General features: G+C 66.5%; 215 protein-coding genes, 2 tRNA genes and 1 other RNA gene (1 of these 218 cut by a window edge). 127 read left to right on the forward strand and 91 right to left on the reverse strand.

The window, feature by feature from the left end:
• The 5 genes from DFR43_RS00060 to DFR43_RS00080 all read left to right on the forward strand — a co-directional run.
• The coding region (locus DFR43_RS00060; protein WP_133595565.1) for a P-II family nitrogen regulator at positions 1–204 on the forward strand (204 nt) is incomplete at its 5' end.
• 14 nt (positions 205–218) lie between these two features.
• A complete protein-coding gene (locus DFR43_RS00065) occupies positions 219–1,583 on the forward strand; it encodes an ammonium transporter (RefSeq protein ID WP_133595332.1) in 1,365 nt (454 codons plus the stop codon).
• A 118-nt stretch (positions 1,584–1,701) separates the two neighbouring features.
• A complete protein-coding gene (gene glnK, locus DFR43_RS00070) occupies positions 1,702–2,040 on the forward strand; it encodes a P-II family nitrogen regulator (protein WP_133595333.1) in 339 nt (112 codons plus the stop codon).
• 28 nt (positions 2,041–2,068) lie between these two features.
• On the forward strand, positions 2,069–3,460 hold the full coding sequence (locus DFR43_RS00075) for an ammonium transporter (protein WP_133595334.1): 1,392 nt from the start codon (positions 2,069–2,071) through the stop codon (positions 3,458–3,460).
• Positions 3,461–3,547: 87 nt separating this feature from the next.
• Positions 3,548–4,312, forward strand: a complete 765-nt coding sequence (locus DFR43_RS00080) for a sulfite exporter TauE/SafE family protein (RefSeq protein ID WP_133595335.1) — start codon at positions 3,548–3,550, stop codon at positions 4,310–4,312.
• Between the two features lie 13 nt (positions 4,313–4,325).
• Here DFR43_RS00080 and mrdA read toward each other — a convergent pair whose 3' ends face one another.
• Genes mrdA through DFR43_RS00100 form a run of 4 tightly spaced genes read right to left on the reverse strand, consistent with a single transcriptional unit; the run spans position 4,326 to position 8,774 of the window.
• The gene (gene mrdA, locus DFR43_RS00085) at positions 4,326–6,278 is read right to left on the reverse strand and encodes a penicillin-binding protein 2 (protein WP_133595336.1); all 1,953 of its coding nucleotides are present in this window, start codon (positions 6,276–6,278) and stop codon (positions 4,326–4,328) included.
• A 13-nt stretch (positions 6,279–6,291) separates the two neighbouring features.
• Positions 6,292–6,822 (reverse strand): rod shape-determining protein MreD, encoded by a 531-nt coding sequence (mreD, locus tag DFR43_RS00090; protein WP_133595337.1) that lies wholly within the window; start codon positions 6,820–6,822, stop codon positions 6,292–6,294.
• The gene (mreC, locus tag DFR43_RS00095) at positions 6,819–7,709 is read right to left on the reverse strand and encodes a rod shape-determining protein MreC (protein ID WP_133595338.1); all 891 of its coding nucleotides are present in this window, start codon (positions 7,707–7,709) and stop codon (positions 6,819–6,821) included. Before mreC ends, mreD begins: the two co-directional genes overlap by 4 nt.
• An 18-nt stretch (positions 7,710–7,727) precedes the next feature.
• On the reverse strand, positions 7,728–8,774 hold the full coding sequence (locus tag DFR43_RS00100; protein WP_133595339.1) for a rod shape-determining protein: 1,047 nt from the start codon (positions 8,772–8,774) through the stop codon (positions 7,728–7,730).
• A gap of 260 nt (positions 8,775–9,034) precedes the next feature.
• Between DFR43_RS00100 and gatC the strand changes: the two genes are divergently transcribed.
• Genes gatC through gatB form a run of 3 tightly spaced genes read left to right on the forward strand, consistent with a single transcriptional unit; the run spans position 9,035 to position 12,344 of the window.
• Positions 9,035–9,334 carry an Asp-tRNA(Asn)/Glu-tRNA(Gln) amidotransferase subunit GatC gene (gene gatC / locus DFR43_RS00105; RefSeq protein WP_133595340.1) on the forward strand — a complete coding sequence of 100 codons (300 nt, stop codon included), beginning with the start codon at positions 9,035–9,037 and terminating at the stop codon, positions 9,332–9,334.
• A 10-nt stretch (positions 9,335–9,344) separates the two neighbouring features.
• Positions 9,345–10,835 carry an Asp-tRNA(Asn)/Glu-tRNA(Gln) amidotransferase subunit GatA gene (gatA, locus tag DFR43_RS00110; RefSeq protein WP_133595341.1) on the forward strand — a complete coding sequence of 497 codons (1,491 nt, stop codon included), beginning with the start codon at positions 9,345–9,347 and terminating at the stop codon, positions 10,833–10,835.
• A gap of 24 nt (positions 10,836–10,859) precedes the next feature.
• Positions 10,860–12,344 (forward strand): Asp-tRNA(Asn)/Glu-tRNA(Gln) amidotransferase subunit GatB, encoded by a 1,485-nt coding sequence (gene gatB / locus DFR43_RS00115; RefSeq protein WP_133595342.1) that lies wholly within the window; start codon positions 10,860–10,862, stop codon positions 12,342–12,344.
• Positions 12,345–12,359: 15 nt separating this feature from the next.
• Here the strand turns inward: gatB and DFR43_RS00120 are convergent, their stop codons facing one another.
• Positions 12,360–13,004: a DUF4124 domain-containing protein gene (locus DFR43_RS00120; RefSeq protein ID WP_133595343.1), complete on the reverse strand. Its 645-nt coding sequence runs from the start codon at positions 13,002–13,004 to the stop codon at positions 12,360–12,362.
• 17 nt (positions 13,005–13,021) lie between these two features.
• Positions 13,022–13,723: an orotate phosphoribosyltransferase gene (pyrE, locus tag DFR43_RS00125; protein ID WP_133595344.1), complete on the reverse strand. Its 702-nt coding sequence runs from the start codon at positions 13,721–13,723 to the stop codon at positions 13,022–13,024.
• Here pyrE and DFR43_RS00130 point away from each other — a divergent pair.
• On the forward strand, positions 13,722–14,525 hold the full coding sequence (locus tag DFR43_RS00130) for an exodeoxyribonuclease III (protein ID WP_211338572.1): 804 nt from the start codon (positions 13,722–13,724) through the stop codon (positions 14,523–14,525). The two genes, pyrE and DFR43_RS00130, sit on opposite strands and share 2 nt — an antisense overlap.
• A gap of 62 nt (positions 14,526–14,587) precedes the next feature.
• Here the strand turns inward: DFR43_RS00130 and DFR43_RS00135 are convergent, their stop codons facing one another.
• The 6 genes from DFR43_RS00135 to DFR43_RS00160 form a co-directional block, all read right to left on the reverse strand.
• A complete protein-coding gene (locus DFR43_RS00135; protein ID WP_211338566.1) occupies positions 14,588–15,655 on the reverse strand; it encodes a DMT family transporter in 1,068 nt (355 codons plus the stop codon).
• A 10-nt stretch (positions 15,656–15,665) separates the two neighbouring features.
• Positions 15,666–16,565: a 5'-nucleotidase gene (locus tag DFR43_RS00140; protein ID WP_133595346.1), complete on the reverse strand. Its 900-nt coding sequence runs from the start codon at positions 16,563–16,565 to the stop codon at positions 15,666–15,668.
• 10 nt (positions 16,566–16,575) lie between these two features.
• A complete protein-coding gene (locus DFR43_RS00145; RefSeq protein ID WP_133595347.1) occupies positions 16,576–17,184 on the reverse strand; it encodes a histidine phosphatase family protein in 609 nt (202 codons plus the stop codon).
• Between the two features lie 9 nt (positions 17,185–17,193).
• Entirely contained in the window at positions 17,194–18,048 is an 855-nt protein-coding gene (locus DFR43_RS00150; protein WP_133595348.1) for an adenosylcobinamide-GDP ribazoletransferase, read from the reverse strand.
• A gap of 15 nt (positions 18,049–18,063) precedes the next feature.
• Positions 18,064–19,641: a threonine ammonia-lyase, biosynthetic gene (gene ilvA, locus DFR43_RS00155; RefSeq protein ID WP_133595349.1), complete on the reverse strand. Its 1,578-nt coding sequence runs from the start codon at positions 19,639–19,641 to the stop codon at positions 18,064–18,066.
• Between the two features lie 67 nt (positions 19,642–19,708).
• Positions 19,709–20,062 carry an acyl-CoA thioesterase gene (locus DFR43_RS00160; protein ID WP_425471061.1) on the reverse strand — a complete coding sequence of 118 codons (354 nt, stop codon included), beginning with the start codon at positions 20,060–20,062 and terminating at the stop codon, positions 19,709–19,711.
• 127 nt (positions 20,063–20,189) lie between these two features.
• Here DFR43_RS00160 and DFR43_RS00165 point away from each other — a divergent pair, with 127 nt between their 5' ends.
• The 6 genes from DFR43_RS00165 to htpX all read left to right on the forward strand — a co-directional run bounded on the left by DFR43_RS00165 (position 20,190) and on the right by htpX (position 26,582).
• Positions 20,190–22,100, forward strand: a complete 1,911-nt coding sequence (locus tag DFR43_RS00165; RefSeq protein WP_133595350.1) for an ABCB family ABC transporter ATP-binding protein/permease — start codon at positions 20,190–20,192, stop codon at positions 22,098–22,100.
• Positions 22,081–23,025, forward strand: a complete 945-nt coding sequence (locus DFR43_RS00170; RefSeq protein WP_133595351.1) for a LysR substrate-binding domain-containing protein — start codon at positions 22,081–22,083, stop codon at positions 23,023–23,025. The genes DFR43_RS00165 and DFR43_RS00170 overlap by 20 nt, the downstream gene beginning before the upstream one ends.
• Before the next feature lie 238 nt (positions 23,026–23,263).
• Positions 23,264–23,686, forward strand: a complete 423-nt coding sequence (gene rnk / locus DFR43_RS00175) for a nucleoside diphosphate kinase regulator (protein ID WP_133595352.1) — start codon at positions 23,264–23,266, stop codon at positions 23,684–23,686.
• Between the two features lie 64 nt (positions 23,687–23,750).
• Complete coding sequence (pyrC, locus tag DFR43_RS00180) at positions 23,751–24,794, forward strand: dihydroorotase (protein ID WP_133595353.1); 1,044 nt, start codon at positions 23,751–23,753, stop codon at positions 24,792–24,794.
• Between the two features lie 41 nt (positions 24,795–24,835).
• Entirely contained in the window at positions 24,836–25,600 is a 765-nt protein-coding gene (locus tag DFR43_RS00185; RefSeq protein WP_133595568.1) for a DUF3025 domain-containing protein, read from the forward strand.
• Positions 25,601–25,712: 112 nt separating this feature from the next.
• Positions 25,713–26,582, forward strand: a complete 870-nt coding sequence (gene htpX, locus DFR43_RS00190; RefSeq protein ID WP_133595354.1) for a protease HtpX — start codon at positions 25,713–25,715, stop codon at positions 26,580–26,582.
• A gap of 27 nt (positions 26,583–26,609) precedes the next feature.
• Here the strand turns inward: htpX and DFR43_RS00195 are convergent, their stop codons facing one another.
• From DFR43_RS00195 to modA, 3 genes are read right to left on the reverse strand one after another with little or no spacing between them, the layout of a single operon-like run.
• A complete protein-coding gene (locus DFR43_RS00195; RefSeq protein WP_133595355.1) occupies positions 26,610–27,776 on the reverse strand; it encodes an ABC transporter ATP-binding protein in 1,167 nt (388 codons plus the stop codon).
• The gene (modB, locus tag DFR43_RS00200) at positions 27,773–28,438 is read right to left on the reverse strand and encodes a molybdate ABC transporter permease subunit (RefSeq protein ID WP_133595569.1); all 666 of its coding nucleotides are present in this window, start codon (positions 28,436–28,438) and stop codon (positions 27,773–27,775) included. Before modB ends, DFR43_RS00195 begins: the two co-directional genes overlap by 4 nt.
• 13 nt (positions 28,439–28,451) lie before the next feature.
• Positions 28,452–29,234, reverse strand: a complete 783-nt coding sequence (gene modA / locus DFR43_RS00205; RefSeq protein WP_133595356.1) for a molybdate ABC transporter substrate-binding protein — start codon at positions 29,232–29,234, stop codon at positions 28,452–28,454.
• 93 nt (positions 29,235–29,327) lie between these two features.
• Here modA and DFR43_RS00210 point away from each other — a divergent pair, with 93 nt between their 5' ends.
• Positions 29,328–29,708 (forward strand): winged helix-turn-helix domain-containing protein, encoded by a 381-nt coding sequence (locus DFR43_RS00210; protein WP_133595357.1) that lies wholly within the window; start codon positions 29,328–29,330, stop codon positions 29,706–29,708.
• Here the strand turns inward: DFR43_RS00210 and DFR43_RS00215 are convergent.
• A complete protein-coding gene (locus tag DFR43_RS00215) occupies positions 29,699–31,579 on the reverse strand; it encodes an NAD(P)/FAD-dependent oxidoreductase (protein WP_133595358.1) in 1,881 nt (626 codons plus the stop codon). The genes DFR43_RS00210 and DFR43_RS00215 overlap by 10 nt on opposite strands.
• A 73-nt stretch (positions 31,580–31,652) precedes the next feature.
• Here DFR43_RS00215 and rnpB point away from each other — a divergent pair.
• Positions 31,653–32,023, forward strand: an RNA gene (rnpB, locus tag DFR43_RS00220) — RNase P RNA component class A.
• 9 nt (positions 32,024–32,032) lie between these two features.
• Here the strand turns inward: rnpB and DFR43_RS00225 are convergent.
• Positions 32,033–33,685, reverse strand: a complete 1,653-nt coding sequence (locus DFR43_RS00225; RefSeq protein WP_133595359.1) for an MBL fold metallo-hydrolase — start codon at positions 33,683–33,685, stop codon at positions 32,033–32,035.
• A 129-nt stretch (positions 33,686–33,814) separates the two neighbouring features.
• Between DFR43_RS00225 and DFR43_RS00230 the strand changes: the two genes are divergently transcribed.
• The 31 genes from DFR43_RS00230 (at position 33,815) to DFR43_RS13595 (ending at position 65,906) form a co-directional block, all read left to right on the forward strand.
• Positions 33,815–34,483 (forward strand): YiaD family glycine zipper/OmpA-like lipoprotein, encoded by a 669-nt coding sequence (locus DFR43_RS00230; protein ID WP_133595360.1) that lies wholly within the window; start codon positions 33,815–33,817, stop codon positions 34,481–34,483.
• Between the two features lie 64 nt (positions 34,484–34,547).
• Entirely contained in the window at positions 34,548–35,432 is an 885-nt protein-coding gene (dapF, locus tag DFR43_RS00235) for a diaminopimelate epimerase (RefSeq protein ID WP_133595361.1), read from the forward strand.
• A 23-nt stretch (positions 35,433–35,455) separates the two neighbouring features.
• A complete protein-coding gene (locus DFR43_RS00240; protein WP_133595362.1) occupies positions 35,456–36,139 on the forward strand; it encodes a DUF484 family protein in 684 nt (227 codons plus the stop codon).
• A 23-nt stretch (positions 36,140–36,162) separates the two neighbouring features.
• Complete coding sequence (locus tag DFR43_RS00245; RefSeq protein WP_245988762.1) at positions 36,163–37,104, forward strand: tyrosine recombinase XerC; 942 nt, start codon at positions 36,163–36,165, stop codon at positions 37,102–37,104.
• A gap of 88 nt (positions 37,105–37,192) precedes the next feature.
• Positions 37,193–37,621: a DsrE family protein gene (locus DFR43_RS00250; RefSeq protein ID WP_133595363.1), complete on the forward strand. Its 429-nt coding sequence runs from the start codon at positions 37,193–37,195 to the stop codon at positions 37,619–37,621.
• A gap of 59 nt (positions 37,622–37,680) precedes the next feature.
• Complete coding sequence (locus DFR43_RS00255; RefSeq protein WP_133595364.1) at positions 37,681–38,868, forward strand: class I SAM-dependent rRNA methyltransferase; 1,188 nt, start codon at positions 37,681–37,683, stop codon at positions 38,866–38,868.
• Between the two features lie 101 nt (positions 38,869–38,969).
• Positions 38,970–40,067: a CobW family GTP-binding protein gene (locus DFR43_RS00260; RefSeq protein WP_133595365.1), complete on the forward strand. Its 1,098-nt coding sequence runs from the start codon at positions 38,970–38,972 to the stop codon at positions 40,065–40,067.
• A gap of 101 nt (positions 40,068–40,168) precedes the next feature.
• The gene (dksA, locus tag DFR43_RS00265) at positions 40,169–40,888 is read left to right on the forward strand and encodes an RNA polymerase-binding protein DksA (RefSeq protein WP_425471059.1); all 720 of its coding nucleotides are present in this window, start codon (positions 40,169–40,171) and stop codon (positions 40,886–40,888) included.
• Positions 40,889–40,936: 48 nt separating this feature from the next.
• Complete coding sequence (locus tag DFR43_RS00270; RefSeq protein ID WP_133595366.1) at positions 40,937–42,679, forward strand: STAS domain-containing protein; 1,743 nt, start codon at positions 40,937–40,939, stop codon at positions 42,677–42,679.
• A gap of 2 nt (positions 42,680–42,681) precedes the next feature.
• Entirely contained in the window at positions 42,682–43,242 is a 561-nt protein-coding gene (hslV, locus tag DFR43_RS00275; RefSeq protein ID WP_133595367.1) for an ATP-dependent protease subunit HslV, read from the forward strand.
• Between the two features lie 15 nt (positions 43,243–43,257).
• Positions 43,258–44,574 (forward strand): ATP-dependent protease ATPase subunit HslU, encoded by a 1,317-nt coding sequence (hslU, locus tag DFR43_RS00280; protein WP_133595572.1) that lies wholly within the window; start codon positions 43,258–43,260, stop codon positions 44,572–44,574.
• 150 nt (positions 44,575–44,724) lie between these two features.
• On the forward strand, positions 44,725–45,615 hold the full coding sequence (locus DFR43_RS00285; protein ID WP_133595368.1) for a class I SAM-dependent methyltransferase: 891 nt from the start codon (positions 44,725–44,727) through the stop codon (positions 45,613–45,615).
• 25 nt (positions 45,616–45,640) lie between these two features.
• Positions 45,641–46,174, forward strand: coding sequence for a DUF4893 domain-containing protein (locus DFR43_RS00290; RefSeq protein WP_133595369.1), 534 nt, complete (start codon positions 45,641–45,643; stop codon positions 46,172–46,174).
• Between the two features lie 75 nt (positions 46,175–46,249).
• Positions 46,250–46,810, forward strand: a complete 561-nt coding sequence (locus DFR43_RS00295; protein ID WP_245988766.1) for a cyclic nucleotide-binding domain-containing protein — start codon at positions 46,250–46,252, stop codon at positions 46,808–46,810.
• Positions 46,811–47,058: 248 nt separating this feature from the next.
• Positions 47,059–47,487: a division/cell wall cluster transcriptional repressor MraZ gene (gene mraZ / locus DFR43_RS00300; protein ID WP_133595370.1), complete on the forward strand. Its 429-nt coding sequence runs from the start codon at positions 47,059–47,061 to the stop codon at positions 47,485–47,487.
• Between the two features lie 9 nt (positions 47,488–47,496).
• Positions 47,497–48,432: a 16S rRNA (cytosine(1402)-N(4))-methyltransferase RsmH gene (rsmH, locus tag DFR43_RS00305; RefSeq protein ID WP_133595371.1), complete on the forward strand. Its 936-nt coding sequence runs from the start codon at positions 47,497–47,499 to the stop codon at positions 48,430–48,432.
• The gene (gene ftsL / locus DFR43_RS00310; RefSeq protein WP_133595372.1) at positions 48,429–48,773 is read left to right on the forward strand and encodes a cell division protein FtsL; all 345 of its coding nucleotides are present in this window, start codon (positions 48,429–48,431) and stop codon (positions 48,771–48,773) included. The genes rsmH and ftsL overlap by 4 nt, the downstream gene beginning before the upstream one ends.
• Positions 48,770–50,503 carry a peptidoglycan D,D-transpeptidase FtsI family protein gene (locus tag DFR43_RS00315; RefSeq protein ID WP_133595373.1) on the forward strand — a complete coding sequence of 578 codons (1,734 nt, stop codon included), beginning with the start codon at positions 48,770–48,772 and terminating at the stop codon, positions 50,501–50,503. Before ftsL ends, DFR43_RS00315 begins: the two co-directional genes overlap by 4 nt.
• A complete protein-coding gene (locus DFR43_RS00320) occupies positions 50,503–52,038 on the forward strand; it encodes a UDP-N-acetylmuramoyl-L-alanyl-D-glutamate--2,6-diaminopimelate ligase (protein WP_133595374.1) in 1,536 nt (511 codons plus the stop codon). The genes DFR43_RS00315 and DFR43_RS00320 overlap by 1 nt, the downstream gene beginning before the upstream one ends.
• Positions 52,035–53,438, forward strand: a complete 1,404-nt coding sequence (locus tag DFR43_RS00325; protein WP_133595375.1) for a UDP-N-acetylmuramoyl-tripeptide--D-alanyl-D-alanine ligase — start codon at positions 52,035–52,037, stop codon at positions 53,436–53,438. Before DFR43_RS00320 ends, DFR43_RS00325 begins: the two co-directional genes overlap by 4 nt.
• Positions 53,428–54,606: a phospho-N-acetylmuramoyl-pentapeptide-transferase gene (gene mraY / locus DFR43_RS00330; RefSeq protein ID WP_133595376.1), complete on the forward strand. Its 1,179-nt coding sequence runs from the start codon at positions 53,428–53,430 to the stop codon at positions 54,604–54,606. Before DFR43_RS00325 ends, mraY begins: the two co-directional genes overlap by 11 nt.
• A complete protein-coding gene (murD, locus tag DFR43_RS00335; RefSeq protein ID WP_133595377.1) occupies positions 54,603–56,177 on the forward strand; it encodes a UDP-N-acetylmuramoyl-L-alanine--D-glutamate ligase in 1,575 nt (524 codons plus the stop codon). Before mraY ends, murD begins: the two co-directional genes overlap by 4 nt.
• Positions 56,174–57,460 carry a putative lipid II flippase FtsW gene (gene ftsW, locus DFR43_RS00340; RefSeq protein ID WP_133595378.1) on the forward strand — a complete coding sequence of 429 codons (1,287 nt, stop codon included), beginning with the start codon at positions 56,174–56,176 and terminating at the stop codon, positions 57,458–57,460. Before murD ends, ftsW begins: the two co-directional genes overlap by 4 nt.
• Positions 57,461–57,716: 256 nt before the next feature.
• Complete coding sequence (gene murG / locus DFR43_RS00345) at positions 57,717–58,817, forward strand: undecaprenyldiphospho-muramoylpentapeptide beta-N-acetylglucosaminyltransferase (protein WP_133595379.1); 1,101 nt, start codon at positions 57,717–57,719, stop codon at positions 58,815–58,817.
• Entirely contained in the window at positions 58,814–60,238 is a 1,425-nt protein-coding gene (gene murC, locus DFR43_RS00350; protein ID WP_133595380.1) for a UDP-N-acetylmuramate--L-alanine ligase, read from the forward strand. Before murG ends, murC begins: the two co-directional genes overlap by 4 nt.
• A complete protein-coding gene (locus DFR43_RS00355) occupies positions 60,235–61,212 on the forward strand; it encodes a D-alanine--D-alanine ligase (protein WP_133595381.1) in 978 nt (325 codons plus the stop codon). The genes murC and DFR43_RS00355 overlap by 4 nt, the downstream gene beginning before the upstream one ends.
• A 2-nt stretch (positions 61,213–61,214) precedes the next feature.
• Positions 61,215–62,018, forward strand: a complete 804-nt coding sequence (locus DFR43_RS00360; RefSeq protein WP_133595382.1) for a cell division protein FtsQ/DivIB — start codon at positions 61,215–61,217, stop codon at positions 62,016–62,018.
• Positions 62,019–62,032: 14 nt separating this feature from the next.
• Complete coding sequence (gene ftsA / locus DFR43_RS00365; RefSeq protein ID WP_133595383.1) at positions 62,033–63,262, forward strand: cell division protein FtsA; 1,230 nt, start codon at positions 62,033–62,035, stop codon at positions 63,260–63,262.
• Between the two features lie 170 nt (positions 63,263–63,432).
• Positions 63,433–64,695, forward strand: a complete 1,263-nt coding sequence (gene ftsZ / locus DFR43_RS00370; protein WP_133595384.1) for a cell division protein FtsZ — start codon at positions 63,433–63,435, stop codon at positions 64,693–64,695.
• Between the two features lie 85 nt (positions 64,696–64,780).
• On the forward strand, positions 64,781–65,704 hold the full coding sequence (lpxC, locus tag DFR43_RS00375) for a UDP-3-O-acyl-N-acetylglucosamine deacetylase (protein WP_133595385.1): 924 nt from the start codon (positions 64,781–64,783) through the stop codon (positions 65,702–65,704).
• A 25-nt stretch (positions 65,705–65,729) separates the two neighbouring features.
• Positions 65,730–65,906, forward strand: a complete 177-nt coding sequence (locus tag DFR43_RS13595; RefSeq protein ID WP_164499674.1) for a hypothetical protein — start codon at positions 65,730–65,732, stop codon at positions 65,904–65,906.
• 12 nt (positions 65,907–65,918) lie between these two features.
• Here DFR43_RS13595 and ruvC read toward each other — a convergent pair whose 3' ends face one another.
• From ruvC to DFR43_RS00400, 5 genes are all read right to left on the reverse strand, one after another.
• Positions 65,919–66,467, reverse strand: coding sequence for a crossover junction endodeoxyribonuclease RuvC (gene ruvC / locus DFR43_RS00380; RefSeq protein WP_133595574.1), 549 nt, complete (start codon positions 66,465–66,467; stop codon positions 65,919–65,921).
• Between the two features lie 19 nt (positions 66,468–66,486).
• Positions 66,487–67,209, reverse strand: a complete 723-nt coding sequence (gene mtgA, locus DFR43_RS00385) for a monofunctional biosynthetic peptidoglycan transglycosylase (RefSeq protein ID WP_133595386.1) — start codon at positions 67,207–67,209, stop codon at positions 66,487–66,489.
• A gap of 7 nt (positions 67,210–67,216) precedes the next feature.
• Positions 67,217–68,059 (reverse strand): energy transducer TonB, encoded by an 843-nt coding sequence (locus DFR43_RS00390; RefSeq protein ID WP_133595575.1) that lies wholly within the window; start codon positions 68,057–68,059, stop codon positions 67,217–67,219.
• Between the two features lie 63 nt (positions 68,060–68,122).
• Positions 68,123–70,183 carry a ribonuclease catalytic domain-containing protein gene (locus DFR43_RS00395; protein ID WP_133595387.1) on the reverse strand — a complete coding sequence of 687 codons (2,061 nt, stop codon included), beginning with the start codon at positions 70,181–70,183 and terminating at the stop codon, positions 68,123–68,125.
• A 122-nt stretch (positions 70,184–70,305) separates the two neighbouring features.
• Complete coding sequence (locus DFR43_RS00400) at positions 70,306–70,974, reverse strand: 7-cyano-7-deazaguanine/7-aminomethyl-7-deazaguanine transporter (protein WP_133595388.1); 669 nt, start codon at positions 70,972–70,974, stop codon at positions 70,306–70,308.
• A 293-nt stretch (positions 70,975–71,267) separates the two neighbouring features.
• On the opposite strand from DFR43_RS00400, the gene DFR43_RS00405 reads away from it, so the two are divergent.
• Positions 71,268–72,824, forward strand: a complete 1,557-nt coding sequence (locus tag DFR43_RS00405; RefSeq protein WP_133595389.1) for a methyl-accepting chemotaxis protein — start codon at positions 71,268–71,270, stop codon at positions 72,822–72,824.
• Between the two features lie 15 nt (positions 72,825–72,839).
• Here DFR43_RS00405 and radA read toward each other — a convergent pair whose 3' ends face one another.
• Together radA and DFR43_RS00415 are read right to left on the reverse strand one after the other, a co-directional pair.
• Positions 72,840–74,240, reverse strand: a complete 1,401-nt coding sequence (radA, locus tag DFR43_RS00410; protein WP_133595390.1) for a DNA repair protein RadA — start codon at positions 74,238–74,240, stop codon at positions 72,840–72,842.
• A 4-nt stretch (positions 74,241–74,244) separates the two neighbouring features.
• Positions 74,245–74,847 (reverse strand): YqiA/YcfP family alpha/beta fold hydrolase, encoded by a 603-nt coding sequence (locus DFR43_RS00415; RefSeq protein ID WP_133595391.1) that lies wholly within the window; start codon positions 74,845–74,847, stop codon positions 74,245–74,247.
• Between the two features lie 22 nt (positions 74,848–74,869).
• Here DFR43_RS00415 and rodA point away from each other — a divergent pair, with 22 nt between their 5' ends.
• From rodA to DFR43_RS00435, 4 genes are all read left to right on the forward strand, one after another.
• On the forward strand, positions 74,870–76,024 hold the full coding sequence (gene rodA, locus DFR43_RS00420; protein WP_133595392.1) for a rod shape-determining protein RodA: 1,155 nt from the start codon (positions 74,870–74,872) through the stop codon (positions 76,022–76,024).
• 48 nt (positions 76,025–76,072) lie between these two features.
• Positions 76,073–77,533 carry a metalloprotease TldD gene (gene tldD, locus DFR43_RS00425; protein ID WP_133595393.1) on the forward strand — a complete coding sequence of 487 codons (1,461 nt, stop codon included), beginning with the start codon at positions 76,073–76,075 and terminating at the stop codon, positions 77,531–77,533.
• 251 nt (positions 77,534–77,784) lie between these two features.
• A complete protein-coding gene (locus DFR43_RS00430) occupies positions 77,785–78,921 on the forward strand; it encodes a 3-deoxy-7-phosphoheptulonate synthase (RefSeq protein ID WP_133595394.1) in 1,137 nt (378 codons plus the stop codon).
• A gap of 69 nt (positions 78,922–78,990) precedes the next feature.
• The gene (locus DFR43_RS00435) at positions 78,991–79,311 is read left to right on the forward strand and encodes a hypothetical protein (protein WP_133595395.1); all 321 of its coding nucleotides are present in this window, start codon (positions 78,991–78,993) and stop codon (positions 79,309–79,311) included.
• Here the strand turns inward: DFR43_RS00435 and mpl are convergent.
• Positions 79,301–80,722: a UDP-N-acetylmuramate:L-alanyl-gamma-D-glutamyl-meso-diaminopimelate ligase gene (gene mpl, locus DFR43_RS00440; RefSeq protein ID WP_133595396.1), complete on the reverse strand. Its 1,422-nt coding sequence runs from the start codon at positions 80,720–80,722 to the stop codon at positions 79,301–79,303. The genes DFR43_RS00435 and mpl overlap by 11 nt on opposite strands.
• Positions 80,723–80,770: 48 nt before the next feature.
• Between mpl and DFR43_RS00445 the strand changes: the two genes are divergently transcribed.
• Complete coding sequence (locus tag DFR43_RS00445; protein WP_133595397.1) at positions 80,771–81,373, forward strand: hypothetical protein; 603 nt, start codon at positions 80,771–80,773, stop codon at positions 81,371–81,373.
• Positions 81,370–81,891 carry a TlpA disulfide reductase family protein gene (locus tag DFR43_RS00450; protein WP_133595398.1) on the forward strand — a complete coding sequence of 174 codons (522 nt, stop codon included), beginning with the start codon at positions 81,370–81,372 and terminating at the stop codon, positions 81,889–81,891. Before DFR43_RS00445 ends, DFR43_RS00450 begins: the two co-directional genes overlap by 4 nt.
• Here the strand turns inward: DFR43_RS00450 and DFR43_RS00455 are convergent.
• Both DFR43_RS00455 and DFR43_RS00460 read right to left on the reverse strand, forming a co-directional pair.
• Positions 81,879–84,287 carry a sensor domain-containing protein gene (locus tag DFR43_RS00455; protein ID WP_133595576.1) on the reverse strand — a complete coding sequence of 803 codons (2,409 nt, stop codon included), beginning with the start codon at positions 84,285–84,287 and terminating at the stop codon, positions 81,879–81,881. The genes DFR43_RS00450 and DFR43_RS00455 overlap by 13 nt on opposite strands.
• Before the next feature lie 5 nt (positions 84,288–84,292).
• The gene (locus tag DFR43_RS00460) at positions 84,293–85,597 is read right to left on the reverse strand and encodes a cyclic di-GMP phosphodiesterase (RefSeq protein WP_133595399.1); all 1,305 of its coding nucleotides are present in this window, start codon (positions 85,595–85,597) and stop codon (positions 84,293–84,295) included.
• A 110-nt stretch (positions 85,598–85,707) separates the two neighbouring features.
• Here DFR43_RS00460 and DFR43_RS00465 point away from each other — a divergent pair, with 110 nt between their 5' ends.
• Complete coding sequence (locus DFR43_RS00465) at positions 85,708–86,916, forward strand: HD-GYP domain-containing protein (protein ID WP_133595400.1); 1,209 nt, start codon at positions 85,708–85,710, stop codon at positions 86,914–86,916.
• 13 nt (positions 86,917–86,929) lie between these two features.
• Here DFR43_RS00465 and DFR43_RS00470 read toward each other — a convergent pair whose 3' ends face one another.
• The 6 genes from DFR43_RS00470 to hppD all read right to left on the reverse strand — a co-directional run bounded on the left by DFR43_RS00470 (position 86,930) and on the right by hppD (position 92,673).
• On the reverse strand, positions 86,930–87,430 hold the full coding sequence (locus DFR43_RS00470) for a thermonuclease family protein (RefSeq protein ID WP_133595401.1): 501 nt from the start codon (positions 87,428–87,430) through the stop codon (positions 86,930–86,932).
• Positions 87,431–87,439: 9 nt separating this feature from the next.
• The gene (locus DFR43_RS00475) at positions 87,440–88,357 is read right to left on the reverse strand and encodes a bile acid:sodium symporter family protein (RefSeq protein WP_133595402.1); all 918 of its coding nucleotides are present in this window, start codon (positions 88,355–88,357) and stop codon (positions 87,440–87,442) included.
• A gap of 33 nt (positions 88,358–88,390) precedes the next feature.
• On the reverse strand, positions 88,391–90,175 hold the full coding sequence (locus tag DFR43_RS00480; protein WP_133595403.1) for an AMP-binding protein: 1,785 nt from the start codon (positions 90,173–90,175) through the stop codon (positions 88,391–88,393).
• Positions 90,176–90,340: 165 nt separating this feature from the next.
• Positions 90,341–91,222 (reverse strand): phenylalanine 4-monooxygenase, encoded by an 882-nt coding sequence (gene phhA, locus DFR43_RS00485; protein ID WP_133595404.1) that lies wholly within the window; start codon positions 91,220–91,222, stop codon positions 90,341–90,343.
• A gap of 1 nt (position 91,223) precedes the next feature.
• Positions 91,224–91,523, reverse strand: a complete 300-nt coding sequence (locus DFR43_RS00490) for a 4a-hydroxytetrahydrobiopterin dehydratase (protein ID WP_133595405.1) — start codon at positions 91,521–91,523, stop codon at positions 91,224–91,226.
• A gap of 46 nt (positions 91,524–91,569) precedes the next feature.
• Positions 91,570–92,673, reverse strand: coding sequence for a 4-hydroxyphenylpyruvate dioxygenase (gene hppD, locus DFR43_RS00495; RefSeq protein WP_133595406.1), 1,104 nt, complete (start codon positions 92,671–92,673; stop codon positions 91,570–91,572).
• A 135-nt stretch (positions 92,674–92,808) separates the two neighbouring features.
• On the opposite strand from hppD, the gene DFR43_RS00500 reads away from it, so the two are divergent.
• From DFR43_RS00500 to aptA, 3 genes are all read left to right on the forward strand, one after another.
• Positions 92,809–93,279 (forward strand): Lrp/AsnC family transcriptional regulator, encoded by a 471-nt coding sequence (locus tag DFR43_RS00500; RefSeq protein ID WP_133595577.1) that lies wholly within the window; start codon positions 92,809–92,811, stop codon positions 93,277–93,279.
• A 116-nt stretch (positions 93,280–93,395) separates the two neighbouring features.
• The gene (locus DFR43_RS00505; protein WP_281276348.1) at positions 93,396–94,709 is read left to right on the forward strand and encodes a TIGR03862 family flavoprotein; all 1,314 of its coding nucleotides are present in this window, start codon (positions 93,396–93,398) and stop codon (positions 94,707–94,709) included.
• Positions 94,710–94,872: 163 nt separating this feature from the next.
• Positions 94,873–96,270: an omega-aminotransferase AptA gene (gene aptA, locus DFR43_RS00510; RefSeq protein WP_133595407.1), complete on the forward strand. Its 1,398-nt coding sequence runs from the start codon at positions 94,873–94,875 to the stop codon at positions 96,268–96,270.
• A gap of 12 nt (positions 96,271–96,282) precedes the next feature.
• Here aptA and DFR43_RS00515 read toward each other — a convergent pair whose 3' ends face one another.
• Positions 96,283–97,035, reverse strand: coding sequence for an SDR family oxidoreductase (locus DFR43_RS00515; protein WP_133595408.1), 753 nt, complete (start codon positions 97,033–97,035; stop codon positions 96,283–96,285).
• A gap of 73 nt (positions 97,036–97,108) precedes the next feature.
• A complete protein-coding gene (gene putA / locus DFR43_RS00520; RefSeq protein WP_133595409.1) occupies positions 97,109–100,636 on the reverse strand; it encodes a trifunctional transcriptional regulator/proline dehydrogenase/L-glutamate gamma-semialdehyde dehydrogenase in 3,528 nt (1,175 codons plus the stop codon).
• 102 nt (positions 100,637–100,738) lie between these two features.
• On the opposite strand from putA, the gene DFR43_RS00525 reads away from it, so the two are divergent.
• A complete protein-coding gene (locus DFR43_RS00525) occupies positions 100,739–101,203 on the forward strand; it encodes an Lrp/AsnC ligand binding domain-containing protein (protein ID WP_133595410.1) in 465 nt (154 codons plus the stop codon).
• Positions 101,204–101,228: 25 nt separating this feature from the next.
• Here DFR43_RS00525 and DFR43_RS00530 read toward each other — a convergent pair whose 3' ends face one another.
• Both DFR43_RS00530 and DFR43_RS00535 read right to left on the reverse strand, forming a co-directional pair.
• Positions 101,229–101,573, reverse strand: a complete 345-nt coding sequence (locus DFR43_RS00530; RefSeq protein WP_133595411.1) for a RidA family protein — start codon at positions 101,571–101,573, stop codon at positions 101,229–101,231.
• A gap of 20 nt (positions 101,574–101,593) precedes the next feature.
• The gene (locus tag DFR43_RS00535) at positions 101,594–102,532 is read right to left on the reverse strand and encodes a delta(1)-pyrroline-2-carboxylate reductase family protein (RefSeq protein WP_133595412.1); all 939 of its coding nucleotides are present in this window, start codon (positions 102,530–102,532) and stop codon (positions 101,594–101,596) included.
• 83 nt (positions 102,533–102,615) lie between these two features.
• On the opposite strand from DFR43_RS00535, the gene DFR43_RS00540 reads away from it, so the two are divergent.
• Positions 102,616–104,541 carry a GspE/PulE family protein gene (locus DFR43_RS00540; RefSeq protein WP_133595413.1) on the forward strand — a complete coding sequence of 642 codons (1,926 nt, stop codon included), beginning with the start codon at positions 102,616–102,618 and terminating at the stop codon, positions 104,539–104,541.
• 19 nt (positions 104,542–104,560) lie between these two features.
• Positions 104,561–105,202 carry an MBL fold metallo-hydrolase gene (locus DFR43_RS00545; RefSeq protein WP_133595414.1) on the forward strand — a complete coding sequence of 214 codons (642 nt, stop codon included), beginning with the start codon at positions 104,561–104,563 and terminating at the stop codon, positions 105,200–105,202.
• Between the two features lie 26 nt (positions 105,203–105,228).
• Here DFR43_RS00545 and DFR43_RS00550 read toward each other — a convergent pair whose 3' ends face one another.
• Positions 105,229–106,098, reverse strand: coding sequence for a M48 family metallopeptidase (locus DFR43_RS00550; protein WP_133595415.1), 870 nt, complete (start codon positions 106,096–106,098; stop codon positions 105,229–105,231).
• A 26-nt stretch (positions 106,099–106,124) separates the two neighbouring features.
• Here DFR43_RS00550 and DFR43_RS00555 point away from each other — a divergent pair, with 26 nt between their 5' ends.
• The 3 genes from DFR43_RS00555 (at position 106,125) to DFR43_RS00565 (ending at position 109,767) form a co-directional block, all read left to right on the forward strand.
• On the forward strand, positions 106,125–107,711 hold the full coding sequence (locus DFR43_RS00555; RefSeq protein ID WP_211338569.1) for an AmpG family muropeptide MFS transporter: 1,587 nt from the start codon (positions 106,125–106,127) through the stop codon (positions 107,709–107,711).
• 82 nt (positions 107,712–107,793) lie between these two features.
• Positions 107,794–108,513: a response regulator gene (locus tag DFR43_RS00560; RefSeq protein WP_133595416.1), complete on the forward strand. Its 720-nt coding sequence runs from the start codon at positions 107,794–107,796 to the stop codon at positions 108,511–108,513.
• A 12-nt stretch (positions 108,514–108,525) separates the two neighbouring features.
• Positions 108,526–109,767, forward strand: a complete 1,242-nt coding sequence (locus tag DFR43_RS00565; RefSeq protein WP_133595580.1) for a HAMP domain-containing sensor histidine kinase — start codon at positions 108,526–108,528, stop codon at positions 109,765–109,767.
• Positions 109,768–110,187: 420 nt separating this feature from the next.
• Here the strand turns inward: DFR43_RS00565 and DFR43_RS00570 are convergent, their stop codons facing one another.
• From DFR43_RS00570 to argS, 9 genes are all read right to left on the reverse strand, one after another.
• Positions 110,188–111,216, reverse strand: coding sequence for a class I SAM-dependent methyltransferase (locus DFR43_RS00570; protein WP_133595417.1), 1,029 nt, complete (start codon positions 111,214–111,216; stop codon positions 110,188–110,190).
• A 58-nt stretch (positions 111,217–111,274) separates the two neighbouring features.
• The gene (locus DFR43_RS00575; RefSeq protein ID WP_133595418.1) at positions 111,275–111,688 is read right to left on the reverse strand and encodes a PIN domain-containing protein; all 414 of its coding nucleotides are present in this window, start codon (positions 111,686–111,688) and stop codon (positions 111,275–111,277) included.
• Between the two features lie 14 nt (positions 111,689–111,702).
• Positions 111,703–113,007, reverse strand: coding sequence for a THUMP domain-containing class I SAM-dependent RNA methyltransferase (locus DFR43_RS00580; protein ID WP_133595419.1), 1,305 nt, complete (start codon positions 113,005–113,007; stop codon positions 111,703–111,705).
• A gap of 7 nt (positions 113,008–113,014) precedes the next feature.
• Positions 113,015–114,577 (reverse strand): RNA polymerase factor sigma-54, encoded by a 1,563-nt coding sequence (rpoN, locus tag DFR43_RS00585; protein WP_133595420.1) that lies wholly within the window; start codon positions 114,575–114,577, stop codon positions 113,015–113,017.
• Between the two features lie 9 nt (positions 114,578–114,586).
• Entirely contained in the window at positions 114,587–115,345 is a 759-nt protein-coding gene (lptB, locus tag DFR43_RS00590; protein WP_133595421.1) for an LPS export ABC transporter ATP-binding protein, read from the reverse strand.
• Positions 115,342–115,989 carry a lipopolysaccharide transport periplasmic protein LptA gene (gene lptA, locus DFR43_RS00595; RefSeq protein WP_245988768.1) on the reverse strand — a complete coding sequence of 216 codons (648 nt, stop codon included), beginning with the start codon at positions 115,987–115,989 and terminating at the stop codon, positions 115,342–115,344. Before lptA ends, lptB begins: the two co-directional genes overlap by 4 nt.
• 70 nt (positions 115,990–116,059) lie before the next feature.
• Complete coding sequence (locus DFR43_RS00600) at positions 116,060–116,704, reverse strand: thiol:disulfide interchange protein DsbA/DsbL (protein ID WP_133595422.1); 645 nt, start codon at positions 116,702–116,704, stop codon at positions 116,060–116,062.
• A 102-nt stretch (positions 116,705–116,806) separates the two neighbouring features.
• The gene (locus DFR43_RS00605; protein WP_133595423.1) at positions 116,807–117,442 is read right to left on the reverse strand and encodes an SPOR domain-containing protein; all 636 of its coding nucleotides are present in this window, start codon (positions 117,440–117,442) and stop codon (positions 116,807–116,809) included.
• A 14-nt stretch (positions 117,443–117,456) separates the two neighbouring features.
• Positions 117,457–119,130, reverse strand: coding sequence for an arginine--tRNA ligase (argS, locus tag DFR43_RS00610; RefSeq protein ID WP_133595424.1), 1,674 nt, complete (start codon positions 119,128–119,130; stop codon positions 117,457–117,459).
• A 144-nt stretch (positions 119,131–119,274) separates the two neighbouring features.
• Here argS and DFR43_RS00615 point away from each other — a divergent pair, with 144 nt between their 5' ends.
• Positions 119,275–119,847 carry a helix-turn-helix domain-containing protein gene (locus tag DFR43_RS00615; protein WP_164499675.1) on the forward strand — a complete coding sequence of 191 codons (573 nt, stop codon included), beginning with the start codon at positions 119,275–119,277 and terminating at the stop codon, positions 119,845–119,847.
• A gap of 10 nt (positions 119,848–119,857) precedes the next feature.
• Complete coding sequence (gene speB, locus DFR43_RS00620; protein ID WP_133595426.1) at positions 119,858–120,844, forward strand: agmatinase; 987 nt, start codon at positions 119,858–119,860, stop codon at positions 120,842–120,844.
• Between the two features lie 12 nt (positions 120,845–120,856).
• Here speB and DFR43_RS00625 read toward each other — a convergent pair whose 3' ends face one another.
• From DFR43_RS00625 to DFR43_RS00635, 3 genes are read right to left on the reverse strand one after another with little or no spacing between them, the layout of a single operon-like run.
• A complete protein-coding gene (locus tag DFR43_RS00625; protein WP_133595427.1) occupies positions 120,857–121,225 on the reverse strand; it encodes a DUF2237 family protein in 369 nt (122 codons plus the stop codon).
• Complete coding sequence (locus tag DFR43_RS00630) at positions 121,222–122,328, reverse strand: metal-dependent hydrolase (RefSeq protein WP_133595428.1); 1,107 nt, start codon at positions 122,326–122,328, stop codon at positions 121,222–121,224. Before DFR43_RS00630 ends, DFR43_RS00625 begins: the two co-directional genes overlap by 4 nt.
• Positions 122,329–122,377: 49 nt before the next feature.
• Entirely contained in the window at positions 122,378–123,313 is a 936-nt protein-coding gene (locus DFR43_RS00635) for an HTH-type transcriptional regulator ArgP (RefSeq protein ID WP_133595429.1), read from the reverse strand.
• A 109-nt stretch (positions 123,314–123,422) separates the two neighbouring features.
• Here DFR43_RS00635 and DFR43_RS00640 point away from each other — a divergent pair, with 109 nt between their 5' ends.
• The 3 genes from DFR43_RS00640 to DFR43_RS00650 are packed head-to-tail and all read left to right on the forward strand — an operon-like array spanning position 123,423 to position 126,528.
• Positions 123,423–124,055, forward strand: a complete 633-nt coding sequence (locus DFR43_RS00640) for a LysE/ArgO family amino acid transporter (protein ID WP_133595430.1) — start codon at positions 123,423–123,425, stop codon at positions 124,053–124,055.
• Between the two features lie 45 nt (positions 124,056–124,100).
• On the forward strand, positions 124,101–125,786 hold the full coding sequence (locus DFR43_RS00645) for a flavin monoamine oxidase family protein (protein WP_133595431.1): 1,686 nt from the start codon (positions 124,101–124,103) through the stop codon (positions 125,784–125,786).
• A gap of 16 nt (positions 125,787–125,802) precedes the next feature.
• Positions 125,803–126,528, forward strand: coding sequence for a nitrilase-related carbon-nitrogen hydrolase (locus tag DFR43_RS00650; protein ID WP_164499676.1), 726 nt, complete (start codon positions 125,803–125,805; stop codon positions 126,526–126,528).
• Between the two features lie 94 nt (positions 126,529–126,622).
• Here the strand turns inward: DFR43_RS00650 and DFR43_RS00655 are convergent.
• The 6 genes from DFR43_RS00655 to DFR43_RS00680 all read right to left on the reverse strand — a co-directional run bounded on the left by DFR43_RS00655 (position 126,623) and on the right by DFR43_RS00680 (position 131,160).
• Positions 126,623–126,714, reverse strand: a tRNA-Ser gene (locus tag DFR43_RS00655).
• Between the two features lie 28 nt (positions 126,715–126,742).
• Entirely contained in the window at positions 126,743–128,041 is a 1,299-nt protein-coding gene (locus DFR43_RS00660; protein WP_133595433.1) for a tryptophan--tRNA ligase, read from the reverse strand.
• A 22-nt stretch (positions 128,042–128,063) separates the two neighbouring features.
• Positions 128,064–128,732: a site-2 protease family protein gene (locus DFR43_RS00665; RefSeq protein ID WP_133595434.1), complete on the reverse strand. Its 669-nt coding sequence runs from the start codon at positions 128,730–128,732 to the stop codon at positions 128,064–128,066.
• Positions 128,733–128,755: 23 nt separating this feature from the next.
• Entirely contained in the window at positions 128,756–129,391 is a 636-nt protein-coding gene (locus DFR43_RS00670; protein ID WP_133595435.1) for an L-threonylcarbamoyladenylate synthase, read from the reverse strand.
• A 29-nt stretch (positions 129,392–129,420) separates the two neighbouring features.
• Positions 129,421–130,305: a DMT family transporter gene (locus DFR43_RS00675; RefSeq protein WP_133595436.1), complete on the reverse strand. Its 885-nt coding sequence runs from the start codon at positions 130,303–130,305 to the stop codon at positions 129,421–129,423.
• Between the two features lie 3 nt (positions 130,306–130,308).
• The gene (locus DFR43_RS00680) at positions 130,309–131,160 is read right to left on the reverse strand and encodes a 3',5'-nucleoside bisphosphate phosphatase (RefSeq protein ID WP_133595437.1); all 852 of its coding nucleotides are present in this window, start codon (positions 131,158–131,160) and stop codon (positions 130,309–130,311) included.
• Positions 131,161–131,240: 80 nt separating this feature from the next.
• Here DFR43_RS00680 and murJ point away from each other — a divergent pair, with 80 nt between their 5' ends.
• Positions 131,241–132,803: a murein biosynthesis integral membrane protein MurJ gene (gene murJ / locus DFR43_RS00685; RefSeq protein ID WP_133595438.1), complete on the forward strand. Its 1,563-nt coding sequence runs from the start codon at positions 131,241–131,243 to the stop codon at positions 132,801–132,803.
• Between the two features lie 3 nt (positions 132,804–132,806).
• The gene (locus tag DFR43_RS00690; protein ID WP_133595439.1) at positions 132,807–133,658 is read left to right on the forward strand and encodes a SirB1 family protein; all 852 of its coding nucleotides are present in this window, start codon (positions 132,807–132,809) and stop codon (positions 133,656–133,658) included.
• A gap of 26 nt (positions 133,659–133,684) precedes the next feature.
• On the opposite strand, the gene purM is transcribed toward DFR43_RS00690, so the two are convergent.
• On the reverse strand, positions 133,685–134,731 hold the full coding sequence (gene purM, locus DFR43_RS00695; RefSeq protein WP_133595440.1) for a phosphoribosylformylglycinamidine cyclo-ligase: 1,047 nt from the start codon (positions 134,729–134,731) through the stop codon (positions 133,685–133,687).
• Between the two features lie 63 nt (positions 134,732–134,794).
• Between purM and DFR43_RS00700 the strand changes: the two genes are divergently transcribed.
• The 5 genes from DFR43_RS00700 to folK are packed head-to-tail and all read left to right on the forward strand — an operon-like array spanning position 134,795 to position 139,394.
• The gene (locus tag DFR43_RS00700; protein ID WP_133595441.1) at positions 134,795–135,910 is read left to right on the forward strand and encodes an AI-2E family transporter; all 1,116 of its coding nucleotides are present in this window, start codon (positions 134,795–134,797) and stop codon (positions 135,908–135,910) included.
• Positions 135,910–136,599, forward strand: a complete 690-nt coding sequence (gene hda, locus DFR43_RS00705; RefSeq protein ID WP_133595442.1) for a DnaA regulatory inactivator Hda — start codon at positions 135,910–135,912, stop codon at positions 136,597–136,599. The genes DFR43_RS00700 and hda overlap by 1 nt, the downstream gene beginning before the upstream one ends.
• A 34-nt stretch (positions 136,600–136,633) precedes the next feature.
• Positions 136,634–137,308, forward strand: coding sequence for a histidinol-phosphatase (locus DFR43_RS00710; protein WP_133595443.1), 675 nt, complete (start codon positions 136,634–136,636; stop codon positions 137,306–137,308).
• Positions 137,305–138,915, forward strand: a complete 1,611-nt coding sequence (gene pcnB / locus DFR43_RS00715; RefSeq protein ID WP_133595444.1) for a polynucleotide adenylyltransferase PcnB — start codon at positions 137,305–137,307, stop codon at positions 138,913–138,915. The genes DFR43_RS00710 and pcnB overlap by 4 nt, the downstream gene beginning before the upstream one ends.
• Positions 138,912–139,394 carry a 2-amino-4-hydroxy-6-hydroxymethyldihydropteridine diphosphokinase gene (gene folK, locus DFR43_RS00720; RefSeq protein WP_133595445.1) on the forward strand — a complete coding sequence of 161 codons (483 nt, stop codon included), beginning with the start codon at positions 138,912–138,914 and terminating at the stop codon, positions 139,392–139,394. Before pcnB ends, folK begins: the two co-directional genes overlap by 4 nt.
• A gap of 13 nt (positions 139,395–139,407) precedes the next feature.
• Here the strand turns inward: folK and pdxH are convergent, their stop codons facing one another.
• Together pdxH and DFR43_RS00730 are read right to left on the reverse strand one after the other, a co-directional pair.
• A complete protein-coding gene (gene pdxH / locus DFR43_RS00725; protein WP_133595446.1) occupies positions 139,408–140,040 on the reverse strand; it encodes a pyridoxamine 5'-phosphate oxidase in 633 nt (210 codons plus the stop codon).
• Positions 140,041–140,092: 52 nt separating this feature from the next.
• On the reverse strand, positions 140,093–140,683 hold the full coding sequence (locus DFR43_RS00730; protein WP_133595582.1) for a gamma-glutamylcyclotransferase: 591 nt from the start codon (positions 140,681–140,683) through the stop codon (positions 140,093–140,095).
• Positions 140,684–140,750: 67 nt separating this feature from the next.
• On the opposite strand from DFR43_RS00730, the gene DFR43_RS00735 reads away from it, so the two are divergent.
• From DFR43_RS00735 to nagZ, 22 genes are all read left to right on the forward strand, one after another.
• Positions 140,751–141,341 carry a YceD family protein gene (locus DFR43_RS00735; protein ID WP_133595447.1) on the forward strand — a complete coding sequence of 197 codons (591 nt, stop codon included), beginning with the start codon at positions 140,751–140,753 and terminating at the stop codon, positions 141,339–141,341.
• Between the two features lie 147 nt (positions 141,342–141,488).
• On the forward strand, positions 141,489–141,671 hold the full coding sequence (rpmF, locus tag DFR43_RS00740) for a 50S ribosomal protein L32 (protein WP_133595448.1): 183 nt from the start codon (positions 141,489–141,491) through the stop codon (positions 141,669–141,671).
• A 127-nt stretch (positions 141,672–141,798) separates the two neighbouring features.
• Entirely contained in the window at positions 141,799–142,851 is a 1,053-nt protein-coding gene (gene plsX, locus DFR43_RS00745; RefSeq protein ID WP_133595449.1) for a phosphate acyltransferase PlsX, read from the forward strand.
• A 36-nt stretch (positions 142,852–142,887) separates the two neighbouring features.
• Complete coding sequence (locus tag DFR43_RS00750) at positions 142,888–143,907, forward strand: beta-ketoacyl-ACP synthase III (protein WP_133595450.1); 1,020 nt, start codon at positions 142,888–142,890, stop codon at positions 143,905–143,907.
• Positions 143,908–143,946: 39 nt separating this feature from the next.
• Positions 143,947–144,894 carry an ACP S-malonyltransferase gene (gene fabD, locus DFR43_RS00755; RefSeq protein ID WP_133595451.1) on the forward strand — a complete coding sequence of 316 codons (948 nt, stop codon included), beginning with the start codon at positions 143,947–143,949 and terminating at the stop codon, positions 144,892–144,894.
• 40 nt (positions 144,895–144,934) lie between these two features.
• Positions 144,935–145,684, forward strand: coding sequence for a 3-oxoacyl-ACP reductase FabG (gene fabG / locus DFR43_RS00760; protein ID WP_133595452.1), 750 nt, complete (start codon positions 144,935–144,937; stop codon positions 145,682–145,684).
• Positions 145,685–145,771: 87 nt separating this feature from the next.
• Entirely contained in the window at positions 145,772–146,011 is a 240-nt protein-coding gene (acpP, locus tag DFR43_RS00765; protein ID WP_029463374.1) for an acyl carrier protein, read from the forward strand.
• Between the two features lie 7 nt (positions 146,012–146,018).
• Positions 146,019–147,263, forward strand: a complete 1,245-nt coding sequence (gene fabF / locus DFR43_RS00770) for a beta-ketoacyl-ACP synthase II (protein WP_133595453.1) — start codon at positions 146,019–146,021, stop codon at positions 147,261–147,263.
• Between the two features lie 23 nt (positions 147,264–147,286).
• The gene (locus tag DFR43_RS00775; protein WP_133595454.1) at positions 147,287–147,742 is read left to right on the forward strand and encodes a hypothetical protein; all 456 of its coding nucleotides are present in this window, start codon (positions 147,287–147,289) and stop codon (positions 147,740–147,742) included.
• Positions 147,743–147,802: 60 nt separating this feature from the next.
• Complete coding sequence (rpoE, locus tag DFR43_RS00780) at positions 147,803–148,435, forward strand: RNA polymerase sigma factor RpoE (protein ID WP_133595455.1); 633 nt, start codon at positions 147,803–147,805, stop codon at positions 148,433–148,435.
• Positions 148,436–148,468: 33 nt separating this feature from the next.
• Entirely contained in the window at positions 148,469–149,140 is a 672-nt protein-coding gene (locus DFR43_RS00785; RefSeq protein WP_133595456.1) for a sigma-E factor negative regulatory protein, read from the forward strand.
• Between the two features lie 12 nt (positions 149,141–149,152).
• Complete coding sequence (locus DFR43_RS00790) at positions 149,153–150,175, forward strand: MucB/RseB C-terminal domain-containing protein (protein WP_133595457.1); 1,023 nt, start codon at positions 149,153–149,155, stop codon at positions 150,173–150,175.
• 64 nt (positions 150,176–150,239) lie between these two features.
• Positions 150,240–151,778 (forward strand): DegQ family serine endoprotease, encoded by a 1,539-nt coding sequence (locus DFR43_RS00795; protein WP_133595458.1) that lies wholly within the window; start codon positions 150,240–150,242, stop codon positions 151,776–151,778.
• A 115-nt stretch (positions 151,779–151,893) separates the two neighbouring features.
• Positions 151,894–153,705 carry a translation elongation factor 4 gene (gene lepA, locus DFR43_RS00800; RefSeq protein ID WP_133595459.1) on the forward strand — a complete coding sequence of 604 codons (1,812 nt, stop codon included), beginning with the start codon at positions 151,894–151,896 and terminating at the stop codon, positions 153,703–153,705.
• 14 nt (positions 153,706–153,719) lie between these two features.
• Positions 153,720–154,685: a signal peptidase I gene (gene lepB, locus DFR43_RS00805; protein ID WP_133595583.1), complete on the forward strand. Its 966-nt coding sequence runs from the start codon at positions 153,720–153,722 to the stop codon at positions 154,683–154,685.
• A gap of 66 nt (positions 154,686–154,751) precedes the next feature.
• Positions 154,752–155,096 (forward strand): DUF4845 domain-containing protein, encoded by a 345-nt coding sequence (locus DFR43_RS00810; RefSeq protein WP_133595460.1) that lies wholly within the window; start codon positions 154,752–154,754, stop codon positions 155,094–155,096.
• Positions 155,097–155,113: 17 nt separating this feature from the next.
• On the forward strand, positions 155,114–155,797 hold the full coding sequence (rnc, locus tag DFR43_RS00815) for a ribonuclease III (RefSeq protein WP_133595584.1): 684 nt from the start codon (positions 155,114–155,116) through the stop codon (positions 155,795–155,797).
• The gene (era, locus tag DFR43_RS00820) at positions 155,794–156,798 is read left to right on the forward strand and encodes a GTPase Era (protein WP_133595461.1); all 1,005 of its coding nucleotides are present in this window, start codon (positions 155,794–155,796) and stop codon (positions 156,796–156,798) included. Before rnc ends, era begins: the two co-directional genes overlap by 4 nt.
• A gap of 16 nt (positions 156,799–156,814) precedes the next feature.
• Complete coding sequence (recO, locus tag DFR43_RS00825) at positions 156,815–157,582, forward strand: DNA repair protein RecO (protein WP_133595462.1); 768 nt, start codon at positions 156,815–156,817, stop codon at positions 157,580–157,582.
• A 37-nt stretch (positions 157,583–157,619) separates the two neighbouring features.
• On the forward strand, positions 157,620–158,405 hold the full coding sequence (locus DFR43_RS00830) for a pyridoxine 5'-phosphate synthase (RefSeq protein WP_133595463.1): 786 nt from the start codon (positions 157,620–157,622) through the stop codon (positions 158,403–158,405).
• An 11-nt stretch (positions 158,406–158,416) separates the two neighbouring features.
• A complete protein-coding gene (acpS, locus tag DFR43_RS00835) occupies positions 158,417–158,827 on the forward strand; it encodes a holo-ACP synthase (protein WP_133595464.1) in 411 nt (136 codons plus the stop codon).
• Positions 158,824–159,909 carry a beta-N-acetylhexosaminidase gene (nagZ, locus tag DFR43_RS00840; protein ID WP_133595465.1) on the forward strand — a complete coding sequence of 362 codons (1,086 nt, stop codon included), beginning with the start codon at positions 158,824–158,826 and terminating at the stop codon, positions 159,907–159,909. The genes acpS and nagZ overlap by 4 nt, the downstream gene beginning before the upstream one ends.
• Before the next feature lie 67 nt (positions 159,910–159,976).
• Here nagZ and DFR43_RS00845 read toward each other — a convergent pair whose 3' ends face one another.
• The 5 genes from DFR43_RS00845 to thiD all read right to left on the reverse strand — a co-directional run bounded on the left by DFR43_RS00845 (position 159,977) and on the right by thiD (position 164,155).
• Entirely contained in the window at positions 159,977–160,609 is a 633-nt protein-coding gene (locus DFR43_RS00845) for an LON peptidase substrate-binding domain-containing protein (protein ID WP_133595585.1), read from the reverse strand.
• A 37-nt stretch (positions 160,610–160,646) separates the two neighbouring features.
• A complete protein-coding gene (gene accD, locus DFR43_RS00850) occupies positions 160,647–161,519 on the reverse strand; it encodes an acetyl-CoA carboxylase, carboxyltransferase subunit beta (RefSeq protein WP_133595466.1) in 873 nt (290 codons plus the stop codon).
• Between the two features lie 209 nt (positions 161,520–161,728).
• A tRNA-Asn gene (locus tag DFR43_RS00855) sits at positions 161,729–161,804 on the reverse strand.
• A gap of 70 nt (positions 161,805–161,874) precedes the next feature.
• A complete protein-coding gene (gene hemL / locus DFR43_RS00860; RefSeq protein WP_133595467.1) occupies positions 161,875–163,182 on the reverse strand; it encodes a glutamate-1-semialdehyde 2,1-aminomutase in 1,308 nt (435 codons plus the stop codon).
• 46 nt (positions 163,183–163,228) lie between these two features.
• Positions 163,229–164,155, reverse strand: a complete 927-nt coding sequence (thiD, locus tag DFR43_RS00865) for a bifunctional hydroxymethylpyrimidine kinase/phosphomethylpyrimidine kinase (RefSeq protein ID WP_133595468.1) — start codon at positions 164,153–164,155, stop codon at positions 163,229–163,231.
• Positions 164,156–164,218: 63 nt separating this feature from the next.
• Here thiD and DFR43_RS00870 point away from each other — a divergent pair, with 63 nt between their 5' ends.
• From DFR43_RS00870 to DFR43_RS00900, 7 genes are all read left to right on the forward strand, one after another.
• Positions 164,219–164,392: a rubredoxin gene (locus DFR43_RS00870; protein WP_133595469.1), complete on the forward strand. Its 174-nt coding sequence runs from the start codon at positions 164,219–164,221 to the stop codon at positions 164,390–164,392.
• Positions 164,393–164,397: 5 nt separating this feature from the next.
• Positions 164,398–164,796 carry a response regulator gene (locus DFR43_RS00875; RefSeq protein WP_133595470.1) on the forward strand — a complete coding sequence of 133 codons (399 nt, stop codon included), beginning with the start codon at positions 164,398–164,400 and terminating at the stop codon, positions 164,794–164,796.
• Position 164,797: 1 nt separating this feature from the next.
• Entirely contained in the window at positions 164,798–165,163 is a 366-nt protein-coding gene (locus DFR43_RS00880; protein ID WP_133595471.1) for a response regulator, read from the forward strand.
• 26 nt (positions 165,164–165,189) lie between these two features.
• Positions 165,190–165,726, forward strand: coding sequence for a chemotaxis protein CheW (locus DFR43_RS00885; protein ID WP_133595472.1), 537 nt, complete (start codon positions 165,190–165,192; stop codon positions 165,724–165,726).
• Positions 165,727–165,748: 22 nt separating this feature from the next.
• The gene (locus DFR43_RS00890; protein ID WP_133595473.1) at positions 165,749–167,992 is read left to right on the forward strand and encodes a methyl-accepting chemotaxis protein; all 2,244 of its coding nucleotides are present in this window, start codon (positions 165,749–165,751) and stop codon (positions 167,990–167,992) included.
• A gap of 10 nt (positions 167,993–168,002) precedes the next feature.
• Positions 168,003–173,171: a hybrid sensor histidine kinase/response regulator gene (locus tag DFR43_RS00895; protein WP_133595474.1), complete on the forward strand. Its 5,169-nt coding sequence runs from the start codon at positions 168,003–168,005 to the stop codon at positions 173,169–173,171.
• Positions 173,172–173,325: 154 nt separating this feature from the next.
• Complete coding sequence (locus tag DFR43_RS00900; RefSeq protein ID WP_133595475.1) at positions 173,326–174,537, forward strand: ABC transporter substrate-binding protein; 1,212 nt, start codon at positions 173,326–173,328, stop codon at positions 174,535–174,537.
• A gap of 18 nt (positions 174,538–174,555) precedes the next feature.
• On the opposite strand, the gene DFR43_RS00905 is transcribed toward DFR43_RS00900, so the two are convergent.
• On the reverse strand, positions 174,556–176,052 hold the full coding sequence (locus tag DFR43_RS00905; RefSeq protein WP_133595476.1) for a cryptochrome/photolyase family protein: 1,497 nt from the start codon (positions 176,050–176,052) through the stop codon (positions 174,556–174,558).
• A gap of 86 nt (positions 176,053–176,138) precedes the next feature.
• Between DFR43_RS00905 and DFR43_RS00910 the strand changes: the two genes are divergently transcribed.
• The 8 genes from DFR43_RS00910 (at position 176,139) to DFR43_RS00945 (ending at position 181,832) form a co-directional block, all read left to right on the forward strand.
• Complete coding sequence (locus DFR43_RS00910) at positions 176,139–176,408, forward strand: SemiSWEET transporter (RefSeq protein ID WP_133595477.1); 270 nt, start codon at positions 176,139–176,141, stop codon at positions 176,406–176,408.
• Between the two features lie 46 nt (positions 176,409–176,454).
• Positions 176,455–177,165, forward strand: a complete 711-nt coding sequence (locus DFR43_RS00915; RefSeq protein ID WP_133595478.1) for a YqgE/AlgH family protein — start codon at positions 176,455–176,457, stop codon at positions 177,163–177,165.
• Positions 177,162–177,572 (forward strand): Holliday junction resolvase RuvX, encoded by a 411-nt coding sequence (ruvX, locus tag DFR43_RS00920; protein ID WP_133595479.1) that lies wholly within the window; start codon positions 177,162–177,164, stop codon positions 177,570–177,572. Before DFR43_RS00915 ends, ruvX begins: the two co-directional genes overlap by 4 nt.
• Positions 177,569–178,081, forward strand: coding sequence for a bifunctional pyr operon transcriptional regulator/uracil phosphoribosyltransferase PyrR (gene pyrR / locus DFR43_RS00925; RefSeq protein WP_133595480.1), 513 nt, complete (start codon positions 177,569–177,571; stop codon positions 178,079–178,081). Before ruvX ends, pyrR begins: the two co-directional genes overlap by 4 nt.
• Before the next feature lie 5 nt (positions 178,082–178,086).
• A complete protein-coding gene (locus DFR43_RS00930) occupies positions 178,087–179,043 on the forward strand; it encodes an aspartate carbamoyltransferase catalytic subunit (RefSeq protein ID WP_133595481.1) in 957 nt (318 codons plus the stop codon).
• A gap of 16 nt (positions 179,044–179,059) precedes the next feature.
• Complete coding sequence (locus DFR43_RS00935) at positions 179,060–180,385, forward strand: dihydroorotase (protein ID WP_133595482.1); 1,326 nt, start codon at positions 179,060–179,062, stop codon at positions 180,383–180,385.
• On the forward strand, positions 180,382–181,152 hold the full coding sequence (locus DFR43_RS00940) for a lysophospholipid acyltransferase family protein (protein ID WP_133595483.1): 771 nt from the start codon (positions 180,382–180,384) through the stop codon (positions 181,150–181,152). The genes DFR43_RS00935 and DFR43_RS00940 overlap by 4 nt, the downstream gene beginning before the upstream one ends.
• Positions 181,153–181,232: 80 nt before the next feature.
• Positions 181,233–181,832, forward strand: coding sequence for a DUF2889 domain-containing protein (locus DFR43_RS00945; protein ID WP_245988771.1), 600 nt, complete (start codon positions 181,233–181,235; stop codon positions 181,830–181,832).
• A 7-nt stretch (positions 181,833–181,839) separates the two neighbouring features.
• Here DFR43_RS00945 and DFR43_RS00950 read toward each other — a convergent pair whose 3' ends face one another.
• Genes DFR43_RS00950 through DFR43_RS00965 form a run of 4 tightly spaced genes read right to left on the reverse strand, consistent with a single transcriptional unit; the run spans position 181,840 to position 186,551 of the window.
• The gene (locus DFR43_RS00950; RefSeq protein ID WP_133595485.1) at positions 181,840–183,090 is read right to left on the reverse strand and encodes a M20 family metallopeptidase; all 1,251 of its coding nucleotides are present in this window, start codon (positions 183,088–183,090) and stop codon (positions 181,840–181,842) included.
• 31 nt (positions 183,091–183,121) lie between these two features.
• On the reverse strand, positions 183,122–184,900 hold the full coding sequence (uraD, locus tag DFR43_RS00955; protein WP_133595486.1) for a 2-oxo-4-hydroxy-4-carboxy-5-ureidoimidazoline decarboxylase: 1,779 nt from the start codon (positions 184,898–184,900) through the stop codon (positions 183,122–183,124).
• An 11-nt stretch (positions 184,901–184,911) separates the two neighbouring features.
• On the reverse strand, positions 184,912–185,883 hold the full coding sequence (puuE, locus tag DFR43_RS00960) for an allantoinase PuuE (protein ID WP_133595487.1): 972 nt from the start codon (positions 185,881–185,883) through the stop codon (positions 184,912–184,914).
• Positions 185,880–186,551: a GntR family transcriptional regulator gene (locus tag DFR43_RS00965; protein WP_133595488.1), complete on the reverse strand. Its 672-nt coding sequence runs from the start codon at positions 186,549–186,551 to the stop codon at positions 185,880–185,882. Before DFR43_RS00965 ends, puuE begins: the two co-directional genes overlap by 4 nt.
• A 96-nt stretch (positions 186,552–186,647) precedes the next feature.
• Here DFR43_RS00965 and uraH point away from each other — a divergent pair, with 96 nt between their 5' ends.
• The 3 genes from uraH (at position 186,648) to DFR43_RS00980 (ending at position 189,191) form a co-directional block, all read left to right on the forward strand.
• The gene (gene uraH / locus DFR43_RS00970) at positions 186,648–187,001 is read left to right on the forward strand and encodes a hydroxyisourate hydrolase (protein ID WP_133595489.1); all 354 of its coding nucleotides are present in this window, start codon (positions 186,648–186,650) and stop codon (positions 186,999–187,001) included.
• Positions 186,991–187,833, forward strand: coding sequence for a xanthine dehydrogenase accessory protein XdhC (gene xdhC, locus DFR43_RS00975; RefSeq protein ID WP_245988773.1), 843 nt, complete (start codon positions 186,991–186,993; stop codon positions 187,831–187,833). The genes uraH and xdhC overlap by 11 nt, the downstream gene beginning before the upstream one ends.
• Positions 187,834–187,991: 158 nt before the next feature.
• Complete coding sequence (locus DFR43_RS00980; protein WP_133595586.1) at positions 187,992–189,191, forward strand: urate hydroxylase PuuD; 1,200 nt, start codon at positions 187,992–187,994, stop codon at positions 189,189–189,191.
• Between the two features lie 10 nt (positions 189,192–189,201).
• Here the strand turns inward: DFR43_RS00980 and DFR43_RS00985 are convergent, their stop codons facing one another.
• Positions 189,202–190,884: a tetratricopeptide repeat protein gene (locus DFR43_RS00985; RefSeq protein WP_164499677.1), complete on the reverse strand. Its 1,683-nt coding sequence runs from the start codon at positions 190,882–190,884 to the stop codon at positions 189,202–189,204.
• Positions 190,885–191,065: 181 nt separating this feature from the next.
• On the opposite strand from DFR43_RS00985, the gene DFR43_RS00990 reads away from it, so the two are divergent.
• The 5 genes from DFR43_RS00990 to DFR43_RS01010 all read left to right on the forward strand — a co-directional run bounded on the left by DFR43_RS00990 (position 191,066) and on the right by DFR43_RS01010 (position 196,193).
• Positions 191,066–192,250, forward strand: coding sequence for an ABC transporter substrate-binding protein (locus DFR43_RS00990; RefSeq protein ID WP_133595492.1), 1,185 nt, complete (start codon positions 191,066–191,068; stop codon positions 192,248–192,250).
• Positions 192,251–192,350: 100 nt separating this feature from the next.
• A complete protein-coding gene (locus tag DFR43_RS00995) occupies positions 192,351–193,133 on the forward strand; it encodes an ABC transporter ATP-binding protein (protein ID WP_133595493.1) in 783 nt (260 codons plus the stop codon).
• Positions 193,130–193,834 (forward strand): ABC transporter ATP-binding protein, encoded by a 705-nt coding sequence (locus DFR43_RS01000; protein WP_133595494.1) that lies wholly within the window; start codon positions 193,130–193,132, stop codon positions 193,832–193,834. The genes DFR43_RS00995 and DFR43_RS01000 overlap by 4 nt, the downstream gene beginning before the upstream one ends.
• Positions 193,835–193,836: 2 nt before the next feature.
• On the forward strand, positions 193,837–194,850 hold the full coding sequence (locus DFR43_RS01005; RefSeq protein WP_133595495.1) for a branched-chain amino acid ABC transporter permease: 1,014 nt from the start codon (positions 193,837–193,839) through the stop codon (positions 194,848–194,850).
• Positions 194,847–196,193, forward strand: a complete 1,347-nt coding sequence (locus DFR43_RS01010; protein WP_133595496.1) for a branched-chain amino acid ABC transporter permease — start codon at positions 194,847–194,849, stop codon at positions 196,191–196,193. Before DFR43_RS01005 ends, DFR43_RS01010 begins: the two co-directional genes overlap by 4 nt.
• A 35-nt stretch (positions 196,194–196,228) precedes the next feature.
• Here DFR43_RS01010 and DFR43_RS01015 read toward each other — a convergent pair whose 3' ends face one another.
• Positions 196,229–197,443 carry a type II secretion system F family protein gene (locus DFR43_RS01015; protein WP_133595497.1) on the reverse strand — a complete coding sequence of 405 codons (1,215 nt, stop codon included), beginning with the start codon at positions 197,441–197,443 and terminating at the stop codon, positions 196,229–196,231.
• A 44-nt stretch (positions 197,444–197,487) separates the two neighbouring features.
• Positions 197,488–199,218, reverse strand: coding sequence for a type IV-A pilus assembly ATPase PilB (gene pilB / locus DFR43_RS01020; protein ID WP_133595498.1), 1,731 nt, complete (start codon positions 199,216–199,218; stop codon positions 197,488–197,490).
• Positions 199,219–199,380: 162 nt separating this feature from the next.
• On the opposite strand from pilB, the gene accB reads away from it, so the two are divergent.
• Genes accB through DFR43_RS01045 form a run of 5 tightly spaced genes read left to right on the forward strand, consistent with a single transcriptional unit; the run spans position 199,381 to position 204,100 of the window.
• Positions 199,381–199,839 (forward strand): acetyl-CoA carboxylase biotin carboxyl carrier protein, encoded by a 459-nt coding sequence (gene accB / locus DFR43_RS01025; protein ID WP_133595499.1) that lies wholly within the window; start codon positions 199,381–199,383, stop codon positions 199,837–199,839.
• A 13-nt stretch (positions 199,840–199,852) separates the two neighbouring features.
• Entirely contained in the window at positions 199,853–201,202 is a 1,350-nt protein-coding gene (gene accC, locus DFR43_RS01030; protein ID WP_133595500.1) for an acetyl-CoA carboxylase biotin carboxylase subunit, read from the forward strand.
• 19 nt (positions 201,203–201,221) lie between these two features.
• The gene (prmA, locus tag DFR43_RS01035; protein WP_133595587.1) at positions 201,222–202,103 is read left to right on the forward strand and encodes a 50S ribosomal protein L11 methyltransferase; all 882 of its coding nucleotides are present in this window, start codon (positions 201,222–201,224) and stop codon (positions 202,101–202,103) included.
• 45 nt (positions 202,104–202,148) lie between these two features.
• Positions 202,149–203,195 carry a zinc-ribbon and DUF3426 domain-containing protein gene (locus DFR43_RS01040; protein WP_133595501.1) on the forward strand — a complete coding sequence of 349 codons (1,047 nt, stop codon included), beginning with the start codon at positions 202,149–202,151 and terminating at the stop codon, positions 203,193–203,195.
• 17 nt (positions 203,196–203,212) lie between these two features.
• Positions 203,213–204,100, forward strand: a complete 888-nt coding sequence (locus DFR43_RS01045) for a carbohydrate kinase family protein (RefSeq protein WP_133595502.1) — start codon at positions 203,213–203,215, stop codon at positions 204,098–204,100.
• 53 nt (positions 204,101–204,153) lie between these two features.
• Here the strand turns inward: DFR43_RS01045 and DFR43_RS01050 are convergent, their stop codons facing one another.
• The 19 genes from DFR43_RS01050 to DFR43_RS01140 all read right to left on the reverse strand — a co-directional run.
• Positions 204,154–204,777 (reverse strand): histone H1, encoded by a 624-nt coding sequence (locus DFR43_RS01050; RefSeq protein WP_133595588.1) that lies wholly within the window; start codon positions 204,775–204,777, stop codon positions 204,154–204,156.
• Between the two features lie 207 nt (positions 204,778–204,984).
• Entirely contained in the window at positions 204,985–206,157 is a 1,173-nt protein-coding gene (locus DFR43_RS01055) for a ribonucleotide-diphosphate reductase subunit beta (RefSeq protein WP_133595589.1), read from the reverse strand.
• Positions 206,158–206,278: 121 nt separating this feature from the next.
• Complete coding sequence (locus DFR43_RS01060) at positions 206,279–209,188, reverse strand: ribonucleoside-diphosphate reductase subunit alpha (protein ID WP_133595503.1); 2,910 nt, start codon at positions 209,186–209,188, stop codon at positions 206,279–206,281.
• A gap of 269 nt (positions 209,189–209,457) precedes the next feature.
• Complete coding sequence (gene ampD, locus DFR43_RS01065; RefSeq protein WP_133595504.1) at positions 209,458–210,012, reverse strand: 1,6-anhydro-N-acetylmuramyl-L-alanine amidase AmpD; 555 nt, start codon at positions 210,010–210,012, stop codon at positions 209,458–209,460.
• Positions 210,009–210,269, reverse strand: a complete 261-nt coding sequence (locus tag DFR43_RS01070; protein ID WP_133595505.1) for a DUF6812 domain-containing protein — start codon at positions 210,267–210,269, stop codon at positions 210,009–210,011. The genes ampD and DFR43_RS01070 overlap by 4 nt, the downstream gene beginning before the upstream one ends.
• 91 nt (positions 210,270–210,360) lie before the next feature.
• Complete coding sequence (locus tag DFR43_RS01075; protein WP_133595506.1) at positions 210,361–210,936, reverse strand: GspH/FimT family pseudopilin; 576 nt, start codon at positions 210,934–210,936, stop codon at positions 210,361–210,363.
• A gap of 48 nt (positions 210,937–210,984) precedes the next feature.
• Positions 210,985–211,443 carry a type IV pilin protein gene (locus DFR43_RS01080; protein ID WP_133595590.1) on the reverse strand — a complete coding sequence of 153 codons (459 nt, stop codon included), beginning with the start codon at positions 211,441–211,443 and terminating at the stop codon, positions 210,985–210,987.
• An 8-nt stretch (positions 211,444–211,451) separates the two neighbouring features.
• A complete protein-coding gene (locus DFR43_RS01085) occupies positions 211,452–215,300 on the reverse strand; it encodes a pilus assembly protein (protein ID WP_133595507.1) in 3,849 nt (1,282 codons plus the stop codon).
• Between the two features lie 21 nt (positions 215,301–215,321).
• Entirely contained in the window at positions 215,322–215,918 is a 597-nt protein-coding gene (locus DFR43_RS01090; protein WP_133595508.1) for a pilus assembly PilX family protein, read from the reverse strand.
• Positions 215,915–217,003 carry a PilW family protein gene (locus tag DFR43_RS01095; RefSeq protein ID WP_133595509.1) on the reverse strand — a complete coding sequence of 363 codons (1,089 nt, stop codon included), beginning with the start codon at positions 217,001–217,003 and terminating at the stop codon, positions 215,915–215,917. The genes DFR43_RS01090 and DFR43_RS01095 overlap by 4 nt, the downstream gene beginning before the upstream one ends.
• Positions 217,000–217,470, reverse strand: a complete 471-nt coding sequence (gene pilV / locus DFR43_RS01100; RefSeq protein WP_211338570.1) for a type IV pilus modification protein PilV — start codon at positions 217,468–217,470, stop codon at positions 217,000–217,002. The genes DFR43_RS01095 and pilV overlap by 4 nt, the downstream gene beginning before the upstream one ends.
• 1 nt (position 217,471) lies before the next feature.
• Positions 217,472–218,023, reverse strand: a complete 552-nt coding sequence (locus DFR43_RS01105) for a GspH/FimT family pseudopilin (protein ID WP_133595510.1) — start codon at positions 218,021–218,023, stop codon at positions 217,472–217,474.
• A gap of 130 nt (positions 218,024–218,153) precedes the next feature.
• Positions 218,154–218,612 (reverse strand): pilin, encoded by a 459-nt coding sequence (locus DFR43_RS01110; protein ID WP_133595511.1) that lies wholly within the window; start codon positions 218,610–218,612, stop codon positions 218,154–218,156.
• A gap of 201 nt (positions 218,613–218,813) precedes the next feature.
• Positions 218,814–219,065, reverse strand: coding sequence for a toxin-antitoxin system HicB family antitoxin (locus DFR43_RS01115; RefSeq protein WP_133595512.1), 252 nt, complete (start codon positions 219,063–219,065; stop codon positions 218,814–218,816).
• Positions 219,062–219,481, reverse strand: coding sequence for a putative toxin-antitoxin system toxin component, PIN family (locus tag DFR43_RS01120; protein WP_133595513.1), 420 nt, complete (start codon positions 219,479–219,481; stop codon positions 219,062–219,064). Before DFR43_RS01120 ends, DFR43_RS01115 begins: the two co-directional genes overlap by 4 nt.
• A gap of 25 nt (positions 219,482–219,506) precedes the next feature.
• Positions 219,507–220,961 carry a sigma-54-dependent transcriptional regulator gene (locus DFR43_RS01125; protein ID WP_133595514.1) on the reverse strand — a complete coding sequence of 485 codons (1,455 nt, stop codon included), beginning with the start codon at positions 220,959–220,961 and terminating at the stop codon, positions 219,507–219,509.
• A gap of 39 nt (positions 220,962–221,000) precedes the next feature.
• The gene (locus tag DFR43_RS01130) at positions 221,001–221,300 is read right to left on the reverse strand and encodes a nucleotidyltransferase family protein (protein ID WP_133595515.1); all 300 of its coding nucleotides are present in this window, start codon (positions 221,298–221,300) and stop codon (positions 221,001–221,003) included.
• Positions 221,301–221,308: 8 nt separating this feature from the next.
• Entirely contained in the window at positions 221,309–221,731 is a 423-nt protein-coding gene (locus tag DFR43_RS01135) for an HI0074 family nucleotidyltransferase substrate-binding subunit (protein WP_164499678.1), read from the reverse strand.
• A 55-nt stretch (positions 221,732–221,786) separates the two neighbouring features.
• On the reverse strand, positions 221,787–222,573 hold the final stretch of the coding sequence (locus DFR43_RS01140) for an ATP-binding protein (RefSeq protein WP_164499679.1). The gene runs 944 nt beyond the window's last position; 787 of the gene's 1,731 nt are visible here — the last part of the coding sequence; its start codon lies off the right edge, out of view; its stop codon occupies positions 221,787–221,789.

Consider the following 222,573-nt stretch of genomic DNA (forward strand, 5'->3'; position numbering starts at 1 on the left):
TACCGGGGGGCGGAGTACGTGGTGGATTTTCTGCCGAAGGTCAAGATCGAGGCGGCGGTCTCGGACGATTTGGTGGATCGGGTCATCGAGGCGATCGAGGGTGCGGCGCGCACGGGCAAGATCGGCGACGGCAAGATTTTTGTGTTCCCGCTGGAGCAGGTCATCCGCATCCGCACCGGCGAAACCGGCAAGGAAGCCCTGTGAAGGAGGAGATGCACATGAAACCCCTGTTCAAAGCCCTGGGTGTGGCCGCGGCCGTGCTGGCCGCCAAGGTGGCCGGTGCCGAGGAGGCCGTGGCCGATACCGCCGCCGTCAGCGAGGCCGCCAGCGTGGCGACGCAGGCGCTGCACACCGTCTTCGAGGTGCAGTTTGCCCTGGACACCTTCTACTTCCTGATTTGCGGTGCCCTGGTGATGTGGATGGCCGCAGGCTTCGCCATGCTGGAGGCGGGGCTGGTGCGGGCCAAGAACACCACCGAAATCCTGACGAAGAACGTCGCCTTGTTTGCCATCGCCAGCATCATGTACATGGTCTGCGGCTACGCGATCATGTACGGCGGCGACATCTTCCTGTCCGGCATCATGGGCAGTGGCGTGGAGGAGGGCTTCACCTATGAGGCCGAATCCACCTATGCCCCGGCGTCGGACTTCTTCTTCCAGGTGGTGTTCGTGGCCACGGCCATGTCCATCGTCTCCGGCGCGGTGGCCGAGCGCATGAAGCTGTGGGCCTTTCTGGCTTTCGCGGTGGTCATGACCGGCTTCATCTACCCGATGGAAGGTTCCTGGACCTGGGGCGGTGAGTCGGTGTTCGGCCTGTACAACCTGGAAGACCTGGGCTTTTCGGACTTTGCCGGTTCGGGCATCGTGCACATGGCCGGTGCAGCCGCTGCCCTGGCTGGGGTGATGCTGCTGGGTGCCCGCAAAGGCAAGTACGGCCCCAACGGCGAGGTGCGCGCCATTCCCGGTGCCAACCTGCCGCTGGCCACCCTGGGGACTTTCATCCTGTGGATGGGCTGGTTTGGCTTCAACGGGGGCTCGGTGCTGGCCACGGCCAGCGCCGCCAGCGCCAACGACGTGGCGGTCGTGTTCCTCAACACCAACACTGCCGCCGCCGGGGGGGCCATCGGCGCGCTGGTGCTGTCGCGCATCATCTTTGGCAAGGCCGACCTGACCATGCTCCTCAACGGGGCGCTCGCCGGCCTGGTGACCATCACCGCAGGCCCAGACACCCCCACGCCGCTGCTGGCCACGCTGTTCGGCATTGCCGGTGGCCTGTTGGTGGTGCTGTCCATCCTGGCGCTGGACAAGCTCAAGATCGACGACCCGGTGGGTGCCATCTCGGTGCACGGCACCTGTGGCCTGCTCGGTCTGCTGCTGGTGCCGCTGACCAATGACGACGCCACTTTCTTCGGGCAGATCGCTGGGGCATTGACCATCTTCGTGTGGGTCTTCGTCACCAGCCTGATCGTCTGGGGCGTGCTCAAGGCTGTCATGGGCATCCGCGTCAGCGAGGAGGAGGAGTATCAAGGCGTGGACCTGGCCGAATGCGGTCAAGAGGCCTACCCCGAGTTCACCACCAAGTAAATCCCGCTGGGCGTTGCCCGGTCGGACCGCGGGCCGCCCAAAAGGGCGGCCTTTTCAATGGTTGGCGCGACTCTTGCTTGAGTTCAGGCACCTGTGGTTTTTGGGAGTGAGAGGTTCCATGAAGCTGGTCACTGCGATCATCAAACCCTTCAAGCTGGACGAGGTGCGCGAAGCGCTGTCGGCCATGGGCGTGCAGGGCATCACGGTTACGGAAGTCAAGGGTTTTGGGCGGCAGAAGGGTCACACCGAGCTGTACCGAGGGGCGGAGTACGTGGTGGATTTTCTGCCGAAGGTCAAGATCGAGGCGGCGGTCTTGGACGATTTGGTGGATCGTGTCATCGAGGCGATCGAGGGTGCGGCGCGCACGGGCAAGATCGGCGACGGCAAGATTTTTGTGTTCCCGCTGGAGCAGGTCATCCGCATCCGCACCGGCGAGCAAGGGGCCGCGGCCCTGTGATGTTTTCATCAACCAACGAGCTGACAACATGAAACGATGGTTCTGGAGCGTGTGCCTGGCGCTGGGGCTGGCACTCGGAGGAGCGGGGGCTTGGGCGCAGGCCAGTGCGGACGGCGCTGCCGAAACCGTCACCGAAGCCGCGGTGGCAGTGGCGGAGGCTGCGGCGCCCGCCGAGGCGCCCGTCACCGAAACGGTGGACAAGGGCGACGTGGCCTGGATGATGGTGGCCACGCTGCTGGTGGTGATGATGGTGGTGCCAGGACTGGCGCTGTTCTATGGCGGGCTGGTGCGCAGCAAGAACATGCTGTCGGTGCTGATGCAGGTGATGGTGGTGTTCTCGCTCATCGTGGTGCTCTGGGCGGTGTACGGGTACAGCCTGGCCTTTGGTGGCGCGGGCCTGATCATCGGCAACCTCGACAAGGCCTTCCTCATGGGCATCACCATGGATTCGCTGGCCGCCACCTTCACCGAGGGGGTGATGATCCCGGAGCTGGTGTTCGTCGCCTTCCAGGCCACGTTTGCCGGCATCACCTGCGCGCTGATCGTGGGCTCGTTCGCCGAGCGCATCAAGTTCGGCGCGGTGCTGCTGTTCTGCACGATCTGGTTCACCTTCAGCTATCTGCCGATTGCCCACATGGTGTGGGGCGAGGGTGGCTACCTGCTGGACAAGGGGGCGCTGGACTTCGCCGGGGGGACGGTCGTGCACATCAATGCCGCCATGGCCGGTCTGGTGGGGGCCTACATGGTGGGCAAGCGCATCGGTTATGGCCGCGAGTCCATGGCTCCGCACAGCCTGACGCTGACCATGGTGGGCGCTTCCCTGCTGTGGGTGGGCTGGTTCGGGTTCAATGCCGGCTCCAATCTGGAAGCCAATGGCGGTGCGGCTCTGGCCTTCATCAACACCCTCGTGGCCACTGCCGCCGCCGTGCTGGCCTGGTCGCTGGGTGAAGCCATGCACAAGGGCAAAGCCTCCATGCTGGGGGCCGCTTCGGGGGCCGTGGCCGGTCTGGTGGCGATCACGCCGGCTTGCGGTTCGGTGGGGCCGATGGGCGCGATCATCATCGGCTTCATCGCCGGGTTGCTGTGCCTGTGGGGCGTCACTGGCTTGAAGAAGATGCTGGGCGCGGACGACTCGCTGGACGTGTTTGGCGTGCATGGCGTGGGGGGCATCGTCGGCGCCTTGCTGACGGGCGTGTTCGCCGCCCCGGGCCTGGGTGGCACCGGCGGCGAGGATTTTTCCATCGCCGGCCAACTGTTCGTGCAGGCCGAAGGCGTGGTCATCACCATGGTCTGGTCGGCCGTGGTGGCGTTCATCGCGTACAAGATCGTCGATGTGGTCATGGGCCTTCGTGTGAGCGAGGAAGCCGAGCGCGAGGGCCTGGACATCACTTCGCACGGCGAATCGGCCTACAACCGCTGACGACAGCGGAGTCTCCTGGGGTTGGGCCCGTGTGGCTTCGGCGCACGGGTCATTTTTTATGTCTCAAAACCGTCACAATGGCGCTCCATGGAATGGCTTTTCGTGACGCTGGCCTCGGGCCTGGCCGGTTTTGTGGATTCGATCGTGGGCGGGGGTGGTCTGATCCTGGTGCCGGCGCTGTTTGCGGCGTTTCCCCATGCCCACCCGGCCACGCTGTTTGGCGTCAACAAGAGCGCTTCGGTGTGGGGCACGGCGGCGGCCACCGTGCAGTATGCCCGGCGGGTGGAGATGCGCTGGTCGGCCCTGTTGCCGGCCGCGGCGGTGTGCTTCGCCGGCGCCATGGCCGGTGCCTGGCTGGTCACCGTGGTCTCGCCCGACTTTCTGCGTCGCGTGCTGCCGCTGGTGCTGCTGGCGGTGCTCGTCTATACCCTGGCCCGCAAGGATCTGGGGCGGCACCACGCGCCCCGTTTCCATGGCCGGCAAGAGACGCTGGCAGCCTGCACGCTGGGGCTGACCATTGGCTTTTACGACGGTTTTTTTGGCCCGGGCACGGGCAGTTTCTTCGTGTTTCTGTTCGTGCGCTGGCTGGGTTATGACTTTCTGAATGCCAGCGCTTCGGCCAAGTTGCTCAACACCACCTCCAACCTGGCGGCGCTGGGCCTGTTTGCCTGGAAAGGCCATGTGTGGTGGCACATCGGCCTGGCCATGGCCGTGGCCAATGTGGCCGGCAGCCTGCTGGGCACGCGGCTGGCGCTCAGGCACGGTGCCGGCTTCGTGCGCGGGGTATTCATCGTGGTGGTGACGGCGCTCATCCTCAAGACAGGCTGGGACGCCTGGGCGATGATGCCCTGATCCTGACCAGGGCTCAGTCCCCGCCGGGCCAGGGCACTTCGGCGATGGGCCGTGGCTGGCCGATCGGCGCGGCGGACTGCCCCTTTTGGGTGGCGGCGATGTCTTCTTCGCTGGGGTACAGGCCCAGCAACAGGTAATCGAAGACGCGACGCGCGATCGGGGCGGCGCTGGCCGAGCCGAAGCCGGCGTTTTCTACGATCACCGCCAGGGCCACGGTGGGGGCCTCCACCGGCGCGAAGGCCACATACAGGGAATGGTCGCGCTGGTGTTCGGCCAGCTTGGCCGCGTCGTAGCGCTCGCGCTGGCCAATGCTCACGGCCTGGGCGGTGCCGGTCTTGCCGCCGCTGCGGTAGGGGGCGCCGGCGAACACCCGCGCCGACGTGCCTTCGGTGGTGACGGCCTCCATCGCTTCGAGCACGGCTTGCAGGTGTTCGGGCTTGTAGCCCAGTGGGGTGCCGGCGGCGCGGTAGATGGGCCGGCCTTCGGGGTCCCGGGCGCTGTGCGTGCTCAGCCCCAAGTGCGGGGTGTGGCGCACCCCGCCGTTGGCCAGGGTGGCCATGGCCGAGGCCAGCTGCAGCATGGTGAAGCTGTTGTAGCCCTGGCCGATGCCGACCGAGATGGTCTCGCCCGCGTACCAGCGTTGATGCTCAGGGCGCTTGAACGTGGCCCGTTTCCAGGCTGGGCTGGGCAGGATGCCGCGCGCCTCGCCCATCAGGTCGATGCCGGTGAGCTGGCCGAACCCCAGCGGCTGCATGAAGTCGTGGATGGCGTCGATGCCCATGTCGTTGGCCAGCGTGTAGTAGTACACATTGCTGGAGACGACGATGCTGCGCCGCAAATCCACCATGCCCAGGTTGCGCTCGCCGACGCTGCGAAAGCGATGATTGCCGAACATCCAGAAGCCAGGGTCGTTGATGGCGGTGGAGGGTTTGCGCAGGCCGGTTTCCAGGGCGGCCAGCGCCATGAACGGCTTGTAGGTGGAGCCGGGCGGGTAAGTGCCGCGCAAGGCCCGGTTCAGCAGGGGCCGGTCGATCGACTCATTGAGGGCGCGCCAGTTCTCCACGTCGATCCCTTCCACGAACAGGTTGGGGTTGAAGGTGGGCATGCTGACGAAGGCCAGAATTTCGCCGTTGCGCGGGTCGATGGCCACCAGGGCGCCGCGGCGTTCGCCGTACAGGCGCTCGACGAGGTGCTGCAGCCGGGCGTCGATGGTCAGGCGCACCGAGTCGCCGGGGATGGGCGCGACGGTTTCCAGGATGCGCACCGCGCGCCCGGCGGCCGACGTCTCGACTCGCTCGAAGCCGGTGGTGCCGTGCAACTGGTCTTCATAGCTCTGCTCGATGCCGAGCTTGCCAATGTGGTCCGTGCCGCGGTAGTTGGCGCGACGCTCCTCTGGCCAGTTGGCCATCATTTGCTGATCGCGCTGATTGATCCGGCCCACATGCCCGATGACGTGGGCGGCCGTTTCGCCCAGTGGATAGTGGCGCTGACTGCGAGCCTGGATATTCACCCCGGGCAGGCGGTAGAGTTGGGCCGCGATGATGGACATCTCCTCCGGGCTCAGGCGGGTGCGCAGAGGCAGCGAGTCAAAGCGCCGGGATTCCGCCACCAAGCGTTGGAAGCGGCGCAGATCGCGCGGCGAGATTTCGATGAGTTCGGCAATCGCGTCGATCGTCTCCTGCAGCCGCCCGGCCTGCGCGGGGATGATCTCCAGCGTGAAAGTGGGCTGATTGTCGGCGAGTACCACGCCGTGGCGGTCGAGGATGCGACCGCGTGGCGGGGGAACCGGGAGCACCGCGGTGCGGTTGCTTTCAGCCTGCGTCAGCAGGGCCTCGTGGCGATGGATTTGCAGCACGTACATCCGCGCCCCGATGAGGCCGAGGGCCAGCAGCACCACGACCAGCGCGACCCAGACCCGCGTGCGAAACCGCATCAGTTGCAGTTCGACATTCTTCAGCTCGGTCATGGGCGGCGTGCGGTCAGATCGGGCGGGTGTCGTCCGGGTCGTGAGCGCGGCGCTGCGGGGCCAGCAGCAGCACCGTGGCCAGCGGCCACAGCAGGGCTTCGAAGCCCGGCGCCAGCAGGGCGGACCATCCCGCCCAGCCAGAGCCGGCCAAGCCGCGGGCCATCCACTGCAGGGCATGGGCCACGAGGAACAGGGGCAGCACGTGCAGCGCCTGGCGCGGCAGGTCGAACCACAGCACCCGCCGATGAATCACAACCGCCAAATAGCCCAGCACCGCATAGGCCAGCGCGTGCTGACCCAGCAGGGAGCCGTGGTGCACGTCGATCACGAGCCCGAAGGCAAACGCCGTGCCGACGCCGATGCGCCGTGGCTGGTGGATGATCCAGAAAGCCAGGGTGACGGCCAGGAAATCCGGCATCCAGGGCGATCGCCCGAGCAGCGCGATATGCACCAGCATGTTGAGCAACACCGCCCCGATCAGCGTGCCCCAGATGAACCAGGGGTTGGCCGGCAGCAGCAGGGCCTGTCCCGCACGCATCATCATGGCCGGGCCTCCGTCGGGGTGTCGTTGCCCGGCAGCCGGGGCCGGCCAGCCGGGGCCACCACCAGCACATGCAGGGTATTGTCCATGCGGGCCATCGGTTCGGCCTCGATGCGGGCAAAGCCACTGCCCCCCGTGGCCGAGACGTGGACCACCGTGGCCACCGGCAGACCAGGTGGATAGACGCCGTCGATGCCGCTGGTCGTCAGCACGTCGCCGGCCTCCGTCTCCGTGTTCACCGACTCGAAGCGCAACTCCAGTCGCCCGCCCGGCATCCCGTAGGCCAGGCTGCGCTGCCCGGTGCGGGTGTTGATCACGGGGATGGCCTGCTGACGGTCCACCAGCAGGGTCACTTCCGAGGTGGCCGGGTACACCCGCGTCACCTGACCGAGCACGCCATAGCCGTCCATCACCGCCGAGCCGGGCTGGACGCCATCGCGCTGCCCCAGGTTGATGACGACCTTGCGCGAAAACGGGTCGGGCAACTCATAGAGGATCTGGGCGCCTTGGGCCCCGGTGGGCAAGCGCTCCTGCATGCCCAGCAAGGCGCGCAGTTCCCGGTTTTCCTGCGAGAGGTGCTCCACGATGGCGGCACGCTGCGCCTGGCGCACCAACTCGGCCCGCGCTTGCGCCGCTTCTTGCTGGGCAGCCTGCAGACTGCCCAGGTATTGGCCGGACCAGCGCGCGGCATGCAGGGGTTGCAGCGCCAGCCATTGCAGGGGATAGATCGCGGTGGCCACCACCTGACGCACCGGCTCGGCCCACTGGCGTTTGGCATCCACCACCATCAGCAGCGCGGCGATGGCGCTGAGCACCAGCAGCTTGGACAGCGCCGATGGCCCCTGTTTGAAAAACGGGGGCGGCGTGCGATCGACGGTTCCCAGCGGCATGGCCGGTGGCGGGAGCGATTATTCGTTGGTGAAGATGCTGCCGCCCAGGCGGTCCATCTGGTCCAGCGCCATGCCGCAGCCCTTGACCACGCACAGCAGCGGTTCTTCGGCCACCAGCACCGGCAGACCGGTTTCTTCCGACAGCAGGCGGTCGAGGTCGCGCAGCAGGGCGCCGCCGCCGGTGAGCATCATGCCGCGCTCGGCGATGTCGGCGCCCAGTTCCGGCGGGGTCTGCTCCAGCGCGGTCTTGACGGCGCTGACGATCTGGTTGATCGGATCGGTCAGGGCTTCGAGCACCTCGTTGCTGGAGATGGTGAAGCTGCGTGGCACGCCTTCGCTCAGGTTGCGGCCCTTGACCTCCATCTCCTTGACCTCGGAGCCGGGGAAGGCGCTGCCGATGTTCTTCTTGATGGCTTCGGCCGTGGGTTCGCCGATCAGCATGCCGTAGTTGCGGCGGATGTAGTTGATGATGGCCTCATCGAACTTGTCGCCACCGACGCGCACGCTGCCCTTGTAAACCATGCCGCCCAGGCTGATGACGCCCACCTCGGTGGTGCCGCCGCCGATGTCCACCACCATGGAGCCGGCCGCCTCACTCACCGGTAGGCCGGCGCCGATGGCCGCGGCCATGGGTTCTTCGATCAGATACACCTCGGAAGCACCGGCGCCCAGGGCGCTTTCGCGGATGGCGCGGCGCTCGACCTGGGTGGAGCCGCAGGGCACGCAGATGATGATGCGCGGGCTCGGCTTGAGCATGGAGCGCGGGTGCACCATCTTGATGAACTGCTTGAGCATCTGCTCGGTGACGGTGAAGTCGGCGATCACGCCGTCCTTCATCGGGCGGATGGCTTCGATGTTGCCCGGCACTTTGCCGAGCATGGCCTTGGCTTCGTGGCCCACGGCCTGGATGGTTTTCTTGCCTTGCGGGCCGCCTTCGTGGCGGATGGAGACGACCGAGGGCTCATCGAGCACGATGCCCTTGCCACGCACATAGATCAGTGTGTTGGCCGTGCCCAGGTCGATGGCCAGGTCGGTGGAGAAGTGCCGACGGAAAGATTCGAACATGTTGGGTGGTCCTGTGCGGCCTGCCTGGGTCCGGCTTGCGCGGGCACGCGGGCAGCGCCGGGAAATGTCTGGCGGAAAATCGGGGGTGGTTTGGGACGAAAAATGGGCCCGAAAAGCGAACCATTCCGGACCTGCTCACCAAACCTAAGATAATACTCCATCGCCTGGACATCCCCCCTGGCCAAACCGGGCCAACGGGCGCTTTTCCCCTTGGTTTTTACACACGGTTGCAAACCGGCCGTGCCTTGAAGCGACACCACATGTCCCTGACCTTGCAAGACATCGGGCGCATTGCCCACCTCGCGCGCCTGGAGCTGCCCGAAGCCCAGGCGCAGACCATGCTCCAACGGCTCAATGGGTTTTTCGACATCGTCGAGCAGATGCAGGCGGTGGACACCGCTGGCGTGCCGCCCTTGGCCCACCCCGCCGAGGTGTTCGAAGACGTGGCCCTGCGGTTGCGCGACGACGTGGTCAGCGAGACCAACCAGCGTCAGGCCAACCAAGCCAGCGCCCCGGCGGTGGAAAACGGGCTGTTCCTGGTGCCCAAAGTCATCGAGTGAGGGGGGAGGCATGACCGATCTGCACCAACTCGACGTCAGCGCCCTGGCCGCGATGCTGGCCGCGCGACAGGTCTCCAGTGTCGAAGTCACCCAACATTTGCTGGCCCGTGCCCGCGCCCATGAAGGCCTGGGCGCCTATTTGGCCTTGGACGAGGCGGTGAGCCTGGCCCAAGCGCGAGCGGCCGACGCCCGTCTGGCCCAGGGCGAGCGTGCTCCGTTGCTGGGCGTTCCCCTGGCCCACAAAGATGTTCTGGTGACCAAGGACTTTCCCACCACGGCCGGCAGCAAGATGCTGCAAGGCTACCGCAGCCCGTTCGATGCCACCGTGGTGGCCCGGCTGGCCGCAGCGGGCGCGGTGACGCTGGGCAAGCTCAACTGCGACGAATTTGCGATGGGGTCGGGCAACGACAACTCGGCCTATGGCCCGGCGCGCAACCCTTGGGACACGACCCGCGTGCCGGGCGGGTCTTCGGGCGGATCGGCCGTGGCGGTGGCCGCGCGGCTGGTGCCCGCCGCCACCGGCACGGACACGGGCGGCTCCATCCGTCAGCCGGCCAGCTTCACCGGCATCACCGGCATCAAGCCCACCTATGGCCGCTGCTCGCGTTACGGCCTCATCGCGTATGCCTCCAGCCTGGACCAGGCTGGCCCCATGGCCCGCAGCGCCCGCGACTGCGCCTTGTTGCTCTCGGTGATGGCCGGCCCAGACCCCGACCGCGACTCCACCAGCCTGGATCGCCCGGCCGAGGATTACACCCGCGGACTGGACGACCCGCTGCCGGGTGCCACGCCGCAGCGGCCGCTGGAGGGTCTGCGCATTGGCTTGCCGCGCGAGTTTTTCGGCGCGGGCTGCGCCGATGACGTGCTGGCCCCCATTCGCGCCGCGCTGGCCGAATGCGAGCGGCTGGGCGCGGTGTTGGTGGACATCGCCTTGCCGCGCACCGAACTGGCCATCCCGGCGTACTACATCATCGCCCCGGCCGAAGCCAGCTCCAACCTCAGCCGTTTCGACGGTGTCAAGTTCGGCCATCGGGCGCAGGACTACACCGATTTGCTGGACATGTACAAAAAGTCGCGCAGCGAAGGCTTCGGGCCCGAGGTGCAGCGCCGCATCCTGATCGGCACCTATGTGCTGTCGCACGGCTACTATGACGCCTACTACCTCAAGGCGCAGCAAATCCGCCGCCTGATCGCGCAAGACTTTCAGGCCGCGTTCCAGCACTGCGATGTGATTGCCGGGCCGGTGGCCCCGACCGTGGCCTGGGCCATCGGCGAGAAGACCGCCGACCCCGTGGCCGCCTACCTGGCCGACATCTACACCCTGCCGGCCTCGCTGGCCGGTTTGCCGGGCATGAGCGTGCCGGTGGGCTTTGGTCGGGGTGGCATGCCCGTGGGGCTGCAATTGATCGGCAACTATTTCCAGGAAGCACGCCTGTTGGGCGTGGCACACCACTACCAGCGTGTGACCGATTGGCACACCCGCGCACCGGCGGCGGTCTGACACGGCACGAGGCGTCATTTTCCTATGAGCAACCCAGCATCCGCATCTCCTCTGGTCCAGGGCTACGAAGTCGTCATCGGCTTCGAGACCCATGTGCAACTGACGACCGCCAGCAAAATCTTCAGCCGCGCCTCCACCGCCTTCGGCGCCGAGCCCAACACCCAGGCCTGCGCCGTGGATCTGGCCTTGCCCGGCACGCTGCCGGTGATGAACCGCGGGGCCGTCGAGCGCGCCATCCGCTTTGGCCTGGCCGTCGGCGCCCATGTGGCGCCACGCAGCATCTTTGCCCGGAAAAATTATTTCTACCCCGATTTGCCCAAGGGCTACCAAATCAGCCAATACGAAATTCCGGTGGTGCAGGGCGGCGCGGTGAGCTTTTACCTGGGCAATGACCGCAAAACCGTGCGCCTGGTGCGTGCCCACTTGGAAGAAGACGCCGGCAAGAGCCTGCATGAAGACTTCCACGGCATGAGCGGCATCGACCTCAACCGCGCGGGCACGCCGCTGCTGGAAATCGTGACCGAGCCGGACATCCGCTCCAGCGCCGAGGCCGTGGCTTATGCCAAGGAACTGCACAAGATCGTGACGTGGATCGGCATTTGCGACGGCAACATGCAGGAAGGCAGTTTCCGCTGCGATGCCAACGTCTCCGTGCGCAAGCCCGGCCAGCCCTTGGGCACGCGGCGCGAGATCAAGAACCTGAACTCCTTCAAGTTCATGCAGCAGGCCATCGACTTCGAGGTGCGCTGGCAGATCGAGCAGTTGGAAGACGGCCACGCCATCGAGCAGGCCACGGTGCTGTTCGACCCCGATACGGGCGAAACCCGCGCCATGCGTACCAAGGAAGACGCGGCCGACTACCGCTACTTCCCCGATCCGGACCTGCCGCCGCTGGTGATCGCGCCCGAATGGGTGGAGCAGGTGCGCGCCAGCCTGCCCGAGCTGCCCCGGGCGATGGCCGAGCGCTTCGTGCGCGACTACGGCCTGCCCGAGTACGACGCCACCACGCTCACACAGAGCCCGGCCATGGCGGCCTATTTCGAGGCCGTGGTGGCCGCGGCCGGGACGGCCCTGGCCAAGCCGGCGAGCAACTGGATCATGGGCGAAGTCTCGCGCCGGCTCAATGCCGAGGAGCGCGACATCACCGAGGCGCCGGTCAGTGCCGCCGTGCTCGCGGCGTTGCTGCGGCGCGTGGCTGACGGCACGGTGTCCAACAACGCCGCCAAGCAGGTGATGGATGCGCTGTGGGCGGGCTCCATCGCCGAGGCCGATCCTCAGGCCCAGGTCGATGCGGTGATCGAAGCCAAGGGCCTCAAGCAGATGAACGACGCCGGCGCGCTGGAACAGATCATCGACGAGGTGCTGGCTGCCAACGAAAAGAGCGTGGCCGAGTACCGTGCCGGCAAAGACAAGGCGTTCAATGCCCTGGTCGGTCAGGTCATGAAAGCCAGCAAGGGCAAGGCCAATCCGGCCCAGGTCAACGAACTGCTCAAGCGCAAGCTGGGCTGAGTGCGGGCGGCAGGCTCAGCGCTGGGCCTGGTCGCGCTCTTTCCAGAGGCGCTGCAGCACCGCCAGCTCTTCGTCGAAGCGCTGGTTGATGCGCTCGATTTCCCGGCGCTGGTCGTCCAGGAAGGCGCGCTGGGCCGCGATTTGCTGCTGGTTGTCGAGCTGGCGCTGCTGCAACCATTGGGGGGCCCGGCTGGGGTCGCGCTGGTAGAACTCCAGTTCGGCCAGAATCGCCTGGCGCTGCTTTTCCAACTCCTGCTCGCGACGCTGTCCGGTCTCGATCACCGCCTGCACTTGCCGCAGCGCTTCTGTGCGCGCGTGCTGGTGGGCGTCCGGGCTGGGGTAGCGGATCAGCATCGCCTGTTCTTTGCGGCGCTCCTCTGCCGCGCGGGTGCGGGCATCGGCTTCGGCGCGCTGCCGGGCTTCGGCGCGGGCCCGTTCCTCTGCCGTCAGGGAGGGGGGGATGACGCGCCGCACCGTGCCGCTGGGGTTGAGCTCGTATTGCTCGCGGTCCAGGCATTCGGTGATCAGCCGGTCTGACGTCAGTCGCCTGCCCTTGGCATCGACGCAGGTGTAAATGCCGCCGCCCTGGGCGAGGCCCCAGACACCGAGCACCAAGGTGCAGCCGATGAGCCAGCGAAAGCGGGAACGCGACGGAATCATGGTGGGCTCTGAGGGGTTCAACGGACGCCGTATCGGTCCCGATAGGCCTGCACCCGTGCCTGGTGCTGCCCCATGTCCTCCCCGGCGTGGTGTTGCAGATATTGCAGCAGATCGGCCAGCTTGGCAATGGCGCACACGTGCAGGCCGAGTTGCGCTCGCACATACTGCACCGCGCTGTAGGGCACATCGCGCACTTGCCCGTCGGGGCCGGCTTCGGTGGCCATTTCCTGCCGGTCCAGCGCGATGGCCACCGCATGCGGCTCGGCGCCGGCGGCGCGGATCAGCGCGATCGACTCGCGCGCGGCGGTGCCGGCGCTCATCACGTCGTCGATGATGAGCACGCGACCGCGCAGCGGCGCGCCCACCAGCGTGCCGCCTTCGCCGTGGTCCTTGGCCTCTTTGCGGTTGTAGGCCAAAGGCACGTTGCGCCCACGTCGCGCCAGTTCCACCGCCACGGTGGCGGCCAGCGGAATGCCTTTGTAAGCGGGGCCGAACACCATGTCGAAGTCGATGCCGCTGGCCAGGATGCGGTCGGCATAGAACCCGGCCAGCCGTCCCAGCTTGAGGCCGTCGTCGAACAGGCCGGCATTGAAAAAGTAGGGACTCAGCCGGCCGGCCTTGGTCTTGAACTCGCCAAAGCGCAGTACCCCGGATTCGACGGAAAATTGCACGAAAGCCTGCGCCAGTGCGTCCACTGGCGTTTCTCTTTCCATGTTCATGGGGAATTCCTTGTTTCGATTGACCAGCCTCAACCTCAATGGCATCCGATCTGCCGCCGCCAAAGGGCTCGAAGCCTGGGTTGCAGCCACTGCGCCCGATTGTATGGGGGTGCAGGAGCTCAAAGCCCAGGCCCCCGATGTGCAGGGTCGTTTCGAGGCCCTGGCCGGCCTCAAGGGCTACTTCCACTACGCCACCAAAAAGGGCTATTCGGGCGTGGGCATCTACAGCCGGCACGAGCCCAGTGAGGTGATCGTCGGCATGGGCGAGCCCGAGTTCGATGACGAGGGCCGCTACCTGGAATTGCGTTTCGACACCCCGCAGCGCCGGCTCAGCCTCATCAGCTGCTATTTCCCCAGTGGCTCGTCCGGGGACGAGCGCCAGGACGCCAAGTACCGGTTTCTGGATCGGATCTATCCTTGGATGGTCAAACTGCGCCAGCAGCGCCAGGTGCTGCTGGTGGGCGACGTGAATATCGCCCACCACGAAAAGGACCTGAAAAACTGGAAAGGCAACCTGAAAAACAGCGGCTTTTTGCCTGAGGAGCGCGCCTGGATGACCCGGCTGCTGACCGAGGGCGGCTATGTGGATGTGTACCGCCGGTTGCACCCCGACGAGACCGAGGCCGCCTACACCTGGTGGAGCAACCGGGGCCAGGCTTGGGCGAAGAACGTGGGCTGGCGCATCGACTACCACCTGGCCACCCCCGCGCTGGCCGAAACCGCCCGCCAGGCCAGCGTGTACAAAGCGCAACGCTTCAGCGACCACGCGCCACTGACCATCGACTACGACTTTTGTCTGTAGGGCAGACCATTAGATGCCAATCGACGCTCATTCAGAGGCGGGGAACTTATCTCCCCTTCTGATCAGTGTCTATGTCGATGGTGGATGTCTGGATAGTGGGGGTGCGAGTGGGTGATGACCGTGTGCCGGTGCTCATGCACGTGCGGCTCCTGTCCATTCCAGGCGAAGGCATGCGGGTGCTGGTGATGCTCGTCATGGACATGGGCGTGGCTATGAATCAGCGGCTCGTGGGTGTGTTCGTGCGCATGGCGTTCGGTCAGGTGGAGCCAGATTCCCAAGGCCATGAGACTGCCGGCTGCCCAGAATCCTGTGCTGGCTTGCTCGCCCAACCAGACCAGGGATACCAGGGCACCGACAAATGGTGCCACCGAAAAGTAAGCGCCGGCCCGTGCCGTTCCCAACCCGCGCAGCGCCAGCACGAACAGCGCTAAGCTGATGCCGTAACCGAGCAGGCCCACGGCCATGGCGCCTAACGCCGATGACCAGCCAGGCCATGTGGCCCCCAACATGGCGGCCAGCGTGATATTCACACTGCCGGCGACCAGTCCTTTGCTGCCCGCGATGAACAGGGCGTCTGAGGCAGAGACATTGCGGGTCAGGTTGTTATCGATGGCCCAGCACAGGCATGCCAGGGCAATGAGCCCGGCTCCCCAGCCTCCCCCGGGTTGACTGGCATTGGCCGAGGGCCACGACAAGAGGACGCCGCCTGCGACGATGGCCAGCATGCCCAAGACGACCCGGCGGTCTGCGTTTTCCTTGAAAACCACCCATGCCAGCACTGCCGTCAGCACCGCCTCTAGATTGAGCAGCAGCGAAGCCGTGGATGCCCCGGTATGCTGCAGGCCGAACATCAGGGCAACAGGCCCTAATACACCCCCAAATGCGATGGCAGCCGCCAGCCATTTTCCTTCCCCGGGACGCAGCCCGGAGGGCTGCCAGCCCCGATCGCGCCACAGGCGTGTGGCCAACAGCCCCAGGCCGCTGCCCAGATATAGCAAGCCTCCCAATAGCACGGGTGGTATCGCCTCCAGCAGCAGCTTGGCCATTGGCGTGCTGGCGCCGAACAGTACCGCAGCGCCTAAAGCAAACCCTATGCTGGTCTGTATGCCATGGGCTGAGGTGGCGGACATGGCTGCAGGTTCAGGTGACGTTGGCGATGCCGCTGGCCACATGGCCGGCCGGCACGTGGCGCGCGGCGTGTTCGATGTGACCGGTCTGGTCGTCGAAAAAGAAATCCGGCTCGAATTCGCGCAGGAACTCGCCCTTGGGCAGGCCGCCCAGGAACATGGCCTCATCGACCTCGATGTTCCAGTCCATCAGCGTGCGGATGGCCCGCTCATGGGCCGGGGCGCTGCGGGCCGTCACCAGCGCGGTGCGGATGCGCATCTGGGCGGTGCCGGCATTTTGCAGACGGTGCAAGGCTTCAAGCAGCGGCTTGAACGGCCCGCCGGGCAGGGGGCGGCTGGCGTTGCTGACCTCGTGCGCTTGAAAGGCGCTGAGCCCCTCGGCCTGGAAGACGCGCTCGGCCTCGTCGGAAAACAGCACCGCGTCGCCGTCGAAGGCAATGCGCACTTCGTGCGGGTGCGCGTCGCTGGCGCGGACCGACTGCGGGTACACCTGGGCCGCGGGCACGCCCACATCCAGCGCGGCCCGCACGTCACTGAGGTGGGCCGACAGGAACAGATTGGCCCGCAGGGGGCGCAGGTAGCGCCACGGTGGCTGGCCCCGGGTGAAGACCCCCCGTTGAATGCTGAGCCCATAGTGGCTGGCCGAGCGGAACACCCGCATGCCTGAGACCGGATCGTTGCGCGACAGGATCACCACCTCCACCCGCTGCTGTTGCGGCGAATTGAAGCTCAGCAACTTGTGGACCAGCGAGAACGCCACGCCCCGGCCCGCCGGTTGCTCCAACCGACTGAGTTGCAACTGCATATAGGCACGGTCGTCGCCCTGTTCGAACACTTCGTTTTCGGCTTCGAAGTCGAACAGGGCTCGCGATGAGATGGCCACGACCAGTTGGCCGTCGAGGGTGGCAGGCATGGTGTGCGCATTATTCCATTCGGTGGACGATCCAGTGGCCAAAGTCGCAGACCGTCGAGGGCCAGTCGCGGGCCGCCATCGAGGTGGGGGGCTGGAGGCCGGGTTGGCGCAGGCAGACTTCCACCGCCCGGATGACGCCGGCATGGGTGAACCACAACACCCGCCGCGCGCCGCAGGCGTGGGCCTGGGAGAGGCCGTCGCGCAGGGCGTCGGCCACGCGCGTCAGCAACCGCGCCACCGATTCCCCCTGCCCCGGGCAGTGATGAAAAAAGTCCTGCGCCCAGGCGTCGAGCGCGTTGCGAGCGATGCCGTCCCATGGCTGGCCTTCCCAGTGGCCAAAGTCCATTTCCTGCAGGCGTGCGTCGGCGGTGGCGTGGGGCAGCCCGCAAGCGGCCGCGGCGCGTGCCAGCGCGTGCGCCCGCGCCGACGGGGAATGCCACGCCATGGCCGGCCCGTCGTCGGCAGGGGACGCCTGCCAGGCGCGGGCCAGGGCCTCGGCACGGGCCTGGGTATGGGCAGCGTCTGCCGGCAGGTCCAGCCGTCCGTAACACAGGCCCTCCGGGGCCAGTGGCCGGGCGTGGCGCACCAGCCACAGTTCCAGGGGTTTGGGGGCGGTCATCGGCGCGACTCAGCGGCTGCCCATGGCCAGCGCCATCGCCAGGTAAAACCCGATTTCGCTGACCTGCTGCGCCGCGCCCAGTCCATCGCCGGTGAAGCCTTGCAGCCGGCGCTGCAGCTGCCCGTGGACCAGCGCCCAGCCCAATGCCGACCCGGCCACCCCCCACCACAGCGCGGTGCTGGCGCGAGCGCCGTCTTGCAGGGTGCCCAGCCAGTGGGGGGCGGTGGCGTGCGCCCCCATCAGCGCCAGGGCCAGCGCCAGCCCGCACCACAGGGCGCCGGTGAGCAGCGCCGCGGTGGAAATCTGGTCGGCCAGCGGCTTGGACTTGCTGCCCGCCGCATCGCCCACGTGGGGCAGCCAGCGGATGGTCAGCAGCGGCCAGGTGCGCGACGCCACATGGGCCAGGAACAGCGCCAGCAGCGCCCCGCCCAGGGAGAGTTGCCCCAGCACGGCCAGCAGGCTCACCTTGGCCAGCAGGGCCAGCACCAGCGCCATGGCGCCGAAAGCGCCGATGCGCGAGTCTTTCATGATCTCCAGCGCCCGCTCGCGCTGGTGGCTGCCGCCCAGGCCATCGGCCACGTCGGCCAGACCGTCCTCGTGAAAGCCCCCGGTCAACAGCACGGTGGCGATGGTGCTGAACACCGCCGCCACCCAGGTGATGCCTGCCACCGGGGGCAGGTACCAGCACAGCAGCCCATAAACGCCCGCGGCCACCGCGCCCACCACCCAGCCCACGCCAGGGAAGTGCGCGGCGCTGGCACGCAGCATGGCGGGGCTGAAGCCCACCCAGGCGGCCAGCGCGCCCGTGATGGGGATGCGCGTGAAGAATTGCAGGGCCAGCAGAAAGTGTTTCAGGCTTTGCATGGCTGGCCGGGGTGTTCAGTGCTGCAAGAACAGGCGGTACAGCGGGTTCTCGGTCTCTTCCACGTAGGGGTAGCCCAACGTGTCGAGGAATTTCTGAAACGCCTTGCCGTCTTTGGCCGGCACCTGCAAGCCCACCAGGATGCGGCCGTAATCCGCCCCTTGGTTGCGGTAGTGGAACAGGCTGATGTTCCAGCCGGGGCGCATCAGGCTGAGGAATTTGAACAGGGCGCCGGGCCGTTCCGGGAAAACGAAGCGCAGCAGCCGTTCGTCACGGGCCAGCGGGGAACGCCCACCGACCATATGGCGGATGTGTTCCTGGGCCAGGTCGTCGTGCGTCAGGTCCAGCGTCGGGAAGCCGTGTTTCTGGAAGGTGGCGGCGATCTTGCCGCTTTCCCCTTTGCCGTGGGTCGTCAGGCCGACGAACACATGGGCGTGCTGGGTGTCGCTGATGCGGTAGCTGAACTCGGTGACATTGCGCGGCCCGCCGGGCAGGCCGCCGATGGCTTGCAGAAAGCGCTTGAAGCTGCCGCGCTCTTCGGGGATGGTGACGGCAAACAGCGCTTCGCGCTCCTCGCCCACCTCGGCGCGCTCGGCCACGAAGCGCAGCCGGTCGAAGTTCATGTTGGCGCCGCACAGGATGGCGGCGTAGGTCTCGCCCTTGGTCTTGCGTTCGGCCACGTATTTTTTGATCGCGGCCACCGCCAGCGCGCCGGCCGGCTCCACGATGCTGCGCGTGTCCACGAATATGTCTTTGATGGCGGCGCACACCGCGTCGGTGTCCACGGTGATGAATTCGTCCACCAGTTCGCGGCTGATGCGGAAGGTTTCCTCGCCCACCAGCTTGACGGCCGTGCCATCGCTGAACAGGCCCACATCGGGCAGGGTGACGCGTTGTCCGGCGGCCACCGAGCGCATCATCGCGTCGGAGTCGTTCATCTGCACGCCAATGACCTTGACCTCGGGCCGCACCGCCTTGATGACATTGGCCACCCCGCTGATGAGGCCCCCCCCGCCAATGGCCACGAACACCGCATCCAGCCGCTGGCTGCCCAGGCTCTGCAGCTGACGCAGCATCTCCAGGGCGATGGTGCCTTGCCCGGCGATCACGTACGGGTCATCGAACGGGTGGACGAAAGTCAGCCCTTGCGCTTGCTCCAGCCGCACGGCGTGCTGATAGGCGTCGGAATAACTGTCGCCATGCAGCACCACTTCCCCGCCCAGGGCCTTGACGGCGTCGATTTTGACTTGGGGTGTGGTGGTGGGCATGACGATCACCGCCCGCGTGCCCAGCTTGTGCGCCCCCAGCGCCACGCCTTGGGCATGGTTGCCGGCCGAGGCGCAGATGACGCCGCGTTGCAGCTGCTCGGGCGACAAGTGCGCCAGCTTGTTGTAGGCGCCGCGCAGCTTGAAGCTGAAGACGGGCTGCTGGTCCTCGCGCTTGAGCAGCACCTTGTTGTGCAGCCGCCGGCTCAGGGCCTTGGCCGGCTCCAGAGCGGATTCGATCGCCACGTCATACACGCGGGCGGTCAGGGTGAGCTTGAGGTAGTCGGCGGGCGACAGCGCAGCGGGTGGGGCAGGCGGTTTCTGGGGCATGGGTGGTACGGTGCAGACGCGCAGAATGATAAGCCCACGCCAGAGGCGCGGGCGGCCCTGGGGCAGTTCAGCGCGCCGGTGCGGCCGGCGCTGGCACCGGTCGTGGCCGGCCTTGCTCGTCGATGGCCACGTAGGTCAGCGACGCTTCGGTCACCTTCACAAACTCGCCTTGCGCATTCATCCGCTCGGCAAACACCTCCACCTGCACGGAGATGGACGTCTTGCCCACGCGGGTGATGGCGCTGTAGAAGCTCAGAATGTCACCGACGCGCACCGGCTGCTTGAAGATGAACTGGTTGACCGCCACGGTGGCGATGCGGCCCTGGGCCAGCCGCGCGGGCAGCACGGAGCCGGCCAAGTCCACCTGGGCCATGACCCAGCCGCCGAAGATGTCGCCATTGGCATTGCAGTCTGCCGGCATGGGAATGACTTTGAGCACCAGCGTCTTGTCCGCTGGCGGGGTGTCGATGCGGCGGGCCTCGCCAGCCGCTGTGTGGTCACTGCCACTTGGGGGCAAAATCGGATGGTTCATGCCCTGATTGTCATCCATGCGCGATTTGTCCACCGCCCGCTCCGGCCCGGCTGCCATGGCGTCGGCCCCACCCCCCGGAGAGCAGGCCCGCCCCCGTTCCGATTGGGCGGTGCTGCGCCGCTTGTTGCCGTATTTGTGGCAATACCGCTGGCGCGTGGCAGCCGCCCTGGCGTTCATGGTGGCGGCCAAGCTGGCCAATGTGGGGGTGCCGTTGCTGCTCAAGGAACTGGTGGACGCGCTGACACCGGCGCCAGGGCAGTCTTTGCTCGGCTTGCCACCCGGCACGGAACCCTGGCTGCTGGTGCCCGTGGGGCTGCTGCTGGCCTATGGCCTGCTTCGCTTTTCCACCTCGCTGTTCACCGAATTGCGCGAGCTCATCTTTGCCAAGGCCACCGAAGGGGCCACCCGCGCCATCGCCCTGCAGGTGTTTGGGCACCTGCACCAGCTCAGCCTGCGCTTTCACCTGGAGCGCCAGACCGGCGGCATGACGCGCGACATCGAGCGCGGCACCCGTGGCGTGCAGTCGCTCATTTCGTATTCGCTCTACAGCATCCTGCCCACTTTGCTGGAGGTGGCACTGGTGCTGGCGTTGCTGGGCGTGAAGTTCGAGCTCTGGTACGTCTGGACGACGTTGATCGCCCTGGTCCTGTACGTGTTTTTCACCGTCCGGGTGACCGAATGGCGCACCCAGTTCCGCCGCCACATGAACGAGATGGAGTCCGTCAGCCAGACCAAGGCCATCGACTCCTTGCTGAATTACGAGACCGTCAAATATTTCAACAACGAAGCGTTCGAGGCCCGCCGCTACGACGAAGCCTTGCAGCGCTTGCGCCGTGCCCGCCTCAAGAGCCAGGCCACCCTGTCGCTGCTCAACGCCGGGCAGCAGCTCATCATCGCGGTGGCGCTGGTGGCCATGCTCTGGCGCGCCACGGTGGGCGTTGCCCAAGGTCACATGACTCTGGGCGATCTGGTCATGATCAACGCGTTCATGATCCAGCTCTACATCCCGCTGAATTTTCTCGGCGTGCTGTACCGCGAAATCAAGCAAAGCCTGACCGATCTGGACAAGATGTTTGCCCTGCTGGACAAAGAGCGTGAAGTGGCCGACGCCCCCGACGCCCAGCCGTTGCGGCTCGATGCCGCCCCAGACATCCGCTTTGAGGACGTGCGCTTCGGCTACGAGCGTGACCGCGACATCCTGCACGGCGTCAGCTTCACCATACCGGCGGGCAAGACAGTCGCGGTGGTCGGGCCATCGGGGGCTGGCAAATCCACCTTGGCGCGGCTGCTCTATCGTTTCTATGACGTGGGCCGCCCCGGCGCCGGGCCGCACGAACCGACTGGGCGCATCACCATTGCCGGGCAGGACATCCGCCACGTCACCCAGGACAGCTTGCGCCGGGCCATCGGCATCGTGCCGCAAGACACGGTGCTGTTCAACGACACCATCGAGTACAACATTCTCTACGGCCGCCCCGATGCCGGCCACGACGAGGCCGTGCGGGCGGCCCGCGCGGCCCACATCCATGACTTCATCGCGCGGCTGCCCAAAGGCTACCAAACCCTGGTGGGTGAGCGCGGCCTGAAGCTCTCCGGCGGTGAAAAGCAGCGCGTCGCCATTGCCCGCACCCTGCTCAAGGACCCCCCGATCCTGATTTTCGATGAGGCCACTTCGGCGCTGGACAGCGCCAACGAACGCGCCATCCAGGCCGAGCTGCGGCAGGTGGCGCGTGACAAAACCACCCTGGTGATCGCGCACCGACTCTCCACCGTGGTGGACGCGCACGAAATCATCGTGCTAGAGCAGGGCCGGGTGGTCGAGCGCGGCACCCACGCCGAGCTGCTGGCCGCCGGCGGCCGCTATGCCCAGATGTGGGCCTTGCAACAAAACACCGCGGAGCAAGAGGATGGACACCAAGTGGCTTGAAGATTTCGTCAGCTTGGCCGAAACGCGCAGCTTCAGCCGCTCGGCCCAGTTGCGCCACGTCACCCAGCCGGCGTTTTCGCGCCGCATCCAGTCCCTGGAAGCCTGGGCCGGTACCGATCTGGTGGACCGCAGTTCCTACCCCACCCGGCTCACCCCGGCCGGCCAAACCCTGTACGAGCAGGCGCTGGACATCCTGCATGCCCTGCAAACCACCCGCAGCATGTTGCGCCAGCACACCGCGGTGGCCAAGGACACGATCGAATTCGCCGTGCCCCACACCCTGGCCTTCAGCTTCTACCCGGCCTGGCTGTCGTCGCTGCGCGCCACGGTGGGGCCGGTCAAAAGCCGGCTGACCGCGCTCAATGTGCACGACGCCGTGCTGCGCCTGACCGAAGGCAGCTGCGACCTGCTGCTGGCTTATCACCACCTGTCGCAACCCATCCAGCTCGATACCGAACGCTACGAGATGCTGCGCTTGGGCGAGGAAATCCTGGCCCCTTACGCCAAGCCCGATGCCCACGGCCAGCCGTTGTACCGCTTGCCAGGCACGGCCGCCCAGCCCGTGCCTTTTCTGGCCTATGCCCCTGGCGCCTATCTGGGGCGGGTGGTCGAATGGGTGCTGCGCCAGTCGGGCGAGGCGGTGCACACCCAGCGCGTGTACGAGACCGACATGTCCGAAAGCCTCAAAGCCATGGCCATCGAAGGCCACGGCGTGGCGTTCCTGCCCACCAGCCTGGTCCAGCAGACCCTGGCCGATGGCCGGCTGGTGCCTGCGGCGCCAGCGGGCGACACCTGGCGCGGGGCCATGGAAATCCGCCTGTACCGGGAGCGGCCAAACGAACGCCCGGGCGGGCGCAAAGGCAAAGCCGTGACCCAGGCCTTCTGGGACGACGTGCAGCGCCACCTGGCCCGAGATAGTGGCTGACGCGAATGCGCCAAATCCGGGCCAGCTACTCATCCCATACCCGAATGGTTATCATCGCTTCTATGCGCGATTTGCTCCTCTCGGCCTGCATGACGCACCCGCTTGCGGTGTGTGGCCGAACCGTGGCCGCACATCACTGAGCCCGGCGGTCGCCATTTCCTCCTTTTCACATTTGCGCCGCTCCAGATCGCCGGGCCCCCAGGCGGCCATGGGCCTTGAGGCCCTTTTGGAGCATCTCATGTCTTTGTCTGCTTTCATCGATCGCACCGTCACCGAACTCGACCACGTCCGCCTGCGCAATCTCATGCGTCGCCGTCAAGATGCGCTGCCGCAAAGCGCAGTCCACCTTCTGTCGGAACTCATCGACAACGCGGATGTCGTGCCATCCAGGGATGTTGGGGCCGAAATCGTCACCATGTATTCGCAGGTGCGTCTGCGCGAGCGGCCCCAGGGCCATGAGCGCGTGTTGACCCTGTGTTACCCCGATGACGCCGAGCCTGAAAAGGGCTTTGTCTCGGTGCTCTCCCCCGTGGGCGTGGCGTTGCTGGGCGCACGCGCAGGCTGCTGCATCCGTTGGCTGGCACCCGATGGCCGTCAGCACGAGGCCGAAGTGGCGGAAATCCTGTTCCAGCCTGAAGCCAGCGGGGATTACACCCTGTGAGGGCGGCGTGACTCCATGGGGCGGGCCTGCAGGCAGTGTCGGGTCCGATGAGACAATACCCGCCATGACCACCGCTGCCTCCTCCCTGACCCTGACCCGCCCCGACGACTGGCACCTGCACGTGCGCGACGGCGCGGCCCTGCACACCGTGGTGCCGCACACGGCCGCCCAGTTTGGCCGCGCCATCATCATGCCCAACCTCAAGCCGCCGGTGACCACCGCGGCGCAGGCGCTCGCTTACAAAGCCCGCATCCTCGCGGCGGTGCCGGCGGGCCTGAGCTTCGAGCCGTTGATGACGCTGTACCTCACCGACAACCTGCCCCCGGCCGAAATCGCCCGGGCCCAGGCCGCTGGCGTGGTGGCCTGCAAGCTTTACCCGGCCGGGGCCACCACCAACAGCGACGCCGGCGTGACCGACATCCGCAAGATCTACCCGACGCTGGAGGCCATGCAGCGCCATGGCCTGCTGCTGTTGGTGCATGGCGAAGTCACCAGCCCCGACATCGACCTGTTTGACCGCGAGGCCGTGTTCATCGAGCAACAGCTCGAACCGTTGCGGCGCGACTTCCCCGGCTTGAAGATCGTGATGGAGCACATCACCACCAAGGAGGCCGCGCAGTACGTGGCTGGCGCAGACGGCCATCTGGCCGCCACCATCACCGCGCACCACCTGCTGTACAACCGCAACGCCATCTTCACCGGAGGCATTCGGCCGCACTATTACTGCCTGCCCGTGCTCAAGCGCGAAGAACACCGCCAGGCCCTGGTGGCCGCCGCCACGAGCGGCAGCCCCAAATTCTTCCTGGGCACCGACAGCGCTCCCCACCCGGCCCATCTGAAAGAGCACGCCACCGGCTGCGCCGGCTGCTACACCGCGCATGCGGCGCTGGAGATGTATGCCGAGGCGTTCGAGGCCGCCGGCGCGCTGGACAAGCTCGAAGGCTTTGCCAGCTTCCACGGCGCCGATTACTATGGCCTGCCGCGCAACCAGGGCACCGTCACCCTGCGGCGCGAGGCGTGGACCCCGCCCCAGAGCTTCCCCTTTGGCGACGCCGAGCTCAAACCCCTGCGGGCCGGCGAGACCTTGCCGTGGCGGCTGCTGGCCTGACGGTCTGGCAAGCGCCTGCCATCGACTGGGCCGCGGCCTGGATGACGCCGTGGCGTGCCTGGGGGCAGGCCTTGTGGCGGCAGGTGCAGGCTGCCCAGTCGCGGGCATCGGCGCCAACGGCCGTGGTGGCCACGGTTCTGCAAGCAGCGGGTTGGGCGCCGGTGCGCTTCGTGCCCCAGGCCGAGCTGCCGGCTGGGGTGGCGTATGAAAGCCACATCTTTGCCACCGGCAGCGTGCCCACCCGCGACAACCTGCACGACTTTTTCAATGCCCTGGTCTGGATGCGGTTTCCGCAGACCAAGCGGGCCCTCAACCGCTTGCAGGCCCAGGCCATCGAGGCCGCCGGTGGCGTCGGGGCCACCCGGGGCCCGTTGCGCGATGCGTTGACGTTGTTCGACGAAAACGTTTTGTTGCTGCAGGCCCCCGAGCCGTTGTGGCAGGCCCTGCGGGCGCGTGCCTGGAAGCCCCTGTTCGGGGCGCTGCGCCCGTTGTGGGCCCAGGCCCAGGTCGTGACCTTCGGGCACGCGCTGACCGAAAAACTGGTCCAACCCTACAAATCCATCACCGCGCACGTGCTGTGCCTGCCCTTGCCGCGCGACCTGCCGCCCGATCCGGGCACCGGCCCTCACCCGTGGGACGCCTGGCTGGCCCCGCGCCTGCGCGCCGACTGGCTGGCCGCCAAGCCCTATACCCCGCTGCCGGTGATGGGCATACCCGGCTGGTGCCCGGCCAATGAGGACGCGGCGTATTACGACGACACCGAGGTGTTTCGTCCCCCGCGCCCGGCTCGCCCGGCCGGCGCTTGAGATCGGTCACACCGGCCCCATCTCGATCGGGTAAAGTGTCGCCTCGCTTTTGGGGAACCTGGGCCGCCGCCTCAGGTCTGAGTGAGGCCCTTCTTCTGGAGAAACGAATCCTATGAAACGCATACTTTTGCTGGTTCTGACCAACGTGGCCGTGATGGCCGTGCTGTTGATCACCACCCGCATCCTGGGCGTGGACCGCTTCCTCACGGCCAATGGCCTGAACATGACCGCGCTGGCCATGTTCTCGCTGGTGATTGGCTTTGGCGGCGCCTTCATTTCGCTGCTCATCTCCAAGCCCATGGCCAAGTTCAGCACCGGGGCGCGTGTGATCAACCAGCCGCGCACCGCCGATGAGGCCTGGATCGTGGAGACCGTGCGCCGTTTTGCCGACAAGGCCGGCATCGGCATGCCCGAAGTGGCCATTTACGACGGCCCGCCGAATGCCTTTGCCACGGGCGCTTTCAAGAATTCGGCGCTGGTGGCCGTCTCCACCGGCCTGCTGCAGAACATGACGCGCGAGGAGGTGGAAGCCGTCATTGGCCACGAGGTGGCGCACATCGCCAACGGCGACATGGTGACCATGACGCTGATCCAGGGCGTGATGAACACGTTCGTGGTGTTCCTCAGCCGCGTCATCGGCTACATCGTGGACAGCTTCCTGCGCCGCGGCTCCGACAGTCAGGGCGGTCCGGGCATCGGCTACTTCGTCACCACCATCGTGATGGACATCATCCTGGGCTTCCTCGCTGCCATGATCGTGGCCTGGTTCAGCCGCCAGCGCGAATTCCGCGCCGATGCCGGGGCCGCGCAACTCATGGGCCGCAAGCAGCCCATGATCAACGCCTTGGCCCGCCTCGGCGGGCTGCAGCCGGGTGAGTTGCCCAAAGGCATGCAGGCCCTGGGCATCACCGGCGGGCTGGGCAAGCTGTTCTCCACCCATCCGCCGATCGAGGAGCGTATTGCCGCCCTGCAGCAGCGTTGAGCCTGGTCGCCCGCGCCAGCCGTCTGCTCAGGCGGTGCGCGTGGGCATCACGTGTACCCATTCGCAATCCAGCCGCACCTGTAGCGGCTGGTTTTTTTGCAGCCATTGACGCTGCGGGCCGGAGCGGGCCAGCCGCAGCGTCACGCCGCCCAGGGCATCGACACGGGCTTGCGCCAGCGTCGTCTCACCCAGGTTACGCACGCTGGTGACGGTGGCATCGAGCGTGACCGTGCCCAGTTCTGCGGACGCGGACTCCGGCGCCATTTCATGGCCGATGCGCAGGCCGTCACCCTGGATCACCCAGGTCACGGCTTGGCCGGGGGACAGGCGTTTTTTGTCGCGTACGCGCAGCTTCACCGCGGTGGGCTCGCTGGCTGGCGTGAGCCATTGCAGCCAGCCGGCCTGGTCGGCTTCGTCTTGATCCGATAGCGGGCCGACCCAGCGGCCTTTGAAGCGGTTCATCACGCCCACCAGATCGGCCACCCGGGCGTTGCGCGGCGAGCGGTAGATGTGCGATGGCGTGCCTTGCTGCAACACCTGGCCGGTGTCCATCACCACCAGGGTGTCGGCCAGCTGGCGGGCTTCGACCAGATCGTGCGTCACCAGCACGATGGGGATGCGCAGTTCCTGGCGCAGCTCGGCCAGCAGGTCGTAGAGGCTTTGCCGGTTCATCTGGTCCACCGCGGAAAACGGCTCGTCCAGTAGTAGCAGCCGCGGTTCGCGTGCCAGGGCCCGGGCCACGGCCACCCGTTGCTGCTGTCCGCCCGAAAGCCCGGCGGGCCGACGCGCCTGCTGTTCGGGGGACAGGCGCACGTGCGCCAGCCAGTGCGCGGCTCGTTCGCGCCGCAGCGCTGGCGGCAGGTGCAGCAGCGACAGGGCCACGTTGTCGATGGCGCTGAGGTGGGGCATGAGGGCATAGTTCTGGAACACGAGCCCCACATGGCGGCGCTGTGGCGGCAGGCAGATGCCGGCATCGGTGTCCACCCACACCTCGCCGCCCACTTCCACCCGGCCACGCTGCGGCCGCATGAGGCCGGCCAGGCAGCGCAGCATCGAGGTTTTCCCCGCGCCGGAAGGGCCCACCAGCGCCATCATTTCCCCCGGCTCGCAGGTGAAAGCCCCATGCAGCGGCATGGGCAGCGTTTGCTCGATCTGCACCTTCAGCGCAGCGGGGGACGCGGGGCGTTGGCTCATCGGGTCTTGACCATGCGTGCGGTGGCAAAAAACGAGGCGGCCACGGCCAGCAGTGACAGCACCAGCAGCAGCAGCGCCATGCGGTCGGCGCTTTCCAGATCGAAAGCCTGCACCCGGTCGTAGATGCTGATGGCGATGGTTTTCGTCTCGCCGGGGATGCTGCCGCCCATCATCAGCACCACGCCAAATTCGCCCAGCGTGTGCACGAAGGTCAGCACCATGGCCGAGAGCACGCCCGGCCAGGCCAACGGCAGCTCCACGCGCCAGAAGGTCTGCCAACTGCTCAGCCCGCTGACGGCCGCGGCCTCGCCCAGATTCGGGGGAATGGCTTCGAAGGCGCGCTGGATGGGCTGCACCATGAACGGAATATTGAACACCACCGAGGCAATGACCAGCCCCAGAAAATTGAAAGTCAGCCGCAGGTTGAAGGTCTCCAGCACCCAGGCCCCCAGCGGGGAGCCCGCGCCGAATGTCACGAGCAGGTAGTAACCCAGCACCGTGGGCGGCAGCACCAGAGGCAGCACCACCAGGGCTTCGATCCAGGCCTTGCCCCGCAACCCGGTTCGGGCCAGCCAGCGGGCCAGCGCCAGCCCCATGGGCAGCAGCACCAGCAGCGTCACCGCGGCCAGCTCGACCGACAGGAGCAGCGCCTCCCAATCCATCATGGCGCAGTGCTCAGGGCTGCTTGGGCATGACAAAACCGTACTTCTCCATCACCGCCTGCGCGGCGGGCGTGGAGAGGTAGTCGTAAAACTGGCGCGCGGCCTGGGGCGCGTCTTTCATCAGCACCATGCGCTGGGCCAGCGGCTGGTGCCACGACTCGGGGATGAGGGCGAAATCGCCCAGCCGCGCCACCTGGGGGGCCAGCGCCAGCGAATAGGCGATGATGCCCCCCTCGGTGGAGCCCGAGGTGGCGAACTGGGCCGCTTGCGAGATGTTTTCGCCAAACACCAGCTTGGGCTCGATCGCCTCCCACAGGCCGGCGTGCTTGAGCGCTTCGCGGGCGCGCATGCCATAGGGAGCATGGTCGGGCGCGGCGATGGCGAACTTGCGCAGCCGCCCGTCCTTCAGCGCCGCGGCCAGGTCTTTGAGCTCGCCGTCGGCCTTCAGCGGGGAGCCTTTGGGCACCATGATGCCGATGCGCCCGTAGGCGTACAGCCGGCCGCGGTCCAGCGTCTTGCCGGCGTCGGCCAGCTTGAAGACGAAGTCCTCGTCGGCCGACATGAATAGGTGAAACGGCGCGCCTTGCAGGATTTGCGAGTAGAAGTTGCCCGAGGAACCGAAGATCAGCCGCAGGCGTTGCCCCGTCTCTTTCTCGAACTGGGAGGCCAGTTCTTCGATGGCGAATTTCAGGTCCGAAGCCGCGGCGACCGTGGGCACCGGCTGCGCAGCCGCGGGGGCGGCCCAGAGGGCCCAAAGGATGGGCCAGACACACAACGAACGAAACCAGGTTTTCATGACGGCTCCAGGCAGGTGTTAGGGGGATTCAATATCTTTCAAAATAGATATCGCTGGCGGAGTATATCGCGTTCGGCGCGCTATCATCCGGCCATGAAGCCCGCCTTGCATGTGACGCCGCTGGAGGAGCGCACCCGGTTCCGCATCCAGATCAAGCACGCCGTGGCCATCGGGCCGGGCAAGGCGGATGTGCTGCAAGGCATTGCCGAGACGGGGTCGATCGCCGAAGCGGGGCGGCGTCTGGGCATGAGCTACCAGCGCGTGTGGTCGCTCGTGGAGGCGATGAACCGGGACTTCGTAGAGCCACTGGTGCACAAGCAGCGTGGGGGTTCCGCTGGCGGCGGCGCCACGCTGACCCCGATGGGCCAGCGCGTGCTGGCGCTTTACCGCGCGGTGGAGCGCCAGGCCCAGCAGGCCATCGAAGCCCCGCTGGGCGAGTTGGTGCGGCTGATCCGAACCGCCGATCAGCCGTAGGCCAGGGCAGCGCGGGCGCCCCGGTCGGGCGGTGGGGCCTCGATGCCCAGTGCATGGCAGGCCAGCGCTTCGGCCACTCGCAGGCCGTCCACCCCGGCCGACAGGATTCCGCCCGCGTAGCCCGCGCCTTCCCCCGCCGGGTACAGGCCGCGCACGTTCAGGCTTTGGTAGTCGTCTCCACGGGTGATGCGCAACGGCGACGAGGTGCGTGTTTCCACCCCGGTCATCACCGCATCGGGCATGTCGTAGCCCTTGATCTGGCGGCCGAAGGCGGGCAGGGCCTCGCGCATGGCTTGCACCGCGTAGGCGGGCAGCACGTCGGCCAGGTTGCCCAGGCGCACTCCCGGTTTGTAGGAGGGCAGCACCGTGCCGAAAGCGCTGGAGGGGCGGTCGGCCAGGAAGTCGCCCACCCGTTGCCCAGGGGCCTGGTAGTCGCCGCCTCCCGCTTCGAATGCCCGGCTTTCCAACTGGCGCTGCAACACCACGCCAGCCAAGGGGTGGATGCGTCCCTGGGCGTGCCCGGCCTGGGCCTGGGCGGCGTAGCGGGCGCCGTCGGCCGCGCCGAAAGCGGCCACCCAGGCGTCGGTGTCTAGCGGAAAGTCGGTCGGGTCGATGCCTACCACCATGCCGGCATTGGCGTTGCGCTCCGCCCGCGAGTATTGGCTCATGCCGTTGGTCACAACCCGCTGCGGTTCGCTGGTGGCCGCCACCACCGTGCCGCCGGGGCACATGCAAAAGCTGTACACCGTCCGGCCGTTGCTGGCGTGGTGCACGAGTTTGTAGTCGGCAGCGCCCAGCAGCGGGTGCCCGGCGTGACGGCCCCAGCGGGCACGGTCGATCACGCTTTGCGGATGTTCGATGCGCACCCCGATGGAAAACGGCTTGGGCTCTAGGTACACGCCAGCGTCGTGCAGCTGGGCGAAGGTGTCGCGTGAGCTGTGGCCCAGCGCCAGCACCACCCGCTCGGCGGCCAAGGTGTATGCCGTGCCGCTGGCCATGTCCAGCACCTGCAAGCCGCGCAAGCGCATGCCGGCAAAGCCGGGGGGCGCGGGCGCCGCCGGGTCGGGCTCGCAGCACAGGGCGGTGACCTTGTGCTGGAAGCGGATCTCGCCGCCCAGCGCCACGATTTTCTCGCGCAAGGCCTCGACCACCTTCACGAGCTTGAACGTCCCGATGTGGGGGTGCGCCATGTAGAGAATTTCGGGCGGCGCGCCGGCGTCCACGAACTCCTGCATCACCTTGCGGCCCAGGAAGCGCGGGTCTTTGATCTGGCTGTAGAGCTTGCCATCGGAAAACAGGCCGGCGCCGCCTTCGCCGAACTGCACGTTGGACTCAGGGGTGAGCACCTTTTTGCGCCACAGGCCCCAGGTGTCCTTGGTGCGCTCGCGCACTGGCTTGCCCCGTTCGAGCACGATGGGCCGCAAGCCCATTTGCGCCAAGGCCAAAGCGGCAAACAGCCCGCAGGGCCCCAGGCCCACGACGACCGGCCGCGCCTCGGTCTGGGCGGGCCAGCCGGCTGGCGCGTGGGCCGGGGGGCGCCAGCGCATGTCGGGTGTCGGCTGGATGTGGGGATGGCCGGCATGGCGTTGCAGCAACTCGGCTTCCAGCGCCGGGTCGGCCAGCGCCACGTCCACGATGAAGACGGCCAGCAGCTCGGGCTTGCGGGCATCGAAGCTGCGCTTGTGCACGTGCAGGTGGGCGATGGCCGTTTCAGGCACGCCCAGGGCTTGGGCGGCCAGCGCGGTCAGCGCCGCAACCGGGTGCGGGGGCGGCAGGCGGTCGGCTGCGGTTTCGGCGGGCGCGTCGGCGGCCCGGCGCTCCTCGACGGGCAGGGCCGCCAGGGGCAGTTTCAATTCGGCAATGCGGATCATGACAGGCTCGTATTCATCAAGCAGTGGCTGCGATGATACGCGCTGCGTTCCATTGGGGGATAATCCGAAAGGTGAAGCCTGCCAGGCCGCCGCTGGCGCAAGGCCCGAAAGGGCGCGCTGGAGGAACGTCCGGACTGCACAGGACGGCGTAGCAGCTAACGGCTGCCCACCGTGAGGTGAGGATCAGAGCAACAGAGACGAGTCCCCATGAACCATCCGCTGCGGTGGCAGGAGCGTGGGGGGTGAAACGGGCAATCTCTACGCGCAGCAACACCAAGTAGGCCAGCCACGGCAGCGGGCAACCGCTGCCGACCCTGTGGTTCCGCAGGGCGTGCTGGCGGGTAGGTGGCACCGAGCCGCGTGGGCGACCCGCGGCCCAGAGGAATGGCGGTCACATCGGGGCAACCCGATGCACAGAATCCGGCGTATCGGCAGGCTTCACTTTTTCTTCCCTCACGGCTGCACGGCGCCCAGGCTTTGCAGCCGCTGCACATGGGCCAGCAGCGAGCGCTGGGCCACCGGCCAGAGGCGCTCGGGCACGTCGTCGTAGGCCAGGCGCACCCAGTCCTCGAGGGTGCCGTGGGGCAATCGTCGCATGGCTTGGGCCACTTTGGCCTCGCGCTGCAAGCGGTGTTGCTTGAGTTGGGCGATGGCCTGTCGGGCCGCGCCCAGCACATACCCGTGCGCCGGCAGAATGAATTCGATGCCGTAAGCCTCGCAGGCGGCGTCGAGCCGGTCCAGCGAACGCAGGTAGGCGTCCATGTCGCCGTCGGGTGGGTCGATGACCGTGGTGCTGCCGTTGAGAATGTGGTCGCCGCTGAACAGCAACCCGTCTTCTTCCAGCACCAGGCACAGATGGTTGGCCGCATGGCCGGGCGTGTGGATGGCCTGCAGCGTGTGGCAGATGCCATCGCTTTGGCGCAGGCACAGGCGCTCGCCGTCGGCCAGCACCCGATCGGGGGCGAACTGGCTGTGGGCGCGGGCGGTGGAGGCGCTGGGCAGGCCGAGGATGGGCGGCGCGCTGCCGTGCCGGGCGCACCAGGCTTGGAGCAGGGCGGCGCCGGGCGCATGGTCGGGGTGGGAATGGGTGCAGACGATGTGGCGGATGTCGCCGCCGGCAGCCCGCCAGAGCCGCTCCACGTGCGCTGCATCCGCCGGCCCCGGGTCGATCGCGATATATCCGCCGTCCGGGCTGCCCACCAGGTAGCTGTTCGTCCCGGGGCCGGTCATGAACCCGGGGTTGGGGGCGGTCAGGCGTTGCACGTTTTTCAGCAAGGCCACGGGCTGCTCGCTTTGCCAGTCCAGGTGGTGGGCTATCTGGCCGTCCGGGCAGGTGAGGGCCAGTTCGCCGAAGGGCGGCTCGTGCTCCATGTAGCGGGCCTCTTTGCCAGCGAGCCAGCCGGCCCGGGGGCAACTCGTCCACAGCGGGTCGTCGTGGCTGGCGCAGGCATCCAGCAGGGCTTGCACCGATGCATAGGCTTGGAGGCGCTCCAGCGTTTTGACGGTGGGATAGACCATGAAGAAGTCGCCGCGTTCGTGGCGGGCGAGGGCATCGGCCGGACGCACCCAGACGGGCTCGAATTGCTCCCGGTCGTCGGCAATGGGCGTCTGGCCTTCGGGCATGCGGGCCACGAGGAAAGGCACGTCGAAGCGCCGGGGCAGATCCCGGTCGGTGATCCAGCGTGCCAGCACGAACACCTCATCGGTGGCCAGCCGCCATTGGCGCGCCTGACACTGGGGCCACAGGGGCGCATGCCGGTCTGCGGTGGCCAGATCGCTGGCCGTGACCCAGGCGCCGTCGGGCCGTCGGGCCAGCAGCACGCCCAGTTCCTCGAAGCTTTCGCGCACGGCGGCCAGGGCGGTGATCAGCGTGTCGTCCGTTTGCCCGTCACGGCGTTGCGCGCAGGCCAGGCCTTGCGCGTCCTGGGCGTCGATCGTCCCGCCCGGGAACACATACGCGCCGGGCGCAAAGCTGGCTTGGGTGGAGCGCCGGGTCATCAGCACCTCGGGGCCTGTGGCGCTGTCGCGCAGCAGCAGCAAGGTGGCGGCGGGGCGCAACGGCGCGGGCGTCTGCGGGGGGTGCAACAGTTGCGAGGCGCGGGGCATGGCGGTCTCCGAAAAGGCGTCAGGGGCTGGTGACAATGGTAATCGTGTGTAACGAAACGGGGTGCCAGTTCCCATTTAGGGGGGTGCCCCGGGATAATGGGAGTCTGGTTCATCAACAGGAGGATCGTCATGTATCCGATCGGACGTCAGACGCTATGGACCGCCGCGGCGGTGGCGGTGCTCGTGGGCGCGGCCGGCTGCGCCAACATGACCGAGGAGCAGCAACGAGGCACGGCCCGGGGGGCCGCCATCGGGGCGGCGGCCGGTGCCGTTCTTGGGGCCGTGACCGATGGCAGCAAAGGGGCCGTGCGGGGCGCGGCCATTGGCGCGGGGGTGGGGGCCGTGGGCGGGCACATCTGGTCCACCCGCATGGAAGAGCAAAAGCGCCGCATGGAGGAAAGCACCCGAGGCACGGGGGTGGAAGTCACGCAGACGGCCGACAACCAGCTCAAGCTCAACATCCCGAGCGATGTGTCGTTTGCTGTCGGCCGGGCCGACATCCAGCCCAACTTCCGGCCCATCCTCGACACCTTTGCCCAGGGCATGGTGCGCAACCCTGAGGCGCGCGTGCTCATCGTCGGCCATACCGACAGCACCGGCTCCGATGCGATCAACAACCCACTGTCGATCAACCGGGCGGCCAGCGTGCGCGACTACCTCGCCGCCCGTGGCGTGCCGATCTCGTCGATGACCATCGATGGCCGCGGCTCGCGCGAGCCGGTGGCCAGCAACGACACCGCCGAAGGCCGCGCCCGCAACCGGCGTGTCGAGATCTTCATGGCCGAACCGGCCCGTTGATGGGTGCCTGGATGGGCGCGGGAATCGGGCGCCGGATGCGGCAGCCGTGCCCGATAATGGCGCCATGCGGATTCCGTTCACCAAGATGCAAGGCGCCGGCAACGATTTCGTCGTGCTCGACGAAACGCAGCAGGCCTATGGCCTGACGCCCGCCCAATACCGTTTTCTTGCCGACCGGCATTTTGGGGTCGGGGCCGATCAAATCCTGAGCGTGCGGCCCGCTCCCCATCCGGGCGTCGATTTTGCCTACGTCATCCACAACGCCGATGGCGGCGAGGTGGAAAACTGTGGCAACGGCGCCCGCTGCTTCGTGCGTTTCGTGCACGACCGTGGGCTGACCGCGCGGCGGCAGGTCCGGGTGCAGGTGCATGGCGGCGTCATGACCTTGCAGCTCGATGACGATGGCCGCGTCACGGTGGACATGGGGCCGCCGGTGTTCGACCTGCCCCGCATCCCCTTCGATCCGCAGGGCTTGACGCCACGTTTCGTGGGCGCCTGGGAGGTGTGGCCGTTGCCGTTGGCCTGGATGGGTGGCATGGCCGAGGTGCCGGTGTCGGTGCTGTCGATGGGCAATCCCCATGCCGTCTGGCGGGTGGACGATGTGGATGCCGCGCCGGTGGCCGACTGGGGGCCGCTGATCGAGCGCCATGCGAACTTCCCCCGCCGCGTCAATGCCGGCTTCCTGCAGGTGCTCGACCGGCGCACGGCGCGGCTGCGGGTGTTCGAGCGCGGCGTGGGCGAGACGCTGGCCTGCGGCACCGGCGCCTGCGCGGCCGTGGTGGCCGGCATTCGCCACGGCTGGCTCGACGAGCGGGTGGACGTGCGCCTGCCCGGTGGCACGCTGACCATCGCCTGGGCCGCCTCCCAGGGGCTCGACGCCCCGGTGCTCATGACCGGGCCGGCCGAGCCGGTTTTCGAGGGCGTCATCGACGTGCCAGACCTCCCCTGACCTTTCTTGTTCCGGAGCCGATCTTGGACCACCCACACACCATCCCCCCCATCACCGAAGACGACATCGCCCAGTTTTTGGTCAACACGCCTGGTTTTTTCGAGCGCCACGCCGAAGTGCTGGCCAGCGTGCAGCTGACCAGCCCTCACGGGCAGCGCGCCGTCAGTCTGCAGGAGCGGCAGGCCGAGATGCTGCGCGAAAAGATCCGACACCTCGAGCTCAAGGCCGCCGAGATGATCCGCCACGGGCAGGAGAATGTGGTCATCGCCGACCACTTGCACCGCTGGACGCGCGGGCTGTTCATGGTGCGCCAGCCGGATGAGCTGCCCCAGGCCGTGGTGGAGGGCTTGCGCGACGAATTCAACCTGCCTCAAGTGGCCCTGCGGCTGTGGGACTTGCACCCCGACTGGACCGATGCGCCGTTTTGCCAGGGGGTCAGCGCCGACGCCAAGGCCTTTGCCCAGTCGCTGGCGCAGCCTTATTGCGGGGCCAACCCGGGGCTGGAAGCGGCGAACTGGCTGCCTGAGCCGCAGGCGGCGGCTTCGCTGGCGCTGCTGCCCTTGCGGCCCGCGGCCGAGGAGCCGGTGTTCGGGCTGCTGGTGCTGGCCTCGGACGACCCGCGGCGCTTCCATGCCCAGATGGGGACCGATTTCCTGCAGCGCATCGCCGAACTGGCCGCCGCCGCTTTATCGCGGCTGCAACCCTGAGCCTGTCCGACAGGCCGCTTGCCGTGAGCGCCGCGCCCGACGATTCGCTGATTGTCCGTTACCTGGACCATGTGCGGGTGGAAAAGCGCCTGTCGGCCCGCACCCAGGCGCTGTATGCCCGGCATTTGCAGGTCTTGCGTGAGCAATGCCAGCAGGCTGGCCTGGCCTGGGACCAGGTGCGTGAGGCCCATGTGCGGCGCTGGGCGGCCGAGCTGCGCGCGCGAGGGCTGCACCCGCGCAGCGTGGCGCTGGCCCTGTCGTGCTGGCGCGGGTTCTACACCTGGCAGGGGCGGCAGGGGCTGATCCGGCAGCACCCGGTGCAAGGGGTGCGTGCGCCCAAGGCCGCCAAGCCGCTGCCCAAGGCGTTGGCGGTGGAGGAAGCCCTGCGGCTGGCTGGCCATGCCCCGGACGCTGCCGCCAGCGACTGGCAGGCCGTCCAGGACCGCTGCATGGTCGAGCTGCTCTATGGCAGCGGTCTGCGCATTGCCGAACTGCTGGGCCTGGACCGGCGCTATCACCCCCAGGCGCGGGGCTGGATAGACCGTGCGGCCGCCGAAGTGCACGTGTGCGGCAAGGGGGGAAAGTGGCGCGCCGTGCCGCTGGGCTCAGCCGCTGCGCAGGCGCTGGACGAATGGCTGACCGCGCGTGCGCAGATGGGCTTGCCGGTCGATGGCGAGGCCCTGTTCCTCGGTGCCCGCGGGCAGCGGCTCACGCCCCAGGTGGCGCGTCGCCGTCTGCAGACCTGGGCCCTGGCCGCCGGCCTGCCCAACCGGGTGCATCCCCACATGCTGCGGCACAGCTTCGCCACCCACATCCTGCAATCCAGCGCCGATCTGCGCGCGGTGCAGGAACTGCTGGGCCATGCCCACATCGGCACCACCCAGGTCTATACCCGGCTGGATTTCCAACATCTCAGCCGGGTGTACGAGGCGGCTCACCCTAGGGCGCGGCGCACGGCCAAGTAACCCTACCTACGCCAGTGTTTTTCGCCGCGCGGCACCGAGTGCGCCAGAATGGACGACGCTGTTTTTCCCACAACCCAAGGAGACCCCGATGAAAACCTGGCTGATCGCGCTCAAAGCCCTGTGTCTGGGCCTGTTTTTCAGTGCCACCGTTCAAGCGACCGAGCCGGTGAAGGTGGTCTATCACATGAGCGAAGGCATCCCCCAGGCCACGCGTGGGCTCAACAACATCCGCAACCATCTGGCGGCCGATCCCTCGGCCAAGATTGTCGTCGTCACCCATGGCTTGGGCATCGACTTCCTCATCGACGGGGCCGTGAACCAGGCCGACCAGCCCTTTGCGGGCGCCGTGGCCGATCTGGCCTCCAAAGGGGTGCAGTTCTTCGTGTGCAACAACACCCTGGTCGGCCGCCAGCTCGATGCCTCCAAGCTGGTGATGGAAGCCAAGATCGTGCCTTCCGGCGTGGCCGAGGTGGCCCGCTTGCAAGCCAAGGAAGGCTTCGTCTATCTGCGCCCCTGAGCGCTGCGAGCCCCGCCGCGGCTTGGGGGCCTGCCGTGGCGTCGGCACAATAGCGCCCCATGAAAACCATTCGACTCAAGCCGGGCAAGGACAAATCCCTGCGCCGGCGTCACCCCTGGGTGTTCGATGGCGCCATTGCCAAGGGTGGCGCCGATGCGGGTGAGACCGTGCGTATCGACAGCCACGAGGGCGACTTCCTGGCCTGGGGCGCCTATTCCCCCGCTTCTCGCATTCGGGTGCGCGTCTGGAGTTTCGAGCAGGCCCAGCGCATCGATGCCGCGTTCTTCCGCCAACGCCTGAGCCAGGCCATGGCCTGGCGCAACGCCTGGGCCTTGCCCAGCGATGGGGTGCGTCTGGTGCATGGCGAATCCGACGGCCTGCCCGGCTTGGTGGTGGACCGGTATGCCGATACGCTGGTGGCGCAGTTCACCAGCTGCGGCACCGAACGCTGGAAATCCGTCATCGCCGATGCCTTGCTCGACCTCACGGGGTTGTCGCGCCTGTACGAGCGATCCGACGCCAGTGTGCGGGCCCTGGAAGGCTTGCCCGAAGTCACGGGCTGGCTGCGCGGCAGCGGGCCCACGGCCCTGACCATTCAGGAGCATGGCTGGAAACTGGGACTGGATGTGGCCACGGGCCACAAGACCGGCTACTACCTGGACCAGCGCGACAGCCGCCGCGACTGTGCCGACTGGGTGCGCCGCCTGGGGCTGAAAACGGTGCTCAATGGCTTCAGCTACACGGGCGGCTTCACGGTGGCGGCCTTGGCCGGAGGGGCCGAGCAGGTCATCTCGATCGACTCTTCTGGTCCGGCGCTGGAACAGGCGCGGGCCAATGTGGCCCTCAATGGCATGGACCTGTCGCGCTGTACTTTTATCGATGCCGACGTCAACGCCAGCTTGCGGGCCTTTTGGGCCGAGGGGCGGCGGTTCGATGCCATCGTGCTCGATCCGCCCAAGCTGGCCCCCACGGTGGCCCATGCCGAACGGGCGGCCCGCGCCTACAAGGACCTCAACCGCCTCGGCCTGAAGCTGCTGCGCCCGGGAGGCGTGCTGTTCACCTATTCATGCTCCGGCGGCATTGGGGTGGAGCTGTTCCAGAAGATCGTGGCCGCTGCGGCGCTCGATGCCGGCGTGGACGCTGTCATCGCGCAGCGCCAAGGCGGTGCCGCCGACCATCCGGTGGCCTTGTCTTTCCCAGAGGGGGAATACCTCAAAGGCTTGGTGGTGATCAAGCGCGGTCCATGACCGTGAACGCCCGGGGTTCTTGACAGCCCCACTACACTTGCTGATGAAGCGGGGGCGCCGCCCCCTGGTGTTCTGACCTTTCCTGGCATCGACCGACGAACATGGCCCTCATTCCCGCCACCATCCTCACCGGCTTTCTGGGCTCGGGCAAGACCACGCTGCTCAAGCGCGTGCTGACCGAAGCCCATGGCCAGAAAATCGCCGTCATCGAAAACGAGTTTGGCGAAGAAAACATCGACAACGACATCCTGGTCAACGACACCGAGGAGCAGATCATCCAGATGAGCAACGGCTGCGTGTGCTGCACCATCCGCGAAGATCTGCGCAGCACGCTGTCGATGCTGGCGGCCAAAAAGCGCAAAGGGCTGCTGGACTTTGAGCGCGTGGTCATCGAAACCACCGGCCTGGCCGATCCTGGCCCTGTCGCGCAGACCTTTTTCATGGACGACGAGGTGGCCGAGAGCTATCTGCTGGATTCGATCATCACCCTGGTCGATGCCAAGCATGCGATGCAGCAGCTCGATCACCGGGTGGAGGCCCAGCGCCAGGTCGGGTTTGCCGACCAGATTTTCATCAGCAAGGCCGATCTGGTGTCGTCGGCCGAGCTCGATGCCTTGGTGCATCGCCTCAAGCACATGAACCCGCGCGCGCCGATCGAGACGGCCCATTTCGGCGCGGTGCCGCTGTCCAAGGTGCTGGACCTGCGGGGCTTCAACCTCAACGCCAAGCTCGACATCGATCCGGATTTCCTCAAACCAGACGGTCACGATCACCACGACGATCATGACCACAGCCATTGCGATCATGCGCATGGCCACTGCGCGCACGACGGGCACGCGCACCCCCATGAGCACGGCCAGCACTGCGACCACCCGGGGCACGCCCACCATCACCACCACGACGATGACGTCAAGAGCTTCGTGTACCGCAGCCAGCGGCCGTTCGACCCGGCGCGGCTGGAGGACTTCCTGGGTGCCATCGTCCAGGTGTACGGGCCCAAGCTGCTGCGCTACAAAGGCGTGCTCTACATGCAGGGAACCGACCGCAAAGTCATCTTCCAGGGCGTGCACCAGCTCATGGGCTCTGACCTGGGGCCGCAGTGGCGCGATGACGAAGTGCGCCAGAGCAAGATGGTGTTCATCGGCATCGATCTGCCGCGCGACATCCTCGTGCAGGGGCTGGAGCAATCGCTGGTCTGAGCACCGCCGGGCAAGGGTTGCGTTGCGCCGGCGGGCTGAGCGTACAATCGGCCGCGTCCGGATCTCTCGGCCCCTTGCAACCCACGATAACTTCAAGCAAGATGGCCCAAGCGGGATCCATCACGGCCGCCCTGCGGCCCTCAGAGAGGAGTATCGTCGTGAAAGACACTGCCAAGTCGTCCTCCGCGGCCCCCCGCGGGGCCGCCGGCAAAAGCGCTTCCCGCCCCACTCAGGCGGCAGGCGCCAAGGCCGCCCCGGTCAAGACGGCCGCCGCGCCTGCCCCTCGTCCCGAAAAGGATCAGGCTACCCCCACCTTGTCGACTCCAGAGCGTGACATGACACCGATCTCATCCGCCCCCCCTTCCAAGAAGGACCCGAAGCTCGCCAACAACTGGAAAACCAAGCCGGTGGAAGAGCTCACCGATGCCGATGTCCTGGCCATGCCCGACAGCGAGTACATGAACGAGGTCCAACTGGCCTACTTCCGGCGCAAGCTGGAGCAGCTCAAGCGCGACATCCTCATCAATGCGGGGGAGACCACCGAACACCTGCGCGAGGAAACCGTCGTCGTGCCCGATCCGGCCGACCGCGCCACCATCGAAGAAGAACACGCCCTGGAGCTGCGCACCCGGGACCGCGAACGCAAGCTGCTCAAGAAAATCGAGCAATCCATCGCCCGCATCGACTCCGGCGACTACGGCTACTGCGACGAGACCGGCGAGCCCATCGGCGTGGGGCGGCTGCTGGCCCGGCCCACGGCCAGCCTGTCGATCGAAGCCCAGCAGCGCCGCGAGCTCAAGCAGAAGCTGTTCGGCGACTGACCACAGAGGCCGGCCCAAGGGACTAGACAGACACCGGGCCGAATCGCCATGGACAAGGGAGAAACGGGCTCCACCGGGTTGCTGTCCAAGCTGGCGCGCTTCGTGCGTCACCCGACGGTGGATTGGAACGAACTCGACCAGCGCGCCCGCGGCGTCGATGCCGAGCGCGAGGCGCTCAAGGCGGCCATTTTGCGCAAACGGCGCAACGACAAGGTGCGCCACAACGAGCTCAACCAGCTTCGCGCCGTGATGCAGGCGCGGCAGCAGGCCGTGCCTTCCGCAGGGAGCAGCGGCTCTGGCGCTTCGGCCGCAGGCGTGTCGGTGCTGCCTTCTTCTTTCCACGCGCCGTCACCGGCCGATGGCGACAAAAATCGCACCATCGAGCAGATCGCCCGCATCGAACAGCAGATGTCCCAGAATTGGCTGCGTCGGCGCCAGGAGGACAAGGCCAGCGGTTTGCGCATCGGCAGCGGGACCGACATTCCTGCCCAGATGGAGGGTGGGCTGACCCAACCGGCCCATCTCGGCGCCCGCACGCTTGCGCCCGAGGAGCCGATCTCCATCGATGTGGTGGCCAGCGATCCGAACGCCACCGGCGCCGATCTGATGGCCGCTCTGGCGCATCCGGCACTGGGCGAAGCCGCCGTGTTCTTTGCCAATGGCGACATGGTTCGGGCCGAGGAGGGGCTGCGTGCCCTGATGGTGCAGGAGGTGCGTTCCCTGACGGCCAGAGTGGCTGGGCTGGCGCTGCTGGACCTGTTCCATGCCCGACGTGATTTCGAAGCGTTCGAGGAGTTTGCCGCCGAATTTGCCGAGCGTTTCGGAGTGCCTGTGCCGCGCTGGCCCGCGGCACTGCAGGCGGTGCCGGCACCCACGCCCGACAGCGGGCATGCCGCGCCTGAATCCGCCGGTATCTGGGTCAGCCCCCTGTTCCTCGACGCCGCTGCCGTGGAGGCGCTGGAGCGCATCGTGGCAGCGCCAGGTGCGGTCAAGTGGCTCGACTGGAGCGGACTGCTTTCGGCGGATTTGCCTGCGGCGCAGGCCTTGCAGCGGGCGGTGCATGGCTGGCTGGAGCGGCCGATCGAGTTGCGCTTCCAGGGCGCGGCCGTGTTGCGGCGCCGGCTCAAAGCCAGCACGCCTTCCGGTCGGCGGGAGAACGACCCCGTGTGGTGGTTGCTGCGCCTGTCGATGCTGCGGCTGATGCGCCGCCGTGACGAATTCGACCTGGCCGCACTGGACTATTGCGTGACCTATGCCGTGGCACCGCCCGAATGGCGTGAGCCCGTGTGCCGCTTCTTGGCGGTGGACAGCATGCCCGCTTCGATGGCCGACGGGTTGGCGCCCATGGCCGAACCGATCCAGCCGCTGAGCACGCAGTTGGGGGGGCTCGACGTGCATGAGTGGCCGGCGCTGGAGACCACGGTGGCCGGCAGCGAGACCCAGTTTCCTTCGGCACCGACGCAGCTCTCCTCCGAATGGCCCACCACGCTGCCCATCGTCACCGGCGCCACGGCCCAACTGAGCGGTACCTTGCTCGGTGAGATGCCGCAGGCCATGGCCGCCCTCGATGCCGCCTTGGCCACTCACCCCGCCAAACAGGTGTTCGCCATCGATTGCCAGGGCTTGGACCGGCTGGACTTCGCTGCAGCCGGCACGCTCATGCAGTGGCTGCTGGCGGCCTCGGCCCGTGGCGTGCAGGTCGAGTTGCGCGGCATCAGCCGCTTGCTGGCCGCTTTCTTCCATGTGGTGGGTATTGACGAGGCCGTGACGCTGCGCCTGCGACAATACTGAACATGGAACACCAGGACCCCTCTCTCTTTTACGGCACCACCATCGTCTGCGTGCGCCGCCTCACCCCGCAGGGGGTGCAGGTCGCCATCGGTGGCGATGGCCAGGTCACGCTCGGCCACATCGTCGTCAAGGGCACGGCGCGCAAGGTGCGCAAGCTCTACCACGGGCAGGTGCTGGCCGGTTTTGCCGGCGCCACCGCCGATGCCTTCACGCTGTTCGAGCGTTTCGAGGCCAAGCTGGAAAAGCACCAGGGCCACCTGGTGCGCGCCGCCATCGAGCTGACCAAAGATTGGCGCACCGACCGCGTGCTGCGCCGCCTGGAGGCCATGCTGGCCGTGGCCGACAAGACCGCCAGCCTCATCATCACTGGCAACGGCGACGTGCTGGAGCCCGAGCATGGCATCGTGGCGATTGGCTCCGGTGGCGCCTACGCGCAGGCCGCTGCCAAAGCGCTGGTCGATCACACCGAGCTGGATGCGGAAGCCATCGTGCGCCAGTCGCTGGCCATTGCGGGCGAGCTGTGCATCTATACCAACATGAACCACACCATCGAGGTCCTGTAAGCCATGTCGTCTGCCATGACCCCCCAGGAAATCGTCTCCGAGCTCGACGCCCACATCATCGGCCAGACCCAGGCCAAGCGGGCCGTGGCCATTGCCCTGCGCAACCGTTGGCGCCGCCAGCAGGTGGACGACAAACTGCGCCCCGAAATCACGCCGAAGAACATCCTGATGATCGGCCCCACCGGCGTGGGCAAGACCGAGATCGCGCGCCGCCTGGCCAAGCTGGCCAACGCCCCGTTCATCAAGGTGGAAGCCACCAAGTTCACGGAAGTCGGCTATGTCGGCAAGGACGTGGACAGCATCGTCCGCGACCTGGTGGACATGGCGGTGAAGCAGACACGCGAGCAGGCCGCCGCCAAGGTGCGCGCCCGCGCCGAGGATGCGGCCGAAGAACGCATTCTCGACGTGCTCGTGCCGCCGCCGCGCCTCGGCGATGGGGAGCACGAGCGCGATGGCACGGCCCGTCAGGTGTTTCGCAAAAAGCTGCGCGAAGGCCAGCTCGATGACAAGGAGATCGAGATCGAAGTCCAGGCGGCGCAGCCCCATCTGGAAGTGATGACGCCCCCCGGCATGGAGGAAATGGCCGAACAGCTGCGTGGCCTGTTCTCTCAGCTCGGCGGCGCCAAGCGCAAGACGCGCAAGCTCAAGATCGCCGAGGCGCGCCAGCTGCTCATCGACGAGGAAGCCGCCAAGCTCATCAACGAAGAAGAGATCAAGCTGCAAGCGATTCACAACGCCGAGCAAAACGGCATCGTCTTCATCGACGAGATCGACAAGGTGACCAGCCGCAGCGAGGGGCAGACCACCGGCGAGGTGTCGCGCCAGGGCGTGCAGCGCGACTTGCTGCCGCTGGTGGAGGGCACCACGGTGTCCACCAAGTACGGTCCGATCAAGACCGATCACATCCTGTTCATCGCCAGCGGGGCCTTCCACCTGAGCAAGCCCAGCGACCTGATTCCGGAATTGCAGGGGCGCTTCCCCATCCGGGTCGAGCTGCAGTCGCTTTCGGTGGCCGACTTCGAGGCCATCCTCACGCAGACCCACGCCAGCCTGGTGCGCCAGTACCAGGCGCTGCTGGCCACCGAGGGGGTTCGGCTGGAGTTCACGCCCGAAGGCATCACCCGGTTGGCGCAGATCGCGCACGAGGTCAACGAGCGCACCGAGAACATCGGCGCCCGCCGCCTCTCCACGGTCATGGAGCACCTGCTCGACGAGGTGAGCTTCGATGCCGCCCGGCTCAGCGGGCAGACCGTGACCGTGGATGCGGCCTATGTCGATGCCCGCCTGGCGGCGTTGAGCCGCAACGAGGACCTGTCGCGCTACATCCTCTGACGCCGCCATGGGCCCCCAAGGCGCTGCCTGCGGGCGCTTTGAGGGCTAACCCCATGTGCCGTGGGCATCGGGCATGGTACGGTCCAGGGTGAGCCCGGGCAGGGCGATGGGAGGAACCTTTGCCCCGCGGGCCTGTCCAGCGGAGGCATCATGTCAGTTTCCATCCGTTCCTGCGGCCGTACGCACTGCCCGCCCGGGGAGGTGATTGCGGATTGCCGGGTCCGTCAGACCCAGTTGCCCGCCGTGCCCAGCACGCTGCTGATTCCGCTGGCCGCCCGTGCGCACGGGGCCCGGCTCTACCCCTGGTTGGACTGCCAGGATCATGATGCACGGCATTTGCTGGACTGCCTGCAGACCGATTGGCGTCCCATGCTGCAGGACCGCGTGGCCGTGCTCAACGTGTTGTGGCGCACCCGCCTGATCAAAGGGTGGGCCGGGGCGTTTTTCCAGCGTCACCCCGAAGCCACCGGCGTGGCCTTGGGTTGCGGGCTGTCGCACTACTTTCAGTGGTTGGACGTCGGCACCAACCGCTGGATCGACGCCGATCTGCCCGAAGTCTGCCAGTTGCGGCACACCCTGCTGCCGCCGGCTCGGGAACGCCGCCTCAATGCCGCCGTGGACCTCACCCGGCCGGGCTGGTGGGAGGCGCTGTCGCTGTCGCGCTTGGACGATGGCCAGCCGCTGTTCCTCGTCTGCGAGGGGGTGCTGATGTACCTGTCTCCGCCCCGGGTGCGGGCCATTCTGGCCGAGTTTGCCGATCGGGCGCCCGCCGGATCGGTGCTGGCGCTGGACGCCATTTCCCATGTGGGGGTCGGGCAAGCCAGGCACAGCCTGAGCGTGGGCCGCACGGGGGCCGAATTTCATTGGGGATTGCACCAGATCGATGAACTTCTGCACATCCACCCGCGTCTGAGGATCGCCGAGTCGCGCAGCGTCTCTGAGTGCTACGGCTGGATGGGCTGGGCCGCCGAGACGCTGTGCCTGCCCTGGACCGGCGCGCCCCTGTATGCGTTGGTGGCGCTGACGGTGGGGCCTCGCTGACCGCTGATTCACAGGAGGACGAACCATGACCACCCAGCCTTTGCTGGCGGCGCTGGCCGCCGCCCTGATGGCCGTCGGCTCGGCCTGGGCCGAACCCGCGCCACGCCTGTCAACGGCCGATCAAGCCCGTATCGACCAGTGGGAGGAACACCGCGCCCGGGCCGTGGCCCATGCGAATCTGCATGCGCCGGCTGAGGCGTTGGACGAACTCGCTCATGTGCTCGACGGCCATCCCCGCGTTTGGTTGGGGGAAGATTTCACCGGCCCATGGCGGTGCCGTGCCGTGCGGCTCAGCGAAGCCGAGCCGGTTCGGCTGTTCCCCTGGGGCGATTGCCGTGTCACCGAAGACGCCCAGGGGCTGATGCTGGAAAAACGCGGCGGCTCTTGGCGCACGCGCGGGCGCCTCTATCCGCGCAGCGACCGCGAACTGCTCTACATCGACGCCAGCGCACGCCAGGTGGCTGTGGCCGTCAGCCCGTTGGAGGAGCGCCTGCGGCTCGAATTTCCCCAGCCCCGCCCCGGGGTGGCCCTGGAGGTGTTGGAACTGCGCCGGCCCTGAATCCAGCGCAGTGATTTCAGCGCAGTGACCCCGCCGGCGGATTGATACACTGTCGGCCTACGACGGTGGATCCCTTTGAATCAAGACATTGGCCAATTGCGGGAGCTGGCGGCCCGGCTCCTCATCACACCCTCTGCGCTGGGGGAATTGAGCTTCGACGATGCGCTGCAGGTCGTCGATCGCATGCGGCTGCGCGTCATCGAGGCGGGCACGGTCTTTGTTCGCGAAGGGGAGTCGGCCGGCAGCGACCACATGCTACTCATCCTCGATGGGGAGTTGTCTGTCGAAAACACCGATCTGGGGCAGGGCGAGGCCGACATGGTGGTGCGGCTCATGGGGCCGGGCAGCTTGATTGGCGAGCTGGGCCTGCTCGATGGGGCGCCGCGCTCGGCCAGTTGCGTGGCCCACACCGACATCCTCGCTGCCGAATTGGGGCGTGAAGCCCTCGTGCGCCTGATCGAAGACGATCCGCGCGTCGGCGCGCGGCTGCTGCTGGCGATTGCCAAGCGCATCGCCGACCATCTGCGCGATGCCACGCGCCGTTTACGGCTTTTCACCCAGATGAACCGTGTACTCAGCCGCGAACTGGCGCCGCTCGACCCTGCGCCGCCGGCCAGCGATCCCCCGCTGGTCTGAACCTGCCGTTCATCGGCTCGCGGCGTCACCCGAGCAGCGCCCTCAATCTCATAAATCACTTCCATAACGCCGGCTAAGTCCTTATTTTATTGAGGACTTTTGGTCCGCATTGGCTTTGATTTTTGGCGCTAAGTCTTTGATTTCATTCAAAAAAACTCGACCTCGGGTTGTTCGGCGCGCCCATTTGGTGATACAGTGGAAAAAAGTGTCATTAAGTGGTGAAAAGTGGGTTTTAGGGCCTGACGACCGTGTTCCAAGGTGCTTCCTCTCTCAGTCTCGATGCCAAGGGGCGGCTTTCCGTGCCGACCCGGTATCGTGACGTCCTGAGCGCCACGGCCGGCGGGCAACTCACCGTCACCAAGCATCCGCACGGCTGCCTGATGGTGTTTCCGCGCAACGAATGGGAAAAATTCCGCGAGCGCATCGCGGCGCTGCCCATGTCGGCGCAGTGGTGGAAACGCATCTTTCTGGGCAACGCGATGGACTGCGAGATGGATGCCGCTGGCCGGGTGTTGATCTCGCCCGAGCTGCGCGCCGCCGCGGGCCTGAGCAAAGAAGCCATCCTGCTGGGCATGGGCAACCATTTCGAGCTCTGGGACGCCCAAGCCTACGCGGCCCAGGAGGCCGAGGCCATGCAGGGCGAACTGCCCGATGCCCTCAAGGACTTCTCTTTCTGAGGTTCGACGGTGCAAGCGTCCTACACACATTGCACCGTCTTGTTGAACGAAGCGGTCGAAGCCCTTCACATCCAACCAGACGGCCACTACATCGATGCGACCTTCGGGCGCGGCGGACATGCGCGGCTGATCCTGTCGCGGCTGTCGCCGTTGGGGCGCCTGACGGTGTTCGACAAAGACCCGCAAGCCATCGAGGTGGCGCAGGCCTTGGCCAGCGCCGATGCACGGGTGGCGGTGCGGCACGAGGGCTTCAAGGCGCTGGCCGAACTGCCCGCGGCCAGCGCGGACGGCATTCTCATGGACCTGGGGGTGAGTTCGCCCCAGCTCGACGACCCCACGCGGGGGTTTTCCTTCCGGCACGACGGGCCGCTGGACATGCGCATGGACCCCACGCGGGGCATGAGCGTGGCCGAGTGGCTGGCCGATGCCAATATTGCCCAGATGGCGGAGGTGATTCGTGAATACGGCGAAGAACGGTTTGCTCCACAGATTGCAAAGGCGATTGATCGTCGCCGACAGGAACGGGGCCCTGTTCGAACCACCGCTGAGCTGGCCGAAATCGTGGCTGGCGCGGTCAAAACCCGCGAGCCGGGCAAGGACCCTGCAACGCGCACATTTCAGGCTCTTCGGATTTTCATCAACGCCGAGCTTGAGGAGCTGCAACAAGCGTTGAGCGCCAGCCTGCGGGTGCTCAGGCCCGGGGGCTGGCTGGTGGTGATCAGTTTCCACTCGCTGGAGGACCGCATCACCAAACAGTTCATGGCACAGCACGCCAAGGCGGCGTATGACCGCCGCGCCCCGTTTGCCGCGCCGCGGCCGACCCTGCTGGAGCAGGTGCGGCGGGTGATGCCTTCGGAGGCCGAGGTGGCGGCCAATCCGCGTGCCCGCAGTGCCGTCATGCGCGTGGCCTGCCGCACGTCAGCGCCAGTGGAGGGGCGGCCATGACGCGGCTCAATCTGGTGTTGTTGCTCGCGGTGCTGGCCAGCGCGTTTTACCTGGTGCACCTGCAATACGAGTCGCGCCGCCTGTATGTGGCGATGGAGCGGGCCCGCGCGGTGGGCGACCGGCTGGCGGCCGATCATGAACAGCTGGTGGTGCAAAAGCGCGCCCAGGCCACGCCCGCGCGGGTGCAACAGATTGCGGTGCGCCAGCTCCAGATGCGTCCGGCGCATCCGGGGATCACCGAATACGTGGCGCTGCCTGCGCAGTCCGGCGCCGATGGTGCGGCCACCGGTCAGGTGCAGCGCCTGCTGGGACCGGCGGCGCAGCCCGGGGGGCGGCCATGAAGCGCGGCATCACCTACGGCTCCAGCCCGCTGCTGACCAGCGCCACGCCGGTGTGGCGCAGCCGCCTCATCGTGGCCGGTTTCGCGCTGGCGTTTCTGGCCCTGGCGGGCCGCGCCGCCTATGTGCAAGTGTGGGGCAACGAGTTTTATCAGCGCCAAGGCGAAGTGCGGTTTGCCCGCACGCTGGAACTGCCGGCCAACCGGGGCCGCGTGCTGGATCGCAATGGCCTCATCCTGGCCACCAGCGTGGTGGCGCAGAGCGTCTGGGCCATCCCGGAAGACATCGACCGCCAGCACCCCAAGCTGCCCGAGATGGCCCGTCTGCTCGGCATGTCGATGGCCGAGCTCAACCGCCGCCTCGATGCCCATCCCACTTTCGTGTGGGTGCGGCGGCAGGTGGACGAGCCCATCGCGCTGCAGGTGCGCGACCTCGGCATTCGGGGGGTGTACCTGCGCAAGGAATACAAGCGCCAGTATCCCGAAGGGGAAGCGGCGGCCCATGTGGTGGGCTTCACCAATGTGGAAGACGTGGGTCAGGAGGGGATCGAGCTGGCCTTCAACGAGCGCTTGTCGGGGCGGCCGGGCTCGCGCCGTGTCATCCGCGACCGTCTGGGCCGCGTGATCGAGGACGTGCGGGAGGCCATTCCACCGGTCGATGGACAGGACATCCAGCTCTCGATCGACAGCAAGATCCAGTTCTTCGCGTACGAGCGCCTGCGCGAAGCGGTGCGCGAGCACAAAGCCCGCGGCGGTAGCATCGTGGTGCTGGACGCCGTCACCGGCGAGGTGCTGGCGTTGGCCAACTACCCGAGCTACAACCCCAACGTGCGGCGCCACCTCAGTGGCGAGCAACTGCGCAACCGCGCGCTCACCGACACGTTCGAGCCCGGCTCGACCGTCAAGCCCTTCATTGCCGCCTTGGCGCTGGAACGCGGGCTGGTCCAGCCCGAGACCGTCATCGATACCGGGCGCGGCCGCATGACCATGGGCGGCTTCACCATCAGCGACGTCAAGGACCACGGCCCACTGACCGTCAACGAAGTGATCCAGAAGTCCAGCAACGTGGGCACGGTGCGCTTGGCCATGCAAATGCCGGCCCGCGACATGTGGGAGACCTATGTGCAGGCCGGTTTTGGCCAGAAGCCGCAAGTGCCGTTTCCGGGCGCGGTCAGCGGCCGCCTGCGCTCCTACAAGACCTGGCGCCCGGTGGAGCAGGCGACCATGAGCTACGGCTATGGCCTGTCCACATCGCTGTTCCAGTTGGCCCAGGCGTACACCGTGTTCGCGCGCGATGGCCAACTGGTGCCGGTGACGCTGCTGCGCAGCGACGAGAAGGCCAAAGGCGTGCCGGTGTTCAGCGAAAAGAACGCCTTGGCGGTGCGGCGCATGCTGGCGATGGCCACCGGCCCCGGCGGCACGGCGCAGCGGGCGCAGACCGTGGGCTATTCGGTCGGCGGCAAGACCGGCACCGCCCGGGTGCAGGAAGGCAAGGGCTATGCGGCGCGGCGCTATCGCAGCTTTTTCGTGGGTTTGGCGCCGGTGGAGTCGCCCCGGGTGGTGGTGGCGGTGATGATCGACGAGCCCAGCAATGGCCAATATTTCGGCGGCGTGGTGGCCGCGCCCGTGTTCAGCGCCACCGTTCAGCAGACCTTGCGCGTGCTGGGCGTGCCGCCCGACATGAGCGTGCGGCCCCACATCGTGGCCGAAGAGATCGTGGAGGAGCTTCTCTGATGCGGCACTTGTCGAGTGTGTCCGAAGCCGTGCAGTGGCTCCAGGCCCTGCAGGCGCAGCGGCTGGTGTGCGACAGCCGCCAACTGGCACCGGGCGACGCGTTCGTGGCCTGGCCCGGCAGCGGGCAGGATGGCCGCCGCTTCGTCAATGCCAGCCTGCGAGCCGGTGCCGTGGCCTGCCTCATCGAGGCCGAAGGTGCCGAGGTGTGGGGCTTCACCGACGAGCGGGTGGCCGCTTTGCCGGGACTCAAACGGCTGGCCGGGGAGATGGCCAGCGGCTTTTACCGCCACCCCTCGCAACGGCTGCGCACCGTGGCCGTCACCGGCACCAATGGCAAGACCTCCACCGCCTGGTGGTGCGCCCAATGGCTGGCCGCCGTGGGGGATGAAGCGGGGTTGATCGGCACCCTGGGCGCGGGTGTGCCGGGGGGCGCGCTTGAGCCCACCGGCTTTACCACGCCCGACCCCACGACGCTGCAAGCCTTGCTGGCCCGATTCGTCCAGGAAGGCCGGCGCACGGCGGTGATGGAGGCTTCCTCCATCGGCATCGAGGAAGGCCGCCTCAACGGCCTGCAATTGCACACCGCCGTATTCACCAACCTCAGCCAGGACCATCTGGACTATCACGGCACCATGGAGGCCTACTGGGCGGCCAAGAAGGCCCTGTTCGACTGGCCCGGTTTGCAGGTGGCGGTGGTGAATCTGGACGATGCCCGCGGGCGCGAGCTGGCCGACGAGCTGGCTGGCCGCGCGCCAGCCCTGGATGTGTGGACGGTTTCGGTGGACGAGGCCGGAGCCCGGCATCACGATGCCCGCTTGCGCGTGGTCGAACGCGCCTGGACCGCGACCGGTCTGCATTTCGTGGTCGAGGAACTGCCCAGCGCGGAGCGGGTGGCCATGTCGCTCGGCGTGGTGGGGGACTACAACCTGTGCAACCTGCTGTGCGCGCTGGCGGTGTTGCGTGCCGGCGGCGTGACGCTGCAGGCCGCCGCCCAAGCCAGCCATGCCCTGACAGCGGTGCCCGGGCGCATGCACGCGGCCTGGACCGATGGACCGGCCGAGCTGCCGTTGGTGCTGGTGGACTACGCCCACACCCCCGATGCCTTGGAAAAAGCCTTGCGCGCGCTGCAGCCGCTGGCCGCGCACCGGGGCGGACGGTTGTGGTGCGTGTTTGGCTGCGGGGGCGACCGCGACCGCACCAAGCGCCCGTTGATGGCCGCCGCCGCCGAGCGCGAGGCGGCCCGGTTGGTGCTGACCAGCGACAACCCGCGCAGCGAAGACCCGTTGCAGATCCTCCTCGACATGCAGGCCGGCTTGACCGAGCCGGTCCGCGCCATCGTCGAGCCCGATCGCGCCGAAGCCATCCGTGAAGCCGTGCAGATGGCCGATGCCCGTGATGTGATCCTGCTGGCCGGCAAGGGGCACGAGGACTATCAGGAAGTGGCTGGCGAACGGCGTCCGTTTTCCGACGTGGTGCAGGGCCGTCTGGCGCTGCAGGCCCGCTGGCAGGCGCAACAGTCAGGGGGGCAGGCATGACCCGGGCCTTGGACCTGCTGCTGGCTGAACTCGGCGGCGCCCGTGTGGTGGGCCCCTTGAGCGGCCCGGTTCGGCGCGTGCACACCGACACGCGCAGCCTGCAACCCGGCGATCTGTTCGTGGCGCTGCGCGGCGAGCGCTTCGATGCCCATGAATTTCTGCCTCAGGCGCGCGCAGCCGGGGCCGTGGGGGCCATCGCCGAGCGCGGGCTGGCCGCTGCGGGCCTGGGGGGCGTGGAGGTGCCCGATGCCCGGCGCGCCTTGGGCGAGCTGGCCGCCCGCTGGCGCGCCCAGTTCGAACTGCCCCTGGTGGCCGTGACCGGCAGCAACGGCAAAACCACCGTGACCCAAATGATCGCGGCCATCTTGCGCGCGGCCGCGGGCGAGGCCACGCTGGCGACGCAAGGCAATTTCAACAACGACATCGGCGTGCCGCTGACGCTGCTGCGGCTGCGGCCGACAGACCGGTTGGCGGTGGTCGAACTCGGCATGAACCACCCGGGTGAAATCGCGGTGCTGGCGCACATGGCCCGGCCCACGGTGGCGCTGGTCAACAACGCGCAGCGCGAGCACCAGGAATTCATGGCCACGGTGGAGGCGGTGGCCCAGGAGAACGGCAGCGTCTTTGCCGCTTTGCCCCCGGATGGCACGGCGGTGTTCCCCGCCGCCGATGCCTTCACGGCCTTGTGGCGCGACCTGGCTGGCAGCCGCCGGGTGCTGACCTTCGGCGAGGCCGCGGCGGGCGCCGACGTGCATGCGCAGGCGCAGTGGGAAGGCGGGGCCTGGGCGTTGGCCGTGACCACGCCTGCGGGCTCGTTCTCGACCCGTTTGCGGGTGGCCGGGCGCCACAACGTGCGCAATGCCCTGGCCGCGACGGCGTGTGCGTTGGCCGCCGGCGTTGCGCCAGACGCCATCGCCCGCGGTCTGGCGGCGTTTGAGGCCGTGGCCGGGCGTTCGCGGGCGCTTTCTCTGCCGGTCCAGGGCGGCGTGCTCACGTTGGTGGATGACAGCTACAACGCCAACCCCGACTCCGTGCGCGCGGCCATCGATGTGCTGGCCGAGTTGCCAGCACCCCGCATTCTGGCGCTGGGCGACATGGGCGAAGTGGGCGAGCAGGGGCTGGCGTTCCACCAGGAGGTGCTGCGTCATGCGCTGGACCAGGGGATCGAACACATCCTGACCACTGGCCATTGGATGGCCCAGGCCGCCGCTGCGATCGGTGGCGGCGAGCAAGGGCGGCTGCGGCACCATGCCGTTTTCGACGATCTGCTCGCCGACGCCCTGTCGTTGCTGCCGCAAGCCGGCAGCGTACTCGTCAAAGGATCGCGCTTCATGCGCATGGAGCGGCTGGTGCAAGCCCTGACCGCTGCCACACAGGAGGGATCGTCCCATGCTGCCTAGTCTGGCCCTCTGGCTCCAGGGACTCAGCCCCGAGTTGGGTTTTCTGCGGGTGTTCCAGTACCTCACGTTCCGCGCCGTCATGGCCGCGATGACGGCCCTGCTCGTTGGGGTGGCGGTGGGGCCCTACTTCATCCGCCGCCTGACCGAGCTCAAGATCGGTCAGCCCATTCGGGGCTACGGCATGCAGACCCATCTGAGCAAAAGCGGCACCCCCACCATGGGCGGGGTGCTGGTGCTGTTTGCCATCACCGTCTCGACCCTGCTGTGGTTCGACTGGAGCAACCGCTTCGTCTGGATCGTGCTGGTCGTGACGCTGGGGTTTGGCGCCATTGGCTGGGTGGATGACTGGCGCAAGGTCGTGCACAAAGATCCGGAGGGCATGCGCTCGCGCGAGAAGTATTTCTGGCAGTCCGTCATCGGGCTGCTGGCCGCGTTTTATCTGGTGTTTGCCATTTCCGAAGGGTCTAACGAGCGGGTGTTCCGCCTGTTTCTGGAGTGGGTGAAGTCGGGGTTCAGCATTGATTTGCCGGATCAGGCGGGCCTGATGGTGCCCTTCTTCAAAGAGGTCAGCTACCCCTTGGGCGTGTTGGGTTTCGTGGTGCTGACGTATCTGGTCATCGTCGGCGCCAGCAATGCCGTCAACCTCACCGACGGGCTCGACGGCCTGGCCATCATGCCGGTGGTGATGGTCGGCTCGGCGCTGGGGGTGTTTGCCTACGTGACGGGCAATGCCGTGTTCGCCCGCTATCTGCTGTTGCCCCACATCCCCGGCACGGGCGAGGTGCTGATCTTCTGCGCCGCGATGGCCGGCGCGGGGCTGGCCTTTCTGTGGTTCAACGCCTATCCGGCGCAGGTGTTCATGGGCGATGTCGGCGCGCTGGCCCTGGGGGCGGCATTGGGCACCATCGCCGTGATCGTGCGCCAGGAAATCGTGCTGGCCATCATGGGCGGGATCTTCGTGGCGTCGGCCGTCTCGGTGATGCTGCAAGTGACTTGGTTCAAGTACACCAAACGCTGCTACGGCGAAGGCCGGCGCCTGTTCAAGATGGCGCCACTGCACCACCACTTCGAGAAGTCCGGCTGGCGCGAGACGCAGGTCGTCGTGCGCTTCTGGATCATCACCATGCTGCTGTGCCTGATCGGCTTGTCCACCCTGAAGCTGCGATGAAACACGCCTTGCCGCCGCTGAACGATCGCCATGTGCTGGTGCTGGGGCTGGGGGCCTCGGGCCTGGCCATGGCGCGTTGGTGCGCGCTCGCCGGTGCCCGCGTGACGGTGGCCGACACCCGTCCAACTCCGCCACAGGCCGCCCCACTCATGCAGGAATGGCCGTCGGCGCGCATCGTGTGCAGCGCTTTCGATGCCGCGTTGTGGGCCTCGGCCCCCTGGGCGATGGTTTGCCGCAGCCCCGGCATTGCGCCCGCCCAGATGCAGGATGTGCTGGCGGCTGCCCGGGCCGTGGGGGTGCCGGTGGTGGGTGAGTTGAGCCTGTTTGCGCAGGCGCTGCGGGCGTTGGCAGCCCCGGCGCGGCAGGCCGAGCCAGAGCCGCAGGCCGACCACCCCGTGCCCTACCGGCCGGTGGTGCTGGCCATCACCGGCACCAATGGCAAGACCACCACCACCGCCTTGACCGCGCATTTGTTGCGCGAGGCCGGCTGGTCCGTGGGTTTGGCCGGCAACATCGGCCCCACGCTGCTCGATGAGCTGCGCCAGGCGCTCGCCACCGGGGAACTGCCCCAGGCCTGGGTCCTGGAGCTGTCGAGCTTTCAGCTCGATGGCGTGGAGGATTTCGAGCCCACGGCGGCCACCGTGCTCAACCTGAGTCAGGATCATCTCGATTGGCACGGCAGCATGGCGGCCTACGCCGAAGCCAAGCGACGGGTGTTTGGACGCACGGCACTCATGGTGCTCAATCGGGATGATGAGATCGTCATGGGCTGGCAGCCCTCACCCGTGACCGTGCGCGAAGGGGGGCGCACGCGCACCGAGCCGGGGCGCCCGTTCGTGACGTTTGGCACCGATGGCCCCCGACGCCCGGGCGATTGGGGCCTGGAGACGGTCAACGGCATGACCTGGCTGGTGCGCGCCTTGCCGCAGGACGACACGCGCCGCAAAGGGCGCACGGCAACCGACGAGGAAGAGGTCTATCTGCAGCGACTCATGCCGGCCGAGGCGCTGCGCATCCGGGGCCGGCACAATGCCAGCAACGCCCTGGCGGCGCTGGCGCTGGCCACCGCTGCCGGTGCGCCATTGGCCCCGATGCTGCACGGCCTGCGCGAGTACCGTGGCGAGCCGCACCGCGTCGAGCCGGTGGCCATCGTGCGCGACGTGGAGTACATCGACGACAGCAAAGGCACCAACGTGGGCGCGACGCTGGCCGCCATCAACGGCCTGGGGGCCGAGCGGCGCCTGGTGGTCATCCTCGGCGGCGACGGCAAGGGGCAGGATTTCGCGCCCCTGGCGCCGGCCGTGGCGCGTCATGTCCGCGCCGTGGCGCTCATCGGGCGCGACGCCGCCGCGTTGCGTGCGGTGCTGGCGCCCACCGGCGTGCCCATGACGGATTGCGCCAGCCTGCCCGAGGCCGTGCGCTGGTGCGCGACACAGGCCCAGCCGGGCGACGCGGTGCTGCTGTCGCCGGCCTGCGCCAGCCTCGACATGTTCCGTGACTACGCGCACCGCGCCGCCGTGTTCGTGGAGACGGTGCGCGAACTCCAGCAAGCGGAGGGCACGCCGGCATGAACCAGCCCCGTCTGCCCCATCCCCTGGCCCGGCTGCTCAGCAGTTGGGGACTTGGACGCGCGGCCAGCACGGCCCAGGCTGAAAGCGGTGAGCTGCCCGTGCGACTGAGCAGCCGCGACTATGCACGCAGCCGCACCACCGTCGTGCGCGACATGGGCTTTGACCAACCCTTGCTGTGGGTGGTCGTCGCGCTGCTGTGCTGGGGCCTGGTGATGGTGTATTCGGCCTCGATCGCGCTGCCCGACAACCCGCGTTTCCGCAACTACAGCCATGAGCACTTCGTCATCCGCCATGCCATTGCCATCTGCATCGGCGCCGTCGCAGGCCTGCTGGCGTTTCAGGTGCCGCTCAAGCGTTGGGAAAAGGCGTCGCCTTGGCTGTTCTTTGGCGCCCTGGTGCTGTTGGTGATCGTGCTCATTCCCTTCATTGGCAAAGGGGTCAACGGCGCACGGCGCTGGATTCCGCTCGGAGTGATGAACTTCCAGCCATCCGAACTGGCCAAGCTGGCCATGGTGATGTATGCGGCCGGCTACATGGTGCGCCGCATGGAGGTGAAGGAGCGGTTCTTCCGCGCCGTGGCGCCGATGGGGGTGGCGCTGGCGCTGGCCGGATTCCTGCTGCTGTTGCAGCCTGACATGGGGGCATTCATCGTGATTGCCGTCATCGCCATGGGCATTTTGTTCCTGGGCGGCGTCAATGCCCGCATGTTCTTCCTGATCGCGGGCCTGCTGACGGCGGTGTTTGCCGTGCTCATCCTCAGTTCGCCCTGGCGTCGCGAGCGTGTGTTTGCCTACCTCGACCCCTTCAGCGCCGAGCACGCCCTTGGCAAAGGCTACCAACTGTCCCACGCCCTCATCGCTTTCGGGCGCGGCGAATGGTTTGGCGTGGGCCTGGGGGGCAGCGTCGAGAAGCTGCACTGGCTGCCCGAGGCGCACACCGATTTTCTGCTGGCCGTCATCGGCGAAGAGTTTGGCCTGGTGGGGGTGTTGGTCCTGATCGCCCTGTTCATGTGGATGGTGCGTCGCATCATGCAGATCGGCCGCCAGGCCATCGCCCTGGACCAGGTGTTTGCCGGCCTGGTGGCCCAGGGCATTGGCCTGTGGATCGGCTTTCAGGCTTTCATCAACATCGGCGTCAACCTCGGCGCGCTGCCCACCAAGGGCCTGACGCTGCCTTTCATGAGCTACGGCGGCTCCGCCATCCTGATGAACATGATCGCCATCGCCATCGTCCTGCGCATCGACCATGAAAACCGAAAACTCATGCACGGAGGCCGTGTATGAGTTTTCGGTATCGCCAAAACCTGAAAAAGCACGCGGTCAGCGTGCGCCCAGCGCAGCGGGGCACTCATGCACGGAGGCCGTGTATGAGTTTTCGGTATCGCCAAAACCTGAAAAAGCACGCGGTCAGCGTGCGCCCAGCGCAGCGGGGCACTCATGCACGGAGGCCGTGTATGAGTTTTCGGTATCGCCAAAACCTGAAAAGCACGCGGTCAGCGTGCGCCCAGCGCAGCGGGGCACTCATGCACGGAGGCCGTGTATGAACCGAACTCCCTGCGCGTTGGTCATGGCCGGTGGCACGGGAGGCCACATCTTCCCGGGCCTGGCCGTGGCCGAGGCGCTGCGTGCCCAGGGCTGGCGCGTGCATTGGCTGGGAGCGCCTGACAGCATGGAGGCGCGCCTGGTGCCACCGCGCGGCTTCGCTTTCGAGCCGGTGGCGTTCGGCGGCGTGCGTGGCAAAGGCGCTCTGACGCTGGCCCTGTTGCCGTTGCGGCTGTTGCGCGCGTTCTGGCAGAGCTGGCGTGTGGTGCGCCGGGTGCGCCCCGATGTGGTGCTGGGCCTGGGCGGCTACATCACTTTCCCCGGTGGCATGATGGCCGTGCTGGCGGGCAAGCCGCTGGTGCTGCATGAGCAAAATTCCGTTGCTGGCTTGGCCAACAAGGTGCTGGCGGGCGTGGCCGACCGGGTCTTCACCGCTTACCCCCGGGCTCTGGCCAAGGGGCAGTGGATTGGAAATCCGCTTCGGGCCGAGTTCCTGCATCAGCCCGAGCCGGCGCGGCGCTTCGCAGGCCGCAGCGGGCCGCTGAGGGTGCTGGTCGTCGGCGGCAGCCTGGGGGCCAAAGCCCTCAACGACACGGTGCCGCAGGCGCTGGCCTTGCTGCCGCCAGCGCAGCGCCCCGAGGTCACTCACCAAAGCGGGGAAAAACAGATCGAGGCGCTGCGCCAGGCCTACGAAGCCGCGGGTGTGCAAGCCCGGCTGACCCCCTTCATCCAAGACACGGCGGCGGCTTTTGCCGCAGCCGATGTGGTGATCGCCCGTGCCGGGGCCAGCACCGTGACCGAACTGGCCGCGGTGGGCGCGGCCGCCATCTTCGTGCCCTTCCCCCACGCGGTGGACGATCACCAGACCCACAACGCCCGCTTCCTGGTGGAAGCCGGCGCGGCCTGGCTGTTGCCGCAGACCGAACTCAGCCCCCAGCGGCTGGCCGATCTGTTGCGCGGCCTGGAGCGCCGCGATTTGCAGGCCCGCGCCGAGCGGGCCCGTGCCTTGGCGCAGACCGGCGCGGTCGATGCGATGGTGCGGGCCTGTGGCGAATTGGCCGGCATGACCCTCTCTGCCTCGAACGGAGGCTCTGCATGAAACACGCGATCCGACACATCCATTTCGTGGGCATCGGCGGCGCCGGCATGAGCGGCATCGCCGAGGTGCTGCTCAACCAGGGCTACGCCATTTCCGGCAGCGACCTGGCCGATGGCCCCACCACGCAGCGGCTGCGCCAGCTGGGCGCGCGCATCCATATCGGGCACGATGCGGCCCACATCGAGGGGGCCGACTGCATCGTCACCTCCACCGCCGTCAAGCCCGACAACCCCGAGGTGGTGGCCGCCCAGGCCCGGCTGTTGCCGGTGGTGCCGCGCGCCATCATGCTGGCCGAGCTGATGCGCATGCGCACCGGCATTGCGATTGCCGGCACCCATGGCAAAACCACCACCACCAGCCTGGTGGCCAGCGTGCTGGCCGCTGCCGGGCTGGATCCGACCTTCGTCATCGGGGGGCGGCTCAACAGCGCCGGCGCGAACGCGCGGCTGGGGCAGGGCGAATACATCGTGGTGGAAGCCGACGAGTCCGATGCGTCGTTCCTGAACCTGTTGCCGGTCATGGCGGTCGTCACCAACATCGATGCCGACCACATGGACACCTACGGCCATGACTTTGCTCGGCTGAAACAGGCGTTTGTGGACTTTTTGCATCGCATGCCGTTTTATGGCGCAGCCATCGTGTGCGTGGACGACCCCACCATCCGCGGGCTTCTGGGCGAGATCCAACGCCCGATCACCAGCTATGGCCTGAGCGACGATGCCCAGGTGCGTGCCACCGACATCCGCGCCGTGGGCGCCCAGATGCACTTCCGGGTGCAGCGCCGCAATGGCGTGGCCCTGCCCGATCTGGATGTGGTGCTCAACCTGCCGGGTCAGCACAACGTGCTCAATGCGTTGGCCGCCATCGCCGTGGCGGTGGAGCTCAACATCCCGGATGAGGCCGTGTTGCAGGCGCTGGCCAGCTTCAAGGGTGTGGGCCGGCGCTTTCAGCGGCACGGCGAGGCCGCGCTGCCTGGCGGTGGCCGCATTACCCTGGTCGATGACTACGGGCACCACCCCGTGGAGATGGCCGCCACCATGGCCGCGGCGCGCGGGGCGTTTCCGGGGCGGCGCTTGGTGCTGGCATTTCAGCCCCACCGCTATACCCGCACCCGCGATTGTTTCGAAGACTTCGTCAAGGTCATGGGCCAGGCCGACGCGGTGTTGCTGGCCGAGGTGTATCCGGCGGGCGAAACCCCGATCGTGGCCGCCGATGGCCGCGCCCTGGCCCGCGCGCTGCGGGTGGCGGGCAAAGTCGAGCCGGTCTTCGTGGACGACATCGCCGCCATGCCGCAAGCCATTTTGGACAACGCCCGCGACGGCGATGTGGTGCTTTGCATGGGGGCGGGCTCCATCGGCGCCGTGGCGGCCCAGGTGGTGGCCATGGCCCCCGCCACCACGCATCCAGAGGTCAACGCATGAACGTCAATCACACCATCGATCCCCGAGCCCTGGGCAAAGTGGCCGTGCTCATGGGCGGGCATTCCGCCGAGCGCGAAGTCTCCCTCATGTCGGGCGCGGGCGTGTTGCAGGCCCTCCAATCCCAGGGCGTGGATGCCCATGCCTTCGACCCGGCCCAGCGGCCTCTGGCCGACTTGCAGCGCGAGGGCTTCGACCGCGCCTTCATCACCCTGCATGGCCGCTTTGGCGAAGACGGCACGGTGCAGGGGGCGCTGGAGCTCATGGGCATCCCCTACACCGGCCCAGGGGTGTTGGCCTCCAGCGTGTCCATGGACAAGGTCATGACCAAGCGCATCTGGCAGGCCGAAGGCTTGCCCACACCCCAATGGCGCCAGGTGGCCAGCGTGCAAGAAACCGAGGCCGCCTTGGCCGCGCTGGGCGCGCCCATGATCGTCAAGCCCGCCCGCGAGGGATCGACCATCGGACTGAGCAAAGTCACCGAGCCGGCCCAGTGCGCCGAGGCGTATGCGCTGGCCGCTCGGCACGACCCAGAGGTGCTGTGCGAGCAGTTCATCCAGGGCGATGAGGTGACCTGCCCCGTCCTGGGCAGCGGGGCGCAAGCCCAGGCGCTGCCGGTCATCCGCATCGTGGCGCCCGGGGGCAATTACGACTACGAGCACAAATACTTCAGCGACGAGACGCGCTACATCGTGCCGTGCGATCTGCCGGCCGGCGAGGAGGCCGCCATCCAGGCCCTGGTGCTCAAGGCGTATCGCACCCTGGGTTGCCGCGGCTGGGCGCGGGCCGACGTGATGATCGACGCAGCCACGCGCCAGCCCTATCTGCTGGAGATCAACACCTCCCCGGGCATGACCGGGCATTCGCTGGTGCCGATGTCGGCCCGCGCCGTGGGCATGAGCTACGAGGCCCTGTGCCTGCATGTGCTGGCTGCCGCGGCGCTGGACAACCCTTTGCCCACGAAAGGACGCCTCTGACCATGGCCGGCAAGCCACTCGTCATTCCACTGGATGTCCGCCTCATGGGGTGGGCCGCGAACGGCTTGTTCGCGGTCGCCGTCGTCATGGGCTTGGGCGCCGTGGCCTGGTGGGTGGCCCGCCATCCGGCATGGACGCTGGCCGGCATCACCGTGGTGGGCGACGTGGAGCATCAGAGCGCCGTGACGCTGCGCGCGCATTTGGGGCCCCGCCTGGAGGGCACCTTCCTCACGGTGGACTTGCAGGAGGTGCAGCGCCTGTTCGAGGCTGCCCCCTGGGTGCGCCGCGCCGTGGTGCAGCGCGAGTTCCCCAACCGGCTGCGCGTGCACATCCAGGAACACGTTGCCGTGGCCTGGTGGGGAGAGGCGGGCAGTGGCCGGCTGGTCAACCGTTACGGCGAGGTGTTCGAAGCCCATCCGGAAGACGCCCAGGCCGATCGCTGGAGCGAACTCAGCGGGCCGATCGATCGTGCCGCCCAGGTCTATGCCGTGTACCAGGTGCTGGCGCCGGTGTTCGAGCGCATGGGCCGCGAGATCGACCGTCTGGAGCTCAATGCGCGCGGCAGCTGGAAGGTCGTGCTCGATGGCGGCGCCCGCATCGAGCTGGGCCGGGGCGATGCCGACGTCCTGCTCAGCCGCGTGCAGCCATTCGTCGCCACCCTGCCCACCCTGGCGCTGCGCTACGGCCAGCGCGAGATCGAAAGCGCGGACCTGCGCTACCCCGATGGCTACGCCCTGCGCATGCGCGGCGTGACCACCTTGACCGAAGCCCCGCCGGCGCGTCCGGCTGCCCCCACGACCCGATAGACGACACACCCATCATGCCCAAGGAATACAAAGACATCGTCGTAGGACTCGACATCGGCACCGCCAAGATCATGGCGGTGGTGGCCGAGGTGCAGCCGGGTGGCACGCTCAAGCTCGCTGGCCTGGGCGTGGCCCCGAGCAACGGCCTCAAGCGCGGGGTGGTGGTCAACATCGACGCCACCGTGCAAAGCATCCAGCACGCCCTCAAAGAGGCCGAGCTGATGGCCGATTGCCGAATCGCCCGGGTGTACACCGGCATCACCGGCAGCCACATCCGCGGCATCAACTCCCAGGGCATGGTCGCCATCAAGGACAAGGAAGTGATGCCCGCCGACGTGGCGCGCGTCATCGAGACGGCCAAGGCCATCAACATCTCCACCGACCAGCGCCTGCTGCTGGTGGAGCCGCAGGAATTCGTCATCGACGGCCAGGAGGTCAAAGAGCCGATCGGGATGAGCGGCGTGCGCCTGGAGGCCAAGGTACACATCGTCACCGGCGCGCAAAGCGCGGCCGAAAACATCATCAAGTGCGTGCGCCGCTGTGGGCTGGAGGTGGACCAGCTCATGCTCAACCCGCTGGCAGCCAGCCAGGCCGTGCTCACCGAAGACGAGAAGGAACTGGGGGTGGCGCTGGTGGACATCGGCGCCGGCACCACCGACGTGGCCATCTTCGCCGGCGGCGCCATTCGGCACACGGCGGTCATTCCGATCGCCGGGGACCTGATCACCAACGACATCGCCATGGCCTTGCGCACGCCCACCAAGGACGCCGAGGACATCAAGGTCGAAAGCGGCTGCGCCAAGCAGCTGCTGGCCGACCCAGATCAGCAAGTCGAAGTGCCCGGCCTGGGCGACCGCGGGCCGCGCATGCTCAGCCGGCAGGCCTTGGCCGGGGTGATCGAGCCGCGCGTGGAAGAGATCTTCGCGCTGGTGCAGGGGGTCATCCGCGACTCCGGGCACGAGGAGCTGCTGTCTAGCGGCATCGTGCTGACCGGTGGCAGCGCCGTGATGCCGGGGATGATCGAGCTGGGCGAGGACATCTTTCTCAAGCCCGTGCGACGCGGCATGCCCAAGTACACCGGCGTGCTCAGTGACATGGTGGCCCAGCCCAGGGCGGCCACCGTCATGGGGCTGTTGGAAGAGGCCAGGCTGGCCCGCTTGCGCGGCCACAAGGTGGCGCAGAAAGCCGGGACGGTCAGCTCGGCGTTCGGGCGTCTGAAAGACTGGTTCGTGGGGAATTTCTGATGAACGTCCGATGCATCCACCACCGATTCCACCGCCATGCCCGGCGCAGCCCGCGCGAGGCGCACGTCCGACGATGTCACGACGCGCACGCGCCACCGGGCGGATGAGCCGCCACCGTCGTACACCCATGCAGTTTTCCAGCGTTATTCAGGCATTCAAGGAGTCAAGCAATGAGCATTGAAATGATCGAAGTCGAGGAGTTCAACCGGGGCACCCAGATCAAGGTGATTGGCGTCGGCGGGGGCGGCAGCAACGCGGTCGAGCACATGATCCAGAGCCATGTGCAAGGCGTCGAATTCATCTGCGCCAATACCGATGCCCAGGCCCTGGCCCGCACCGCGGCGCACCGCGTCATCCAACTCGGGCAGACCGGCCTGGGCGCCGGCAGCAAGCCGGAAAAAGGCCGCGCCGCCGCGGAAATGGCCGAGGCCGACATCCGCGAAGCCATCAGCGGCGCGCACATGCTGTTCATCACCGCGGGCATGGGCGGTGGCACCGGCACGGGGGCAGCGCCGGTGATCGCCAAAATCGCCAAGGACATGGGCATCCTCACCGTCGGCGTGGTGACCAAGCCCTTTGACTGGGAAGGCAGCCGCCGCATGCAAAACGCCGATGCCGGCCTGGCCGAGCTGGAGCAGAACGTCGATTCCCTCATCGTCGTGCTCAACGACAAGCTGCTGGAGGTGCTGGGCGACGACGTGACCCAGGACCAGGCTTTTGCCGAGGCCAACGACGTGCTGAAGAACGCCGTCGGCGGGATTGCCGAAATCATCAACGTCGAAGCCCTGGTGAACGTGGACTTCGAGGACGTGCGCACGGTCATGGGCGAGCCCGGCAAGGCCATGATGGGCACGGCCGTGGCCAGCGGCCCGGACCGTGCCCGCATCGCGGCCGAGCAGGCCGTGGCCTGCCCGCTGCTGGAGGGCGTGGACATGAAGGGCGCCAAAGGCGTGCTGGTGCTCATCAGCGCGGCCAAGGGCTCTTTGAAGCTCAACGAGTCCAAGCTCGCCATGAACACCATCCGCGCGTTTGCCGCGCCGGATGCGCACGTCATTTACGGCACCGCCTACGACGAGTCCCTGGGCGACGCCATCCGCGTGACCGTGGTGGCCACTGGGCTCAACCGCGCCGGCGCGGCGCGTCAGCCGTTGACGGTGGTGCAGTCGCCCGCGGCCCAGGGCCTGCGCACCGGCACCGACAACATGCCCTACATCCCCACGCTCAACCAGGCGGTGGGCGGCTCCGGGCTCGCCCACACCGTCGGCGGCGCCGGGGCGGCGGTGGCCGCGGGCGGCGCCGACCCGCTGAATGTGCCGCGCGTCTGGCTGCGTCCGCGCGACCGCACATCGGCCGCGGCCAAGGTGGATGCCTTGTCCTCCGGCGGCATGGACGACTTCGAGATCCCGGCCTTTCTGCGCAAGCAGGCCGATTGACGGGACGCCCCCCGATGGCCAGCGCCTATCGGGGGCATGAAGACGTTTTTCTGCAACGGCCGGATGCCCGGCCTACAATGCCTGCATGATTGCGCAACGCACCCTCAAGACCCTGACCCAAGCCGTGGGCGTGGGTCTGCACAGCGGTCAGCGGGTGGAGCTGACGCTGCGCCCCGCGGCGCCAGACACCGGCATCGTGTTCCGACGGGTGGACCTGCCCGAACCGGTGGACATCCCCGTGTCGGCCACCGCCGTCTCCGACACCCGGCTCGCTTCCACCATTGCCCGTGGGGGGGCCAAGGTGCACACCATCGAGCACCTCATGAGCGCCTGTGCCGGTCTGGGCATCGACAACCTCATCGTGGACATCACGGCCGAGGAAGTCCCCATCCTCGACGGATCGGCCGCCTCGTTCGTGTACCTGATCCAGAGCGCCGGGATCGAACTGCAGGCCGCGCCCAAGCGGTTCATCCGCCTGCTCAAGCCGGTGGAAGTGCGCGAAGGCGAAGGCCGCCAGCTCAAATGGGCCCGGTTGGAGCCCTATCACGGTTACAAGCTCACCTTTGAAATCGAGTTCGACCACCCCGCGGTCAATGCCACGGGCCAGCGGGTGGAGTTCGACCTGGGCACGGGGCAGTACGCGCGCGAGATCGCCCGTGCCCGCACCTTCGGGTTCACCCGCGACGTGGAGATGATGCGTTCACACGGCCTGGCTTTGGGCGGGGGGCTGGACAACGCCATCGTGATGGATGACGTCAAAGTCCTCAATGCCGATGGCTTGCGCTATGCCGACGAATTTGCCAAGCACAAGATCCTGGACGCCATGGGCGACCTCTACATCGTCGGCAAGCCGCTGCTGGCGGCCTACAGCGCCTACCGCAGCGGGCACGCGCTGAACAACCAGCTGCTGCGCGCCTTGCTGGCGCAGCCCGACAGCTACGACATCGTCACTTTCGAGCACGACAGCCGCGCCCCCAAGGGCTTTGCCCAACTGGCCATGGCGTGGTGAGTCTGTCACGTCCCGAGGCGCCGCCATGTTCCTGTTCCGCTTCCTGATGTTTTTTCTGCTCGGCGGGGCGGCCATCTGCTTTGGCTTCTACATCGCCACCGGCAAGGATCATTTCCGGCGTTGGGGCATCGTGATTCTGAAGTGGACGCTGATTGCGGCGTTTTTCTTCTTCGGCGTGCTCATCCTCAGCCGCATTGCCTGAAACGCCAGGCCCTCAATAGCTGCGTCCGGCCTTGTAGGCCGCGTGGGCGCGCGCCTGCAGCTTGCCTACTTGGCCAATGGCGGCCGTGGTGCGTGCGACCTGCGCATGGGTGATGCACAGCCCCAGCGCGTCGGCGGCGTCCTTGCCGGGTAGGCCGGGCAGATGGAGCAGCCGGCGCACCATTTCCTGCACCTGTTCCTTGTGCGCCTTGCCGTGGCCGGTGACGGCTTTTTTCAGCTGCAAAGCGGTGTATTCGGCCACCGGCAAGCCGTTGGCCACCAGCGCCGTCAGGCAGCAGCCCCTGGCCTGCCCCAGCATCAGCGTGGCCTGGGGGTTGACGTTGACGAACACGATCTCGCACGCCGCCACGGTGGGCTGATAGCGCCGCACCACTTCGCCGATGCCGTCGAACAGCACGCCCAGCCGCTGGGGCAGCAGGGCGCCGTCGTCGGGGCTGGTGCGGATGGTGCCACTGGCCACATAGCTCAGCCGGGAACCGTCGGCATCTACTACGCCGAAGCCGGTGGATTGCAGGCCGGGGTCGATGCCGAGGATGCGCATGCTCATGGGGTGGACCTTCTCATGGCAGCTGCACGGCGCCCATGCGGGCCACGATGGTGTGGGTGCGCTGGTTCAGGTAGCTGGAATAGGGGTTGCGCTGATAGCGTTTGGGCGCCGGCAGCATCACCGCGAGTCGGGCGGCCTCGTGGGCATTGAGGCGCGATGCCGGTTTGCGAAAGTAGTGTTGAGCGGCCGCCTCGGCACCGAAGATGCCCTCGCCCCATTCCACATGGTTGAGGTAAATCTCCAGGATGCGTTCCTTGCTCAGCAGCGTCTCCAGCATGAGCGCGAGCACCAGTTCCTGGCCTTTGCGGGCCATGTGCCGTTCTCCCGAAAGCAGCAGGTTTTTGGCCAGTTGCTGGGTGATGGTGGAGCCGCCCACCAGGCGGGCGGTGGTGCCCCTGGCCTGGGCCCGGGCCTGACGCCGGGCATTGCGCTCGCGCGCGCTTTCCAGGGCCTGCCAGTCCACGCCGCGGTGGGTGAAGAAGCTGGCGTCTTCGGCGGCGATGACGGCGCGCTTGAGGTGGGGCGATATCGATTCGTAAGGCACCCAGGTCTGAGACCAACGCCAAGGGTCGCCGCCTGTGGCCAGCCGCCAGGCTTCGGAGCGCTGGAAGGTGGTGCTGGCCGGATCGAAGACGGCCATGGCCGCGATGCGCCCCAGGAAAAACAGTTGCAGCGCCAACGCTGCCACCAGCAGCCACCCGATCCAGCGCCCCAGAAATCGCCACACCCGTCGCATGGCCGCCTCACTGGGCGCTGAGCCGGGTTTGCAGGCCGTCGTCGCGGGTGAAGCGGAAGCGCGAGACGACCACGATCTGATCGGCCCGCCGCCGCATCTCGGGGCTGAAGCGGCCGAACGTCAGGCTGCGCACGATGGCCTGGGCCCGGCTGTCCAGGGCCGGCTGTCCGGAGCCTTGCACCACCTCGGTGTCGAGCACGCGGCCGTCGTGGTTGACCGTGATCACCATCGTCAGCTCGCCGTAGAGCTTGCGTCCGCCCACTTCGGGGAAGTTTTGGGTGCCCCGGTCTTCGATGCGGCGGCGCAGCTCGTCGTAGTAGATGGCGTACACCTCCTCGCGGGTCGAGGGGCTGATGTACCGTTTGCGCGGACGGGCGTTTTCTTCATTGATGCGGCGCTCGATCTCGGCCAGCGTGCGCACCAGCGCCTGGCGGCGCTGATCGCGCTCCTGCCACTCGGGGTGCTGCGCCTCGCTCGGGTCGGGGGTGGGCAGGGCGGCGAGCTGTTGCCGCAACTGGGCCAGCAGTCGGCTTTGCTGCTCCTTCATGGCTTCGATGCGGCGCTCCTCCTCTTCCAGCACTTCGCCGATGCGGGCCTGGGGGGAAGGGGGCAGGGGCGAGGTGGCCCGGCCCTGCTCCACGTTGCCGCCGCCTGCCAGGTTGGCCTGGGCGATGGCCTGGGCCTTTTCGGGCCGGTCTTCACTGCGGGCGTTGACGAGGATGACTTCCAGCGGCGTGTCCTGCAGCACGCGGTCGAAGCGCTGCGGATCGACGAAGCGCACCGTCAGCAGCGCAGCATGGGCCAGCACCGACAGCGTCAGCGCGATTTGCAGCGTGGTCAGTTGGCGGATCAGCTTCACGATGAGGGATTATCCCGCGGCCGGCCGTCCTCTGCCGAGCGGGCCAGCCGGTTTTCAGCTAGCAGTCGTCGCGGCCGGTGGCGATGTATCCGTGCTTTCGGATTCGTCCACATCCACCGCGATGGCCAGCGGGCTGGCGAGCGCCAAATCGTCTTCGGCGTCTTCGTCCAGCGCCTCGGGCGGGGCATCGAGCCGCTCGATCACCGTGCCGCTGATGTCGAGCGCAATGTCGTCTGCCTGCCCCAGTCGCACCCGCACATGGGCGCCGCGCTGCAGCCCATCGGCCCCGAGCACGCCAAACACCAGAGGCAGCGTGTCGGCGCGCACCAGGTTGTCTTTGATGACCGTGGCCGTCAGCTCGGTGATGCCTTCTTGGCGCAGGTAGCGCAGCGTCCAGTAGCGCTCCATGCCGGTCTGGAACTGGTTGTAGGCGGTGTAGGCGGCGTCGAAGGCGCTGATGATGGCAAACAATGCCGCATCCTTGGGCTTGAATGGCGCGGCCAGTGCCGCGGTGGTGCCGTGTCGCAGGCAGGCGATGATCTGCCACTGGTTGACCAGGTCGGTGTAGCGGCGCAGGGGCGAGGTGCTCCAGGCGTAACAAGGCACGCCGATGCCCGCGTGGGGCAGCGCCTTGGCGCCCATGCGCACTTTGACGCCGGGCGCCAAACTCGCCTGGCTGCGGTAGATGCCAGGCACGCCGCTGTCGGCCAGCAGTTGGCCCCAGGTGCTGTTGGCCAGGATCATGGCTTCGGCCACCATCAGGTCCAGCGGGGCGCCACGCGACCGCGTGCCAATGACGACGCGCTCGTTGCCGCAGGGGGCCTCTGCCGTCACGCCTTCGAGCTTGAAGGTGTAGTCCGGACGGGTGAAGGTTTCGGGCTTGCCGCGCACGGCCTCGCGCCGGGCTTTGCAGGCCAGCGCCAGCCGGTAGAGGAAAGACAGTTCAGGCCGCAGCGCGGCGTGGTCGTCGGCCAGCGGCGCCCCCGGCTCGGCGGCAGGGTCCAGCAGCCAGTCGGCGGTGATGGCGCGGTCCAGCTGGTCATGCCGCAGGTTGTGGACGATGGGCACCTGCTCCAGCCGGCTCTCGTGCCCCAGCAGCGTCAGTTCGGCTTCGTCGAACGTCAGGTACAGCGACAGCGCTGGCCGCGGCCCCCCGGCCTCCAGGGTATAGGCTTGCACCACCGCATCGGGCAGCATGGTCACCTTGTGCCCCGGCATGTACACGGTGGACAGGCGCTGCCGCGCCACCTCGTCGATGGGGCTGCCCGGCTCGATGGCCAGCCCCGGCGCCGCGATGTGGATGCCCACGGTCACGCGCCCGCTGCCCAGCCCCTGCACGCTCAGGGCGTCGTCGATTTCGGTGGTGCTGGAGTCATCCACCGAAAACGCCTGCACGCCCGCCAGCGGCAGCGCCTCGGCCACCGCCGGGGCTTGCAGCGGGGGAAAGCCCGTGCCTTGGGGAAAATGCTCAAACAAAAACCGCTGCCAGTGGAACTGGTAGGCGTTGGTGATGGCGCCGGCTTGCTGCAGCAGGGCCAGTGGCGCCAGGTGGGTGTGGCGCGCCGCATGCACCACGGCCTTGTATTCGGGCGCGTTCTTGTCGGGTTTGAACAGGATTTTGTAGAGTTGCTGGCGGATCGGTTCCGGGCAGGCGCCTGCGGCCAGTTCGGCGCTCCAGGCATCGATCTGGGCCTGAATCTGCTTTTTCTTCTCAATCGCGGCCAGCGCTTGGCGCAAAATGTCGGCGGGCGCTTTTTTGTAGCGTCCCTTGCCGGCGCGGCGGAAATAGTGCGGCGCCTCGCTTAGGCGCAGCAGCGCGGCGACCTGCTGCTCCAGCGTGGGCGGGTCCTGGAAATAGTCGGCGGCCAACTCGGCAAAGCCGAATTCGGCCTCGGGGGCGAACTCCCAGGCCAGGTCGAGCTCGATCTGGTCGGCCAGCGCCTGGGCGTTGGCCATCAGCGTGGCGGGCGCGGGTGTGTCAAATTTCAGCAGCACGTTGGCCGACTTGACCTTGACGCGCTTGCCAGACTCCAACTCCAACTGCAGGGAGCTTTCGGCTTCAGACAGCACGCGGCCGGTCAGAAATTTGCCGGCTTCATCGAACAGGGCAAACAAAACAAACTTTCAGGGCAGACAGGCAGGACAACGGCGGGCCTCCACGTCCAGCCCGCCCGCGAAGCGTCAAGTGTACCGGGCGGCCGCATCTGCGCCCAGCCCATGCCCGCCCGGGCCACGGCTCAGGCCGCTGCGGGTGTGGGCGGTGGGGCCTTGAGCGCCTTGACCAGCGCATTGAGCAGCACGGCGTACAGCGGCAGGAAGCACAGCAGGCTGATGACCAGTTTGGTCGCGTAGTCCACCGCGGCAATTTCCACCCAGTGCTCGGCCATGAAGGGGTCGGTGCTGCGGTAAAACGCCACCGAGAAGAACACCACGGTATCCAGCAGGCTGCCAAGCACGGTGGAGGCCGCTGGCGCCACCCACCAGGCCCGCACCCGCTGCAGCCGCGCAAAGACGGCAATGTCCAGCCATTGGCCCATCACGTAAGCCGCGAAGCTGGCCAGCGCGATGCGAAAGACAAACATGTTGAATTCGCCCAGCGCAGCCCAGCCGGCAAACACGCCTTCGTGAAACAGCACGGACACCACGTAGGAGGCCAGCAGCGCCGGCAGCATGACGCGGGCAATCACCCGTCGCGCGGGGCCTTCACCCAGCAGACGCACGGTCAGGTCGGTGGCCACGAAGATCAGCGGGAAGGTGAATGCCCCCCACGTGGTGTGAAACCCCCACAGCTCGAACGGCAGCTGCACCAGATAGTTGCTGGCGATGATGAGGGTGATGTGAAGGGCCACCAGGGCCGGCAGAACGGAACGGGCGCGCAGTTCAACGGCGCCATGCAGGGAGGTCATGGAGGAGTCCTTTTTTTTGAAGCAGGATGGGGGTGAGGGAACCCATCGACGATGAAAGAAAGCCAGGCTCAAGAAAGCCCACAGGCATTGTACCTGTAGGGGCTTTGGCGGTGGCATGGCCGACCGCGCTTTCCCACCCAAGACCCCAAGCGTGCTAAAGTGTCGTTGCAACGACAAATGAGGCGGGCTTCTGCGGGTTTTCGGCAGGCTGTCGGGTTTGTGGTGATGCTTACACTGCGCTGACAGTGTCAAGTCGCAAGCTCCGTGGGAAAGGGAGGGTGTATCGCGTGGGGATGAACTTCAAGCATCTGAAGCTGGCCACGAAGCTGTGGGTGGGCGTGGCGTTGCTGCTCTTGGGGCTGGCCTTCGTCGTCACGAGCGTGATCCTCCGGTCGGTGCAGTCCACGCGGGCGGCCGAGCGTGCGGTGTCGCATCAGTCCGACAAGCTGTTTGCCGCCTCGCAGTGGGCTGCCCTGGCCGAGACGGAGCTGCTGCGCGCCCAGGCCCACTTCAATGATCGCACCCCCTTGATCGAGGCGCTGTACCGCAGCACCGCGGCAGGGGCCAATGACCGCGCCGCCGAAGCCGCTGCGCGCGTGCAAGCCCTGGCGCATACCCCGGCCGAACGCGAGGCGCTGGCGCAGATACAGGCCCAGCGACGCGCGATTGACGAAGCGATGGCCCAGGCCCGCCGTGCGCACGAAACCGGCGACGCGGCCACCGCCCAAGCCGTGATCGAAGGGGCTTATGCCTCCCAGGTCGTTGCCTATTTGCAATCCCTGCGGGACTTTGCCGATTTGCAGCGTCGGACCCTGGATGCGATTCAGGCCGACATCAGCGCCGGGCGCAGCGCCAATCTGGCGTTCGGCGCATCCATGATCCTGTCGCTGATGGCTTTCATCGTGCTGGGAGCCTATTTCCTGATTCGCCACATCCGTCAGCCCCTGCAGCGGGCGGTGGCCTGTGCCCACGCGATTGCCGGTGGGGATTTGTCGCAGCCGCTGGACACTGCGCGTGGCGACGAGTTTGGCGAGTTGATCCAGGCATTGGAGGCCATGCGCGCGCAACTGGCCGGCGTGGTGGGGGAGGTGCGCCAAAGCGCCCAGCAGATCAGCCTGGCCGCCGGGGAGATTGCCGCGGGCAATCACGACTTGTCGGCCCGCACCGAGCACACCGCCAGCAGCTTGCAGCAGACGGCAGCCAGCATGGAGCAGCTGACCAGCGATGTCCAGGCCTCGGCCCATGCGGCGCATGCGGCCAATCAACTGTCGGCGCAGGCGGGCGAGCGGGCCCAGCTGGGCGGGCAGGCGGTGCAGCAGGTGGTCGATACCATGCACACGATACGCCACAGCAGCGAGAAAATCGCCGACATCATCGGTGTCATCGACGGCATTGCCTTTCAAACCAACATCCTGGCGCTCAATGCGGCCGTGGAAGCGGCGCGGGCGGGGGAGGCCGGGCGGGGGTTCGCCGTCGTGGCTGGCGAGGTGCGGGCGCTGGCCCAGCGCAGCGCCCAGGCGGCCAGCGAGATCAAGCGGTTGATCGAGGCCAGCGTCTCGGCCGTGGCCTCGGGCACGCAACAGGTCGATCAGGCAGGAGCCACCATCGGCCAGATGATTCAGGACGTGGTGCGGCTGCGCGACCTGATTGCCGAGATGACGGCCACCAGCAGCCAGCAAGCCACTGGCGTGGCCGAGATCAATGCCGCGCTCGGGCAACTCGACCACGCCACCCAGCAAAACGCTGCCCTGGTGGAGGAGACGGCGGCGGCGGCCACCACGATGTCGGATCAGGCCCGTCAGCTCGAAACGGCGGTACAGCGGTTTCGGCTGCTGGCCGTCGGCGGCTGAGCCCGGGACCCGCGCTCATGCCATGCCGCGCACCACTTGCAGGGCCTCTTCCACCCGCTCCACCGGGTGGATCTGCATGCCTTCGGTGGCCCTTTGCCAAGCGGCATCGGGTTTTTTGGGCAGATTGGCCTTGGGCACCACCGCCACGGAAAAGCCCAGCTTGGCGGCTTCTTTGAGCCGCTCCTGTCCACGCGGGGCAGGGCGCACCTCGCCGGCCAGCCCCACTTCCCCGAAGGCGATGAAACCCTTGGGCAGCGCCTTGCCGCGCAGGCTGCTGGTGATGGCCAGCAGCACCGCCAGATCGGCGGCCGGCTCGCCAATGCGCACCCCGCCGACGGCGTTGACGAACACGTCCTGATCGGCGCAGGCCACGCCCGCATGGCGGTGCAGCACCGCCAGCAGCATGGCCAGCCGGTCGCGGTCCAGCCCCACGGACAGGCGGCGCGGGCTGGGTCCGCCGCTGTCCACCAGGGCCTGAATCTCGACCAGCATCGGCCGCGTTCCCTCCAGCGTCACCAGCACGCAGCTGCCGGGCACGGGGGCCGAATGCTGGCTCAGGAAAATCGCGCTCGGGTTGCTCACGCCCTTGAGGCCCTTGTCCGTCATGGCGAACACGCCGATTTCATTCACCGCGCCGAAGCGGTTTTTGATGGCGCGAATCAGCCGGTAGCTGCTGTGGGTGTCGCCCTCGAAATACAACACGGTGTCTACCATGTGTTCCAGCACCCGGGGACCGGCCAGCGCGCCTTCCTTGGTCACGTGGCCTACCAGCACGATGGTCACGCCACTGGCTTTGGCGGCCCGGGTCAGGTGAGCGGCGCATTCCCGCACCTGGGCCACCGAGCCGGGGGCGGAGCTCAATTGATCGGAATACAGCGTCTGGATCGAATCGATCACGGCAATGGCCGGCTGCTGGGCGTCGAGCGTGGCGAGGATTTTTTCGAGCTGGATTTCGGCCAGCACCTTGACCTGGCTGCGCGCCAGCCCCAATCGGCGCGAGCGCAGCGCCACCTGAGCGCCGCTTTCCTCGCCGGTGACGTACAGCGTATCGAGCCCCGCGTGCTGCAACGCATCCAGCGCTTGCAGCAGCAAGGTGGATTTGCCGATGCCCGGGTCGCCGCCGATGAGCACCACGCCGCCTTCGACCACCCCGCCGCCGAGCACCCGATCGAGCTCGCCCAGCCCCGTGGGCGTGCGGGCGACTTCGGTGGCCTCGATGTCGCTGAGGACGGCCAGCGCTGCCGTGGGCGCCAACCCTTTCGGGCCGGCGCTGAGCCGGTTTTTGCTGGCGCTCGGGGCCTCGGCCGCGGTTTCCACCAGGCTGTTCCAGGCCCCGCAATGCGGGCATTTGCCCAGCCAGCGCGGCGTGGTGCCACCGCACGCTTGGCAGGCGAACAGGGTTCTGTCTTTGGCCATGGGGTCAGATCAATTGCAGGTGGGCGAGGATGTCATCGAGGTGCGCATCGAAGTCGCTCAGGGCATGGTCGCCGCCCTCCAGCAGCTTCAGCCGCGCCCCGGGGTAGCGGGCCACCATTTCGCGCCAGTCCAGCACTTCATCGCCCTTGGCCACGATGGCCAGCACCCGCTCCGGGTGAGGCAGGGTGCCACAGGCCAGGGCCCGCAGCTCGTCCACATACTCCGGCCGGAAGAAGAAGCGCTCGTTCGGGTCGTGCCAGGCGGTCTGCTCCCCGATGTGGCGCGCCAGATCCCGCGCCGGGTCCACCGCCGGGTTGAGCAGCACCGCGCGGCATCCGGTCTCGAGCGCCAGCCGCGTGGCATAAAAGCCCCCCAGCGAGGAGCCGATCACGGCCATGCGCGCGCGCGGCCAGTCTGCCGTGCCCTGGGCGATGAGTTCAAACGCCTGCCGGGGAGAAGGCGGCAGCGCCGGGCACCACCACCGCACCTGCGGATGGTCGCGCTGGATGCGTTCGGCCATTTTCATGGCCTTCATGGATCGGGGGGAGGAGCGAAAGCCGTGCAGGTACAGCACATGGGTGGTCGCTTGCGATGCGGTGCAGGTCATCTCCGAAGGATAATCCACCTCCATGGCCGTAGTGATCGAGAAACCTCCGTTGTGGCGCCGGGTGTTGCCGGTGTTCCAGGGCTTTGACTGGCCGCTGCTGCTCATCGTGCTGCTGCTGGGGGCGCTCGGGTTGGTGGTCATGTATTCGGTGGCCCATGAATTGCCCGGGCGGTTTCAGGCGCATGCCCGCAACATGGTGATTGCCGCCGGCGTGATGTTTCTGGTGGCGCAAGTGCCCCCACAGCGCCTCATGGCGGTGGCCGTGCCGCTGTATGCGGTCGGCGTGGCCCTGCTCATTGCGGTGGCCCTGTTTGGCATCACCAAGAAGGGCGCGCAACGCTGGGTGAACGTGGGCATCGTCATCCAACCCAGCGAAATCATGAAAATCGCCATGCCGCTGATGCTGGCGTGGTGGTTCCAGAAGCGCGAGGGACAACTGCGCGGGCTGGATTTCGTGGTGGCAGGCGTCATCCTGGCCGTGCCTTCCTTGCTCATCCTGCGCCAGCCCGACTTGGGCACCACGCTGCTGGTGGCCGCATCCGGCTTGTTCGTCATTTTCTTTGCCGGTCTCAGCTGGAAGCTGATCATCCCGCCCGCGGTGCTGGGCGTGCTGGGCATCGTCACGCTCATCGTCATGGAGCCGCATTGGTGCGCCCCGGGGGTGGACTGGCCCATCCTGCACGAGTACCAGCGCCAGCGCGTCTGCACGCTGCTCGACCCGATGAAAGACCCGTTGGGCAAGGGCTTTCACATCATTCAGGGCATGATCGCGATCGGCTCGGGCGGGCTGCTGGGCAAAGGCTTTTTGCAGGGCACCCAGACGCATCTGGACTTCGTGCCCGAGCGCACCACCGATTTCATTTTCGCCGCTTTTGCCGAGGAGTTCGGCTTCATCGGCGTTTTGGTGTTATTGGGTGCGTTCTTTTTTCTGTTCTGGCGCGGGCTCAAGATCGCGCTGGAGGCATCCACCCTCTTTGCCCGCTTGCTGGCCGGCGCCCTGACCCTGATCTATTTCGTCTATGCCTTCGTCAATATGGGCATGGTCAGCGGCATCTTGCCGGTGGTGGGCGTGCCCTTGCCCTTTCTGAGCTACGGCGGAACCGCCATGGTGACCCTGGGCGCGAGCCTGGGCATCCTGATGTCGATTGCCCGCTCCAAGCGTCTGGTGCAGACATAAAGCCCACGGATCGCTGCACGCCGCGGCGCGAGTTTCTACAATGCAGGCATGATTGCCCGAGAACCCACTTTGGCCCGTTTGGCCACCGCCCAAGACCTGCTGCTGGCGCCGTACGGTCTGGAGCTCAACCATTTGCGCCGCGCCTTGGCTGAGATCCTGGCTCCAGGCGTGGACGATGCCGACCTGTATTTCCAGTACACCCGCGCCGAAGGCTGGAGTCTGGAAGAGGGCATCGTCAAGACCGGCAGCTTCAGCATCGACCAGGGGGTGGGGGTGCGGGCCGTCAGCGGCGACAAAACGGCGTTTGCCTATTCGGATGACCTGTCCTGGGCGGCCCTGCAAGATGCCGCCCGCAGCGTACGGGCCATTGGCGCCCAAGGGCAAAGCCGCCGCGTCAAGGTGGGGGCGCGCAAGGTGGCCAAGTCGCGCTCGCTCTACCGGGAATTGGATCCCATCGGCACCCTGGACAGCGCCGCCAAAGTGGCCTTGCTCGAAAAAGTGGAGCGGCGCGCCAAGTCGCGCGACCCGCGCATCGTGCAGGTGATGGCTGGGTTGGCCAGCGAATACGACGTGGTGCTGGTGGCGCGGGCCGATGGCACGCTGGCCGCCGACGTGCGTCCGCTGGTGCGCCTGTCTCTGACCGTGATCGCCGAGCAGCAGGGGCGCCGCGAGGTGGGGTCCTCCGGTGGCGGCGGGCGTTTTGGCTTGGAGCGCTTCGACGACGCCCTGATCGATCACTACGTGTCCGAAGCGGTGCAGGCCGCATTGACCAATCTGGACAGCCGCCCCGCGCCGGCCGGTGAGATGACGGTGGTCCTGGGCCCTGGCTGGCCGGGCGTCTTGCTGCACGAAGCCGTGGGCCACGGCCTGGAAGGCGACTTCAACCGCAAAGGCAGCAGCGCTTTCAGCGGCATGCTGGGCAAGCGGGTGGCGGCCAAAGGCGTGACCGTGCTGGACGACGGCACGATGGCCGATCGGCGTGGTTCGCTCAATGTGGACGACGAGGGCTGCGCCAGCCAGAAGAACGTCCTGATCGAAGACGGCATCCTGCGCGGCTATATCCAGGACAGCCTCAACGCCCGCCTCATGGGCGTGCCGCCCACGGGCAATGGACGCCGGGAAAGCTATGCCCACCTGCCGATGCCGCGCATGACCAACACCTACATGCTCGGTGGCGACAAAGAGCCGGCGGAAATCATCGCCAGCATCAAAAAAGGGCTGTATGCCACCAACTTCGGCGGGGGCCAGGTCGACATCACCAGCGGCAAATTCGTGTTCAGCGCCAGCCAGGCCTGGTGGGTGGAAAACGGCCGCCTGCTCTATCCCGTCAAAGGGGCCACCCTCATCGGCAGCGGGCCGGAAGCGCTCAAGAAGGTCACCATGATCGGCAATGACCTGGCGCTGGACAGCGGCGTGGGCACTTGTGGCAAGGAAGGCCAGAGCGTGCCCGTGGGCGTGGGCCAGCCCACCTTGCGCATCGAGGGGCTGACCGTTGGGGGGACGGCCTGACCGCGCGTCGTGGCATTCGCCCCACATCGGGGGCGCGGTGTCAGCGCTTTGTCATGAAGTTTGTGGTACATTGAATTCCATGAAAGCCGCTCGCTTTTACTTTGCCTACTTTTGGTTCTCACGCGTCACCGACGGAAGAGAGAGCTGAATACGGCCCTGAAAAGCGCAAAGCCTCCCCCAAACCGTCGGTCACACCACCGGCGGTTTTTTTTTACCTTGAGTGTTTTTTTCACCATTAGCAGGAGTTCACGATGAGCAAAGCCGCCACCGCTGCGACCGACGTCTGGTATGCGCACCCCTCCGACCGCACCGGCCAGACCGACGACCAACGCATCGAGGACATCACCGTGCTCCCCCCGCCCGAACACCTGATCCGTTTCTTCCCCATCCGCGGCACCGCTGTGGAACAGCTCATCAGCGACACCCGCAAAACCATCCATCACATCCTCAACGGCAAAGACGACCGGCTGCTGGTGATCATCGGGCCTTGCTCCATCCACGATCCGGCCGCTGCCATCGACTATGCCCGTCGCCTCAAGGAGATGCGCGATCTGCACCGGGACACGCTGGAGATCGTGATGCGGGTCTATTTCGAGAAGCCGCGCACCACGGTCGGCTGGAAAGGGCTCATCAATGACCCTTACCTCGATGGCAGCTTCCGCATCGATGAGGGGCTGCGCATCGCGCGTCAGCTGCTCATCGAGATCAATCGACTCGGCTTGCCCGCGGGCAGCGAGTTCCTGGATGTGATCAGTCCGCAGTACATCGGCGACCTGATCAGCTGGGGCGCGATCGGCGCGCGCACCACCGAAAGCCAGGTGCACCGGGAGCTGGCTTCAGGGTTGAGCGCGCCCATCGGCTTCAAGAATGGCACCGACGGCAACATCCGCATCGCCACCGACGCCATTTTGGCCGCCAGCCGCGGGCATCACTTCCTGTCTGTCCACAAAAATGGCCAGGTCGCCATCGTTCAGACCAAGGGCAACCCCGATTGCCACGTCATCCTGCGCGGTGGCAAGACCCCGAACTACGACGCCGACAGCGTGGCCCAGGCCTGCGCCGATTTGGAAGCGGCCAAGTTGCCGCCCCACCTGATGGTGGACTGCAGCCATGCCAACAGCAACAAACAGCACGAACGGCAGATGGATGTGGCGGCCGACATCGCGCGGCAGATCGCAGGCGGCTCGCGCCGCATTTTCGGTGTGATGGTGGAAAGCCACCTCAAGGCCGGGGCGCAGAAATTCACTCCCGGCAAGGACGACGTGAGCCAACTGACCTATGGCCAGAGCATCACCGACGCCTGCATCGACTGGGATCAGTCGGTGCAGCTCCTGCAAGGCCTGGCCGACGCTGTCAAGGCCCGGCGCCATCGCCCGCGCAAGGGTTGATCGGTGGACGCGGCGGCGGCACAATCGGGCCTACCCAACCGAGTATCACATCCACAGGAGTCCCGATTCATGCGCAGCCAAGTCATCGTCAGCTGGGGAGATGCCAGGCGCTACACCTTCGATCTGGAAGAAGTGCAGCCCATGCCGCACGACATGGCACGCACCTGGCTGGACCAGCAGTTCACCGACCTGGGCTGCGAGCCCCTGCGGCTCACGGGCAAGGTGCTGCTGGCCGACAAGGTGGTGGCCATCGCGCAGGCCGTCGGCGAGAGCCGGTTCGCCGAGGAGGCCTACCGGCCCTGGGCGCAGGTGTTTGCCAAGGCCGTCAGCGCCATGCTGGCCAAGCCGGTGGTGCGCATCGACGTGCCTTCGCTGACCGTCAGCTACTGACGCTGGCCGCCTGCCAGCGTTGGCGCAGGGCATCCAGCAGTTTCTGGTGGATGCCGCCAAAGCCGCCATTGCTCATGCACAGCACGTGGTCGCCAGGCAGGGCCGCGGCGACGACTTGTTGCACCAGCGCATCGATATCGGCCGCCACCTGTGCCCGCGGCCCCATCGGGGCCAGCGCTTCGGCGGCGTCCCAGCCCAGTCCGCCGCTGTGGCAGAACGCCAGATCGGCCTGCTCCAGGCTCCAAGGCAGTTGGGCTTTCATCATCCCCAATTTCATGGTGTTGGAGCGGGGCTCGAACACGGCGAGGATGCGGGATTGTCGCGCGCCGCTCTGATCGAGCTGGCGGCGCAGGCCGTCCACCGTGGTGCGAATGGCGGTGGGGTGGTGGGCGAAATCATCGTACACCGTGATGGCCGCCGCCGGGGTGGGCACCCGGCCACGCACTTCCATGCGCCGGCGCACGTTCTGAAACCGCGCCAGCGCTTCGCAAGCCTGTGCCACCGGCACGCCCAGGTGTTCGGCCGCGGCGATGGCTGCCAGGGCATTGAGCTGGTTGTGCTGACCGCTCAATCCCCAGCATACCCGCCCTTGTGCCTGACCCGCCTGGAGCACGGCAAAGTCATCGGGTTCGCCCTCGGCCGTGAAGTCGCTCACCGCGGCGCCGAAGCTGCGCTGCTCGCTCCAGCAACCCTGGTGCAGCACCCGCGCGAGGCTCTCCTCCAGGGCATTGAAGACCACGCGGCCACTGGCGGGCACGGTGCGCACCAGGTGGTGAAACTGGCGCTCGATGGCGGCCAGATCGTCAAAAATGTCGGCGTGGTCGAATTCCAGGTTGTTGAGCACGGCCGTGCGCGGACGGTAATGCACGAACTTGCTGCGTTTGTCGAAAAAAGCGGTGTCGTATTCGTCGGCCTCGATCACGAATGGCGCGCCCGCGCCCAGCCGTGCCGACAGTCCGAAGTTCAGCGGCACCCCGCCCACCAGAAACCCCGGTTGCCGGCCCGCGGCTTCGAGAATCCACGCCAGCATGGAGGTGGTCGTCGTCTTGCCGTGGGTGCCCGCCACGGCCAGCACATGCCGGCCCTGCAGAATGTGCTCGCTCATCCACTGCGGGCCGCTGGTGTAGCGGGCGCCCGCATCGAGCACCGCTTCCATCAGCGGGAATTTGGGGGTGCCGTCCGGCAGCCGGGCGCGCGAGACCACATTGCCCACCACGAAGACGTCGGGCCGCAGGGCCATCTGGTCCGCGTCATAGCCTTCGATGAGTTCGATGCCCAGCGAGCGCAGTTGATCGCTCATGGGTGGATAGACGCCGGCGTCGCAGCCAGTGACCCGGTGGCCGGCTTCCCGCGCCAGGGCGGCCACGCCGCCCATGAAAGTGCCGCAAATCCCAAGAATGTGTATGTGCATGCCGCCATTATCCGGCGTGCAGCGGGCCGATCAGGGACAATCCGGTCGATGGACACCGTGCAACAGGAAATCGCCCAGGCCGCTGCCGCTTTGGTGGTGGATGAGGGGCTGGATTACGGGCAGGCCAAGGTTCGTGCCTTGAAGGCGCTGGGGCTGCCTGCCCGCACCGCCATGCCTGACAACCGGCTGGTGGAGGCGGCCGTGCGCGAGCACATCGCGCTGTTTCATGCCGACACCCAACCGCGGGAATTGCGCGCGCTGCGGGAACTGGCCCTGTTGTGGATGGAGCGGCTGGCCGAGTTTTCCCCGCTCGTCGGTGGGGCCGTGTGGCACGGCACGGCCACGCGACACCATGACGTCTATCTGCAACTGTTCAGTGACGACCCCAAGGCGGTCGAGGTGGCGTTGATCAACCGTCGCCTCGATTACGAGGCCAGCACCGTCAGAGGCTTGCATGGACAGGCGGTGGAGGCGTTGACCCTGCAGGTGCGCTGCGAAGCGTTGCCGGGCTGGGTCGGGCTGCACCTGCTGGTCAACGACAGCCTGGCCCAGCGCGGCGCCCTGTTGCCTGATGAGCAAGGGCGCAAGCCTCGGGGCGATATCGCCGCCCTGCGAAACTTGCTGGCGTCCCACGAATCCGACCCCGCATGAACAAACGACTTTTTCTGACCGGTGGCGTGGCTGCCGTGGCCGGCTTGGCCGGAGCGGGCTGGGCCTGGTGGCGCTTTCAGCCCCATGCCGTGGAGGACGGCACACTGCAAGCGCTGTGGCAGCACACCTGGGAGGACCCGAACGGCCAGCCCGTGGTCATGCAGCATTTCAAAGGCCGTCCGCTGTTGCTGAACTTCTGGGCCACCTGGTGCCCGCCGTGCGTCGAGGAAATGCCCTTGCTCAACGCTTTCTATCACGAGCGCCGCTCTGAAGGCTGGACGGTCCTGGGCTTGGCGGTGGACCAGCCCAGCGCCGTGCGCCAGTTCCTGCAACGACTGCCGGTGGACTTCCCGATCGGCATGGCAGGGCTGGGCGGCACTGAACTCAGCAAGCGCCTGGGCAACGCCACGGGCGGCCTGCCTTTCACGGTGGTGTTGGACGCCCGGGGCGAGATTGCGCACCGCAAGATCGGGCAGGTCAAGCCCGAGGATCTGGCTGCCTGGGTTCAGCCCCGGTAACGCAGCCCTGGCCCTTGCAGGGCCTCGCTGAAGGTTTGCGCGGGGACGGCCGGCGAAAACAGGAATCCCTGGAAATGGTCGCAGCCCAGGGCGCGCAAACGCTGGTGCTGTTCCGGCTGCTCCACCCCTTCGGCCACCACCTGCATCTGCAGGGCATGGCCCATCTGGATGATGGCCGACACGATCGCGGCATCGGTTTCGTCCTCGTGCAGCGAGGCGATGAAGGTGCGATCGATCTTGAGCTTGTGCAGAGGAAAGCGCTTGAGGTAGGTGAGGCTGGAGTAGCCGGTGCCGAAATCGTCGAGCGACAGATGCACCCCCAGGTCGGCCAGGGCCTGCAGCCGTGCCAGTGCCTCCTCGGCGTCGTGGATGAGGATGGACTCGGTCAATTCGAGTTCCAGCAGATGCGCCGGCAGCCCGTGCTGTTGCAAGGCTTGGGCCACTTCGTCCACCAGGCTCGCCTGCTGAAACTGCAGCGCCGAGACGTTGATGGCCACCTGACAAGGCGTGCCTTGCCGTGCCCAGGCCGCTGCCTGGGCGATGCCTGCTTGCAGCACCCATTGCCCCAGCTTGACGATGAACCCGGTTTCTTCGGCCACGGTGATGAACTCGCCGGGCAGCACCAGGCCGCGCTCCGGGTGGTTCCAGCGCACCAAGGCTTCGCAGGTGCGCAACTCGCCGCTTTCCATGCAGACCCGGGGCTGGTAATGCAGCACGAATTCCTGCCGTTTGAGTCCCTCGCGCATGGCATGGTCGAGTTGGATGCGCGAGAGCAGATCCGCATTCATCTGGGGCCGGTAGAAACGGTAATGGCCCTTGCCCCGGTCCTTGACCTGGTACATCGCCGTGTCGGCGTGTTGGATGAGTTCGTCGAGCGTCTGGCCGTCGCTCGGATACATGGCGATGCCGACGCTGCATGACAGGTTGAAGCTCATGTCCTCGATCTCTACCGGACGAGTGACCGCCTCGATGATGCGCTGGGCGGTGATTTCCGCCCCACTGGTGTCGGCGTCGTGCAGGTGAATGACGAACTCGTCGCCGCCCAGCCGGCACAGCGTATCGGTCTGGCGCAGGCACTGTTTGAGGCGGGAAGCGATTTCGATGAGCACCATGTCGCCAAAGAGGTGGCCGAGCGAGTCGTTGATGCTCTTGAACCGGTCGAGGTCCAGAAACAGCACCGCAAAGCCCTGGCCGTTGCGCTGCGACACATGGATGGCATGGTTGACCCGCTCGGTGAGCATGAGCCGGTTGGGCAGGCCGGTCAGCGCGTCGGTGTAGGCGAGTTGTTCGATGCGCTGCTGCGCCGCCAGCCGTTCGGACAGATCTTTGACGAACAGGATGGTGTTGAGCGGCTGGCCCTGAGGGTCTTTCAACACCACCCAGGAGGCTTGCAAGGCCACGGCGCACTGGTCGGGCCGCCGGAACCAGAATTCGCCTTCCCAGTAGCCATGTTGCTGCAAGCGTTCGTCCAGGTCGTCTTTCCAGCGGGGCAGGGTGGGAGAGTAGAACAGGTCCGGGGCTCGGCGGCCTTGCCATTCGACCGCCGGGCTCTGGGTCATCTGGGCAGCGGCGGGGTTGCAGGTCAGGATGCGCAGCGAGGGATCGGTGATGAAGATCGCATCCAGGCTGGACTCGAACACTTTGGCCGCCAGTTTGAGCTGGGCTTCGGCTGCGGTGCGCTCGGTGATGTCCCGAAACACGTGTACCCGTCCGATCGGTCGCCCGCGCGCGAGCTGGGGCTTGGCGATGCGCTCGATGACGCGGCCCGTTTGCAACACCAGCACGTCGGTGCTTTCCAGTAGGGGCGAGCGCAGCAACTCCCCGAGTTTGCGTTGATAGCCGATGGGGTCGGCCACCTGGCTGGCCAGCCAGGTGTACACGGCGCCATCGTCTTTCTGGGTCAGCAAGTGCTCGGGCAGGCTCCAGAGCTGGGCAAACAGCCGGTTGAAAGCCCGGATGCGCCCGTCCAGGTCGCACACCAATATGCCGTCGGCGGTGGATTCGAGCGTGGCCCGCAATTCGGCCAGCAACTCCTCCAGTTTTTGCTCGGTCTGGTGTTGCTGGGTGCGGTCTTGCATGGCCACCAGGTAGAGCTGGCGGCCGTCAGGCAGCTGCAAAGGGGTGGCGCGCCGCAGCACGCGAACGGTTGCGCCGTCTTGCCGGCGCAGCAGGGTTTCGGAGTGCAGCACCGGGCGTTCGCCTTGGCGCAGGGCCTCCCAGAAGAGCAGGTCTTCCGGGGTGGCCGACAGGTCCAGCACCGAAGTGCCCGGCAGGGTTTGGGGATCGAGCTGCTGCAGCCGTGCCGCTGCGGCATTGGCCGAGACGATCTGCTGGCTCAGCGGATCCACCAGCCAGATGGCTTCCAGCAGGTGGTCCATGAAGGCGATGCAGTCCATCCGGCTCACGAACCGGCCTCCTGCGAAGGGGCCGCCTCGGCCGCTCGCTCGAAGTAGTAGCAGATGCGCTGCCTGGGGGAGAGGTAGGCCAGGGCCGCTCGGGGCAACTGGTCGATGCGCAGGCTGCGCTGGATGCCGAGGTCGTCGTGCTGCTGCAGATCGAGCAGCAAGGCGTCTTCGCTGCTGACCTGTCGGTCGTACACCAGCACGCGCGGCTTCAGCGGCCGGGCCGAGTTCACCGAGACGACCAGGGCATAACGCTCGTCGGTGAGCTGCACCACCGAGCCCGGTGGATAGACCCCCATCATCCGGATGAAGGCGTTGAGCGTCTGGCGCTCGAAGCGCGGCTTCATGGTGGCGAAGATGAGCGCCAAGGCTTCGTGAGGTGTCAGCGCCTTCAACGGGTTGGGCGGATTGCACAGACCGTCGTAGCGGTTGATCAGGGCCAGGATGCGCCCCGCCGGGCTCCATTGGGCTTCACCCAGGCCCTTCGGGAAGCCGGTGCCGTCGGCGGCTTCGTGGTGCTGAGCGATTGCCAGGAGCACCGGCGCCGACAGCCCCATGCGTCGCCCCCAAGCCACGCTGTGCGTCACATGTTCTTGATAGAGCTTGAAGTGGGCGCTGGTGAACGTGTCGTCGCGGAAGCGCACCCGGTCGGGCAGCTCGATCTTGCCGATGTCGTGCAGCACTGCGGCCATGCCCAGCGTCTGCAGGTCTTCGGCCGGCAGGCCCATGGCCCGCCCCAGCAGCAGGCTGAGCACGGCCACGTTCATGGCATGCAGGGTGGAGCGATCGCCGTGACCTTCGGCCAGCAGACGCAGGGCGGAGTCCTCTTTGCAGGCGATTTGCGACACCATGCCCTGCACCAGGCGCGAGCAGGCCTCGGCGGCGGCTTCAGGGGCGCTGGCGAATTGGTCGAGCACGGCTTTGACCGCCCGGCTGCTGTCGGCGTACTGCCGCTCGCACTGCTGCAGGGCCAGGCGCTGCGCCGACAGGGCGGCCTGATGGTTGGCTGCGGCCCCGTCGCCAGCGGGCTGCGGGGGCTCGCTGCTCACAGCCTGAGGCCCTGGCGGGCTGGCTGTAGAGGGCGTGGCCTGGGGGGCCGGCTGATCGGGCGGAGGGTCGCTGCGTTCGGGGGAGTAGCGCACATGCGTCAGCCCCAGGCTGCGCAGGGTGTGGATTTGCTCGACCGAGCTGATTTTGAAACTGTTGCGCGCGAAGGGGTGATCCATCCATCCCAGGTCGAGGTGGATGTACAGACCGACGCGCAACTCCGCGACCGCGATGAGAGGGCGGTCAGCGTCCGACATGATGCAAGGTTCTCCGCGTGGGCTGGGTATTCATGATCTGCAGGGATTATCGCCAATCTTCATGCGCCGGCGGTGACGTTGTACATTCTGGGGTGCTGCACGAGGATGCCATGTTCGTACCCTTCCCGCTGGAACAGATCGCGTTTCGGGAACCGTTGCCGGTCAATATCTGGGACCCGGCGGGGGTGTTGCTGCTGCGGCGCGGCGAAGTGATACGCGATGAAGCCCATCGGGACTTGCTGCAGTCGCACCTGCCCATGGTCGATGAGGATGAGTACCGCCAGTGGACCTTCCGCTACACGGCGGCCATCGATCGCAAGCTGCGCAGCAACGAAAGTCTGCAGGCCATTGCCGGCGTCTCCAGGCCCATGGGCGTGGAACCCCCTCGCGCGACGGACCCCAACGAGCGCCCCTTGGCGGAGTTGTGGCCCGATCTGCATGCCGTGTTGGGGCTGTTGCTGCGCCAGGGTGGGCAGGCCAGCGATTTCATGGGGCGCTTGCAAGGGCTGGAGCGCCGTTTGCTCGACGGGTTGCGCAGCCGCGTCGATGACAGCCTGTTTGTGCTGGTGCAGATGTTGCAGGACCGGGCGTTGGGCTACTGCACCACCCACGCGTTGCTGTGTGGCGTGTTGTGCCACCTGGTGTCGGGCACGCTGGGGTGGGAGGCATCGAGGCGGCAGAGCCTGCTGCGTGCCAGCCTGACCATGAACATCGCCATGAGCCGCTTGCAGGACGTGCTCGCGGGCCGACCCGGTCCGCTGAGCAGTGAGGAGCGCGCCTGTATCGACGCCCATCCCCGCGAGGGGGCGGTGGTCTTGCACCGCCTGGGCGTGCGCGATGAGGTGTGGCTCAAGCTGGTGCGGCACCACCGCGCCGAATGGCCGGCCGCCGCCGTGGCGGCCAGCAACGACCCCATCGTGCCCATGGCCCAACTGCTGCATCTGGCCGATGTGTTCGTCGCCCGCATCAGCCCGCGGGCCGATCGCAAAGGCCTGCCTGCCCAGCGGGCCGCGCGCGACATTTCCCTGGGGCCTGATGGGCAGCCCACCCCGTTGGGCGCGGCTTTCATCAAGACGCTGGGCGTGTACGTGCCTGGCAGTTATGTCCGCCTGGCCAACGGCGAGCTGGCCGTGGTGGCTCGGCGTGGCCGCAAGGCCAATGCGCCGCTCGTGTTTTCGCTGGTAGGGCGGCATGGCATGCCTTTGGGGGAGCCTGCGCTGCGCGACACGTCCGACCCCGGCCTGGAGGTCAGGGAAGGGGTGGCCGCTGACGCGGTGCGGGTGCGCATCCATTCCGCCAAACTGCTGGCGCGGCTTTGAACGGTCGCGCCGCTCAGCGGTTTTGGCGCCGGAATTCCCAGGGGGGCAGGGGATGGGCGTCGGCCCACAGGCCGCGGCCAGTGGCACGGGCCTCGCGCTCGGCGTCGGCGTACAGGGTCCGGTCGGCGGGGCGTTGGTCACGCTGGAACTGCCGGTAGTGCCAAGCCATGCCATCGCGCACCATCATCAGGTTGATGTCTTCGCCGTCGAGGACGATCTTGCCGAGAATGCGGCCATAGCGGTCCCGCTTGTCGTATTCCACCTGCACCTCGCGCTGGAACACACGGTCGGCCAGATGCTGACGAGCGCGGTTGCCGAAAGCCTGCCCCCGCTCCGGCGCGTCGATGCCCACCAGCCGGATGCGATGCTGCTGGCGCGAGGCATCCAGCACGGTCACGGTATCGCCATCGGCCACGGCAATCACGCGGCCGACGAGCACCTCGGCCCAGACGGCCGGAGCCAACAGGGCCAGAAGGAGGAGCAGCAGTCCGAAGAGTCGAGCGGTGATGCGCATGGGTGGCGCTTACGGCTTGGCGGCCAGCACGCTGCCGGCTTTGGCCTGATCGCGCGCGAGGGCCTCGCGCTCGCTCAGGCGTCGGAAGAACACGGTCACGGCGCTGCTGGTCAGCACGATGAACAGGGAATACAGCACCGGAATCAGCAGCACCTCTTGCTGCAGCGGCCCGGTGAAGCTCAGCGTGACGATGAGGATGGCCAAGGGCCCGTTCTGGATACCGGTTTCCAGCGCGATGGTGCGGCTGCGGTTGGGGTCCTGACGCATCAGGCGGGCGAGTCCATAACCCAGCGCCATGCCCACCAGACCCAGCCCGATGGCCGCGGCGTACACCGGCAGCGGCGTGACGGCGAGCAACTGGTGGTTGCGAGGCACCCAGGTCACGATCAGGAACAGGATCACCACGATGCCGAGGAAGCCGCCCAGCAGTTCGATGCTCGCGCCGATGTTCGGGTTGACCTTGCGCAGCACCATGCCGATGATCGTAGGCACCAGCAGCACCAGCAGCACTTGCGCCACGTTGCTGGCCGGAATCTTGAATTCGCCGGTGATGCCGGCGGCCTGCGAATAGAATTCCAGCAGCAGCGGCACCATCACCAGCGCCACCAGGGTGGAGACGCTGGTCATCATGATGGACAGCGCCAGCACCGCCTTGCTGAAGTAGGTGAAGATGTTGGACGTGGTGCCGCCGGGCATGCAGGCAATGAGCAGCAGGCCCACGGCCACGGCCGGGTTGAGTCCCAGCAGCATGGCCATGGAAAAGCCGATGAAGGGCATGAGCCCATACTGGCACAGCAGGCCGATGAGCACGCCGCGGGGTTTGCGGAATGCGATGAGGAAGTCGCGCCAGGTGAGCGAAGCGCCCATGCCCATCATGATGACCATCATCATGATGCCCAGCAGTTTGGTTTCGAATTCGGTGACCATGTCGGGGCTCCTTCTGAAGGCTGGGGGGAGGCGTCAACGGCCAGCTGCCTGGCGCAGGGCTTGCCATTCGGCCTTGGCTTCGGCTTTGAGGTTTTTGCGCAGCACTTTGCCAATGGCGCTCTTGGGCAGCTCTTCGCGCACCACCACCGACTTGGGCACCTTGTAAGCCGCCAATGACTGGCGGCAGTGCGCCACCACGGCCTCGGGCTTGAGCGGGCCGCCATGCTCCGGGTTGTGGACCACATAAGCGCGCACCGCTTCGCCGGTTTTGTCATCAGGCACGCCGATGACAGCCACTTCCAGCACCGCATCCATCTGCGCGATCACGTCTTCCACCTCATTGGGGTAGACGTTGAAGCCCGAGACGATGATGAGGTCTTTCTTGCGGTCCACGATTCTCAGGAAGCCGTCGGCGTCCATGACGGCCACGTCGCCGGTGGCCAGCCACCCGTCGTGCAGCACTTCGGCCGTTTCGTCGGGCCGGTTCCAGTAGCCTTGCATCACTTGCGGGCCATGGACCCAAATCTCGCCCGGCTCACCCAATGGCGCGTCGGTGCCGTGATCGGTCACCAGGCGGATGTCGGTGCCCGGCGTGGGGATGCCGATGCTGCCAATGCGCGGCGTGCCCTGCAAGGGGTTGAAGCTCACCACCGGGGAGCTTTCGGTCAGGCCATAGCCTTCGGCGATGGGGGTGCCCGTGACTTCACGCCAGCGCTGCGCCACCACGCTGTGCAGCGCCGTGCCGCCGGCGATGGAGGCCTTCAGGTGCCGCGGGGGGTAGGCCACGAACCATTCTTCGTTGAGCAGGCCGTTGTAGAGGGTGTTGACCCCGGTCATCCAGGTGATGGGGTAGTTTTCCACGGCGCGTTGCAGGTTTTGCACCGGGCGCGGGTTGGGGATGAGGATGTTGTGCGCACCCAATGCCAGAAAACCGAGCAGGTTGGCCGTGAAGGCGAAGATGTGGTAGAGCGGCAGGGCGGTGAGCACGCATTCTTCACCGCCGCGCATGTGGGTGGCGCCCATGGCGAGCATCTGCTGCACGTTGTGGAGCAAATTGCCGTGGCTGAGCATGGCGCCCTTGCTCACGCCGGTGGTGCCACCGGTGTACTGCAGCATGGCCAGGTCGTGGTGCTTCAGGTGGCTCCAGTAGTGGGCGGTGGTGGTGTGGCCCTGTTGCTGCAGAGCGCGGCGGCCCTGGTCGAGAGCGGCCGCCAGCCGCACATGTGGCACGGTGACGGGTGGCAGCACGCGCGACCATACCTTCTGCACGCCGCGGATGATGGCTTTCGGGATGGCCGGAAAGAATTCCGGCACGCCGGCCAGCACCACGTGGCGCACTTGGGTCTGTGCCAGCACCTCGGGCAGCTTGTCGGCGAACATGTCGATGAGCACCAGGGTTTCGACGCCGGCGTCGTTGAACTGGTGGATCATCTCGTGCAGGGTGTACAGCGGATTGGTGTTGACCAGGACGCAGCCCGCTTTGAGCACGCCGAAGGCCACCACCGGGTATGCCAAGCCATTGGGCAGTTGCACAGCCACCCGCGCGCCGGGGGGCAGGCGTAGCGTCTCGCGCAGATAAGCCGCGAAGGCATCGGACAGCGCATCCACCTCGGCAAACCCGAGGCTGCCATTCATCCCATTGGGCACCACGCAGGTGAAGGCGGCTTTGGCGCGGCTTTCGCGGGCCCAGCGCTGGCAGGCATGGTGGACGAAGGCGCCCAAGCTGTCGTGTTGGGGTGGGGTGAGGGTGGGTTCGATGCCGACTTCGGCATACCTCGCCGTCCAAGGGCGGGAGGTGTCTCCTTGAGGACTCTGCATGGTCAGTTTCTTGTCAGGTTGAAGGTGACTGTCGATTGTGCGACATTTGAACCGGGCAGCCAGCCCGCTGGCGGTGAAATCTTGACGCGCGAACGACAAATCCCCCCGGCGTGGCGGGGGGAGGTTTAGAGCGGTCGGGGGCGGGCGCAAGCGCCCAGCGTGGCCTCAGCCGCGGCGCGCGCGGTGGTAGCTGCCATCGCCGCGGTGCAGTACCACGTCGGTGGGCAAGACGTCGCCCGGAACCAGTGTGGGCTGGGCCGCGGTGCGTTCGTACAAGGGGGCAAAGTCGATCTGGCGCAGTTCCAGCAGGTCTTCCAGCGAGCGCAGCACGAAGTAGGTTTCCTGGAAGTCGTCGATGCGGTAGCGGGTGCGCATGACCCGCTCCAGATCGAAGCGGATGCGGTTGGGCGAGGGCGAATCCAGGCAGAACAGGCTTTCGCTGTAGGACGAGGCGATGCCGCCGCCATACAGCCGCAGGCCGCCGTTTTCTTCCACCAGCCCGAATTCGACCGTGTACCAATACACGCGGGCCAACTGCTCCAGATGGCCCAGCCGCTGGGCACGCAGCCCGCCTTCGCCGTAGGCCTGGATGAAGTCGGCCATGACCGGGTGCATGAGCATGGGCACGTGGCCGAACACGTCGTGGAACACGTCGGGCTCTTCCAGGTAGTCCAGCTGGTCGGCGCGGCGGATGAACTGCCCGGCCGGGAAGCGCCGGTTGGCCAGGTGCTCGAAGAACACGTCGTCGGGCACCAGGCCGGGGACGGCCACCACTTGCCAGCCGGTGTGCTTCATGAGCACGTCGCTGAGGCGACGGAAATCCGGGATCTGGTCGTGCGCGATGGGCAGGGCTTTCATGCCAGCCTCGAACGCCTGGCAGACCCGGCCCGGAAGCATGCGCATCTGCCGCTCGTACAGGGTGCGCCAGATGGCGTGTTCTTCGGCGCTGTAGTGTTCCCAGCCCTGGGGGATGGTCCAGTCGGGGCTGTCGGGGCGGCCCGCTTCGCCAGCGGCCAGGCCATGCTTGGTGGGGGCGTCGGCGATCATGTCAGTTCCCGGCTTCACCCGCGATGCCATCGACCCACTGCGCGAAGTCGATGTCGCGCTCGGTCAGGCCGCCGGCGTCGTGGGTGGTGAAGGTGATGTCGACCCGGTTGTAGACGTTGAACCACTCCGGGTGATGGTTGCGCACCTCGGCGGCCATGGCCACGCGGGTCATGAAGGCGAAGGCTTCGTTGAAGTCTTGGAAGACGAAGCGGCGTTCGATGGACAGGGTGTCGGCGTCGAAGTGCCAGCGCGGCACTTTGGCCAGTTGCGCCTTCAGGGCGGGACCTTCGAGTTTGTTCATGGCGTGCAGTAGGCAGCGGGCCGTTGCCGGCCCGTGGAGGGAGGGGTCAGGCGCTGACGGGTTCGACCTTCAGCGCCCCACGGCGGATCTGGTCGCGCTCCAGGCTTTCGAACAGGGCCTTGAAGTTGCCTTCGCCAAAGCCTTCGTCGGCCTTGCGCTGGATGAATTCGAAGAACACCGGGCCCAGCAGCGTTTGGCTGAAGATCTGCAGCAGCAGGCGCTTTTCGCCATTGGCGGTGGAGCCGTCGAGCAGGATGCCGCGGGCCTGCAGTTCCTTGACCGGCTCGCCGTGGCCGGGCAGGCGCTCTTCGAGCATTTCGTAGTAGATGTCGTTGGGGGCAGTCATCAGCGGGATGCCAGCCATTTGTAGGGCGTCCACGCTGGCGATGATGTCGTCCGTCAGCAGGGCGATGTGCTGGATGCCCTCGCCGTTGAACTGCATCAGGAATTCCTCGATCTGGCCGGTGCCGCCTTTGCCGCTTTCTTCGTTGAGCGGGATGCGGATCATGCCGTCGGGGGCCGTCATGGCGCGGCTGGTCAGGCCCGTGTATTCGCCCTTGATGTCGAAGTAGCGGATCTCGCGGAAATTGAACAGCCGCTCATAGAAGCTGCCCCAGTAGGCCATGCGGCCGCGGTAGACGTTGTGCGTGAGGTGGTCGATGACCTTGAAGCCATGGCCCACCGGATGGCGGTTGGCCGGGTCTTCGAATTCGGGCAGGAATTCGAAGTCGATGTCGTAGATGCTCTTGCCGTCTTCGAAGCGGTCGATCAGGTACAGCGGGGCGCCGCCGATGCCTTTGATGGCAGGCAGGCGCAGTTCCATCGGGCCGGTGGCGATCTCGATGGGCTGGGCGCCGAGTTCCAACGCGCGGGCGTAGGCTTTGTGCGAGTCTTTCACCCGGAAGGCCAGGCCGCAAGCGCTCGGTCCGTGTTCCTGCGCGAAGTAGTAAGCCTGGCTGCGCGGTTCGCGGTTCACGATGAAATTGATGCCCCCTTGGCGATAGAGCACCACGTCTTTGGATCGGTGTTTGGCCACCAGGGTGAAGCCCATTTTTTCGAACAGGGGTTCGAGCACGTTGGGGGTGGGGGAGGCGAACTCGACGAATTCGAACCCGCACAAGCCCATGGGATTGTCAAACAGGTCGGCCATGGCGAAAGCTCCTTCAGATCAAATTGAAGCCGAAACTTTATGCCACTGTCAATGCAATGGGTTTGCATAATAGGCCTGGGTTTGCCATCATAGTGGATATCTTGTATCGTTTATTCATGAAATAAGGAGAAAATGTTGCACGAGATCGATTTGGATCAGACAGACCGACGCATCCTGGCGCATTTGCAGGCACATGGCCGGGTGAGCAATCTGGAACTGGCCCAGGCCGTTCACCTGTCGCCCGCGCAATGCAACCGGCGCCATCGACGACTGGAAGAGCGGGGCTACGTGAAGCGCTACGAGGCTCGGCTTGACGCGGTTCGGGTGGGGCTCGGGGTGCTGGCGATCGTGCACGTGACGATGGAGCGCGGCCACATCCGGGAGGTGGTGAAGTTCCGGGACGTGATCAGCAGCCTCGCGCAGGTTCAGGAGTGCTACGCCGTCACCGGCGACTTCGACTACGTGCTCAAGGTGGTGGCGCGGGACCTGAAGGCGTTGTCGGATTTCCTGCTGGGTACTTTGGCGCAGTTGCCGGGCGTCAATGGCGTGCGCTCCAGCGTCTGCCTGGACGAGGTCAAGTGCACCAGCGCTTTGCCGCTGGATTGAAGCGGCTGGCCGCATGTAAACGACGCACGCGGGTGCGCTGCCGCCAGCTGGCCGGTGCTGGCCGGGTACGATGCGCGGCCTGACGAGTGGGTTGAAAAACGATTTGGAGTGTACCTGTGTCTTGTCCAGTGGCGATCGTGGGCGGCGGCCCGGCGGGGCTGATGGCGGCCGAATGCCTGAGCGCCGCCGGTGTGGCTGTGCATCTGTTCGATGCCATGCCCACGGTGGGGCGCAAGTTCCTGCTGGCCGGCATCGGTGGATTGAATCTGACGCACGCCGAGCCGCTGGAGCGGTTCGTGACGCGCTACGGGGACCGTGTGGCGGCTTGCAGCCGTTGGCTGCATGTGCTGTCGCCACAGGGCGTGCGCGCATGGGCGGCGGGTTTGGGGATCGATACCTTTGTGGGCAGTTCGCAGCGCGTTTTTCCGACCGACATGAAGGCCGCGCCGCTGCTGCGTGCCTGGCTGCACCGCTTGCGCCATCCCGCGCAAGGGGTGCCGGTGGTGTTCCACATGCGCCACCGTTGGGACGGCACGTTGGAGCCGCTGGCCACGGACGGCTCGCCGCGCAAGGGCTACCGCTTGCGTTTTGCCACGCCCGCCGGCACACAAGACGTGCACGCCCGCGCGGTGGTGCTGGCGCTCGGGGGTGGCAGCTGGCCGCGTCTGGGCTCCGATGGCGCGTGGATGCCCTGGCTGCAGGCCCACGGGGTGCCGTTGCGCCCGTTGCGGCCGGCCAATTGCGGGTTTGACGTGGCCTTGGGCGCCAGACGCGGCTGGAGCGCCGTGCTGGCCGATCGTTGCGCGGGGCGTCCGCTCAAAGGGGTGGAGTTGTCGTTCACCGATGCGCGGGGCGTGCCGTTTGCCCAGCGGGGGGAGTGCGTGCTGACGGCCACCGGTCTGGAAGGCAGCCTGATCTATGCCGCATCGGCCCGGCTGCGGGATGCCATCGACGCATGGGGCAGCGCGCGCATCCACCTCAACCTCAAGCCCGACTGGACGCGCCAGCGGCTGACCGAGGTGCTGGCGCGGCCCCGCGGCGGCAAGACGCTGACCCAGCTACTCAAAGGGCGCGTCGGTCTGGCCGATGCGTCGGTGGCTTTGGTGCAGGAGGTGGCTCACGCCGATGGGGCGGTGGCCGGTGGCGTCGCAGCGTTGGCCGACCCGGGCCGGCTCGCGGCGCTGGTCCAGGCCTTGCCCCTGGATCTGGCCGCCCCCCGCCCGTTGGCCGAAGCCATCAGCAGCGCCGGCGGGGTGGCGCTGGAGGGGTTGGATGACGACCTCATGCTGCACGCTTTGCCGGGCGTTTTCTGCGCCGGCGAGATGCTGGACTGGGAGGCCCCGACCGGGGGATACCTGCTGACGGCCTGCCTGGCCAGTGGGCGGGTGGCTGGACTGGGGGTGGTTCGTCATCTGGGGCGCAATGATTGAGTGAGCCCCGTGCGCCGGCAAGGGCCGTGCGGCGGGTGTGGCGGGGTCGGTGCCATGGGGTGGAGCCTGCCATCGGGCCGGGATTGGACTTGTGGCCGTGGCGCCTCGTGGCTACCATGAAGCATCTCCCGACCCAAGCGTTCCCCGACCACGCGCCATCGCCATGGACTTGACCGACAGCCAGCACCTTGCCGCCGCATTCCGCACATCCGCCGAGACACCGCCGCACGCCGACGCGGCCTGGCTGGACGCGCACTGGATGTCCTACACCGGCAACCGCCAGTTCAAGGCCGATCCACGCCTGATCACCGCCGCCCGCGGCGCCTACTACACCACCTCAGACGGCCGCCAGGTGTTCGATGGCCTCTCGGGCCTGTGGTGCACGGGGTTGGGGCATTGCCGCGCTGAAATCGCCCAGGCCGTGGCCCGGCAGGTGGCCACGCTGGATTATTCGCCCGCCTTTCAGTTCGGGCACCCGCTGTCGTTCGAGTTGGCCAACCGCATCGTCGAGCGCATGCCCAAGGGCTTGACGCATGTGTTCTTCACGGGATCGGGCTCCGAGTCGGCCGACACGTCGCTGAAGATGGCCCGTGCCTACTGGCGCGCCAAGGGGCAGGCCAGCAAGACGCGCCTCATCGGCCGCGTCAAGGGCTACCATGGCGTGAACTTTGGCGGCATTTCGGTGGGCGGCATCGTGGCCAACCGCAAGCTCTACGGCCAAGGCGTGGAGGCCGATCACCTGCCGCACACCCAGCCGCCGAATGGCTCGTTTTTCCGGGGCATGCCGCCCGCAGAGCCGACCGGTGCCTACCCAGGGGCCGCGCTGGCCGACGAGTTGATCCAGCTCATCAACCTGCACGACGCCTCCAACATCGCGGCGGTGATCGTGGAGCCGTTTTCCGGTTCGGCCGGGGTGGTGATTCCGCCGCAAGGTTATTTGCAGCGCTTGCGCGAGATCTGCACCCAGCACCACATCCTGCTGATTTTTGACGAGGTGATTTCCGGCTTTGGCCGCAGTGGCGCTTGGACTGGGGCCGAAGCCTTCGGCGTGACGCCCGACATCCTCAACTTCGCCAAGCAGGTGACCAACGGCGTGCAGCCGTTGGGTGGCGTGGTGGCCACGCGCGAGATCTACGACACCTTCATGGCCGCGGGCGGGCCGGACTACATGCTGGAGTTCCCGCATGGCTACACCTATTCGGCCCATCCGGTGGCTTGCGCGGCCGGCATCGCCACGCTGGATCTGATGACCCGCGAGCATGCGATCGAGCGGGTGCGCGAGCTGGCCCCCTATTTCGAGCAGGCGGTGCATGGCCTGCGGGGGGCCAAGCATGTGGGCGACATCCGCAACTTCGGCCTGGCGGCGGGGCTGACCATCCTGCCCGCGCCGGGTGAACCGGCCAAACGGCCGTTCGAAATCGCGATGGCGATGTACCGCAAGGGGTTTTACGTCCGCTACGGGGGCGACACCATTCAGCTGGCGCCGCCTTTCATCAGCACCGAGGCCGAGATCGACCGCCTGGTCAGCGCCCTGGGCGACACGTTGCAGGACATCGCCTGACCAGAGGCCGGGTCACCCCCGGCCCACGAAGGGCATTTTCGTGGCCATGACGGTGGCAAACAGCACGTTGGCCGACAACGGCAGGCGGGCCATGGTCATGAAGGTCTGCACCACGGCGTCCATGTCCATGCGGGCCTCGGGGCGCACGCTGCCGTCGGCCTGCAACACGCCCGCGGCCATTTTTTCCGTCATGTCGCTGGCCACGTTGCCGATGTCGATCTGTCCGACCGCGATGTCGAAGGCCCGGCCGTCGAGCGCGGCGGCTTTGGTCAGCCCGGTGATGGCGTGCTTGGTGGCGGTGTAGCCGATGCTGCCTGGTCGTGGCGTATGGGCCGAGATGGACCCATTGTTGATGATGCGGCCGCCCCGGGGCGACTGCTCGCGCATGAGCCTAAAGGCGTGCGACAGGCAGTAAAAGGCGCCGTTGAGGTTCACGTCCACGCTGCGCCGCCAGTCTTCCAGTGGCATCTCGTCGGGGGTTTTGGCGGGTGTGAACACGCCCGCGTTGTTGAACAGCAGATCGAGCCGGCCGCAGCGTTCCCGCACCGTGGCGAACACGCGCGCCACCTCGGCCTCTTGGCTCACGTCTGCCGGCACCACGTGGGCGCGGCCCTTGCCGGCGCCCGGGGCGGCCTGGGCGGTGGCTTGCAGCGCCTCCTGGCGTCGCCCCACCAGAAAGACCTGCCAGCCTTCGGCCAGCAAGGCCAAGGCACAGGCTTTGCCGATGCCGCTGCCGGCACCCGTCACCATCGCGATTGGGCTCATCGTCACTCCTGCGTTGAAATGATGCATCCGTGGCGATTGTGGCCCACGCGCGGCCCGGGTGCCTCGGGCGGCATCAGTTCGCCAGCATCATGAGGCTGGCGTTGCCGCCGGCCGCTGCGGTGTTGGTGCTGACGGACCGTTCGGCCCAGAGGGCTTCGGCCGGCGGCGTGGTGCCCTCCCCGTCGAGCACGTACACATTGACGATGGGCCCAGGGCGCTGCGCCAACTGCGCCAGCAGCGCGCGCAGTGAGTCGGCAGGGCCGGTGAACAGCACGGCGTCCAGCGGCTGGGCCAGTGTGTTGGCATCCAATGGGCCGCTGGCCCGCACGGTGCGGCGCGGCTCCAGCCGGTAGACGTTTTGCTCGCCGGTGGGGCCGGGCAGGGTCACTTCCGTGGGCGGCTGGACGGCGCCTGCGGCACCCACGAAGCGCAGCGCCTGCGCCAGCGCATCGCCCGGGCGCTGGGCCAGCAAGCGGTACAGATACAGCGGCCCACCCGCCTTGGGACCGGTGCCCGACAAGCCTTCGCCGCCAAAAGGCTGCACGCCCACCACCGCGCCGACCATGTTGCGGTTGACGTACTGGTTGCCGGCACGCACGGCATGCAGGATGTGCCCGATGGTTTCGTCGATGCGCGAATGCACGCCCAGCGTGAGGCCGTAGCCGGTGGCGTTGATTTGCTCGATCACCTGGGGCAGGTCGCGCCGGCGGTAGCGCAGCACGTGCAGCACCGGCCCAAACACTTCGCGTTGCAATTCGCCCAGGTGGGGAATCTCGATCAGCGTCGGTGTGACGAAGTGCCCGTGCCGGGTGTCGTCGCCTTCGACCCGAGCGGCCTGGAACACCGCGTGGCCGCGCTGGCGCATGCGCTCGATGTGGGCCTCGATGCCGGCGCGGGCCTCGGCGTCGATCACCGGGCCGATGTCCACGGCCAATCGTGTGGGCGGCCCCAGCCGCTGTTCGGTCATCGCGCCCTTGAGCATGGCGAGCACGCGGTCGTACACGTCGTCTTGCACGCACAGCACGCGCAGGGCGGAACAGCGCTGGCCTGCGCTGTCGAACGCCGAAGCCACCGCGTCCTGCACCACCTGCTCGGGCAGCGCCGAGGCGTCCACGATCATGGCGTTCTGGCCACCGGTCTCGGCAATCAGCGGGATGGGGTGGCCGCGTGGCGACAAGCGCTCGGACAGGGTGCGCTGGATGATTCGGGCGACCTCGGTCGAGCCAGTGAACAGCACCCCCTGCACCCGGGCGTCTGCCACCAGGGTGGCGCCCACGGTTTCACCGGGGCCGGGCAGCAATTGCACGGCCGCCGGCGGAATGCCTGCCTGCCACAGCAGGCGCACCGCCTCGGCGGCGATGAGCGGCGTCTGCTCGGCAGGCTTGGCCAGCACGGTGTTGCCCGCGGCCAGGGCGGCTGCCACCTGGCCGGTGAAGATGGCCAGCGGGAAGTTCCACGGGCTGATGCAAACCACCGGCCCCAGGGGCAGGTGGGTATCGTTGTCGAAATGCTGGCGCACTTGGGCGGCGTAGAAGCGCAGGAAATCGATGGCTTCGCGCACTTCGGCCACCGCGTTGGCGGCGGTTTTTCCGGCTTCGCGCATCAGCAGGCCCAGCAGGCGCGGCAGTTCGGCCTGCATGGCGTCGGCGGCGCGTTCGAGCGCGGCGGCACGGTCCGAAGGCGCGGTGGCGGCCCATGCCGGGGCGAAGGTGCTGGCGGCCTGCAGCGCATGCTCGCAGTGCGCCGGGGTGGCGTCGGCGGCCATGCCCACCTGGTCCCGCGGGTCCGCGGGGTTGAAGCGGGGCTGCGCGGCCCCCGGCTCTGGGCCCCCGGGGGCCAGCATGGGGCCGGCTTGCCAGGCGTGGGCGGCCGGGTCGGTCCAGATGTGCAGCAGCTGGGCCAGGGTGTGCTCGTTGGCCAGGTCGATGCCGGCCGAGTTGCGCCGCTGCGCCCCATAGAGCTGGTGCGGACGCGGAATCGCCGGGTGCGGGCGGCCCAGCTCACCTTCCTGCCGCGCCCATTGCTCCACCCGTTCCACCGGGTCTTGCACCAGCTCGTCGATGGGGATGTGCGGGTCGGCCATCTGGTGCACGAAAGAGGTGTTGGCCCCGTTTTCGAGCAGGCGGCGCACCAGGTAGGCCAACAGGGTGTCGTGGGTGCCGACGGGCGCGTAAATCCGGCACGGGCGGCCCAGCCGGTCCGGGCCGACGACTTGCGCGTACAGCGGCTCGCCCATGCCGTGCAGGCACTGGAACTCGTATTGGCCGCTGTGGTACTGCTGAGGCCCCGCCATCTGCACGATGGCCGCCAGCGTGTGCGCGTTGTGGGTGGCGAACTGGGGGTAGACGGCGTCCGGGGCGGCGAGCAGGCGGCGTGCGCAGGCGAGGTAGGCCACATCGGTATAGGCCTTGCGGGTGTAGACCGGGTAGTCCTCCAACCCGTCGAGCTGGGCGCGCTTGATCTCGCTGTCCCAGTACGCGCCTTTGACCAGCCGCACCATCAGCCGGTGGCCGCTGCGGCGAGCCAGATCGATGAGGTAGTCGATCACGCGCGGGCAGCGCTTCTGGTAAGCCTGCACCACGAAGCCGATGCCGTCGAACCCCGCCAGCTCAGGGGCATGGCACAGGCGCTCCAGCAGATCGAGCGAGAGTTCGAGCCGGTCGGCTTCCTCCGCGTCGATGTTGAGCCCGATCTGGTAGTGCTTGGCCAGTGTCGCCAGCCGCAGCAGCACGGGGTAGAGCTCGTCCATCACGCGCTGGTATTGGGCCCGGCTGTAGCGCGGATGCAGCGCCGAGAGCTTGATGGAGATGCCCGGCCCATCGATGACGCCGCGGCCCTGCGCCGCCCGGCCAATGGCGTGGATGGCGGCCTCGTAGGCTTGGCGGTAGCGTTCGGCGTCTTCGGCGGTGAGGGCGGCTTCGCCCAGCATGTCGTAGGAATAGCGAAAGCCGCGGGCTTCCAACGTCTGGGCGCGTTCGAGGGCCTGCGCGATCGTCTGCCCCATCACGAACTGCTCGCCCATGAGCCGCATGGCCATGTCCACCCCTTTGCGGATGAGCGGCTCCCCGCCCTTGCGCAGCAGGCTGCCCAGGCGGCTTTGCAGGCTTTCCTCGCTGTGGGTGGCCACCAGCTTGCCCGTGAGCAGCAGCCCCCAGGTGGCGGCGTTGACGAACAAGGAGCGGCTGTTGCCCAGGTGCTGGGACCACTGGCCGCGGCCAATCTTGTCGCGGATGAGAGCGTCGCGCGTGGCCGCGTCGGGGATGCGCAGCAGCGCTTCGGCCAGACACATGAGCGCCACCCCCTCCTGGGATGACAGGGCGTACTCCTGCAGCAGGCCTTGGACCAGCCCTTGTCGGCCAGCGGCCGGCGGGTGGTCGCGCAGCGCCTGGGCGAGCTGCCGGGCCAGCACTTGCGTGGCCTGTCGCTCCTCGGGCTTGAGGCGCGCGGCCTCCAGCAGTCCCGGCAACAGCGCCGGCTCGCTCTGGCGCCAGGCGGCGGTGATGGCCTGGCGCAGCGCCGGGCGCTGCAACGGGCCTTGAACGAAGTCGGCCAGCGGGTGGGCAGCAGGCGTCAATGCCTGGGGCGATACGGGAGCGTTCATGGCAGTGTGTGGGCTCGAGAATGAATAATGCGCGTATATTCCTCCGAAAGTCTGCGAATGAATCACCAAAATTTGGCGCCTTAATAGTCAATAATTCAGAATATGGACGACTTGGACCGGATGGATCTGCGCATCCTCGATGTGCTGCAGCGCGACGGGCGTATCAGCAACCTCAAATTGGCCGAAACCGTGGCCTTGTCGCCCACGGCGGTGCTGGCGCGCGTGCAGCGCCTGACGCGCGAAGGCTACATCCTGGGCTACGAGGCACGGCTCAATCCCCGCAAGTTGGGGGCGGGAATGCTGGTGTTCGTCGAGGTGCTGCTGGACCGCACCACCCCCAATGTGTTCGACGAATTCCAGGCGGCGGTGCAAGTGCGCCCGGAAATCCTGGAATGCCACATGGTGGCCGGCGGGTTCGACTACCTGCTCAAGACCCGCATGGCCGATATGAACGCCTTCCGCCGCTTCGCGGGCGATGTGCTGTGGCAATTGCCCGGCGTGCGCGAAACCCGCACCTACGCCGTGATGGAGGAGGTCAAAGACTCCGCCCGGCTGCACCTGCTCTGAGGCCGATCAGATGGGTTGGCGGCGGTCACAGCGCGGCGGTGGCGACGATCTCCACCCGCCAGGCCGGATTCGCCAGCGCGGCCTGCACGGTGGCCCGTGGCGGGGTGTGGCCGGCAGGCACCCAGGCATCCCAGGCGCGGTTCATGCCCTCGAAGTCCGCCATGTCGGCGATGAAAATCTGCACCATCAGCAGCTTCGTCTTGTCGGTGCCGGCGCGCGCCAGCAAGGCATCGATGGCGGCCAACACCTGGCGTGTCTGGCCTTCGATGTCGAGGCTGGCGTCTTCGGGCACCTGGCCCGCCAGGTACACGGTGCCGTTGTGAATGGCCATCTCCGAGAGGCGGGGGCCGACGTCGAAGCGTTGCATCATGGGGTTCCTTTCCAAAGGGTTCAGGGGCAGGGCTTGGCGCCCACCACGCAGCGGGCGGCGGCCAGATCCCAGCCCGCCCAGCCGCAGCTTTTGAAAAACACCGGGCCGCCCCGGCGGGCCTGCGCCCATGCCGGGGTGCCCAGCACCACGTCGGCCAGCGTGGGCAGGGCCGCCACATCGATGCCGGCCTGCAGCAGGTCGCCGGCCTCGTGGTCGGCATCGCGGGTGTCCACCACCAGCGTGCCGCGTTGGGCGAGCCGCTGGCACACGTCGGGTGCCCATTCCACCATCTGCGGGGTGAAGGCGCCGACCGCCGCCACGAAGGCATCGTCGCGCGGCGTGCCGCGCAGTGCCACGGCCTGGGCCGAGGTGCAGCTCACCACCAGCGGGCAATGCGCCAAGGCGGCGTCGGCGTCATCCACCCGGCGGGCATGCAGGCCGCGCGCCCGCGCGTGGGTCACGAGGGCATCGGCGCTGTCGGTGCTGCGCGAGACCACCCACACTTCCCGCAGTCCGAGTCCGTCGGCGAAGGCGTCCAGATGGGCCCGGCCCTGTACCCCCGCGCCCACGATGAGCAGGGGGCCGTCGGTTCGTGGCGCGAGCTTCTGCGCGGCCAGCAAAGACACCGCTGCCGTGCGCCGCGCGGTGACGGTGGGGCCATCGACGATGCAGCGCCGCTGGCCAGTGGCGGTGTCGAACACCACGATGTCGCCCTGGATGGTGGGCAACTGGCGTGCCGCGTTGTCGGCCACGAAGGTGATGAGCTTGGTGATGGTCACCGTGGGGCTGACGGCGGGCATGACGAACAGACTGCCGCCCCCAGGCAAGGGTTGCACCAGCCGCGGCGGCACGGTCACGCCGGGGTCGCGCAGCACGGCTTCGATGGCCTGCGCCAGGGCTGGGTAGGGCAAGGCGCGGGCGGTGTCGGCGGGGCTGAGCAGCAGGGGCGTGTCGGGCATGCAACGGGGCCGGCGCAGGAAAGCCGGCAGACAGGTGAGACAGGGCACAATGGTAATACCCCCGTCGTTGGAGCGCTTGCCGCATGACCGAATCCGTTTTGTCCCGACTGGCCGCCGCGCCCTATCCTCAGCCTCGCACGCCGGATGAACTCTGGGAACTGCTGCAAGACCCGCAATCCCGGGCGCATGGGGCGCGGCACCTGGGGGAGGCCCTGGTCCACAGCGGCGTCATCAGCCCCGAGCAGTTGCGCGATGCCTTGCGGACACAGCTAGAGGAACGCAAGATCGGCATTCACCGGCCACTGGGCCAGCAGATGGTGGACAAGGGGCTGCTGTCAGAGCAGCAGTTGCGCCATGTGATCGCCGGCTGGTTGGGCAACCGGGTCTTGGACCCCCGGCATTTTCATGTCGATCCCGACGCCTTGGCGTTGGTGCCGCAGGCCGTGGCCCAGCGCGAAGCGGTGCTGCCTCTCATGCTGCGGGAAGACCTGCTGGTGGTGCTCATGGCCGATCCGCTGGATCAGCGCCTGCTCGACGAGCTGCGCTTCATGACGCAGCGCCGCATCGTTCCCGTGCTGGCGGCGCCGGGCAGCCTGCCACCGGCCATCGCCCGGGCCTATGAGCGCCCGGCGCCATCGCCTCACCCCCCTGGGCGGCAGGGCCGCAATTCGGCGGCGGCGCGCGATCTGGCGCTCGATCTGCAGACCGCCGCCGACGTGACCCACGAGCCCGAAGCCGACGTGGTCAGCGAATCCGACAACACGCTGGTGCGGCTGATCAACACCCTGATCGAAGAGGCCATTGCCCAGAAAGCCTCCGACATCCACATCGAAACCCAGCCCGCGCCCAAGCCGGTGCGCATCCGTTTCCGGCTCGACGGCGAACTCGTGCGCTATCTGGAGGTGGAGTCGCGCTTTCGCTATGCGCTGGTCGCACGCATCAAGATCATGGCGGGCATGGACATCTCCGAGCACCGCAAGCCGCAGGACGGCAAGATCGACTTCGCCCGCTTCGGCGGCACCAAAACCGAACTGCGCGTGGTGACCGTGCCCACCACCGGGGGGCTGGAAGACGTCGTCCTGCGGTTGCTGGCGGCTTCCAAGCCCATGCCGTTGGATGCCATCGGGCTGAATCCAGGCAACCTGGCCGACTTGCGCCGCATGGCGCTCAAGCCCTACGGCCTCATCCTCGTCTGCGGCCCCACCGGCAGCGGCAAGACCACCACGCTGCACTCCCTCATTGCCGACATCAACACCGAAAGCCGCAAGATCTGGACCGCCGAAGACCCGATCGAAATCACCCAGGACGGCCTGCGCCAGGTGCAGATGAACCCTCGCATCGGCTGGACGTTTGCCGCCGCCATGCGCACCTTTTTGCGCGCCGACCCCGATGTGATCATGATCGGCGAGATGCGCGACGAAGAAACCGCGCGCATCGCCGTGGAGGCCTCCCTCACCGGGCACCTGGTGCTCTCCACCCTGCACACCAACAGCGCCCCCGAAAGCATCACGCGGCTGCTGGAAATCGGCATCGACCCGTTCAACTTCTCCGATTCGCTGCTGGCCATCCTGGCGCAGCGGCTGGTGCGGCGCCTGTGCAAACAGTGCGTGCAGGCACGCCCCGCCACCGAGGAAGAACTGCTGGCTCTGGCCACGCAGTACCTCGATGGCGTGCAGCACCATGACGAACGCGACCTGGCCGCGCAAATCGAGCGCTGGAAGGCGCAGCACGGCGTGGACGACGGGCGCGGTGGCCGTTACCTGAGAACCTTCGCCAAGCAAGGGTGCGACGCTTGTGAGGGCCGGGGCCTCAAAGGCCGGCTGGGCATCTACGAGCTCATGCTCAACAGCGACGAGATTCGCCACCACATCCGCCATCGCGCCCCCGCAGGCGACATCCGTGCCAGCGCCCTGCAGGCCGGCATGAAAACCCTGCGCCAAGACGGCATCGACAAAGTGGTGCAGGGCCTCACCGATCTCAGCGAAGTGGTGGCGGCGACGAACCTGTGAGGTTGCCTACAATCGTCCCATGCTCCGTTACCACACCATCCCCGTCACGCCCTTCCAGCAGAACTGTTCCCTCGTCTGGTGTGACGAGACGATGGAGGCTGCCGTCATTGACCCCGGCGGGGATTTGGACGTGGTGTTGGCCGAGGCGCAGCGGCTGGGGCTCGCGCTGAAGCAAATTTTGCTCACGCATGCGCACATCGACCACGCTGGCGGCACCGCCACCTTGGCCGAGCGGCTGCGATTGCCCATCGTGGGGCCACACCCTGGCGACCGGTTCTGGATCGATGGGCTGCCGCAGCAAAGCGCGATGTTCGGCTTCCCGCCCGCCGGGCCTTTCACGCCCACGCGCTGGCTGGCCGATGGCGATACCGTGCAGGTGGGCCGCAGCACCTTGAACGTACGCCATTGCCCGGGCCATACGCCGGGCCACGTGGTGTTTCATTCGCCCGAGGCCAAGCGGGCCTTCGTGGGCGACGTGCTGTTTGCGGGCAGCATCGGCCGCACCGATTTTCCCCAGGGCAATCACGAGCAGCTCATCGACAGCATCCGCCAGCGCCTGTGGCCGATGGGGGACGACACGGTGTTCATCCCCGGGCACGGTCCGGAAAGCACGTTTGGCCGCGAAAGACGCAGCAACCCCTTTGTGCGCGACGGGGCCTGAGGCAGGGCGTCGCCACCGAGCGGGTCTCAGCGCCCGCGTCGGGCTTGTTCGTACAGCCCCATGACCCGGGGGACGTTGGCCTGCAGCTCACGGATGCGGTTGGGCCCGCTGGGGTGGGTGGAGAGGAAGGCCGGCCCACCGCCGCTGGTCTGCGCCACCATTTTTTCCCACAGTGTCACGCTGGCTTGCGGGTGGTAGGCGCCACGAGCAGCCAATTCCAGTCCCACCAGGTCGGCGTCGGTTTCGTCGTCGCGGCTGTATTTGAGGCTCAGCAGTTGCGTGCCCAGGTTGGCGGCCACGTTGCCCAGGTCGCCCAGGCCGAGCAACTGGGCGCCCAGCGACAGGCCCAGACTCGTGGCCTGCGTCTTGGCCAGCTGGGCGCGGGCGTGCTCGCGCAGCGCGTGCGCCATCTCGTGGCCCATGATCATGGCCACTTCATCGTCGGTGAGTTGCATCCGTTCCAGGATGCCGGTGTAGAACGCGATCTTGCCTCCCGGCATGCAGAACGCATTGATCTGGTCGCTGCCGATCAGGTTGACTTCCCATTGCCAGTCCCGCGCCCGCGGATTCCAGGGCGGCGCGAAAGGGATGAGGTCGCGGGCGATGCGGCGCAGCCGGCGCACCTGGGGATGGTCATCAGGGGCCAGCGCCCGCTGGCGCCGGGCCTGCTCCATCATCTGGCGGTATTGCTGCGCGGCTGCGTTTTCGAGCTGTTGCGCCGGCACGAGGCGGCGCATGCCGGAGGCGCCGCCCACGTCCACCTGGGCCTCGGCCGTGGCCGGCAGCAGGCCCGATGCCGCAGCGGCGCCGCTGGCCAGAAGAAAGCCGCGCCGCGACGACCAGCGGTGCGCGGGCCGATTCTGCAGGGAAGTTTTCGCGTCACAAAGCCAGCACATGCCCGAATCATAGGCAAAATCGTGTCATGCCTGTGTCACCAGCTGTAACCTCGCCCGAGCCCGCCACCGCGGCCCCCCCGCCAGCCAAGACGTGGCGCGACAGCCTGGCCGCGTTGTGGGACTGGCGCGTGCTCAGCATGCTCATGCTGGGGTTCTCGGCGGGGTTGCCCATCCTGCTGATTTTCTCGTCGCTGTCGTTGTGGCTGCTGGAGGCGGGCGTGGAGCGGCGCGCGGTCACGTTTTTCAGCTGGGCCGCGCTGGGGTATTCGTTCAAATTCATCTGGGCGCCCCTGGTGGACCGGCTGCCTTTGCCCGTGTTGACGGCCTGGCTCGGGCGCCGGCGTGCCTACATGCTGTTGGCGCAGATGGGGGTGGCTGGCGCCATCGTCGGCATGGCCATGACCGACCCTGCCGCCGGTGGCCACACCCTGACCTGGATGGCCCTGTTTGCGGTGCTGCTGGGCTTCATGTCTGCCACGCAGGACATCGTCATCGACGCTTACCGCATCGAAATCGCCCGTCCTGAGCAGCAGGGCCTGCTGTCGTCGGCCTACATCGCTGGTTATCGGGTGGGCATGATCGTGGCGGGCGCAGGGGCGTTGTTTCTGGCCGCTTACTGGGGGTCGGCCCGCGGCAGCTACAGCTACGAGGCCTGGCAATGGACTTACCTGGTCATGGCCGCGACGATGGGCGTGGGCATGCTGACCACTCTCCTGACGCCAGAGCCTGCGGTTTCGGCCCGCATGAGCGACTCGGCCCCTTCAGGGCAGCATGCGCGGCTGTTGGCGGTGTTTCTGGCCAGCGTGCTCGCTTTCGTGGGGGTGTTTTACGGCGTGGGGCAGTGGGGCGGTGCGGCCGTGGCCGGACAGGGGCCGCTGCTGAGCCTGCTGTTCGAGGCGGGCCGCATGGCCCTGGGGCTGGGGGCGGCGTTTGGGGTCGGATGGGTGCTGGTGCGCCTCGGCCTGGCCAGCCGCATGCAGGCCCGCATCACCTGGGTGGAGCCGGTGCTGGACTTTTTCCAGCGCTACGGCGCGCGCACCGCCTGGCTGCTGCTGGCGCTGGTGGGGCTGTACCGCATTTCCGACATCGTGCTGGGCGTGATTTCCAACGTGTTCTATCAGGACATGGGCTTCTCCAAGCCCGAGATCGCCTACGCCGTCAAGACCTACGGTGTCATCATCAGCATTGCCGGGGGCTTCCTAGGGGGCATCCTCGCCACCCGCTTTGGCGTCATGCGTTCGCTCATGTGGGGCGCCATGCTGGCCGCGGCCACCAACCTGGCGTTCATCGCCCTGGCCTATGCCGGGCACAACCTCACCCTGTTGTACCTCATCGTGTCGGCCGACAACCTGGCCGCTGGCTTTGCCAGCGCGGCCTTTGTGGCCTTTCTGTCCAGCCTCACGAATGTCTCGTTCACCGCGGTGCAATACGCCATCTTCAGCTCCCTCATGACGCTGTTGCCCAAAACACTCGGGGGCTATTCTGGCGCCATGGTGGACGGCCTGGGGTATCCGGGCTTTTTCCTGTTCACCGCGCTCATCGGCGTGCCGGTGATGGCGCTGGTGTGGCTGGCCGGCCGGCGGCTGGAGATTCGCGAGCCGCCGCGCGACTGAGCCCGCGGTGGGCGCGTCGGCGCTTCACGCAACTTTACACGCCCGACTCCCGCCGGCCACAGGGGCGTGGCAACATCTCGCCATGAGCATGCCGCATCTCTTGATGATCGAAGACGACACCCGCCTGGGCGGGATGGTGGGCGAGTACCTACAGGCCTCGGGCTATGGGTTCGAACAGGCCCCTGAAGGGGCGTTGGGCCTGCGTCGCGTGCAGCAGCGGTTGCCCGATCTGGTGATTCTCGACCTGATGCTGCCCGACATGGATGGGCTGGCGGTGTGCCGCCAGTTGCGCGCGTTGCCCGGGGCCGCCGGCCGGGTGCCCGTCATCATGCTCACGGCCAAGGGCGATCCGATGGACCGCGTCATTGGTCTGGAGATGGGGGCCGACGACTACCTGCCCAAGCCTTTCGAGCCGCGCGAACTGCTGGCGCGCATTCGGGCGGTGCTGCGCCGCCGGGCGGAGCCGGCGCTGGGCCCCGATGCCGACAGCCGCCCTCCGCTGCGTTTCGGTTCGCTGGAGATCGACCGCGATGCCCGCACCGTGACGGTGGCCGGGCGCCCCTGCGAAATGACCTCGCACCAGTTCGATCTGCTGGTCGTGCTGGCCGAGCGGGCCGGCCGGGTGCTCACGCGCGATCAGATCATGGAGGCCGTGCGGGGCCGGGAGTTGGAGGCGTTCGACCGCTCCATCGATGTGCACATGGGGCGCATCCGCCAGGCCATCGAAGCCGATCCCAAGCACCCGCGGCGCATCCTGACCGTGCGTGGCGTGGGCTATGTGTTTGCCAAGCAGCAGGACTGAACCGTGTTTCGCATGCGCCTGCACCAGCACCTGTACCTGCGCATCTGGCTGGCGCTGACGGCGGTCATCCTGCTGATGACCTTGCTGCTGGGGTGGCTGTGGCGCATCCAGTGGGAGCATGAGCGGGCGCAGCGCCCCGGCGGGGTGGTGGTGCTGCGCGATGCCAGCGGCCAGGAAATCGGCCGCGCCGAAGCGCGACGCCAGCGCGTGCCAGGGCAAGGCGTGGAGTTCCAGGTGCCCATGGCCGATGGGCAGATGCTCACCATCCAGTTGCCGCGGCCACACCGTCCGCCCAAGAAGCCCCCGGGCATCGACCCTTATCGCATCATCCAGTCGTTTTGGGGCTTTACCGCCTTGCTGCTGCTCATTGCCGTGGCCGTGGCGCTCGGGGCGTACCCCGTGGTGCGGCGGCTCACGCAACGCCTGGAGGCCTTGCAGCAAGGCGTGGAGCGCTGGGGCACCGGCCAGCTCGATACCCGCCTGCCCGTGCAGGGTCAGGACGAGGTGGCCTTCCTGGCCGAACGCTTCAATGCCGCGGCCGATCGGGTGCAGGCCTTGCTCGCTTCACACAAGGCCCTGCTGGCCAATGCGTCGCATGAGTTGCGCTCGCCGCTGGCCCGCATCCGCATGGGCATGGAACTGCTGCGCAGCGGCGCCTCCGATGCCCAAGCCCGCGAGCGCCAGTTGCAGGCCATGGCGCGAAACATTGCCGAACTGGACGAACTGATCGATGAGATCCTGCTGGCCAGCCGGCTCGACCTGACCGACCCGACCGACCCCGGGGCTTTGGGCACGCCCGAGGACGTGGATGTGGTGGGCTTGGCGGCCGAGGAGTGCGCCCGGGTCGATGCCACGCTGGACGTCGCGGGCGATGCGCCCCAGGCCTTGCTGCGGGGGTATCCGCGCCTGTTGCGGCGCCTCTTGCGCAACCTGCTGGAAAACGCCCGCCGACATGCCGGCCCGCAAGCCACCGAGCCGGTCCGTTGCACGGTTAGCGTCAGGCCGGCGGCGGCAGGCGGCGGGTGGCGTTGGGAGATTACCGTGGCCGATCGCGGCCCGGGCGTGCCCGATGCCTTCAAGGAACGGGTGTTCGAGCCCTTCTTCCGGCTGCCTGGGCAAAGCGAGCGCGAGGGGGGCGTGGGCCTGGGGCTGGCGCTGGTCCGTGCGATTGCACGCCGTCACCGTGGCGACGTCCGTTGTACCGATCGGCCTGGCGGTGGCGCCTGTTTCGTCGTTGAATTGATGTCGGTTTGACACTTGCTCCCCCAAACAGGGGATGTGCAAATCCTTGCTGCGGTTGCACAATATGTGCATCTGCTGTCAGCACATCAAGTCATAACAACCCCTTGAGGGTGTTCAGGGAGTGGCTGGCGCATCACAGAGGAAGCCGGCCACTTACGGAAAAGGTTCCCAACGACGTCCTGATGGACTTCATGCCGCCCCCACGGGGCGGTTTTTTTTGGGCAAAAAAAACCCGGCTCTAAAGGAGCCGGGTTGCAAGCCTTTTTGCTGTCACACACAAAGGCACCCGCTCAGGGAGGAAAAGCGGGGGGCCGTCGCGAAACGGCCCAAGTGAAGTATATGACAAGCACCAGGGGTATGCAAGAAGATGGTCGAAAAAATTTTTATGATAAAAATATGCTGCAGTTATCGAGGTCGATCGGTCGGCCACATTCAGGCGGTCGATCGGTGGGCTGCCGTTGCCTCGTGATAGAGCGCATGGAGGAGTTCAGCGCCCGATCCGTATTGGGCCGATGTGCGCTTTTCCTCTTGCCGTGTGCGCCACTTGTGGAGCGGGCGGCCACTGGCGAGTTGTTGCAGCAGATAGCGGGCCCAGCGCCGCTGCTGCTGGGCCCGCACCAGCGGGTGGCCATGATCGGCAGGGGGCAGCGGCGCGGCGGCCGGGGTGTTGCCGGGCGTGGCGACGATGCTCAGGTTGTCGGCGTCGTCCGGCGAGTGGGCCAGCACGTTCAGGCCGCCGGCTTGCAAGGTCCAACGCAGGCTGGGGCCGGTGAAGTAGAGGGTGTGCGCCCGGAAGAACATGTAATGGGGCGAGCAGGGGCGGGTGGCGTTCGGCACTTCGATGTACAACAGCCCACCGGGCTTGAGGCGGGAGGCCATGCGGCGCAGCGCGTCGAGCGGATCGGTCAGGTGCTCGAACACATGGAACAGGGTGATGAGGTCGAGCGAACCGGCGGGGATGGCGTCGAGTTGGGACTGCAGGGTGCCATGGCTCACCGCCAGACCCAGGACGCCGTTGGCATAGCTGGCGTAGCCTTGGTGGGGCTCCACGCCGCGGGCGTCAAAGCCGAGCGAGCGCATCAAGGCCACGAACTCGCCGCTGCTGGCGCCGATGTCCAGGGTGGTGCGCGTGGCGGCTTGGGATGTCCAGTCCTGCACAGGGCTGTGCGCCCGCAGCCATTGCCATCGGTTCAAGGCGTTGCGGCCGGCGCGCAGCACGTGTCGCAAGGCAGGTTGTTCGGCGCCTTTGTAGGCTTGCCGGTAGCGGGTGGCGTACCAGGCGGCGAGTGCCTGCTCGGTGGGCAAGGGGTCGATCCGGCCCAGGCCGCAGCCTTCGCATGACACGGTGAGCAAGGGCTCTCCGGTTTTGCCGTCGCGCGTGGCAACGATCCGCGCAGCGCGGCTGTGGCAGCAGGGGCAGGGTGTTTGCGCCTGCCAGGGAGCGCCTGTGGAAATAGCCATGATGGGTCAGAAAATAAGCACAACATCATATCTTTTCCAAAGGCCAATGACCCTGTTGTCAGATGGGTGGTGCCTGGGCATGGACCGCCACGCCGAGCCGCTGCAGCGGCGCGCGCAAGGCCAGCACGGCGCGGTCTTTGCTCAGCAGCACGGCGCGGTGGGCCACGGCCAAATCGATGAAGCCCTGGTCGTCAGGGTCTTGGCAGCGCAGGCCGCACCCGGGGGCGGCGGCCACGCGCCGGTGGTGGCGGTCGAAGGCGGCCAGCGCATGGGCAGGCGAGCCGCCATGGTGGCGTTGCCAGCGTTGCACGGCGGGGTAGGTGAGCACCCGCTCGAATTCGGCCCGCATGGCCTCTGTGGCCACCCATTGGGCCTGCCGGCTTTCCAGGACGTGGCGCAAGGGACGGGCTTGCGGATCGTCGAACACCCAGAGGTCGAGCAGCCAGTTGGTGTCGATCACGAAAACGCGCATGGCGGCCGGGGCGTTCAGGGGTTCAGGCTGGGCGGTGTGGACGGGCTTTTGGCCGGCAGGTGGCCGGCGATCAGGTCGAAGCGGAACAGGCGGCACTCGATGGGGCCGTTCCACAGCGGAACCCGGCGCGCGGCTTTGAGGCGCATCTTGCCGGGCAGTTGCATGTCGGGGGTCAGCAGCCAGGCGGTCCAGCCGCTGTAGTGCTTTTTCCAGTGGCTGGCGAGCTGGTCGAAAAAGGCGCTGTTCTCGCTGCCGTCGGCATGGCGGGCGGCTTGCCGGCCGCCGGCGGGCGCGGCCACACCCGAGGCATGGCGCTGGCGCGCGGACTGCCCCGCCACGCCCGCGGCGGCGATGCGCTCGCCATAGGGCGGATTGAGCAGCAGCACCCCGGGGCGCGGACTGGGTGGCATGCGCTGCAAGGCGTCTCCGCCGCGGAATTCGATGGCGTGGGCCACGCCGGCGCGCTCGGCATTGCGGCGCGCGAAATCGACCATGCGAAACGCCACGTCGCTGCCAAACACGAAGGGTTGGCCGGCCGGCCACGGGCGTTGCGCCTGCACCGCCTGCTCGCGCAAGGCTTGCCAGACGTGGGCCTGGTACGGCAGCAGTTGTTCGAAAGCGAAGCGGCGCTGCAGGCCGGGCGCGATGTTCAGCGCGATTTGGGCGGCTTCGATGGGGATGGTGCCGCTGCCACAGCACGGGTCGTACAGGGGAACCGGTTGGCCGTCGTCTGCCCAGCCGCGCCAGCCTGTGGCGGCGATCATGGCGGCGGCCAGGGTTTCTTTCAGGGGGGCGTCGCCCTTGTCCTCGCGCCAGCCCCGCTTGAACAGGGGCTCGCCCGAGGTGTCGATGTACAGGTGCGCGGTGTCGTTGGTCAGGTGGACGAAGAGCCGGACATCGGGGCGCGCGGTGTCCACGCTGGGGCGCTCCCCCCGGCGCTCGCGCAGGCGGTCGCACACGGCGTCCTTGACGCGCAGCGCCGCGAAGTTGAGGCTTTTCAGCGGACTGTGCTGGGCTGTGATCTCGACCTTGATGGTCTGCCGCGGCGTGAACCAGATTTCCCAGGCGATGCCGTGCGCGGCGCGGTAGATGTCGTGCTCGTCGCGGTAGGGCTGGCGGGCCAGGCGCACCAGTACCCGCTGCGCCAGGCGGCTGTGCAGGTTCAGCGCCAGCGCGTCGCGCCAGCCGGCCTCCAGCGCCACGCCCCCGCGTGAGGTCTGCATGGCGGGTTGGGGCACCCCGGTGATGCGTTCGATTTCCTGGGCCAGATAGGTTTCGACCCCTGCGGCGCAGGGCAGGAACAAGGTGAGGGGGGACATGGTGTGTTCAGAGCGCTTTGCGCAGATGGGCGGGGGCGATTTTCAGCGCCTCGCGGTATTTGGCCACGGTGCGGCGGGCGCACTCGATGCCTTGTTCCTTCAGGAGGTCGGAGAGCTGGTTGTCGCTCAGGGGTTTTTTCGGGTCCTCGCTGGCCACGAGCTGTTTGATGAGGGCACGCACCGCGGTGCTGGAGGCGTTGCCGCCGGTTTCGGTGCCTAGGGCGGAGCCGAAGAAGTATTTGAGTTCGTAAGTGCCAAAAGGGGTGGCCATGTATTTGGCCGTGGTCACGCGGCTGATGGTGGATTCGTGCAGGCCCAACTCGTCGGCGATTTCGCGCAACACCAGCGGGCGCATGGCCAGCTCGCCGTGCAGGAAGAAGCTGCGCTGCCGCTCGACGATGGCGCTGGCCACGCGCAGGATGGTGTCGAAGCGTTGCTGGATGTTTTTGATGAACCAGCGGGCTTCCTGCAAGCGCTGCTGCAGGCCGGCGCCCGTCTCGCCCCGGCTGCCGCGCAGCGCGTTGGCATAGACGTCCTGCACCCGCAGCCGCGGCATCACCTCGGGGTTGAGCTGGACTTTGAACCCACGCCCTTGCGGCGTGACGATCACGTCCGGAATCACGGTCTGGCGCGCCACGTCGGCAAAGCGGCGTCCGGGCTTGGGTTCGAGCCGGGCGATCAAGGCCAGGGCCTGTCGCACGGTGTCTTCGGGGCATTGGCAGAGCTGGGCCAGGCGTCGCGTGTCGCGGCGGGCCAGCAGTTCCAGCGGCTGCTGGCACATGGCCAGCGCCGCCTGGGCCACCGGGCTGTTGCGCAGCTCCATGATTTGCAGCCGCAGGCATTCGGCCAGATCGCGGGCGCCCACCCCGGCGGGCTCCATGTGCTGCAGCCAGTGCAGGGCGGTGCGCAGCGTTTGCAACCAGTGCGCTTCGCGCTCGGCCTGTTCGGCGGCGTCGAGCGACAGGGCGCGGGCGTGCATTTCCTGCGTCAGCAGGGCGCGGGCCAGTGCCTCCAGCGGCTCGGCCAGGTAGCCGTCCTCGTTGAGGGATTCGATGAGGAAGTACAGGGCGCAGCGTTCGTCGTCGTTGAGGCGCAGCGCCAGGGCTTGTTCGTGCAAATGGGCTTGCAGGGTTTGGTGCTCGCTGGCCAGATCGGCGGCGGTGAGGGTGTCATCGTCGTCGCGGCTGCCATGGCGGGCAGGGGCATCGCCGCCCCACTCGCTGTCGTCCGGCCGCAGATCCACGCAGCCGTCGCCTTCCCAGCTCGACTCCAGCGGGATGGCGTCTTCGGCCGGGTCAAAGCCGGGATCGGTCTCGCTGGCTGGCCCGTCGGCCTCGGACCATTCCACCATCCGGTCGCCCAGGCTCACCGGGGCGTCGCTGTGTTCCAGGCCGAAGGCTTCGCGCTCGGCCTCGTCGCTGGCGCGCTCGAGAAACGGGTTGTCGTCGAGCATCTGCTCGACTTCCTGTGCCATCTCCAGCGTGCTGAGCTGCAACAGCCGGATCGACTGCTGCAACTGGGGCGTCAGCGCCAGATGCTGGGAGACGCGCAGCGACAGCCCTTGCTTCATGCCGCGGCCTCACATGCGGAAGTGTTCGCCGAGATAGACCCGGCGCACGTCCGCGTTGTTCACGATCTCGGCCGGCGTGCCCTGGGCCAGCACCCGGCCGTCGCTGATGATGCAGGCGTGGTCGCAAATGCCCAGCGTTTCGCGCACGTTGTGATCGGTGATGAGCACGCCGATGCCACGCTCTTTGAGGAAGCCGATGATGCGCTGGATCTCGATCACCGCGATCGGGTCGATGCCCGCGAAGGGTTCGTCGAGCAGGATGAAGCGCGGCGAGGTGGCCAGCGCGCGCGCGATTTCGACGCGCCGGCGCTCCCCGCCCGACAGCGCCGGCGCCGGCGAATGGCGCAGGTGCTCGACGTGGAGGTCTTGCAGCAAGGCGCTGAGGCGCCGCTCGATCTCGTCGCGGGCCAGTGCCCGGCCATGCGCGTCGTGCTGCAGTTCGAGCACGGCGCGCACGTTTTCTTCCACCGTGAGCTTGCGAAAAATCGATGCTTCCTGGGGCAGGTAGCCCAAGCCCATGAGCGCCCGGCGGTGAATGGGCAGGCGGTGAATGGGGCGGTCGTCGAGCCAGATTTCACCCGCGTCGGCGCGGATGAGCCCGACGATCATGTAAAAAGAGGTCGTCTTGCCCGCGCCGTTGGGGCCGAGCAGGCCCACCACTTCGCCACTGCGCACGGTCAACGACACGTCCTTGACCACGGGGCGGCGGCCATAGGCTTTCTGGAGCCCGCGCACGACGAGCTGGCTGGCGGGGGCTGAGGCCGTCACCGGCGTGGCTCCATCTGGATGCTCGGCTGTAGCGGCGCGGGCGCGCCAGTCGCAGGCGCAGGCGCGTCGGCCGGTGGCGGGGGCGTCAGCATGGCCCGCACCCGGCCGCTCGGGTTGTCCGGGGTGCGGGCGGCCGAGCCACCCCCATCGACGGTGAACGTCTCGGTGGTGCCGTTGTAGACGATGAGTGCCCCTCGCGCTTCGTCATTGAGCGCCGTGCCGCGATAGCGCCGCAGCACGGCTTGGTCGGTGAAGCGCACGGTCTCGGTCTGGCCATCGTAGTCGATGCGCAGGGCTTCGCCTTCGATGTACTCGTCCAACCCTTCGCGCTTTTGCCGGAAAAAGGCGCGGCGCTGCGGGGTGCCTGTGATGGTCCCAAACTGGTTGCCTTGCGCGTCTTGCCGCACTTCCACCTGCTGGCCGCGGATGACGATCGTTCCCTTGGTGATGACCACATTGCCGGTGAACACGCTGGTCTGGCGGGCGTCGTCGTAGCGCAGCGCGTCGGCTTCGATGTGCATGGGCTGCAGACGGTCGGCTCGCTCTGCCCAGGTGGGCGCCACCGCCAAGGCCAGAGACAGGCCCAGGGCGGCCGGCAGCATCGACCGCACGGGCCAGCGCAAACAGGAAAGGGCAGAGATCATGGTCGGCACGGAAATTGCATTTGGCTGGCTTGCATTGTAGCCAAGCCCCGCGCCGTGGAGCGCGTCGGATTCAGCCTTTTCGCGCTTCGGCGATCAAGGCGTTGGCCACTTGCACCGTGCGGGCGGCTTGGCCCGGGATGTAGAAGCGCCCGGCGATGCCCAGGGCCGGCGTGCCTTCCACTTCGTAGGCGTCCTGCATCTGGGTGGCGCGGCGCACCTTGCCCACCACGGCGAACGAGTTGTACGTCTGTGTGAACTGGGCCTTATCCAGCCCATTGCGCTCGGCCCACTGGACGATGGCGTCGGCATTGTGCAGGCGTTGCTTGTCGTCGTGGATGGCCTTGAAGACCCGCTCGTGGTGGCTGTCGAGCTTGCCCATGGCTTCCAGCGTGTAGTACAGGCGTTGCAGTGGCTCGAAAGCGGCATTGAACCCCACCGGATTGCGGCGCACCACCACATCCGGCCCCAAGGTTTTGACCCATTCCTTGAAGACGGGCACGAAATTGTGGCAGTGGATGCAGGTGTAGGCGAAGAATTCGACCACCTCGATTTTGCCGGCCGGCGCATCCACCGGGGCGGGGCGAGCCAGGCGGCGGTAATCGCTGCCTTCGCGGAAGCCGCCGATTTGGGCGCGGGCCAGCATGGGCAGGCCCCAGCCCGCGGCGCTCAGTGCCGCCAAGCCGAGAGTGGTTTGGGTGAAACGTCGTCTTTGCATGTCAGGGTTCTCCGATCGAGGCCGGCGCCGACGCCGCCCCGGCTATTGGAGCGGCGTGTTTGCACCAAAAGTTCCGGGACTTTACAGGCTGTTGCAGAAGCTTCAGCGCTGAACGCGCACCAGGGCGGTTTCAAACCCTTGGCCTTGCACCCGCTGTTCCATCACTTCTGCGTCGATGCGGCTCTGGTAGGGGCCCAGCCGCACGCGGAAGACGGGGCGGCCGGCTTGTTCCCGCTCGCTGACGGCGGCCTCGAAGCCCAGCATGGCGAGGCGGGCGCGCTGCGCCTCGGCTTCTTCACCATTGCGGAACGCACCCACTTGCACGAAGTAGATGAAGGGGTCGGCCAGCGCCGGCGCTTCCACCGTCGCCACCGCGCCGGGGGAGGCAGCGGCCCGCTGTTCGATGAGCTGACCGATGGGGTCGTCGCTGCCCGCCGGTGGCAAGGGGGTGCCGGGCAGCGCGGGGGCGTTGGGTGCCTGCGCAGCAGGGGTGGCGGCGCTGCCAGCCGGGGCGGCTGGGCGGGTGGACAGGTTGGCGTTGGGGTTCCAATCGCGGTTGCGCTCGGCTTCCACCGCATCGGCGTTGGGCGGGCGCTGTACGCCACGATCCATCAGCGGCACGGGCACTTTGGTCACATACACCGCCACGATCAGGGCCACGGCCAGGCCCACCAGCAGTCCCGCAATGAAGCCAATGATCGTGCCGCCGCGTTGTCGGCCCTTGAACGTGATCGTCATGGAATCGTCCTGTTTCACATTTTTTGTGGGGCGCTGACCCCCAGCACTGCCAGGCCGTTGCGCAGGACCTGCGCGGTGGCCGCCACCAGGGCCAGCCGCGCCCGCTTGACGGTCTCGTCCTCGACCAGGATGCGCTCCGCATCATAGTAGCTGTGGTACGCGGCAGCCAGCTCGCGCAGGTAGAACGTCACGTCGTGCGGGGCAAAGTCCTGCGCGGCCGCGGTGAGCATGTCGGGGTATTGGGCCAGCAGCAGCATCAGGGCTTGGGCCTGGGCGCCTTGCAGTGGTGACAGGTCGGCGTCTTGCAGACTGGCCACGTCGCCGCCCCACTGGCTGAGCACCGAGCAAATGCGCGCGTGGGCATACTGCACGTAATACACCGGGTTGTCGTTGTTTTGCTGGATGGCCAGATCGACGTCGAAGGTGTACTCGGTGTCGGGCTTGCGCGACAGCAGGAAGAAGCGCACCGCGTCCTTGCTGGTCCATTCGATGAGGTCGCGCAGCGTCACATAGCTGCCGGCGCGCTTGCTGATCTTGACCTCCTGGCCGCCGCGCACCACGCGCACCATGGTGTGCAGCACGTAGTCGGGATAGCCTTCGGGAATGCCCAAGCCCACCGCCTGCAAGCCGGCACGCACCCGGGCGATGGTGCCGTGGTGGTCGGTGCCCTGGATGTTGATGACCTTGGTGAAGCCGCGTTCCCACTTGGTGATGTGGTAGGCCACGTCGGGCACGAAATAGGTGTAGGTGCCGTCGGACTTGCGCATCACGCGGTCCTTGTCGTCGCCGTAGTCGGTGGTGCGCAGCCACAGGGCGCCGTCTTGCTCGTAGGTCTTGCCGGCTTCCACCAGGCGCCGCACCGTCTGCTCGACGCGCCCGCTGGTGTAGAGGCTCGATTCGAGGTAGTAGTTGTCGAAGCGGATGCCGAACGCCTGCAGGTCCAGGTCTTGTTCGCGGCGCAGGTAGGCCACGGCAAACTGGCGAATGCCGTCCAGGTCATGGACGTCGCCGCTGGCGGTGAAGGCGCGGTCGTCGGCCTGGACGGTTTTGCGGGCCAGAAAGTCGTTGGCGATGTCCTGGATGTAGTCGCCGTTGTAGGCGGCTTCGGGCCACTCGGGGTCGCCGGGCTTGTGGCCCATGGCCCGCAGCTGGGTGGACTTGGCCAGGGTGTCGATTTGCACGCCGGCGTCGTTGTAATAGAACTCCCGGTGGACCGACCAGCCCTGGGTCTCGAACAGGTTGCAGATGGCATCGCCCAAAGCCGCCTGGCGGCCGTGGCCCACGTGCAGCGGCCCGGTGGGGTTGGCCGAGACGAATTCCACCAGCACCCGTTGCCCATGCGGCGGCCGGTGGCCGAAACGCGCGCCGGCGGCCAGCACTTCGCGGATGATTTGCTGCTTGGCCACGGGATGCAGCCGGATGTTGATGAAGCCAGGGCCGGCAATGTCCAGCGCCGCCACCCAGCGGGTGAACGCGGGCGTGGCTTGCAACGCCTCGACCAACTGCTGCGCCAGCTGGCGCGGGTTGGTCTTCAGCGGCTTGGCCAGCTGCATGGCCGCGGTGCAGGCCCAGTCGCCATGGGCGGCTTGTTTCGGGGTCTCGAACGCGGCTTTGTCGCCGGCGCCGGGGGCCAGTCGTTCCAGCTCGGCCGCCAGCGCGGCGAGCAGTTCGTGTTTCACAGAGAGCATGGGCAGGGATTTTAGGGGTTGGCGACGCCGCCCGCAGACCCGAGCCATGGCGCGCGTAGGGACGGCTGGCTTGGTCGGGGGTGGCGGCTATAGGTTGTGAAAAATGTGTTGACAAGTTTCATGAAAATATGTCACTATTATTTCATGACGAATACCGCCCAAGTGTCCAATGATGTCGATGTTGGCCGCACGTTGCGCGATTTGCGCAAGGGTTTGGGCATTACCCTGCAAGCGCTGGCGGCGGGGATAGGCCGCTCGGTCGGGTTTGTGTCGCAGATCGAGCGTGGGCTGTCGCGACCGACGGTGGAGGACATTACCCTGATCGCTGGCTACCTGAAGGTGCCGTCGGCGGCTTTGTTCGGGCGGCTGGAGGCGGCCGGCCAAGCCGACGAAGGTCCGGTGACCCGAGCGGGGCAGCGCCTGTGTCTGCGCTACGAGCGCGGCGTCACGGATCACCTCGTCTCGCCCCGCTTGTCGGACGGCTTGTGCTTGCTGGAGACGACCCTGGCGCCCGGCGCCGATACCGGGGAAGGCCCGGTGACCGACAGCCAGCAGCAAGGCGGCTATCTATTGCAAGGCCGCATCGTGCTGACGGTGAACGGCACCGAATGGACGCTGGAGCCCGGCGATGCCTTCCAGCTCGGCGCCCGTCAGGGGTGCCGCTTGTTCAACCCCGGTGCCGAAGCGGCCCGTTTGTTGTGGATTCTGACCCACTGAGGACTTTTGCATGACCCCGATTGACTCCTCTACCTTGGCGCCCGAGCCGCCAGCCGGCGACAGCGCCATCCGCCGCTCCTCCCCCTATGGCACCTGGCCCGAGAACACCTATGCCGGGGTGCTGAGCTTCATGCGGCGCAATTACACGCGCCAGTTCGAGGGCGCCGATGTGGTGATTTCGGGCATCCCGCTCGATCTGGCCACCACGTTCCGTCCCGGTGCCCGGCTCGGCCCGGCGGCCGTGCGCGCTGCCAGCGTGCAACTGGCCGAGCTCAAGCCCTTTCCCTGGGGATTTGACCCGTTCGATACCCTGGCCGTGGTCGATGCCGGGGATTGCTGGTTCGATGCCCACCACCCGCTGACCATTCCCGAAGCCATTCGCCAGCATGCCCGGCGCATTCTGGCTTCGGGCGCGCGCATGCTGACATTCGGCGGCGACCACTACATCACCTATCCCCTGTTGCAGGCCCATGCGGAGCGTTTTGGCGCGCCGCTGTCCCTGATCCACTTCGACGCCCATTGCGACACCTGGCCAGACGACAGCCCCGACTCCCTCAACCACGGCACCATGTTCTACAAGGCGATCCGAGAAGGGCTGATCGACCCGGCGCACTCGGTGCAGATCGGCATACGCACCTGGAACGACGACTTCATGGGCATGCAGGTGATCGACGCGCCCGCCGTGCATCGGTTGGGTGCGGCCGCTGTGTTGCAGCGGGTGCTGCAGATTGTGGGCGAGCGCCCCGCCTATCTCACGTTCGACATCGACTGCCTGGACCCGGCGCACGCCCCGGGCACCGGCACGCCCGTGGCCGGTGGCCTCTCTAGCGCCCAGGCGCTGGAGATCGTGCGCGGCCTGGTGCCCGTGCAGTTGGTGGGCATGGACGTGGTGGAAGTCTCGCCGCCGTTTGACCAGAGCGAGATCACCGCCCTGGCGGCCGCCCACATCGCGGCCGACCTGCTGTGCGTGCTGGCGGCCCAAAAACGGGCGGCTTGAAGCCGCCAACGCTCATGCCTTGACCCAGGCGTGGGCTTTCAAGTCGTCCAGCGAGACGAAGTCCAGCGCCCGCTCGTGGCAGCTTTCCAGCACCACGGGCGGGGCGCAGCCCGCTTCCAGCGCCTCCTTCCAGCGCAGGGCGCACAGGCACCAGCGGTCGCCGGGCTTCAGGCCAGGGAAGCGCCAGGCAGGGCGCGGGGTGATGAGGTCGTTGCCGCGTGCTTGGGAGAAGGCCAGGAATTCGGCCGTGACCTTGGCGCAGATGACGTGCGAGCCGGTGTCGTCCTCGCGGGTGTGGCAGCAGCCGTCGCGAAAGAAGCCGGTCAGCGGGTCGTAAGAACAGGCTTTCAGCACAGTGCCGAGTACGTTGCGGGCGTTCATGGCAGTCGGGCAGGTGAGGGTGAGGGCAGGGAGGTTTCGATGGGGTTCGGCATCGAGGCCGACGGCGGACGCGGCCCAGGCCGTGGCTGGGCCAAGACTTCACCCAAGGGCGGCACTTCCTGCCCTTGAAGGCGGGCCCAGAGCCAGGGCAGGCCGGAGGCCGAGTCCACCCGCTGGCCGACGCGCACCGCCGCGGATGGCTCGCTGCCAGGCGGCACGGGTGGCCCCAGATTGAACTCGAACACGTAGTAGGGTTCTTGGCCCATGCGCAGATCGGCCAGCCACAGCTCGCCATCCACCCACCGCAGCCGGTAGAAGCCGTCGCTGAAGCGGGCGATGCGCGGGATGTGCGGATGGCTGGCGTAGGCGCCCAGCGCTTCGGTGCCTCTGGGGTAACTGCGGAATTGGATTGCGCGCCCGCGGTCTGCCCAGGCGTAGTAGCCTTCGTGGTAGTGGGTGTCGTCCACCGACACCACGCGCCACAGCAGGGTGGTCAGCGGCGCTGGGGTGACCAGCACCTGCTCGGCGGGCAGGCCGCTGGCGGCCAGCGACTGGCGGGCGTGATGGGTGACCCAGCCCTGGGCGCCCACGCTCCAGCCCAGGTACAGCGTGCTGGCCAGCAGGCCCAGGGCGTTGGCCCGCAAACCGCTGCGCTTCCAGGCCAGCGCCAGCCCCACGCCCAAGAGCAGCGGCAGGGTGTAGGCCGGGTCGATGATGAAGACGCTGCCGATGCCATAGGCCGTGTCGGTGAAGGGCAACAGCAGTTGCGTGCCATAGACCGTGAAGGCGTCGAGCAGCGCGTGGGTGACGAGCACCAGCCACAGCGCCAGCCACCAGCGTCGCCACTGGTGCCTCTCGCCATGCAGCCAGGCCACGCCCCAGGCCAGCGGAAAGGCCGCCAGTACGTGGTAGAAGAGGGCGTGCGTCTCGGCGCGGTGCCGCACCATGTTGAGCACCGCGTCGCCGTGATCGATCAGAGCGTCCAGATCGGGCAGCGTGCCCACGACGCCACCCCACAGCGCGGCTTTCCAGACGGCGGTGCGCCGGCCCATGACGGCCACGCTGACGGCAGCACCCAGCGCGAGTTGGGTCAGTGAATCCATGGTGCAGGGCTGATGTGAAGCGCACCATGGTAGGCCGTCTGCGATGACCCTATGGCGTGGCGGGCGTTGTGGGTGGGGGCAGCAGCGCGGCGCGGGCGGCAGCCTTCACCGCCTGGGTCAGGCGCTGGGCCGTCGGGGGTTCTCGCTCCCAGTGGTGCCAGTACAGGGTCACGTCCACCGGGGTGTCGGGCTGCACCTCGACCATCGGTGGGCGGCCGTCGCGCTGTTGCAGGTGCAGATCCGGCACCATGCCCCAGCCCATGCCCAACTCGATGGCCACCTCGAACGCGTCGATGGCCGGGGCGAAGTGGCGCGGGTAGCGGGCATTGCGCAGCCGGAAATGCTGCGCCAGGAATACGTCTTGCAGCGCGTCCTTGCGGTTGAAGATCACCGCCGGCCGGCTCAACAGACGGTGCGGCGATACCCGGCCCGAAGCCGTGCGGCATTGCTCGGCCAGCCCGGGGGCGGCCACGCAGCGGTAGCGCATCACCCCCAGCGGCTCGGCCACGCAGCCGCGCATTGCGTGGGCCAGCGTGCTCACGCAGCCGATCACCTCGCCGCTTTTGAGGGCGTCGTGGGTGTGGTCCTGATCGTCGATGACGATGTCCAGCAGCAGGTGATGGCGCTGCAGCATCGGGGCCACGCCGGGCAGAAACCAGCTGGCCACCGAGTCGGCATTGATGGCCACCGACAAGCTTTGCCAGCGCACGCGCGAGCCGCTGGCGTTGCCGGGGTCGGCCAGTTGCGCCAGCAAATCGCTTTCCATGAGCTGCACCTGCCGCACGTGGGCCAGCAGCGCCTGCCCGGCGGGCGTGGCCCGCACCCGCTTGCCACGCACCAGCAGGCGCTGGCCCAGCGCTTCCTCCAGCGATTTGATGCGCAGCGACACCGCCGCCACCGTCAATGACAGCGACTGCGCCGCCGCGCTGAAGCCGCCGTGCTCCACCACCGCGGCCAGGGCTTCGAGTTGCCGGGCATCCAGCATTTAAAAAAACTTGAACGAATGAATAAACAATGAAAACAGTTTAATCCATGCCGATCGTCCGGCACACTCGCGCTCAGTTCTCTGATGAATTTTTTTGAGGGAGTCGTCCATGGTTTTGAGTGCATCGGCCTTCACCGTCGGCATGACGATGAGCCTGGCCTTGTTCATGAGCATTGGCCCGCAGAACGCGCACGTCATCCGCAGCGGCCTGCGCCGCCAGCACCTGTGGCTGACCGTGCTGACCTGCATCGTGGCCGACATGGTGCTGATTGCCACCGGGGTGTTGGGCCTGGCCCAGTTGGGTGGCCTGTCTGACAAGCTGCACGGCGCCATTCTGGGAGCGGGCATCCTGTTTCTGGCGGTGTATGGCTGGCAGGCGTTTCAGCGTTTCCGCTCGCCCGTGACCGGCGCCTTGCCCGTGGCCGATGGCGCCGCCGCTGCCCAGCCGACCACTGCGCGGCAGGCCATCGGCACGGCATTGGCGTTTTCCTGGCTCAATCCGCATGCGTGGCTGGACACGTCCGTCCTGATTGGGACGGCGTCCCTGGCTTACGGCGACGGCAGCACCCTGTTTGGCCTCGGCGCGGCCACGGCCTCCGTCGTGTGGTTCACGCTGCTGGGCGGCACGGCCTTCTGGCTCGGGCAGCGGCTCAACTCGCTCAAGGTATGGCGCGCCCTCGACGGCGTGGTGGCGCTGATGATGTGGGGGACGGCCGCCGCGTTGTTCGCCAGCCTGTTCTGAACGTTTTGTCCATGATTCACCCGACCGATCTCTAGGATTTGCCTCATGAAAACCCCTGCTGTCACACCTTCCCGCCGCCCGGCCGATGCGCCCATCACCGTGTTTGGCCCGGACTTTCCCTTCGCCTATGACGATTGGCTCACCCATGCGGCCGGCCTGGGCCAGTTGCCCGCCAGCCGCCACGGCACCGAGGTGGCCATCGTCGGCGCCGGCATGGCCGGGCTGACGGCCGCCTACGAGCTGATGAAGCTGGGCTTGAAGCCCGTGGTGTACGAGGCCTCGCGCATGGGTGGGCGGCTGCGCTCGCAGCCGTTCGAGGGCGGCAGCGGGGCGATTGCCGAGCTGGGCGGCATGCGCTTTCCGCTGTCGTCCACGGGCTTTTACCACTACGTCCGCACGCTGGGCCTGCAGAGCCGCCCATTCCCCAACCCGCTGACGCCGGCGGCCAACTGCACCGTCATCGACCTGGAGGGCCAGACCCACTGGGCGCGCACGCTGGAGGATCTGTCGCCGCTGTTCCGCGAGGTGGCGCAGGCCTGGAGCGACGCGCTGGAGGAAGGCGCGGGCTTCACCGAGCTGCAGACGGCCATGCGCCAGCGCGACGTCGAGCGCGTCAAGGCGCTGTGGAATGCGCTGGTGCCGCGCTGGGACGACCGCACGTTTTACGACTTCGTCGCGCAGTCCAGCGCCTTCCAGCGCCTGAGCTTCCACCACCGCGAGGTGTTCGGCCAGGTGGGCTTTGGCACCGGCGGGTGGGATTCGGATTTTCCGAACTCGATGCTGGAAATCCTGCGCGTGGTGCTGACTGGCTGCGACGAGAACCAGCATCTGATCGTCGGCGGCGTGCAGCAGGTGCCGCTCGGCCTGTGGCACCATGCGCCGCCGCATCTAGTGCACTGGCCGCAGGGCACGACGCTGGCCCGGCTGCACCACGGCGCGCCCAGGCCCGCGGTCAAGGCCATCCAGCGCGCCGGCAACGGCCAGCTGGAGGTCACCGACGCCTGGGGCGGCACGCGCCGCTTCGATGCGGTGCTGGTCACCTGCCAGAGCTGGCTGCTGACAACGCAGATCGCGTGCGAGGAGTCGCTGTTCTCGCAGAAGCTGTGGATGGCGCTGGACCGCACGCGCTACATGCAGTCGTCCAAGACCTTCGTGATGGTCGATCGCCCATTTTGGAACGACCTGCGCGCCAACGGCTGGCCGGTCATGGGCATGACGCTGACCGACCGCCTGACGCGTGGTACCTACCTGTTCGACAACGGGCCGGATCAGCCCGGGGTGATCTGCCTGTCCTACGCGTGGATGAGCGACGCGCTCAAAATGCTGCCGTACGACAGCGCCAAGCGCGTGCAGCTGGCGCTGGAGGCGCTGCGCAAGATCTATCCCGGCGTGGACATCGCCAGCCACATCATCGGCGACCCGATCACCATCTCGTGGGAGGCCGACCCCTACTTCCTCGGCGCCTTCAAGGGCGCGCTGCCGGGCCACTACCGCTACAACCATCGCATGTACGGCCACTTCATGCAGGACGCGCTGCCCGAGCGCGAGCGCGGCATCTTCCTGGCCGGCGACGACATCTCCTTCACCCCCGCGTGGGTAGAGGGCGCGGTGCAGACGGCGCTCAATGCCGTCTGGGGCATCGTGCGCCACCTGGGCGGCACGAGCCACCCCGACAACCCCGGCCCCGGCGACTGGTACCCGCACATCGGCCCGGTGGCGCTGCCGGATTGAACGATACTTCCAGCCCATGCGCGTCGCCCTCTGGCAGACCCCGCACCCGGCCGCCGGCGACGTGGCCGCGGCGCTGCGCCGGCTGGAGGACGCCGCCGCGCGCGCGGCGGCGCAAGGCGCGCAGTGGCTGGTGACGCCCGAGATGGCGCTGACCGGCTACCTGATCGCCCCCGAGCATCTGGCCGCGCTGGCCGAACCCGCCGACGGGCCGCTGGCGCAGGCGGTGGCCGCCATCGCGCAGCGCCACGGCCTCGGCATCGCCTACGGCTGGCCCGAGCGCCATCCCGACGACGCCAAGCCCTACAACGCCGTGCAGGCCATCGGGCCCGACGGCCAGCGGCTGGCCGTGCACCGCAAGGTGCACCTGTTCGGCGCGGCGGACCGGGCGCGCTTCACGGCGGGCGAGGCCGTGGCCGCGCCGTTCGAATGGGGCGGTTGGCGCATTGGCCTGCTGATCTGCTTCGACGTCGAGCAGCCCGCCGCGGTGCGGGCGCTGGCGCGGCAAGGCGCGCAGCTGATCCTGGCCCCCACCGCCAACATGCTGCCGTACGACGATGCGCCGTGCCTGACGCTGCCGCGCCTGGCCGCCGAGTCGCGCGTGGCCATCGCCTACGCCAACGCCTGCGGCGCGGAAGGCCACACGCGCTACGGCGGGCTGAGCCGCCTGGTGGGGGCGGATGGGCGGGTGGTGGCTGCGGCGGGCCGCGACGAAGCGTTGCTGCTGGGGCAGGTGCGCCGCTAAAGTTCAGCGCCCACAACACCTGCCGAAAACACCAGACCCCGCAGAGCGGGGTTTGTGCAGACCGATTGACCCTATCTCGTTCGAGGCTATGGGGTGGCGGAGAGAGAGGGATTCGAACCCTCGATACGGGAATACCCGTATACCGGATTTCGAGTCCGGCGCATTCGACCACTCTGCCATCTCTCCGCGTGTCGAAACTCGCATTCTAGCAGGCTCAGCTGGCTTCGCGCAGCGCGCGCAGCGCCGATTCGACGTCGGCGGCCGTCACGCCTTCGGCCATGGCCGCTTGGCGCTGCAAGTCCGGGCTGGCCGCCCAGCCGTGGGCTTTGAGTGCGGCCACGGCTTGTCCGGCCGCTTGGGGGGATGAGTGACCGGCGCTTTGCAGCAGCACCCGGCCCTTGGCATCGGTCAACTTGAAATAGAACAGGCCGTCTGGCTCGCGGTATTGCTTGAAGGTGGGCAGGGCGGCTTTTTCGGCCTTGCTGGCCGGGGCCTGTGCGGCACGGGCTTGCAGGGGGCGCAGGCCCACCGCGTGGCGCAGTTGCCGGATGAAGGGGCTGGCCACGGCGCGGGCTTTGGCGGCGCCCGCCTGCAGGATGGCCTCGACCCGTTCGGGGTGCGCCATCAGTTCCTCGTAGGTGGCGCGCATGGGAGTGATTTCGCGGTCGATGCGCTCGAACAGCACCTCCTTGGCTTCGCCCCAGGCAATGCCTTCGGCGTAGGCCCGGGCCAGCGCCGCCGTCTCCTCCGGGGTGGCGAAGGCTTGGTAGATCTGAAACAGCGCAGAGCCCTCGGTGGCCTTGGGCTCCCCCGGGGCTTTGGAGTCGGTGACGATGCCCATGATGAGCTTGCGCAACTGCTCGCGGGGGGCAAACAACGGGATGACGTTGTCGTAGCTCTTGCTCATTTTGCGGCCATCCAGGCCAGGCAGCGTCGCCACGCTGTCTTCGATCACCGCTTCGGGCAGGGTGAAGTGCTCGCCATAGAGGTGGTTGAAGCTGCTGGCCATGTCGCGCGCCATTTCGATGTGCTGGACCTGGTCGCGGCCCACGGGCACTTGGTGGGCGTTGAACATGAGGATGTCGGCGGCCATCAGGACAGGGTACATAAACAGCCCGGCGCTGACGCCGTCATCGGGCTCGGCCCCGGCGGCGGCGTTTTTGTCGAGCATGGCCTTGTAGGCATGGGCGCGATTGAGCAGACCTTTGCCGCAGACGCAGGTGAGAAACCAGGTCAGTTCCGGAATTTCGGGCACGTCGGACTGGCGGTAGAAAGTCACGCGCTGCGGGTCCAGGCCGCAGGCGATCCAGGTGGCGGCGATCTCCAGTGTGGAGCGCTGCAGCCGGGCCGGGTCCTGGGTGGAGATCATGGCGTGGTAGTCGGCCAGGAACAGAAAGCTGTCCACCTGGGGCTGGCGGCTGGCGCGCACGGTCGGGCGGATGGCGCCGACGTAATTGCCCAGATGGGGGGTGCCTGAAGGCTTGATGCCGGTGAGGACGCGAACAGGGGTCATGGCCTGAAAGAATGGGAGAAGGTTAGAACAGCACCCAGCGGATGGGGCTCAGCAGCAGTTCGATGACGCCGGCCGTGACGTTCATCAGCGGGCGCAGCCAATAGGTGCCCAGGATGCCCGTGAGCACCAGGGCCAGCACGATGAAAAAACCAAAAGGTTCGATGCGGGAAACCGTCATCGCTTGGCGCAAGGGCAGCAGTCCCACCAGGATGCGGCCGCCATCGAGCGGCGGCAGGGGGAACATGTTCAGCGCGAACAGCACCAGATTGACCAGCAGCCCGGCCCGTGCCATCTCCAGGAAGAACCGCTCCTGCACGCCAGCGGCCACCAGCAGATAGCCAAACACCACCCACATCACGGCCATGACCACGTTGGCGCCCGGGCCCGCGAGGGCGACCCAGATCATGTCGCGCTTGGGGTGGCGCAGCTGCCCGAAGTTCACCGGCACCGGCTTGGCATAGCCGAACAAAAACGCCCCGCTGGTGGCAAACAGCAGCAGCAGCGGCATGGCGATGGTGCCCAGGGGGTCGATGTGCTTGAGCGGGTTGAGCGTGATGCGGCCGAGCAGCCAGGCCGTGTTGTCGCCGAAATGGCGCGCGGCATAGCCGTGCGCGGCCTCGTGCACGGTGATGGCGAAGAGGACCGGGATGGCGTAGATCGCCACGGTCTGCATGATGGAGGCGATGTCCATGGGCGTATTCTCTCAGGTGGCCTTCACAGACCCAGCGCCGCCAGGGGGCCGGCGCCTTCGCGCAGGACTTCGGGGCTGCCGCCGGTGGCCATCGGGGTGAGGTCCACCACCGTGGTGGGCGCCAGCGGGCAGGCGCCCGCGTCGATGACGGCGGCCAGTTCGTGCTCGAAGCGCTCGCGGATCTCGTGCGCATCGTTCATGGGCTCGGATTCGCCCGGCGCAATGAGCGTGGTGGCCAGCAGCGCCGCGCCGTGCCACTCCAGCAGGGCCTGCAAGGCTTTGTGGTCGGGCACCCGCAGGCCGATGGTTTTGCGCGAGGGGTGGCTCACCCGCCGCGGCACCTCCTTGCTGGCCTCCAGCACGAAGGTGTAAGGCCCCGGCGTGCCCAGCTTGAGCAGCCGGAACTGGCGGTTGTCCACCCGCGCGTACTGGGCGAGTTCGCTCAGGTCGCGGCACAGCAGGGTCATGTGGTGCTTGTCGTCCACGCCACGGATGCGGCGCAGCCGGTCGGCGGCGGCCTTGTCGTCCAGGTGGCAGACGAGCGCGTAGCTGGAATCGGTCGGCACGGCCAGCACGCCGCCCTGGTTGAGCAACTGCACCGCTTGCTTGAGCAGTCGGGCCTGGGGGTTGTCCGGGTGGACTTCAAAGTATTGCGACATAGGGCGATTGTCCCATTCGGCGGGCGGCCTCAGTCGCCATCCACCCTGGGGGTGCGCGCGGTCAGCCAGGCCATGGTGGCGCCGCAGACCACGATCATGCCAATGCCCCCAAACTCCAGCGCCCCCGGCACGTGGTCGAACACCAGCCAGCCCGCGAACACGGCGAAACCCACTTGGGCATAGAGGTAGGGGGCCAAGGTGGCTGCCGGCGCCCGGGCAAACGCCTGGATCAGCAGAAAATGCCCAATCGTGCCCATGAGGCCGGCCAGACACAGCAGGGCCAGCGTTCGCCCGTCCGGGATGGCTTGCCAGATCCAGGGCAGTGCCAGGCTGATGAGCAGCGCGCCTGACCAGCCGGTGTAGAAGTGCATGGTCATGGCGTCTTCGGTGCGGGCCATGCGGCTGGTCAGGATCTGGAACACCGCGTAGAACAGCACCATCACCAGCGGGATCGCCACCGGCCAGCCGATGGCCTGACCCGTCGGCTGGATGACCAGCAAGGCCCCGCCGAAGCCGCCGAGCACGAGCAGCCAGCGCAGCCCGTTGACGCGCTCCTTCAGGAACACCGCCGCCAGCAGCGTGACCACCAGCGGCGTGAGCATGATGATGGCCGTGAATTCGCCCAGCGGCATGTAGATCAAGCTGACGAAGCCCAGGACGCTGACCGTCAGCAACAGCCCCCCGCGCACGGCGTGCAGCACCGGGTGCCGCGTGGTCAGCGAGCGCCAGCCGCGGGTGGGCAGCACCACGCCGGTCATCACCACCGCCTGAAACAGGTAGCGGAACCAGACCACCAGCAGCACCGAAACCGTGGCGCTCAATACCTTGACGGTGGTGTCTAGCGCGGCGAAGCAGGCCACGGCCGCAATCAGAAACATCACCCCCAGCAGGGGGCGGGCATGGGTAGGGGTCATGGGTCAGTGGATGCGGTCGGCCAGTAAGTCCCACACGGGGGTGAGCCGGCCTTCCAGATAGGGCAGGGCGCCCAGGTCGCAGTGGCTTTCGTCGGGGCTGTGGAAGTCGCTGCCGCGGGAAGCGGCCAACCCGAATTCGAGGGCCATGTCGGCATACTTCACATATTCGGCGGCGCTGTGGCTGCCGGTGACGACTTCCACCGCCTGGCCGCCGTGGGCTTTGAACTCGGTGAACAGGGCGTATTCCTGGGTGGGGCTGTGGGCGTAGCGCGCGGGATGGGCGATCACCGCCACGCCGCCCGCTTCACGGATCCAGCGCACCGCATCGCCCAGCTTGGCCCAGCGGTGCGGCACGTAACCGGGCTTGCCTTCGGTGAGGAAGCGGCGAAAGACCTCGTTCGTGTCTTTACAGACGCCGGTCTCCACCAAGAAGCGCGCGAAATGGGTGCGGGAGATGAGTTCCGGGTTGCCCACGTATTTGAGCGCCCCTTCGTAGGCGCCGGCGATGCCGGCCTTGGCCAGCTGTTCGGCCATTTCCTGGGCGCGCTCGCCACGTCCGCCCCGCGTGCGCCGCAGGCCCTCCACGAGGACGGGATGGTCGGGGTCGAAGCCCAGCCCGACGATGTGCACCGTCACTTCCACGAAAGTGACCGAGATTTCCACGCCCGTGAGGTAGCGCAGCCCTTGCGCCTGGGCGGCCGCCCGGGCGCGATGCTGGCCGCCGATCTCGTCGTGGTCGGTCAACGCCCACAGCTCCACGCCGTTGGCCTTGGCACGGGCCGCCAGGGCCTCGGGTTCGAGCGTGCCGTCGGAAACGGTGGAGTGGCAGTGCAGATCGGCGTTGAGGATGGACATGACCGATCCATTGTAGGGGCAAGGGCCAAGCTCTGCTGACGCGCGGGTGTCTGCCCCGGCCCACGGCTACACTTCGTGCCGTGTCGCTCTTCAAATCTGCCTCGCTCGTTTCGCTGCTGACGCTGGCCTCCCGCATCACGGGGCTGGTGCGCGAGTTGCTCATTGCCGCCACCTTCGGGGCCAGCGCGCTTACCGACGCGTTCAACGTCGCCTTCCGCATTCCCAACCTGCTGAGACGGTTGTTTGCCGAAGGCGCTTTCAGCCAAGCGTTCGTGCCGGTGCTGGCCGCGACCCGCGAGAAGGACGGCGAGGCCGCCACCCGCGAGCTGATCAACCAGGTGGCCACGGTGCTGGCCTGGGCGCTGACGCTGACCTGCATCCTCGGCGTGCTGGCCGCGCCGGCGTTGGTCTGGGCCATGGCGGCCGGCCTGCAGCAAAACCCGCAGGGGTTCGACGCCGCCGTGGTGTTGACGCGCTGGATGTTCCCCTACATCGGTTTCATGTCGCTGGTGGCGCTGGCGGCCGGGGTGCTCAACACCTGGAGGCGGTTCGCGGTGCCCGCGGCCACGCCGGTGCTGCTGAATGTGGCCATGATCGGCGCAGCGTGGTGGGGCGCGCCTTGGTTTGCCGCTCGGGGTTGGGAGCCGATCTATGCGCTGGCCGGCGGGGTGATGCTCGGCGGGCTGCTGCAACTGGGCGTGCAATTGCCGGCCTTGGCCCGCCTGGGGCTGTTGCCACGCATCGGCCTGACCGGGTCGGCGCTGCGCGCGGCGTGGCGCCATCCGGGCACCCAGCGCATCCTCACCTTGATGCTGCCGGCCCTGCTGGGGGTGAGCGTGGCGCAGATCTCGCTGCTGATCAACACCCAGATTGCCTCGCACCTGGCCACCGGCAGCGTGAGCTGGCTCACCTACGCCGATCGGCTGATGGAATTCCCCACCGCCTTGCTGGGCGTGGCGCTGGGCGTGGTGCTGCTGCCGCAGCTGTCGGCCGCCCGAGCCGCCGACGATGGCCAGCGCTACAGCGATTTGCTGGACTGGGGGCTGCGGCTGGTGGTGTTGTTGGCCATACCCTGTGCCGTCGCTTTGCTCACTTTTGCTCAGCCGCTGGTGGCGGTGCTCTACCACTACGGCGCCTTCACCGCCGCCGACGTGCGCCAGACCTCGCTGGCCCTGATGGGCTATGGCGTCGGCCTGCTGGGGCTGATCGCCGTGAAGGTGCTGGCGCCGGGCTTCTACGCCCAGCAAGACATCCGCACCCCGGTGAAGATCGCCGTGGCCGTGCTGGTGTTCACCCAATGCATGAACCTGTTGCTGGTGCCCCACCTGGCCCATGCCGGGCTGGCGCTGGCCATCGGCCTGGGGGCGCTGCTCAATGCCGGCTGGCTGCTGGTGGGCCTCGTGCGGCGTGGCGCGTACCGGCCATCGCCGGGCTGGGCGCGCTTCGGCCTGCAGGTGTTGGCCGCCAGCGCCTTGCTGGCCGTGTTCCTGTTGTGGAGCAGCGCGCAAGTGGACTGGGTGCATGCCGTCCAGGCCGGCCGGCGCGTGTTGTCGCTGGCCCTCATCGTGGCCGGCGCGGTGGTGGTGTATTTCGGGGTGTTGATGCTGGCCGGTGTTCAATTGCGCCAGTTTGTGCGAAAGTAAGGCATGGCCCTGTCTTTTCAGCCCCCTTCGCCGTTGGAGTACTTTGCCGCCCTGATCCGGGACGACGAGGGGTTTCCGCTGCTCGAAGCCACCGCGGCGGTGGCCATGGACGAATATCCCGACCTGGACGTGCAGACGGTGCTGGGCGACGTGGACCAGCTGCTGGCCCGGGTGCGCCGTCGTCTGCCGGCCGATGCCGGTCCGCTGCAGCGCCTGCGGTTGCTCAACCAGTTTTTCTTTCACGAGCTGGGTTTCGGGGGCAACGTCAACCACTACTACGACCCCGACAACAGCTACCTGAATGTCGTGCTGCGCACGCGGCGCGGGCTGCCCATCACATTGGGCATTCTGTGGCTGGAATTGGCGCAAGGGCTGGCGCTGCAAGCCCGGGGGGTCAATTTCCCGGGGCATTTCATGGTCAAGGTCAATCTGCCCCAGGGGCAGGTGGTGATCGATCCGTTCACCGGCCAGTCCCTGAGCCGCGAGGACCTGTCGGAGCGGTTGGAGCCGTACAAGCGACGCAACGGGCTGGTGGACGATTTCGACGTGCCCGTCGGTCTGTATCTGCAATCAGCGCCGCCGCGCGACATCCTCGCCCGGGTGCTGCGCAACCTCAAGGAGATCCACCGCAGCCAGGAAGACTGGCCCCGGCTGATTGCCGTGCTGGATCGGCTGGTGCTGCTGTTGCCGGACGACTGGAGTGAGCGCCGCGACCGTGGGCTGGCCTGGGCCGAGCACGGCCACCCGGAGCATGCCGTCCCCGATCTGGAGGCCTATCTGGCGCATGCGGAAGACCCGCTGGACGCCGATGCCATCGGCCAGCGGGTGCGTGAGCTGCGCCGCGAATTGAACTGATCCCCCCTGGCGGGGCGCTGGCCCGCTCAGGCCACCACCACGGGGGCCTCTGCGCCGCGTGGGGCGATGGTGCCGATGGCGTAAACCGTTTCGCCCTGGGCCCGCAGCGTGGCGGCCACGGCGTCGGCCTGGGCCGCCCCGGCGACCACGACCATGCCGATGCCGTTGTTGAAGGTGCGGTTCATTTCGTGGTCGTCGATGCCAGCGGTCTGTTGCAGCCAGGCAAAGAGTTCGGACTGCGGCCAACTGCCCTTTTTCAGATGCGCTGCCAGGCCCTCGGGCAGCACGCGGGGGATGTTTTCCAGCAGACCGCCGCCGGTGATGTGGGCCAGCGCCTTGATGCCGCCTTCGTGCGCCGGATGCTGCGCCAGCGCGGCCAGAACGCTTTTGACGTAGAGCCGGGTCGGGGCCATGATGGCCTGTCGAAACGGTTGGCCATCCAGGGTGGTGGGCCATTGGGCGCCGGCGCGCTCGATGCACTTGCGCACCAGGCTGAAGCCGTTGGAATGCACGCCTGCCGAAGCCAGCCCGAGCACCACGTCGCCGGCTTGCACGGTCTGCCCGGTCAGGATGCGGCTTTTCTCCACCACGCCCACGCAAAAGCCAGCCAGATCGTATTCACCGGGCGGATACATGCCGGGCATCTCGGCCGTTTCGCCGCCGATCAACGCGCAGCCCGACAACTCGCAGCCCTTGGCGATGCCGCCAACCACCGCCGCGGCGGTGTCCACGTCCAGCTTGCCGCAGGCGAAATAGTCCAGGAAAAACAGCGGCTCGGCCCCTTGCACCAGCACGTCGTTGACGCTCATCGCTACCAGGTCGATGCCCACCGTGTCGTGCATGTTCCACTCGAAAGCCAGCTTGAGCTTGGTGCCCACGCCGTCGGTGCCGCTGACCAGCACCGGCTCGCGGTAGCGTTTCGGGATCTCGAACAGCGCGCCAAACCCGCCGATGCCGGCCAGCACCCCTTCGCGCATGGTTTTCTTGGCCAGTGGCTTGATGCGTTCGACCAGGGCGTCGCCCGCGTCGATGTCCACGCCAGCGTCTTTGTAGGAGAGGGGTGTCGTTGTCATGAGATGGAAGCCCGATAAAATTCCTTGATTTTACGGGCCCGCCATGTCCCTCACGTTTTTGCCATGCCGCTGACCGCCAACCAAGCCCGCATGCTGGCCTGGCTGGCGCTGGCCGTGGCCGCCTGGTGGCTGATCGATTTGCTGGCCCCGGTGCTCATGCCTTTTGTGGTGGCCGGGGTCATGGCCTATGCCCTGCACCCGGTGGTCGAGCGCATGCACGCCCGGCGCATCCCGCGCTGGATCGGCGCGGCGCTGGCCATCGCGCTGCTGATGCTGGTGTTGCTGGCCGTGGTGCTGATGATCGTGCCCGTCGTCACGCGGCAGTGGCCGCTGTTGCGCGACCAGATCCCCCCGCTGCTGGAAAACCTCAACGCCTGGATGGCGCCCTGGGCCGACCGGCTGGGTATCGACGCGCAGATCGACGTCAATGCCGTGCGCGACGTCTTGCGGCGCATGGTGTCGGGTCACGAAGGCGAGCTGGCCGAGCGGGTGTTGGCATCGTTGCGCATCGGCGGCAGCGCCGTGATGGCGGTGCTGGGCAACCTGGTGCTCATGCCCATCGTGGCGTATTTCCTGTTGCTGGACTGGGACCGTTTCGTCATGCACGCCAAAGCCTTGGTGCCGCCGCGCTGGCAGGAGCCGACCCAGCGTTTTCTGGATGAAACCGATCAGGTGCTGGGGCAGTACCTGCGCGGGCAGTTGCTGGTGATGGGCATCCTGGCGGTGTTCTACACGGTGGGGCTGGCCTTGGTGGGGCTTCAGTTGGCCTTGCCGATCGGGGTGTTCACCGGCTTGGCCGTGTTCGTGCCCTATCTGGGGTTCGGGCTGGGGCTGGTGCTGGGCTTGCTCGCGGCTTTGTTGCAGTTCCAGACGCTCACGGGCGTGCTGCTGGTGGGGCTGGTGTACCTGATCGGGCAACTGCTGGAGAGCTTTTACCTGACCCCGCGCCTGTTGGGGGAGCGCATCGGCCTGCACCCCATCGCGGTGATTTTTGCGCTGATGGCTTTTGGCCATGTGTTTGGCTTCGTCGGGGTGTTGATCGCCTTGCCGGCCAGCGCCGTGCTGCTGGTGGCGGTGCGCCGCATGCAGGCGTTCTACGTGGGCAGTTCGCTTTACACCCACGGCACGCCACAGGTGCTGGTGGCGCCGTCGGAGCCGCCTGAACGGGAGCCGCGCTGATGGAGCAACTCGTCCTCGACATGGGCCTGGCGCCGCAGCCGTCTCTGGACAACTTCCTCACCGATGGGCCCAGCCCGGCGGTGGAGCACCTGCGGCTGTGGGTGGGCAACCCGCTGCGCTCGCCCGTCCCCACCCTGCTGTGGGGGGAAAGTGGTGTGGGCAAGACGCACCTCCTGCAGGCGGTGCGGCACGCCTTGCAGGCGCAGGGGGGCAGGGTCGGATGGCTCGATGCCAGCGTGACCGCGCCGCCCCCTTTCGACGAGGCCTGGGTGGCCGTGCTGCTCGACGACTGCCAGCTTTACACGGCCGCGCAGCAGGCCACGGCCTTCAACTGGTTCGTTCATGCACAATCGCCGGCGCGAGGTTCGCCGCGCTGGGTGCTGGCCGCGGCCGACCGGCCGCCGGCCGATCTGCCGTTGCGCGAGGATTTGCGCACCCGGCTGGGCTGGGGCCATGTGTTCCCGCTGCCTGCCCTGGCCGAAGCCGACCGGCGGCGGGTGCTGCGAAAGGCGGCCGACGAGCGTGGGGTGTTTCTGAGCGACGAAGTCCTCGACTTTATCCTCAGCCGCTTCTCGCGCGATTTGGGCAGCCTCATGGCCTTGCTGGAGCGGCTCGATGGCTACGCCTTGCGCACCCAGCGCGCCATCACCATCCCGCTCATCAAAGCCATGCTCGACGAAGGCACTTGAGCCCATCGAGACCGATCACGACAACGCCTCCACGATGAAACTGGCCCTTTTCGATCTCGACCACACCCTGTTGCCGCTGGATTCGGACTACGGTTGGGGCGAGTTCACCATCCGCATCGGCTGGACCGACCCGGTCGAATTCGCGCGCCGCAACGACGAGTTCTTTGCCCAGTACCAGGCGGGTGCGCTGGACGTGCATGCCTATGTGCGCTTTGCCACCCAGGCTTTTCGCGAACGCGGGCCGCAGGCCGCGGCCGAAGCCCGCGAGCGCTTCATGCGCGAAGTGATCGAGCCGCACCTGCAGCCAGCGGCGCACGCCCTGGTCGAAGGCCATCGGCAGGCGGGCGACGAAGTCATCATCATCACCGCCACCAACGAATTCGTCACCACGCCCATTGCCAGGGCTTTCGGCGTGGAGCACCTCATCGCGGTCGAGCTCGCCCGCGACGCGCAGGGCTGGTATACCGGCGACATCGCGGGGGTGCCCTCCTTCCGGGAAGGCAAGGTGGCGCGGCTCGAACAGTGGCTCCATGCGCGTGGCCTGGATTGGGCCGACGTGCACACCACCTTCTACTCCGACTCCCACAACGACCTGCCCTTGCTGGAAAAAGCCTCGGTGCCCGTGGCCACCAACCCCGGCCAGCGGCTGCGCGCCATCGCCCGCGAGCGCGGCTGGCGCATACTCGACCTGTTTGCGGAACACGCATGATCAAGAAGTTCATCGACAAATTGCTGGGCAAGACCGGCCGAGCCCCGGGGAGCCGTTTCGGCAAACGCGAAGACGTACCCGCCACCGTCCATGGCATCGACCCCTCGCTGGTCGATGGCCGGGCGCTGGATGTGGTGCACACCCTCAAACGCGCCGGCTATGAGGCCTACATCGTCGGCGGCGCGGTGCGCGACCTGCTGCTGGGCCTGCGTCCCAAAGATTTCGACGTGGCCACCAACGCCACGCCGGAGCAGGTCAAGGCCCTGTTTCGGCGCGCTTTCATCATCGGCCGGCGCTTTCGCATCGTGCACGTGGTGTTTGGCCGTGGGCGCGAACACGAAGTCATCGAAGTCTCCACCTTCCGCGCCTATCTGGACAACGCCGCCGCCGAGCAGGTGCAGGGCAACGAGCGCACCGCCAAAGGCGAATTGGCCGGGATGAAGCACGCGGTGGATGCCAGTGGGCGCGTGCTGCGCGACAACGTCTGGGGCCCGATCGAACAGGATGCCGCCCGGCGCGACTTCACCATCAACGCCATGTACTACGACCCCGAAACCGAGATCGTGGTCGATTTCCATCACGGCATTCGCGATGCGAAAAAACGCGTGCTGCGCATGATTGGCGACCCGGCCACCCGCTACCGCGAAGATCCGGTGCGCATCATCCGCGCTGTGCGCTTCGCCGCCAAGCTCAGTGGGCTGGGCTTCCAACTCGACGCCAAGACCCGCGCCCCGCTGGCCGCGGCCTTGCCACTGTTGATCGACGTGCCGCAAAGCCGCCTGTTCGATGAAATGCTCAAACTGTTGCAGACCGGGCACGCCCTGGCCAGCATCGAACAGCTCAAGCTCACCGGCTTGGCCAAGGGCATCTACCCCTTGCTCGATCTGGTGGTGCAGCGTGCCGACGAGCCTTTCGTCAAGGCCGCCTTGCAAGACACCGATCGTCGCGTGGCCGAAGGCAAGCCGGTGGCGCCCAGCTTCTTGCTGGCCTGCGTGCTCTGGAGCGATGTGCGCCAGGGGTGGCAGCAGCGCCTGCAGGCCCAGCGCCCCGCATTTCCGGCGCTGCAGGAAGCCATCGATGAGGTGTTCGAATCGCGCATTGGCGATGTGTCCGGCCGAGGCAAGCTCGGGGCCGATATGCGCGAAATCTGGACGATGCAGCCGCGGTTCGACAAGCGCGTGGGTCAGGGGCCGTTCACCTTGGCCGAGCAACCCCGGTTCCGGGCGGGCTTCGACTTCCTGCGTCTGCGCGCCCAAGTCGGCGAAGTCGAGGAAGAGCTGTCGCACTGGTGGGAGACGTTCAGCACAGCGGGGGAAGCCGTGCGACGCGACATGGTGGAGGCGGTGCGTCTGGAGCAGCAGCGCGCCCGGGCCTCGGGCAAATCCGCTGCCCGCGGGGGGCGGGCAGGCCAGCGCTCCCAGCCTGAGGCCGTGGAGCCGACCGATCCGCGCTGGCGACCGGTGCCGGCCGAGGAGGCCGAGGCCTCTCCAGCAGAGGGTGCTCCGGGCGAGGCCGCTGCCCCGGCGAAGAAACGCCGGCGGCGCCGGCGCAAGCCAGCAGGCGGCGCAGGCGCTGGCGGTGAGGGCAACCCGCCCGCGGCCGCATGAGCCCACGATCGTTGGTTGCGGCCTACGTGGGGCTGGGCGCCAACCTCGGTGACCCACCCGCCACCTTGCGTTGGGCGCTGGACCGCTTGGCCGCAGAGCCTGGCATCGAGGCGGTGCGCGCTTCCAGCTTTTACCGCAGCGCGCCGGTGCAGGCAGACGGGCCGTGGTACGTCAACGCCGTGGCCGAACTGCACACCCGCCTGACCGCGCCGCATCTGCTGCAACGGCTGCAAGCCATCGAGGCCGATGCCGGGCGGACGCGACCCTACCGCAACGCCCCGCGCACGCTGGATTTGGACCTGCTGCTCTACGGCAGCGCCGCCATCGTGTCCGAGTGGCTCATTGTGCCGCACCCGCGGCTGTGGCAACGGGCTTTCGTGTTACATCCCTTGGGGGAGTTGGCCCCGCATCGGGTGCCGCCCACGGCGCTGCAAGCCGTGGCGCAGCAGCCCATCGAGCGCCTGTCCGCCCCGTTCTGAGCAGGGGCCGTTTTCAGGGCGCCAGCCGCTCGCGCACCCATGCGCCGCCGTCGAGGCGATACTGCAGCCGGTCATGCAGCCGGCTCTTGCGGCCCTGCCAGAATTCCCAGCGGTCTGGCCGCAGCCGGTAGCCGCCCCAGTGCGGCGGGCGGGGCGGCTGCAGCAAGAACTGCGCCCCATACTTGGCGGCGTTGGCCACCAGCACGCTGCGGCTCTCGATCACCTGGCTCTGTGGGCTGGCCCAGGCGCCGATGCGGCTGTCCAGGGGGCGGCTGTGGAAATAGGCATCGCTTTCGGCGTCGTCCACTTTCTCCACCCGGCCCTCGATGCGCACCACCCGCTCCAGTTCCACCCAGTGAAATTGCAAGGCGGCCCAGGGATTGCCGGCCAACTCGCGGCCTTTGCGGCTGTGATAGTTGGTGTACCAGACGATGCCGCGCTCGTCATAGCCCTTGATCAACACCACCCGGGTGCTCGGCCGCAAATCGCTGCCGACGGTGGCCAGCGTCATGGCGTTGGGCTCGGGCAGCTCGCTGCGGAGCGCTTCCTGCAGCCACTGATCGAATTGTTGCAGAGGGTCGGCGTGCGAGGCCTCCTCGCTGAGCTCGGCTTTTTCGTAGCTTTTGCGCAGATCGGCGATGTTCATGTCGCAAGTATGGCACGCCGATGCGGACGGGTTGCCTTGGCCGTTTCAGGTTTCAGAGCCCATGGGCATGGCGCAACAGCCGCTCCAGCCCCCGGTCGCGGATGCCCAGGGCATGGAGCTGTTCCAGGGTTTGGCGGGCATACTCCAGCGTGGTGCCATAGCGGCCGCGGGCGTCCTGAAAAATCTGCCGCAGTTCCTGCGCCGACAGCTCGCCCGTGTAGCTCGGGCTGCGCCGCGACAGAGTGAAAGCGAGCGCGCTGACGCTGCCCTCGCCGCTGTGGCAACGCAGCCAGCGCGGGTCGTACACGGGGTTGGGCATTTCGCGGTCCCAGAGCCGGGGCAGCATCTCGGGCACCTCCCGGGCCGGCACCCGCAGCGCGACGCCGCGGCAACTGCCCCCCGGCAGCAATGCCAGCACCAGCCCAGGGCGCTGCGGCGTGCCCCGGTTGACGCGGCTCCACATCTTCAGCGCCCGGTGGTAGCCGTGCACCGAGGCGATGCGGCGCTCGGCCACGGGGAAATCGGTTTTCCAGATCAGCGAGCCATAGGCAAACAGCCACAGGTCGGGGCAGCCTTGCCGCTGCCAGTGGGTCAGCGTCTGGTGCAGCAGGGTTTGGGCGCAGCGCGGCGGGTGGCCAGGCATGGGCAGGGGGCAAGCGGTGGGAGGCATTCGAATTTAGAATCACCAAGCATTATTCATACCCGATTTCATGACTTCGAGTTCCCCGGTTTTTTCCGCGCAGGCGCTGGACGTGCGTCGCCTGGCCCGCGCCCATGGCGTCATGCAGGGAGCCGTTGCGCTGGCCGATCTGCCGCGCTGGCGCGAGGACGCGCCCGAGTGGCCGCAGGCCGATGCGGCGGCCGCGTTGCAGCTGGACTGGCAGGCCCGCGCCGAGCTGCGCACCCCGCCCGGGGGGGCGGAGCAGGTCTGGCTGCGCCTGACGTTCACCGGACAGGTGCCTCAAATTTGCCAGCGTTGCCTGTCGGTCTATCTGCAGCCGCTGGCGGTGGACCGCTGGTTCCGTTTCGTGGCCGATGAAGCCACCGCCGAGGCCGAGGACGACGACGCCGAGGAGGATCTGCTGGTCTGGACGCCGCGCTTCAACCTGCTGGAACTCGTCGAAGACGAGCTTTTTCTGGCCTTGCCGCTGGTGCCCATGCACGACGTCTGCCCGCAGGCACTGCCCACCGAAGCCGTGGATGCCGATTTCCATCAGGCCGAGCGCCCCCACCCGTTTGCCGCGCTCGCCGCGCTCAAGGGGCGGGCCGGCCGCCCAGGGCCGGGACAGGAGGATGCGTGAGCTGCTTGATCGAAACCGGTGTGACTGGTTATAATGCAGAGTTTCGCGCTGGCCTGAAGAGTCAAGTTTTGGCTGGTGCAGTTGACTGTCGTCTGTTTTTTCTTGTTCCAGGCCGAGAGGCCCCAGCCTTTTTCACAGGAGCCGACCATGGCTGTCCAGCAAAACAAAAAGTCTCCTTCCAAGCGCGGCATGCACCGTTCGCACAACGCCCTGACTGCGCCCGGCATCGCCGTGGAGCCCACCACCGGGGAAGTGCATCTGCGCCATCACATCAGCCCCAACGGCTTCTACCGTGGCCGTCAGGTGCTGAAGAACAAATCCGAGGCCTGATTCCAGGTGCCGCGGGCGTCCTGTCGGGCGCCGTTGGCCATGAAGGCCCGCATGCCGCATGCGGGCCTTTTGCGTCTGTAGGGCCGGCGCGGGCCGGCTCGCTGTGCAACCGTCTGAAAGACTGTTCATGATCACCATTGCGGTGGATTGCATGGGGGGCGACCACGGGCCTGGCGTCACCCTGCCAGCTTGCGCGGCCTTCCTGGCCTCCCACCCCGATGCCCGGCTCTTGCTCGTTGGTCGGCCCGAGGTGCTGCAACCGTTGCCGGCCGGCTTGGATCCGGCCCGTTGTACCGTGGTGCCGGCCACCGAAGTGGTGGCCATGGACGACCCGGTGGAGGTCGCGCTGCGCCGCAAGAAGGATTCGTCCATGCGGGTGGCCATCACCCAAGTGAAAGACGGGGTGGCTCAGGCCGCCGTGTCGGCGGGCAACACCGGGGCCCTCATGGCCATCGCCCGCTACGTCCTCAAGACGCTCGACGGCATCGATCGCCCTGCCATCGCCACGCAGATGCCCAACGCCAAAGGCCAGGCCACCACCGTGCTCGACCTGGGGGCCAACGTGGATTGCACCGCCGAGCATCTGCTGCAGTTCGCGGTCATGGGCTCGGCGCTGGTGGCCGCCAGCGGCCGGCAGTCGCCCACCGTGGGGCTGCTCAACATTGGCGAAGAAGTCATCAAGGGCAACGATGTCATCAAGCAGGCCGGGGCGCTGCTGCGTCAGGCCGCCGAGCGCGGCGACCTGAATTTTCACGGCAATGTCGAGGGCAACGACCTGTTCAAGGGCACGACGGACATCGTCGTCTGCGACGGTTTCGTGGGCAACGTGGCGCTCAAGGCCAGCGAGGGGCTGGCCAGCATGATCGGCGGCTTCATCCGTGAGGAGTTCTCGCGCAACCTCTTCACCCGTCTGGCGGCCGTGGTGGCCTGGCCGGTATTGCGTTCGTTCAAGCGCCGGGTGGACCACCGCCGGTATAACGGGGCGGCGTTGCTGGGTTTGCGCGGGCTGGTGTTCAAGAGCCATGGCTCGGCCGATGCCTTCGCGTTCGAGCAGGCCCTCGTGCGGGCGTATGATGCGGCCCGTAACCAGTTGCTGGAACGGGTGCGTGCTCGCATCGCCCGGGCGGCGCCTTTGATGGCCCCTGCCGATGCCGTGGCCCAGCCAGCGCCGAATCCTTGAACGCCGCGGCCGCGCGGCATTCAGCACACGCATTTCATGAAACGCTATTCCCGCATCACCGGCACCGGCAGCTATCTGCCGCCACGGCGCCTGAGCAATCACGACATGGTGGCCCTGCTGGCCGCCCGTGGCATCGAAACCAGCGACGAGTGGATCGTCGAGCGCACCGGCATTCGCGCCCGTCACTATGCGGATGACGGGGTCAACGCCAGCGACTTGGCGCTGGCGGCCTGCCAACAGGCTTTGCAAGCCGCGGGGCGGCAGGTGGGCGACATCGACCTCATCATCGTCGCGACCTCGACCCCGGACATGGTGTTTCCGTCCACAGCGGCCATTTTGCAGCACAAGCTCACCGAGGCCGCGCTGGCGCAGGGGCAGCCAGGCGCAGCCGGTGGGGCGGCCTTTGACGTGCAGGCCGTCTGCAGCGGCTTTATCTACGCCCTGACCGTGGCCGACGCCATGATCCGCGCGGGGGCCGCGCAGCGGGCCTTGGTGGTGGGGGCCGAAGTGTTTTCCCGCTTGCTGGATTTCAACGACCGCACCACCTGCGTCCTGTTCGGCGACGGGGCCGGGGCCGTCGTTCTGGAAGCCGTGGAGCACGACGGTCAGGGCCCGGGCGTGCTGGCCAGCGACATCCACGCCGACGGGCGTCACAGCGGCATCTTGTGTGTGCCCGGCACCGTCAGTGGCGGGCAGGTGCTGGGCGACCCGCTGCTGAAGATGGACGGCCAGGCCGTGTTCAAGCTGGCCGTCGGCTTGCTGGAAGACGCCGCCCGCGCTGCACTGGCCAAGGCGGGCAAGCAAGACGCCGACATCGATTGGCTGATCCCGCACCAGGCCAACATCCGCATCATGCAGAGCACGGCCCGCAAGCTCAAACTGCCCATGGACAAGGTGGTGGTGACCGTGCACGAGCACGGCAACACCTCGGCCGCGTCCATCCCCCTGGCGCTGGACCATGCCGTGCGTCAGGGGCAGGTCCGGCCCGGTCAACTGCTCATGCTCGAAGGCGTGGGTGGCGGCTTCACCTGGGGGGCCGTGTTGCTGCGTTTCTAAAAGGGCGCCAGCCGCCCTTGCATCGAGGAGAGAACAAGCATGACTTTCGCATTCGTGTTTCCGGGCCAGGGCTCGCAAGCCGTGGGGATGCTGGACGCCTGGGGCGACCATCCGGCCGTCGTCGAGACGCTGCAGGAGGCTTCCGACGCCTTGGGCGAGGACGTGGGGCGGCTCATTCATGAGGGCCCCAAGGAAGCGCTGGCCCTGACCACCAACACCCAGCCGGTGATGCTGGTGGCTGGCGTGGCGGCATGGCGGGTCTGGCGTGCCGAAGGCGGGGCCTTGCCCGCCGTCGTGGCCGGGCATTCGTTGGGCGAGTACTCGGCCCTGGTGGCGGCGGGCGTGCTCACGCTGGCACAGGCGGCTCCGCTGGTGCGTTTCCGTGCCCAGGCCATGCAGGAGGCCGTGCCCGTGGGCACCGGCGCCATGGCGGCCATTCTGGGCATGCCGGCCGAGCAGGTGCGCCACGGCTGCGCCGAGGTGCAGGCGGGTTTTGGCGCAGGCAGTGGCGAGGTGGTCGAGGCCGTGAATTTCAACGATCCGGTGCAGACCGTCATCGCCGGCACCAAGGCGGCGGTGGACAAGGCTTGCGAAGTGCTCAAGGCCAGCGGCGCCAAGCGTGCGCTGCCGCTGCCCGTCTCTGCGCCGTTTCACTCCAGCCTCATGAAGCCGGCGGCCGAACGCCTGAAAGAGCGGCTCGCGGCCACCCCCTTGGCCGCGCCACAGATTCCGGTGCTCAACAACATCGACGTGGCGGTGCAAACCGACCCCGACTCCATCCGCGACGCCTTGTATCGGCAATCCTTCGGGCCGGTGCGTTGGGTCGAATGCGTGCAGGCCATCAAAGCCCGCGGCGTGGCCACCGTGGTCGAGTGCGGGCCCGGCAAAGTGCTGGCGGGCATGGTCAAACGCATCGATCCGGAACTGGCCAGCGCCGCGCTGTACGATCCGGCCACGCTCGCCGAAGTCCGTGCCCTGCTGGCCTGATTGGCCGCTCGGCATTCACCGCAGCAACCAAGGAGTCAACGTGTCTGAAATCACCTTCGCGGGGCAAGTGGCCCTGGTCACCGGCGCATCGCGTGGCATTGGCGCGGCCATCGCGCTCGAACTCGCCCGTCGTGGGCTGAAGGTCATCGGCACGGCCACCACCGAAGAAGGGGCGGCCAAAATCACCCAGGCCCTCTCGGCCCACGAGGGGTGCCGCGGCGCCAAGCTCGACGTCAACCATCTCGCCGAGGCCGAAGCCCTGATCGATGCCATCGTCAAAGAGCACGGGGCGCTGCATGTGCTGGTCAACAACGCGGGCATCACCCGCGACATGCTGGCCATGCGCCTCAAAGACGAGGACTGGGACGCCGTGCTCGACACCAACCTCAAGGCCGTCTTCCGCATGAGCCGTGCCGTCATCAAACCCATGATGAAGCAACGTTACGGCCGCATCATCAGCATCACCAGCGTGGTGGGGGCGTCTGGCAACCCGGGCCAAGCCAACTACGCCGCGGCCAAGGCCGGGGTGGCCGGCATGACCCGCGCCCTGGCGCGGGAACTGGGCAGCCGAAATATCACCGTCAACTGCGTGGCCCCCGGTTTCATCGAGACCGACATGACCGCGGCCTTGCCCGAAGCGCAGCAGCAAGCCTTGCTGAGCCAGATTCCGCTGGGCCATCTGGGCAAGCCCGCCGACGTGGCCCACGCCGTGGCCTATCTGGCCAGTCCGCAGGCCGCTTACGTGACGGGGCAGGAACTGCACGTCAACGGCGGCATGTTCATGGCCTGATAACATTCGCCCCCAGCCGTTGCGCAGGGGCCTTGCAGGCCCCGGCTAAAATGGCGTGACTGTTTTCAACCACCCTTAGAGGGAACTATGAGCGATATCGAAGCACGTGTGAAGAAAATCATTGCCGAGCAACTCGGCGTGGAAGAGTCCCAGGTGACCAATGAGAAGGCTTTCGTGGCCGATCTGGGCGCCGACTCGCTCGACACCGTGGAACTGGTGATGGCCCTCGAAGACGAATTCGGCATCGAGATCCCCGACGAAGACGCCGAGAAGATCACCACCGTGCAGCACGCCATCGACTACGCGCTGGCGCACCAGAAGGGCTGATTTGCCGATGAGCCGCCGCCGTGTCGTCGTGACCGGTCTGGGCTGCATTTCCCCCGTGGGCAACACGGTGGATCAAGCCTGGGCCAATCTGATCGCCGGGCAATCCGGCATCGACCTCATCACCAAGTTCGACGCTTCCAACTTCGCCTGCAAGATCGCCGGTGAAGTCAAGGGCTTCGACCTGGAGTCCTACATCAGCGCCAAAGAGGCGCGGACGATGGACACCTTCATCCACTACGGCATCGCCGCCGCCGTGCAGGCGGTGCAGGACGCCGGCCTGCCCACGGGCGAGGCGCTGGGTGAGGAAGAGGCGTGCCGCATCGCCTGCATCATCGGTTCCGGCATCGGCGGTCTGCCCTTGATCGAAGAAACCCACGCCGAACTGCTTCATCGCGGCCCACGCCGCATCTCGCCGTTCTTCGTGCCGGCCTCGATCATCAACATGATTTCCGGGCACGTGTCCATGCGTTTCGGCTTCAAGGGGCCAAACCTCGCCGTGGTCACGGCCTGCACCACGGGGTTGCATTGCATCGGTGAGGCGGCCCGCAAGATCGAATACGGCGACGCCGACGTGGTGATCGCCGGCGGCGCCGAGTCCACCGTCTCCCCCTTGGGCATCGGTGGTTTTGCCGCCATGCGCGCCCTGTCCACCCGCAACGACGACCCGAAAACCGCCTCCCGCCCGTGGGACAAGGACCGCGACGGCTTCGTGCTGGGCGAGGGCGCCGGCGTGATGGTGCTGGAAGAGTACGAGCGCGCCAAGGCCCGCGGTGCCAAGATTTATGCCGAACTGGCCGGTTACGGCATGAGCGCCGACGCCGGGCACATGACCGCGCCCAACATGGATGGCCCGCGCCGCGCCATGCTCAACGCTCTGCGCAATGCCGGCCTCAATGCCGACGAGGTGAACTACCTCAATGCCCACGGGACCTCCACCCCGCTGGGCGACATCAACGAATCGAATGCGATCAAAGCCGCGCTCGGCGACCATGCCAAACACATCGTGGTCAGCTCCACCAAGTCCATGACCGGCCACTTGCTCGGTGGGGCAGGGGGCATCGAGAGCGTGTTCACCGTGCTGGCCGTGCACCATCAGCAGTGCCCTCCGACCATCAACATCTTCAACCAGGATCCCGAATGCGACCTGGACTACTGCGCCAACGTGGCGCGTGACATGAAGATCGACGTGGCGCTGAAGAACAACTTCGGCTTCGGTGGCACCAACGGTACGCTGGTGTTCAAGCGCGTCTGAGCGGGGCGCCCCTGGCCAACGGCATGAAGGGGCCGCCCGATCTGAGCTATCCCTGTGGCGCTGCCCACCACGAGGCGCTGGGCTTCTGGCTGTTGGCGCTGCTGTGGGCCAGTGGGCTGACCGTGTGGGCCTTGACCACGCAAACGAGCGATTTGCCCGGGGCCTGGTGGTTCTCGGCGGTGGCCGGGGTGGCCTGCATGGGCTGGGGGCTCTGGCGCGTGCCACATCGGTGCCCAGGCACGTTGATCTGGGCCAATGACGCCCGTGGTCGTGGGCGCTGGGTGCTGAGCCGGCAGGATGGCGCTGCCCGGCCACAGCACCTGGAGCGGTTGCAGGTCGTGCTCGACATGCAGTCCAGCCTGCTGTTGCGGGCGACCGCCCCCGATGGGACGCCGCATTGGATCTGGCTCCACCGCCGCGATGCCCCGCCGCATTGGCATGCCTTGCGGCGGACCGTCTTCAGCCAAGCCACCCCTTGATGGCGCCCGGGCGCCGCCTGGCGTCTTGTTGATCGGTTATATTTGCCGGCCAGATTCCGCATGTCCGACCCGAACGCCACCCCTCCCGATGCCGACTTTTTGCTGGTGCAGCGCACCCTGGCAGGGGATCAGCGCGCCTTCGAGATGTTGGTCGTCAAATACCAGCGGCGGGTAGAGCGGCTGGTGGGGCGCATGGTCAGGGATGCCGACTTGGTGCAGGACATTGCCCAGGAAACCTTCATCCGCGCCTACCGCGCCCTGGGCCAGTTCCGCGGCGAGGCCCAGTTCTACACCTGGCTGTACCGCATCGCGGTCAATACCGCCAAAAAGCAGCTCATGGAACTCAAGCGCGACCCGGTCGTGCTGATGAGTTCGCTCAAGTCGTCGGAAGACGATGAAACTTCTGCCGTCGAGCACGAACTAAACGCTCAGGTGGCCGACGCCGAGACGCCCGAAGCGGTGCTGGCGAGCAAGGAAATCGCCGAAGCCGTCAACGCCGCCATGGAGGCCCTGCCCAAGGAATTGGGGCAGGCCATCACCTTGCGCGAAATCGAGGGGCTGAGTTATGAGGAGATCGCGCAGGCGCTGGATTGCCCCATCGGCACCGTTCGCTCGCGGATTTTCCGGGCTCGGGAGGCCATTTCGGCGCGGATCAAGCCGTTGCTGGAGCGGCAGACCGGCAAGCGCTGGTGAAGTCGGCCCCAGGTTTTTTGGAAGTGTATGACCATGCAGACATCGCACACCCCCCCAGCCCCGGCAACGCCGCAGGGCTTGAACCGTCTGTCCGAGGTGGACGACGGGGTGTCACTGCCTGAGCAACTGTCGGCCTTGTTCGATGGTGAGTGCTCGGTCTTGCAGACGCAGGCCCTGACGGTGGCCTATGCCGAATCGGCCGAACTGCGGCAGACCTGGGCGAGCTATCACTGCATCGGCCATGCGCTGCGCGCCGAGAGAGAGGCGCCGGCGAACCCGGCGTTCGTGGCCGGCGTGATGGCCCGTATCGCGCACGAAGGGGTGCGGCCCGCGCCGGCTCAGCCGCTGGGGCAGGCGACGGCAGGTGGCGCTGGCGTGATTGCGCCGGCCACGGCAGACGAAGCGGCCAACGACGCGGTGTTCCGCTGGAAGATGGTGGCCGGCTTGGCCTCTTTGGTGGCCGTGGCGGCCGTGGCTTGGCAGATGGTGGCTGCGCCGTCGAGCGCGGCCGGTCCGCAGTTGGCCCAAGCGCCGGCTGCCGTGCAGGCGCCTTTGCAGGCGGTGGTCACGCCGCAAGGGGTGATGCTGCGCGATCCCCAGCTCGAAGAGCTCCTGGCTGCCCATCGCCAGTTCGGCGGCATGTCGGCCTTGCAGATGCCGGCCGGTTTCCTGCGCAACGCCACCTACGAAGCGCCCCAGCGCTGAAGCGTCAGGCCCATGAGCAAGCGTACCGAACGTCTGGGTTGGGTGTGGGGGCTGGGGTTGGCTGGGCTGCTGGCGGCCGCGCCCGCGCATGCCCAGGTGCCGGCGGCCAAGGAAGCCGGCGCCGTGGTGGCAGCGGTCACCGAAATGAGCATTCGCGATTGGCTCGAACGCTTGCACGAGGCGTCGCGCCGTCGCGCATACATCGGGACCTTCGTGGTGTCCAGCGGTTCGGAGATGGCCGTCTCCAAAATCTGGCATGTCAGCGACGGGGTGCAGCAGATGGAGCGGATCGAGACGCTCACCGGCGCCCCTCGCACCACCCTGCGCCGCGACGACGAGGTGCTGACCTTCGTGCCGGATCAGAAGCTGGTGCTCAAGGAGCGTCGAGAGGCGCTGCGTCTGTTCCCGGACCTGCTGCGCGCGCCGGGCCAGAAAATCGAATCGTTTTACAGCGCCCGCGCATTGGGCATTGAGCGGGTAGCGGGTTTCGATGCCATGGTGGTGGACTTCATCCCGCGCGATCACCTCAGGCACGGCTATCGCATCTGGTCGGAAAAAAACACCGGGCTGGTGGTGAAGATGCAGACCCGCAATGCCGAAGGCCGGGTGCTGGAACAGGTGGCCTTCACCGAGTTGCAACTCGATGCGCCGGTGCGCATGGATGTGCTGGCGCGGCAGATGGAAAACACCGCGGGCTACCGGGTGATCCAGCCCGAATGGCGCAAGACCACGCCCGAGGCCCAGGGCTGGCGGCTCAAGACCGAGGTGCCCGGCTTTCAGTCCATGAGCTGCCACACCCGTGCCGAGCCTTCAGCGCCCAGCACCGTGCAATGGGTGTTTTCCGACGGGCTGGCTTCGGTGTCGCTGTTTCTGGAAACCTTTGATCCGAGGCGACACACCAAAGAGGCAACCGCTGCCGACGGCGCCACCCACTCCGTGTCCAAACGGGTGGGAGACCACTGGGTGACAGCGCTGGGCGAAGTGCCGGCCGAAACGCTGGGGCTGTTCATCCAGGCGCTCGAGCGCACGCGCTGAGCCTTGAATGGCGTGTCATGGCCGCCATCTGGCAGCGGATGGCTCTGACTGATTGGGAGAGGATATGTCTTCAACGCCTGTGAAACAGCCAATTCGACGCTATGCGGTGGCCGGCGTGGCCGCGCTGGGCCTGGTGGCCGTGCTGTGGTCGGTGAACCACGGCGTCGTGGGGGCACAGCCCGCCGCGGTGGCCAACCCGGTCGCGCCGGTGACGCCTTTGCAGCCAGCGCCGGTGGAGGTGCGTGGCCTGCCCGATTTCACCGTCCTCGTCGATGCCGTCGGGCCGGCCGTGGTCAATATCCGCACCATCGAGCGGGTGCGCCGTGGGGCGGCGCCCACCACCCCCGACGAGCAGATGCTGGAATTCTTCCGCCGCTTCGGCATCCCGGTGCCGCCTGGCATGACGCCGCGCACACCCCAGCCGCGGCAGGAGCGCGGGCCCGAGATCGAGCGTCCGCGCGGTGTGGGCTCGGGCTTCATTTTGAGCGCCGACGGCTTCATCATGACCAATGCGCACGTGGTCGATGGCGCCGACCAGGTGGTCGTTACCCTGGCCGACAAGCGCGAGTTCACCGCCCGGGTGGTCGGTTCCGACCGGCGCACCGACGTGGCCGTGGTCAAGATCGAAGCCGAAGGGCTGCCGGCCGTTCGCATTGGCGATGTCAACCGGCTGCGGGTGGGCGAGTGGGTCATGGCCATTGGCTCGCCCTTCGGGCTGGAGAACACCGTGACGGCCGGCATCGTCAGCGCCAAGCAGCGCGACACCGGCGACTACCTGCCTTTCATCCAGACCGACGTGGCCATCAACCCGGGCAATTCGGGCGGCCCGCTGATCAACATGCGCGGCGAAGTGGTCGGGATCAATTCCCAGATTTACAGCCGTTCCGGCGGCTTCATGGGCATTTCCTTTGCCATCCCCATCGACGAAGCGGTGCGCGTGGCCGATCAGCTCCGCGCCACCGGCCGGGTGACGCGCGGACGCATCGGGGTGGCCATCGATGCGGTCAACCGTGAACTGGCCGAGTCGCTGGGTCTGCCCAGGGCCGAAGGGGCCTTGATTCGGGGCGTGGAAAACAACTCGCCAGCGGCCCAGGCCGGTATCGAGCCGGGCGACGTGATCCTCAGCTTCGATGGCAAGCCGGTCGAAAAGTCCTCGGACCTGCCGCGCATCGTCGGCAACACCGCGCCGGGGGCCAAAGCCCAGGTTCGGGTGTGGCGCCGTGGGGCCGAGCGCACCCTGACCGTGACCGTGGGGGCTTTCGAGGATGAGCAGGTGGCCCGTGCCGGCAACGCTCCCCAGGCGCCCCAGGCCACGCAGGCGGCCGACACGTTGGGCTTGACCGTGCGCGAGCTCACGGCCGCCGAGAAGCGCGAGCTCCAGGTGGAGGGCGGCGTGCTCATCGTCAATGCGGACGGGCCGGCAGCGCGGGCCGGGCTGCGGGAAGACGATGTGGTCGTCGGCGTGGGCAATCGGCAGGTCCGCAGCATGGCCGATTTCCAGGCGGCCGTCGCGGCGCTGCCCAAGGACCGCCCGATCAACGTGCTGATTCGTCGGGGTGACTGGGCGCAATACGCCCTGATCCGGCCCGAGCCGCCGCGCTGAGGCGCGCGTCGAACAGGCCGAGCCCTTACAATGAAGGGTTGACCGCTGGCGCTGCCGTCGCTGGCCACGGGCGCGTCCCCGTCGACGCGCCCGTTTCGTTTTTGAGTTCTCAGCGATGAATCACATCCGCAACTTTTCCATCATTGCCCACATCGACCACGGCAAATCCACCCTGGCCGACCGTCTGATCTCGCGCTGTGGGGGCTTGAGCGACCGTGAGATGAGCGAGCAGGTGCTCGACTCCATGGACCTGGAGAAGGAGCGGGGCATCACCATCAAAGCGCAGACGGCGGCCCTGCAGTACACCGCCCGCGACGGCAAGACCTACAACCTCAACCTGATCGATACCCCGGGGCATGTGGACTTTTCCTATGAAGTCAGCCGCAGCCTGAGCGCCTGCGAAGGGGCCTTGCTGGTGGTCGATGCCAGCCAGGGCGTGGAGGCCCAGACCGTGGCCAACTGCTACACCGCGCTCGACCTGGGCGTGGAGGTGTTGCCGGTACTCAACAAGATGGACCTGCCGCAGGCCGACCCCGATCGCGCCAAGCAGGAAATCGAGGACGTCATCGGCATCGACGCCACCGAAGCCATTCCCTGCTCGGCCAAGACCGGCATGGGCATCGATGACATTCTGGAGCTGGTGGTGGCCAAGGTACCGCCGCCGCGCGGCAACCCCGATGGGCCGTTGCGGGCCATGATCATCGACAGCTGGTTCGACAACTACGTCGGCGTGGTGATGCTGGTGCGGGTGGTGGACGGCCGCCTCAACAAGGGCGATCGCATCAAGCTCATGGCCACCGATGCCCAATACCAGGCCGAGAAACTGGGTGTGTTCACGCCGCGCAACGAGCCGCGTGACTGCCTCAACGCCGGCGAAGTGGGCTACGTGATCGCCGGCATCAAAGAGCTCAAGGCCGCCAAGGTGGGCGATACGCTGACCGCGGTCAGGACCAGTAGCGGCGCCCACCTGCCCAGCGCGGCCGAGCCGCTGCCCGGCTTCAAGGAAGTCAAGCCCCAAGTTTTCGCCGGGCTTTATCCCACCGAGGCCAGCGAGTACGACCAACTGCGCGATGCGCTCGAAAAACTCCAGCTCAACGACGCCGCCCTGCATTTCGAGCCCGAAGTCTCACAGGCGCTGGGCTTTGGTTTTCGCTGCGGCTTCCTGGGCCTGCTGCACATGGAAATCGTGCAGGAGCGGCTGGAGCGCGAGTTCGACCAAGACCTCATCACCACCGCGCCCAGCGTGGTCTATGAAGTGGTCAAGGGCGACGGCGAAGTGGTCATGGTGGAAAACCCCTCCAAAATGCCGGAGCAGGGGCGCATCCAGGAAATCCGCGAGCCCATCGTCACCGTCCATCTGTACATGCCGCAAGAATACGTCGGTCCGGTGATGACGCTGTGCAACCAAAAGCGCGGCGTGCAGCTCAACATGGCCTACCACGGCAAGCAGGTCATGCTCACCTACGACCTGCCGCTGGGCGAGATCGTGCTGGACTTCTTCGACAAGCTCAAGTCCGTCAGCCGCGGCTATGCCTCGATGGACTACGAATTCAAGGAGTACCGTCCGTCCGACGTGGTCAAGGTCGATATCCTTCTCAACGGCGATCGGGTCGATGCCTTGTCCATCATCGTGCACCGCAGCCAGGCGCAGTTCCGCGCCCGCGCCGTGGTGGCCAAGATGCGTGAAATCATCAGCCGCCAGCAGTTCGACGTGGCCATCCAGGCCGCCATCGGGGCCAACATCATTGCCCGCGAGACGGTCAAGGCGCTGCGCAAGAACGTGCTGGCCAAGTGCTACGGCGGCGACATCACCCGCAAGCGCAAGCTGCTGGAAAAGCAAAAGGCGGGCAAGAAGCGCATGAAGCAGATAGGCACCGTGGAAGTGCCGCAAGAAGCGTTTCTGGCCATCCTGCAAGTGGAGGAATGATGAACGAACAGAACATGAGCGCGATCACGGGCGTGGTGCTGGCGGCCTTCGTCGGCTACGGCTTGGCCTGGTACCTCGGGGCCATCGAGGGCAACTTCGCCTTGTTGCTGCTGCTGGCCGTGGTGGTGACCGGCGCTTACTGGGTGGCCGAGAAGGTGTATTTCCAGCCCCAGCGCCGGGCCGCCGCCGAGCGGCTGGTGGCCGAACACACCCAGCGCCAGGCCGAGCTCGCCCGCATGGGCGTGCAGGCCGATGCGGTAGACATCGAAGCGGCGCGCCAGAAACTGCTCATGCAGCCCTGGTGGCTGGACTGGACCGCCGGGTTGTTTCCCGTCATCCTCGTCGTGTTCGTGCTGCGATCTTTTCTGTTCGAGCCGTTCAAAATTCCCTCGGGCTCCATGATCCCCACCTTGCACGTGGGCGACCTGATCCTGGTCAACAAATTCCACTACGGCGTGCGCCTGCCGGTGGTCAACACCAAGATTCTGGCCAACCACGAGCCGCAGCGCGGCGATGTGATGGTGTTTCGCTATCCGCCGCAGCCCAGTCTGGACTACATCAAGCGCGTCGTTGGCGTGCCGGGCGACGAGGTGGCCTATCTGAACAAGCAACTGTTCATCAACGGCGAGCCCGTGGCCAAGGAGCCGCTGCCCGAGTTCTACGACAGCGGCAGCATGCGCTACGCCCAGCAGTTCGCCGAAACCCTGGGCGGGCGCCACTATCGCACGCTCAATGACCCGGATCGTCCGGCCTTCATCCCGGGGACCGTGGACTTTCCCCACAAAGACCAATGTCGCTACAGCGTCGAAGGGGTGGTGTGCACCGTGCCGGCGGGGCACTATTTCCTGATGGGGGACAACCGCGACAACTCGCTCGACTCCCGCTTCTGGGGCTTTGTGCCGGAAGCCAATATCGTGGGCAAGGCCTTTTTCGTGTGGATGAATTTCGGCGATTTGAGCCGGATCGGCCGTTTTGAATGACAAAAATGCCGAAAGGCTCCGCACTTTGATTAAGATGTGCGCATTCTTCGACATTGGAGCGACGGCATGAGGCACCAGCAACGCGGAATCACGTTCATCGGCATTGTTTTGATCGGTATCGTGGTGGCGGTGGTCGGTGTGGTGGCGGCCCAGGTGGCGCCTACGTATCTGGAGTACCAGTCCATCATGCGTGCCGCCCAGCGTGCGGCCGATTCCGGGGGGACCGTCGCCGAGATCCGCGCCGCTTTCGATCGCTCCAAGGCGGCCGATTATTTCGACGCCATCAGCGGCCGGGATCTGGAAATCACCAAGGTCAATGAGCGGGTGGTGGTGGAGTTCGCTTACGAGCGCGAAATCCATCTCGTGGGGCCCGCCTATCTGGTGATGAAATACCAAGGGCGTACCCGTTGACCGGAGCCGTGTCCGCGTTGCCCCCGGATTTGCTGGCGCTGCAGACGCGCATCGGCCATCGCTTCGCGCAGCCGGCGCTGCTGCTGCGTGCCCTGACGCACCGCAGCCACTCGGCCGATCATTACGAACGGCTGGAGTTTCTGGGTGACTCGGTGCTCGGTCTGGCCATCTCCACCCTGTTGTACGAGCGGCTGAGCCGCCAAAGCGAAGGGGACCTTTCCCGCATCCGGGCCAACCTCGTCAAGCAAGACACCCTCCATGAACTTGCCCAGCGGCTGGACTTGCCGCGCCTGCTGCGCCTGGGCGAGGGGGAGGTGCGTTCTGGCGGCCGGCAGCGGCCATCCATTTTGGCCGATGCCCTGGAGGCGTTGATTGGCGCCGTGTACCTCGATGCCGGTTTTGAGGCGGCCCACGCCGTGGTGCGCCGCCTCTACGCCGAGGTGGACCTCAGCCCCGGCCAAAGCGCCCAGGGCAAGGACGCCAAGACCGCCTTGCAGGAGTGGCTGCAGGGGCGCAAAATGAAGCTTCCCACCTACCATGTGGTGGCCACGCACGGCCAGGCGCACCGCCAGACCTTCGAGGTGTTGTGCGAAGTGACCGAATGGGGCTGCACCGCTCGCGGGCAGGGGCCTTCGCGTCGGGCGGCCGAGCAGGTGGCCGCAGCTGCCATGCTCGATCTGTTGAAACAACGAACCGGATGAACCCACCTCCCCCTCCTTCGCCCGCACAGGACGACCTCGAAGCCATGCTGGCCCGGGCGCTGCGCAAGCCCGTCCCCGATACCGAGCCCGCCGGCGCGTCCATGCCCGAGCCCGCGGCGGGGCCGAAACGCTGCGGTTTCGTGGCCATCGTGGGCAAGCCCAACGTGGGCAAGTCCACCCTGCTCAATGCCCTGGTGGGGCAGAAGATCAGCATCACTTCGCGCAAGGCACAGACCACGCGCCACCGCATCACCGGCGTGCGCACGGTCGGGGCCACGCAGTTCGTGTTCGTGGACACGCCGGGTTTCCAGACCCGGCACGGCAATGCCCTGAACCGTTCCCTCAACAAGGCGGTGCTGGGAGCCGTCTCGGACGTGGATGTGATCGTCTTCGTGGTGGAGGCCGGGCATTTCAACCTGGCCGATGCCAAGGTGCTGGCCTTGCTGCCGGCGGGCATTCCGGTGATTCTGGTGGCCAACAAACTGGACATGGTGCACCGGCGCGGCGAACTCGCCCCCTGGCTGCGCAGCATGCAAGAGCGGCACCCGTTTGCGGAATACGTGCCGATGTCGGCCAAAAATGCCAAGGATATCCAGCGCTTCTACGCCATTGTCGAAAAATACCTGCCCGAGCAGGATTGGATGTACGACCCCGATGAGCTGACCGACCGCAGCGAACGCTTCATGGCTGCCGAAATGGTGCGTGAAAAGCTGTTCCGCCTCACGGGGGACGAACTGCCTTACACCTCCACGGTGGTCATCGACCGCTTCGAAGAAGAGGGCAAGCTGCGCCGCATTGCGGCCACGATCGTGGTCGAGCGTGAAAGCCACAAAGGCATGGTCATCGGCGAGAAGGGCGAAAAGCTCAAGCGCATTGGCACCGAAGCCCGCCAGGAACTGGAAAAGCTCTGGGATGGCAAGGTGTTTCTGGAGCTTTGGGTGAAGGTGCGCTCGGGCTGGGCGGATGATGAAGCCCGCGTGCGCTCGTTCGGTTACGAGTGAGCAGGAACAGCCCCGTATGGCCAAGGCGTCGGCGCGGCAGCCGCGTGTGCACGACGAGCCCGCTTTTGTCCTGCACCGGCACGATTGGAGCGAGTCCAGCCTGATTTTGGAGGTGTTCAGCCGGCACCATGGCCGGGTGGCGCTCGTGGCCAAGGGGGTCAAGCGGCCGACCTCGCAATTTCGCGCCGTGCTGCTGCCGTTGCAGCCCTTGCGGCTCGGCTGGGGCGGGGATGCCGAAGTCCGCACCCTCAAGTCGGCGGCATGGCAAGGTGGGCAACTGATGCCCCAGGGCGATGCCTTGCTGGCCGGGTACTACCTCAACGAACTGGTGCTCAAACTGCTGGCCCGCGACGATCCGCATCCGGTCTTGTTCGACCATTACAGCCTGGCTGTGGCGGCGCTGGCCCAAGGCATGGCTCAGGCCGTGGTGCTGCGGGCGTTTGAGCTGTTGCTGTTGCGTGCTGCCGGGTTCTTGCCCGCGCTGGACCAGGAGGGAGGCACGCTGGCCCCCCTGCGGCCCGGGGGGGGCTATCGGTTGTGGCCAGAGCAGGGGCTTCATGCGCTCACGGGCGGGCATCCGGCCGCTTGCGATGGCGCCTTCTGGGCCGCGCTGGAGGCGGGCTTACAGTCGGCGCAACCGTTTCTGGCCCTGTGCCAGGTGGTGCAAGGCGATCGCACCGGGGCGCTGCGGCGGCAGTTGCGCGATGTGCTGCACTACCATAGCGGGGTGCGCGTGTTTCAGACGCGCCAATTGCTGGCCGATGTGCAGCGCCTTGCCGGGTGATGCCGCCGACCGGTTTGCCTGCTGGAGCAGTTTCCTCATGAGCCCCATCGGTTCCGTCCACACGGCGCTGTCCGTCAATGTCAACAAGGTCGCGCTGGTGCGCAATACCCGTCATCTGGGCATTCCCAGCGTCACCCGGGCTGCCGAGCTCTGTCTGCAGGCGGGCGCGCACGGCATCACCGTGCATCCACGGCCTGACGAGCGCCATATCCGCTGGCACGACGTGTTCGATCTGGCCGAATTGCTGCGGCAGTGGCCCGGGCGCGAATTCAACATCGAGGGCAACCCATTCCACAACCTGCTGGAGGTGGCGCGCGAGGTCAAGGCCCGTGGCTTGCCGCTGCATCAGCTCACGTTCGTGCCCGACAGCGTGGACCAGTTCACCAGCGATCATGGCTGGCGCTTCCCTGAGGACGCCTCCCGGTTGAAGCCGGTCATCGCGCAGGCCCGGGCGCTGGGCGTGCGCATCAGCCTGTTCATGGACGCCGAGGCCGACGCGATGGCGGCAGCCAGCGCCGTGGGGGCCGACCGGGTCGAACTCTACACCGAACCCTATGCCGCGGCCTATGCCCAAGGCCCGGCCGCCGCCGAGGTGCAATGGCGCCGTTTTGCCGCCGCTGCCCAGGCCGCGCTCGATGCGGGCTTGGGCGTCAACGCCGGGCACGACCTCAACCGCGACAACCTCACGCCGTTTTTGCGCCGGGTGCCGGGGGTCAGCGAAGTCTCGATTGGCCACGCCCTGATTGCCGATGCGCTGGAACTGGGCTATACCGCCACCGTGCGAGCCTATCTGGACGCCATCGGGGCGGCCCAGCAGGGGTGAAGGCCGCAGGCATGATCTACGGCATCGGCAACGACATTTGCGACGTGCGCCGCATCCAGGCCAGCGTGCAGCGGCATGGCGAGCGGTTCGCCGCCCGGGTGCTGGGGCCGCAAGAGTTGACGGTCTGGCGTCAGCGCAGCCAGCGCTGGCCGCAGCGCGGCATCCGCTATCTGGCCACCCGGTTTTCGGCCAAAGAGGCGTTCAGCAAAGCCATTGGCCTGGGCATGCGCACGCCCATGACCTGGCGCGACTGTGAAATCCTCAACCATCCCAGCGGGCAGCCCTATCTGCGGCTGCACGGCGCCCTGAAGGCGTGGTTCGAGTCCCGTCGCTTGCGCGCCCACGTCAGCGTCAGTGACGAATCCGATTACGCCACCAGTTTCGTGGTGGTCGAGCAACAAACCGTCCTTACTGCCTCATGATGCCCCATGCCCCTCTCATCATCGACGTGGCAGGCACCCGCCTGACCAAAGCCGACAAACGCCGCCTGGCCCACCCGCTGGTGGGCGGCGTGATCCTGTTTGCCCGCAACTGGCAAGATCGCGAGCAACTGAGCCGGCTGTGCCGTCAGATCAAGAAAATCCGGCCCGACGCGCTGATTGCCGTGGACCACGAAGGCGGGCGGGTGCAGCGGTTTCGCACCGATGGCTTTACCCATCTGCCGCCCATGCGCGCCTTGGGGCAGATGTGGTTCGATCCCCATGCCCGCGATGCAGCGGCTGCGGCGCTAGCGGCTTGCAATGCCGCCACGGCCACGGGCTATGTGCTGGGCGCCGAATTGCGGGCCTGCGGCGTGGATTTGAGCTTCACGCCCGTGCTCGATCTGGACCATGGCCGCAGCGCGGTGATTGGCGACCGCGCGTTTGCCCGGGATGCGCGGGTGGTCACGCTCCTGGCCCAGGCGCTGATGCACGGCCTGCTGCAAAGCGGGATGCGCCACTGTGGCAAGCATTTTCCGGGGCACGGCTACGTGCAGGCCGACTCGCACGTGGACATCCCGGTGGACGAGCGTTCGCTCGATGACATCCTCGCCGACGACGCCGCCCCCTATGGCTGGCTCAATGCCAGCTTGAGCAGCGTGATGCCGGCCCACGTGATTTATCCCCAGGTGGACCGCCGGCCAGCGGGGTTTTCGAGCCGCTGGTTGGAGGACATCCTCCGCGGCCGGCTCGGCTTCACCGGGGCGATTTTCAGCGATGACCTCAGCATGGCGGGCGCGCGCCAGATCGATGGACGCGAAATCGGCTACACCGAGGCCGCCATCGCCGCGCTGCAGGCCGGCTGTGACATGGTGTTGCTGTGCAACCAATCGGTGGAGGATGACGGCAGCCCGATCGACGACCTGATCGATGGTTTGAGCCAGGCGGTCATCGAAGGCCGCTGGCAGCCGCGGGGGGCCAGTGAGCAGCGTCGCCTGGCCTTGCTGCCCCAGGGCCCGGCTTTGCCTTGGGACGAACTCATGGTGGACGAACGCTACATGCACGCGCTGAGCTTGCTGCCGTGAATTGCGCAGCGCCCTTCTGGTCGCGCATGGCGTCCCCCAAGAGGGTGAGACGCTGGGGCGCCCGGCTTCAGTGGGCAATGCCCAGCTGCTCCAGCGCATCACCCACCAGTTCCAGCCGCAGCAGCGGGCTGTCCAGGGTCAAGAGCTGTTGTTTGGTCGAGTTGGGCAAAGGCAGGAGCTCCGCCCAGCGGTTGGCCAGCCAGCCGGCATCCTGCCACTGGGGCGAGGTGGGGTCTGCGGGTGCCGGTAGCATGCCGGGATGTTCGGTCTGCAGTCGTGTGTAGAGCTGGTGCAACGCCTGGGCCATGCCCGCCAGTTCGGCGGGCACGGGCACCGGCACGTCGGCTGGCAGCAGGCCGATGCGGGCCGTCCACAGGCCATGCCGCTGTTTTTCACGCTGCTCGATGCGAAACCGCTGCGTGCCTTCGCAGACCACCACCAGCAGGCCCGGGCGGACCGTTTGGAGATCGACGATACGGGCCAGGGTGCCGATGGTCTCGAAAGACTCTTGCAGAAACCCTTCGCCAGCGGCGCGGTCGCGCTGCTGCACCTCATGCCCCTGGGTCAGGCAGACCACGCCGAACGGCGCGCCTTCCCGGTGGCAGCGACGGATCATGTCGAGGTAGCGAACCTCGAAGATCTGCAGGGGCAGATAGCCGCCCGGGAACAAGACGGTGCCCAGCGGAAACAGGGGCATCATGTCCACGGCGCCCGCCTTCGGTGCAGCGCCGCCCGGCTCAGGCCACGGCGTCGGCGCTTTGCCGCTGCAGCATGGCCAACACGTTGGCCACGGTCGAACGCAACTCGCGGCGATCGCAAATGAAGTCCACCGCCCCCTTGGTTTGCAGGAACTCGGCGCGCTGGAAACCCTCGGGCAGCTTGACGCGCACGGTGTTTTCGATCACGCGCGGGCCGGCAAAGCCAATCAAGGCCTTGGGCTCGGCAATCACCACGTCGCCCATGAACGCAAAGCCTGCGCTGACGCCGCCCATGGTCGGGTCGGTCAGCACGCTGATGTAGGGCAGCCCACGCTTGGCCAGGCGGGTCAGCGCCGCATTGGTCTTGGCCATCTGCATGAGGCTGAGCAAGCCTTCCTGCATGCGGGCGCCGCCGGTGGCGGTGAAGCAGATGAACGGGACTTTTTGCTCGATCGCCGTTTCCACGCCACGCACGAAGCGCTCACCCACCACCGAACCCATGGAGCCCCCCATGAAGTCGAACTCGAAGCACGCGGCCACCAGTTCGATGCTCATCACCGAGCCGCCCATCACGATGAGGGCATCGGTCTCGCCGGTGGCTTCCAGGGCTTCCTTGAGGCGTTCGGGGTATTTGCGGCTGTCTTTGAATTTCAGCGCGTCCACAGGAATGACTTCCTGCCCGATTTCGTAGCGGCCTTCGGCGTCCAGAAAGGCGTCGAGCCGCGCACGCGCACCGATGCGGTGGTGATGCGCGCAGTGCGGGCAGACGTTCTGGTTTTTCTCCAGATCGTTTTTGTAGAGCACGGCCTCGCAACTCGGGCACTTGATCCACAGGCCTTCCGGGATGCTGCGGCGCTCGGCCGGATCGGTGCGGGAAATCTTGGGCGGCAACAGCTTTTCAAGCCAAGACATGGGTTCTCCTTGCGAACGGACTGGGAGGGATTATCCCGCAGTCGGGGCAGGGTGGGGCAAGCGGGTGGAGCCTTCGGCATGAGGCCCTGGCTGGCGGGCGTGCGTGCGGCCACCCTGCAGCCATCCCGCGCTTCAGAATGGCAAACGTTCAACATGAGAACGTTCATAATGACTCAGCCCGCGCAAAGGCGGGCTGAGTCATGGATTGTTGGCTCCCCAACCTGGGCTCGAACCAGGGACCTACGGATTAACAGTCCGGCGCTCTACCGACTGAGCTATTGGGGAACTGAAGCTGAAATTATAGCACGGCAGATCGTCGCGGCTTCCTCGAACTGGTCACCGGGGATGGCGCCCGTCATGACGTTCGTCGCAGCTCGGCCAGCACCTCGCGGGCGGCCGCCACGGTGGCGGCGATGTCGTCTTCGCTGTGGGCGGCGCTGACGAAGCCGGCTTCGTACAGTGCCGGCGCGAAGTAGATGCCACGCGCCAGCATGCCGTGGAAGAAGCGGTTGAAGCGCTGCGCGTCCGTGCGCATGACGCTGGCGTAGTTTTGCGGCAGTTCCTCCATCAAGAAGAAGCCAAACATGCCGCCCTGGCTGTCGCCGCACAGCGCAACGCCGGCCTCTTGCGCTGCCTGGGTCAGGCCCTGAATCAGACTTTGGGTGCGTTGCGACAGGGCTTCGAAGAAGCCGGGTTTCTGGATTTCGCGCAAGGTGGCCAGGCCGCAAGCCGTGGCCACCGGGTTGCCACTGAGCGTGCCGGCCTGATACACCGCGCCCAATGGGGCGAGTTGCTCCATGACGGCCCGCTTGGCACCGAACGCGGCCAGCGGCATGCCGCCACCGATGACCTTGCCCAGCACGGTGATGTCGGGCTCGAAGCCCGGGATGGCCTGGGCATACAGGCTCTGGGCACCGCCCAAAGCGACGCGGAAGCCGGTCATGACCTCATCAAAGGCCAGCAGGGCGCCGTGCTGGCTGCACAGTTCGCGGCAGCGCCGAATGAAAGGCACGCTGGCGCGCACGAAATTCATGTTGCCGGCGATGGGCTCGATCATCAGGCAAGCAATATCGGCGCCGTGCTCGGCGAACGCGGCTTCGAGCTGCTGCAGGTTGTTGTATTCCAGCACCAGGGTGTGTTGCACCACTTCGGGCGGCACGCCGGCGCTGGTCGGGTTGCCGAACGTGGCCAAGCCAGAGCCGGCTTTGACCAGCAGCGCATCGGCATGTCCGTGGTAGCAGCCTTCGAACTTGATGATTTTTTTGCGTCCCGTGGCGCCACGCGCCAGCCGGATGGCGCTCATGCCGGCCTCGGTGCCGGAGCTCACCAGACGCACCATCTCGATGCTGGGCACCAGGCGGATGATCTCCTCGGCCAATTCGACTTCGCGTTCCGTGGGCGCGCCAAAGCTGAAGCCGTCGCGGGCGGCTTGCTGCACCGCCTCCAGCACGGCCGGGTGGCCATGCCCCAAGATCATCGGGCCCCAGGAGCCGATGTAGTCGATGTAGCGCTGGCCGTTGGCGTCCCAGAAGTAGGCGCCTTGGGCACGTTGGACGAAGCGCGGCGTGCCGCCCACGGCTCTGAATGCCCGCACCGGGGAGTTGACGCCCCCGGGGATGAATTGTTTGGCACGGTCGAAAAGCTCTTGGTTGCGGTCTGTCATGATGCAAAAAAACGATGGAAGGCAGTGAGGCGATGGGCCTGGGGGCTCAATGCGGCGTCTGGCCGCCGGGGAAACGTTCGAGTTCGTGGGCCGGTGCCTCGGCGGCTTCGCCCGACGGCTCCTCGCCATCTTCATGGGCCCAGAACAGGCGGTCGGGCACGGCGTGGCCCATGCCGGGCTGGAAGCCCGCGTCCAGGCATTGGTCGAGGTAGGTGAGCGCTTCGGCGCAAGCGCCTTGCAGATCGCTGTCGTTGGCCAGCAGGGCGCACAGGGCGGCAGAGAGGGTGTCGCCAGCGCCGGTGAAGGTGGCTTCGAACCGCTCGTAGCGGGCGGTGGCCAGCACGGTTTCGGGCGAGGCGAGGTGACTTTCCAGAAACTGGTCGGGGGCGTTGAAGCCGGTCACCAGGGTGTAGGGCGTGCCGAATTCGGCGGCGGCCTTGGCCAGATCGCGTGGTCCAGGGGGGCGGTCGTCCGCCCAGTCTGGCAACAGCCAGCGGCACAGGGTATTGTGGTTGCCCACCAGCACGCTCACCTGAGGCAGCAGCAGTTCGGCGAAGGCGTCCAGATAGTTTTCGCGCTCCACCTCGTCCCACCAGGCCAGTTCGGGCATGTAGCCGATCACGGGCACGTCGGCATAGTCACTCAGCAACTCTGCAATCGTGCTGAGGTTTTCGGTGCTGCCGGCAAAGCCCACCTTGATCGCTTTGACGCTGGTGTCTTCGAGCACGCAACGGGCCTGCTCCTCCACCGCTTCCTCATCGAGCGCGATGTGGTGGTGAATGCTGCGGGTGTCGCGCACGTAGGTGCCGGTGACCACGGGCAGCACATGGCAGGACGCGCTGGCCATGGCCGTGAGGTCGGCGGCCAGCCCGCCAGCGCCGCTGGGGTCGTTGGCGTTGAAGCTCATCACGCAGGGCAGGGAGGCTTCGACGGGCACGGGAGCGGGCGACGGCGTGTCGGAGGAAAAGGTCATGCGCGGGACGGGCCGTGTTGCCTATATACAATGGGCCCATTCTAAGACAAGCGTTGTTCGACCATGAGTGCAAGCAAAACCTGGATGTGCCTGATCTGCGGCTGGATCTACGACGAAGAGGCGGGGGCGCCAGACCACGGGATCGCGCCGGGCACCCGCTGGGAGGACGTGCCCTTGAACTGGACGTGCCCGGAATGCGGGGCACGCAAGGAAGATTTTGAGATGGTGCAGATCTGACGCATATGGCAACCCAGGGCGCCTCCCTGAGAAAAATCCTGGTGGTTGATGACAGTCAAACGGTCAGGCGCAGCGCCGAGATGTTTCTCCGCCAGGAAGGCCACGAGGTGCTGCTGGCGGAAGACGGCTTCGAGGCTTTGGCCAGAATCCATGACTTTGGTCCGGATTTGGTTTTTTGCGACATCCTCATGCCCCGCCTGGACGGGTATCAGACTTGCGCCATCATCAAACAGAATGCCCGCTTTTCATCCACCCCGGTGGTGATGCTGTCCTCCAAAGACGGCGTGTTCGACAAGGCCCGAGGCCGCATGGTGGGAGCGCAGCATTATTTGACCAAACCTTTTACCAAAGAAGAGTTGCTGCTGGCCATCAGGCAGTTTGCGGCAGAGCCCCGCGGAGGTTGAGATGCCCATCAAGAAAATACTGATCGTTGACGATTCCAAAACGGAACGCATGGCCTTGGCCCAAATATTGAGCAAGGGGGGCTATGCCGTCTCGGCGGCCGAAGGCCCGGATGAGGCGCTTGCCCGTCTGGCGCAAGACAAACCCGATCTCATCCTGATGGATGTGGTCATGCCCGGCGGCAATGGTTTTCAGTTGACTCGTACCATTTCCCGCAATCCCGATTACGCGGACATTCCTATCATCATCTGCACCAGCAAAGGGCAGGAAACCGATCGCGTCTGGGGCATGCGGCAAGGTGCCCGAGATTACATCGTCAAACCGATCAATGGCGATGACCTGATTGCCAGAATACAGGCTTTGGGTTGACGGCATAACGAATCAGAGGGGGAGGCATGGCCAACCGCCAATCGCTCGCGGAATTGCAGGAACGCCTGACCAGGCGTTTGAAAGAGGCGGAGACGGAGGCGGTCTCCCATGCGTGGTTGGCGGTGGAGGCAGGAATCGGGCGGTATTTGCTGCCTCTGGCGCAGTCGGGCGAGATTCATGCGTGGTCAGGCGTGTTCCCGGTTCCCCACACCAAGCCTTGGTATGCGGGCTTGGCCAATCTGCGCGGGGACTTGCAGGGGGTGATTGACTGGGCGGTTTTCGTCGAAGGGCCGGCCCCAGGTGTGCTCCCGGCTGCCGATCGTGTGACGTCCGAGTCGCGGCTGGTGTGTTTGAGTCCAGCGCTGGGAGTGAACGCCGCATTGCTGGTCGATCGACTGATGGGCTTGCGGCAGCCCGGAGACTTTTCCAGTGCCGAGCCGGTTGCCGATCCTCAACAGGCCTTCATCCGGCAAAGGCTCAAGGACGGCAATGGGCAATGGTGGTCCGAGTTGGACTTGCAGATGCTTTGCGCAGACGCGCAGTTTCTCGACGTGGTGGCTTGAATAGATACTTGAAGGGGATGACATGGCTTGGCAGGCGCGCTTTTTGACATTCTTCAATCGATCCAAGGACAAAGAACTGGCCGCCGCGCAAGAGACGCCCTCCACCTCTGTGCTGCAAGACAGTGTGTATCGTGGGTTCGATGAAGACCTGTCGAAGCGGGGGCATGCCACCGAACCCCTGGCAGATGCCGATTCGCGGCATATCGTCGCGCTGCCATTGCTCGGGGCCAGGCCGGTGGAGCAGCATCGCAAGACGCTGTCCGCTTTGCTGGCCATCGCGGTGCTGCTGGCCGTGGGGCTGACGGTATGGGTGGTGGTTCAGGCACAGCGGACGTCGGCGCAGGTGGCGGCTGTGGGCCAGGCGTTGCTGGAATCGCAGCGTTTGGCCAACAGTGCCTCGCAGGCTGTCTCCGGTCGAGTCCCGGCTTTTTCCGTCGTCAGAGACAGTGCTGACTCGCTGCTGGGCAATCTGCGTGGTCTCAAAGAAGGCAGTGCGCCGTTGGGCTTGGCGCCGCTGTCGCGAGGCATGATGCCGTTGTTGGAGCAGCCATTGCTGCAGGCCGAGGAGGTGCACCGGAATGCCGGCATCATTTTGGTGCAGGAGCAATTCCTGACGAATTTCGGCTCGGCATTGCGCGCCATCGGCGATCAGTCATCAGATTTGCTGGAGTTGACCGAAACGATCGCCGCTTTGAAGTTGGCCAACAACGCCCCGTCCACGGAACTGGCGGCCATTGGACGGCTCGTGATGCTGACCCAGCGCATTGCCCGTTCAGCCAGTGAACTGCTGACACCCGAAGGCATCAGCCCTCAGGCGGCATTCAGTCTGGGCAATGATTTCAATACCTTTCAGGAAATTGCCCAGGGCTTGCTGGCGGGCAGTGACATGATGCAATTGAAGGCCGCAACCGATCCAGATGAGCGGATTGCTTTGGACCAGTTGGTGCTGCGGTTGTCGCAATTGAAAAATCAGGTGAATCCGGTTCTGGGGGGGTTGCAAGCCCTGGTTCAAGCCAATAATGCACAGGGCGTCATCGAGGCGGCCAGTGAAGATTTGCGAACTTCCTTGGCGCCCTTGCAAGAGGCGCTGTCCAGCACAGCGGGGCTGGACGTTCTGGAGTTTGCGGTACTGATGGTATTGGTGCTGCTGGTGGTGGTTTTGATTGCCGCGCTGGTTTATCTGCGGCTTCAGGACAGCCGCCAGCGGCAGCAACAGGCGGAGCAGCAGCGTCAACTGGCCCAGTCTCAAGAACAGGAGGCCAAGCGAATCAACGATGCCAACCAGGCTGCCATTCTGCGGTTGATGAACGAGCTGCAAGCGGTGGCAGAGGGTGACTTGACCCAGCAAGCCACCGTGACGGAGGACATCACGGGGGCGATCGCCGACTCCATCAACTACACGGTCGAAGAGTTGCGCTCCTTGGTGGGGCAGGTGCAGGCGATCACGAACCGGGTCAGCCTGACCACCTCCACGGTGGAAAACACCTCCACCGATCTGTTGGAAGTGTCGGCGCAGCAGCTGCGCGCGATTCAGAGCACGGGTCAGTCGGTGCTCGACATGGCGCGCCGCATCAATCAGGTGTCTGAGCGTGCGCAAGTCTCTGCCGAGGCGGCGCGGGCTTCGCGGCAAGCAGCGGAATCGGGGATGAAGGCGGTGCAAGACACGATCGGGGGCATGAACACCATCCGTGAGCAGATTCAGGTGACCGCCAAACGCATCAAGCGGCTGGGTGAATCCTCCCAGGAGATTGGCGAAATCACGGAGCTGATTTCGGACATTACCGAGCAAACCAACGTGTTGGCCATGAATGCGGCCATCCAGGCGGCTTCGGCCGGTGAGGCTGGTCGCGGGTTTTCTGTCGTGGCCCAGGAGGTGCAGCGCCTGGCCGAACGCTCGGCGGAGGCGACGCGGCAGATTGCGGCCCTGGTGCGCACCATTCAGGCCGATACCCAAGATGCCGTGCTGTCCATGGAGCGCTCGACCCGCGAGGTGGTCGAAGGCGCTCGTTTGTCTGACAACGCGGGAGCGGCGCTGACCGAGATCGACCGCCTGTCTCTGGAAGTGACGCGGCTGATCGAACAGATCGCGCAGGCCGCGACGCACGAGGCCGAACTGGCCTCTCAAACGGCCAACGACATTCAGCGCATCTTCACCCTGACCGAGCAAACGGGCGAGGGCACCCGCTCGACGGTGAATCAGGTGCGGGAACTGGCTCGTGTGGCCGAAGAGCTGCGCCGATCGGTGTCTCGCTTCAAGATCGCTTGAGGATAAAGGCGTGAAAGCTCCTCCTGTGCGCGATTTGGGGCCGCTGTCGTGGGTGTTCGACGAAGTCGAACAATCCCTGACCGAAACGGTTCGAGCCGTTGCCCGGTATGTGGAGGCGTGTATCGTGGCACGCCACACCGACATGTCCGAGCCCGATGGCACGGAGCTGAGGTGGGTGGGGCAGCAGCTGCATCAGGCTGCGGGCGTGCTGGACATGGTGGAGCTGCCTGCCGCTGCTCGCACGCTCAGAGCATTGGAGGCGGCTGTGCAGCGGTTCTTGCAAAAACCGGCTGCTGTGACGGAGGATGCCCCAGGCGTGGTGCGTCGTGGCACGCATGCGCTCATCGATTATCTCGAAAGGCTGCTGCGTGGCCGCACGGTCAAAGCGCTAGATCTGTACGCCACGTATCGTCAGTGGCAGCAATTGGCTGGTGCGGCGCGTGCACACCCGGCCGACTTGTGGGCAGAACCGCATGCCGATGTGATGTTGCCCCCGGGGCCGGTGTATGAGCCGGGGCCTGTGATTCGGGCGCATCTGGACGGGCTGGTGTTGCGCGTTGTCAAGTCGCTCGATCTCCAGGCCGCCCTCGCTTTGGCGCGGCTGTGTGCGGGATTGGGTCGCCATGCAGAAGCCGCCGAGGTACGCCGCTTCTGGGCTGTGGCTGCGGCGTATTTCGAGGCGGTGGCATCCGGCCGCTTGCCTGACGATCCGCTCGTCAAGCGGGCCGCTTCCACCGTGCTGCTGCGGTATTCCCAACTCCAGCACGGTGACGTGCAGGGTCTGGACACGCACATTCACGACTTGCTGTTCTGGACGACTCAGGTCCGGCCTGATGCCCAGGAGACTGCGCAGCATTGCTTGCAGGCCGTATGGCAGGCCCATGGATGGAACGATGTTCTGGCTTGGGATGCCGCTCATTCAGACCTGGGGAGCTATGACCCCACGGTCTTGCGTTCCCTCAAGGCGGCATTGTCTTCGATTCAGCAGTCTTGGGCCGCCTTTACCGAAGCGGACGGGGTGTCGGTCGAGCGGCTGGAAGGCATTTTGCAACCTTTGGTGGACGGCTTGCGCGCGTTGATGCCGGCCTGGCCTGTGGTGGCGCAGCTGGGCGACGCCTGGGCGGCAGTCGCGCAGGTTTGCCGACGGCATGGCCACATTCCCCAGGGGCTGGCGCTGGAAGCGTCAAATTGCTTGCTGCTCTTGGGCGCCGAACTGGAGGACTTCGACGTTCAGGACGAGTCGGCCGTGGCGCGTTGGTCCACGCTGAACCAGCGCCTGAATCAGGCATTGGCAGGCGAGGCGGTGGCTGAGCCGCAGGACTGGATGACCGAGCGTTACCGCCGCATTGGGCAGCAGGCCACGGTGGCCCAGGTCGTGGCGCAATGGCAAGCCGAATTGCATGCGGTCGAAGAAGTGCTCGATGCCTGTTACCGTGGGCAAACCCCGGTGTCTGCCTCCGTCATCCAGGAACTGAACCGCCGGCTCGAAGGCATGGGCGGGATCGCGACCTTGCTGGATTTGCCTGCGGCCCGGCAAACGGTGGATGCCGTGCGCGGTGCCCTGGCCAAGCTGCGGCCCGATGAAGGGGAGGATGCGGCTGCGCAGCTGCAATCCGTTGCCCAACAGCTCAGCACCAATATCACGGCCCTGGGTTGGATGTTGGACACGTTTGTCCGTCAGCCGGATTTGGCCAGGGCTTCCTTTGTGTTTGACGAGACCCGTGCTTGCTTGCAGGGTCTGGCAGCCGAGTCAGCCGCCGCGGATACGCCTGAAACATGGGCGTCGGATGCTTCTGCCGCCAGCGCGGTGATTCCGCTGCCGGATGCCGAGCCGGTGGAGATGGTTGCCGAGGCGCTGGTGGAGGCGCCAGAAGATGAGGAGCAAGGTCTGCTAGACATCTTCTTGGGTGAAGCCCGCAGCGTGTTCGAAGGGGTCTCGCCCACCCTGGACATCCTGCGCCAACAGCCCGATCGACTGGCCGATTTGACGGCCGTGCGCCGCGCTTTTCATACCCTCAAGGGCAGCGCGCGCATGGTGGGCCTGTCGGATTTGGGCGAGGCCGCGTGGGCCATGGAGCAGTTGCTCAACGCCTGGCTTGCCGAACAGAAGGCGGCCAGCGCGGAATTGCTGGATTTGTGTCAGGATGCCCTGACCTATCTCCAAGATTGGGTGGAGGAACTGGCCACGCACAAGCCCGAAGTGGCGCAGCGTCGCGCCGATCGCATCGCAGCCTGCGCACATGCCTTGCGGCTCGAAGGGCGCTATGAGCCCTTGGCGCCGTTTGAGACTTCTCGCGAGCCTGCCGAATCTCAGCTTCCCGTCTTGGATGAAGTGGTCTTGACGCCGAGTGCAGACGACGGTGCCGAAATTCCGGTGCTTGACGAAGAAATCAAGTGCATCGGGCCTCTCAAAATCGGTGCGGCGCTGTACAACGTCTTCATCAACGAAGCGGAAGAGTGGTCGCGCCGTTTGTGCGAAGGGTTGAGTGAATGGCGCAGCGGTTCAGCCCGAGGGCGGCCGCCGGTGGGATTGTCGGCCTGGGCCCATTCGCTGGCGGGAGGGGCTGCGACCGTCGGTTACGAAGGCTTGTCGCAACTGGCGCGAGCGCTCGAGCACGCGCTGGATCGGTTGAGCGCCCCTGAAACAGCGGCTCCGCCAGACCCGCAAGCCGATCTGCTGGTGCGCGCGGGTGACGAAATCCGTGAGCTGCTTCACCAATTTGCGGCCGGCTTTCTGCGCGCCCCCAATCCCGATGTGGTGTCTGCATTGGAGGGGGTGCCAGGCCAGACGCCCCAGCCCGCCGAACCGCAGGCCGACGCCAGGGAAGCGCCCCAGGACCAAGCGCCTGCCGCTGCACAGCCTTTGCCCTCAGGTCGGGTGGGTGTCGATGCCGATTTGATCGCCGTTTTCGTGGAGGAGGCGCAAGACTTGCTGCCCCGGGTCTCGGCGGCGCTGCGGCAGTGGGCCGACGCGCCGCACGATGCCTTGGCGCGGGCCGAGGTGTTGCGCAATTTGCACACCCTCAAGGGCAGCGCCCGTTTGTGCGGCGAAATGGCCCTGGGTGACCGCTTTCACGGTTTGGAAAGCGATGTGCTGGCATTGCCAGAAGCCCCCAATCCCGAAGACATTGCCGCGCTGCTGCACACGTTCGACGGGATCGTTGCCGATCTGGAAGCTTTGCGCCAAGGCCCCGCCCCGCTGGCGGCCCCGGTGTTGGCGGCGCCGCATGCGCGTCCGTCGGGGGGGTCGGGGGCCGAGGTGCTGCCGCCGGTGGCCAAGCCGCTGCCGGCCGATGGGGGCATGCGTGCGCTGGCCTCTGTCCGGGTGCGGCCCCAGCTGCTCGATCAGCTGATGTCGCAGACAGGCGACTTGATGATTGCCCGTTCGCGCCTGGAGAACGATGTGCGCGCCTTGCGCCAGTCGTTCAAGGACATGAGCGGCAACATCGAGCGCTTGCGGGCGCAGTTGCGCGACCTGGAAATCCAGACCGAGTTGCAAATGCAGTCCCGCATCGCGCAAAACCGCGAAGCCGACTCCCGGTTCGATCCGCTGGAGTTTGACCGTTACACCCGGGTGCAGGAACTCACTCGCCTGCTGGCCGAGGCCGTCAATGACGTGGCGACGGTGCAGCTGGGCTTGAGCCGTTCGGTTGAATCGGCCGAGAACAATCTGGCTGCGCAAACCCACATCACCCGGGAGCTGCAGCGCAACCTGCTGCGCACCCGCCTGGTCGCGTTCAGTACCATCGAGGAACGCCTGCACCGTGTGGTGCGCCAAGCCGCCGATGCTGCCGGGAAGCTGGCAGAGCTGACCATCGCGCAGCAAGACATCGAGGTCGATCGGGCGGTGCTCGAAAAACTGGTTCCGGTGCTGGAGCACCTGCTGCGCAATGCCGTGGTGCACGGCATCGAGGCTCCGGCGCAGCGCGTGCAGGCGGGCAAGCCAGAGGTGGGGCAGATCCGTCTGGCGCTGTCGGTGCAGGGCAATGATCTGTCGCTGTCGTTGTCAGACGACGGGGCCGGGTTGAACGTCGAACGGCTACAGGCCAAGGCAGTGGCCGCGGGCCTGCATCCTGCCGGCGTGCCTTTGTCGCCCGAGGATGCCGTGCGCTTGATTTTCGCCTCGGGTATTTCCACCGCGTCCGAAGTCACTGAAGTGGCTGGCCGGGGCATCGGCCTGGATGTGGTGCGCACCGAAGTGATGGGGCTTGGGGGGCGCATCGAGTGCAAACCACCGGCCGAAGGCGCCGGCACCGAATTCCGCTTGGTCGTGCCATTGAGCACGGCGGTCACGCAGGTCGTGATGCTGCGCGTGGGCGATTGGGTGTTTGGCGTGCCTTCGCCTTGGGTCGATCGCATTCGCCGGGTCAAGCTGCCCGAATTGGCGCCGGCCTATCAGAGCTGCCAATGGACCGAGGGCTCGACCAACATCCCGTTTTACTGGGCTGGCGCGCTGCTGGCCCATTCGGCGCAGAGCGCGGACATGTCCAACCCCGAGGCCAAGTATGCATCGGTCGTCGTGTTCTGGGTGGCCGGGCAGCAGGTGGCTTGGCATGTGGACGAAGTGCTGGGCAACCAGGAGGTCGTGGTCAAGCCCATGGGGCCGCAGCTGTCCAGACTGCCGGGCCTGACCGGCGTGACCGTGCTGGCCTCCGGGGCCGTGGCGCTGATTTACAACCCGGCCACCTTGTCGGAAACATACGGTCACGAAGCGTGGGCCTGGATGCGTTCACCCCGTGCGGCGCGTGACCACCCCTACGCCTCCGCATCGCCAGGCGATGCGGAGGCGACGACCCAGACCCCGTTGATCTTGGTGGTGGATGACTCCATCACGGTTCGGCGGGTGACGCAGCGCCTGCTCAAGCGCGAGGGATACCGCGTGGCCTTGGCCGCGGATGGTCAGCAAGCGCTGGAGCGTATTGCCGAGGAAATGCCCTTGGTGGTGTTGTGCGACATCGAAATGCCCCGCATGGACGGCTTCGAGCTGGTGCAACACCTGCGCAACCAGCCGCAGACTGCCTCGTTGCCGGTGGTGATGATCACCTCGCGCTTGGCTGAGAAGCACTGGGAGCACGCCAAGAGCTTGGGGGTCAACCACTATCTGGGCAAGCCCTATGTCGAGGAGGAGTTGCTGAAAATCATCGAGGGACATGTGCGCTTGGCCACCTATCGGGCCTGATCAGAAACCCGCGTATGTCCAGCGAAGTCTTAGGGAGGATGCGGATGGCATGCCCACCACAGGGCCGATACAAACGCCTGAAAACACATGGGACTGATGTGGCACCCGCAGGGAGCGTCGGTCGTGAATGGAAATTTCGGTACGCGAGGTGAATATGAAGAAATATCGATGGGTGCGTGCTTGGCTGACGGCGATGTGGCTGCTGTGGATCGGGTGGCCCATGCTGGGCGCGGCTGCTCAACCTGCTGCACCACTGAAGATTGGCGTCATCGGCCCATTTTCGGGCCCGTCTTCCGACTTTGGCGTGCCCATGCTCCAGGGTGTTCAGCTGGCGGTGGAGGAGATCAACGCCGTGGGCGGTTACTTGGGGCGCCCCATCGAACTGGTCGTCAAAGACGATGAAGGCAACAACGATGTGGGTTATGAGCGCTCCAAAGAGCTGGTGAATGCCGGGGTGATTGCCACGATCGGTTTTTGCAACACCGGTGTGGCCATGCGTTCGCGCGAGGTGTTTCAACAAGCCAGATTGCCTCTCATCGTCCCTTGTTCGACAGGTACGCCGTTGACCGCCGTGGCCTCGCCCGCCGAGAGTTACCTGTTCCGCATTTCGCCTCGGGACGCGATTCAGGCCCCGTTCGTGGTGGAATATCTGGTCCGGCGCGACTGGACCCGGGTGGCCATTTTTGCCGATACGACCGGCTACGGCGAGGCCGGACTCAAGGATGTGGAGGCGGCATTGTCGGCGCGCGGCTTGAGGCCGGCATATGTGGCCCGCTTCCCTTTGGGCGTGAAGGATTTGCGCGAAGAACTGAGCAAGGCGCGTGCGGCGGGCGCTGATGTGATTTTCAGCTATACCGTGGGTCCAGAAAATGCCGTCATCGCGTTGGGGCGCCGGGAGTTGGGCTGGAATGTGTCGCAGGTCGGGGGCTGGCCTTTGTCGTTTCCGTTTTTCATCGAGGGGGCCAAGGCTGCCGCGGAAGGGGCGTTGATGGCGCAGACCTTCATCGCGGAACCGAGCAATGTGCGCAGAACGGCTTTCTTGGCTGCTTACAGCCGCAAGTTCAATGGCCCGCCGCGCGTGCCGATGGCTGCGGCCCAAGCCTATGACGCGACCTATTTGCTGATGTACGCCTTGTTCTCGATCCGGGATGGGCAGTTCCCCGGGCCGGTGGTCAAGCGGGCGCTGGAGAACATTCCGCGGGTGTACTTCGGGGTGGTGGGCACGTTTGACCGCCCTTGGACGGAAACGGAGAAAGACGCCATCACGCCTAACATGCTGATTTTGGGCAAGGTCGTCAATGGGCGTGTGACGTTTGCCTACCCCGAGGATGCCAAGCGCAATTTGATCGTCCAGCGCAACCGGTGACCTGCCGATACCCTAGCGTCATTGGCTGGGCTTGACGACGGCATAGCGCTGCAGCGTGCGCTGCCGCGCGGCGGCATGGTCCACGATGGGCTGGGGGTAGTTCTGGCCGAGGGTCACGCCGGCGGCTTGCAGGTCGGCGGGCTGGGCCAGCCAGGGCGCGTGCAAGGCCGGGGTGGGCAAAGCGGCCAATTGCGGCAGGTAGCGGCGGATGAATTTGCCTTGCGGATCGAATTTTTCGCTCTGGCTGACGGGGTTGAAAATGCGGAAATAGGGCTGGGCGTCGCAGCCGGTGGAGGCGGCCCATTGCCAGCCGCCGTTGTTGGCCGCCAGGTCGAAGTCGATCAGGTGGTCGGCGAAGTACTGCTCGCCCCAGCGCCAGTCCAAGCCCAGGTCTTTGGTCAGGAAGCTGGCCACCACCATGCGCAGGCGGTTGTGCATGTAGCCCGTCTGGTTGATTTGCTGCATGGCGGCGTCCACCAGTGGGTAGCCGGTGCGCCCTTCGCGCCAGGCGGTGAACAGGGCGTCGGCGTGCGCGCCGTGTTCCCAGCGGATGGCGTCGTACTCGGGCTTGAAGGCGCGCTGCGCCACGTGGGGGAAGTTGGCGAGGATCTGGTGATAGAAGTCGCGCCAGATCAACTCGTTGAGCCAGCTGCTGGCGCCGGCCATGCCTTGCAGGTGCATGGCGTAGGCGGCGCTGGCCAGCGCACGGATGCTGATGGTGCCGAAGCGCAGATGCACGCTCAGGTAGCTGGGGCCTTTGACGGCCGGGTAGTCGCGGGCCTGGTGGTAATGCTCGATGCGGCTGAAAAAGTCCTCCCACAAGGCCTGGGCCCCGCGGCTGCCGGTGCGGATTTTGAGCGCGCGCAGGTTGGTGGGGGCAAAGCCCAGCTGCTCTAGCGCAGGCACCCCGGGGCTGACCTGTGCGGGGCAGGGGGCCAAGGCGTCGGCGTAGCGTTGCACCGGGTAGGCTTTGAGGTGAAAGGGCGTCACCGCTTTGAGCCAGGCGTTTTTGTAGGGCGTGAAAACGGTGTAGGGCCGGCCGTTGCCGGTCAGCAACTCCTGCCGTTCGAAGATCACGTGGTCTTTGTAGGTCTGCAGCAGCACGCCGTCGTGGGCCAAGGTGCCCAACACTTGCGCATCGCGCGTTTTGGCGGCGGGCTCGTCGTCGTGGTTGGCAAACACGGCTTGCACGCCCAACTGGCTGGCCAGGCGCGGGATCTCCGCCAGGGCGCTGCCGTGGCGCACGATGAGGCCCACGCCTTCGGTGCCGGTGGATCGGCCCAGGGCGCGCAACTGCTCGTCCAGGTCGATCAGGCTGTCGTGGATGAATTCCACCCGCCGGTCTGCCCGCAGCCCACGCTCCAGCAGGGGGCGCAGGATGTCGGTGTCGAACACGAACACGCACCAGACCTTGCGGCAGCGTTTGAGGGCGTGGTAGAGCGCTGCATTGTCCTCGGTGCGCAAGTCGCGGCGAAACCACATCAGGCCGGCGTCGTAGGTGGCGGTGGGAGGCATAGGGCAGGTCGGGTGTTGTGCTGTGCAGACATAACGATAGCGCCACAACGAGGCGTTTGGCCGGACGCCAGCCATAATCGTGCCCCATGTCGCCCCACGCCATCGAACTCATCGGCGCTTTGGCCGCCGTGCTCACCACCATCAGCTTCGTGCCGCAGGCCTGGAAGACGTGGCGCACGCGCGACGTCAGCGGCATTTCGCTGATCATGTACGCGGTGTTCACGGTGGGGGTGGGGCTGTGGCTGGTCTATGGGTGGCTGTTGGGGGCTTGGCCCATCATCGTGGCCAACGCCGTGACCTTCACGCTGGCGCTGCTCATTCTGGGCATGCGTATTCGTTACGGGCGTGCCGCCTGAGTCCTGCTTGCTGTGAGCAGGGGCGGGGCCCCACTAAAATCGGGGCATGAGTTCGGATGCCCCCACCACCAACCTGTCGCACCATTTCCTGATCGCCATGCCGGGGCTCAATGACGAGCTCTTTGGCCGCAGCGTGGTGTATCTGTGCGAGCACACCCCGCGGGGGGCGCTGGGGCTGATCATCAACAAGCCCACGGGCATCACGGTGGGGGATTTGTTCGAGAAGGTGGATCTGCCGCTGAACCGGCCCGAGCTCGCACGGCAGCCGGTGTTTCAGGGCGGCCCTTTGCAGACCGAGCGCGGTTTCGTCCTCCATGAGGCCATGGGCGATGCGCAGCCCGTGGGTGAAGATGTCACGCCTCCCGCGGTGGCCCAGGCCATGCGTCAGGGGATGGTGTCCGAGCAGGAGGAAAGCACGGAGCCCGATTCTGCTGAGCCAGCCGCCGCGGAGCCGCCGCGCCCGACGGCCTATGCCTCCACCTTGCGCATGCCCGACGGGCTGGAGATGACGACGTCGCGCGACGTGCTCGAAGCTCTGTCTTCCGGGGCTGGGCCGCGCAAGGTGTTGGTCACCTTGGGCTACTCGTCTTGGGGGGAGGGGCAGTTGGAGTCGGAAATTTCAGAGAACAGCTGGCTGACCGTGCCGGCCGATCTGGCATTGATTTTCGACACCCCGGTGGAGCAGCGCTACGAAAAAGCCATGGCCCTGCTGGGCTTGCAGCCCTGGATGCTTTCACCCGGGGCGGGGCACGCATGAGCACGCCCGAGCGGGTGCCGCCGCAATACCAGACCTTTCTGGCTTTCGATTTTGGGGTGCGCCGGACCGGCGTGGCCAGCGGCAACCGCCTGACGCGCACCGCCACCCCGCAGGCAACCATCGTGGCCGAGGGCGATGCCCGCTTCGCGCAGATCGCCGCCCGGATTCGCGAATGGCAGCCCGATGCGCTGGTGGTGGGCATTCCCACCCACCCCGATGGGGCGGCGCACGACAATACCGCCCGCGCCCAGCGGTTTGCCCGCCAGCTTCGCGGCCGTTTCAACAAAACCGTGTATGAAGTCGATGAGCGCTACAGCACCACGGAGGCCCACAGCCTGGGCGCGAAGGATGCCGATGCCGCTTCGGCCTGCATCATCCTGGAACAGTTTTTGAGGAGTCTGCCTTGAGCCAATTGCAACTCGACGCCGAAGCCCTGTACGCCGAACTGCTGCGCGGCGTGCGGGCGTTGTTGGCCACCACCCCGGCGCGGCTGGTGGGCGTGCCCCGTGGCGGGGCCTGGCTGGCCGAGCGCTTGCAGCGCGACCTGGGGCTGGAGGGCGAGGTGGGCGTCATTTCTTCGGCGATGCACCGCGACGACTTCGCCCAGCGCGGCTTGAGCGCCAGCGCCGAGCAGACACGGCTGCCTTTCGAGGTCAATGGGGCGCATGTGCTGCTGATCGACGATGTGCTCTACACCGGGCGCACGCTGCGCGCCGTGATCAACGAATTGTTCGATTACGGCCGACCCGCCAGCGTGCGGTTGGCCGTGCTGGTGGACCGAGGCGGACGCGAGCTGCCGGTGGCCGCCGATTTTGCTGCCACCCGGTTGCCGTTGCCGCCCCACCAGCGTTTCGAGCTGGCCCGAGACGAAGCCGGCACCTTCAGCTTCGACGTCGAAACCCGAGTCCAGGACTGACCACCATGGCCCGCAACCCTCAACTGAATGCCAACGGCGAGCTGATCCACCTGCTGTCTACGGAGGGGCTGCCCAAAGCCATCCTCACCCATATTCTGGACACGGCCGACAATTTCGTCAGCGTGAGCGACCGAGAGGTGAAAAAGGTGCCGCTGCTGCGCGGCAAGAGCGTGTTCAACCTGTTTTTCGAGAACAGCACCCGCACCCGCACCACGTTCGACATCGCGGCCACCCGGCTGAGCGCCGATGTGTACACGCTGGACATCGCGCGCAGTTCCACCGCCAAAGGCGAAAGCCTGCTCGACACCATCGCCAACCTCAGCGCGATGGCAGCCGACATCTTCGTCGTGCGCCACAGCGAGTCGGGCGCGCCATACCTGATCGCCCAGCACGTGGCGCCGCACGTGCATGTCATCAACGCTGGCGACGGGCGGCATGCCCACCCCACCCAGGGCTTGCTGGACATGTACACCATCCGGCACTACAAGAAGGACTTCACCAACCTGTCGGTGGCCATCGTGGGCGACGTGCTGCATTCGCGCGTGGCCCGCTCCGACATCCACGCGCTCACCACCCTGGGCTGCCCGGACGTGCGCGTGGTGGGGCCGCGCACGCTGGTGCCCAGCGACCTGTCGCACATGGGCGTGCGCGTGTGCCACACGCTGGAAGAGGGCATCAAGGACTGCGACGTGGTCATCACCTTGCGGCTGCAGAACGAACGCATGAGCGGGGCGCTGCTGCCATCGAGCCAGGAGTATTTCAAGAGCTTTGGCGTGACGCCCGAGCGGCTGCGTTGGGCCAAGCCCGATGCCATCGTCATGCATCCGGGGCCGGTCAACCGGGGGGTGGAGATCGAGTCCGCCGTCGTCGATGGACGCCAGAGCGTGGTGCTGCCGCAGGTGACCTTCGGCATTGCGGTGCGCATGGCGGTCATGAGCATCGTGGCCGGCAACGTGGCCTAAGCACAGGAGCAGCGACATGAAGATTCTGATCCAGGGCGGCCGCCTGATCGATCCGGCCAGCCAGACCGATACCGTGGCCGACATCGCGATTGCCGCAGGCCGCATCATCGGCATCGGCAAGCTGCCGGCCGACTTTCACCCCAACCGGGTGATCGATGCGCAAGGCTGCGTGGTGCTGCCCGGCTTGGTGGACCTGTGCATGCGCCTGCGCGAGCCGGGGCAAGAACACGCCGGCATGCTGGAAAGCGAGATGGCCGCTGCCGTGGCCGGTGGCGTGACCAGCCTCGTCTGCCCGCCCGATACCGACCCGGTGCTCGACGAACCTGGCCTGGTGGACATGCTCAAGGCCCGTGCCGAGAAGCTGCATCAGGCCCGGGTGTTCCCCCTCGGGGCGCTGACGCGCGGCCTGCAGGGCGAGGTGCTGACCGAGATGGTCGAGCTGACCGAGGCGGGTTGTGTCGGGTTCGGTCAGGCCGACGTGCCCATCGTCAATACCCAGGTGTTGCTGCGCACTTTGCAGTACGCGGCCACTTTCGGCTACGGCGTCTGGCTGCGGCCGCAGGATTTCTGGCTCGGCAAAGGGGTGGTGGCCAGCGGCCCTCTGGCCACCCGCATGGGCTTGAGTGGCGTGCCCGCCGCGGCCGAGGTGATTGCCCTGCACACCCTGTTTGAGCTGCTGCGTGGGGTGCACCGCTGCGGCACGCCGGCCGGGCAGGGCGTGCACCTGCACCTGTGCCGTCTCAGCACCGCGGCCGGGGTGGACCTGGTGCGCCAGGCCAAAGCCGAGGGCTTGCCCGTAAGCTGTGACGTCAGCGTCCACCATCTGCACCTGACCGATAACGACATCGGCTACTACGACACCCGCTTGCGCCTGCAGCCGCCCGTGCGTCAGCAGCGCGACCGCGATGCGCTGCGCGCGGGCTTGGCCGACGGCACCATCGACGCCTTGGTCAGCGATCACGCGCCAGTGGGCGCCGACGCCAAGACCCTGCCGTTTGCCGAGGCCGAGCCCGGTGCCACTGCGGTCGAATTGCTGTTGGGGCTGGCCTGGAAATGGGCCGAGCAAGACGGCGTGCCGCTGAGCCGCGCCGTGGCCGTGCTCACCCAGGGGCCGGCGGCCGTGCTGGGCCGCAGCTTGGGCACCTTGCAGGCCAGCGTGGGCCGCTTGGTCGAAGGGGGGGTCGCCGATTTGTGCGTGGTGGACCCGCAGCGTCACTGGCGGGTGGGCCCGCAGAGCTTGCGCAGCCAGGGCAAGCTCACGCCTTTCGAGGGGCATGAGCTGCCGGTGTCGGTGTGCGTCACCCTGGTCAACGGCCAGATTGCCTACGACGCCACCCGATGAGGGCTTTGCGTGCCAGCGCACGCCTGTTGCGCCTGACGCTGCATCTGCTGCGCGGGCTGTACACGCTGCGCGCCCGGTTTCCCGGCCTGGACGAGGCCGGCCGTCGGCGGGCCATCCAGCAGTGGTCCCGGCAGGCCTTACACATTCTTGGGGTGCATTTGCAAGTGCTGGGCGAGCCGCCTGCCGCCGGGCCAGTGCTGGTCGTCTGCAACCATCTGTCCTGGCTAGACATTTTCGTGCTCAATGCGGCACGGCCTTGCCGCTTCGTCTCCAAGGCCGATGTGCGGCGCTGGCCGGTGATCGGCCGCTTGGTGGTGGGTTCGGGCACCTTGTTCATCGAGCGCGAGAAGCGCCGCGATGCCTTGCGCGTGGTGCACCAGATGGCCGAGCATTTGCGAGCCGGCGAGGTGCTGGCCGTGTTCCCCGAAGGCACCACGGGCGATGGCCAGGGCGTGCTGCCCTTTCACGCCAACCTGTTGCAGGCGGCGGTGGCCACCGATGCGCCCATCTGGCCGGCGGGGGTGGCCTACCTGCATGGCGACGGTCAAGCCCTCCTGGGGCAGGCCCGTCACCATGAGGCCCCGGGCTTCGCGGGCGACACCGCTTTGGTGACCTCGTTGTGGCGCACGGCCTGCGCCACCGATTTGCAAGCCACCGTCCACTGGGGCGAGCCCGACACCGCCCAAGGGCGTGACCGTCGCACCTGGGCCGAAGCCCTGCGCGTGGAAGTGGCGCGACTGGCCGATCAGCCCTTGCTGACCGGCTGAGCCGTGCAGCCCCACCTGATTTTCCCGACAATTCGTGTGTTGATCGATCGTTCGATGGTCTGGAGGTACACATCTTGCCCTTGTCCACACCCGCCCCGCGCCGCCCCATGCACACCCGTCGCGTCGAGTACCGGGGCTATCTTCGCGACGATGGCCTGTGGGACATCGAAGGGGAATTGCACGACAGCAAGCCCCACGCTTTCGAAATTCAAGGGGAAGGCCGCTGGGAGGCGGGTCAGCCGGTGCATCACATGCGCATTCGCGTCACGCTCGATGCCAGTATGGTGGTGCGCGCCATCGAAGCGGTGATGGAGAGCTTTCCGCACGCCCCTTGCCCGCAGGCGCTGGCGCCGATGCAGCGCATGGTGGGCACGCGCATGGGGGCGGGCTGGCGCAAAGCGATCGAGCAGCACCTGGGCGGCATCCAGGGCTGCACCCATTTGCGGGAGCTGCTCTACAACATGGCCACCGCGGCCTTTCAGACCATGGCCGAAGTCTCTTTCGCGCCGCCGGCCGATGGCCGCCCGCCTGCGCACCTGGGCAAATGCCTGGCGTGGGATTTCGACAGCCCGGTCACCGAAAAGGTCTATCCCATGTTTTTCCGCTGGCGCCCCGAGGCCGCGGGCTCCCCGCGCCGCCCCTGGGAGCAGGCGGCTGATGCGGCCCGCCCGCTGCCTTGAAGCCGGCTCAGGCCAGCAAGTCGTGTAGCGTGCGGGCCAGGACCTGGGTGGCTCGACGCAGGTCTTCCAACACGATGTGCTCATCGGCCCGTTTGGCGTTGGACTCGCGCACGGTGCGTGGGCCTGCGCCGTAGATCACACCGGGAATGCCGCGTGCCACGTACAGCCGCACGTCGGTGTAAAGCGGTGTGCCCACCGCGGGGATGGGCTCGCCGAACACCGCTTCGCCGTGCTTTTGAATCGCCTCCACCAGCGGCCGGTTGCCGGGCAGCGGTTGCATGGCGTGGGCCAGCAACAGGCGCTTGATGTCCACCTGCAACTGCTGGCCGCCCCGCGGCGGGTGGAAGGTGGCGGCCGCTTCGGCCAGCGTCTGGCGCAGCGCGGCTTCCACCTGGGCCGGGTCTTCTTCGGGGATCATGCGCCGGTCCACCTTGAACACCACCTTGCCGGGCACCACGTTGGTGTTGGTGCCGCCCTGGATCCATCCGATGTTGAGGTAGGGGTGGGTGATGCCTTCGACCGACGAGCGCACGCGCAGGTACTCGGCGTTGAGCCGGTACAACGCGTTCATCAGGTGTACGGCGCCCTGCAGGGCGTCGGTGCCGCTGTCGGGGATGGCGGCATGGGCCATGTCGCCGTGGACGGTGACTTCCAGCTGTAGGCAGCCGTTGTGGGCGGTGACGACCTGGTAGCTGAAGCCCGCGGCGATCATCAGGTCGGGCTTCGTGAGGCCATGCGCCAGCAGCCAGCCGGGGCCGAGTTCACCGCCGAATTCTTCGTCGTAGGTGAAGTGCAGTTCGATGCAGCCCTTGGCCGGGCGGGCGACCGCTTCCAGGGCCCTGACGGCATGGGTGAAGGTGGCGAAGTCGCTCTTGCTGACGGCCGTGGCGCGGCCGTACATCTTGCCGTCCACCACCTCGCCGCCATAGGGGTCATGCGTCCAGCCTTCGCCAGGGGGCACCACATCACCATGGGAGTTGAGGGCGATGGTGGGGCCGCCGTCGCCATAGCGCCGACGCACGATCAGGTTGGTGATGCTCTGCAGGCCGGCGGCTTGCACCTCGGCCGCTGGCACGGGGTGGGCCTCGACTGCCCAGCCCCAGCCGCGCAGCAGTTCGGCGGTGCGCTCGGCGTGCGGGGCGTTGTGGCCGGGCGGGGTGTCGGTGGGCACGCGCACCAGCTGCTGCAGAAAGGCCACTTCGTCGTCGAAGTGCTGGTTCACCCATTGGTCCAGGGCGGTGTAGGTGGAAAGGCTCATGCGGGTTTTCAGAAGGCAGAGGGGGAGAAGTTCAGCACTCGCTGGCCACTTGTTGCAGCAGGTGCTGGAAGGCGCGCACGGCCAGTTCCATGTCGTCGCTGGTGGTGGATTCGAGCGGGTTGTGGCTGATGCCGCCGTTTTGTCCGCGCACGAACAGCATGGCCTGGGGCAGGAGGGTGTTCAGTTTCATGGCGTCGTGGCCGGCGCCGCTGGGCAGCCGGAAGATGGGCAGGCCCAAGGCCTGCACGGCACGCTCCCAGCGCGCCTGCCAGGCGGGGTCGCTGGGCGCGGCGCTGGCGCGCATGGTTTCTTCCAGGGTGAAGCGCACGCCGCGCCGCTGGGCAATGGCCTGCATTTCGGCGCGCACGTCGGCCAGCAGCGCGTCGCGCTGGGCGTCAGACGGGGCGCGCAGGTCCAGCGTGAAGGCGCAGCGGCCCGGCACGACGTTGACAGAGCCGTGGGGCACCTGCAACTGGCCCACCGTGCCCACCGAATCGCCGTCGCGGCGGGCCCGTTGCTCCACGAAGAGCATCAACTCCGCCACGGCGCAGGCGGCGTCGGCGCGGCGGTCCATGGGCGTGGTGCCGGCATGGCTCGCGGTGCCCACCGCCTCGCCCATCAGCCGCACGCTGCCATTGATGGAGGTAACGACCCCCAGTGGCAGGTTCATCTCGTTGAGCACTGGGCCTTGCTCGATGTGGACTTCCACAAAGCCCAAGTAATGGGCCGGGTCGCGTTTCAGCGCGGCAATGGCCTCCAGCGTGCCCGGCAGGCCGGCCGTCTGCATGGCCTGGCGCATCGTCACGCCGTCGGCGTCGGTCTGGTCCAGCCAGGCGGAGTCAAAGCTGCCCACCAGGGCCCCGGAAGCCAGGAAGGTGGCCTTGTAGCGCTGGCCTTCCTCTTCGGCAAAAGCAACGATTTCGATGCCAAACGGCAGGCGCTGGCCGGCCTGGTGCAGCTCGCGCACGCCCGCCAGGGGCACGTAGATGCCCAGGCGGCCGTCGTATTTGCCGCCGTTGCGCACGGTGTCGTAGTGGCTGCCGGTGAGCAGGCAGGGGGCGCCGGGGGTGGCTGCGTGGTAGCGGCCCACCACGTTGCCCACGGCGTCGATGTGCACCTCGTCACAGCCGACTTCGCGCATGGTCTGGGCGATGTGGGCGGCGCAGGCGCGATGGGCCTCGGTCAGGTAGGTCACGGTCAGCTCGCCGCGCTCGGCGTAGCTCGGTTCGCTGTATTGCGCCAGGTGTTCCTGCCAGTCCCACACCAGGTTGCCCAGCGTGGGTTCGGCGCCGAATTTGTCGTTGAGCCGGATTTCCACGATGCGATGGATGTGGCGCAGGCATTCCTGGAATTCGGCATCGGGGTGGCTGTGCAGGCGGCGCTCGAAGGCCTCGATGATCTGGGTCCGACTCAACCCGGTGCCGCGTGGCCCACGCACCGCCAGGATGAAGGGCCAGCCGAACTTGGCGTTGTAGTCGGCGTTGAGCCGCTGGATGCGGGCGAATTCCTCTGGCGTGCAGTGGGTCAGCCCGGCGGTGCGCTGTTCGTGGGTGGATTCGGCGGTCAGCGCCTGGGCGACCATGGCCTTGCCCGCCAGTTCGGGGTGGGCGCGGATGAGGGCCAGTTGGGCCTCGCGTCCGGCGGCCTCCAGCACGCGCACCATGGCCAGCTTGAGTGCGGCCAGGCTGGCAAAGGGGCGTTGGGTCAGTGCTTGCTCGGCGATCCAGGGGGAGTGCTCGTACAGGCCGTCGAGCATGCGCGCGGCCTCTGGCGCGGGCGCGGCGTTGAGTTGGTCCAGGGTGTAGGGCATGGCGCGGTCTTTCAGGCCGGGCAGGGGTGGGTGGCGCGCCAGTGGCGGGCGATGTCGATGCGGCGGGCGATCCACACGCCTTCGTGGCGCTGGATGTGGTCCAGGAAGCGTTGCAGGGCGGTGATGCGGCCAGGCCGCCCCAGCAGGCGGCAGTGCATGCCGATGCTCATCATTTTCGGGCGGTCCAGTCCAGCGGGATCGCCCTCGGCGTACAGCACGTCGAACGTGTCTCGCATGTACTGGAAAAATGGGTCGGCATGCGAATAGCCCTGTGGCAGCGCGAAGCGCATGTCGTTGCAGTCCAGCGTGTAGGGCACGATGAGCTGGTGCACGTCGGTGCCGTCGGTCCGGCGCACCTTCATCCAGAAGGGCAAGTCGTCGCCGTAGTAGTCGCTGTCGTAGTCGAAGTGGCCGAAGTCGGCCACCAGGCGGCGGGTGTTGGGGCTGTCGCGCCCGGTGTACCAGCCGGCGCCGTGCAGCCGGCGCGGGCCGTCGAGCCGTTCGCCGGTCAGGTCGGCGATGATTTGCATGGCCTGTGCCATGTGCTCGCGCTCCAGCTCTTCCGGCAGGTTCTGGTAGTGAATCCACTTCAGGCCGTGGCAGGCGATCTCATGGCCCCCTTCGACGAACGCCGCCGTCACGTCGGGCGAACGCTGCAGCGCGGTGGACACGCCGAACACGGTCAGCGGCAGGCCGCGCCGCTCGAATTCGCGCAGCAGCCGCCACACGCCCTGGCGCGAGCCGTATTCGTAGATGCCTTCCATGCTGATGTGCCGGGCCGGGAAGGCGGCTGGGTTGAACATTTCGCTGAGGAAGGTTTCGCTGGCCGCGTCGCCGTGCAGCACGCAGTTTTCGCCGCCTTCTTCGTAGTTGAGCACGAATTGCACGGCGATGCGGGCGCCGCCGGGCCAGCGGGCGTGCGGCGGGTTGCGGCCATAGCCGGCCAGGTCGCGCGGGTAGGGGGCGGTGCTGTCGTAAATCATGGGGCGGAGAGCGCCATCGAGATGTCGCTGGTGGGCAGTTGGCGGTCGAAGGTGAGATTGGCCATGACGTTGCGCAGATGCTCGTCCATGAGTCGGGCGGCCAGTTCTTCGTCCTTCGCGGCCAGGGCTTTGACGATGTGGGCGTGCTCGTCGTTGGAATGCTCGGCCGCGTGCGTGCTCTGGTACATGAGCGTGATCAGGGCACAGCGCGAGATCAGGTCGCGCAGCAGCTCGGCCAGTACCTGGTTGCCCATGAGTTCGGCCATGCGCACGTGGAAGTCACCCAGCAGCTCGGTGCGGCCCGGCACGTCGTTGCTGTCTACCGCCTTGCGCTCCTCGGCCACATGGGCGCGCAGGGCGCGGATCTTGGCTGGGGTGGCTTGTCGCGCGAAAGCGCGAGTCATCTCCATTTCGAGCATGCGCCGCACCTCGAACACCTGCTGCGCTTCCTGCACCGACGGCGTGGCCACGAAAGCGCCCCGCGAGGGCTCCATCTTGATGAGCCGGTGCTGCGAGAGCTGGAACAGCGCCTGCCGCACCAGCGTGCGCGAGACGCCAAAATGGTCAGCGAGCTTTTGCTCCGCGAGCTTGGTGCCGGGGTTGAGCCGATGCTCCACAATGGCACGGGTCAACGACTCGACGATGTGCGCGGTGCTCGAAGATTCCATGGGCGCATGATATCCAGAAAAACAAAAAGTGTATACACTTTCAGTCGACCACGCCGTGCCTGGCATGGTCGGATCGTTCCACCACGGGAGTTTTTCATGGGCTTGAGCACACATGTTCTGGACACGATGCATGGCTGTCCGGCCGCCGGCATGCAGGTGGCGCTGTACAGCACGGATGGTGGGCAGGCCACGCTGCTCAGGCGCCTGACCCTCGATGCCGACGGCCGCAATCCCGACGGACCGCTGCTCGACCACGCTGCGCTGCGGGTGGGCACCTATCGGCTGGTGTTCGACGTCAAGGCGTATTTCGCCGCGCGTGGCGTGGCCTTGCCGGAGCCGGCCTTTCTCGACCAGGTGACGCTGGACTTCGGCGTGGCCGATGCCTCCGCGCACTATCACGTGCCGTTGTTGGTCAGTCCCTGGAGTTACTCGACCTACCGTGGCAGTTGAGCCGCAGCCCTTGGTCGGTGGCGATTTGCCTGCCGTGCTCCACCGGCTGGAGGCCGGGGAGACGGCGGTGCTGGTGGCCGTGGCGCAGACCCAGGGCTCGGCGCCGCGCGAGCGTGGCGCCTGGATGGCCGTGTTCGCCCACGACGCCTGGGGCACGATCGGCGGCGGCCAGCTCGAATGGCAGGCGATGGCCGTGGCGCGCCGCCTGCTGGCCGATCCGTGCGCTGCCATGACCGAATGGCGGTGCCCGGTGGGGCCGAGCCTGGGCCAATGCTGTGGCGGTGTGGTGCACCTGCGGGCGTGGCGGGTCGGCGCCGCCGACGTGTCGTCGCTGCGTGCCCTGTGGCAGCCGGCGCTTTTGCCGCTGGCCTTGTTTGGCGGAGGGCACGTTGGTCGCGCCTTGGTGCGGGCGCTGGTGCCGTTGCCGTTTGCCGTGCGCTGGATCGACAGCCGCGATGGCATATTTCCGGCCGATGTGCCGCCACAGGTCCAGGTGGAGCATTCCGAGCCGGTGCAGCGCGCCGTCGCCGACTTGCCCCCCGGCAGTCGCGTATTGGTGATGAGCTTCAGCCATGCTGAAGATCTGGACATCGTGGCCGCTTGTCTGGAGCGCTGCCGGCGCCAGGACGATCTGCCCTTCATCGGTCTGATCGGCTCGCGCACCAAATGGGCGGCCTTTCGGCACCGTCTGGAGGCGCGAGGCTTTGGCCCAGCCGAGCTGGACCGCGTCACCTGCCCCATCGGGCTGCCGGGCATCCGGGGCAAGGAGCCTGCCGTGATCGCGGCCAGTGTGGTGGCGCAATTGTTGCTTGATGTCTCAGGCACGCGGTGAGAGGCGGTGGCTGGTGCAGTCCACCGAAACTGTATACACTTCGTGCTCCGTGGTCGCCGCGGCGCCTGTGTGTGACGCGACCGTTCGGGGTTCACAGCGCCCGCAGTGGTGAACCCGTGCTTCACAAGCCGGTGCGTCCGGCGTTTTGGCAAGCCACCATGGAAACGTATCTGCTGGATTGGGCCAATCTGCTGTTGCGATGGCTGCACGTCATCGTGGCCATCGCGTGGATCGGCTCCTCGTTCTATTTCGTGTTTCTCGACAGCAGCCTCACCCCGCCGCAGGATGAAGCGCTGAAGAAAGAGGGCGTCAGCGGCGAGTTGTGGGCCGTTCATGGAGGCGGCTTCTATCACCCGGTCAAGTACAACGTGGCGCCGCCCCGGCTGCCGGATCATCTGCATTGGTTCTACTGGGAGAGCTATTCCACCTGGCTCAGCGGCTTTGCGTTGTTCGCCATTTCGTATTTGTGGAGTCCGAGCGTCTATCTGATCGACCCCCATGTCATGGACTGGTCGCCGGCGGCGGCCATCGCCACGGCGCTGGCGTTTCTGGTGGTGTTTTGGTTCCTCTACGACGCGATTTGCCGCACTTTGGGGCAAACCGCCCATGGCGATGCCAAGGTGGGCCTGCTCGTGCTGCTGCTGGTGTGCGTGGCCTCCTACGCGGCCACGCAGCTGTTCGCCGGCCGGGCGGCTTTCCTGCTGGTGGGGGCCATGCTGGCCACGGCCATGAGCGCCAATGTGTTTTTCTGGATCATTCCGGGCCAGCGCAAGGTGGTGGCGGCGCTCAAGGCTGGCCAGCCGGTGGACCCGATCCATGGCAAGCGCGGCAAGCAGCGCAGCGTGCACAACACCTATTTCACGCTGCCGGTGTTGTTTGCCATGTTGAGCAACCACTACAGCTTCGTCTACAGCCACGCGTACAACTGGGTGGCGTTGATCGCCATCATGTTCGCCGGCGCGGCCATTCGCCAGTTTTTCGTCATGCGCCATGGCTGGAAGCTGGGGCGCAACGCCCACCCCTGGCCGTATGCCGCGGTGGGCGTGGCGGTGCTGCTGGCGCTCATCGCCTGGATGCGGCCGGCCGCGGTCGAGCCGGTCGAATTGCCGGCCCAGGTCGGCATGGCGCAGGTCCAGCCGGTGATCGAGCAGCGATGCGTCATGTGCCACGGCGCGGCCCTGGCCTCGAAAAACGTGCGGCTGGACACGCCGTTGGCCATCCAGCAGCAGGCGTTGACCGTGTACCAGCAGACGGTGGTGACCCGCCAGATGCCGCTGAACAACGCCACGGGCATGACGGAGGCGGAGCGGGCGCTGATCGCACAGTGGTTCCGCGCCGGCGCCCCGCTGGAGCCTTGAGCGGCGCTGCTCAGGGGGCGGTGGCCCGGTCCATCGGCCCCAGGTTCACGCCGCCGGAAGGGCGCAGCCGCCGATCGCCCAGGGCAGGCTTGTTGCGTGCCGTGCCATAGGCTTCGCGCAGCCGCTCCACCCGCTCTTGCCAGCGCTCGGCCTCGGGGATTTCGGCCGCATAGCGCTGCAACACCAGCCAGGCCGATTCCACCGCCCGGGCATTGAGCGTGCCTTCGGCGGTGCGCACCAGCTCTTCGAGCGCTGTGGCCGCTTCCCCGTTGCCAGCGGCTTTGACGGGCCGCTCGATCAGCCACACCATTTCGTCCTGGCTGCGCCGCAGCCGCTCGGCAAACGGCTCGTGCGCGCTGGCGGCGTTGGCCAGCAACTCGCCCATGGCCTTGCTGGTGGCAAAGCGCCGGCCGATGCGGTCGATGACCTTGTCGTCTTTCAACACATCCGCGCCGCGGTGGGTCAGCTCAGCCAGCGCGCACAGCAGGTTGAGGGCTGCTTCCATGTCGAAATGGGGCTCCCCGATCTGCGTGCAAGCGATGGCAATGAGGTTTGTGGCCTTTTCCCGATGTCCCTGCTGCTCGAACGACAAGGCCGCAATCAGGTCGGTGAAGCGCTGCAGCCGCAGGTCTGCCGGGTTGGCGCGCAACCGTTTGCGCAGTTCGGCCAGATGGCGCTCCAGTTGGGCCGGCTGGTTGCGCGCAAACGCCGACAGGGCCAGCAGCACCAGGCATTCGCTGTCGAACATCTTGGAGTCCAGGCCCAGATAGGTCGAACGCTCCAGCAGTTCCACGGCCTGATCCCGGTTGCCGCAAAAGTAGGCCAGCATGCCCAGGCGCTGCAGCCGGCCGATGGCCATGGGCGTGAGCTGTACGGCTTTTTCCAGCGTGGCCAGCGCGGCTTGGAATTGCCCCAGTTCGAGCTGGGCGCGCCCGAGCACATCATAGGCTTCTGGATAGTCGGGCTCGTCTTCCAGCAGGGCTTGCAGAGTTTCCATCGCGCGGTGGGGGGCGCCGGCATCGAGCTGGGTGCGGGCCACGCCCAGCCGCGCCCAGGGCTTGGGGTCGGCCTGCCCAATGGCTTGGAACAGGGCCTCGGCTTCCTCGAACCGTTCCAGCCGCAGCAGCACTTCGGCCCCGATGCGGGCGGCCTGCAGCCATTGTGGGCCGCGATCACGCAGACGCTGACGGGCCAGGGCCACCGCCTCCTCGGGGCGCTGGGCTTCGAGCGCCTGATACAGGGGCTGCAACGCCACCTTGCGAATCCGCGCCTGCTCGATGCGGTCGTTCAGGCTGCCGGCCGAATAAGGCCGCACGATGTAGCTGTCCACCGACGATTCCGCCGCCTCGGCCACCTTCAGATAGGTGGCTTCGTTCGTCAGCATGATAAAAACGGTCGCGTAGGGCAGCAGGCCGCTGCGGCGCAGATCGTCCAGCAGTTCCTGGCCCGTGCCGCCTTCTTTGGGAAACTCGTCGCCGCAGACCACCACGTCGAAATGCGACCGCTCCAGCTCGCGACGGGCATCGGCGATGCGGCTCACTTGGCTGACCGAATGCATGCCCATGGTGCGCAGCTGGCCGGCCACCGTCATGCGGGTCGTCGGGTTGCCGTCCACCACCAAAGCGGAGGCCTTGCGCAAATCGCCGGGCGACCGCGCCACGGTGGGCTGCGGTGAGCGGGGGGCATCGGGCATGGCCAAGGGCGATCCTTTGCGGGTAGGTGCTTGACAATCAATGTACCCGAAACCGGGCCGGGGAAAACCCTGCAAAGCCGCCAAAATCACCGTTTCCCCCAAGGTTGTCCTGCTAAGATTTGGCTTCCTGAACCGCCGCAGACGGTTTTTTGCGGCTACAACCCGATTGAAGGAGTCACCCTTGAAGAAGATCCTGACCGCCGCCGCCCTGGCCGCCACCATGGCCTTCGGCGCCCACGCACAAACCAACGTCAAGCTTGGCGTTCTCCTGGGCTACACCGGCCCGATCGAATCCCTGACCCCTGCCATGGCCGCCAGTGCCGAGCTGGCCATGAAAGAGGTGTCCGACAGCGGTCTGCTGCTCGGTGGCGCCAAGGTGCAGCCGGTGCGCGCCGACTCCACCTGCATCGACGCCGCCGCGGCCACCGCTGCCGCCGAGCGTCTGGTGACTTCCGAGCGCGTCAATGCCATCGTGGGGGCCGACTGCTCGGGTGTCACCACCGCCGTCGTGCAAAACGTGGCCGTGCCGCGTGGCGTGCTGATGATTTCCCCTTCCGCCACCTCGCCGGCCCTGACCACCGTGCGCGACAATGGCTTGTTCTTCCGCACCGCGCCGTCGGACGCCCGCCAGGGCGAAGTGATTGCCGAGATGCTGCGTGAAAAAGGCATTCGCCGCGCTGCCCTGACCTTCACCAACAACGACTACGGCCGTGGTCTGGCCAACAGCATCCAGACCAACTTCGAGAAACTGGGTGGCCGCATCACCATTTCTGCCGCCCACGAAGACGGCAAAGGCGATTACACCGCTGAAGTGGCCGCGCTGGCCGCTGCCGGGGGCGACATCCTCATCGTGGCGGGTTACGTCGATCAGGGTGGCCGCGGCATCATCCGCACCGCGCTGGATACGGGCGCTTTCAGCCGCTTCTTCCTGCCCGATGGCATGATCGGTGACAGCCTGCCCCAGGCCATCGGTCGTGGCCTCAACGGTTCCTTCGGCGTGGCCCCGGGCACCGACAGCCCGGGTGGTCAGCGATTCGAGGCTCTGGCCAAGGCCGCCAACATCAACGTCGGCCCCTACACCCACCAGTCTTATGACGCCGCCGCCCTGATCCTGTTGGCCATGCAGGCCGCCAAGTCCACCGACCCGGCCAAGGTCAAGGAAAAAATCATGGAAGTGGCCAACGGTCCTGGCGAGAAGATCTACGCCGGTGAACTGGCCAAGGGCCTGAAGATTCTGGCCGAAGGCGGCAAGATCGACTACGAAGGCGCTTCTGCCGTGCGTCTGATCGAGCCGGGTGAAAGCGCTGGCAGCTACCGCGTCATCGAAGTGCGCAACGGTCGCATGGAAACGGTCGGCTTCCGTTGATGCCACAGTGGCGGGCGCCGGTTGAGCGCCCGCCCTTGTTTTCGACATCCACACCGAAAAACGGTCCCGCCTCACCGGCGCGGACCGTTTGCTTTATCCCATGATTGAAGTCAAAAACCTCAGGATGCAGTTCGGCGGCATACGCGCCGTCGACGACGTGTCTCTCACCCTGGAGACCGGGCGCATCACCGGGCTGATCGGCCCCAATGGTGCAGGGAAAACGACGCTGTTCAACGTCATCGCCGGACACTACAAGCCCACCGCCGGGCAGGTGTTCCTCGACGGCGAAGACATCACGGGGCTGCCGCCCCACGAGCTGTTTGCCAAGGGCTTGCTGCGCACCTTCCAGATCGCGCACGAGTTCTCCACCCTCACGGTGCGCGAAAACCTCATGATGGTGCCGCCTCGGCAGACCGGCGAGTCCCTGCTTGGCGCCTGGCTGCAGCCGGGCAAGGTCAAGGCAGAGGAGGAGGCGGTGCGCGCCAAGGCCGACGACGTGATCCGCTTCCTGCAAATCGAGCACGTCGCCGATGAACTGGCCGGCAACCTCTCGGGTGGGCAGAAGAAGCTCCTCGAACTCGGGCGCACCATGATGACCGAGGCCAAGATCGTCTTTCTCGACGAGGTGGGCGCCGGCGTCAACCGCACGCTGCTCAACACCCTGGGCGATGCCATCGTGCGTCTGAACAAAGAGCGTGGCTACACCTTCTGCATGATCGAACACGACATGGATTTCATCGGCCGCTTGTGCGATCCGGTGATCGTCATGGCCGAAGGCCGCGTGCTGGCCCAAGGGTCTGCCGCCGAAGTCACGGCCAACGAGCAGGTGATCGAGGCCTATCTGGGCCGCGGCCTGAAGAACAAACCGGGGGTGGCGGCATGAGCTTTCTCATTGGTGAAGGGATGACGGGCGGCTATGGCGGCGCGGACATCCTCAACGGCTGCACCATCGCGGTGGACAAGGGCGAGATCGCCGTCATCGTCGGCCCCAACGGGGCGGGCAAGTCCACCGCCATGAAGGCCATTTTCGGCATGCTCAACCTGAGGCAGGGGCGCGTGATGTTCGATGGCGAGGACATCACCGCGCTCAGTCCGCAGGAGCGGGTGCTCAAGGGCATGGGATTCGTGCCCCAGACGCACAACGTGTTCACCTCCATGACGGTGGAAGAAAACCTGGAGATGGGGGCTTTCATCCGGCGCGATGACTACCGGCAGACTATGGAACAGGTCTATGAGCTGTTCCCAGTGCTCAAGCAAAAGCGTCGCCAGCCTGCCGGCCAGCTCTCGGGCGGTCAGCGCCAGCAAGTGGCGGTCGGCCGGGCGCTCATGACCCAGCCCAAAGTGCTCATGCTCGACGAGCCCACGGCCGGCGTCTCGCCCATCGTGATGGATGAGTTGTTCGACCGCATCATCGAGATCTCGCGCACCGGCATCGCCATCCTCATGGTGGAGCAGAACGCGCGCCAGGCGCTCAACATCGCGGACAAGGGTTATGTGCTGGTGCAAGGCGCCAACCGCTACACCGACACGGGCGAGGCCCTGATGGCCAATCCCGAGGTCCGCCGCACTTTCCTGGGAGGCTGATCATGGCCGACATCCTCAACGCATTCGTGCTGCTGCTCAATTTCGTCATCATTCCTGCCGCGGCCTACGGCAGCCAGCTCGCGCTCGGCGCCTTGGGCGTCACCCTGGTGTACGGCATCCTGCGGTTTTCCAACTTCGCCCATGGCGACACCATGGCGTTCGGCACCATGGTCACCATTCTGGTGACCTGGTGGCTGCAGGGCCAAGGCATTGGGCTGGGCGTGTTGCCCACCGCGTTGCTGGCGCTGCCGGTGGCCATTGGGGTCACGGTCCTGTTCGTTCTGCTGACCGATCGCTGGGTCTATCGCTATCACCGCGTCCACAAGGCGCCCCCGGTGGTCTTGCTGATTGCCTCGGTGGGCGTGATGTTCCTCATGAACGGGATCGTGCGCTTCATCATCGGGCCGGGAGATCAGCGCTTTGAAGACGGCGAGCGCTTCATCATCACCGCCAGTGGCTTTCGCGACTTCACCGGGCTCGACGAAGGTCTGGCGTTCCGGACCAGCCAGGGCCTGACCATCGTAACTGCCATCATCGTGGTGGCCGTGTTGTTCTGGTTCCTGGAGCGCACCCGAACCGGCAAATCCATGCGCGCTTATTCTGACAACGAGAATCTGGCGCTGCTGTCGGGCATCAATCCGAACCGCGTCGTCATGCTCACCTGGATCATCGCGGCCACGCTGGCCACCATCGCGGGCACGCTCTATGGGCTGGACAAGGGCTTCCGGCCATTCACCTATTTCCAGTTGCTGCTGCCCATTTTCGCTGCGGCCATCGTGGGCGGGTTGGGCAGCCCGCTCGGGGCCATCGCGGGGGGCTTCATCGTCGCGTTTTCCGAGGTGATGCTCACCTATGCGTACCGCAAGTTCTTCGCCTACCTGCTGCCCGAGGCCTGGGAGCCTGAGGGGCTGATGCAACTGCTGTCCACCGATTACAAGTTCGCGGTGTCCTTCGTCATCCTCGTGGTGGTGCTGCTGATCAAGCCCACCGGTCTGTTTGGAGGGAAAACGGCATGAGCAAGCTGTTGAACCAGAAAGTCCAGGCACCGATGCTGTTTGCCCTCATGGGGCTGGCCTTGGTACTCGTGGGCACGATGCAGAGCTGGTCGCTGTCGCTGACCATTCTCAACTACTGCGTGATTGCCGCCATCATGGCGCTGGGCCTCAACGTGCAGTGGGGTTATGCGGGCCTGTTCAACGTGGGCCTGATGGGCTTTGCCGCCCTGGGCGGGATTGCCGCTGTGTTGGTGGCCATGCCCCCGACGCAGGAAGCCTGGGAAGCGGGGGGGGCCGGCATCCTGACCGCTCTGCTGATGGCGCTCATCACCACGGTGGCCGCCATCGTGGCCTACAAAAAACTGTCCCCAGGCCGCACACGCCGCTTGGTCATGGCCGCCATTTTGGTCGTGGGCTACTTTGCGTCGCGCTATTTCTTCGATCCGGCGGTCGAGCTGATCGAAGCCGTCAACCCCGCCAAGACGGGTTATCTCGGCGGTGCCGGCCTGCCCATCTTGCTGTCCTGGATCGTGGGGGGCGTGCTGGCGGCCTGCGCGGCCTGGCTCATTGGCAAGATCACACTGGGCCTGCGCTCGGACTACCTGGCCATTGCCACGCTGGGCATTTCCGAGATCATTCTGGCCGTGCTGCGCTATGAAGAGTGGCTGACCCGCGGCGTGAACAACGTCAACGGCCTGCCGCGCCCCGTGCCCTTCGAGATCGATTTGGTCCAAACCGCATGGGTGCAGGAATGGTCGGCCCGGCTGGGCGTGCATGTGATGGACTTCGCCTCCATGGTGGTCAAGCTCAGCTACCTGACTTTGTCGCTTGCGGTGCTGCTGTTGCTGTTCTGGCTGGCGCAAACGGCCATTCGCTCCCCTTGGGGGCGCATGATGCGCGCCATCCGTGACAACGAAACCGCCGCCGAAGCCATGGGCAAGGACGTGACCGGCCGCCACCTGCAGGTGTTCGTGCTCGGTTCGGCCATCGTGGGCATCGCAGGCGCCATGCTGGTGACGCTGGATGGGCAGTTCACCCCCAACAGCTACAACCCGCTGCGCTTTACCTTCCTGATCTGGGTGATGGTGATCGTCGGCGGCTCGGGCAACAACCTCGGCGCCATTCTCGGCGGCTTTTTGATCTGGTTCTTCTGGGTGCAGGCCGAGCCCATCGGGCTGTGGCTGATGAACGTGATCACCGCCGGCATGTCGGCCGAAAGCGCCTTGCGCGCCCATCTGCTGGACAGCGCGGCCCACATGCGCCTCATGGTCATGGGCCTCATTCTGCTGCTGACGCTGCGGTTCCGCCCGCGCGGTTTGCTGCCGGAGCGTGAGGAGCGCCCGCACTCGGCCGTGCGACGCTGATCTGGTTTCACCGGCCTGCCGCCTGGCAGGCCGGTTCAGACCACTTGGCCCAGCTTGAAGATGGGCAGGTACATCGAGACCACGATGCCCCCAATGACGGTGCCCAAAATCACGATGATGATGGGCTCCATCAGGCTGGACAGGCCGGCCACCATGTCATCGACCTCTTGTTCGTAGAAATCGGCCGCCTTGCCAAGCATGTGGTCGATGGAGCCCGACTCCTCGCCGATGGCGCACATCTGCAGCACCATGGATGGGAATACGCGGGCGTTGGTCATGGCCATCGTCAGGCTGGTGCCGGTGGAGACTTCCTGCTGGATTTTCTTGGTGGCATCTGCAAACAGGCTGTTGCCCGCAGCCCCACCCACCGAATCCAGCGCTTCGACCAGCGGCACGCCTGCCGCAAACATGGTGGACATGGTACGCGTCCAGCGGGCGACGACGGATTTCTCCACCAGCGGCCCAAAAACCGGCAGCCGCAGCAGCAAGCGGTCCATGAAGCGTTGCACCTTTTCATTGCGTTTCCAGGCCTGCATGAAAAAGTAGGCACCCCCTCCCAGGCCACCGAAGATCAACCACCAATAGGCCACGAAGAACTCGCTCATGGCGATCACCGCCAAGGTGGGGGCGGGCAGATCGGCCCCGAAGGAGGAGAACACTTCCTTGAAGGCCGGGATGACGAAGATCATGATCACCGCCACCACCACGAAGGCGACGACGATCACCGCCGTCGGGTACATCAGCGCCGAGCGCACCTTGCTCTTGAGTGCCTCGGTCTTTTCCATGTAAGTGGCCAGGCGGTCCATCAAATCTTCCAGGATCCCCGCGGCCTCACCCGCTTCCACCAGGTTGCAGTACAGCGCGTTGAAGTACATCGGGTGCTTGCGGAAGGCCGCGCTCAGCGAGGTACCGGTCTCCACGTCGGTGCGGATGTCGTTGAGCAGTTTGGTGACGCTGGGGTTGGGATTGCCGCGGCCCACGATGTCGAAAGCCTGCAGCAAGGGCACGCCGGCTTTCATCATCGTGGCGAGCTGCCGCGTGAAGATGGCGATGTCCTTGGGCTTGATGCGCTTGGCCGAGGCCATTTTGCGCTTCTTGATCTTCTGCACCAGGATGCCCTGACGCCGCAGGCTGGCCTGTGCCTGGTTTTCACCGGCAGCCCGGATCTCGCCACGGGTGGTCTTGCCGTTGCGGTCCTTGCCCTCCCACTCGAACACGAACTCCTTGACGCTTTTGCTAGCCGTGGCCATGTTTTCCCCGCAATGTGGTTGTCGCGACTTCCGGCGGTGCGGGCTCAGTCGTTGGTACAGCCCAGCACTTCTTCCAGAGACGTGATGCCCAGTTTAACCTTTCGCAGGCCGGATTCGCGCAACGTGCGCACCCCTTCGGCCCTGGCCTGGGCGGCAATTTCCAGGGCGCTGCCACCGCGCAGGATGATTTGCTGCATCGCCTCGGTGATGGGCATGACCTGGTAGATGCCGACACGCCCCTTGTAGCCGTTGTTGCAGGCATTGCAGCCCACGGCGCGGTAGGGCTTCCAGGTGCCGTCAAGCTCTTCGGGGCGGAAGCCGGCGTCGATCAATACCTGATCGGGCAAATTGTCCACCGGCTCTTTGCACTGCTTGCACAGCCGCCGGGCCAGTCGCTGGGCGGTGATGAGGTTGACGCTGGAGGCAATGTTGAACGGCGCGATGCCCATGTTCAGCATCCGCGTCAGGGTGGACGGTGCGTCGTTCGTATGCAGGGTGGACAGCACCAGATGGCCGGTCTGGGCCGCTTTGATCGCGATGTCTGCCGTTTCCAGATCGCGGATCTCGCCCACCATGATGATGTCTGGGTCTTGCCGCAAGAAGGCTTTCAAGGCGGCGGCAAATGTCAGTCCCGCTTTTTCATTGACGTTGACCTGATTGATGCCGGGCAGGTTGATTTCCGACGGGTCTTCCGCCGTCGAGATGTTGACCCCCGGCTGATTGAGAATGTTCAGGCAGGTGTAGAGAGACACCGTCTTGCCCGAGCCGGTGGGGCCGGTGACCAGCACCATGCCGTAGGGGCGGTGGATGGCTTCGAGGAGTTTTTCCTTTTCATCCGGTTCGTAGCCCAGGGCATCGATGCCCATCTGCGCGCTGCTCGGATCCAGAATCCGGATCACGATTTTTTCGCCGAACAGCGTCGGCAGGGTGCTCACGCGAAAGTCAATCACCTTGTCGGGCCCGACCTTGAGCTTCATGCGGCCGTCCTGCGGCACGCGGCGTTCCGAAATGTCGAGCTTGGAAATCACCTTGATGCGGGAGGCCAGCTTTTCCTTGACCGCCACCGGTGGCGCGGCCACCTCGCGCAGTTCGCCGTCGATGCGAAAGCGCACCCGGTAGGTGTGCTCGTAAGGTTCGAAATGCAGGTCGGATGCGCGCATCGTGTAGGCATCGAGCAGCATCTTCTGCAAAAATTTCACGACCGGGGCGTCTTCGACCTCGGCGGAAATCTTTTCCGTGGCATCCGCCGACGCCATCTCGATGCTGCCTTCCTCGAACTCGAAGTCGCCCCCGACGATGTGCTCGATGGCTTCGCCTGCGGTAGTGGTCAGCGTCTCGATCAGCTTGTTGAGCTTGTCCACCTCCGCAATCACCCAGTCCACGTTCAACTGGGTGGCGAATTTCACCTTTTCGGCGGCTTGCTGGTCCGACGGGTCGGCCGTCGCGACCGTGACCCGATTGTGGCGGCGGCTCAGCACCACCAACCGGAACTGCTTGGCGATGCGCGGGTCGAGCACGTCTTTCGGCAGTCGCTGTATGTCTACCGCGTCCAGGTCGATGAGCGGAGCGGCAAACGCTTCGGCCATGGTGTGGGCCAAGTCGCGGGCCGAGACGGCACCGCTGCTGATGACCTCGGCGATGAAACTGGCCTTGCGGGCCTGGGCTTTGGCGTAGATGTCTTCGGCCGTTTTTTGCGTCAGCGTGCCGGAAGCCACCAAGGCCCGGGCCAGCCCCGGCAGGGCCATGGTGGTGACGGTGTTGTCCTCTTCTGCCATGGGACTCAATGGGAAGAAAAAAGCGGCAATAAAACCGGTGAACAGGGAGCCATGGCGCCAGCCCGCGTTTCCTCAAGTGCGGGCGCTTCGTGTATATTCCCGCCTACTTCTGCCCTGATGCGGAAATTTTGAAGCATTTTAGGTGCAATATCTGGAGAAAACATGGATCTGCGCAAACTCAAGACCTTGATCGACCTCGTCTCCGAGTCGAATGTATCCGAACTCGAAATCACCGAGGCCGAAGGCAAGGTCCGCATCGTCAAGAGCGCACCCGTCGCCCCGGTGGCCATGGTGGCGCCCGCGCCAGCCGTGACCCTCGCGGCTCCCGCCGCGCCGGCCGCCGCCGCGCCCGTGGCGAGCGCCCCGGCTGCCGAACCGGAAATCAAAGGCCATATCGTCAAGTCTCCGATGGTGGGCACGTTCTACCGTGCGCCCAGCCCGGGCGCCAAGCCATTCGTCGAGGTCGGCCAGTCGGTCAAGGAAGGCGATCCGATCTGCATCGTCGAAGCCATGAAAATCCTCAACGAGATCGAAGCCGACAAGTCTGGCGTCATCACGCAGATTCTGGCGGAAAACGGGCAAGCCGTCGAATACGGTCAGCCGTTGTTCGTGATCGAGTGAGGGTAGGGCGCCCATGTTCAAGAAAATCCTGGTCGCCAACCGTGGCGAAATCGCCTTGCGCATCCAGCGCGCCTGCCGCGAGATGGGCATCAAGGCGGTCATGGTCTACTCCGAGGCCGACCGAGACGCCAAATATGTCAAGCTCGCTGACGAGGCCGTGTGCATCGGGCCTGCGCCCTCGGCGCAGAGTTACCTCAGCATGCCGGCCATCATTTCTGCCGCCGAGGTCACGGACGCCGAAGCCATCCACCCCGGCTATGGTTTTTTGAGCGAGAACGCCGATTTTGCCGAGCGGGTGGAGAAAAGCGGATTCGTCTTCATCGGTCCCTCGCCAGAGTCCATCCGCATCATGGGCGACAAGGTGTCGGCCAAGCAGGCGATGATCCGTGCGGGCGTGCCCTGCGTGCCGGGCTCCGACGGCGCCTTGCCCGATGACCCGGCCACCATCAAGCGCATCGCCAAGACCATCGGCTACCCGGTCATCATCAAGGCCGCCGGTGGCGGTGGCGGCCGGGGGATGCGCGTGGTGCACACCGAGGCGGCCCTCATCCACGCGGTACAGACCACCAAGGCCGAAGCCGCAGCCGCCTTCGGCAACCCCGAGGTGTACATGGAGAAATTCCTCCAGAACCCTCGTCACATCGAAATCCAGGTGCTGGCCGATCAGCACCGCAACGCGGTGTATTTGTTCGAGCGCGACTGCTCCATGCAGCGCCGCCATCAGAAGGTGATCGAAGAAGCCCCCGCCCCGGGCATTGCCCGTCGCCTGATCGAAAAAATCGGCGAGCGCTGCGCGGCGGCCTGCAAGAAGATCGGCTATCGCGGCGCGGGTACGTTCGAGTTTCTGTACGAAAACGGCGAGTTCTACTTCATCGAGATGAACACGCGCGTGCAGGTCGAGCATCCGGTGACGGAGATGATCACCGGCATCGACATCGTGCGCCAGCAAATCCTCATTGCCGCTGGCGAGAAGTTGCCCTTCACCCAGCGTCAGATTCAATTGCGCGGTCATGCCATCGAGTGCCGCATCAATGCCGAGGATCCATACAAATTCACGCCCTCGCCCGGTCGCGTGACGACCTGGCACATGCCCGGTGGCCCGGGCGTGCGGGTGGACTCGCACGTTTATGCCAATTACACCGTACCGCCCAATTACGACTCGATGATCGGCAAGCTCATCGTGCATGGCGACACGCGCGAGCAGGCACTGGCCCGCATGCGCACCGCGCTGGCAGAAACCGCGATCGAGGGCATCAAGACCAACGTCCCCCTGCACCGCGAACTCATGGTAGATGCCAATTTCGAGGCCGGTGGCACCAACATCCATTACCTCGAATCGTGGCTGGAACAACGTGACCGCTGAACCCGCACCCGCTGCGCGCCTGACCGAACTGGTGCTGCTGGCGCCGGAGGATCAAGTCGAAACCCTGGCCGAGGCCCTGGAAGCGCTGGATGCGCTGAGCGTCTCCGTCGAGGACGCCGATGCCGAAACCCCGGCCGAGCGTGCTCTGTTCGGCGAGCCCGGCATGCCGGCCCCCAAGGCCGGCTGGCAGCGCTCGCGGCTCGTGGCCTTGTTTGCCGAAGTGTCCCAGGCCCACGAGGCGGCGGCGTTGTTGCGGCTGCAAGACTTTTTCCAGGGCTGCGAGGTCGTGGGGGTGCGTGCGGTGGCCGACGAAGACTGGGTGCGCCTGACGCAATCCCAATTCGCGCCGGTGGACATCACGCCCACCTTCTGGATCGTGCCGAGCTGGCACGAGCCGCCGCCCCAGGCCCGCCAGATCATCCGCCTGGACCCTGGGCTGGCCTTTGGCACTGGCACACACCCGACCACCCGCATGTGTCTGCGCTGGATTGCGCAGCATCCGCCGCTGGGGCAGCGGGTGCTCGACTACGGCTGTGGTTCCGGCATCCTCGCCATCGGTGCCGGGCTGTTCGGCGCCCGCGAGATCGTGGCTGTGGACATCGACCCGGCCGCCGTCGAGTCCACCCGACTCAATGCCCAACACAACCAAGTGCCATTGCAAGCCGGCCTGCCCGAGGCCGCCACCGGCGCGTTTGATGTGGTGCTGGCCAACATCCTGGCCTCGCCGCTGAAAGTGCTCGCGCCGCTGTTGTGCGGCCATGTGCGTCCCGGTGGTCACCTGGTGCTGGCCGGTATTCTGGAGCGGCAGGCCGAAGAACTGCAACAGGCCTACGCGCCTTGGCTGCGCCTGCAAGTGACCGATGCCGAAGACGGCTGGATTCTGATGACGGCATCGGCCTGAGGCCGGTTCCGGCCAACCCCCTTGCGGGCCTGCAATAATCGCGTCATGAGCTTCATCACGCGCTGCCCGGCTTGCTCCACCTCGTTCAAGGTGGTGCCCGATCAGCTAAAGATATCCGATGGCTGGGTGCGTTGCGGGCATTGCCATCAGATTTTTGATGCCACGCTCGACCTCCAACCCTGGTGGCCCAGGCCGGAGGACGCACCGGCGTCACCCGCCGTGTCCGAGCCTGCATCATCGGATCCGCCGGCTCAGGATGAAGCCCGGGGACCCTTCAACGGGGGCGGTGTGAGTGGGGAGCCGACACCGGATGCTGTGTCCACCGAGCCGCTCGCCCAGAAGCCTGCCGAGTCCGGGCCTGATGAGTCGCTCAAGCCCCCGCCGCCACCGCGCCCCGAGACGGAGGCTGCCGCCCAGCCAGAGTCTGACTGGCCTGTCCATACCCCGATGGACACGGGGGCCTGGCCAGCGGCGGCCGAACCGGCTCCGACCACCGAGCCCCTCGCCCCCAGCCCATCCGCCGATACCCCCGCGGTCAGCCCGCCGCCACCGATCGAGGAAGCGCCCCCGCCTTTGCCTTCTTTCGTGCGGCAGGCGCAGCGCCGCGCTTTCTGGCGCCGGCCTGTGGTGCGTGGCGCGCTGTGGGCATGCAGTCTGGCTTTGATGGGGCTGCTGGCTGCGCAGGCGTCTTTCCATTGGCGCGACCAACTGGCCAGCCGCGTGCCGTCCACCCGTCCGGCGCTGGAGACGCTGTGCGATTCGTTGGCCTGTGAAGTCTCCGCCCCCCGCCAGCCCGACGAGGTGGTCATCGACAGCTCTGTGTTGCTGCGCCGCGCTGCGGGGCGTTACAGCTTCAACGTCGTCATTCGCAATAAATCAAGGGTTGAAGTGGCGGCCCCAGCCCTGGAGCTGACGCTGACCGCCATCAACGACGAGGTGCTGGTGCGCCGCGTGCTCCTCCCCGAGGAATGGCCGCGCCCACTGCAGACGCTGGCCCCCGGCGCCGAATGGCCGGTGCAGTTCGAGCTCGCCCTCGATGGCCCGACCGATCAGGTCATGACCGGCTACCGCGCCATTCTTTTTTACCCCTGACACCCCCCCCGCACACCATGTCCATCCTCATCTGCGGCTCGCTGGCTTTCGACACCATCATGACGTTCGAAGGGCGTTTTGCCGAACAGATCCTCCCCGATCAGCTGCACATCCTCAACGTGTCGTTCCTGGTCCCAGGGCTCAGGCGGGAGTTTGGCGGCTGCGCCGGCAACATTGCTTACGGGCTGCGCCAGCTCGGGGCCGATGCCAGACCTGTGGCCACCCTCGGCGCCGATGGGCAGGACTACCTGGAGCGCCTCAGAAGCCTGGGCGTCGATACGCGGCATGTGCGCCTGGCCGAGGATCACTACACCGCCCAGGCCATGATCATGACCGATCGCGACAACAACCAGATCACGGCTTTCCACCCTGGCGCCATGGCCCAAGCGCATGACAACCCGCTGCAAGCCGCCGATGGCGCGGTGATCGGCATCATTTCACCCGACGGCCGCCAGGCCATGCAGCAGCACGCCGAGCAATTGCGGGCCTTGGGCGTGCCATTCGTGTTCGACCCCGGGCAGGGCTTGCCCATGTTCAATGGCCAGGAGTTGTTGCGTTTCGTCGAGTTGGCCGATTGGGCCGCCCTCAACGACTACGAAGCCCGCATGCTCAGCGACCGCACCGGTCTGGACTATGCGGCTTTGTCCCGGCGCTTGCGTGGACTGGTGATCACCCTGGCCGACCAAGGTTGTGAGGTGTGGCAGGACGGCCAATGCATCCGCGTGCCTGGTGAGCCGGCCGATGCGGTGGTGGACCCTACCGGCTGCGGCGACGCTTTCCGGGCGGCGCTGTTGTATGGCTTGGCGCAGGGCTGGGATCTGGTTCGCTGCGCCCAACTGGGCAACCGCATGGGCGCGGTGAAGATTGCTTCTCGTGGCGCCCAAAATTATTGCTTCAACCTCTGAAAAACATGAACAGCCCATGGTGAGCATGGGCTGTTTGGCCAAGGGGCCCTGAATCAGGGCTTTTTGGCGGTTGGGAAAGGCCAAGCTGCTTGGGGATTCAGCTTGGTCTGCGCAGCGGGGGCCGGTGCCGCGGGGGCTGCCTTGGCTTTCTTGGGGGCGGCCTTTTTCTCGACCGCCTTCTTCACTTCGGCCACCTTTTTCTCCACCGCTTTCTTCACATCCTTGGCCTTTTTCTCGACGGCCTTCTTCACCTCCGCCACTTTTTTCTCGACGGCCTTTTCTTCCTTGGCAATGGCTTTCTTGGCCGTGGCGACGGTTTTCTTGACGGCCTTCTTCACCTCGGCAACGGCCTGAGCCACCGGTGCGGCGGCTTTCTTCGCCGGTGCGGCTTTCTTGGCGGGTGCAGCCTTCTTCGCTGGTGCGGTGGCTTTCACGGCCGTGGCCTTTTTGGCGGGTGCAGCGGCTTTCTTGGCGGGCGCGGCTTTTTTCGCGGCCGGTGCGGCTTGGGTGGCCGCCGCCTTCTTCGCCGGCGTGGCTTTCTTGGCCGGTGCGGCCTTCTTTTCGGGTGCGGGTGCCGCTGCGGCTTTGGCCGGGGCAGCTTTCTTCGCAGGGGCTGCGGCCTTCTTGGCCGGTGCCGCTGCTTTCTTGGCCGGTGCGGCCTTCTTCGCAGTTGCCATGTTGTTCTCCTTGATCAAGTTGCCAAAAGCGCTTGACCTCGGACGATTCCGGGCAAGCGATTCAGCACTCGGACCACCGGCATGCAGCACACGCCTGGCCCTCCCGAGTGTTGAATGGGGGAAGCCACCCCGGCCGCCGATACCGGGGCCATGCAAGCGGGGTGGGCATGAAAGGACCGCATGAAAGAAGGCTGTTCCGGCAGGGCGTCAATCCCAGGACAGCGCGCCTCCCGACTGGTATTCGATCACCCGTGTTTCGAAGAAATTGCGCTCCTTCTTGAGGTCGATCATCTCGCTCATCCAGGGGAAGGGGTTTTCTTCGTTGGGGAACAGCGGATCGAGGCCGATTTGCGTGGCGCGCCGGTTGGCGATGTAACGCAGATAGCCTTTGAACATGCTGGCATTCAAGCCCAGCACGCCGCGCGGCATGGTGTCTTCGGCGTAGCGGTATTCGAGTTCCACGGCCTTGAGGAACAATTCCTTGACCTCGGCCTTGAACTCGGCCGTCCACAGGTGCGGGTTTTCCAGCTTGAGCTGGTTGATCAGGTCGATGCCAAAGTTGCAGTGCATCGATTCGTCGCGCAGGATGTACTGGTATTGCTCGGCCGCACCCGTCATCTTGTTCTGGCGGCCCAGCGCCAGGATCTGCGTGAAGCCGACGTAGAAGAACAGCCCTTCCATCAGGCAGGCGAAGACGATCAGGCTCTTGAGCAGGGTCTGATCCGCTTGCGGCGTGCCGGTGCGGAAGTTCGGGTCCATGATGGCGTCGATGAACGGCAGCAGGAACTCGTCCTTGTCCCGGATCGCCGGCACCTCGTGGTAGGCGTTGAAGATCTCGCCCTCATCCAGCCCCAAGGATTCGACGATGTACTGATAAGCGTGGGTGTGGATGGCTTCTTCGAACGCTTGCCGCAGCAGGAACTGGCGGCACTCGGGCGCGGTGATGTGGCGGTAGGTGCCCAGCACGATGTTGTTGGCCGCCAGCGAGTCGGCCGTGACGAAAAAGCCCAGGTTGCGTTTGACGATGCGGCGCTCGTCTTCGGTCAGGCCGTTGGGGTCTTTCCAGAGCGCGATGTCGCGGCTCATGTTGATTTCCTGCGGCATCCAGTGGTTGGCGCAGGTGGCCAGGTACTTTTCCCAGGCCCACTTGTATTTGAAGGGGACGAGCTGGTTGACGTCGGTCTGGCCGTTGATGATGCGCTTGTCGGCGGCGTTGATGCGTTGCGCGGAGGCGGCTTTGACGGAGTGGGAGGACGGAGAGCCGGCAGGTGCCGCAGCGGTGACGGGGGCATAAGCCGTGGCTGCGGGTTCAGGTGCAGCGGCAGGCAGGGGGCGCACAGGTTGCAGTGCAGGCGTGCTTTGATCGTCCCAGGTCAGCATGGTGTATTCCAATTCGTTCAATTATGAAATTGCGCAGCAGAATTGCAAGCGTTGGCCGCGCAGCACGCGCACTCGGCGGGGCGCAGTGTTGCGCGGCTGCATCGGAATGGCGCCACGGCGCTCATTGACAGGCTTCGCAACCCGGATCGTCGATGGCGCAGAACTTGATGTCGGTGGCCGGCGCGTCCAGCACCGGGGCGCTGGCCGCCACGCTGGCCGGCGCCGCTTGCAGGGTGCCACTGGCTGTCGGGACGGCGTTCAACTGGCCAATCCGGCCGGTGGCTTTTTCGGCGTGGGTGGCCCCGGTGGTGCGCAGGTAGTAGGTGGTCTTCAAGCCACGGATCCAAGCCAGCTTGTAAGTCTCGTCCAGCTTCTTGCCCGAAGCGCCGGCCATGTAGATGTTGAGGCTTTGCGCCTGGTCGATCCACTTCTGGCGCCGCGCGGCGGCCTCCACCAGCCACACCGGCTCGATCTCGAACGCGGTGCGGTAGAGTTCCTTGAGCTCCTGCGGCACGCGGTCGATCGGCCACAGCGAGCCGTCGAAGTGCTTGAGGTCCATGATCATCACCTCGTCCCACAGGCCCAGGCGCTTGAGGTCTTTGACCAGATAGCTGTTGATGACGGTGAATTCGCCCGACAGGTTGGACTTGACCGACAGGTTGCCGAAGCACGGCTCGATGGACGCATCCACCCCGATGATGTTGGAGATGGTGGCGGTCGGCGCGATGGCGATGCAGTTGGAGTTGCGCATGCCGTCGCGGGCGATCTTGGCGCGCAGGGCGTCCCAGTCCAGCGTGCGCGAGCGGTCCACCTCCAGGTAGCCGCCACGCTCTTGCGCCAGCAGGTCCAGCGAGTCGATCGGCAGGATGCCGCGGTCCCACAGAGAGCCTTTGTAGGTCGAGTATTTGCCACGCTCGGCGGCCAGGTCGGTCGATGCCCAGTAGGCGTAGTAGCACACCGCTTCCATCGAGCGGTCGGCGAACTCGATGGCCGCTTCAGACGCGTAGGGCACGCGCATCATGTACAGCGCGTCCTGGAAGCCCATGATCCCCATGCCCACCGGCCGGTGGCGCAGATTGGAGTCGCGCGCCTTCTTGACCGCGTAGTAGTTGATGTCGATCACGTTGTCGAGCATGCGCATCGCGGTGGCGATGGTGCGCTTGAGCTTGTCGTGGTCGAGTTCCTTGCCGTTGGGGCCGTCTTTGAGGTGCTGAGCCAGGTTGACCGAGCCCAGGTTGCACACGGCGGTTTCGGTGTCGCTGGTGTTGAGCGTGATCTCGGTGCACAGGTTGGAGGAGTGCACCACGCCCACGTGCTGTTGCGGGCTGCGGATGTTGCACGGGTCTTTGAACGTGATCCACGGGTGGCCGGTCTCGAACAGCATGGTCAGCATCTTGCGCCACAGGTCCACGGCCGCCACTTTCTTGTAGGGCTTGATTTCGCCGCGCGCGGCTTTTTTTTCGTATGCCAGGTAGGCACGTTCAAATTCTTGCCCGAATTTGTCGTGCAGGTCGGGCACGCTGTTGGGGCTGAACAGGCTCCATTCGCCTTTTTCCATCACGCGCTTCATGAACAGGTCCGGGATCCAGTTGGCCGTGTTCATGTCGTGCGTGCGGCGGCGGTCGTCGCCGGTGTTCTTGCGCAGTTCGAGGAACTCCTCGATGTCGAGGTGCCAGGTCTCCAGATAGCAGCACACCGCGCCCTTCCTCTTGCCGCCTTGGTTGACGGCGACTGCGGTGTCATTGACCACCTTCAGGAACGGCACCACGCCCTGGCTTTCGCCGTTGGTGCCCTTGATGTGGCTGCCCAGCGCACGCACGCGCGTCCAGTCGTTGCCCAGCCCGCCGGCAAACTTGGACAGCAGGGCGTTCTCCTTGATCGATTCGTAGATGCCGTCCAGATCGTCGGGCACCGTGGTCAGGTAGCAGCTGGACAGCTGCGAGCGCAGCGTGCCCGAGTTGAACAGCGTGGGCGTGGACGACATGAAGTCGAAGCTGGAGAGCACCTCGTAGAACTCGATGGCGCGCGCCTCGCGGTCGATCTCGTTGAGCGCCAGGCCCATGGCCACGCGCATGAAGAAGGCCTGCGGCAGCTCGATGCGCTGTTTGCGCACGTGCAGGAAGTAACGGTCGTACAGGGTCTGCAGCCCCAGGTAGTCGAACTGCAGGTCGCGCTCGGGTTTGAGCGCCGCCCCGAGCTTTTTCAGGTCGTAGTTCAACAGCTCAGGGTTGAGCAGTTCGGCTTCCACGCCCCGCTTGATGAAGGCGGGGAAGTAATCGGCGTAGCGCTCGCGCATTTGCGCGTGGGTGGTTTCTTCGCCCAGCACCTCTTTGTAGATGGTGTGCAGCAGCAGCCGTGCGGTGGCGAAGGTGTAGTCGGGGTCGGTCTCGATCTTGGTGCGCGCGGCCAGGATGGCGGCTTTGTACACCTCGCTCATGGGCACGCCGTCATACAGGTTGCGCATCGTCTCGGCCACGATGGGCTCGGGCTTGACATCGGCGCCCAGGCCTTCGCAGGCCGAGGCGATCAGCGCGTGCAGGCGCGGCACGTCCAGCTCGATGCGCTGGCCTTGGTCGGTGACATGGATGGCCGGGGCGGCGGCCGACTGTTGCTCGGCCTGTTTGGTCGCGCGCTCCTGGGCCCGGCGTTCGCGGTACAGCACATAGGCGCGGGCCACTTCGTGGTGGCCGCCCCGCATCAGGCCCAGTTCCACCTGGTCCTGCACGTCCTCGATGTGGAAAGTGCCGCCGCCCGGGCGCGAGCGCATCAGGGCGCGAACCACGGTCTGCGTCAACTGCTCCACGTCTTCGCGCACGCTGGCCGACGCCGCTCCTTGCGCGCCACGAACCGCCAGAAAGGCTTTCATCAGCGCCACGGCGATCTTGTTCGGCTCAAACGGCACCACGGCGCCGTTGCGGCGGATGATCTGGTAGTTTTGCAGCGTGCCGGCCTGGGCGGGGCGTGCGGCCTGGGGCGCATAGGCAGCGGCGCTGTGGCTGCCGGACTCGGGGGTCAAGGTGGTGGCTTGCATGGGTCCTCTCGCTAAGTGTCTGGTTCTGATGGGGCGCGGCGCACAGGCGTGCGCCGGTGTGGCGTCGCTGACCGCTTGAGCGGTCAGGCACAGCAGAGGGCACTAGGGATAGTGTGTGCCGGCTCTTTGAAACACTAGCTGTAGTGTAGCGGCACTCGTGGCCAAAGTGCGGGGGGCGACGAAAAAAAGCCGCCCCCGAGTCGGTCGCTCGCAGGCAGACCTAGGGAAAGTCCCTGTGCGCCGGCGGCGTCGCCTGCGCCGATGGGGCCTCAGGCGGTCAGGTCGACGGCAGGAAAACGGTGGGCCGGCCAGCCCGTCAGCCGTTGCAAACAAGCCCAGTCGAAGCCGGGCCCCGGGTCACGCTTGCGGCCGGGGGCCACATGCTCGTGGCCCACCACGTGCTCGATGGGGTGGCGGCTGGCCAGGGTGTGGCACAGCGCGGCCAGGGTGTGGTACTGGGCGGGCTCAAACGTCTCGCCCTCCAGTCCTTCCAGTTCGATGCCGATGGAGTAATCGTTGCAATTGGGGCGGCCCATCCACGCCGATGCCCCGGCGTGCCAGGCCCGGTGCTCGTCCGCCACGAATTGCACCGGCTCGCCGGTGCGACGGATGAAGTAGTGCGCCGAGACTTGCAGGCCGCGAATGCCCTGGAAATAGGGGTGGGCGTCCCAGTCCAGCGTGCCGGTGAAGAGCTGCTCCACCTCAGGCCCCCCGTATTGCCCGGGGGGCAGGCTGATGGAGTGGATGACGATGAGACTCGGCGCCACGCCAGGGGGCCGTGGGCCGAAATGCGGAGACGGTACCGTGCGGATGTGCAGGCTCATGAAAACGCGAACGAGCGGGCCTTGTTGTCGTCCACTTCCTCGACCGAGACGACGAACTTTTTCGACAGGATGGCCATTTCCCCGACATCCGAATTCATCTGGATGGGGAAGAACTTGCGCTCGTCATTGAGCAGATCCTGGATGCGTTCGCCGGGTGCCAGATGCACATAGCCCCGAAACCGGTCGCCATCGTGCATCTTCACGCTGACGAACACGCGCCGGGTTTCCTGCTTGAGGGGGGCGGATGGAGCGTTCATGGCGATCGAGAGCGAAGGTTCGGTTAGCAAGAGGCCTCGGTGAAAGTGTCACACAACTGGCGCAAGTTCTGGCCCTGTGCAACGCAAAAAATCATTGACACGCAGGTTGCGCGGTGGTGGGGCGTTCGATGCGGACACGCCCTGGGGCGGACATCACAATGTGCCGGAAGTACCGCGGATCTGTTTCCCCGGCTATGCAGAGCGTGAAAGTACCGGCCTGAAAGGCGCCAGAAGTCAGCCTGGGCTGTCCGTCGGGGTGGTAGCGCGCATAACGGCTTACCGGTGTGTTGCCGCTGAGGCGCACGCGGCCGGGCAGGCTGCCTTGCCACAACACCACGTCTGCTGGATCCAGCCAGCCATTGCGGTTGGTATCCACGAACAGCGTGTAGCCATGGTTCCAGCTTGTGCCCGGGGCACAAGGTGCACTGATCGGGCTGGTGGCGCACAGCATCACGGGCCGACCGCTGGCAATGGCATCCACCCTGGCGCGGTGTAGCAAGGCCAGCCAGCCATTGGTGGCTTGGGTGAGTGCCCAGTCCTGACGCCAATGCTTGAGGTGAGGGGCTGCCACCGCCCACCCTACAGCCATCACGGCCACCACGGTCAGCCATTCCACCAGCGTAACGCCACGCACGCCCGGCTGGGCGCGCCCTCTGCATGCGCGCATGATCCTGCCCTGAATATCGTTTTTGGGGCAGGATTGTAGCCATCGAGATCACCAGCAGCCTTGCGAAAGAGCGTTTTGATCGTTTCGGGACAAGCGGGCGCCTTGGTGATTGAGAATCAGCACGGCGCAGTTGGCGTCTCGTTGCGCTTGTATGCCTTGGGCCGTGGCGCGAAATTCGAAAGTGGTGGCCGTTACCGCTGCCAGGCTGAAGACGTAACGTTGCTGGTTGCCATTGATGTCGTTGACGCAATTCAGGATGGGGAAGGCATCTGGAGGCGGATTGTCGGGATCGGTGACCGGCGCATTCGGGAACGCGTCGTAGCGCAGATTGGTGGTGTACACCCGCTCGGCCAGTTGGGCGTATTCAGACAGACACGCCTGTGCTGCAGACCGGTGGGTGCGGGTGATGTGATTCACATACGAAGGATATGCCACCGCCGCGAGTATGCCCACGATAGCCACGACGATCATCACTTCGATCAGGGTGAAGCCGCGAGTTGCTTTCATGCCGATTCCTAGTTCGTCCGCCGGATTTCGCGCCATGACGTTCGGCGCAAGATGTCCTGCCCCACATTGCCGCTGGTCAAGATCTGGTTGATGGTTCCATCTTCACGGTTGACCTGCATCACGTTGCCGGTGAAGATGGGGTTGAACGGTGCATTGGCGATGCCCAGGCCAGAGACGAACAGCAGCGCGCCATTGATCACCATGCCATCTCCCGCGTTGACAAAACCGTCCAGGTTCACGTCAAAGAACGAAGCAGACAGGCGCCCGCCCTTGAACGGGTCTACCGCCATGATGAAGCCGCGCCCCGTGGGTGCACAGCGATCATTGACATCGGGGATGCGGGTGGTGCCGATCAGAACCCGGCCGCGCAGCAGGTTGGGCAACACCATGCGTTCCCCTGAGACGGGCAGATCAAAGTACCAGCCTCGCAAGGCGCCTGTGACTTCCGTGCCTTCGTTGAGGACCCTTCGCACGAACTCCTGCCCTTCCACCGTGAAGTCGCCAATGAAACCGACGGCTGATAGTTGATTGCGACCGGTGATGAGTGTGCCGTCGATCAGGCCGTACCACGTTTGCGCAGCCGTGCTGCTCAGATCGCTGGTGTTCAGATAACGTCCGGTTCCGAAGAAGATCCAGGTGTCTGCGGTGTCCGGATTTTTCGCGACCAGGGGGCTGGCGCTGATGGGTTGGGGATTGCCATTGGCGTCGCGGGCATGGAACACCTTAGTGGCTGTTGGCGTGCCCGTTCCCAGCCCACTGAAACGCCATACCCCGCCGGACAGGTCGCCCGCATAGGCGCGGTCGCTGAAGCCATCGTTGTTGCTGTCCCAGGCGAAAACGGCTGACAGGCCGATGCTTCCGGTTTCTGCCGTGTCCACCACCGTGGATACCCCGTCACTGAGGCGGATGGTGATCAGTTGAGCCCGGTTCCCGGTGCTGTTGGGGCCGTTGCCCATCAGGACTCGCCAGTCGCCGTTGGCCACCTGCGCGATCACAGGCTTGCCCAGCACATTGCCCAAGGCGGGAATGTCGCTGGCATTGCGTTCCCACATGAAGCGGATGTCGCCCGGGTTGGTCACGTCCAGCGCAAACACGCTCCGCCCGCCCCGGCCTTGGGTGCCGATGAGCACGGTGCGCCATTGAGCCTGATGCCAAGAGGTGTTGCCGCCAGACACGGCGGTGTAGGCATCGGCGACGGTGATTTCCCCGTCCAGGTAGTAGCGGTGGGTGTAGCCGGGTTGGGCGTAATCCTTCAGGTCGTTCGCAAACACCGATCGCGGGATGAATGCGAAGGTTTCAGCACCGGTGACCGCATTGAAGCCATGCAGCATGCCGTCATTGGCGCTCACATAGATCATCTTCGTGCGGTTGGCGCGATTGTTGACGAACGTGTTGTAGGCATTGGCGCCATTGAAAGCGCTGCCTGTGTACAGGCCTGCGGGCGGTGCCCCCACAAATACGGGTTGGGAATTGATGATGGAGCCCAGCACGTCAGAGCGGCGCCGGAACGTGCCATTGGGTTCTTCCAATGAACGGTCGCCCCGCAGGTAATTCACCATCTGCTGTACCTGGGTATTGGTGAAAGAGGCGCTGGGCATGCCCAAAGCATCGCGAATGCGATTGCGCTCTGCATTGTTATTGGTCCATTGGAAAGGTGCCATTTCAGCGCCATCGGCCAGATTGGCACGGATATTGCGGCTGCCATGGGCAGGCAGGTTTTCGCCGGCCGTCCAGGCCGTTCGCACAATGCGGCCATTGGTGGGATCGAGCTCGAACGCCACCAAGTCGCCCCCAAAAGTGCCAGATTTGTAGATCGACTGGTAAATGGCCGTTCCAGTTTCCAGCCGGGTGGAGTTGGCAGCCAGCGATGCCCCAGAGCGCCGCTGTTCGGCTTCCACCTGCTCAAATGCGGCCCGCAGGCTCTCGATCATTCGGGTGGCGTCGCTGGCCACGTAAAAATTATCGGGCCGGATGTAAGCGTTGTTGCCGCTGCCAGAGAGAATCTCGCCGTTGCGGCTCCACCATGATTGGGGCAAGGGCGTGGTATGGGTATAGGGGTTGAAGCCTTCAGGTACCCGGAACCCTCCATATTTGGCCGCCAGCCAGTACTGGTTATCGGTCCGGCCTGCCAGTACCTGATTTTCTCGTACATCTACCCAGTGGGTGGAGATCGTTTGCTTGCCTTGGAGGTCGGGGCGCAAATCGACCGTTCTGGCGTGGTAGGCCATGCCGGCAATATACGCGGAATTTTCGCGTCCTGTATAGATTGCAGGTACCCGATTGGTAATGCCTTCAAGTTGAAAAACTTTTTGCGTGGCCGTCAGCACATTGATGCCTGTATCGGCTGCCACGGCCGCGGGCATGGGTGGCTCGTTGGACGTGACCAAGTTGCCGGGGAGATTTTTGTCTCGATGGGTATTGACATCGCCAATACCCAAGATGGCGGTGGGCTGACACCAGAACTGGTAAGGGTCGTCCCAATTGGTGATCACAGGGAAGCCGTCGGCCAATTGATAGTTGGCACTGGCCGAATTGCCGTTTAGGACGGTGTATTCGGGAACGTTGCCTAGGCCGCGGATGTAGCGCAAGGCGGCATAATACATTTCACTGACCGGGTCTCGGCTTTTATGGTTGGCCGTGGTCATTTGTCCGAACTTATTGATGTAATTGATGATGCCACTGTCTTCGATAGTGGGGTTTCGGCTGGCCACAGTGGCTACGGTGGCAGAAGCATCCGCAGGATCGGGGTTACGGATAAAGACGCCCGTATCTGGGTTCCATTCCTGACGAGGATTGCTTCTCCACCCTTGTAAGCCATCGAACTCCCGCGGGCCCACATATTTTTGGCGGCCTCGCAATGCTGCCCCATCACGGCCACCATTGACAGTGCTGGAGTCATTCAGGTAGCCAAAAATACTGAAGCGAAGGCGCTCTGCATACTCTTGAATCAGCCCTTCAGGTTTCCAACCATTGGCTGGTAGGGTGGCGTTTTTGGGATAGCGGACACAGTTTTCCTCAAGAAAAGCGGTGCCACCGTTGGCAATGGCAAAGCTGGAGGTGGCATCGCACACCTTCACCCGTGCGCTGAACACATAGGCGCGATCCGACTGGAGGTTGTTGCGCCCATGAACGCTGGGGTTGTAAGCCACGACGTTGGAGTCGTTGGCGGCCAAATTCAGCACATTGTCGTTGTCGTTGTCCAGCACCAGGCGGAACTGGTTGCCCAACCCATGGACACGGATGCGCAACGAATTGAGTGAAGATGCGCTGCCGTTGAGGCCATTGAACGGGGTGGCACCCTGGATGATCGTGTTGTTGCTGAGGACACGAATGGGGTAGACGCCTGTTCCGCCCTGTCCATCATGACGGGCTTTTTCGAGCCAGGTTTCGCCGGGCTCGTCCTTCACGCGCAGCCCACCGGTCAGAGCCTTGCGGAATGGATCGATGGTTTGCGTCAATGCCCAGTTCAGAAAGCGGCCGCTCCAGCGCAGGTTGGTGTTGTTGCTGGCGCAGGTGCCATTGCTGTTGAACCCCACGGGGTAGAAGTGGCGCTCCGCCTCCACGTTGGAAAAATGGTAGGCGTAGCATTTGCTGGAATCGAAATAGCCGGCATAGGTGCCAGTGGCAGAATAGTTGCCGAGGTTGGCCACGCTGTTGATGGTGGGCCATTCCACCGAAGGGGTCAGCACCAGATTGCCCGGCACGCTCTCGGCCGCAATCAACGGGCGTTGGTCGATCACCACCTGCGCCAGTACCAGATTGGCTGCCGCCAGTGTGCTGAGCAACCCGATGGGGAGGAGCCTGGCCAGACGCTGGTGCCAGCGGCGTGGGTGAACGGATGCGCGGGTGTTTTTCATGGAGAACTCCCATTCAGGGCATCATTGCCTGACGCGGATCGTGCTTTGGAGCATCACGAAAGAGCGGGCGCCGACCTCGTCCGGGGCGCCGTTGCGTACGGTGATTCGGTACACATTGGAAACGGGGGTGCCGCCAGCCTGGTCACCGCCATACTGACGGGTGTTGGCGCTTTGTTCCTGCCCTAGCGAGTCTTCCGCAGGCTCTGGGGAGACGCCCAGAAACGCCACATGATATTGAGCCGTGCCCGCTTCGAAGGCCTCGTTGGGCACCGCTGCGCCCAGGTTTCGCCATGCCGCGTCGGCATCGGCCGGAATGGGGTTGCAGGAGGCGGTACTCCCTGGGCTGCAGTCGATTCCGCCATGGGCGGCAATGTCTGGGTTGTTGGCCACGGCGTTTTCCGCCAGTCGCAAAATGCTTTCCGCCGTCTGAAAGGTCAACTCGCGGTCCAGCACATTGGCACTCATGCGTTCCTGCAAGGTGGTGGTGCGTACCGTGCTCAGGCTCAGCAGGGTCACGATCACCAGCACAATGAGTGTGATGACCAGTGCCACGCCACCTTGTGGGTGGCGGTTGCGTGGCGCCGGATGGCTCTGGGGGGAGAGGTTGGCGTGAATCATGGCACGCGGTTGCGCAAGGCAACGGTGTGGGTGAGTGTGCGGGTGAGTCGCCCTTGATTCGCGGCATTGGTCGCCACATTGCGATCGGGGCTGGTCAAGGTGAGTGCGATGCGCACAGCCGTGACTTCATTCCATTGATTGGCCGTGATCGAACTGGCAGGCACGTAGGCGTTTTGTCCACGACGCAAAAACAGCAATTGCATGTCGTCCACGTCGGTGACGATTTCTTCTACCGGGCTGTTGCGTGCCCCGTTCGGAATTCGGAACAACGAGCGCCCGCCTGGCTGGTCGCAAGCAATGCCACGCCCCGTACACCCGACATACCACAAAGAGGTGGAATAGGTGGTGATGATCCCGTTGCGGGCGTAGGACTTCCAATTTTGCGCCTGCAGGGCGCAGTTGGCCGCATTGCCCAGGCACTTGGTGGCATTGCCAGGAATAGGGCAGTTTGGTGATCCTTGCGAACAGTTCGATTCGTTGTGAACGATGGTGACGTTGGTGCCGGGCGAAGCGTTGGTGACTTGGAAAATAGACGCCAACTCGTTGTCACAGACCATCACAATGTCGTTGTCATTGAGCCCGTGATTCACGGTATTGACCGAGAAACTCGCTGCGGGGGCGTTGTGGCTTTCCACCGTCACGCCGGTGCCGCGGCCGGCACCGATTTGGATGGCCGAGGTGTTGGCGGCGCGCGCTCCCCGGGTGGTGCCCACGGCCACTCCCTCGATGGCTTGGGTGCCGTCGTAGCCACGCAAACCCAAGGTGCTCCACCAAATATTGGGGTTGGTGGGTTGGCGCAATGCGCTGACGACTTCCAGATTGTTGCCGCAGGGTGTGAAGCCCGCCTCCCGAATGTCGTAGGCCATGAGTTCGAAGGCGATGCGACCGTTTTCCTGGATGCGTGACAGGTTTTCGTTGGTGCGGTAGCTCTGGCTGGTGCTGAGGTACATCGACAACACCCCCGCCACCACCAGCATGCCCAGCACGACGCCGATCATGAGTTCCACCAGCGACAAGCCCGTTTGGGCACGGCGCTGGCAACGGGGGCGAGACCGATGAGCCGGGGCAGCAACAGGGCCGTTCATAGGCGGACTTCCGTATCGATTTGGAACGCGGCTTGGCCACCCGTGGCACGTTCGTCGTTCCAACGAATGCGCACCGTACAGACGCCCTGCAGGCAGTTGATGTTGCCGCACGCGGTGGGGCCCAGGTCGGCGCGCAAGCTGTTGAGCCACTGCGCCACATCCAGGTTGGCCTGTGTGGCGCCTGATGGGGGGGCGCAATTGGGGGTGTCGATGTCGTAGTTGTAGGCACCTGCCAGCGCCGCCGTGCGGTTAGCCCGCATGGCATCGATGATGGCATAGCTGGCCACCACCGCCACGGTGCGCTCGCTGGCGCTTTGGTTGTTGCGCAGCGACGCGGCTTGCAGCCCCAGCATGCCCAGCAGACCGATGGCCAAAATCACCACCGACACCAGGACTTCAATCAGGCTGGCGCCTTGCTGCCGGTTGACCGGTGGCATGCCGAGGCGATGAGTAAAGGCGTGTGTCATGTCAGTTGTTTCCCGGGGCATTGGCGCAGCCGCCCGCGCCCAGGCTGGCGCGCTCGACCACCGCGCGGCTGAGTTCGATGCGGATGCGGCGCGCGTTTTCGGCCGGATTGGCCGTGGCCGCGCATACCTGCAAAGTGCCGGTGAGCGCGCTGCCGCCGGTATTGACCGGCAGCCCGTCACTGCGGATGACGATGATGTCGTTGGTGAGGTTGCTGCTGGCGCGCACCACCAGATTGGGCCGGATTTCCCCCCGCTTGATGATGTCGTTGTTGTCGGGCCGCACAATGATCCAGTGCGCCCAGGCGGCTTGGGCACCGCCGGCGCATGCCACTGCGGTCGCGTTGGCGGCCCGGCACAGCCGTACCGGCCGGTTGAGCCGAATGGCCTCGGCCCGAGCCGTTTGGTAGGCGGCCAGCAGTTCGTTGGTCTGGCTGGTGAGGCGGTTGGCCACCATCATCGGCTGCAAGAAAGCCACGCCCAGCCAGGTGAGGAGGGCCAAAATGGCCAGCGCGGTCACCAGTTCGATCAAGGTCAGGCCGTGATGGGGTTTCATGACGCCACACTATACGGGCCCGCGATGCCCATGGCCGCTGCCCGGCGGATGAACGGCGGCGGCGGAGCGATGAACGAAAAAGCCCCGCTGGGGCGGGGCTGTGACTAGATCAAGGTGTGAGTGAATAATATTATTGAACCGTACAGCCAGAGGGCGCAAAGGAATCTTTCCAGCCGCCAACCGGATTCGGGCGAGTGATTGTGCATGACCAAACACCCGTGGCCGCACGACTCCAAGCGATCACCGCACCGCGAACGGGGGCGGGTGAGCTGCCAGCCATTGTGGCGGAGATGGTTACCTCGCCACCGGCATCGATACTGACTGTAGGTCTGCCACTTGCAGGCGCAGCGCTATCGATTAGCGTAGAACTGGTAAAGCCTAAATCCTGGGCATTACCTGGAGTTTGACCGCGAGCCAAGGCATCTTCAACAGCGGTACGTAAGGCAGAGATTTCACCGTTGAGCCGGTTGACCGCGGCGCGTGCCGTGTAATCCTGATACTGCGGAATGGCAATGGCCGCCAGAATGCCGATGATCGCCACCACGATCATCAGTTCGATCAGGGTGAAACCCTTTTGCATCGCTTTCATGAAAAAAACCTCCTCAGGTTTGGTTGCCAGTCCCACAAGACGTTTGGAGACTGCCGAAGTATAAGCACTTCGCGTGCCAGCCCGGTGGCCGTGGCGCTCTCGCTCTGGGCGGCGGCTGCGGGGCCTGCCGAGGGCGGGGGGGCATCAAAATTTGACGTGAATATTTGATGTTTGTGTGGGTGGGTGAATGGACCCCTCCCCTCATGGGAGGAGGCGATCGTCAGACCGGGGGGGGCTGCCTGTGGGGCGTGACATGAGGCGATCGAAGGCGGCCAGGTCTGCCCGGGCTTGGCGTTCGGCAAAATACGTTTGCGCCTCCATCTGGGCGATTTTCTCGGCGACCGCGATGCTGACGAACTGGTTGATGCTGGTGCCGTCTTGCTTGCTGACGCGCTCCACGGCCGCCCGCAACGATCGGGGTAGCCTCAGGGGGTAAGTGCTCGCAGAGGTCATTGCAGGCTCCTCAAAAAAGCGCCCGGTGTCATCACGGGCAGGCTAAAGCGGGCAGCCGCCGCTTCAAAGTGCTTTCGGTTGAAGGTGATCAGCGCATGCGCGCCGGCATTGATGGCGGCTTCCAGCACAAGTTCATCGGCCAGGTCGCGCAATTGTGGTCGCCACAGGTAGTGAATGTGGATGGGTCTGATCAAGTAAGCCAAGGCGTCCAAAAACACCGGCAGATCTTCTGGATGGAGGCCTGCGGCTTCCAAATGTTCCATGCGGCTACAGACGGCTTCATATTCCATGAATAGAGGAACGCTTGCGCATATGCGCAGTTGGCGCAGCCGGGCCCGACGCAGAATTTCAGCCGATGCCCCTGAAGGGCTGCGCAAGCCCGCGACGATGACGTCGGTGTCGAGAACAATGTCCATTAAATGACATCATATACGATGTGATTTAATCCAGCCCCGTGCGCTGCATCCAGTAGCGCAGCTTGGCCAGCGTCCAGCCCAGGTGGCGGGCGGTGCGGCTCTGGTTCCAGCGGTGTTGGGCGAGCACGGCTTCGAGTTGGGCGCGGGTGGGGGCGTCGGGCAGGCCGGAGGCGTTGGGCGGAGGAGGCGGAAGGCCGGTGGGAGGGCGCGTGACGGTGTCGGTCGCTGGCCCGAGGTTGGGCAGGTGTATGGCTTCGGGGCCCAGGGTGGGGCCGGGGTAGAGGGCCAGGGCGCGTTCGAGGATGTTTTCCAGCTCGCGCACGTTGCCGGGGAAGGGGTGGTGGGCCAGTTGTTGCAGGGCCGCAGGGCTGAGGCAGGGGGGCGTGGCCTGGCCGTGGCGTTGGGCCAGCCGCTGCAGGATGGCTTGGGCCAGGGCGGGCAGGTCTTCGCGCCGTTCGCGCAGCGGCGGGATGCGCAGTTCGATGACGTTGAGCCGGTAGTACAAGTCTTGCCGGAAGCGGCCCTCTTGCACGGCGCGGGCCAGGTCGTGGTGGGTGGCGCTGACGATGCGCACGTCGGTGGATTCTTCCTGCGTGGAGCCGAGGGGGCGGACGGCGCGTTCCTGGATGGCCCGCAGCAGCTTGGCCTGCATGGGCAGGGGCAGGTCGCCGATTTCGTCCAGAAACAGGGTGCCGCCGTGGGCGGCCTGGAAGTAGCCGGGGCGGTCGGCGGTGGCGCCGGTGTAGGCGCCTTTGCGCACGCCGAAGAATTCGGCCTCGATCAGCGTGTCGGGGATGGCGCCGCAGTTGACGGCCACAAAGGGCCCATCGCCCCGGTGGCTGCAGGCATGGAGGGCGCGGGCCACGAGTTCTTTGCCGGTACCGGATTCGCCCAGCACGAGCACGGGGGCCATGCTGGGGGCGACGCGCTGCACATGGGCGCGCACGTTGTGCATGGCGGCGGAGGAGCCGGCGATGCAGGCCAGCGCGGCCTGGGCCTGTGGGCCGGTGGTGCACGGCGCAGCTGGGGGGGCGGGTCTGGGCGCTGCCTCCGGCGCGGGGGTGGCCGCGGGGAAGGGGCCGGGGGCAGGGGCGGGCGCCACCGGGGGCCGGGGGCGGCGCAGGGCGTTGGCCACGGCGGCGCGGAACTGGGCCAGGTCTACGGGTTTGGTGAGGTAGTCGAACGCGCCGGCTTTGAGGGCTTCGACGGCGTTTTCTGCCGAGCCGTAGGCCGTCACGACGATGGCTTTTTCCGGGCGTTGGGCCTGTTGCAGCTCACGCACCAGTTCCAGGCCCAGGCCGTCGGGCAGGCGCATGTCGGTGATGAGCAGGTCGTATTGCTGTTGGGCCAGGCACTGCCGCGCCTCGGCCAAGTCTGAGGCGGCATCGACCCGGTAGCCGATTTTGAGCAGCGTGAGTTCGTAGAGGGCGCGCAGGTCGGGCTCGTCGTCCACGACCAGCAGGCGTGCAGGGGTGACCATGCGCCAAGTGTAGGGGATGTGGCGTGGGGCGCGGCCGCCTCACAAGGGCTGCATTTCGCTGAGCATGCGGGCGCGCATGCCGGCGGGCACGCGGTCGATTTCCACGATGTCCACCCGAAACGGCAGTTCGCTGGCTTCCAGCGCATCGGCCAGCGCCACGCGCTGTTCCCAGGTCAGCCGGGGCGGCTTGCAGATGAGGAGGTCCACGTCGGAGTAAGGGCGGGCCTGGCCACGGGCGCGGGAACCAAACACGCCCACGGTGGCGCCCGGCAGCGTGCGGGCGAGCAACTGGCGCAGCAGGGCCTGGTGGGCGGCGTCGAGTTGCAGCGATGGCTTCATGGCGTGGGCTAGGCGCTGCGCAGGCGCTGCAGCAGGGTGCGGGCGTCTTCCAGAAATGCGGTGGCCGCCAGGGCGATTTCCTGTGCCTGGGTTTCGTCGTAGCTGTGGCTGGTGCGGTTGCGCAAGTCGCGCCAGCGCCGCCAGCCCAGCGGTTCGCTCAGCAGCGCGGCATCGGCGGCGGTACGCAGCAGGTCGTTGAAAGACAGGTCGGCAATGGCGGGGGCGGACGCAGCACGCTCCATGAGCACTCGGCGCAGCAGGCGCACGCTGAGCTCGTAGGTGAACTCGAAAGACTGGATGACGCCCGCGCGCAGGTGGGGTTTGCGCGGGGAGTCGTCGGGCTCGATGTGCCAGTAATGCAGCGCCCCGGCCAGCGCGTCGATGGCTTTGCTCAGCGGCGTGAGGTCGATCGAAGGCGTGGACGGGGACATGAGCCGCTCAGGGTGGGGGATGCCAGCCAGTGAGTGAGGATGGGGTGTAACCATTCTAGTGAGGATCTGCGCTGCCGCCAAAGCGCAGCACGAACGCGTGCCCCGGCGTGCCGTGGCGCTCAGTGGGCTGGTGGCTGAGTTCGGCGCCATAGCGTTGGCACAACTCGCGCGAGAGGTACAGCCCCAGCCCGCTGGAGCGGCTGTGCGATGAGGTGAAGGGCTCGAACAGGTGTTGGGCCACCTGGGCAGGCAAGGGCGGGCCGGGGTTCCAGACTTCCAGCGTGGCGGGTGAGTGGGTGCTGACTTCCACCCGCAGCAGGCCGGCGGGGGCGTGCTGGCGGGCGTTGTCCAGCAGGTTCATGAGCACGCGGCGCAGGTGCTCGGGGTCGAACCGCACTTGCACCCCAGGCGCTGCGGGGGCAAACGCGACCTGGGGGTTGCCCGGGTGTTGCTGCCAGTCGTGGATGATGGCGGCGGCGGTGTCGTCCAGCGGCAGGCTGGGCGCCTGGGCGGCGGGGCGGGCGGGTAGCTTGGCCACGTCCAGGATGTCGTCCACCGTGCGGCCCAGGCGGCGCGCGTTTTGGCCGATCATCTGGATCAGCCGTTGCTGCACGGGGCTCAGGGCGTCTTCGGCCAGCAGGGCGTTGGCCTGGGCAATGGCGGCCAGGGGGTTGCGGATTTCATGGGCCACGGCGGCCGAGACGCGCCCCATGGCGGCGAGTTTTTCGTTGCGCACGCGGGTTTCGATGTCGCGCAGGTTTTCCATGAAGACGACGCACACGGCGTCGATGGAGGCGGCGGGCTCGCTGGCATCGGGTTCGGGGCGGGCGACGCGAGCGCGC

Source organism: Tepidicella xavieri (assembly GCF_004363315.1).
Classification (GTDB): domain Bacteria; phylum Pseudomonadota; class Gammaproteobacteria; order Burkholderiales; family Burkholderiaceae_C; genus Tepidicella; species Tepidicella xavieri.

What these genes read in the sequence shown, in the direction of transcription:
- DFR43_RS01120 (WP_133595513.1), bottom strand. Translation starts at nt 219,481, where the DNA reads ATGGACATTGTTCTCGACACCGACGTCATCGTCGCGGGCTTGCGCAGC.
- DFR43_RS00415 (WP_133595391.1), bottom strand. Translation starts at nt 74,847, where the DNA reads ATGACCTGCACCGCATCGCAAGCGACCACCCATGTGCTGTACCTGCAC.
- DFR43_RS00880 (WP_133595471.1), top strand. Translation starts at nt 164,798, where the DNA reads ATGCCCATCAAGAAAATACTGATCGTTGACGATTCCAAAACGGAACGC.
- plsX (WP_133595449.1), top strand. Translation starts at nt 141,799, where the DNA reads ATGATCACCATTGCGGTGGATTGCATGGGGGGCGACCACGGGCCTGGC.
- DFR43_RS00700 (WP_133595441.1), top strand. Translation starts at nt 134,795, where the DNA reads ATGCCGCTGACCGCCAACCAAGCCCGCATGCTGGCCTGGCTGGCGCTG.
- DFR43_RS00935 (WP_133595482.1), top strand. Translation starts at nt 179,060, where the DNA reads ATGAAGATTCTGATCCAGGGCGGCCGCCTGATCGATCCGGCCAGCCAG.
- DFR43_RS00475 (WP_133595402.1), bottom strand. Translation starts at nt 88,357, where the DNA reads ATGGTCACCGAATTCGAAACCAAACTGCTGGGCATCATGATGATGGTC.
- DFR43_RS00405 (WP_133595389.1), top strand. Translation starts at nt 71,268, where the DNA reads ATGAACTTCAAGCATCTGAAGCTGGCCACGAAGCTGTGGGTGGGCGTG.
- DFR43_RS00910 (WP_133595477.1), top strand. Translation starts at nt 176,139, where the DNA reads ATGTCGCCCCACGCCATCGAACTCATCGGCGCTTTGGCCGCCGTGCTC.
- DFR43_RS00140 (WP_133595346.1), bottom strand. Translation starts at nt 16,565, where the DNA reads ATGCCTGCCACCCTCGACGGCCAACTGGTCGTGGCCATCTCATCGCGA.
- DFR43_RS00665 (WP_133595434.1), bottom strand. Translation starts at nt 128,732, where the DNA reads ATGGACATCGCCTCCATCATGCAGACCGTGGCGATCTACGCCATCCCG.
- DFR43_RS01080 (WP_133595590.1), bottom strand. Translation starts at nt 211,443, where the DNA reads ATGAAAGCAACTCGCGGCTTCACCCTGATCGAAGTGATGATCGTCGTG.
- rnk (WP_133595352.1), top strand. Translation starts at nt 23,264, where the DNA reads ATGTCTTTGTCTGCTTTCATCGATCGCACCGTCACCGAACTCGACCAC.
- DFR43_RS00600 (WP_133595422.1), bottom strand. Translation starts at nt 116,704, where the DNA reads ATGCAAAGACGACGTTTCACCCAAACCACTCTCGGCTTGGCGGCACTG.
- DFR43_RS00360 (WP_133595382.1), top strand. Translation starts at nt 61,215, where the DNA reads ATGGCCGGCAAGCCACTCGTCATTCCACTGGATGTCCGCCTCATGGGG.
- puuE (WP_133595487.1), bottom strand. Translation starts at nt 185,883, where the DNA reads ATGATTTACGACAGCACCGCCCCCTACCCGCGCGACCTGGCCGGCTAT.
- DFR43_RS00455 (WP_133595576.1), bottom strand. Translation starts at nt 84,287, where the DNA reads ATGGACTGCATCGCCTTCATGGACCACCTGCTGGAAGCCATCTGGCTG.
- DFR43_RS00215 (WP_133595358.1), bottom strand. Translation starts at nt 31,579, where the DNA reads ATGATCCGCATTGCCGAATTGAAACTGCCCCTGGCGGCCCTGCCCGTC.
- DFR43_RS01070 (WP_133595505.1), bottom strand. Translation starts at nt 210,269, where the DNA reads ATGAACGCTCCATCCGCCCCCCTCAAGCAGGAAACCCGGCGCGTGTTC.
- murG (WP_133595379.1), top strand. Translation starts at nt 57,717, where the DNA reads ATGAACCGAACTCCCTGCGCGTTGGTCATGGCCGGTGGCACGGGAGGC.
- DFR43_RS00150 (WP_133595348.1), bottom strand. Translation starts at nt 18,048, where the DNA reads ATGCAAAGCCTGAAACACTTTCTGCTGGCCCTGCAATTCTTCACGCGC.
- lptA (WP_245988768.1), bottom strand. Translation starts at nt 115,989, where the DNA reads ATGATCTCTGCCCTTTCCTGTTTGCGCTGGCCCGTGCGGTCGATGCTG.
- DFR43_RS00465 (WP_133595400.1), top strand. Translation starts at nt 85,708, where the DNA reads ATGTTCGTACCCTTCCCGCTGGAACAGATCGCGTTTCGGGAACCGTTG.
- mraY (WP_133595376.1), top strand. Translation starts at nt 53,428, where the DNA reads ATGCTGCCTAGTCTGGCCCTCTGGCTCCAGGGACTCAGCCCCGAGTTG.
- DFR43_RS01055 (WP_133595589.1), bottom strand. Translation starts at nt 206,157, where the DNA reads ATGCTGACCTGGGACGATCAAAGCACGCCTGCACTGCAACCTGTGCGC.
- DFR43_RS00950 (WP_133595485.1), bottom strand. Translation starts at nt 183,090, where the DNA reads ATGAGCCTTTCCACCTACACCGCCCTGGACCAATGGGTGAACCAGCAC.
- lepB (WP_133595583.1), top strand. Translation starts at nt 153,720, where the DNA reads ATGAGCGCGATCACGGGCGTGGTGCTGGCGGCCTTCGTCGGCTACGGC.
- phhA (WP_133595404.1), bottom strand. Translation starts at nt 91,222, where the DNA reads ATGATCGCCGACGCCCCCACCAAGCATGGCCTGGCCGCTGGCGAAGCG.
- DFR43_RS00550 (WP_133595415.1), bottom strand. Translation starts at nt 106,098, where the DNA reads ATGTGCTGGCTTTGTGACGCGAAAACTTCCCTGCAGAATCGGCCCGCG.
- DFR43_RS00270 (WP_133595366.1), top strand. Translation starts at nt 40,937, where the DNA reads ATGGACAAGGGAGAAACGGGCTCCACCGGGTTGCTGTCCAAGCTGGCG.
- DFR43_RS00785 (WP_133595456.1), top strand. Translation starts at nt 148,469, where the DNA reads ATGCAGACATCGCACACCCCCCCAGCCCCGGCAACGCCGCAGGGCTTG.
- DFR43_RS00900 (WP_133595475.1), top strand. Translation starts at nt 173,326, where the DNA reads ATGAAGAAATATCGATGGGTGCGTGCTTGGCTGACGGCGATGTGGCTG.
- DFR43_RS00400 (WP_133595388.1), bottom strand. Translation starts at nt 70,974, where the DNA reads ATGACCTCCCTGCATGGCGCCGTTGAACTGCGCGCCCGTTCCGTTCTG.
- mtgA (WP_133595386.1), bottom strand. Translation starts at nt 67,209, where the DNA reads ATGCGACGGGTGTGGCGATTTCTGGGGCGCTGGATCGGGTGGCTGCTG.
- DFR43_RS00325 (WP_133595375.1), top strand. Translation starts at nt 52,035, where the DNA reads ATGACCCGGGCCTTGGACCTGCTGCTGGCTGAACTCGGCGGCGCCCGT.
- era (WP_133595461.1), top strand. Translation starts at nt 155,794, where the DNA reads ATGAACCCACCTCCCCCTCCTTCGCCCGCACAGGACGACCTCGAAGCC.
- DFR43_RS01105 (WP_133595510.1), bottom strand. Translation starts at nt 218,023, where the DNA reads ATGAAACCCCATCACGGCCTGACCTTGATCGAACTGGTGACCGCGCTG.
- DFR43_RS00735 (WP_133595447.1), top strand. Translation starts at nt 140,751, where the DNA reads ATGACTTCGAGTTCCCCGGTTTTTTCCGCGCAGGCGCTGGACGTGCGT.
- DFR43_RS00650 (WP_164499676.1), top strand. Translation starts at nt 125,803, where the DNA reads ATGCGCGTCGCCCTCTGGCAGACCCCGCACCCGGCCGCCGGCGACGTG.
- recO (WP_133595462.1), top strand. Translation starts at nt 156,815, where the DNA reads ATGGCCAAGGCGTCGGCGCGGCAGCCGCGTGTGCACGACGAGCCCGCT.
- ilvA (WP_133595349.1), bottom strand. Translation starts at nt 19,641, where the DNA reads ATGCCCCAGAAACCGCCTGCCCCACCCGCTGCGCTGTCGCCCGCCGAC.
- DFR43_RS00490 (WP_133595405.1), bottom strand. Translation starts at nt 91,523, where the DNA reads ATGAACAAACTCGAAGGTCCCGCCCTGAAGGCGCAACTGGCCAAAGTG.
- rpoE (WP_133595455.1), top strand. Translation starts at nt 147,803, where the DNA reads ATGTCCGACCCGAACGCCACCCCTCCCGATGCCGACTTTTTGCTGGTG.
- DFR43_RS00570 (WP_133595417.1), bottom strand. Translation starts at nt 111,216, where the DNA reads ATGGCTATTTCCACAGGCGCTCCCTGGCAGGCGCAAACACCCTGCCCC.
- DFR43_RS00250 (WP_133595363.1), top strand. Translation starts at nt 37,193, where the DNA reads ATGAAAACCTGGCTGATCGCGCTCAAAGCCCTGTGTCTGGGCCTGTTT.
- DFR43_RS00470 (WP_133595401.1), bottom strand. Translation starts at nt 87,430, where the DNA reads ATGCGCATCACCGCTCGACTCTTCGGACTGCTGCTCCTCCTTCTGGCC.
- DFR43_RS00080 (WP_133595335.1), top strand. Translation starts at nt 3,548, where the DNA reads ATGGAATGGCTTTTCGTGACGCTGGCCTCGGGCCTGGCCGGTTTTGTG.
- DFR43_RS00320 (WP_133595374.1), top strand. Translation starts at nt 50,503, where the DNA reads ATGCGGCACTTGTCGAGTGTGTCCGAAGCCGTGCAGTGGCTCCAGGCC.
- DFR43_RS00545 (WP_133595414.1), top strand. Translation starts at nt 104,561, where the DNA reads ATGCTCCGTTACCACACCATCCCCGTCACGCCCTTCCAGCAGAACTGT.
- mreC (WP_133595338.1), bottom strand. Translation starts at nt 7,709, where the DNA reads ATGCCGCTGGGAACCGTCGATCGCACGCCGCCCCCGTTTTTCAAACAG.
- DFR43_RS00875 (WP_133595470.1), top strand. Translation starts at nt 164,398, where the DNA reads ATGGCAACCCAGGGCGCCTCCCTGAGAAAAATCCTGGTGGTTGATGAC.
- DFR43_RS00995 (WP_133595493.1), top strand. Translation starts at nt 192,351, where the DNA reads ATGATTGAAGTCAAAAACCTCAGGATGCAGTTCGGCGGCATACGCGCC.
- DFR43_RS01005 (WP_133595495.1), top strand. Translation starts at nt 193,837, where the DNA reads ATGGCCGACATCCTCAACGCATTCGTGCTGCTGCTCAATTTCGTCATC.
- DFR43_RS00285 (WP_133595368.1), top strand. Translation starts at nt 44,725, where the DNA reads ATGTCAGTTTCCATCCGTTCCTGCGGCCGTACGCACTGCCCGCCCGGG.
- DFR43_RS00890 (WP_133595473.1), top strand. Translation starts at nt 165,749, where the DNA reads ATGGCTTGGCAGGCGCGCTTTTTGACATTCTTCAATCGATCCAAGGAC.
- DFR43_RS00965 (WP_133595488.1), bottom strand. Translation starts at nt 186,551, where the DNA reads ATGGAATCTTCGAGCACCGCGCACATCGTCGAGTCGTTGACCCGTGCC.
- DFR43_RS01060 (WP_133595503.1), bottom strand. Translation starts at nt 209,188, where the DNA reads ATGCAAGCCACCACCTTGACCCCCGAGTCCGGCAGCCACAGCGCCGCT.
- DFR43_RS00605 (WP_133595423.1), bottom strand. Translation starts at nt 117,442, where the DNA reads ATGACGATCACGTTCAAGGGCCGACAACGCGGCGGCACGATCATTGGC.
- DFR43_RS00120 (WP_133595343.1), bottom strand. Translation starts at nt 13,004, where the DNA reads ATGATTCCGTCGCGTTCCCGCTTTCGCTGGCTCATCGGCTGCACCTTG.
- DFR43_RS00260 (WP_133595365.1), top strand. Translation starts at nt 38,970, where the DNA reads ATGGCCCTCATTCCCGCCACCATCCTCACCGGCTTTCTGGGCTCGGGC.
- DFR43_RS00630 (WP_133595428.1), bottom strand. Translation starts at nt 122,328, where the DNA reads ATGGATTCACTGACCCAACTCGCGCTGGGTGCTGCCGTCAGCGTGGCC.
- DFR43_RS00870 (WP_133595469.1), top strand. Translation starts at nt 164,219, where the DNA reads ATGAGTGCAAGCAAAACCTGGATGTGCCTGATCTGCGGCTGGATCTAC.
- DFR43_RS00315 (WP_133595373.1), top strand. Translation starts at nt 48,770, where the DNA reads ATGAAGCGCGGCATCACCTACGGCTCCAGCCCGCTGCTGACCAGCGCC.
- radA (WP_133595390.1), bottom strand. Translation starts at nt 74,240, where the DNA reads ATGGCCAAAGACAGAACCCTGTTCGCCTGCCAAGCGTGCGGTGGCACC.
- DFR43_RS01135 (WP_164499678.1), bottom strand. Translation starts at nt 221,731, where the DNA reads ATGTCCCCGTCCACGCCTTCGATCGACCTCACGCCGCTGAGCAAAGCC.
- DFR43_RS01040 (WP_133595501.1), top strand. Translation starts at nt 202,149, where the DNA reads ATGAGCTTCATCACGCGCTGCCCGGCTTGCTCCACCTCGTTCAAGGTG.
- DFR43_RS01095 (WP_133595509.1), bottom strand. Translation starts at nt 217,003, where the DNA reads ATGAACGGCCCTGTTGCTGCCCCGGCTCATCGGTCTCGCCCCCGTTGC.
- rpoN (WP_133595420.1), bottom strand. Translation starts at nt 114,577, where the DNA reads ATGAAGCAAGGGCTGTCGCTGCGCGTCTCCCAGCATCTGGCGCTGACG.
- DFR43_RS00980 (WP_133595586.1), top strand. Translation starts at nt 187,992, where the DNA reads ATGGAAACGTATCTGCTGGATTGGGCCAATCTGCTGTTGCGATGGCTG.
- gatA (WP_133595341.1), top strand. Translation starts at nt 9,345, where the DNA reads ATGACCGATCTGCACCAACTCGACGTCAGCGCCCTGGCCGCGATGCTG.
- DFR43_RS00795 (WP_133595458.1), top strand. Translation starts at nt 150,240, where the DNA reads ATGTCTTCAACGCCTGTGAAACAGCCAATTCGACGCTATGCGGTGGCC.
- DFR43_RS00730 (WP_133595582.1), bottom strand. Translation starts at nt 140,683, where the DNA reads ATGCCTGGCCACCCGCCGCGCTGCGCCCAAACCCTGCTGCACCAGACG.
- DFR43_RS00165 (WP_133595350.1), top strand. Translation starts at nt 20,190, where the DNA reads ATGCGCGATTTGTCCACCGCCCGCTCCGGCCCGGCTGCCATGGCGTCG.
- fabF (WP_133595453.1), top strand. Translation starts at nt 146,019, where the DNA reads ATGAGCCGCCGCCGTGTCGTCGTGACCGGTCTGGGCTGCATTTCCCCC.
- DFR43_RS00225 (WP_133595359.1), bottom strand. Translation starts at nt 33,685, where the DNA reads ATGCCCCGCGCCTCGCAACTGTTGCACCCCCCGCAGACGCCCGCGCCG.
- ruvC (WP_133595574.1), bottom strand. Translation starts at nt 66,467, where the DNA reads ATGCGCATCCTCGGCATCGACCCCGGCCTGCAATCCACCGGCTTCGGC.
- dapF (WP_133595361.1), top strand. Translation starts at nt 34,548, where the DNA reads ATGCGGATTCCGTTCACCAAGATGCAAGGCGCCGGCAACGATTTCGTC.
- rpmF (WP_133595448.1), top strand. Translation starts at nt 141,489, where the DNA reads ATGGCTGTCCAGCAAAACAAAAAGTCTCCTTCCAAGCGCGGCATGCAC.
- mrdA (WP_133595336.1), bottom strand. Translation starts at nt 6,278, where the DNA reads ATGACCGAGCTGAAGAATGTCGAACTGCAACTGATGCGGTTTCGCACG.
- glnK (WP_133595333.1), top strand. Translation starts at nt 1,702, where the DNA reads ATGAAGCTGGTCACTGCGATCATCAAACCCTTCAAGCTGGACGAGGTG.
- purM (WP_133595440.1), bottom strand. Translation starts at nt 134,731, where the DNA reads ATGACAACGACACCCCTCTCCTACAAAGACGCTGGCGTGGACATCGAC.
- DFR43_RS00185 (WP_133595568.1), top strand. Translation starts at nt 24,836, where the DNA reads ATGACGCCGTGGCGTGCCTGGGGGCAGGCCTTGTGGCGGCAGGTGCAG.
- DFR43_RS01130 (WP_133595515.1), bottom strand. Translation starts at nt 221,300, where the DNA reads ATGAAGCCATCGCTGCAACTCGACGCCGCCCACCAGGCCCTGCTGCGC.
- DFR43_RS01110 (WP_133595511.1), bottom strand. Translation starts at nt 218,612, where the DNA reads ATGAAAGCGATGCAAAAGGGTTTCACCCTGATCGAACTGATGATCGTG.
- DFR43_RS01010 (WP_133595496.1), top strand. Translation starts at nt 194,847, where the DNA reads ATGAGCAAGCTGTTGAACCAGAAAGTCCAGGCACCGATGCTGTTTGCC.
- DFR43_RS00530 (WP_133595411.1), bottom strand. Translation starts at nt 101,573, where the DNA reads ATGATGCAACGCTTCGACGTCGGCCCCCGCCTCTCGGAGATGGCCATT.
- DFR43_RS00100 (WP_133595339.1), bottom strand. Translation starts at nt 8,774, where the DNA reads ATGTTCGAATCTTTCCGTCGGCACTTCTCCACCGACCTGGCCATCGAC.
- murC (WP_133595380.1), top strand. Translation starts at nt 58,814, where the DNA reads ATGAAACACGCGATCCGACACATCCATTTCGTGGGCATCGGCGGCGCC.
- dksA (WP_425471059.1), top strand. Translation starts at nt 40,169, where the DNA reads ATGGCCCAAGCGGGATCCATCACGGCCGCCCTGCGGCCCTCAGAGAGG.
- fabD (WP_133595451.1), top strand. Translation starts at nt 143,947, where the DNA reads ATGACTTTCGCATTCGTGTTTCCGGGCCAGGGCTCGCAAGCCGTGGGG.
- DFR43_RS00130 (WP_211338572.1), top strand. Translation starts at nt 13,722, where the DNA reads ATGGGGAATTCCTTGTTTCGATTGACCAGCCTCAACCTCAATGGCATC.
- uraH (WP_133595489.1), top strand. Translation starts at nt 186,648, where the DNA reads ATGGGCTTGAGCACACATGTTCTGGACACGATGCATGGCTGTCCGGCC.
- DFR43_RS00435 (WP_133595395.1), top strand. Translation starts at nt 78,991, where the DNA reads ATGCGCAGCCAAGTCATCGTCAGCTGGGGAGATGCCAGGCGCTACACC.
- argS (WP_133595424.1), bottom strand. Translation starts at nt 119,130, where the DNA reads ATGCTCTCTGTGAAACACGAACTGCTCGCCGCGCTGGCGGCCGAGCTG.
- DFR43_RS00290 (WP_133595369.1), top strand. Translation starts at nt 45,641, where the DNA reads ATGACCACCCAGCCTTTGCTGGCGGCGCTGGCCGCCGCCCTGATGGCC.
- nagZ (WP_133595465.1), top strand. Translation starts at nt 158,824, where the DNA reads ATGATGCCCCATGCCCCTCTCATCATCGACGTGGCAGGCACCCGCCTG.
- DFR43_RS00450 (WP_133595398.1), top strand. Translation starts at nt 81,370, where the DNA reads ATGAACAAACGACTTTTTCTGACCGGTGGCGTGGCTGCCGTGGCCGGC.
- DFR43_RS00915 (WP_133595478.1), top strand. Translation starts at nt 176,455, where the DNA reads ATGAGTTCGGATGCCCCCACCACCAACCTGTCGCACCATTTCCTGATC.
- DFR43_RS00675 (WP_133595436.1), bottom strand. Translation starts at nt 130,305, where the DNA reads ATGACCCCTACCCATGCCCGCCCCCTGCTGGGGGTGATGTTTCTGATT.
- DFR43_RS00670 (WP_133595435.1), bottom strand. Translation starts at nt 129,391, where the DNA reads ATGTCGCAATACTTTGAAGTCCACCCGGACAACCCCCAGGCCCGACTG.
- DFR43_RS00625 (WP_133595427.1), bottom strand. Translation starts at nt 121,225, where the DNA reads ATGAACGCCCGCAACGTACTCGGCACTGTGCTGAAAGCCTGTTCTTAC.
- ftsZ (WP_133595384.1), top strand. Translation starts at nt 63,433, where the DNA reads ATGAGCATTGAAATGATCGAAGTCGAGGAGTTCAACCGGGGCACCCAG.
- putA (WP_133595409.1), bottom strand. Translation starts at nt 100,636, where the DNA reads ATGAACGCTCCCGTATCGCCCCAGGCATTGACGCCTGCTGCCCACCCG.
- DFR43_RS00645 (WP_133595431.1), top strand. Translation starts at nt 124,101, where the DNA reads ATGAAAACCCCTGCTGTCACACCTTCCCGCCGCCCGGCCGATGCGCCC.
- DFR43_RS01115 (WP_133595512.1), bottom strand. Translation starts at nt 219,065, where the DNA reads ATGACCTCTGCGAGCACTTACCCCCTGAGGCTACCCCGATCGTTGCGG.
- DFR43_RS00660 (WP_133595433.1), bottom strand. Translation starts at nt 128,041, where the DNA reads ATGACCCCTGTTCGCGTCCTCACCGGCATCAAGCCTTCAGGCACCCCC.
- DFR43_RS01050 (WP_133595588.1), bottom strand. Translation starts at nt 204,777, where the DNA reads ATGGCAACTGCGAAGAAGGCCGCACCGGCCAAGAAAGCAGCGGCACCG.
- pyrE (WP_133595344.1), bottom strand. Translation starts at nt 13,723, where the DNA reads ATGAACATGGAAAGAGAAACGCCAGTGGACGCACTGGCGCAGGCTTTC.
- hemL (WP_133595467.1), bottom strand. Translation starts at nt 163,182, where the DNA reads ATGACAGACCGCAACCAAGAGCTTTTCGACCGTGCCAAACAATTCATC.
- DFR43_RS00940 (WP_133595483.1), top strand. Translation starts at nt 180,382, where the DNA reads ATGAGGGCTTTGCGTGCCAGCGCACGCCTGTTGCGCCTGACGCTGCAT.
- DFR43_RS00445 (WP_133595397.1), top strand. Translation starts at nt 80,771, where the DNA reads ATGGACACCGTGCAACAGGAAATCGCCCAGGCCGCTGCCGCTTTGGTG.
- DFR43_RS00460 (WP_133595399.1), bottom strand. Translation starts at nt 85,597, where the DNA reads ATGTCGGACGCTGACCGCCCTCTCATCGCGGTCGCGGAGTTGCGCGTC.
- pyrC (WP_133595353.1), top strand. Translation starts at nt 23,751, where the DNA reads ATGACCACCGCTGCCTCCTCCCTGACCCTGACCCGCCCCGACGACTGG.
- accC (WP_133595500.1), top strand. Translation starts at nt 199,853, where the DNA reads ATGTTCAAGAAAATCCTGGTCGCCAACCGTGGCGAAATCGCCTTGCGC.
- DFR43_RS01125 (WP_133595514.1), bottom strand. Translation starts at nt 220,961, where the DNA reads ATGGTCACCCCTGCACGCCTGCTGGTCGTGGACGACGAGCCCGACCTG.
- folK (WP_133595445.1), top strand. Translation starts at nt 138,912, where the DNA reads ATGAGCCCACGATCGTTGGTTGCGGCCTACGTGGGGCTGGGCGCCAAC.
- DFR43_RS00480 (WP_133595403.1), bottom strand. Translation starts at nt 90,175, where the DNA reads ATGCAGAGTCCTCAAGGAGACACCTCCCGCCCTTGGACGGCGAGGTAT.
- DFR43_RS00210 (WP_133595357.1), top strand. Translation starts at nt 29,328, where the DNA reads ATGAAGCCCGCCTTGCATGTGACGCCGCTGGAGGAGCGCACCCGGTTC.
- rodA (WP_133595392.1), top strand. Translation starts at nt 74,870, where the DNA reads ATGGCCGTAGTGATCGAGAAACCTCCGTTGTGGCGCCGGGTGTTGCCG.
- DFR43_RS01000 (WP_133595494.1), top strand. Translation starts at nt 193,130, where the DNA reads ATGAGCTTTCTCATTGGTGAAGGGATGACGGGCGGCTATGGCGGCGCG.
- acpP (WP_029463374.1), top strand. Translation starts at nt 145,772, where the DNA reads ATGAGCGATATCGAAGCACGTGTGAAGAAAATCATTGCCGAGCAACTC.
- DFR43_RS00615 (WP_164499675.1), top strand. Translation starts at nt 119,275, where the DNA reads ATGACGAATACCGCCCAAGTGTCCAATGATGTCGATGTTGGCCGCACG.
- DFR43_RS00775 (WP_133595454.1), top strand. Translation starts at nt 147,287, where the DNA reads ATGAAGGGGCCGCCCGATCTGAGCTATCCCTGTGGCGCTGCCCACCAC.
- ftsA (WP_133595383.1), top strand. Translation starts at nt 62,033, where the DNA reads ATGCCCAAGGAATACAAAGACATCGTCGTAGGACTCGACATCGGCACC.
- DFR43_RS00905 (WP_133595476.1), bottom strand. Translation starts at nt 176,052, where the DNA reads ATGCCTCCCACCGCCACCTACGACGCCGGCCTGATGTGGTTTCGCCGC.
- DFR43_RS00680 (WP_133595437.1), bottom strand. Translation starts at nt 131,160, where the DNA reads ATGTCCATCCTCAACGCCGATCTGCACTGCCACTCCACCGTTTCCGAC.
- ruvX (WP_133595479.1), top strand. Translation starts at nt 177,162, where the DNA reads ATGAGCACGCCCGAGCGGGTGCCGCCGCAATACCAGACCTTTCTGGCT.
- DFR43_RS01075 (WP_133595506.1), bottom strand. Translation starts at nt 210,936, where the DNA reads ATGCGCGCATGCAGAGGGCGCGCCCAGCCGGGCGTGCGTGGCGTTACG.
- DFR43_RS00515 (WP_133595408.1), bottom strand. Translation starts at nt 97,035, where the DNA reads ATGAGCCCAATCGCGATGGTGACGGGTGCCGGCAGCGGCATCGGCAAA.
- mreD (WP_133595337.1), bottom strand. Translation starts at nt 6,822, where the DNA reads ATGATGATGCGTGCGGGACAGGCCCTGCTGCTGCCGGCCAACCCCTGG.
- gatB (WP_133595342.1), top strand. Translation starts at nt 10,860, where the DNA reads ATGAGCAACCCAGCATCCGCATCTCCTCTGGTCCAGGGCTACGAAGTC.
- DFR43_RS00710 (WP_133595443.1), top strand. Translation starts at nt 136,634, where the DNA reads ATGAAACTGGCCCTTTTCGATCTCGACCACACCCTGTTGCCGCTGGAT.
- DFR43_RS00830 (WP_133595463.1), top strand. Translation starts at nt 157,620, where the DNA reads ATGAGCCCCATCGGTTCCGTCCACACGGCGCTGTCCGTCAATGTCAAC.
- DFR43_RS00985 (WP_164499677.1), bottom strand. Translation starts at nt 190,884, where the DNA reads ATGCCCGATGCCCCCCGCTCACCGCAGCCCACCGTGGCGCGGTCGCCC.
- DFR43_RS00355 (WP_133595381.1), top strand. Translation starts at nt 60,235, where the DNA reads ATGAACGTCAATCACACCATCGATCCCCGAGCCCTGGGCAAAGTGGCC.
- DFR43_RS01085 (WP_133595507.1), bottom strand. Translation starts at nt 215,300, where the DNA reads ATGAAAAACACCCGCGCATCCGTTCACCCACGCCGCTGGCACCAGCGT.
- DFR43_RS00230 (WP_133595360.1), top strand. Translation starts at nt 33,815, where the DNA reads ATGTATCCGATCGGACGTCAGACGCTATGGACCGCCGCGGCGGTGGCG.
- acpS (WP_133595464.1), top strand. Translation starts at nt 158,417, where the DNA reads ATGATCTACGGCATCGGCAACGACATTTGCGACGTGCGCCGCATCCAG.
- DFR43_RS00160 (WP_425471061.1), bottom strand. Translation starts at nt 20,062, where the DNA reads ATGCCGGCAGACTGCAATGCCAATGGCGACATCTTCGGCGGCTGGGTC.
- hslV (WP_133595367.1), top strand. Translation starts at nt 42,682, where the DNA reads ATGGAACACCAGGACCCCTCTCTCTTTTACGGCACCACCATCGTCTGC.
- pilB (WP_133595498.1), bottom strand. Translation starts at nt 199,218, where the DNA reads ATGGCAGAAGAGGACAACACCGTCACCACCATGGCCCTGCCGGGGCTG.
- DFR43_RS00525 (WP_133595410.1), top strand. Translation starts at nt 100,739, where the DNA reads ATGGACGACTTGGACCGGATGGATCTGCGCATCCTCGATGTGCTGCAG.
- DFR43_RS00635 (WP_133595429.1), bottom strand. Translation starts at nt 123,313, where the DNA reads ATGCTGGATGCCCGGCAACTCGAAGCCCTGGCCGCGGTGGTGGAGCAC.
- DFR43_RS00640 (WP_133595430.1), top strand. Translation starts at nt 123,423, where the DNA reads ATGGTTTTGAGTGCATCGGCCTTCACCGTCGGCATGACGATGAGCCTG.
- DFR43_RS00790 (WP_133595457.1), top strand. Translation starts at nt 149,153, where the DNA reads ATGAGCAAGCGTACCGAACGTCTGGGTTGGGTGTGGGGGCTGGGGTTG.
- thiD (WP_133595468.1), bottom strand. Translation starts at nt 164,155, where the DNA reads ATGACCTTTTCCTCCGACACGCCGTCGCCCGCTCCCGTGCCCGTCGAA.
- murD (WP_133595377.1), top strand. Translation starts at nt 54,603, where the DNA reads ATGAAACACGCCTTGCCGCCGCTGAACGATCGCCATGTGCTGGTGCTG.
- modB (WP_133595569.1), bottom strand. Translation starts at nt 28,438, where the DNA reads ATGGATTGGGAGGCGCTGCTCCTGTCGGTCGAGCTGGCCGCGGTGACG.
- DFR43_RS01045 (WP_133595502.1), top strand. Translation starts at nt 203,213, where the DNA reads ATGTCCATCCTCATCTGCGGCTCGCTGGCTTTCGACACCATCATGACG.
- DFR43_RS00170 (WP_133595351.1), top strand. Translation starts at nt 22,081, where the DNA reads ATGGACACCAAGTGGCTTGAAGATTTCGTCAGCTTGGCCGAAACGCGC.
- ftsW (WP_133595378.1), top strand. Translation starts at nt 56,174, where the DNA reads ATGAACCAGCCCCGTCTGCCCCATCCCCTGGCCCGGCTGCTCAGCAGT.
- DFR43_RS00555 (WP_211338569.1), top strand. Translation starts at nt 106,125, where the DNA reads ATGCCTGTGTCACCAGCTGTAACCTCGCCCGAGCCCGCCACCGCGGCC.
- DFR43_RS01090 (WP_133595508.1), bottom strand. Translation starts at nt 215,918, where the DNA reads ATGATTCACGCCAACCTCTCCCCCCAGAGCCATCCGGCGCCACGCAAC.
- DFR43_RS00810 (WP_133595460.1), top strand. Translation starts at nt 154,752, where the DNA reads ATGAGGCACCAGCAACGCGGAATCACGTTCATCGGCATTGTTTTGATC.
- ftsL (WP_133595372.1), top strand. Translation starts at nt 48,429, where the DNA reads ATGACGCGGCTCAATCTGGTGTTGTTGCTCGCGGTGCTGGCCAGCGCG.
- modA (WP_133595356.1), bottom strand. Translation starts at nt 29,234, where the DNA reads ATGAAAACCTGGTTTCGTTCGTTGTGTGTCTGGCCCATCCTTTGGGCC.
- DFR43_RS00065 (WP_133595332.1), top strand. Translation starts at nt 219, where the DNA reads ATGAAACCCCTGTTCAAAGCCCTGGGTGTGGCCGCGGCCGTGCTGGCC.
- DFR43_RS00145 (WP_133595347.1), bottom strand. Translation starts at nt 17,184, where the DNA reads ATGACCGCCCCCAAACCCCTGGAACTGTGGCTGGTGCGCCACGCCCGG.
- hppD (WP_133595406.1), bottom strand. Translation starts at nt 92,673, where the DNA reads ATGGCCGACCTGTTTGACAATCCCATGGGCTTGTGCGGGTTCGAATTC.
- DFR43_RS00845 (WP_133595585.1), bottom strand. Translation starts at nt 160,609, where the DNA reads ATGATGCCCCTGTTTCCGCTGGGCACCGTCTTGTTCCCGGGCGGCTAT.
- DFR43_RS00075 (WP_133595334.1), top strand. Translation starts at nt 2,069, where the DNA reads ATGAAACGATGGTTCTGGAGCGTGTGCCTGGCGCTGGGGCTGGCACTC.
- speB (WP_133595426.1), top strand. Translation starts at nt 119,858, where the DNA reads ATGACCCCGATTGACTCCTCTACCTTGGCGCCCGAGCCGCCAGCCGGC.
- aptA (WP_133595407.1), top strand. Translation starts at nt 94,873, where the DNA reads ATGGACTTGACCGACAGCCAGCACCTTGCCGCCGCATTCCGCACATCC.
- DFR43_RS00255 (WP_133595364.1), top strand. Translation starts at nt 37,681, where the DNA reads ATGAAAACCATTCGACTCAAGCCGGGCAAGGACAAATCCCTGCGCCGG.
- gatC (WP_133595340.1), top strand. Translation starts at nt 9,035, where the DNA reads ATGTCCCTGACCTTGCAAGACATCGGGCGCATTGCCCACCTCGCGCGC.
- DFR43_RS00565 (WP_133595580.1), top strand. Translation starts at nt 108,526, where the DNA reads ATGCGCCTGCACCAGCACCTGTACCTGCGCATCTGGCTGGCGCTGACG.
- hda (WP_133595442.1), top strand. Translation starts at nt 135,910, where the DNA reads ATGGAGCAACTCGTCCTCGACATGGGCCTGGCGCCGCAGCCGTCTCTG.
- mpl (WP_133595396.1), bottom strand. Translation starts at nt 80,722, where the DNA reads ATGCACATACACATTCTTGGGATTTGCGGCACTTTCATGGGCGGCGTG.
- DFR43_RS00750 (WP_133595450.1), top strand. Translation starts at nt 142,888, where the DNA reads ATGAAACGCTATTCCCGCATCACCGGCACCGGCAGCTATCTGCCGCCA.
- accB (WP_133595499.1), top strand. Translation starts at nt 199,381, where the DNA reads ATGGATCTGCGCAAACTCAAGACCTTGATCGACCTCGTCTCCGAGTCG.
- tldD (WP_133595393.1), top strand. Translation starts at nt 76,073, where the DNA reads ATGATTGCCCGAGAACCCACTTTGGCCCGTTTGGCCACCGCCCAAGAC.
- DFR43_RS00535 (WP_133595412.1), bottom strand. Translation starts at nt 102,532, where the DNA reads ATGCCCGACACGCCCCTGCTGCTCAGCCCCGCCGACACCGCCCGCGCC.
- DFR43_RS00930 (WP_133595481.1), top strand. Translation starts at nt 178,087, where the DNA reads ATGGCCCGCAACCCTCAACTGAATGCCAACGGCGAGCTGATCCACCTG.
- ampD (WP_133595504.1), bottom strand. Translation starts at nt 210,012, where the DNA reads ATGAGCCTGCACATCCGCACGGTACCGTCTCCGCATTTCGGCCCACGG.
- DFR43_RS00575 (WP_133595418.1), bottom strand. Translation starts at nt 111,688, where the DNA reads ATGCGCGTTTTCGTGATCGACACCAACTGGCTGCTCGACCTCTGGGTG.
- lpxC (WP_133595385.1), top strand. Translation starts at nt 64,781, where the DNA reads ATGATTGCGCAACGCACCCTCAAGACCCTGACCCAAGCCGTGGGCGTG.
- DFR43_RS00540 (WP_133595413.1), top strand. Translation starts at nt 102,616, where the DNA reads ATGACCGAATCCGTTTTGTCCCGACTGGCCGCCGCGCCCTATCCTCAG.
- DFR43_RS00885 (WP_133595472.1), top strand. Translation starts at nt 165,190, where the DNA reads ATGGCCAACCGCCAATCGCTCGCGGAATTGCAGGAACGCCTGACCAGG.
- DFR43_RS00580 (WP_133595419.1), bottom strand. Translation starts at nt 113,007, where the DNA reads ATGTCCCCCCTCACCTTGTTCCTGCCCTGCGCCGCAGGGGTCGAAACC.
- DFR43_RS13595 (WP_164499674.1), top strand. Translation starts at nt 65,730, where the DNA reads ATGTTCCTGTTCCGCTTCCTGATGTTTTTTCTGCTCGGCGGGGCGGCC.
- pilV (WP_211338570.1), bottom strand. Translation starts at nt 217,470, where the DNA reads ATGACACACGCCTTTACTCATCGCCTCGGCATGCCACCGGTCAACCGG.
- DFR43_RS00560 (WP_133595416.1), top strand. Translation starts at nt 107,794, where the DNA reads ATGAGCATGCCGCATCTCTTGATGATCGAAGACGACACCCGCCTGGGC.
- DFR43_RS01015 (WP_133595497.1), bottom strand. Translation starts at nt 197,443, where the DNA reads ATGGCCACGGCTAGCAAAAGCGTCAAGGAGTTCGTGTTCGAGTGGGAG.
- htpX (WP_133595354.1), top strand. Translation starts at nt 25,713, where the DNA reads ATGAAACGCATACTTTTGCTGGTTCTGACCAACGTGGCCGTGATGGCC.
- DFR43_RS00690 (WP_133595439.1), top strand. Translation starts at nt 132,807, where the DNA reads ATGGCCCTGTCTTTTCAGCCCCCTTCGCCGTTGGAGTACTTTGCCGCC.
- uraD (WP_133595486.1), bottom strand. Translation starts at nt 184,900, where the DNA reads ATGCCCTACACCCTGGACCAACTCAACGCCGCGCCCGCGCCAGAGGCC.
- hslU (WP_133595572.1), top strand. Translation starts at nt 43,258, where the DNA reads ATGACCCCCCAGGAAATCGTCTCCGAGCTCGACGCCCACATCATCGGC.
- lepA (WP_133595459.1), top strand. Translation starts at nt 151,894, where the DNA reads ATGAATCACATCCGCAACTTTTCCATCATTGCCCACATCGACCACGGC.
- DFR43_RS00430 (WP_133595394.1), top strand. Translation starts at nt 77,785, where the DNA reads ATGAGCAAAGCCGCCACCGCTGCGACCGACGTCTGGTATGCGCACCCC.
- pcnB (WP_133595444.1), top strand. Translation starts at nt 137,305, where the DNA reads ATGATCAAGAAGTTCATCGACAAATTGCTGGGCAAGACCGGCCGAGCC.
- DFR43_RS00135 (WP_211338566.1), bottom strand. Translation starts at nt 15,655, where the DNA reads ATGTCCGCCACCTCAGCCCATGGCATACAGACCAGCATAGGGTTTGCT.
- DFR43_RS00195 (WP_133595355.1), bottom strand. Translation starts at nt 27,776, where the DNA reads ATGAGCCAACGCCCCGCGTCCCCCGCTGCGCTGAAGGTGCAGATCGAG.
- accD (WP_133595466.1), bottom strand. Translation starts at nt 161,519, where the DNA reads ATGTCTTGGCTTGAAAAGCTGTTGCCGCCCAAGATTTCCCGCACCGAT.
- pdxH (WP_133595446.1), bottom strand. Translation starts at nt 140,040, where the DNA reads ATGAACATCGCCGATCTGCGCAAAAGCTACGAAAAAGCCGAGCTCAGC.